A 227,032-nucleotide genomic window follows, 5' to 3' on the forward strand; every position below is an offset into this window, starting at 1 on the left:
CCGACTTCGACCAGTACCTGCTGCTCCAGTCCTCCCTCGGCGGCGACGGCTTCAACAACATGGCCCGGTACGACAACCGGACCGTCGACCGCGCCCTGGACGACGCCCGCCGCAGCGGCGACCCGGCCGTCCGCAAGGCCGCGTACGACACCGTCCAGCGCGAGCTGGTCAAGAACCCCGGCTACGTCTTCCTCACCCACATCGACCACCTGTACGTCGTGAACGACAAGTGGGTCGGGCTCACCACCCAGGTCGAACCGCACGACCACGGCCTGGGCGCCGGCCCCTGGTGGAACGTCGAGTCCTGGAAGCCCGAGCAGAAGTGAGCCGCCCCCGATGAACACCCGGCCCGCGCGCTCCCCGCGGCTGCCCTGGGGGCCGATGGCGCGGATGGCCGGGCGGCGCACCCTGCTCGCCCTCCCGGTCCTGCTCGCCGTGACCTTCGGGGTCTTCGCCGTCGCCGAGCTGTCCCCCTTCGATCCGGTCAAGGCGTACGCCGGCACGGCGGGCCTCACGGCCTCGCAGGCCGAACTCGACCAGCTGCGGGCCAACCTGGGCGTGGACCGGCCGCTCTCGGGGCGCTGGTGGGACTGGCTGACCTCGGCGCTGACCGGCGACCTCGGGACCTCCTCCGTCATGCGCCGTCCGGTGGCCGAGGTCATCGCCGAGCGGCTCGGCTGGTCGGCGCTGCTCGCCGCCACTGCATTCGCGGTTGCGGTGCTCGCCGGGACGGCGCTCGGCGTCCTCGCGGCCCGGCGCCGCGGGGGCCCGCTGGACCGGGTGGTGTCCTCGCTCGCCTACACGCTGGAGGCGGCCCCCGCCTTCTGGCTCGGCCTGCTCGCCATCTGGTTCTTCTCCGTACACCTCGGCGTGCTGCCGTCGGGCGGGCTGAGCGACGCGGGCAGTGACGCGGTCACCGCGGACCAGGTGGTCCGCCACCTGGTCCTGCCCGCCCTGGTGCTGGGCCTCTCCCAACTGCCCTGGTTCTTCCTGTACGTCCGCCAAGGCGTGGCAGACGCCCTGGACGAGGACCCCGTACGGGGGGCCCGGGCGCGGGGCATCGGCGAGCGGAGGGTGCTGCTGGGCCACGGGCTGCGCGCCGGCATGCTCCCGATGCTGACGCTGATCGGCTCGCGCGTGCCCGAGCTGATCACCGGCGCGCTGCTCGTGGAGACCGTGTTCAGCTGGCCCGGCATCGCGGCGGCCACCGTGCAGGCGGCGACCTCGGTGGACTTCCCGCTGCTGGCGGCGCTGACCGTACTGGCGACGGCCGCCGTCCTCGCCGGGAACCTCCTCTCCGACCTGCTGTACGGCCTTGCGGACCCGCGGGTGGGCTTCGATGGCTGAGCTCGTGTGGAAGTCCGCCGGCCGGGCGGGGCGTTCGACGCGGACCCTGCGGGTGCGCACCTCGGCGGTGGCGGTGGCCGTGATCGCCCTGGCGGTGCTGCTGGTTCCGCCCCTCGCGCAGCTGGACCAGCAGGCGGTCGATTTGTCGATGAAACTCCAACCACCTTCGTGGGCGCACCCCTTCGGCACCGACGACGTGGGCCGCGACCTGCTCCTGCGCTGCGTCTACGGACTGCGGGTCTCGCTCCTGGTCGGCCTCGTCGCCGCGCTGGTCGCCACCGTGATCGGCACGGCCGTGGGCGCGGCCGCGGGGGTGCTCGGCGGGTGGACGGACCGGCTGGTGATGCGGGCCGTCGATACCCTGGCGTCCATACCGCACCTGCTGCTGGGCGTCTTCATCGTGGCGATGTTCCGGCCGGGGGTGTGGCCGGTCGTCGTGTCCGTGGCGCTCACCCACTGGCTGTCGACGGCGCGGATCGTCCGGGCCGAGGTGCTGTCGCTGCGCTCCCGTCCGTATCTCGACGCGGCGATCTCGGGCGGGGCCTCGCGCCTGCGCGTGACCCTGCGCCACCTGGTCCCGGCCGTGCTGCCGCAGGCGGGGCTGGCCGCGGTGCTGATGATCCCGCACGCGATGTGGCACGAGTCGGCGCTCTCCTTCCTCGGCCTCGGGCTCCCCGCCCACCAGGCCAGCCTGGGCAACCTCGTCCAGACGGCGCGCGGCTCGCTGCTCGCCGGGGACTGGTGGCCCACCCTTTTCCCCGGCCTCCTCCTGGTCCTCCCGACCCTGGCCGTCGCCGGACTCGCGGGCGCCTGGCGCGACCACCTGAACCCCCGCCGCCGCTCGGAGCCGACCCTGTGACCACCGCTCTGCCGACACCGCCCGTCCTCGGCGTGGACCGGCTGTCCGTGCGCTTCCGGATGGAGGGCGGGCGGTACGTCGAGGCCGTCAGCGACGCCACCTTCACGCTCGCCGCCGGCGAGTGCCTCGCCCTCGTCGGGGAGAGCGGCTGCGGCAAGTCCGTCCTCGCCTCCGCCCTGCTCGGCCTGCTCCCCGCCAACGCCGAGACCGCCGGATCGGCCCGCCTCGCCGACGGTCTGGACGTGCTCGCCGCCGACGAGCGCACGCTCGCCCGCACCGTACGGGGCCGCCGCGTCGGCCTGGTCCCGCAGAGCCCCGCCGCGCACCTCACCCCGGTCCGCACGATCCGCTCCCACCTGGAGGAGACCGTCCGGGAGCTGGCCGGCCGGACGCGGGCGCGGACGCGGGCCCGGACGCGGGGCGGGGCCGCGCTGCGCGACGCTGCCCGGGCCGCGGCCGAGCGGGCCGCGTTTCCCGCCACCCACCTCGACCGGTACCCCCACGAACTCTCCGGCGGACTCGCCCAGCGGGCCGCCACCGCCCTCGCGCTCGTCGGCGACGCCCCGCTGTTGCTCGCCGACGAGCCGACCACCGGCCTCGACCGGGACCTCGTCCACCGCACCGTGGACGAACTGCGCTCCCACACCCGGGAGGCCGGGCGCGCGCTGCTGATGATCACGCACGATCTGGCGGCCGCCGAACGGATCGCCGACACCGTCGCCGTCATGTACGCCGGCCGGATCGTGGAGATCACCCCCGCCGCCGCCTTCTTCGGCGCGTCCGGCCCCCGCCACCCCTACGCGCGCGGCCTCCTCGACGCCCTGCCCGAGCGGGCCTTCACCCCCGTCCCCGGCGCCCCGCCCGAGCTCGGCGCGCTCCCGCCCGGCTGCGCCTTCGCCGCCCGCTGCGCCCGCGCCGACGCGACCTGCCGCGCGCAGCGGCCCCCGCTCCTCGAAGGGGTGGCCTGTCACCATGCTTGAGCTCCACCACATCACCGCCGGCTACGACCACCGCCGCCCCGTCGTGCGCGACGCGCACCTCACGCTCCGGCCCGGCGAATCCGTCGGCCTCCTCGGGCCCAGCGGCTGCGGCAAGTCCACCCTCGCCCGGGTCGCCGCCCTGCTGCACCGCCCCGACCGGGGGACCGTGACCTTCGACGGCGCACCCGTGACCGGCTTCCGGCACCGGGCCCCGCGCTCCCTGCGCGCCCAGGTCGGCGTCGTCTTCCAGCAGCCCCGGCTCTCCGCCGACCCCCGCCTGCGGCTGCGCGACCTCGTCGCGGAACCGCTCCGGGCGACGGGCCGGCGCGGGGAAGTGGACCGGGCGGTCCCCGAGTTGGCCGCGCGTGTCGGACTGGGCGCCGATCTGCTCGGCCGGCGCCCCCACGAGGTCAGCGACGGCCAGCTGCAACGGGCCTGTCTGGCCCGCGCCCTGGTGCTGCGTCCGCGCTGGCTCGTCTGCGACGAGATGACCGCGATGCTGGACGCCTCCACCACGGCCGCCCTGGTGGGAGTGGTCGAGGAGTACCGCGCCGATACCGGGGCCGGACTCCTGGCGGTGGGCCACGATCCGGTCCTGCTCGACCGCTGGTGCGACCGTACGACCCTCTGGAACGAGATCGTCAAGCACTGATCGCCCGTCACGGACGGTCAACACCCGTACGGCGGACACGGGTTTCGCCCGAAGGCACCCCCTGCTGCGCCACGATGGGCGCCGCTCTCAGGAGGTAACGATGGTGATCTCGCTCTCCGTGGTCGTGCTGCTCCTCGTCCTCGCGTGGATCTTCATGCGCAGCGGCGGCCTCAAGTTCTCCCACGCCCTCGTCTGCGCCCTGCTCGGCTTCTACCTGGCGAGCAGCAGCATGGCGGCGACCATCCACGACGGCCTGTCGGCCACCGCCGAGGTGGTCTCCGGCCTGCGCCCGTAAGCCGCTCCGTCCGGCGCGAAACGATCAACTGTTGCGCCTTCATGAATCATCCGACACCTCCATGGACTCCTCAGGCCGGGCGATCTAGCGTCTGGCGGCGGCGCGATGTCATACGCACTGTCAATAACACTGAAGAGAACGGAGGAGGTTCGGATGTTCCGAAGAGCGCTGAACTGCGCCGTGGTCCCGGCCCTCATCGTGTTCACCGCGATGTACGGGATCTCCCCGGCGCAGGCCGCGGAGATACCCCAGGCCCCCGGCCACCGCCTGGTCAGCCACTACGACGGCGCCCCCGCGGGCGCCGTCCCGCTGCCGGGCGAGGCCCCGCCCCAGCACCCCTTCCTCGCGCCCAACGGCCGCAGCGGCATGCATTCCGACGCGGCCGGCAGCGCCACCTCGCCGTGGTCCGGCCCGCTCGGCAGGAACCCGCAGGTCACCAGCGAGAAGATCGCGGCCCTCGGCGGCGAGTGCGCCACCGCCACCTTCGACGCGGGCGGCCGCCTGGTCACCGTCTGCGGCACCTTCACCGGGTTCAAGGTCAAGCTCCTGGAGCCCCGTACGCTCGCCACGCTCGCGGAGTACCAGCTCCCGCAGCGTTCCTCGACGGTCGAGGCGATCACCTCGCTCGACTTCTCGAAGATGTTCAAGGACACCTCGGGCGGCGCCTACTTCTACCTGGACAACCAGGACCGGGCCGTGCTGGCCGACTCCCGCCAGCACATCCTGCGCCTCTCGCACACGCAGCGGCCGGACGGCGGCTGGACGTTCGCCGTCGACGACGACTGGGACCTCACCGGCCAGGTCCCCCACGACTGCGTCAGCTGGACCAACCTGTGGCCCAGCGGCACCTGCGACCCCGTCACCTCCGTGATGCCCGACTGGAACGGCCGCATCTGGTGGGTCACCCGCCAGGGCCGCGTGGGCACCGTGGACCCGGCGACCTCACAGATCCGCTCGATCCGGCTCCAGGGGGAGGAGATCCAGAACTCCTTCTCCGTCGCCGAGGACGGCGTCTCCATCGTCTCCGACCACGCGCTCTACAGCTTCCGCGCCGCCGCCGACGGCACCCCCGAGGTGCAGTGGCGCCAGACCTACGACCGCGGCACGGGAACCAAGCCCGGCTCCGTGAACCAGGGTTCGGGCACCACCCCCGACCTCTTCGGCAACGGCTACGTCGCCATCACCGACAACGCCGACGACCGGATGAACGTCCTCGTCTACCGGCGGGGCGCGGACGTCCCGGCCGGCCGGCGGCTCGTCTGCACGGTGCCGGTGTTCGGCAGCGGCGCCTCGACCACCGACAACTCCCTCATCACCTGGGGCAACAGCATCGTCGTCGAGAACAACTACGGCTACGAGAACGTCACCAGCCTGCTCCTCGGCAAGTCCGTCGTCGGCGGCGTCAGCCGGATCGACGTGCGCGCCGACGGCAGCGGCTGCGACACCGTGTGGCAGAGCGCGATCCGCTCACCCTCCGTGGTCCCCAAGCTCTCCACCGGGAACGGGCTGCTCTACTTCTACGAGAAGGAGCCCAACGCCTGGGGGATCGACGCCTGGTACCTGACGGCGGTGGACTTCCGCACCGGTGAGCGCCGCTGGCGGCAGCTGACCGGCACCGGGCCGCTGTACGACAACAACTGGGCGCCGATCACGCTCGGGCCCGACGGCACCGCGTACGTGGGCGTCTTCAACGGCATCGTCGCGGTGCGCGACGGCGGCTGACGTCGACCGGAGCGGGGCCGGCCGGCGCGCGATCCGCGTCGGCCGGCCCCGCGCCCCGCTCACTCCTCGCCCCGCTCGTCCCGCTGGTGCCGCTGGTGCCGCTGGTGCCGTTCGTGCCGCCACAGCGGATGCTCGCGCTCGGCCCAGGCGCGAGCGACCGAGCCGGTACGCAGGCCCCGGCGCGCCTCGGGGTCGGCGAGCGCCTTGCCCACGTGCGCGGCGAGCACGACGGCGACGGCCAGGGCCAGCCAGTCGTGGACGAAGGTGGCGGCCGTGCGCCGGGCCAGCGGGACGAGGCCGGTCCACCACATGAGCGCCCCGGTGCCCGCCATCACCAGCACCGCCCCGGCCAGCCAGCCCGCGTACACCTTCTGCCCGGCGTTGAACTTCCCGGCGGGCCGCCGGGTCACCCGGTCGCGCCGCAGGGCGGCCCGCAGCCAGACCCCGTCGTGCGGGCCGAACCGGCCCAGGCGCCGCAGATCGGCGCGGAACGCCCGTGAGGCGAGCCCCAGGACGAACGGCACGACGAGCAGCAGCCCGGACCAGACGTGGACGGTGACGACGAGGTGGCGGCGGCCGACGAGTTCGGCGAGCGCGGGCAGGTACAGGCAGGCGGCGGAGGCGACGCAGAGGCCCATCAGCGCGGCCGTGGAGCGGTGGATCCACCGCTCGGCGCCACTGAACCGGCGGATGCGGTCGGTGGCCGCTGCGCCCGCTGTGCCCGCTGTGCGCTCTGTGCGTTCTGTGCCCCCGGTGTGCGCGGCACTCCGCGGCACCGGATCAGACGGTCGGGGCATCGTCGCGTCCGTTCGACCGGCCGACCCAGGCGTCGACCTCGTACCCGAGGTCCTCCCAGTAGCCGGGCTCCACGTCACGGGTGAGGGTGATGCCGGAGAGCCACTTCGCGGACTTGTAGAAGTACATCGGGGCGACGTAGAGGCGGACGGGACCGCCGTGCGAGTGGCTCAGCGGCTTGTCCTGCATGCGCATCGCCACCAGGACGTCGTCCCGGCGGGCCTGGGGGAGGGTGAGCGACTCCGTATAGGTGCCGTCGAAGCAGCTGAAGCGGACGGCCCGCGCCTCGGGGCGGACCCCGGCCGCGTCGAGCAGCCGCGCCAGCGGGACCCCCTCGAAGGGCGTGCCGGGAACCCGCCAGCCGGTGACGCACTGCACGTCCCGTACGACCCGGGTCTGCGGGAGGGCCCGGAGCGCGTCGAGGGTGTACGTCGCGGGGCGGTCGACCAGGCCGTCGACGGTGAGCCGGTAGTCGCCGGGGCCGCGCTCGGGTACGGAGGAGGCCACCGAGTAGTAGCGGAACCCGCCTCCGTTCGGCAGCAGGCCGGTCAGGCCCGTGGGGTCTTTGGTGGACGCCGCGCCGAGGAGGGCCTCGAAGCCGCCCTGGAGGTACGGGGCGGTGGCCAGCCCGGCGGCGCCGAGCCCGAGCATGCCGAGGACCAGGCGGCGCCCGATCGGCGCGCCCTGGGCGTCGGGGTCGGGCTCGGGCGGCGGCTGTGGTGCGGGTACGGCTGCGGGTGCTGGGCTCACGGCCCGATTCGACCACCGCCGCCGCGTCCGCACCAGGCCCGGGGGCGGTCCGTCAGACTTCCGTCACACCTCGTCCGGCGGGCAGGGGTGGTCGTCCGAGGTGCCCGGTAGGGTGCCGGTTGATCAAATCCGTTCATCGGACAGTCATCCAGGGAAGCGGCAGCCACGGTATGAGCGCGTCGAGAGCCATCGGACACCCAGGGCCGGGGGCCGTGCCGGGCGGCGGCGCCCGTCTGGCCGCCCTGGACGGCGTCCGGATCCTCGCCGCGCTGGCCGTCCTGTGCTACCACTACCTGGCGCTCGACAGCGGCTGGGGAGAGCCGGCCGCCTCCGTCTTCCCCGTCGCGAGCGCCTGCGCCGCCTACGGCTGGCTGGGCGTCGAGATCTTCTTCGTCGTCAGCGGGTTCGTCATCTGCATGAGTGCCTGGGGCCGTGGCGTGGGCGAGTTCGCCGCCTCGCGCATCTCCCGCCTCTTCCCGGCCTACTGGGCGGCCGTCCTGTTCACGGCCGGCGTCCTGTTCGCCTGGCCGGAGGTGCGCGGGGTCAAGGCGTTCAGCGACGTCGTGGTGAACCTGTCCATGCTCCAGGGCGGCATGAAGGTGCCGCACATCGACGACGCGTACTGGACCCTCTTCGTCGAGCTGAAGTTCTACGCCCTGTTCGCGCTGGTCGTCGTGCGCGGGGTCACCTACCGCAACTGCGTGGTGTTCTGCACGGTGTGGACCGTGGCCGGCGTGGTGGCGCCCACCGCCGACAGCGGAGTGCTGTCCTTCTTCGCGATCCCGACGTTCTCGCCGTACTTCATCGCGGGGATCGCCTTCTACCTCATGCGCCGGTTCGGGCCCAATGCCGTGCTGTGGGGGATCGCCGGCCTCCAGTTCGTCCTCGCGCAGAGCTACGTCCAGGGCCGCATGATCAGCAACCTGGGGCGCGGCGTGGCCGCCCACACGCCGGTCTGGCCGGCCCACGCCGTCATCGCCTGCGGGTTCCTCGTCATGGCGGGGATCGCCCTCGGCGCCTTCGACCGCGTCCGGTGGCGCTGGCTGGGGCACGCGGGAGCGGTCACCTATCCGCTGTACCTCATTCACATGATGGCCGGGCTGACGTTCATCCACCACTTCCGCCGCGAGGTGCGGCCCGTCCCCCTCGTCCTGGGCGTGACCGCCTTCATGGTGGTGCTCGCCTGGATCGTCCACCGGCTGATAGAGCGCCCCCTGGGCCGCCGCCTGCGCGCCGGACTGCGGCGCGCCGTGCACGACATCCGCCGGATGTCCGCGCAGCCGCCGGCGGTCCCCGCGGTCCCCGCCCAGGCGCCGTCGCCCGGGGCGGAGCGCGTCCGTACGGTCCGGCGCTGAACCGTCCGCCCCGGGGCCCGGCGCGGCGTTACGCCTTCCAGAAGAAGACGGCCGTCATCCGCTTCTCCTCCAGAGTGCTGCCCCAGTAGCCGGTGGCGCTGTGGATCAGGTTCGCGTGGTAGAGCAGCAGGCGGTTGGCGCGGTGGGGGACCCGTACGTCCTCGGTGAAGGAGTCCGGGGAGACGAAGCGGGTGCCCAGCGCGTCGACCAGGTTGTTGTGCGGTGCGATCACCTGGTTGCCGCCCAGGGCGCCGCCGGGCAGGCTCTGCCGGTAGAAGCTGGTCCCGCAGTCCTTGGGCACCTTCGGGTTGAGGTAGAGCACGGCGGCGTAGCGGCACAGGCTCCGCGAGTCGGTGTGCGGGCGCGACTCGGACTCACCTTCGCCGACCACCTGGACGCAGTTGTGGTTGAACGTCCCGCCGCCCGCGGGCCGTTCGGCCCAGATCTTCGGCGCGCCGGTCACCTTGCGCACCAGCCGTTCCACCAGGGCCAGTTCATCGGGCTCCAGACCCGGCATCGCGCGCAGCCCCGGCCAGCTCTCGGGCTTGTGCGGGTAGCCCTCGGTCCAGTCGTCCTTGGCCAGGCAGCGCTCCCGTACCGCGTCCGGGTCGGGCAGTACGTCGTCCAGGACCCAGTAGTCGCGCCCGCGGGTCGGCTTGCGGTACGGGAGGACCGGGAGGGGAGGAGGAAGGGGCATGGCAGGGACGGTAGCCACCGGGCCCGCCGCGGCTCGCTCCGCAAGGAGTCAACGTTGCGTCAAGTGTTCGCCATGGGGCGGGAGATCGCGGGACGCGGCCGGGGATCGCCGGGACACGCCCGAGGGCGGCCGCCGCCGGGCGGCCCGGGTGGTTCACTGGCGCCATGCCGCTCGAAAACTACGGAGTGCTGTCCGGAACCCTGCACCGCCACTTCCGTGACCGGCCCGATGACCAGGGCCGCTGGTTCCACGTCCACCTGGAGGTCGACGCGCCCGCCGGGCGCTACGCATGCGCCATCGACGTGGACAGCAAACACTCCGCCGTCGGCGTGCAGTGGAAGGTGTTCACCCTGCACGCCTCGGTGCTCGATCCCGTCGCGTCACCCGCGCCCGGATACCACGACCTCGCCCGGACCTCCGGATCCGGCGCGCTCGACTACCTGCGCCACCCGGCGCTCGCGGACCGCCCCGGCTGTCTCCTCGGCGGCCACCCGCCGCGGTGGTTCCAGCGGATCCTGGACCGGCTCCACCCGCCCCGGCCCTGGGTCTCGGGCTCCTACCTGGAGGCCTCGGCCGCGCTGGAGCCGATCCTCGTCGCCGGCCGGCCCGTCCTGGTCTTCGGCGAGCCCTTCGACGAGGGGCTCGGCATGCACAACGTCCATCAGAACCAGGGCGATCCGTACGGCAGCCAGTGGTGGCCGGACAACGGCATCTGGCAGGACGGGGCCACGCTCACCCGGCGCCCGGACGGACTCTTCGACGTGTTCGTCTCCAGGTTCTCCACGCAGAAGGAACCCACCGACGAGAACGGCCACCCGGTCTGATCCGCGGGGCCGCTCCTAATGGGCAGCGCGGCAGGCCCCGGACGCGACGTCCGAGGAGAAGCCGATGGCCTTCAGGCTCGCGGCGCAGCTGGTCTGGTTGCCGATCTGGCCCTCGTAGCAGGCCTGCCCCACGCCGTCCTTGAGCTGCTTGCCGTGCTGCGTGATGTACTGCTCGCACTGCTGGACGCTGGTGGGGGCGGCCGCGCCGGCGGCCGGGGCGGCGAAGAAGGCACCACCGGCGACGAGGACGAAACCGGCGAGGACGCTGGGGATACGGGCCGACGGACGCATACGGACGCACCTGCTCTCTCGGTCGCTCACGCGGCCCGCGGGTGCGCCGGGCCACGGACGGGGGCGGCGCGGCGGGCACTCGGGCGGAACGGCCGCCGCGGCGGGCACCCCGCCCTTTCGACGCTAGAACACCGGGCGGCGGGCCGCCACCGCCGCGCAGAGCGCCGCCAGGGGCAGCTCCGCGCACACCGCCAGGGCCACCGCCGTCGCCCGGGCGCCGCCGGAGGCCGCGGTCGTCACGTCGAACCAGGCGTCCATCACCAGCAGCGCGGCCGTCGCGGCGGCCAGGGGCGCCGCACGGGGATCGTGGCGGCCCAGCAGCAGACCGGTACCGCCCAGGCCGGCCGCCAGCATGGCGTCCAGCCCGATCCAGGCCGTCGACCAGTTGGAGACCTCCGCCGTGTGCGGCAGCGTCTTGGCGAGCACCACCATCCACGGCACCAGCGCCACGCCGGCGCCGGTCAGCAGCGTGGCGAGCCGGGGCCGGGGCGTGCGGCGGGTCTGGAAGCGCGGGGCGACGAGGGTCATGGCGCGGGAGCTCCTTCCGGCCCCGGCGGTCGGTCCCCCGGGCACGAAGATCACTCTGGCCGCGCGGGGGAGCGGAATCAGTAGCGGCACCGTCCGAACCGGGGGTGGCACTGGCTACACCCCCGGCCGGGCACCAGGGTGATGGAGCGGCCCTGACCAGTGCGATTACCGTACGGGTATGGGAGTTTCCGGGGCGCTGAGGCGTACCACACGCTGGACCGCCGACCACGCGCCCTGGTCGTCGTGGGCCTGGCGCAGTACCGCGTTCACCGCCGCCGGGGTCCCGATGGCCCTGCCCGCCGTGGCCGCGTTCGTGTTCTTCAAGGCCGCCCCGTTCACACTGCTCGTACTGCTGGGCCTGACCCCGCTGCTCACCCGGCTCCAGCGCAGCCGCTTCCGGGAGCTGCTGGAGCAGGAGATCCCGGCCGTCTCGTACGGGGACCGGCCCCTGCGCCCGGGGGCGCTGCTCGCACGGCTGCGCTCCGAGTCGACCTGGCGCCAGTACGGCTACCACCTGCTGCTCAGCCCGCTCGCCGCCATCGGCGGGGCGCTGACCGTCCTCGCCTGGGCCTGCGGGTTCGCCGCTGCCACCGTCTACGGCTGGCTCTGGCTGCTGCCCCTCGACACCGGCGGCACGGGCTGGACCCGGCGCTACGACACCGTCACCGTGCTGGGCTGCCTGCTGCTGCTCGCCACCCCCTGGCTCGCCGCCGCCCTCGCGCGGCTCGACTCCTTCGCCGCGGCCGCCCTCCTCGGCCCGAGCCGGGCCAAGGAGTTGGCACGCCGCGTCGAGGACCTCGCCGTGAGCCGGGCCGGCGTCCTGGACGCCGCCGACCTCGAACGCAGGCGGATCGAAAGGGACTTGCACGACGGAGCCCAGCAGCGGCTGGTCGCGCTCGCCATGAACCTCGGGATCGCCCGCGCCACGCTCACGGACCTGCCGCCCGAGGCCAAGGCCGTGATCGACGAGGCCCACCGGGAGGCCAAGGAGGCCATCGAGGAGCTCAACAGCCTCGTGCGCGGGCTGCACCCGGCGGTCCTGGAGGACCGGGGACTCGACGCGGCCCTCTCCGGCATCGCGGCCCGGGCGCCCCTGCCCGTCGAACTGACCGTGGAGCTGGAGCGCCGCCCCGGCCCCACCGTCGAGGCCGTCGCCTACTTCGTCGTCTCCGAGGCCCTCGCCAACGTGGCCAAACACGCCAAGGCCTCGCGCTGTCACGTGGATGCCCGCCGGGACGGCGACCTGCTGCGCATCACCGTCACCGACGACGGGGTGGGCGGCGCGGATCCGGCCGGCGGTACCGGACTGGTGGGCCTGCGCAAACGCGTAGGGTCGGTCGACGGAACCATCTTGATCAACAGCCCCTCCGGGGGCCCGACCGTCGTGACTGTGGAGCTGCCGTGCGGGCTGTGATCGCCGAGGACTCGGTGCTGCTGCGAATAGGGCTCGTCAAGGTCCTCGAAATGGCGGGATTCGAGGTGGCCGCGGAGACCGGGGACGCCGAGGGGCTGCTCGCCGCCGTCGCCGAGCACGAACCCGACCTCGCCCTGGTCGACGTCCGCATGCCGCCCGGATTCACCGACGAGGGCGTACGGGCGGCCCTGATGATCCGCAGGCAGTGGCCCGGCACCTCGGTCCTGCTCCTGTCGCAGTACGTGGAGGAGCGCTACGCCGCCGATCTGCTGGCCGGTCAGGACGGGGGCATCGGGTACCTGCTCAAGCAACGGGTCGCCGACGTGGAGGAGTTCATCGACGCCGTCCGCAGGGTCGCGGCCGGCGGTACCGCACTCGACCCGCAGGTCGTCTCGCAGCTGCTGCTGCGCCGCGGGGGCATCGACCCCCTGGAGCGGCTCACCCCGCGCGAGCGGGAGGTGCTCGCGCTGATGGCGGAGGGGCGCTCCAACGCGGGCATCGCGGCGCAGCTCGTGGTCGGCGAGAGCGCGGTCGCCAAACACATCAACAACATCCTCGCCAAGCTGGACCTGCCGCAGGCGGACGGCGACCACCGGCGGGTGCTGGCGGTCCTGCGCTTCCTGGACGGAGCCTCGTGAAGGGCGGCGGGGACGGCGGGGACGGCGGGGACGGTGGGGGCGCCGGGCGCGGGCGGCGCCCGCGGCGCACGGCCTGGATCGTGGTCGCCGCCCTGAGCGCCGTGCTCGTCGTCGCCCCGGCCGCCCGGCAGGTCTGGGCGTACGCCTCCACCGAGAGCGGGACGCTGAGCGGCGGCAGCGGCGAACGGCCCGTCTCCGCCGTGGAGATCGACGCCGGCGGCGCCGATGTGCGCCTCACCCCCCGGTCCGACGGGCGGGTGGCCTACGAGGCGCGGGTGCGCTGGTCGGCGGCGGCCCCGGAGATCGAGGAGAGCTGGCTCGGAGACACGCTGCGGCTGACCCCGCGCTGCCCGGCGGTCGCCGACCTCGTGGCCTCCGGATTCGGCTGCTCGGTCGACCTGGGCGTCACCGTGCCCGCCGGGATCCCGGTGAAGGTGACGGCGGGTTCGGGCACGGTGGCGATCAGCGGGCTCGGCGGCTCCGTCGACGCCGAGGTCGGCGCCGGGACGCTGCTGCTGAGCGCGCTGCGCGGGCCGCTGCGGGCGAGCGTCGGCTCGGGCTCGCTCGACGCCTCGGGGCTCAGCTCGGCGCAGGCCGAGATCCGGGCCGGGGCGGGCTCGGCCGTCGCGCGCTTCGCCGCGCCGCCGGATCGGGTCACCGCCCGGGCGGGAACGGGCCGGGTCCGGCTCACGGTGCCCGCGGCCACCCGGTTCCGGGTCACGGCCCGGGTCGGGGCGGGGCGCCTGGACATCGCGCCGGGGATGGACGACCCGGCCGCGCCGGGACGCCTCGACATCTCGGCGGACGCGGGCCGGGCGGAGGCGGGCTACTGAGCGTCCTGGGACGGACCGCGGCCCCGGCGGCCACGGCGGGGTGCCGTGGCCGCCGGGCCGGTCAGCCGCGGGGCGGGACCCCGGAGGGCCGGCCCCTGCCGCGGGTGAGGGAGTAGCCGAAGATGCCGGCGAGGGCGCCGAGGATCCCGCCCGCCGCCGTCCAGATCCAGCGGTCGGACCACCGGCCACCGGACCAGCCGTCGGCCGGTTCGCCGACCGCCGCCGGCTGCGCCGCATTCGCGGAGCCCGCCTGGGCGGCCTTGCCGATGCCGGGCACGAGCGGCTTGGCGAGGGCGCCGTCCACCGCGAAGGCGCCTCCCGTGTCCCGGGTGGAGGCCTCGACCTCGGCCCGTACGGGAAGACCCAGGTCCTCCTCGGCCACGCCGACCACCGTCAGGCGGACGTAGTAGCTGCCCGGCAGCGGGTCGTTGGCCCAGGGCTCCGCCCCCGGGCGCACGGTGCGCAGGGTGCAGGACAGCTCGACCGAGGCGGCCTCCTTGGCCGCCGCTGCCTGCTGCGTGCCGTACGTACAGGCCTGGCGGCGGCGCAGGCCGTCGTAGACGTCGAGCTGCCAGGTCGAGGCGGAGTGCCGGTTCGCCGCCGGAGGCAGCTTCACCGTGGCCTTGACCGTGGCCCGCTGCCCCGAATCCAGGGGGACCACCCAGTACAGGTAGTCACCGGTGGAGGCGTCGGCCGTGGCCCGCTGGCCCGGCCGGATCGCCGTGGCGGTCCGGAAGGCCGTGCCCGCCTCGGTCGGCCCCGAGGCCTTGGCGCCCGGGCTCGCGCTCGCGCTCGGCGACGGGGTGTCCGCGAGGGCGGCGCCCGCCGGGCCGAGGATCCCGACCGCGGCGAGGGCGGCGGCGGTCAGTACGCGTACGGTACGCATCAGTTGGTCCTCCAGACCGAGATACGCCAGCGGGAGATCCAGCCCCAGAGCAGACCGGCGACGAGGCCGGCGAGGACCAGCACGCCGATCAGCCACCAGCCGCGGCCGAGCCCGAACGCCGCCGCGTCGGAGGCGTCGTCGGGCCCGTCCACCACGTCGATGGTGAGCTCGACGGGCAGTCCCGGCGTGGTCTTCACCGAGGCGGGGGCCGAGAAGGAGTTGCTGACCTGGAGGCAGACGGTCTCCACCGCCCCCTTCCCGTCGCCGTCCCCCTCGGAGTCCTCGACCTCGGCCTTCGGGTACCGAAGACCGGTCGAGATCATGTCGGTGCGCCCGTCGCCCGCCTCCGAGCCCCGGACGATCTCACGGCCGTGCACGGTCGTCGCCCGCAGCATGACCCCGTAGTCGTTGTTGACGGCGCGGTCGGCGGCGACGCTCACCGAAGCGCGCAGCTCCTGGCCGGGCTTGACGTCGACCCGGTACCAGCGGTGCTCGCCGAAGGTCTCGCGGTCGGTGTAGAGGCCCGCGCCGAGCTGCGGGGCGCCGGCGCACTGCTTGGCTCCCTCGGTGGCGACCGGCGTGACGACGGGCGTGGCCGCCCGGTCCACCAACTGCTTCACGCGGCCGGAGAGTTCGGCGGTGTGCTGTACCGAGGTGTAGGTGCCGCCGGTGGCCTCGGCGATGCAGACGAGCTCGTTGCGCGTCTTGGCGTCGGGGACGAGCCCGAGCGTGTCGATGACGAGGTGGATGCCCTGCGCCGCGATGTCACGGGCCACCTCGCAGGGGTCGAGCGGGGCGCAGGTGTCCTCGCCGTCGGTGATGAGCACGATCCGCCGGGTGGCGTCGCCGCCCTTGAGGTCCTCGGCCGCGCCCAGCAGGGCCGGCCCGATCGGGGTCCAGCCGGTGGGGGCCAGGGTGGCCACCGCCGTCTTGGCCTCGGTCCGGTCGAGCTTGCCGACCGGGTAGAGCTGCTTGGTGTCCTTGCAGCCGAGCTGGCGGTCGTCACCGGGATAGGTGGCCCCGAGGGTCCGTATCCCGAGCCGCACCTCGTCCGGCGTGGCGTCCAGTACCTCGTTGAACGCCTGCTTCGCCGCGGCCATCCGGGATTTGCCGTCGATGTCGGTCGCCCGCATCGAGCCGCTGACGTCGAGGACCAGCTCGACCTTGGGGGACTCCTTCGCCACCGGTTCGCCGGCGGCTGCATTCGCCGGGAAGAGCCCGACCGCCAGAGTGGCCAACAGGCCGCAGGCCCCGGCCGCCACCCATTTTCTTGTGATCATCGCCGGATCGTATTGAGGATCCGCCCCCGAGGCCAAAACGCTCCCGACCTGCCGTCCCCGGCGGGCCCGGCTACGCTGGACGGGGGGAGGCTCAGCAGTGCCCCGACGGAGGCGACCTCATGAGACGACGCCATCACTTCCACATCGATCACGCGGGGCACTCCGTCAGCGCCACCGTCGAGACCGGCCGCCGCGTCGACGTGGAGATCCTGGTCGACGGCAAGGAGACCGGGCACGGCACCACGCACCACGACCGGCCCGTCACCGTGCAGGTGGAACTGCCGACCGATCCGCCGACCGCGGTGTCCGTACGGGCGACCCCGGGACCCGGCGTCCCGCGCTGCGTCCTGGAGGGCCCGGACGCCGTACCCCAGGTGATGTCCCCGCGCCGGTACTGACGCGGGGACACCGGGCGGGCGTCAGCTCGCCTGGAGGGTGACGTCGTCCACGACGAAGGAGGTCTGGAGGGACTGGTCCTCCACGCCCTGGAACGTCAGGGTGACGGTCTGGCCGGCGAACCGGGACACGTCATAGCTCTTGAGCACGTAGCCCGGGGCCGCGTCCAGGTTGGACAGGGTCTCCAGGGTCTGGCCGCCCACCGAGACGGTGAACCGGTCGTAGACCACGCTCTCGTTCTCGTCGGTGTCGATGTGGAGGTAGAACGCGAGCCGGGCCGTGGCGCAGCCGGCCGGCAGCGCCAGCGACTGCGAGGCGCTGTCGGTGTGGGAGGCGCCGTACCCGTTCAGCCACGCCATGTACGCGCCGCCGTGCGAGACCTGGCCGGACTGGTTGGTGACGACCCCGGCGGTGGCGGTCCACGGGCTGCTGCCGCTCTCGAAGCCGCCGTTGACCACGACCTGCTGCGGGGTGCACGTGCCCCCGCCGCCCACGGTCAGGGTGTAGGTGGTGCTGTGGGCGACCGTGCCGGTGCCGGTGATGGTCAGGGTGTAGGTGCCCGCCGTGGTGGCCGCGCCGACCTGTACGGTGAGCGTCGAGGAGCCGCCGGACTGCACGGAGGCCGGGCTGAGCGAGGCGGTCACCCCGGACGGGGCGCCGGAGACCGACAGGGCGAGCGTCTGCGGGTTGCCGCTCACGGTGGTGGTGTTCACCGTGGAGGTGACGCTGGTGCCCGGAGCGGCGGAGCCGGCGGACGGGGAGGTGCCGATCGAGAAGTCCTGCGCCGGGGTGTCCCCGCCGACCGCCTGCTTCCAGATCGCGTAGGCGACCCCGTCGGCGCTGCGGTCCAGCACCGTCGCGTTGATGTTGTTCGTCGTATCGCAGGAGCTGTGGTAGCAGGAGTCGTACGCCGCGTTCGCGGTGCCGCCCCACTTGGCCGCCTGCGCCGAGGTCTTGCGGGCGCTGGCACCGGCGGCGTAGCCGGAGGTGGGGATGCCGCCCTGCTGGAAGGAGTAGTCGTCACTGCGGCCCTGGCCCTCGGTGTTCTCCTCGGGGGCGAGGTTCAGCGAGGCCCAGTACGCCTTCAGCGGTGCGGCCGTGGTGGAGTTGACGTTGTTGATGAAGTAGCCGCCGTTGGGCGAGCCGACCATGTCGAAGTTGTAGTAGCCCTTGATGGCCGCCTTCTCGGCGCTGCTGAGCCGGCCCACGTAGAACTCCGAGCCGTTCAGGCCCTGCTCCTCGTCGGTCCACCAGGCGAAGCGCACGTGCTTGGTCAGGGTGGGGTTCTTCTGCGCGAGGACGAGCGCGTTCTCCAGCAGGGTCGCCGAGCCCGAGCCGTTGTCGTTGATCCCCGGACCCGCCGAGACGCTGTCGAGGTGGGCGCCGAACATGACGGTCTGGTCGGCGGGGCCGCCGGGCCAGTCCGCGATCAGGTTGTTGGACGGGTAGGTGCAGGAGGTGCAGTTCTGCTCGGTGACGGTGTAGCCGGCCGCCTGCAGCTTGCCCTTGATGTACGCGACGGACTGGGTGTAACCGGCGCTGCCCGCCCGGCGGTTGCCGCCGTTCTGCGAGGCGATCGTGTTCAGCTGGGCCAGGTGGGCCTGCACGTTCGCCACGTTGACGTTCGGCGGGTCGTTCCCCGGCTGCGTGCTGCCGACGCTCAGCGCGTAGTCGACGGTGTGCGCGAGGCCCGGGCCCTGGCCCTTGACCGTGATCGTGGAGGTTCCGGGTGCCGCGTTGGCCGTGGCGGACAGGGTCAGCGTCGAGGACTGGCCGGACTGCACGGTGGCCGGGTTGAAGGAGGCGCTCACCCCGGACGGCAGGCCGGTGGCCGTGAGGGTCACCTGCTGCGCCTGGCCGGTGGTGGTGCTGGTGGTCACGGTGGTGGTGACCGAGGCGCCCTGCTGGACGGTGCCCGACGACGGGTTCAGCGCCATCGAGAAGTCGTCGTTCTGCCCGCTCGGGGTGCAGGTCGGGTCGCCGGACTGGGCGGGCACGCTGATGGCGTCCCAGGCGGCCTTCGTCCGGTTGAACAGGTTGCAGGTGGCCGGGTCGAGCGACTTGGCGGAGCTGAGGGTCGCCGTCCGGTACTTCTTGTAGGACATGCTGCTGGTCTTGAGCAGCATGCCGCCGTAGAAGATCTTGCCGGCGGTCTGCACGCCCACGCCGGTGACGGTGGACTGGTTGCAGGTGGGGCTGTTCGGCTTGCCGCCGCCCGGGCTGCTGCCCTCGGCCAGCAGGTAGAACCAGTGGTTCAGGGGACCCGCGGCCGCGTGCACCTCGGTGCCGGGTATCGCGGAGCTGTAGCAGGCCGGGTCGTTGTTGACGGCCGGCGGGTTGTACATGTTCCGGATCGGCCCGCGGCCCTGCAGGTTGATCATTTCGCCGACGGTGTAGTCGGGGGTGTCGTACGGGGCCGGCTCGTTGGCGTACGCCTCGGTCAGCGCGCCGAAGATGTCGCCGGTGCCCTCGCCGAGCCCGGCCTCCTGCCCGCTGGTGCCGCCGGGGGTGTTGGAGTCGATGGCGTGGCCGTACTCGTGGCCCACCACGTCGATCCCGGCGATCCACTCGTTGGCGCTGTTGTGCCCGATGGTGACCGAGCTTCCGTCCCAGTACGCGTTGAGGTCGCTCAGGCCCACCTTGCCGGGGAAGCTGCGGCCGTTGCCGCTGACGCCGTTGCGGCCCAGCCACTGGCCCAGCATGTCCCACTGCTTCTGGGCGGCGAACATCAGGTCCGTACAGCCGGTTTCCTTGGAGGTCGCGTTGCCCGTGCCCCAGGAGTCCGAGGACTTGGTGAACACGCTGCCGGTGCTGTAGTCGGCGCAGCTCAGGCCGGGCCGGTTCGGGTCGCGCAGCGTGTACGAGCCGCCCGAGGCGGTGGTGTCGATGCTGAGCGGGTTGGGGCCGTTCCACTTGCTGGTGCCGCTGCCCGCGACGACCTCGTCGTGCCGGTCGACGACCTTGCCGGTGCGGGCGTCCACGAAGACGTGCAACTTGCTGGGAGCCGTCTTCGTGCTGCCGGAGAGGACGGTCTCCCAGGCGAGGACCGGCTTGTCGTCCTTGATCTTGACGACGAGCCGGCTGTCGAGCACCTTGTCGACCTTGGCCAGCTCCGCACGCGAGACCGTCTCCGCGGCCTTGGCGCTGACGGAGGGGGTGGTCGCCACGTCGATCGCGGTGGCGGAGGCCGACTGGACGGCGCGTACCCGCCCCTCGCCGTCGGCGAGGACGACCGCGTCGCCGCCGACGACCGGCAGACCGCGGTAGCTGCGCTCGTAGGCGACGGAGTACAGGTCCTGCACCCAGGGGGTGACCAGGCGCCGGTCGTACTGCTGCTGGGGCGAGTTGACCAGGGTGTCGAGGCCGCTGCGGACCGCGGCGTCGGCGGCGGCGACCGCGCGCTCGGCGGACCTGGCCTGCGGGGAGGGCGCGGGGGGCTGGGCCTGTGGCGCGGCGGCCGCGGCGGTGGCCAGCGTGCCGGCGAGGCCAGCCGTCAGCGCCAGGGCCGCCACGGAGGCCATCCATCTGGTGGGCTGCACGAGTCCACTCCGATCGTGGGGGGGATCCGCCCGAGGGGACGGGCGGGTGTTGGCGCCGAGTATGGGCGTGGACATGACGAGATTGGGACATCCCTGCGGCCATAAGGTCCGCGTTATGGTGCCGTCGTGTCACGCTGCGTAAGCTGCCCGAATGCAGCTGGAGTTGAGGCATCTGCAAGCCGTGTGCCAAATAGCGGAGTCCGGCAGTCTGGGGGGTGCGGCCCGGCGGCTCGGCGTCTCCCAGCCCGCGCTCTCGGCCCAGCTGCGCAGGATCGAGCGGGTCACGGGCGGCGAGCTCTTCGTCCGCGGCCGCAGTGGGGTCGAGCCCACGCCGCTGGGCCAGTTCGTGCTGGCCAAGGCGCGCCGCGTACTCACCGAGATGGAGAGCCTCGGCGCCGAGAGCCGCGCGATGGCGACCGACGCACCCCTGCGGCTCGGCTGCATCCTGCTCGTCCTCATCGACGGGCTGCTGGAGCGCACCGACCTCGTCCTGTCCGGGCGGGAGATCACCGTGGACGTGGAGCACTCGGTGACCGCGCTCGTACGGATGCTCGGCGCGGGCCGGTACGACGTCATCGTCTACGGCGAGGTCAACGACCACGAGGTGGCGCTGCCCCAAGGCACCCTGGCCCGGACCCTGGTGCCCAAGGAGCCCTTCTGCATCCGCATGTCCACCCGGCACCCCTTGGCGGGACGGGAGGTCCTCGACCTCGCCGAACTGGCCGGCGAGCAGTGGATGACCCTGGTCGAGGACGACGACGGCGGCCCCGAGGCGCTGGTCGAGGCCTGCGCGAAGGCCGGCTTCGCCCCGTCACTGCGCCACCGGATCACCGACCGCAAGATGCGCCACGACCTGGTGGCGGCGGGCCGCGCCATCTCCCTGACCCAGCCCACGGCCCCCGCGGTGGAGGGCACGGTGATGCGCCCGCTGCTCGGCACCCCGATCACGGGCCGTATCCGGCTCGCCTGGAACCGCTCGGCGGTCTCCGTCGGACAGGCGGACTCCCTCTACCGGGCGGCAGCCGGTGCGTACCTGGCCAACGTGGACAACAACCCCTTCCACCGCGCCTGGTGGAACGCCCATCCGGAGGCCCACCCGGCCCTCGCGTGAACGCGGCGGACCTCAGGGGAGCAGGGGCTCCGGGGACGGCAGCGGCCGCTCGTCGTGGACCAGGCCGGCCACGTGGTCGGAGACCATGTCGAGGATCGCCGCCGCGGCGGCCGCGTCGCCGAGCACCAGGAAGTTCAGGGTCAGCCCGTCCGTCATCGCCGCCAGATAGCGGGCCAGGACGGGGACGGGGACGCGCAGTCCGGTCCCCATGCCGAGGCAGACCTGCTCGACGAGCTCCGCGTACGTCGCGCAGTACAGCTCGTGCTGGCGCCGCGCCAGGTGCTCGAACCCGGGCTCGCGCAGGGCGTACTGGGTGAGCTCGTACGTGAGCATGTGCTCGGCCGGGTGGGTCCGGACGTGGTCCCAGTAGGCCTGGAAGCCGGCCCGGACGGTCTCCCGGAGGGTGGTGCGCGGCCGGATCGCCGCCTTGACCACCGTCAGGTAGTGCTCGGTGATCGTCTCGATGACCGATTCGAGCAGCGCCTGCTTGGAGTCGAAGCAGTAGTGGAAGACGCTCAGCGACACGCCCGCCTCGGCGGCGATCGACCGGGTCGTCGTCCTGGGGACGCCGTCGCGGGCCATCGCGCGGATCGCGGCCTCGGTGAGCTGCCTGCGCCGCTGCGCCACCGGCATCCGTGCCATGCGGAATCGGTTCCCTTCGTACGTGGTACGGCCGAGGCCGGGGCGGGCGTCATCGGACGAGCCGATTCCGCCTGCCCCGGCCTACGAGCGCCGCTTCGGGCCGTCAGCTGCTGTAGACGCCGACTTCGTGCAGGGAGTAGCCCCACTGCGTGCCGCGGCCCGCGCCGTGGACGCGTACGTACCGGGCCGGGACGCCCGCGAACCGTGCGGTGTCCAGGCCGCCGTCGCCGGTGGTCGTGGACCACACCGTCTGCCAGTTCACGTCGTCCGTCGAGACCTCGATCCGGTACGACTTCCCGTACGCGCGCTCCCAGTCGAGGGTGACGCGCTTGACCACCCCCGGGGAGCCGAGGTCGATCCGCAGCCACTGGTCGTCGTTCCAGTCGCTCGCCCAGCGGGTGCCCGTGTCCCCGTCCACGGCCCGGCCGGGGGCGTAGCTGATGAACGGGTTCCACTCGGCGGAGCTGGCCGAGGCGGGAGCGCCGGCGGCGAGGTTGACGCCGGCCTTGTGCTGCTCGGACGCCCCCCAGGTGCGCAGGTAGGACTCGGCGCCCTTGAAGAGGTCGTCCACGACGCCCTGGCCGCCGACGAGCCGGATGTCCTCGATCCAGTCGGGGACCAGGCCGTAGTGCGCGGCGCCGTCGGTGTTGAGGTCCCAGGTGCGCTGCCCGGTGGTCTGCCTGTCGATGAGGGAGCCGCCGTCGGTACTGCGGAAGGGGTACTTCACCGGGTTCGGGGTGTCGGCGCCGCGCGGGCCGGGCCAGCCGCCGACCCCGTTCATGTCGGTGCCGTACCCGTAGCCGACCTGGTACTTGTCGCGCAGCGCCTTCGTGCGGGCGGCCTCGCCGCTGAAGCCCTCGGCCCCGTTCATGTACTGGGCGGCGAACCCGCCCAGCTTGTAGAGGCGTTCGGTCCAGCCCAGGTCCATCCAGCTGTGCGAGGAGATCACGCCCGGGTAGGACTCGGATTCGAGGATGTCGAAGGCGCGGCCGGCCGCCTTGACGCTCATGTGGTCGACTTCGAGCATCATCTTGCGTTTCATCATGCCCCGTACGGCGTACTCACCGAGGTCGGTGAGACCGCGCGCGTTGCACTGCGCGTCGGCGGCGTACGAGGGGACCGCCACCCCCGCCGGCAGCTCCTTCTGCGCCTGCGGCGCGGGAGCCAGGCCGATCGGGTTGTCGTGCTGCGGGCCGGTGCACTGCTCGGTCTTCCAGAAGGTGCCGGTGGACAGGAACTGGCCGACGTTGATCGCCGTTCCCAGCGCGCCCTCGTCGAAGCGGACCCCGCACAGGGCGTTGTCGAACTTGTGGCAGAGGAACATGCTGCGCACGCCGAGCCGGTACAGCTCGTCGAGGCCGCGGTCGATGTCCTGCTTGCTGCACTGGGAGACGTCCAGGATCTGCTTGCAGCCGAACGGCTCGGAGGTCTCGACGCCGAGCACCACGGCCAGCTTGCCCTGCTGGATGACCTCGCGGGCCTGGGCGGAGTCGGTGACGATCCGGAACCAGCCCTTGCCCGGGCCGCCGTACATCTTGTCGACGAAGGCCTGCATGTCGTACGTCTTCTGCGCCTCCAGGCGGATGGCGGTCATCTCGTCGCAGCCGCGGTCCTTGAAGAAGTAGACCGAGCAGATCACCCCGTTGGTGACGAGGTCGTTGACGAGGACGCGCTGGCCGCCGCGCCAGGCGCGCTCGATCCAGGCGTAGTAGTTCTGCTGGTGGGTCAGCGAGTCGTGGGCGGGCCAGTCCTTGAACGTCGGCCAGCCGTTGGGGTCGTGCTTGCCGTCCCCGCCCTTGGTGATGAAGTCGAAGATCGCGAGGGAGCCGTCGGGGTAGTGCTCGGGGCAGTCCTTGAGGGCGTCGGCCACGCCCTGGTCGGAGAAGGCCTTGCCGCAGATGAGCCGGCCGCCGAAGCCCTCGTTGGACATGATGTGGTCGTGGGCGTCGACGAAGCCCCGGACCTGGCCCTTGGCGTCGGTGCCCTTGAACGGCTCGCCCGTGACGTTGATCTGGGAGTCGGGCGCGGGCCGCGCGGTCGGGTTCCACCAGCCGGCATCGCCCTCGGCGGCCGCGCCGGGCGCGGGGCCGAGGGCCATGGCCACCATGGCGAGGAGGAGGGCGAGCAGCGCGAGGGGCCTGCGCCTTCGGTGCGGGACTCGGTTCATGGTCATCACTCACGTCATCGGTCGGCGGATGGCGCGGTCGAGGACGCAGACCGTCTGAGGGAGTCGGCTGGTTGTCATGTCCCGCGCAGGCAGTGTGACGAGAATGGCTACCGGCGGTAACAGAGTCAAGAGTCCGGGACGGATGACCTGATGGGATGTCAGGTGGCTGTCCGGGTGGACGGACGGCCGAAGGCGGGGGCGCCCGCCCGCCGGGCTACCCGTCCCCCTCGCCGAGCACCGCCGCGACGCCCTGGGCGAGGCAGGGGATCCGGTGCGCGGGAATCCCCGCGATGTTGATCCGCCCGGCGGTCGTCCCGTAGATGGCGAACCGGCTGCGCAGCCGCAGCATCTGGCGCGCGGTCAGCGGCAGCATCGAGAACATCCCCTTCTGCCGCGCCAGCACGTCGGCCCGGGCGCCCCACCCCAGCGCGGTCAGCTCCGCCGTCAGGCCGCGCCGGTTGTCCTCGATCCGGGCCCGCATCCCGTCCAGCTCGGCGCGCCACAGGGCCCGCAGCCCGTCGTCCTCCAGGATCGCGGTCACCACCGCGGCCCCGTGCTCCGGCGGCATGGAGTAGAGGGTGCGGGCCGCGTTCTGCAGCGCCGTCTCCACGTGCCGCAGTGACTGCCGCGAGGCGCCGAGCACGACGGCGCAGCCGGTCCGGTCGCTGTACAGCCCGAAGTTCTTGGAACAGCTGATGGCGACGAGCATCTCCGGCACCCGCTCCGCGAGCAGCCGGGTGGCGGCCAGGTCGGCCTCCAGCCCGTCGCCGAGCCCGTGGTAGGCGAGGTCCACGAACGGCACCCAGCCGTGCTCCGCCGCGAGCTCGGCCACCGCCTCCCAGGCCTGCGCGCTGGGGTCGACCCCGGTCGGGTTGTGGCAGCAGCCCTGGAGCAGGACCACGTCGTCGCGCCGCGCCTCCCCGAGGTCGCGGAGCATGCCCGCCGTGTCGAAGAGGCCCTCGGCGTCGAGCCAGCCGTACGTCCGCACCGTCAGCCCGGCGGCCTCCAGGATGGGCCGGTGGTTGACGTACGCGGGGTTGCTGATCCACACCGTCGTGCCCGGCCGGGTCCGGCAGATCAGATCGGCCAGCAGGCGCAGCGCGCCGCTGCCCGCGACGGTCTGGACGGCCACGGCCCGCTCGGCCGCTCCGCCGGGGCCCAGGACCATGGACAGCATCGCCCGGTTGAAGGCGGTGTTGCCGGAGAGCCCCCGGTACTCCTTGGAGGCGGAGCGCTCCGCCAGCCGTATCTCGGCCTCGCGCACGGCCGCCATGACGGGGGTGCCGCCTGTCTGGTCGCGGTAGACGCCGAGGACGAGGTTCAGGCGCTCGGGCCGGGCGTCGGCGCCGTACGCCTCGGTGAGGTCCCACAGCGGGTCGACGGGCGGCGGGAGGAGGAGCTCAAGCATGGTCGGGAACCTCGGGCTGGGTACGGGGGAGGGGCAGGGCGGCGGTACGGGTGCGGGGGCGCCGGTTGGCCAGGGCCACCCCCGCGGTGATCAGGGGGACTCCGACGAGCACCGCCGCGGTCGGAGACTCGCCCAGCAGGGGGATGGCCAGCAGGACCACCGCGACCGGGCTCAAGCTGCCCACGGTGGAGCTGCGCTCGGCGCCGAGGCTGCGGATGGCGTAGGCGTACAGCAGGCCGGCGCACAGGCCGACCCCCAGCCCCTGCACCACCAGGAACAGGGCGATGTCGCTTCCCTCGGCCGAGGCCAGGCCGGTGGGCAGCACCCCCGTCAGGACGAGGAGCCCCATCACCGCGAACGAGGGCAGGCACAGCAGGCCGATCGATCCGACCGGATCGAGGTCCACCTCCTTCAGCCCGAACGTGTACAGGGCCCACAGCCCGCTCGCGACGAGCAGGATCCCGGCGCCGGCCAGCACCTGCGTGTCCAGCGGGACGACGTAGCGCCAGACCAGGGCGACCACGCCGACCGCGATCAGTGCCAGCCCGACCGCCTGCGTGCCCCGCGGCAGCCCCTTGCCCGCGGCGACCATCAGCGCGGAGACGAAGAGCGGGACCATCCCCGGGACGATCGAGCCGACGAAGGCCGCCGAGGTCAGGGAGCCGCCGTACATCGCGGCGAGGAAGAACGGCACTCCGGCCCCGCAGGCGATCTTGAGCGCGGTGGCCGGACGGACGGCGGCGATGCGTCTGCGTCGGCGCCACAGGGCGGGTGCCAGGACGAGGAGCGGGACGCCGAAGCGCAGCAGGGCCGCGTCGGCGGGCAGCAGGGAGGACGCGCTCAGGGCCCGCGCGCTGAGCGCGAAGGCGGCCCAGATGAGCACGGTCACGACCAGTGCCAGGGTGCCCTTCGCCGTGGCCGAGAGCCTCGGGCGGGCCCGCTCGGGCAGTGCCGTGACGGGTCCGGCGTTCGTGGTGACCAAGGGGCTCCTCCAGCCTCGGGGGGCCGGATCCGGCCAAGGAGCAACGCTAGGGCTTTCGCCGGGGCAGCCGATTGCCAGTTCTGCCGCTCGGACATACGTTTGGGGCAGGATCTGCCAAGGAAGGGCGGAGAAGGGCCATGGACGCAGTCGATCTGCAGATCATCCGCGAGTTGCAGGCCGACGGGCGGCTCTCCAACCAGGACCTCGCCGACCGGGTCCGGCTCTCGCCCTCCCCCTGCCTGCGCCGGGTGCGGCGGCTGGAGGAGGCCGGCCTGATCCGCGGCTATACCGCCATGGTCGATCAGGTCGCCTTCGGCCTGCCGATCACGGTCTTCGTGCGGATCCGGCTGGACCGGCACACGAAGGAGGCGGTCGGCGTCTTCGAGGCGCACGTCGCGCTCATCGAGCACATCCAGGACTGCTACCTCATGGCCGGAAGCAGCGACTACCTGCTCCGCGTGGTCATCGAGAGCCTGGAGGCGTACGAATCCCTCGTGCGCAACCGGATCCACGCCATCCCCGGCATCGCCTCGATCGAGTCCAGCTTCGCCTTCGGCAGCGTGAAACAGTCCCGGGTCTACCCGGCCCCCATGTGAAGCCCGGTAGGCGGGCCGTCACTTCACGCAGTGTGACCCGAACGACTCGCCTCACTCTGTGTGATGGCCCGAGGTGGCTGCGGCTCCTCTGAATTCCCCACCCTGCAACCTGCCTTACATGTCCGCTTTTGCCCTGCCTTCGAGCGTGAACAAGAACACTCTCCGCAATGCATTGCGCATGGATTTCGGGAGCCCGGGCAACCGGGCGGTTCGTGTCGGTGCCACCCGGCAGGGGGATCAGAGGACGAAAGGCAATACGCAACGTGACCGCAGCACAACAGAGCATCCATGTGGGCGGAGAGTGGCGCGCGGCCCTCTCCGGCGCCACCCGCGAGATCATCGACCCCGTCGACGCGACCGCCTTCGCGGTCGTGGCCGAAGGCGGCGTCCAGGACACCGACGAAGCCGTGGCCGCTGCGCGCGCCGCGTTCGACGACGGTGCCTGGCCGCGCACACCGGTCGCCGAGCGGGCCGCACTGCTGCGGCGGGTGGCCGCCCTGCTGGAGCGCGACCGCGAGCGGATCGGTGCCCTGGAGAGCCAGGACGCGGGCAAGACGCTGGAGGAGGGCCGCGTCGACGTCGACTGCGTCCGCGACGCCTTCCTGTACTTCGCCGACCTCGTCGCGAACGAGGACGGCGCACGCGTCGTCGACGCCGGTTCGGACGAGATCCGCAGCGTCGTCGTGCACGAGCCGGTCGGGGTCTGCGCCCTGATCACGCCGTGGAACTATCCGGTGCTCCAGGCCAGCTGGAAGATCGCGCCCGCCCTGGCCGCCGGCAACACGTGCGTGATCAAGCCGAGCGAGATCACCCCGCTGACCACCGTCGTACTGGTGGAGCTGCTCCTGGAGGCCGGACTGCCGCTCGGCGCGGCCAACGTCGTCACCGGCCCCGGCGGGACGGTCGGCGCCCGGCTCGCCGAACACCCCGACGTCGACCTCATCTCGTTCACGGGCGGTCTCGTCAGCGGTACGAAGGTCGCCCGGGCGGCCGCCGACAGCGTGAAGAAGGTCGCCCTCGAACTCGGCGGCAAGAACCCCAACGTCGTCTTCGCCGACGCCTGTTCCACGCCCGAGGCGTTCGACACCGCCGTGGACCAGGCGCTCAACGCCGCCTTCATCCACAGCGGTCAGGTCTGCTCCGCGGGCTCCCGCCTCATCGTCGAGGAGCCGCTGCGCGACCGCTTCGTCGCCGAGCTCGCCCGCCGGGCCCAGCTGATCCGGCTGGGGCGCGGCACCGACGAGGGCGTCGAGTGCGGACCGCTGGTGTCCGCGGCCCAGCTGGCGCGGACCGAGGAGTACGTGGCCTCCGCCCTCGCCGAGGGCGCGGTCCTGCGCGCGGGCGGCGAGAAGCCGGCCGGCCCCGGCTACTTCTTCCGGCCCACGGTCCTGGACCGCTGCCACCGCGGCATGCGGGTCGTCCGCGAGGAGGTCTTCGGCCCGGTCCTCACCGTGGAGACCTTCCGCACCGAGGAGGAGGCCGTCGCGCTCGCCAACGACACCGAGTACGGCCTCGCCGGAGCGGTGTGGACCTCCGACGGGGACCGGGCCCGGCGGGTCGCGGCCGCGCTGCGCCACGGCACCGTCTGGATCAACGACTTCCACCCCTACCTGCCGCAGGCGGAGTGGGGCGGCTTCGGCAAGTCCGGCATCGGACGCGAACTGGGCCCGGGCGGCCTCGGCGAGTACCGCGAGGCCAAGCACATCTACCAGAACCTCGCCCCGCGCCCCGTGCGCTGGTTCGCGGGCGCGGCGGAGAAGGACCAGGCATGAACGACCGCGTCAACGACCGCACGAACGACCGCATCGACGACCGCGCGGACGACCGGCACGTGTACGACTACGTCGTCGTCGGCGGCGGCACCGCCGGCTCGGTGATCGCCTCCAGGCTGACCGAGGACCCCGACGTCAGCGTCGCCGTCATCGAGGGCGGCCCCAGTGACGTCGGCCGCGACGACGTCCTCACCCTGCGCCGCTGGATGGGCCTGCTCGGGGGCGAGCTCGACTACGACTACCCCACCACCGAGCAGCCCCGGGGCAACTCGTACATCCGGCACAGCCGTGCGCGGGTCCTGGGCGGCTGCTCCTCGCACAACACCCTCATCGCCTTCAAGCCGCTCCCCTCCGACTGGGACGAGTGGGCCGCGGCCGGTGCCGAGGGCTGGGACGCGGCGGCCATGGACCCCTACTTCGCCCGGCTGCGCAACAACATCGTCCCCGTGGCCGAGGCCGACCGGAACGCGATCGCCCGGGACTTCGTCGACGCGGCGCGGACCGCGCTCGGCGTCCCGCGCGTCGAGGGCTTCAACAAGGCCCCCTTCCACGAGGGCGCCGGCTTCTTCGACCTCGCGTACCACCCGGAGAACAACAAGCGGTCCTCCGCGTCCGTCGCCTACCTGCACCCGTTCCTGGACCGGCCCAACCTGCACATCGCCCTGGAGACCTGGGCTTTCCGGCTGGAGCTGGAGGGCACGCGTGCCACCGGCGTGCACATCCGCACCAAGGAGGGCGCGGAGCACGTCGTGCGCGCCCGGCGCGAGGTCCTGGTGTGCGCCGGGGCCGTGGACACCCCGCGCCTGCTGCTGCACTCGGGCATCGGGCCGCGCGCCGACCTGGAGAAGCTGGGCATCCCCGTCGTGCACGACCTGCCGGGCGTCGGGGAGAACCTGCTCGACCACCCCGAGTCGGTCATCGTCTGGGAGACGCACGGACCGATCCCGGAGAACTCCGCGATGGACTCCGACGCCGGACTGTTCGTCCGCCGGGATCCCGGATCCGAGGGGCCGGACCTGATGTTCCACTTCTACCAGGTCCCCTTCACCGACAACCCCGAGCGCATCGGCTACGAACGGCCCGCGCACGGCGTGTCGATGACCCCGAACATCCCCAAGCCGCGCAGCCGCGGCCGGCTCTACCTGACGAGCGCCGACCCCGAGGACAAGCCCGCGCTCGACTTCCGGTACTTCACCGACGAGGACGACTACGACGGCCGGACCCTCGTCGACGGCATCCGCATCGCCCGGAAGATCGCCGAGAGCGAGCCGCTGGCCGGATGGCTGAAGCGCGAGGTGTGCCCCGGTCCTGAGGTGACCTCCGACGAGGAGCTCAGCGCGTACGCGCGCCACGTCGCGCACACCGTCTACCACCCCGCCGGCACCTGCCGGATGGGCGCCGTCGACGACGAACTCGCCGTCGTCGCCCCCGACCTGCGCATCCGGGGCCTCGACGGCATCCGGATCGCCGACGCGTCCGTTTTCCCCACCATGACCGCCGTGAACCCGATGATCGGCGTCCTCATGGTCGGCGAGAAATGCGCCGACCTGCTGGGAGGTACCACCCGATGAACGCTCCGCGCACCGCCACCACCCCCGCACAGCCCGTCTTCTCCGTACGCGACCTGTGGAAGGTCTTCGGTCCGAAGGCCGACCGCGTGCCCGCCGACCCGGAGCTCGGCGCCCTCGGCGCGGCCGAGCTGCGCGAGCGCACCGGCTGCACGGCCGCCGTCCGCGACGTCTCCTTCGACGTGCACAAGGGCGAGGTCTTCGTCGTCATGGGCCTGTCGGGCTCGGGCAAGTCGACGCTCGTACGCTGCCTGACCCGGCTCATCGAGCCGACCTCGGGCACGATCTCCATCGACGGTGAGGACGTGCTGTCCATGGACACCGGCCGGCTCCGCGAGCTGCGCCGGCACCGGGCGGCGATGGTCTTCCAGCACTTCGGGCTGCTGCCGCACCGCACGGTGCTCGACAACATCGCCTACGGGCTGGAGATCCAGGGGGTGGGACGCGGCGAACGGCGCGAGCGGGCGGCCGAGTTCGTCGCCAAGGTCGGCCTCGACGGCATGGAGCAGCGCCGACCGGCCCAGTTGTCCGGCGGCCAGCAGCAGCGCGTGGGCCTGGCCCGCGCCCTCGCCGTCGACCCCGAAGTCCTCCTGTTCGACGAGCCGTTCAGTGCGCTGGACCCGCTCATCCGGCGGGACATGCAGGAGGAGGTCGTACGCCTGCACCGCGAGGAGGGGCGCACGATGGTCTTCATCACGCACGACCTGAGCGAGGCCCTGAAGCTCGGCGACCGCATCGCGCTGATGCGCGACGGGCGGATCGTGCAGCTGGGTACGCCGGAGGAGATCGTGGGCGACCCGGCCGACGACTACGTCAGGGACTTCGTCCGGGACGTGCCGCGCGAACAGGTGCTGACCGTCCGCTCGGCGATGCGCCCCGCGCTCGCCGGCGAGGGCGGGAGCGGCCCCGCGCTGGATCCCGGCGCCACCGTCCACGAGGCCATCGAGGCCGTCGCCCGTACGGGCGAGAACGCGCGGGTCGTCGAGGACGGCCGCTGCCTCGGCGTGGTCGACCACGCCGGACTGCTCGGTGTCGTCGCCGGGGTACCGGCCGCGGCCCGGAAGGCGGTGGCCTGATGTACGCCCATACGACCTGGCCGCCGCCGGGCGCCACCGCCGTCACGTCCGCCACCACGGACGCGGTGGCCACCGAGGCCACGTCCGCCACCGCGGCCACGTGCGCCACCGCGGCCTCGGCCGCCTCCGAGGGGCGGTGGAGCCGATGACCGCCACCGCCACCCCCGCCACCGCCAGGGGCTCCGTCACCGCAGGCGACGCACGCCCCTCGGCCCTACGCGCCCTCGCGCGCCACCGCCGCCACCTGATCGGCGCGGGCGCTGCCCTCGGCCTCGTCCTGGGATCCGTACTCCTGGGCGGCGGCAGCTGGCCGGCCGCCCTCGCCGTCGACCTGTCCGGACCGCTGGAGCGCGCCAGCGACTGGATCGTCGACAACCGCGACGGCCACCCGCTGTTCCTCTACTTCCTCGGCCACGTCAGCAACCTCGTGGTCGTGTCCGTCCGCGCGGTGTACCTGCTGCTGCTCGCTCTCGGCTGGGCCGGCGTCACCGCCGCCGCCGGGCTGGTGGCCTGGCGCGTCGCGGGCGTCCGCCTGGCGCTGACCTCCCTCGCCGCCTTCGCCGTGTGCGGACTGCTCGGCATGTGGGTGCCGACCATGCAGACGCTCGCCCTGATGGTGGTGGCCGTCTTCGCGTCCGTACTGCTCGGAGGCTTCCTCGGGCTGGTCGCGGGGCTATCCGACCGTATGCACCGCGTCCTGCGGCCGGTCCTGGACACCATGCAGGTGCTGCCTGCCTTCGCGTACCTCCTGCCCGTCGTGCTGGTCTTCGGCATCGGTGTGCCCGCCGCCGTCCTCGCGACCGTCGTCTACGCCGCCCCGCCCATGGCGCGCCTGACCGCACTCGGACTGCGCGGCGCCGACGCCGGCGTCGTGGAGGCCGCCACCTCCCTCGGGGCCACCGGCCGGCAGCGGCTGCTGACGGCCCGCCTTCCGCTGGCCCGCAAGGAACTGCTGCTCGGCGTCAACCAGTCGATCATGATGGCGCTGGGCATGGCCGTGATCGCGTCCGTCATCGGCGCGGGCGGCCTCGGCGACCGCGTCTACCAGGCGCTGGCCTCCGTGGACGTCGGCGCAGCGCTCGCCGCCGGCGTGCCGATCGTGCTGCTCGCCGTCGTCCTGGACCGGGTCACCGCCGCCGCGGGGGAGCGGATCGGCGCGGCCGAGGCCGGGCGGTCCCGGCTCGGCTGGGCCGTCGCCGCCGCGGTGACCGCCGCCGTCGCCGTCGGCGGGCGCCTCGCCGACCGGCTCTCGTGGCCCGACGGGTGGACGGTGGACATCGCCGAACCCGTCAACCGGGCCGTCGACTGGATGACCGCCCACCTGTACTCCGGCGTGCCCGTCATCGGCGGCACCGCCGACTGGGCCGGCCACTTCACCACCTGGGTCCTCAACCCGCTGCGCCACGGACTGCAGTGGCTGCCCTGGTGGGCCGTGCTGCTGGCCGTCGGCGCCCTCGCCCTGCTCATCGGCACCTGGCGCACCGCCGCGACCGCGGTCCTCGCCATGGCCGCGATCGGCGTGCTCGGCGTCTGGGACCCGGCCCTCGACACCCTGTCCCAGGTGCTGGCCGCCGTCGCCGTGACCCTGCTGCTCGGGGTCGGACTCGGCGTCGCCGCGGCCCGCAGCAGCCGCCTGGGGCGCGCGCTGCGCCCGGTCCTCGACGTCTTCCAGACGATGCCGCAGTTCGTCTACCTCATCCCCGTCGTCGCCCTGTTCGGCGTGGGCCGCGCCCCGGCGGTCGCCGCCGCCGTGGTCTACGCGCTGCCCGCGGTGGTACGCATCACGGCCCAGGGCGTGCGCGCGGTGAACCCGGCCGCCCTGGAGTCCTCGCGCTCGCTGGGCGCGACGGGGCGCCAGCAACTGCTCCAGGTCCAGCTGCCGCTGGCCCGGCCCGCGCTCCTGCTGGCCGTCAACCAGGGCGTGGTGCTGGTCCTCGCCGTGGTCGTCATCGGCGGCCTCGTGGGCGGTGGTGCGCTCGGCTACGACGCGGTCTTCGGCCTCGCCCAGGGCGACCTGGCGACCGGTCTGGTCGCGGGCGCCGCGATCGTGTGCCTCGGCCTGATGCTCGACCGCGTCACCCAGCCCACGCACCGCCGCGACCTCGCCGGAAAGGGGGCCTGAGATGGCTCGCACCCGCCTCGCCGCACTCGCGGCCACCGCCACCGCCGCCACCGTCGCCCTGACGGCCCTCACCGGCTGCGGCGCCGCCGACATGACCCGCCAGGCCTCCCCGTACGCCGACGCGAAGGGCTCCCGCACGGTGACCCTGTCCGTGCAGTCGTGGGTGGGCGCGCAGGCCAACGTGGCCGTCGCCCAGTACCTGCTGGAGCACGAGCTCGGCTACCGGGTGGACACCGTCCAGATCGACGAGGTGCCCGCCTGGGACGCGCTCAGCCAGGGCCGGGTGGACGCCATCCTGGAGGACTGGGGCCACCCCGATCAGGAGAAGCGGTACGTCGAGGACAAGGCGACGATCAAGCCGGGCGGCGAGCTCGGAGTGACCGGCCACATCGGCTGGTTCGTGCCGACGTACTTCGCCGAGCAGCACCCGGACGTCACCGACTGGAAGAACCTGAACAAGTACGCCAACGACTTCCGGACCGCGGAGAGCGGCGGCAAGGGCCAGCTGATGGACGGCTCCCCCTCCTACGTGACGAACGACAAGGCGCTCGTGAAGAACCTGGGCCTGGACTACCAGGTCGTCTTCGCGGGTTCCGAGGCGGCGCAGATCACGCAGATCAAGCAGTTCGCCAAGGAGAAGAAGCCGTTCCTGACCTACTGGTACAAGCCCCAGTGGCTCTTCGAGAAGGTCCCGATGACGGAGGTGAAGCTGCCCGAGCACCAGGAGGGCTGCGACGCCGACACGGAGAAGGTGGCCTGCGCGTACCCGCACACGCCCCTGCGGAAGTTCCTCAACGCCCGCTTCGCGGACGGCGGGGGCGACGCCGCCGCCTTCCTGAAGAAGTTCCGCTGGACGACCGAGATGCAGAACGACGTCTCGCTGATGATCGCCGAGGAGAAGCTGGCGCCGCAGGAGGCGGCCGCCCGCTGGGTGAAGGAGAACGAGGCCACGTGGCGGACGTGGCTCCCGTCCTGACGCGGTCCGGCCCGGCCGTACGGTCACGCGTAGGAGGCCGCCAGCTCGCTGCTGCGGTCGCGGGCGGCCTCCAGGGCCGCCATCAGGGCGGCCCGTACGCCGTGCCGTTCCAGCTCCCGCACCGCGCTGATGGTGGTCCCCGCCGGTGAGGTGACCGCCTCGCGCAGCTCCACCGGGTGCGTACCGGAGTCGCGCAGCATGACCGAGGCGCCCATGGAGCTGCGGACGACGAGCTCGTGCGCCTTGTCCCTCGGAAGCCCCAGCAGGACGCCCGCGTCGGTCATCGCCTCGACGAGGAAGTAGAAGTAGGCGGGTCCCGACCCCGACAGGGCCGTCGCGGCGTCCTGCTGGGCCTCGGGCACGGTGAGGGTGTGACCGACGCCGCGGAACAGCTCCGCGGCCTGCTCCACGTGCTGCTGCGAGGCGTGGCCGCCGCCGGAGAGCACGGTCATCCCCTCGTCGACCAGCACCGCCGTGTTGGGCATCGCCCGCACCACCGCGACCCCGGCCGGGACCCGTTCCTCGAAGAAGGCGGTGGGGAGCCCGGCCGCCACACTGATCAGCAGGGTCCCGGGGGCGATCGCGGGGGCGATCTCCGCCAGCAGCGCGCCCATGTCCTGCGGTTTCACCGCGAGGATCAGTACATCGGCCCAGGCGGCGGCCTCCGTGTTGCCCATCGGAGCCACCCCGTGACGCGCCTCGATCTCCGCGGCCCGCTTCTTGCGGCGGCAGGTGACCGCGAGCTCCGGGGCCGGCCAGCCGGAACGCAGCAGGCCGCCGAGGAGGGCCTCGCCCATCTTGCCCGCGCCGAGCACGGCGACCTTGGACGTCATGACTTGCTCCTTCGTGGTGGAAGTGACGAAGAGAAGAAGGGGCCGCCCGGACCGGTCAGCCCGTAGCCGTCCCCGCGTACGCGTGCGCCGCGAACAGGGCCACGTCCTGCGCGCCGACGACCTCGGGGCAGGCCACGGCCGCGGCCCCGTCCCGCGGTGGGGGGAACCCGGCGAGCAGCCGGATCAGGTCGCCGGAGGCCAGCCGGGCGAGCCCGCGCGCAACCGGCCTGCCCGCCCCGTCGGCGAGGTCCACCGGGTCTCCCGCACCGAACTGCCCCTCGACGGCGGTGACTCCGCTCCACAGCACGGGCCGACCGTGCTCGCGCACGTCCCGCACGGCGCCGGCGTCGAGGACGATCCTGCCCTGCGGCTCCGTGGCGTGGGCGAGCCAGAACAACTGCTCGGCGGGGCGCTGCCGGGCCGCGTGGAAGTACGTGCCCGTCCCCGCGCCCGCCAGCGCCCGTGCGGCCTGCCCGGCGGCGGCCAGTACGACGGGGATCCCGGCGCTCGCGGCGGTCATCGCCGCCTGGACCTTGGCCCCCATGCCGCCCGTACCGAATCCCGAGCGCCCCGGGGTGCCCGTACGGATCCCGGCGAGGTCGCCGGGTCCGCGGACCTCGGAGATCGGTCGGGTGCCGGGGACCAGCGGGTCCCCGTCGTACAGCGCCTCCACGTCGGAGAGGAGGACGAGCAGGTCCGCGCCGATCAACTCGGCGACCAGGGCCGCGAGCCGGTCGTTGTCGCCGAAGCGGACCTCGTGGGTGGCGACGACGTCGTTCTCGTTGACGACCGGCACGATCCCCAGGAGCATCAGCTTCTTCAGGGTGCGCCGGGCGTTGTGGTAGTGGTCGCGGCGGGTGACGTCCCCGGCCGTCAGCAGGACCTGGCCCACCTGGATGCCGTACCGGCCGAACTCCGCACCGTACGTCCCCATGAGCAGCCCCTGGCCGACGCTGGCCGCCGCCTGCTGCTCGGACAGCTCGGTCGGCCGCGTGGTCAGTCCCAGCGGCGCGAGTCCCGCCGCGACGGCGCCCGAGGAGACCAGGACGACGCTCTTGCCCCGCCGGTGCAGCCCGGCCAGCACCTCGACCAGGGCGGCCGGCCGGGCGGGATCGAGCCGTCCCGAGGCCGAGGTGAGCGAGGACGAGCCGATCTTGACCACGATCCGGTGGGCCCCGGCCACGTCCGCACGCTCGGTGCGCGGTTCGTCCGGCGCGGCTTCGGATGTCACGGGAGCCCTCCTCGGGGTGGTGGGGCGGCGGGGCGGCGGCCGTAGGGGCGGCGGCAGCGGCTGCGGGGCTCCGATTCAGCCATGATCCGTTCCCGTTTCGTTCCCGGTCCCCGGGAATGGTCCGGGATCGATCCGGTAGCCACCGGTCCCATTTTTGCTGGGCATCAGTAGGCCCACAGCAAAAAGAGGAAGGAGGCAGGGAGTTCGGTGTTCTCGTCATTCACGGAGAAAATGGCACAACCGGATCTGATAGATCTCGGCGACGGCATATATGTCCTCCGGTTCGAGGTCATGAAGGTGACCTCGGTCTACCGTGCGGTCAAGGAGCTGCTGGCGCGCGGGGTGATCCGGCCCGGGCAGACGCTCGTCGACAGCTCCAGCGGCATCTACGGCCACGCGCTCGCCCTGGTCTGCCGGGAACTGGGACTGAAGTGCCACGTCTTCGCGTCCGTCGCGGTCGACGACGGGATCAAGACGCAGCTCAAGTACCTCGGCGCCACCTACGACCAGGTCGGCGGCGGCGGGGCCAACCTCCAGCACGACCAGGAGGCCCGGGTCCGCCTCGTGCACGACTACCTCCGCCGCAACCCGGACGCGTACTGGATGCAGCAGTACCACGACGACGTGCACTACGCCGGCTACGAACACGTCGCGGAACTGCTCCTCAAGGAGCTGGGCTGGGCCGAGATGACCCTGGTCGGCGGCGTCGGCACCGGCGCGTCGACCAGCGCGATGAGCCGCTTCCTGCGGGCGTCGTGCCCCAACGTCCGGGTGGCGGGGATCCAGCCGTTCGGCAGCCGCTCCTTCGGCTCCGAGAACTTCCCGCTCGACGGGTTCATCATCGCCGGGATCGGCAGCGGCATCCGCTTCGACAACATCGACTACAGCGCCTACGACGACATCCACTGGGTGGACTTCGACGTGTCGGCCGCGGGCTGCCGCCACCTGCTCTCCACCACGGGCGTCTTCGCCGGACTGTCCGCCGGCGCCGGCTGGCAGGCCGCCCGGTACATCCGCTCGACCGAACCCTCCGGCGGCCCCGTCGTCTTCATGGCCGCCGACCCCGGACACCGCTACATCAAGCAGGTCTTCCCGCCCGACGGACCGCTCGTCGAGGACCCGGAGTACCGGCCCGTGGTCATTTCCGCACTGGAGGAGATGACCGGACCCTGGTGCACGATGAACTGGGGCCGACGGCCGTACAGCGTCCAGGACGACCTCCCGGTGCTCGCCCTGCAGGGCTGAATGCCCGCACGGCCGACCCTGGATCGCCGAATTCCCCCGTAAGAGAATCAGAGGCCGCACCATGACCGATGTCGCCATCATCAATTATGGCGCCCAGCACGACTATCCGGCCATGCTCCACGAGCTGGCGAACGGGCTCCACGTCTTCAGCCACAACCCCCTCGCGCACACGGCGGGCCTCGGCTCCTACGAGCACGTGGAGGACTGCGAGTTCGTCCCCTACGCCGAGCTGCGCATCCGCCGGCTGGCGCGGACCCGGCGCTTCGCCCACATCATCACCGACAACGAGTACGACCTCGAACGGGCCGCGCGCATCCGGGAGGACCTCGGCATCCCCGGCCAGTCGGCGCGCAGCGCCCGGCAGTTCCGCGACAAGGTCGTCATGAAGCAGACCGCGGGCCGTACGGTGGCCACCCCGCGCTACGCCCGGCTGACGACGATCGTCGACCTCACCCGGTTCATCGCCGACAACGACTACCCGGTCGTCGTCAAGCCGGTCAGCCAGGGCGGTTCGCGCGACATCGTCGTACTGCGCGACGAGGACGACCTGATGGCCTTCAGCCGCCGCCACTGGCGCGAGGACCTCATGGTCGAGGACTTCGTCGACGGCGAGATCTACCACGTCGACGCGATCCTGGCCCCCGGCTACCGGTTCGTGGCCTCCTCCCGTTACCTGCGCGACTGCCTCGGCGTGCTCTCCGGCCAGAACAACGGCTCCCTCCAGCTCGACCCCGCCGGCAAGCTCTCGCGGCGGCTGGAGGAGTTCCTCGACCGGGTCCTCGAAGCGTTCGACACCCCCGAGGTCGGCGCCTACCACCTGGAGGTGTTCCGCACGCCCGAGGACGAGTTCGTGCTCTGCGAGATCGCCTCGCGCGTCGGCGGCTCCCGCATCCCCGCCCTCACCCGCCTCACCTACGGCCTGGACCTGCACACCACCTGGCTCCGGCTCTCCTGCGGCCTGCCCGTGGACCCCGCGCCGAGCACACCGCCCGCCGAACTGCGCGGCTCCATCGGCATCGTCCCCCAGGGCCGCCCGGTGCGCGCACCGCAGAGCCTCCCGTTCGACTGGGTCGAGCACTACCAGGTCAACGAGCAGCTCGCGCTCGGCGCCGTGGCACAGAACAGCACCTCCAACCTCTGTTTCGCCCTGGTCCGCGGCGCCGACACCGCCGAGGTGGAGCAGCGCCTGCTCCAGGTCGAGGAGTGGATCCTGGACCACCTGATCGATGCCGACGGACCCGCCCGGCTCCCCGCGCCGTGAACGCCTGGCGAGAGGCGTCCCCCACCGCGCGCCTCCTGCTGGTCGCGGTGCTCTTCACCGGCCTGACCACCTTCATGTTCCTGCCGCTGCTGGCCATAGAGCTGACGGCGCAGGGCATACCGGCGGGCCGCACCGGCTTCCTCGTCGGCCTGCTCGCCTTCTCCGGCCAGGCGTTCTCGCTCCTGACCGGGCTGCTGGTCGACCGGTTCGGCGCCCGCCGGGTGATGGCCGCCGGCTTCCTGCTGCGCGTCCTCGGCTACGTACTGCTCGGACTCGGCGGCGCCGGGGCCCCGGCGCCGCTCGTGGCCGGGATCGCGGCCGTCGGCGTCGGCGGCTCCCTGCTGGGCCTGTCGACCAAGACGCTGCTCGTCTCGCAGGAGGGCGCCGATCCGCGCACGATGCTCGCGCTGCGCTCGACGTTCGTGAACGTCGGCGTCGTGGCCGGGCCCGCGCTGGGCGCCGCGGTGTACCCGCTCGGGTTCGGCTGGATCCTGGCGGCCTGCGTGCTCTCGCACGTCGTCCTCGGCACCTGCCTGGTCCTGCGACGGTCCGTGACGGCCTCCCGGTCACGGCCCGCCGCGGGGCGGGCCCCCGCCCCGGCGGCGGACGGCGCCCCCGCCGCACCGTGGACGCTGCGCCAGTGGCTGCCCCTGTGCGGGCTGGGGGTCGCGTACTGGGCGATCTACAGCCAGCTCAACGTCCTGCTCCCCATCACCGCGAACGAGATGACCGGCAGCGCCGCCGCGATCTCGGTGGTCTTCACCGCCAACGGGCTGCTCGTCGTGCTGTTCCAGTACACCCTGCTGCGCCACGTGTTCCGCCGGGCCACCGCCCGCACCCTGCTGGTCCTCGGCTTCCTCGCCTTCGCCTGCGCCTACGCCACGCTGATACCGCTGGCCGGGTGGTACTCGCTGCTCGCCTTCGTGGTGCCGGTCACGCTGGCGGAGATGCTGATCGGCCCCAGCCTCGACGAGCAGGCGGTCAGTGCCGCCGCCACCCGGCGCACCGGACTCGCGCTCGGCACCATGAGCGCCGCCGGGGCCCTGGGCAGCCTCTTCGGCTCCAGCGCGGGGGGCTACCTGCTGCAGAGCGCACGGGGCGGCAGCGAGGTGTGGCTGCTGCTCGTCGGCTCCTCCCTCGCCGCCGCGGCGATCTGTCTCCTCCTACCGAAAGTGCGTACGCGCCATGTCTGACACACAGCCCACCGCCGTGCTGCTCAACCCCCGCAGCCACGTCCTGGCAGCGGCCCGGAAGCTGGGGGTCGCCACCGTGACCGTCCCCGAACCGGGCCGGCCGCTGCCCGAGGACGGAACCGGACCGGCCTTCCACTCCCCGTGGACGACCGACCCCGAGGACCTCGTCGAGCGACTGCGCGCCCTGGACCTGCCCGCCCCCGTCAGCTGCTTCGGCTTCGGTGAACTCGGCTGCTCCGTCGCCGCGCTGGTCAACCGGCGCCTCGGCTGGCCCGGCAACCCGCCCGAGGCGCTGGAGGCGTTCAAGGACAAGGCGAAGCTGCGCTCCGCGGTCGGCGACCGGGCCGGCGCCCCCGTCGCGTACGTCCTGTGCACGGAGAAGAGCGGGATCCGGCCGGCCGTCGACAGCATCGGCTACCCCTGCATCGTGAAGCCCGCCGACGGCACCGGCAGCGCCGGGGTGCGCCGCCTCGCCGGTCCGGACGAGCTCGAAAGCCACCTGGAATCACTGGACTTCACCACCCCGCACATCGTCGAGGAGTTCCTCGTGGGGACCGAGTACAGCGTGGAGGCGATGAGCACGTCCGCCGGCCACCGGGTCCTCGCGATCACGGAGAAGGCGACCACCGGCGCCCCCGGATTCGTCGAGACCGGCCACACGCTGCCCGTACGGCTCGACCCGCAGGACGAGGAGGCCGTCGCCGCCCTGGTCACCGCGACCCTGGACGCGGCGGGCTACCGCTCGGGCCCCTCGCACACCGAGGTCATGCTCACGGCCAAGGGCCCCCGCCTCATCGAGTCGCACGGCCGCCCCGGGGGCGACCGCCTCAGCGACATGCTGGACCTGGCGCTCGGCGAGAACGTCTTCGAGCAGGCGATGGCGGACCTCCTCGGCCTGCCCGTCCCGAGCACCCCCACCCGCGACCGCGTCGCCGGGATCCGCTACGTCGGCTTCGACCGCACGGTGCCGCTCACGGTCACCGACGCGGAGATCGCGGAGGTCGCCGCCCTGCCGGGGGTCACCGAGGTCAGCGTCGCCGTACCGGCGGGCCAACTCCCCCCGGAGGTACACCGGTCCGGGGACCGGCACGGCTTCGTGGTCGCCTCCGGCGCCGACCGCGAGGAGCTGGAGAGCCGGCTCGCCCTCGCCGTACGCACCCTCACCGCCGGCCGCTGAGCCTCCCGGCGCCCGCTCCGCACCCCCCCTCCTACCCGCACGCCAACACGTCAGCGCCCGAAAGGCACTTCCCATGTCGTACAAGATCCTGGTCCTCGTCTCCGAGGCGGCGAAATTCCGGCTCGACAACCACTCGATCATTCCGAGTGCCCTCCACCGGGAGGGGCACGACGTCCACATCGGGGACATCGACACCCTCTGCCTGCACGACAACACCGTGGTCGTCGACCGGGTGCGGCTCAGCGAGGAGTACCTGACCGGCCACGACTTCCCGGCCCTGAGCGAGTCCTACGCCTCCGCCGAGGACTTCGACCTGGTCTGGGTCCTCACCGGCACCCACCCCGAGGCGCTCGCCGACTCCTTCCAGCTGCTGTGGCTGCTCAACCAGCGCGTCCCGTTCGTCAACGACGCCTCGGCCCTCTTCTACCTCAACTCCAAGATCACCCTGGGCGCGGCCGTCCCCGCGGAACACCTGCCCGCCTCGTACGTGTCGAACGACTTCGAGTACCTCACGCAGCTGGTCGAGTCCGACGAGAACCGCACCTGGGTGCTCAAGCCGACCAACGAGGGCTGCGGCGCGGGCGTGTACTTCGTCAACAAGAACGAGCGCAACCGCCCCGCCCTGCTCCAGGCCGCCACCGGCAACGCCGTGCCGCGCTACGAGATGTACAGCCGCAACATCATCGGGCTCTCCAAGCGGTACACGGCCGTGCAGGAGTACATCCCCAACGTCCGCAGCAACGAGAAGCGCGTGATCATCGCCGGCTCCTTGCCGGTCTGCGGGTTCCGCCGCTTCCACTTCGACAACGACGACCGTGCCAACGTCACGCTCGGCACCAAGTTCGAGGGCCTGACGCTGACCCCGGAGGAGGACGAGTTCGTACGGGCCCTCGGCAAGCGCATGATGGACCTGGGCATCTTCTACTCCGGCATCGACATGGCGTACCCGTACATCATGGAGTTCAACCTGGTGAACCCGGGCGGGCTCAACTACTCCTTCCGGGCCACCGGCGTCGACCAGTCCTCCGAGACCGTCAACGCCGTGCTCGCCGCCCTCCGCGCCGCCGGGAAGATCTCGTGAGCACTTGGTCCTCGCTCGACCCCCGGGCCACCGCCGCCTGGACGGAGTTCGCCGCCACCGGCGCGGCCGAAGCGGACAAGGAACGGTTCCAGAAGCGGCTCCACCGCCCGGGCTGGGTCCACGCGTACCCGCCCGTCGTCTTCCGCGGGGCCGCCGCCGACGAGGTCACCGACCTCGGCCTGCGCCTCGCCGAGCTGGTCTCGGACTTCCCCCGCCGCGTCTTCGGCGAGGACCTGGAGGCCTGGGCCGGCTACCTCGGCATCCCCGCCGAGGACGCGGACCTGATGATCAGCGCGCTGCGCCACCCCCGGACGGGCCGCGCGGCCACGGCCGTCATGCGGCCCGACCTGGTGGTGACCGACGACGGACTCCAGCTCGTCGAACTCAACGTCTCCACGCCGATGGGCGGCATGAGCACGATCGCCCCGTACACCGAGGCCAGCCTCGACTCGGACTACGCCCGCTTCCTCGCGACGCGCGGCCTCACCCCCGCAGCGGCCGCCACCTCGCACGTCTGGCTGGACATGTTCGTCGGCCTCCTGCGCGAACACGACACGGAGCGCCCGCTCCACGTGTTCGAGGCGATCGCGAACCCGGCGGACTCCGACTCGGGCCGGCGCTTCTTCGTGGACATGATCCGCGCGGGCGGTTACGAGATCAGCTGCGGCCTCGTCACCGACCTCGAACTCGACGAGGACGGCGCGTTCTTCGAGGGCCGGCAGGTCGACGTGGTCGTCACCATGTACACCTGGCACGAGACCAAGAAGTACGTCCCGCCCGCCCTCACCCGCAGGCTGATGGAGCTCGACGTCGCCGAGAAGCTCGACTTCATCGGAGCCCCGGCCACGGCCCTGCACGACAACAAGGCCAACCTGGCCCTGCTCACCGAGCCGGAGTTCGACCACCTCCTGAGCGACGGGGAACGGCGACTGGCGCGGGCGCACGTCCCCGAGACGTTCCGGCTGCGCGCGGACGCCCTCGACCGGGCGCTCGCCGAGCGCGAGGAGCTCATCTGCAAACCCGCCTCGGCCTACGGGGGCAAGGACCTCGCCTTCGGATTCACCCGGGACGACGGGCAGTGGCGCGCCCTGCTGGAGGAGCGCCTCGCCGACCCGCACGAGACCTACGTCCTCCAGCGCCGGCTGCGACCCGCCGTCGTCGAGGTGCCCGGAGCCGACCCGGCCGGGCGCGAGGTGGTCCTGGCCCCCCTGGTCTTCGGCGGCCGCTTCGCCGGGACCTTCCTGCGCCAGGCCCCGCCGAGGTCCGCGTCGGCGATCAACGCCTCCAGCGGCGCGGAGGCGGCCGGGGTCCTGACCTTCGAGCCCTACCCCGACTCCCCGCACAGCCCGCCCTCGTCGCCCTCGTACAAGGAGCTTTGACGGATGTTACGGATCGCGGTTCCCAACAAGGGCTCCTTGTCCGAGCGGGCCTCGGCCATGCTGAAGGAGGCCGGCTACCGGCAGCGCAAGGAGGCCAAGGAGCTCGTCACGGTCGATCCCGGAAACCAGGTCGAGTTCTTCTACCTCCGCCCGCGCGACATCGCCGTGTACGTCAGCGCGGGACGGCTCGACCTCGGCATCACCGGCCGCGATCTGCTCGTGGAGTCGGGCGCCCACGCCGAGGAGGTACTGGCGCTCGGCTTCGCCCGCTCCACGTTCCGCTACGCGGTCAGGCCCGGATCGGCGCGGAGCGCGGCCGACTTCGACGGCATGACGATCGCCACCTCGTACGAGAACATCGTGGCCAAGCACCTTGCGAACAGCGGGATCCAGGCCACGGTCGTCCACCTCGACGGCGCGGTGGAGACCGCCGTCGAGCTGGGCGTGGCCCAGGTCGTCGCGGACGTGGTGGAGACCGGGACCTCGCTGCGCAACGCCGGTCTCGAAGTGGTCGGCGAGCCCATCATGGAATCGGAGGCCGTCCTCGTCCGGCGCCCGGGCACCGACGATCCGAGGGCGCGGCAGTTCCTGCGGCGCCTCAAGGGCGTCCTGGTGGCCGGCTCCTACGTGATGATGGACTACGACTGCCGGGCCGAGCACCTGGAGGACGCGGTCGCCCTCACCCCCGGCCTCGAAGCGCCCACGGTCTCCCCGCTGCACAACGAGGGCTGGGTGGCCGTCCGGGCGATGGTCCCGGCCAAGGAGGCGCAGCAGATCATGGACGGCCTCTACGCCCTGGGCGCCCGGGCGATCCTCACCACGGCCATCCACGCCTGCCGCCTCTGACCCGCCCGCCCCCGCCGCCCCACCCCGCCGCCGCCGAACCGCCGGGGCGGGGCGGCAGGGGCCGGGCAGGAGCGGGAAGCGGTGGGAGCGACCGGGCGCAGGAAGGCGTTTCCCGTGGGCGGGGCCCGGCCGCGGCGCGGTCTTCGGCGTCAGGACACAGCGGGGCGTAGAGCAGGGCGTGCGGCCCGTCACGGACCGCCGAGACCGGCGCGCTGTGCTCCCACGAGGACCTGCCCCGCCGAGGTGAGGTAATAGAGGACGGAACGGCCCGCGCGTCGGCGGTGGGTCAAGCGGGCCTCGAACAGGATCTTCAGGTGCCGGCCCACCGAGCCCAGCGGCTGGCCGGTGAGGGCCACCAGCTGGGTGGTGGTCTTCGGGGCGTCGAGCAAGGTGAGGATTTCGGCCCGGGCGGCCCCGAGCAGGGCGGCAAGGGCCTCGGGCGCCGGTTCGCGGTCCCCGTCCGCCAGAACGCCCGAGCAGGGGTAGACGATCGCGTACCGCGGGGGCGCGTCCGGGCGGTCGACGGCCGGGACGTCCCAGCAGACCCAGCTCTGGTCCAGGGTGACCGGGACGAACATCAGCTGTACCCCGGAGAGCTCCAGGGGAGGGCTGTCACAGACAGTGGTCTGCAGGCGGTCCTCCCCGAGCCAGCGCATTCCCGGACGCATCTCGCTCAAGGCCGTGGCCCAACCGTGGACGCCCAGCCGCGTGGTGCGGGCGACGATGTCGGCCTCGACGATCCGCCGGCGTCGTGGCCAGGAGGGCTGGACGGCCTCCGACCACACCCACTCCAGCAGGTCCGCACACCGATCGGCGAGGTCGTCGCGGCGCAGCAGGGCGGGCAGCGAGCCGTTCAGGGACTCCGTCAGATCGGCGCGGACGGCGGCGGGCGGCGTGCTACGGATCTGCTCCAGTTCCTGGGCGAACGTGGCCTCGCCGTCGCCGAGGGGTGTGGGAGTGAGGAAGGTCGCGTTCCACCTGCGGCCCAGCGCGGCACGGACCAGGGCCGCCGTGACCCGGTCACGGGCCAGGCGATCCCGGTAGCCGGGGAGATGGGCGTCGAGCCACTGCTGCTCGCCGATGTGCGCCGCGCTGCCGCGGTGCAGGGTCTTGAGGCCGGCGAGCACCTCGGCCAGTGGCGAGATGACGAACCGCCCGCCCGCAAGGGTGTCCGCGTCGACCTGCCACCAGCTCATTGGTTTCGCCTCCCTGCGAAACTTTAACCGCCCGTCGATCACGGCGAAGAGACTCAGTGCCATGCGTACCTATCGGGAACTGTTCCGTACCCAGGAGTTCACCCCGCTCTTCGCAGTCTCGGCCGCGCAGACAGCGGCCCAGACGATGAGCGGACTGGCCCTGGGAATCTTGGTGTTCAGACAGACGGACTCCGCGTTGCTGTCCTCGCTGGCGATGTTCGGTCCGGCGCTCGCCCAGCTGGTGGGGGCGGCGACCGTGCTGTCCGCGGCGGACCGGCTGCCGCCGCGGGCCGCCCTCACGGCCCTCAGTCTGCTCTTCGGCGCAGGCACAGCACTGCAGGCGATTCCCGGGCTGCCGATCTGGGCGGTGTTCGTGGTGCTCCTGGGGCTCGGCATCGTCGGGTCGGTCAGCGGTGGAGTGCGGTACGGGCTGCTGAACGAGGTCCTGACGCGGGACGGCTATCTGCTCGGGCGGTCCGTCCTCAACATGTCGGTCGGCATCATCCAGATCTGCGGCTTCGCGCTCGGTGGTGTGCTGGTGGCACTGGTCTCGGCGCGCGGCACCCTTCTTCTGTCCGCCGCGCTGTACCTGCTCGCCGCCGTGGTGGCGCGGGCCGGGCTCGGCAGCCGCCCGCCCCGCGGCACGGGAAGGGCATCGGTCGCCGAGACCTGGCGTGCCAACACGAAACTCTGGTCCTCAGTGCCCCGGCGGTACGTGTACCTCGCGCTGTGGGTGCCGAACGGCCTGATCGTCGGCGTGGAGGCGCTCTACGTCCCGTACTCGCCGGGCGACGCCGGCCTCCTCTTCGCGTTCGGGGCGGTCGGAATGCTGGTCGGGGACACCTTGGTGGGCAGGTTCCTGCCGCCCGGGTGGCGGGACCGGCTGGCCGTCCCGCTGTGTGTGCTCCTCGCTGCCCCGTACCTCCTCTTCGCGGTACGTCCGTCGCTGCCGCTCGCTCTGGTGCTGGTGACGGTCGCCACCTTCGGGTACGCGGCAGGGCTGCTTCTGCAGGACCGGCTGATGGCACTCACTTCGGACGAACTGAGCGGGCAGGCGCTGGGGCTGCACAGCTCCGGAATGCTGGCCATGCAGGGAGTGGGTGCGCTGGTGGCCGGAGCGGTCGCCGAGCTGACCACCCCCACCACCGGCATCGTGGTGACTGCGGCGCTCTCGCTGGCCGCGACCCTGCTGCTCGCGCCGGGCTTGCGCCGGGGCGCGGCGGAGGCTGCAGACCCGGAGCACGACGCCTCGCTCGCCCGGCAGTAGGGCGCCTGCGCGGGTGCACGGCACTTTGACGTCGCTTCCACACGGCTTCCATCCGAGCCGCGCAGGCTGGACAAATGCTGACTCCGAGCGATGACCTGTCCGTGTTCTGTGCCTCTCTGTTCGCTTCGATGCCCCGGGTCGCCCAGCGCCGCTGGGGTGAGGTGTACGTGCGGGGACTGGTGGAGGTGCCCGGGCGGAAGTCGGTGCGGCGGATCTCGGAGAGGCTGCTGGGACGGCGCGCCGACCAGAGCCTCCAGCAGTTCGTCAACCAGAGTTCCTGGGACTGGCAGCCAGTGCGCGAGCGCATCGCCCAGCTGGTGGGTGTCGCCCTCCAGCCCCGGGCGTGGGTGGTGGAGGAGGTGGTGCTGCCGAAGAGCGGACGCAACTCGGTCGGGGTCGACCAGCAGTACTCCCAGACGCTCGGGCGGGTGCTCAACTGCCAGCTGGGCCTCGTGGTCCTGGCGGTCGGTCCGCGAGGCACCGCACCAGTCAACTGGCGTCTGCTGCTGCCGCTTTCCTGGGACGCCGACGAGGAGCGCAGGGCTCGCAGCCGGGTACCCGATGAGGAGCGCCACTCCTCACGGTGGCACCACCTGTTCGATGCGCTGGACGAGTTGACCACCGGCTGGCGGGCGAGGCCGCAGCCCGTCGTCGTGGACGCCAGCGGCAGCCCGTCGGCCGTGGCACTGATCCGGGGCCTGGAGACCCGTGGGCTGCCCTACGCGGTTCGGGTGGACGGCTCCACGCCGGTGGAGCGGCTCGCCTCGGGTGAGACCATCACCCTGGGGGACCGGCTGGCACGGACCGCGCAGGCCCGTGGGACGGTCCGGGAAGCGCGCGGCGGACCAGGACCGGGCTTCCGGTACAGCACCCTCCTGATACCCGCTTCCGGTGGGAGTGGCGCAGGCGCCGGGCAGGGCATCGGGCTGGCGCAGCGCACCCGGAAGGTTGTGGTGAGGTGGGGCACCGAGCCGGGGAGCGTGGAGTCGGCGTGGGTCACCAATGCCGAGGGGGCCCGGTCCCCCGACCTGCTGGAGCTGTTGGCGTTGAGCTCCCGAGCCGGCCGGGACCTGCAGCGGCTCAGTGAGCTGTCGGGCCTGCGTCACTTCGAGGGGCGGTCGTTCCGGGGCTGGCACCACCACGTCACATTGGTTTCGGCAGCCCACGCCTACCGGCTGCTCAGGCGGCCGTCCGTCGCCGCCGGCCGTCCGTCGCCGCAGCGCCCGGCATCAGGCCGTACGGCAGCCGACCACGTCGAGTGTCTGCCGTAGCCCGGTCGAGGGCGAGGCGGGCGGGTCGAGTGCGGGGTCCGCGAGCAGGATCGCGCGGTGCAGCTGCTGCAACCGCCGTGAAGGTTCGATGGCCAGTTCCCCGGTGAGCACGGCGCACAGCTCCCGGTATACCGCCAGTGCCTCGGCCTGCCGCCCCGACCGGACCAGTGCCAGCATCAGTTGGGCGTGGAGGTTCTCATGGGTGGGGAACTCGGCCGCCAGGCCGGTCAGCTCGCTGATCACCTCGTGGTGCAGACCCAGCTGGAGTTCGGCCTCGATCCGCAGTTCGAGACAGTTGAGTCGGCTCTCCTGCAGCCGGGCCCGGTGGGCCGTGATGTACGGGCCGGCCTGCACGTCGACGACGGGTGAGTCCTTCCACAGCGCGAGGGCCCCGCGAAGCGTCTGCGCTCCCCGGTGGCAGTCCCCGCGCAGCAGCGCACGCTTTCCTTCCTCGACCTGGTCGGTGAAACGGAACAGGTCGAGACAGCCCCTGCCGAGGGACAGCTGGTAGCCGTGTTGCCGTGTGCGCAGGACGTCGTCCGACGGCCCTCGTTCGGCATCGGTGGAGTGAAGGGCCCGCCGGATCTGCATGACGTAGGTGCGCAGCGTGGTGACGGCGCTGCGCGGAGGGTGTGCGGCCCACAGCTCGTCGATGCATGTCGCAGTGGTGATGAACTGGTTGGCATTGAGCGCCAGGAGCGCGAGCAACTGACGCGGCTTGGGCGCACTGGGTCCACAGTCCGGGGCGCATTCGGTATGTCCGACAAACAGCGGGCCTAGTACCTCGATATACATGGATCGCGCCTCCCCGGCCGAATTGTCGCCTGGTGGGCAGACGAATCCGGCGCGAATGCTGGCCAGCAACCTATTGGTTGCTACAACGACATGCACCCTAGGCGGGCCGGTCGGTGAAGATCAACGGAGATTGGGCTCGATAGTGAGGTTCAGGACACTCTGGGGTTGGGATTGGAGCTTTGTGCGGCGTGATGCCATCCCTCACAACCTCGCCGTGGTAAAGCGCAGTTGCTGAATCAGCCGCCTCGGTGGCTGACGTGGGCGGGGGGGCGGAGCGCGGCCGGCCCCGCCCACGTTCGGTCAGGGTGCGAAGGCGCTCAAAGCGGAGGAGGCTGCGCGGAGGAAACTTGGCCGATTTCCGCGGAACACCCCATCGGAACGCGGATGGTTCATCACCACATCCGTGAAACCGATTTCACGGCATCTCCCCACGACATCCACGAAACGCTCGGGAGAAGAGTACGGCGAATTCACCACACGGCTGACGTTCACGAGACGCCCGATGTCCGAGAATGGCCGCCCCGTCTCCTCACAGGCCTCCGCGAGCGATACCACCTGCCGGGCCAGCACCCGCCAGGCCTCCTCCTCCGATTGCTCGCCGGGACGTCCGGCATCGCCTATGGTCACCCACCACTGGCCGTGCCGGGCGGCCAGCCGCATCCCGCGCGGCCCCGCGGCCGCGATGGCGAACGGTACCCGCGGCTGCTGGACGCACCCCGGTACCATCCGGGCCTCGACGGCACTGAAGTACTCGCCGCGGCGGGTGGTGGACCGATGGCGCAGCAGGTCGTCCGAGAGATCGACGAACTCGGCGAAGCGGTCCGCACGTCGGCGCGGCGTCAGGGGCTCTGTACCGAGCAGGCTCTCGTCACCCCCCGGCGCGCCGGCACCGAGTCCGAACACGAAGCGGCCCGCCGAGAGCTCGTCGATGGTCATCACCTGCTTGGCGACCACGGCCGGATGCCGGAAGTTCGGGGTCGACACCATCGTCCCCAGCCGGATCCGCCCGGTCACCGCGGCGACGGCGGACAGCACGCCCAGGGCGTCGTACCACGGACCGTCGCGCAGGGTGCGCCAGGAGTGGTGGTCGAAACACCATGCGTGGTCCAGCCCCAGGTCCTCCAACTCCCGCCAGATCTCCCGGGCCTCTGGCCAGGGGTGCTCCGGAAGCACGACGGCGCCGATCCGGACTCCGCCCTGCCCCGCGCCGGTCACAGCGTGCCCAGCCGGGCCGTGACCATCTCGCGGCACAGGTAGTTCGGGGGGCCCATCAGGGTGACGGCGCGCGCGTCCTGCGCGAGTCGATTGAGCGCGTGGCCGCGGGAGAACGCCGTGCTGCCGGCCAGTTCCTGCGCGCCCCGGCAGATCGCCTCGGCCGTCTCGGAGGCGAATACCTTGGCCGTCAGCGCCGCAGCGCTGCGGTCGGCGGGGGCGGCGGTGGCCGCCTCCACCACCCCGCGCACGGCAGCCAGGCGTGAATCCAGCTCGAAGACGTGGTGCCGGTAGATCGGGCTGTCCAGCATCGAACGCCGGCGTCCGAGCTCGATCGCGATGCCGCGGGCCGCTTCGGCGACGCCCAGCGCGACCGCTCCCAGAGTGAGCCCCAGCGTGTGGGGGTGACCGATGACCGCGGGGGTGTCGCCGGAGCGGATCAAGACGTCGCCCTCCTCGGCGAGGTACCCGTCCAACCGGATGAGCCCCGTTGCCGAGCGGCGCATGCCGGACAGGTCCAGCACCCCGTCCGCGGTGAATCCGGGCCGGGTGCTGTCGACCACGAAGATGCCTTGGTCGGTACGGCCGTAGCTACCGCTTGCCTGGTCCTCCCCACCGGTGCGGGCCAGGACCAGGTAGAGGTCCGCCACCCCCGCGCCAGTGGTGAACGTCTTGGCGCCGTTCAGCTCCCAGCCCCCGTCGGGCCGCCGCTCTGCGGAGGTTGCGATGTTCTGCTTCGCGGCGTCCGCCCCCGGCTCGCTCCAGGACGAAGCGAAGATCCTGCCGTCGTGGGAGACGGACGTGAGCAGCTTCTTGCGCTGCTCCTCCGAGCCGTAGGCGGCGATCCGGCTGACGGCCGCGTAGTGCAGGAAGACGATGATCCCCACCGAGGCGTCGACCTGGGACAGGGCGGTGATCACAGCATTGACGTCCCGCCAGTCCGCTCCGAGACCCGCGTACTCGGTCGGGACGGGCAGGCTCAGCACACTGCTGCGGCGCAGCGCGTCCAGCACGGCGTCACTGGGGCGGCCGCCGCTGTCGTCGTCGGCCTCCGCCCGCAGCGCGGCCAGGAGTTCGTCGAGGCCCGGCAGGCCGGGCGAGGTGGGTGGGGGCGGGGAGAGTTCCATGGCTTCTCTTTCCACGAACGGGGCTCAGCGGACGAGGACGTATCCGTCGTCCGTGCGGAAGGCGCGCGAGCGGCGCAGGTCGGCCATGGCGAAGGTGCGCTGGACCCAGCGGTCCCGGCCGTCGTATCGCGGGCGGAAGGCGGTACGCCCGTGCAGGCAGACCCGGTTGTCCACGATCGCCAGGTCACCGGCGCGCAGCCGGACGGTACGGGCCACGGCCACCAGGCCGTCCGACAGCTCGGCCAGGGCCTCCCGGGCAGCCGGGGTCAGTCCGGTGGTGGCTGCGAAATCCACCTGGATGTCGGGGTCTTCGGGGGTCCCCGTCAGCACGGCGTGGCGGACCGGCCCGTCTTCGGGCGAACCGAAGGACGGCGGCGGCTGCGTGCTGAACTCGGGCTGCCACAGGCAGTCGACGGCCCGGTCCGAAAGCTTCGGCAGGGCTTCGCGGATCGAGGCGGTGGACAGGCCGGCGACCCCCTCGTGGTCCGGCCGCAGGCACAGCAGCATCACGAAGTCCGGGCGGTGCTCGTGGAAGGCGTTCTCGTTGTGCATCATCAGGTCCACCGAGCCGGCGTTGCCCTGGAAGTACTCCTGGCCGGGCACGGGCACGACGTCCTGCACCAACGCGCCGGACTTCTCCGCCAGAAACGCGGCGGGGTCGCCCAGTCCGCACGCCGTCATCACCAGGAGCGCGGCCGCGGCGGTGGGCGCCCGCTGAACCGAGCCGCCCGCCATCGGGGTGGCCGGCAGGGACTGCTCGTCCACGGGGAGTCCGCGCACCACGACGGCGCCGCTCGGCCCGGAGTGCCGGCGGAACGAGCCGATCTCACGGCGGTACACGGCCGGCAGCTCCGCCCACGCGGACCGGGCGGCGGCGACCCACGCCGCGTCGTCGATCCGGTCTGCCTCCGACACGAGCCGCAGGCTGACATCGGCGATCTCCGCGGCCGCCTTCGCCGGGATGGCCCGGACGGCCTCGGCGGGCGCGGCCTGTGCTGTTTTGGACATGCTTCCTCTCCTCCGCAATAGCCGGAAAACGGTAGTCGTCAGACCCGCGGCCGGCGCAGAACGGCTGCGATCGCGGCGCCGATCCGCTCCGCGGGGCGCCGGTGCATCATGGCGCCGTGCACACAGTCCACCCGATGGACCTCCAGCTCCCCGGTGACGAATCGACGCCAGGCCTGCGGATCCCCTGAGTCGGGATCGGCGGCTGCTTGGAAGAACAGGGCATCCCCCTTGAACACCCCGGGCCGGTGGGCACGTCCGAGGGCCGAGTGGTGGGTGAACGTACGGGCCATGGCGGCGATGGTCTCCTCGTCCAGGCCGGCGAGCGGTCCGTCCTCCCGGCCCGTCAGCCGGACGAAGTCCGCCACCGTCAGCCGCCCGTCGGACAGGCCGTCGCTCGGCCGGCCCAGCGATCTGAGGAGTTCGGCCAGCGGGTCGGGTACGCCGTCTGCTGCGGACGGTGCGGCGTCCGCCTCGGGGGGATATCCGTCGAGCAGGGCGAGCAGGTCGACATCCTCGCCCTCTTCCTGGAGCCGGACGGCCATCGCGTGGGCGACCAGGGCGCCGAAGGACCAGCCGAGCAGCCGGTACGGACCGGACGGCTGGATCTCGCGGACCTGCCGCACGTAGTCGCAGGCCAGCTCTGCGACGCTCGCGGGCGGTGCCGCTTGCGGCCGCAGCGTCGGTGCCTGCAGTGCGTGCACCGGCTGGTCGGGATCGATCGGGTCGAGCAGCCCCGTGTACACCCAGCCGATACCGGCTCCGGGGTGCACGCAGAACAGCGGTGCCCGGTCCCGGGAGCGGCCGGTCCGCAACGTCAGGAGCGGCGTCACGGAGTCCTGTCGCCCGCCCGCTTCGAGACGGGCGGCCAGCGCAGCCACCGAGGGCGCGGCGAACAGGTCCTGGATGCCGGCCCGGAGGCCGAGCGTTCGGCGGATCAGCGCGACCAGCCGGGCGGCGCGCAGCGACTGCCCGCCCAGCGTGAAGAAGCCGTCGTCCACGTCCACGTGCGGCAGATCGAGCACCTCCGCGAACAAGGCGCAGAGCGACTTCTCAAGAGCGGTGTCCGGGGCCCGGCCCGCGCCGGCCGACCGCACCTCGGGCACGGGCAGCCGTCCCCGGTCCAGCTTCCCGTTCTTCGTGAGCGGCAGGCGGTCGATGGGGGCGTACACCGAGGGCTGCATGTACGAGGGCAGCAGGCCCGCCGCAGCCGCCCGGACCGCCTCGCTGTCGAGGCCCTCCGGCCCGTCCGGGACCAGGTGGGCCACCAGCCGGTCCCCGCCGACGACGGTCACGGCCGCGGCCGCCACCCCGGGCAGGGTCGAGAGGACCGCCTCCACCTCGCCCAGCTCCACCCGGAAGCCGCGCACCTTGACCTGGTCGTCCACCCGCCCGACGAACTCTGCCTGCCCGTCGTGGCGCCACCGCACGAGGTCCCCGGTGCGGTACATCCGGGCCCCGGGCGCACCGTAGGGGTCGGGCAGGAACCGCGCGGCGGTCAGATCGGGCTGGTTCAGGTAGCCGCGAGCGAGCAGGCCGCCGCCGATGAACAGCTCGCCCACCACACCGGCCGGCACCGGGGACAGCGCCTCGTCCAGCACGTACCACTGGGTGTTCCAGATGGGGCGGCCGATGGTCACGCCGCCCGCAGGGACGGCTTCGCCGGGCTCGATCCGGTACTCCGCGCAGCCCACCGTCGTCTCGGTCGGACCGTACTCGTTCACGACGGTCACCCCGGGATGGAGGGCGCGCCATTCGTCCAGTGCCGCGCCCAGCAACAGCTCCCCACCGAGCACGAGTTGCCCCGTGGGGGCGTACGACTCGGGCAGGATGCGGAACAGTCCGAGGTGCGAGGGGGTCGCCTTGACGAAGGTCGGCTGCTCCACCGTGCCCGGTTCGGCGTCGTCGAGCGTGACGAGCTCCAATGAGCCGCCGCAGGTCAGCGGCCCCCAGAGCCCGGTGACGGTGAGGTCGAAGGCTACGGGTGAATGGACCAGCGCCCTCCCGGCCATCGCCGGGTAGGCATGCCGGGCCCAGGCCAGGTACAGGCTGAGGGAGCGGTGCTCGATCACTACGCCCTTGGGCTCGCCGGTCGAGCCGGAGGTGTAGATGACGTACGCGGTGTCCGCAGGCGTGGGCTCCGCGGTGCGCTCGCTCGGCCCGAGGTCCCCCCCGGCATGCCGACCGACCGCGGCCGAGGCGTCGGGCTCGTCCAGCAGCAGCCGGGCGGTAACGGGGAGGCTGTCCGCGAGTGCGGTCGTGGTCACCGTCAGCGCGGGCGCTGCCGACCCGATGATGCGCCCCAGGCGCTCCGGCGGCTGGCCCGGGTCCAGCGGCAGGTAGCCTGCGCCGGCCTTGAGCACCCCCAGCAGCACCGCCACCAGCTCCGGAGTGCGTGGCAGTGCCACGGCGACGAGCCGCCCGGGCCCGATGCCCAGGCCGGCCAGATGCCGGGCGAAGCGGTTGGCGCGTGCGTTCAGCTCGCCGTATGAGAGGACGCACTCGCCGTCGCGCACAGCGGGTGCGTCCGGCGTCTCGCGTGCACATCGTTCGAACAGTTCCGGCACGGTGCGCGTCGGTACGTCCGCGGCCGTGTCGTTCCAGTCGACGAGGATCCGCCGGCGCTCCTCGGCCGTCAGCAGCTCCACGGAGCCGATGCGTCGGTCCGGGTCGGCTGCCAGCCCGACGAGCAGGCGGTGCAGCCGGGCGGCCAGTTCCTCGGCAGTGGCCTGGTCGAACAGAGCCTCGGCGTACTCCAGTACGCCGTGCAGTCCCGTCGGCTCCCCGGCGGTGCCGCCTCCGTCGGCCAGGGCGACCCGGAGATCGAACTTGGACACCTCGAACGGCACTGGCTCCTCGCTCGCCTCCAGGCCGGCCGGTGCCAGTCCGTCGGTCACGCTCCGGTCGAGCTGGAGGACCACCTGGAACAGCGGGTGCCGGGCCAGCGAGCGGTCTGGGTTGACCGCCTCGACCACCCGCTCGAACGGCAGGTCGGCGTGTTCGTACGCGGCCAGGTCCCATTCCCGTACACGGGCCAGCAGTTCGACGAAAGTCGGGTCCCCGGAGACGTCGGTGCGCAGCACGAGGGTGTTCACGAAGACGCCGACCAGATCGTCGAGTGCCTCGTCGCCACGGCCCGCCGCGGGCACCCCGATCGGGATGTCGGTGCCGGCACCCAGCCGGGACAGCAGTGCGGCAAGGGCGGCCTGCAGCACCATCAGGAGCGTACAGCCGTGGGCGCGGGCCAGCCGCAGCAACCGGCCGTGCAATGCGGCGTCCAGCACCAGAGGAACGGTGCCCCCGGAGTTGTCCGCCGTACCGGGCCGCGGACGGTCGTAGGGAAGCTCCAGCTCGGTCGGCAGGCCGGCCAGCCGTTCCCGCCAGAAGGCGAGCTGTCGGCCGGCCGCGGAGGCCGGATCGGCCTCCTCGGCCAGCAGGGCCAGCTGCCACTGCGTGAAGTCCGCGTACTGCACGGGCAGGGGTGGAAGGCCGTGTGCCACACCTGTCACGTGCGCGTCGTAGGCGGCGAAGAGGTCCCGCAGGAGCACACCGAGCGACCAGCCGTCGGTCGCGACGTGGTGGACGACCAGGATCAGGACGTGCTCGAAGGAGGCCGTCCGCACCAGGACCGCGCGCAGCGGGGGCTCGGAGGCCAGGTCGAACTCCCGGCCTGCGACATCGGAGAGGATCCGGTCGAGCCCGTCCGGCGGGCACTCGACGCGTTCCAGTAGCCGCGGTACGGAGTCGGCGGGAAGGATCCGCTGGCAAGGGTCGCCACCGTCGTCGGGGAAGACGGTCCGCAGCGCCTCGTGCCGGGTGACCACTTCTGCGAGTGCGGCCTCCAGCCCTTCCTGGTCGAGCCTCCCGCGGAGCCGCAGTGCGAAGGGCGAGTTGTAGTCGGTGCTCTGTCTGGCCCTGCTCAGGAACCAGATCCGGCGCTGGGCGGCGGAGAGCGGCAGAACGGGTGGCCGCGGGGCGGGGACGAGCGCCGGCCGGGAGGGCCGGGACGCCTCCAACAGATCCACGAGGCCGGCCACGGTCGGCGTCCTGAACAGGTCGCGGATCGGAAGCTCGACCCCGAAGGCGGTGCGGATCCGGGCGATGAGACGGGTCGCCAGCAGCGAGTGTCCGCCCAGGGCGAAGAAGTCGTCCTCGGCACCGACCGTCGGCAGCGCCAGGACCTCGGCGAACAGTCCCGCGAGGATCTCCTCGCGGGGGCCGCGCGGGGGCCGGGAGCCGGCCTCGGGGCCCGTGTCCGGCTCGGGCAGCTCCACGCGCAGCAGGGCGTGGCGGTCGAGCTTGCCCGTCGCCGTGAGCGGGAGCCGGAAGACGGGTACGAAGTGTGAGGGGATCAGGTAGTCCGGGAGCGACTGCGCCAGCAGTGCCCGCAACTGGGCAGCTCCGGGCACGGATCCGCCCTCCGGGGTGAGGTAGGCGACCAGTCGCCGGTCCCCGGGAGCCACCTCGACCGGGAGTACCGCGGCCTCGGCGACCTCGGGGATGTCCCGCAGCCGAGCCTCTACTTCGGCCGGCTCGACACGGTAGCCGCGGATCTTCACCTGGTCGTCGGCCCGGCCCAGGAATTCCACGGTGCCTTCCGCACGCCACCGGACCAGGTCGCCGGTCCGGTACATCAGCTGCCCGGGTTCCGTTGCGTACGGGGAGGGGAGGAACCGCTCGGCGGTGAGGTCCGGCCGGCCGACGTAACCCCGCGCGAGCCAGGGCCGGGTGACGTACAGCTCGCCGGGCATGCCGACCGGCACCGCCCGCATGCGCGCGTCCAGCACGTGGATACGGGTGTTGGCGATCGGGCGGCCGATCGGCGGACGCGTGGGCCACTCCTGCGGTGGACCGGTCATCAGGTGGGCGACGACCGCGTGCGTCTCGGTGGGGCCGCACTGGTTTTCCAAGGCGATGCCCGGCATGCGGGCCAGGAAGGAGCGGACCTCCTTGCCGAGAGCGAGCCGTTCGCCCGCGGTGACGATCTCTCGGAGCGGCAGGGGCGCCGTAGCTTCGGCGGCGTCCTGCACGGCGAGCTGCTCCAGCACCATCGGCGGGCAGAACAGCCGCCGGACGTCGTGGGTGCGGATGGCGGCCAGCACCCGGCGGGGGTCACGGCGCTCCTCTTCCCCGATCAGCACGAGTGAGCCGCCGGTGAGGAAGGTGGTGAACAGCTCCTGGAAGGAGGCGTCGAAATGCAGGGACGAGAATTGCAGGGTGGGCCCGGTCACAGTGGTCCGGTCCACCTGCCACTGGATCAGGTTCAGCAGGGGCGCATGGGCCATCGCCACGCCCTTCGGGCGGCCGGTGGAGCCCGAGGTGTAGATCACGTAGCAGAGGTTGTCGCCGGTCGCCAAGGGCTCGGGGTCGGCCGACGGGTGCGCCCCGAGGCCGTCCGCCTGCAGCAGCACGGCCGGAGTGTCCTTCGGTAGCAGGCCGGCGAGCCGGCTGTCGGTGACGACGAGGTCGGCCCCGGCATCGCCGAGGATGTAGGCCAGCCGGTCTTCCGGGTAGGCCGGGTCGAGGGGCAGATAACCGCCGCCCGCCTTGAGTACGGCGAGCAGCGCCACCACGAAGTCCGTGCCCCTGGGCAGGAGCAGTCCGACGGTCCGTTCCGGGCCGACGCCGCGCTCGCGCAGTGCGTGGGCGAGCCGGTTGGACCGGGTGTTGAGTTCCCGGTACGTCAGGCGCCGGTCGCCCTCGACCAGTGCGATGGCCTCGGGAGTGCGGCCGACCTGGCGTTCGAAGGCGTCCGTGACCGTACCGTCGGGAACGGGCCTGGCGGTGTCGTTCCAGGCGTCGAGCCGCTCGGCCAGCACTCCGGTGTCGGCCGCAGGCAGATCCGCCAGCGAATCGTCCGGGTGACGGGCGGCCTGCTCCAGCAGGTGAACGTACTGCTCGGCCAGCGACCGGGCGGTGGCCTCGTCGAAGAGATCGGTGGCGTAGACGAGTTCGCCCGTCAGCGGGCCCGATCCGGCCTCCGTGAGGTGCAGCGTGAGGTCGAAGTTCGTCGAAGGCCGGCGGTGCGGCACAGTCTCCACCTCGGCGCCGTCGAGTTCGAGCCCGACAGCGGGGCCGGACACGTCGAACCACACCTGGACCAGTGGGTTGAGGCTGGTCTCCCGCGGTGGGGCGAGTTCCTCGATGAGGCGCTGGAACGGCAGGTCCTGGTGGGCGAACGCGTCCAGGGTGACCGACCGCACCCGGTCGACCACCTCCCGCACGGTCGGGTCGCCGGCGAGGTCCGCGCGGACGGGCAGGGTGTTCACGAAGAAGCCGACCAGATCCTCGACCTCCGGCCGGATCCGCCCCGACGCCGGGCAGCCGACGAGGAAGTCGGTGCTGTTCGTGTGGCGTGACAGCAGGGCCTGGAACACGGCCAGCGTGGTCATGAACGGCGTGGCCCCCTGCGCGCGGGACAGGGCGCGCAGACCGTCGGCCGCCTCCGCGTCCACACGGAATGAGACCACGGCACCCTGGTACCCGGGGACGGCCGGGCGCGGCCGGTCCGTCGGCAACTGGAGCGTGGTCGGCGCGCCCTGCAGGGTCCTGCGCCAGTGCTCCAGCAGCTGCTCCGTGCGGCGGCCCGTCACCGCGGCGTGCTGCCAGGCCGCGTAGTCGGTGTAGTCGACGGGCAGGGGGGCCCAGCCCGGTTCGCCGCCTGCCAGTGCGGCCCGGTACGCCGTGGCCAGGTCGCGTTCGAACACCCCGATCGACCAGCCGTCGAAGGCGATGTGGTGGACGACGGCGGCCAGGACGTGGTCGTCCTCGGCCAGGCGCAGCAGGGTCGTGCGCAGCAGGGGCCCGGCGGCAAGGTCGAACGGGGTCTGCAACTCCTCCGCGAGGTACTCGGCAACGGCGGCGTGCGGATCGGCGCGACCGGCCAGGTCGACCGTACGCAGAACGGTGCGGTCGGCCTCGCAGACCACGACGTACGGCTGCCCGGCATCGTCGGCGAAATGGGAGCGGAGCGTGGTGTGGCGCTCGGCCACCGACCGCAGTGCCCTCTCCAGGGCCGGTACGTCGAGCGGCCCGCGGACGCGATAGACGGTGTCGGCCGTGATGTAGGCGATCGAGCCCGGATGCATCTGCTCCAGGAACCAGAGCCGCTGCTGCGCGAACGACAGCGTCGGCCGCTCGCCGCGGTCCTGCCGGGTAAGGGCGGCCTCTTCACCCGCGCCTCCATCGCTCCCGCCGCGCAGGCGGCGGGCCAGCAGTTCGGCCTGGGCGGCGGAGAGTTGCGGTGGGTGCTCGACGGTCATTGCCTCTCCGAACGTAGACCGGGACAGGGTCCCTGTGGACTGGATACGGCGGCCCCGGGCCGGAACGGCACCCGTGGTCCGCGCGTCACGACCCGGACAGAGCCCGGCGGACGCTCAGCGGAGTGATGTCGGGCCAGGCGGTGCGTATGTACGCCAGGCACTCGTCCTTGCTGCCGGCCACCCCGACCTCGGACCAGCCGGGCGGGACCTCGCGATCCCGGGGCCATATGGAGTGCTGCTCCTCGTGGTTGACCACGACCTTGAACATGGCGTCACCCTTCGACCTGGGGGGCTGCCGGCGCCCGCCCGGGGCGGGCCGGCGGCCGTCGTCTTCGGATCATCAACACTCTTCCGCCGTACCGGCAAGGACCCGCCCACAAGATCGGGAGCACTTCGTTCAATCGAGGAAAGTGCGGGTGACTACGTTCAGTTGGCGTTGAATCCGGGTCGCCGCTCTGCTGATGCTGAAGGCGAACGACCCGCGGTGAGAGCGGGGAGAGGCGATCGTGTAGGGCGCGGTCGCAGGACTTGGGGACTACTGCCGCACCGCGACGAGGAGCCGCCTTGGACATCATCGAGCGTTTCGAAGCACAGGCCCGGCGCGACCCCGGGAGCCTCGCGATCCTGGCCGGGCAGATACGCCTGCGCTACGGCGAGTTGGATGCCAAGGCCAACCGGCTCGCCCATGCCTTGAGGAGCCGGGGTGCCGGTCCGGAGACGGTCGTGGGCATCTGCATGAGCCGCCGCGCGGAGGCGTTCGTCTCCATGCTCGCGGCCCTCAAGACCGGTGCTGCGTTCCAGCCGCTCGACCCGGGTCACCCCGCCGCGCGGCTCGCGGAGAGCCTGGAAGCCTCCGGCGCCCTCCTCCTGCTCACCGAGCGGGCGCTGGCCGACGCCTTCCGCGGAGCCCCGCTCCCCGTGCTCCCGTACGAGGATCTGGACCCGGAACTCGCCGGGCACCCGCCGACCCGGCCCGAGCGGCTCCTTCCCGAACAGGCCCTGCGCTGCGTCATCTTCACGTCCGGATCCACCGGACGCCCCAAGGGAATCGGCCTGACCTCGGCCTCGATCGCGAACGTCGCCGACTGGGCCGTCAGCCGGCTGGCCGGGCCGCAGGTGTTCCTGCAGTTCACCTCCCTGGGCTTCGACGTATCCCTCCAGGAGATCTTCGGGGCGCTGCTCAGCGGTGGCTCGCTGGTCCTCGTCGGCGAGGAACACCGGCAGGACCCGTTGGCGCTCTTGGAACTGATGGCCCGGGAGCGGGTCCAGCGCGTCTACCTGTCGCCGGCCTACCTGCGGCAGCTGGCCCGCACAGGGGTGCAGGAGCCGGCCCTCACCAGCCGGCTGGCGCTGACCGAGATCGTCGCCGCGGGCGAGCCGCTGCGCCTGACCGAGGACGTCCGGCGGTTCATCGCAATGCTGGGGGGCACGATCCTGGAGAACCAGTACGGCCCCTCCGAGACCCACCAGGCCACCGCCTGCACCCTGACCGGGAGCCTGGACGAGTGGCCCGACAGTCCGCCCCTGGGTCGGCTCCTTCCCGGCGTGCGCGGCCATGTCCTGGACGAGCACCTCGACCCCGTGCCGGACGGCGAGTCAGGCGAGCTGCACATCGCGGGCACCGGAGTCAGCCGGGGATACCTGGGCCGTCCCGACCTGACGGCGGAGAGATTCCTGCCGGACCCGTACGGCCCGCCGGGCAGCCGCATGTACCGCACCGGCGACTTGGTCCGGTTCGACGCCGCCACCGGCCGGCTGGAATTCATTGGGCGGATCGACGGCCAGGTGAAGATCCGCGGGCACCGGGTCGAGCCGTCCGAGGTCGATGCTGCCCTTGCCGCGCACCCGGACATCCGGGAAGCAGTGACCGTCCCCCGGCAATCAGCCGAGGGAACCTGGCAGTTGACTGCGTACTTCGTGGTGGGACGGGGCCGCACACCGCCCGGCCGCGCCGCCCTGCGGGAGTTCCTCGCACAGCGGCTCCCCTCGTACATGCTGCCCGGCACGATGGTGCGGATCCCCGCGCTTCCCCTCAACAACAACGGCAAAGTGGACCGGGCCGCCCTGCCCCGACCGGACGAACTGCCCGACGCGGACGTCGAGCTCGTCCCCCCGCAGAACCCCCAGCAGGAGGTCATCCAAAGGATCTGGGCGGAGGTCCTGGAACGCCGGCGGATCGGGATCGACGACTCCTTCCTCGACCTGGGCGGCGACTCCCTGCGCGCCATGCAGATCGTCTCGCGCGTCCGCCATGCCTTCGGCGTGGACCTGGGGGTCCGCGCCCTGTTCGACGCCCCCACCGTGCGTGCTCTCGCGCAGGCGGTGGAGCAGGCCGTGATCGCGGAGATCACCGCCGTGCAGGCCGCCGACCTCTGAGACCGGTCCGCGGCGCCCGCGGACGTTCGACCCATGGCACCACAGGTACCCGACACAACTTCCCCACAAGGAGTGAATCCGTCATGTCCGAAACGGGCCACGCGGCCGGCAGCGGCAAGGTCGTGCGCAACGCGCTCGACCGGTACTTCGAGGAGATCCGTACCGCAGCACGCACGGTGGAAGGTGAACGGACCAGCCCGGCCGACATCCCCCTGGAGCTCACCGGGAAGCCTGCCGCCTTCGCCGCGTTCACCGAGGTCACCGATGTCGGACTCACCCGGGTGGACCAGCGGACCCACATCCTCGACCTGATGCGCAACCCGGGTGCCAGGACCACCAAGACCATGGCCTCGCTGCTCATGATCGCCCGTGCCGCCGCCCACATCCGCCGCACCGGCGAGCGAATCATGCTGTTCACCCCGACATCAGGCAACAAGGGAACGGCCCTGCGCGATGCCGTGGCCAGGGCCCACGCGACCGGGTTGGCCACCCCCGACGAGCTGCGCATCGTCATGCTCGCCCCCGAGGCCTCGCGCAACAAGCTCCGCGACTGCGCACTGACCGGGGACCAGGCGCTGCGCACGGCCAACCCGGTGGTCCTCGCCAAGGTCGAGCGCCCTGCCGACGTCAAGCAGCTGAGCAGCGAGGTGGTGCAGCGGCACACCGCGGAGATCCTCGACACCACGGGCTTCCGCCTCTGGTACACCCTGGACCTGGACAACTACCGCATCGCCGACGCGGTCCGCGCCTTCGTCGAAGCGGAACTCCTGCCCATCACCGCCGACTCCGCACCGCGGGTGCACGTCCACGCGGTTTCCAGCGCCTTCGGGCTCCTCGGTTACCACCTGGGCCACCGGCTGCTCACCGAGGGACTGCCCGGGTACGCAGCACCCGCCCGACACCCCGGCTTCCACCTGGTCCAGCAGCTCGCCACGGCCGACATGGTGACCAGCCTGCTCGGCACGAAGGTCCCGGACTACACCTACGACGCGACGACCGGCTTGTGGCAGCAGGACGCGGTTGCGGAGTTCCCGGCCGTCACCGACGACCCCCGGGAGGTGATCGACCCGACCTTCTACACCAAGGAGCCGCCCACCCGCACGCAGATCAACGACATCGTCGCCCGCCACGGCGGCGGCGGGATCGTGGTCTCCCGCCGAGAGTGCCTTGAGCACTTCGACCAGGTCCGGGCGCTCGCCGCCGTCGCAGGCATCGAGATCGCCGCCGATCCGACCCTGATCCGTGAATGGTCGCTCGTCAAGGCGCTCACCGGTGTTCTCCTCTCCCGGGAGCGGGGCCTTCTGGGCCCTGACACCGACGTCGTGGTCCACGGCTCCGGCTACTACAGCGACGAACTCGTGCCCGCCCTGCGCGAGGACCACCTCACCCGGGTCGGCACCGTCGACGACCTCGCGCGCGCCGTCCTCGCGGCCGCCCACGCCTAGCCGCCGCCCATCGGAGCCGACAGTGATGCACCCAGAGACGACGAAGCACTCCGTCCGGGCAGCGGAAGGGGAACGGTGCGGCTGCGTCCCCAGCCCGAACCGGAGCGCGGTGAGGCGCCGGTGATCCCGCCGAACTGGCGCTATGCCTGGAACAACAGCGGCGGTTCGCTCGTCCTCCGGGCGCACGGGATGGCCGCTGCCGCCGCCCGGCCGTCCGTCACGGTGTCCAGGCCCGCCGGCCGGGGTCCGACCGTGGCGTACGGCGGGCTGGCTGCCGGGCTCACGCACGTCCTGCCCTTCCTCGAACAACGCCGGGGCACCGGTTCGGAGCACAGCACCTGCCGCACCACCTGGTCGGAGCTGGCAGGTGGCCGGGCCGCACCCGATGCGGACCTGCTCGCGGTCGGAGTGCTGCAGCACGCCGCCCCGCGTCGGCCGCCCCGGCATTGCCTGGTGCTGCCCTTCCGGATCAACCTGTCGGTGCTGGTGGGCCCCGATCCGCAAGAGGCCGTCCGGCGGCTCTCGCGCAAGGCCCGCCAACAGTACGCACGGGAGCTCAAGGCTCGCTCCCGCACCCTCGAAGTCGCCCCGTCGGAAGCCGACTTCCATGCCTTCTACGACGGCATGCACCGTCCGACGATGCAGAACAGGCACCGCGACGCCGCCCGCTCGGAGGAGCGGCGGAGCGCCCTGGTCTGCCTCTTCCGGCGGGGCGTGCTGTTCTTCCTCTGCGAGTCGGGCCGGCGCGTGGCGGGCATGTTGTGCCGCCTCGAAGGAGACACCCTGGTCGTCCGGCTGGCCGGCGTCGAGGCGGGCGGTGAGGAGCCCTACCGTTCGGGCACCTACACGGCTCTGTACGTGCTGATCCTCCAGTGGGCTGCCGAACAGGGCCTGACCAGGGTCGACCTCTCCGGATGCGAGCCGTTCCTGAGCAAGGGCATCTTCCAGTTCAAACGCAAGATGCACCCCGAAGTCAGCCTTCCCGAGAACCACTTCCGAGAGAAGCGGCTGGTGCTGCGGGTCAGGAGCGACACCCCGGAGGTGCGGGACTTCCTGACGGCCAACCCCCTGCTGGAACTCCACGGGGGTGGCCTGCAGGCCGTCTATTTCCACGACGCGGAGCGCCCGGCCCGCAAGGACCTGCGCTGGGAATGCCCGGGCGTGGACGGCCACCGGACCGTCGACCTGGACGAATTCCTCGTCGACCTGCCCCGGTCCCGCCCCCCGAGCCCCTCCCCGCAGCCCGCACACCCCTGATCCCCACCCGCTTCGCTGATCCCCGAGACCGACCCGAACCGCCAACAAGGAGTCCACAGATGTGCGGCATCGCCGGCTGGATCGACTTCGACCGCGATCTCACCACCGAACGCCCGACGGTGGAGGCCATGACCGGAACCCTGCACCGACGCGGTCCCGACGCCGCGGGCACCTGGCTCGCGCCCCACGCCGCCCTGGGCCACCGGCGACTGGCCATCGTCGACCTGGAGGGCGGCGTCCAGCCCATGACCGCCCGGCGGCCGGGCAGCGAGGCTCCCGTCGTACTCACCTACAGCGGTGAGCTGTACAACTTCCGTGAGCTGCGCGACCACCTCCGCTCCCGCGGCCACCGGTTCACCACCGCCTCCGACACGGAGGTCGTCCTGCGCGCCTACCTGGAGTGGGGCACCGGCTTCGTGGACCGCCTCACCGGCATGTTCGCCTTCGCGATATGGGACGCCGCCCGGGAGGAACTGCTACTGGTCCGCGACCGGCTGGGCGTCAAGCCGCTCTACTACCACGCGTACCGGGGCGGGGTCCTGTTCGCCTCGGAGCCGAAGGCGATCCTGGCCAACCCGCTCTTCACCGCGCGCACCAGCGAGGACAAGCTCCCCATCCTCTTCAACCCTCGGCTCGCCATGCCCTGGGAGACGCCCTACACCGACCTCCGTCAGGTGCAGCCCGGGCACCTGGTCAGGGTGGACCGCTCGGGCGCGCACGAGGCGCCGTACTGGCGGCTGGTCAGCCAGGAGCACGGCGACGACGAGGACACCACCGTGCGCCGGGTACGCGATCTCCTGGAGCAGACAGTCGCCGAGCAGATGGTGGCGGACGTACCCCTGTGCACCCTGCTCTCCGGCGGCCTGGACTCCTCGGCGGTCACCGCCCTGGGCGCCCGGCACCATGCGAAGGGCCTGCGGTCCTTCTCGGTGGACTTCGAGGGGGCGGCCGACGACTTCCGCGCCACCGCGCTGCGTCCCGAGCAGGACACGCCGTTCGCACTGGCCGCCGCTGCGCACATCGGAGTCGACCACACCTCGATCCTCCTGGACCCGGCGGCCCTGGCCGGCGTGGTCCCGGACGCGCTGGCGGCCCGCGACCTGCCGAGCCTCGGCCAGTTCGACGCGTCCATGTACCTGCTCTTCCAGGCGATCCGGGAGCATTCCACCGTCGCGCTCTCGGGGGAGGCCGCCGACGAGGTCTTCGGTGGATACCCCTGGTTCTTCGACCGGGACACCGTGTGGGGCGACACGTTCCCCTGGCTCGGCAACGCACCCAGGCTGACCGACTGCCTGGCACCCGACGTCCGGGCCCGGATCCGGCCCGAGGACGACGAGCGGGACCGCTACGCCACGATGCGCGCCCGCGTTCCGCGGCTGACCGGGGAGTCCGGGCTGCAGGCCCGGATGCGCGAGGTGCTCTTCCTCAGCCTGCAGGGCCCGCTGCTGTACCTGCTGGACCGCAAGGACCGGATGAGTATGGCCGTGGGGCTGGAGGTGCGGGTGCCGTTCTGCGACCACACGCTGCTGGAGTACGTGTGGAACGTGCCGTGGAAGATGAAGGTGGCGGACGGACGGGAGAAGAGCCTGTTGCGCGCGGCAGTTGCCGACCTCCTCCCGCAGGAGGTGCTGCAGCGCCGTAAGAGCGCCTTCCCCGCCACCTTCTCGCCGGCCCATGCAAGGGCCGTGCGTGCCGCGCTCGACGGAGTGCTCGACGACAGCTCCTCGCCGCTCGCCGGACGTCTGGATGTGACCAAGGTACGTGAACTCGCCTCGGGAAGCGGCCAGATGATGACCATGGCCGACAACCTGCACCTGCTGTTGCCACTCATCGAGGTGGACCGCTGGATGCGTGCCTACGACGTGAGCTTCACGTCCTGACCCACTCGGGAGACCGATGATGAGCAGCGCGGCATCCGTCCTGCGCACGCTGGCCGAGGAGTTCTGGGTGTGGCGGGAGGCCACACAGCCCGACTGCTACGACGACCTCAACCGGGTCGAGCGCCCGGATGGCTGGATCCCGGACTGGTCGCCGGAGGCGGTTGCCGGTCGCAGCCGTGCGCTGTCCGGATTCGCCGTTCGCCACCGTGCCCTCGACCTGTCGGCCGAGCCCGTGGCGGTGCAGGTGGACGGGGAACTGATCGGATCGGCGCTCGCCCGGGTCCACTGGGAGCTGCACCTGCTGCGGGACTGGCAGCTCAATCCGGGTTTCTACCTCGACCAGGCCCTGCTGCCGGTCTACCAGGAGCTGCTGCGGCCGGACGCCACGGCGCAACCCCGGGCGCGCGTGGTGGCGGGCCGACTGGCACGGGTGCCCGAGATACTCGCCCAGGGCCGGCTCAACCTGGCCGGACACGCCGCCGCACCGCTTGCCGAGTACGCGTTGCGGCTGCTCGGCACAGCGGCCGAGGCGCTGGGGACGGCGGTCGCCGCTCTCGCGGCGCCGCAGCCGGCGGCCCTGGCAGCCGACCTGCAGACCGCGTCGAGCGACGCCCGGCGGGCGCTGTGCGACTACCGGACGTGGCTCCAGGACGCGCTGCCCGGTTTCACCGGGGCGTTCAGTCCGGGCCCCGAGGCGTTCCGTTTCTTCCTCCACCGGGTCGCACTGCTGCCCTGGTCGGCGGAGCAACTGCGCGACCTGGGCCGCCGGGAGTACGCCCGTGCGGCAGCCGCCGAGCTCGTGCTGCACCGACACGGGGAGCCGACCGCGCCGCCGCCGTTCGCGGACACGGCGGCGCAAGTCGAGCGGCAGCGGCAGGACGAGCTGGACGTACGGGCGTTCCTGCGGAAGGAGCGCATCGTCGACCTGCCCGACAGCCTGCGCCACTACCGCAACCTGGCCGTGCCACCCCACCTGGAGCCGCTGACCTGGCTCGGCGTCCAGCACCACACGGCCGCCCGGGCCAGGTGGGACGAGGACGCGGTGCGCTACGTTCCCGAACCCCGGCCCGACCTGCCCTACTTCCAGCTTGCCGAGGCGCGCGACCCGCGGGTGGGCATCGTCCACGAAGGGGTCCACGCCTGGCAGCTGGCCCTCTCGGCGGCGCACGACAACCCGGTTCGACGCCACTATTACGACTCGGCCGCGAACGAGGGCGTCGCCTTCCACACCGAGGAACTCACCCTCCTCGCAGGTCTGTTCGACGACGCCCCGGTCAGCCGGCGGTTCATCGTGAACGCCATGCGGCTGCGTGCCCTGCGGGTGGACATCGACCTCGGGCTGGCTCAGGGCGAGCTGACCCTGGACGAGGCGGCCGGCCGGCTGGCCGACCTGGTCCCGATGGACCGCGGGACGGCGTGGGAAGAGACCGCCTTCTACGCCGGCCGGCCGGGGCTGGGCCTGAGCTACCTGGCTGGGAAGGCGCAAGTTCTCGACCTGCTGACGTCCTGTGAGCGGCGGGACGGGAAGTCCTTCAGCCTGACTTCCTTCCACGAGCGGCTGTGGCGGGAGGGCAACGTGCCGCTGGCGCTGCAGCGCTGGGAGCTCCTCGGCACCACCGATCACCTGGATCGGGCGAGACGGCTGGGCGGCCCGGCGGCCGAACCTCTCGGCACAGGCGCGACCGACACGTGACAGATTCCCGAGGAGATTGACATGCTCACTGAAGCACTCACGACCGAACGCGTGGACGGCTCGGTGTCCGCCGTGCACGACGCGCTGACGGCGAACGGCCTGGGCCCGTACTTCGGCACCCCGTGCGGTGTCCTGGCCCCCCTGCTCTCGCTGCTGGAGAGGGGCGGGGACTACCACGTCGTCGCGCGCGAGGACAACGCCGTCGGGGTCGCCGCGGGGGCGAGCCTGGCGGGGGCCTGCCCGGTCGTGCTGATGCAGAACTCCGGCCTCGGCCAGTCGGTCAACGCGCTGGCCTCGCTGGTCGTTCCGTACCGGATCCCCATGCTGCTCATCATCAGCATGCGGGGGACGGCGCCGGACACGACCACCGAGAACCTGGCGATGGGACGGCTCACCGGGCCGGTCCTGGAAGGCCTCGGTATCGGATACGAGTACCTGACCGGAGCGGGCGCCGAGCGGCAGCTGGCCAAGGCTGCGACCGTGGTGCGGGAGAAGCGCCTGCCCTGTGCGCTCCTGGTCCGCCCGGACGAGTTCGCATGGAAGGTGTAGACCCGATGACTCTGACCAAGACGGCGGCCGTGACCGTCGCGCTGGCCCAGGCCCCCGGCCTTCCCACGGTGTTCACCACCGGGTACGCCGCCCGGATCGGCGCCGCAGCCGGGGGCCACAACCACTTCTACATGACGGGCTCGATGGGGCTGGCGCTGTCGCTCGGCACCGGCATCGCGATGCACTCCCGCCGTACGACCCTGGTCGTGGACGGCGACGGCAGCCTCCTGATGAACCCGGTCGGGCTGGTGATGGCGGGCGCCCGGCCGGACTTGCCGCTGATCCACCTCGTGCTGGACGACGGGGCCTACGCCTCCACGGGAGGCCAGCGCTCGCCCGGCGACTCGGTGGACCTGCCCGGCTGGGCTCGTGCCTGCGGATTCTCCCGGGTCCACACGGTCGGATCGGAGGAGGCTCTGGCCGCAGTCCTCCGTGAGGAGCTCCGGAACCCGCCGGCTCCCGTGTTCGTCCAGTGTCGCGTGACGTCCGACACCACGGCGCCCCCGCCGCGGGTGACCGACGACCTGGAGGGCATCACAGCCCGGTTCTCGGAGTTCCTCGCGCCGCAGGTCTGACGCGCCGTCCGCGAGCGGCCAGGCCGGACCAGCTGTCAACCATCGGAGGAAGTCGCGTGCAACGAGTAATCAGGATCGTGGGAATCGGCGGCTCGTCCGGTACCCGCTCGACGGTGGAACAGGCCCTTCGCGTCTGCTTGGACGCCGCCGAGCACATGGGCGCGGAGGTTCGGCTGCTCAACGGCACGGAGCTCGCCATGCCGCTCTACCGGCCGGGGGCGGAGGCCGTGCACGGGCACGCTGCCCGGCTGCTGCGCGCGGTGGCGCAGGCGGACGCCGTGGTACTGGCCAGCCCCGCGTATCACGGGACGGTCTCAGGACTGGTCAAGAACGCCCTGGACCATCTGGAGGAGCTCCGCGACGACAGTCGCCCGTACCTCAGTGGGCGGGCCGTGGGTTGTATCGCGGTGGGCCAGGGTTGGCAGGGTGCCGTCGCCACCCTGGCCGCCCTGCGCGACATCACCCACGCCCTGCGCGGCTGGCCCACACCGATCGGCGTCGCGGTCAACAGCACGGCCGTGCCTTTCGGTCCGGAGGGGCGGTGCGAGGTGCCACACGTCCAGGAGCAGCTGACGCTGATGGCTCAGCAACTGGTCGAGTTCGCCCGGGCCCGCCAGGCACTCCTGGCCCCCGTCACGGCCTGAGCGCCTTCGGCCACGTCGACCGCCCCGGCGTCGCCCCGGACGGGCGGCTGTAGCCGAAGCCGCCTGCCGGGCAAAAACGCAGGTCAGGCGCCCTTTCTTGGGCCCCTAGAAGAAGCCGAGACGCTTCGGCGAGTACGACACGAGGAGGTTCTTGGTCTGCTGGTAGTGCTCCAGCATCATCTTGTGGGTCTCGCGGCCTATGCCGGACTGCTTGTAGCCGCCGAAGGCGGCGTGGGCCGGGTAGGCGTGGTAGCAGTTCGTCCAGACGCGGCCCGCCTGGATCGCGCGGCCCGCGCGGTACGCGGTGTTGATGTCGCGGGTCCAGACGCCCGCGCCCAGACCGTACGCCGTGTCGTTGGCGATCCGTACGGCGTCGTCGAAGTCCTGGAACGCGGTGACCGAGACGACCGGGCCGAAGATCTCCTCCTGGAAGATCCGCATGCGGTTGTCGCCCTCGAAGACGGTCGGCTGGACGTAGAAGCCGCCCGCCAGTTCGCCGTCCAGCTCCTGCCTCTCGCCGCCCGTCAGGACCTTCGCGCCTTCCTTCCGGCCGATCTCCACGTACGACAGGACCTTTCGCAGCTGCTCCTCGGAGGCCTGCGCGCCGATCATCGTGTCCGTGTCCAACGGGTGCCCCGGCACGATCAGTTCCGTACGGGCCACGGCCGCGTCGAGGAAGTCGCCGTACCGGCCGCGCTCGATGAGGGCGCGCGAGGGGCTCGTACACACCTCGCCCTGGTTGAGGGCGAACATGGTGAAGCCCTCCAGGGCCTTGTCGCGCAGGTCGTCGTCCGTGGTCCAGATGTCGTCGAAGAAGAGGTTCGGGCTCTTGCCGCCGAGTTCGAGGGTCACCGGCTTCAGGTGCTCCGCCGCGTACTGCATGATCAGCCGCCCCGTGGACGTCTCCCCGGTGAACGCGATCTTCGCCACGCGCGGGCTGGAGGCGAGCGGTTTGCCCGCCTCCTCGCCGAAGCCGTTCACGATGTTCACCACGCCCGGCGGCAGCAGGTCCGCCACCAGGCCCAGCCAGTAGTGCACCGAGGCCGGGGTCTGCTCGGCCGGCTTCAGCACCACCGTGTTCCCGGCCGCCAGCGCCGGAGCCAGCTTCCACACCGCCATCAGGATCGGGAAGTTCCACGGGATGATCTGCCCGATCACGCCCAGCGGTTCGTGGAAGTGGTAGGCGACGGTGTCGTCGTCGAGCTGGCTCAGCGCCCCCTCCTGGGCGCGCAGCGCGCCCGCGAAATAGCGGAACTGGTCGATCGCCAGCGGTATGTCGGCGGCGAGGGTCTCCCGGACCGGCTTGCCGTTCTCCCAGGTCTCCGCGACCGCCAGCGCCTCCAGGTTCTGTTCCATCCGGTCGGCGATGCGCAGCAGTACCGTGGACCGCTCGGCGACCGAGGTGCGGCCCCAGGCGGGCGCCGCCGCGTGCGCCGCGTCGAGCGCCCGCTCCACGTCCTCGGCCGTGCCGCGCGCCACCTCGGTGAAGGTCCGGCCGTTGACGGGGGAGGGGTTGGCGAAGTACGCGCCGAGGGCAGGCTCGACGTACTCGCCACCGATGAAGTGGCCGTAGCGGGGCGCGTACGACATGAGCGCGCCTTCCGTACCGGGCGCAGCGTAACGGGCCATGGTGTCCTCCCCTTGCCGGGCGCCGGCCGCCGTCGGACAGCGCTCGGGAGGAGGCTAGGAGCGGGCAGGTTGCGAATACGTTGCCCGGCGCGGGGGCGGAGGGGCGGGTTCCCCGCGCGGGTGGCCGGGCCGGGGTCCGGAGCCGGGTTCCCCGCCGGGTTTCCCGGCGGGTCCGCCGCCGAGTTCCTCGTCGAGGGCCCGTACGCGGGCCAGCGCGGCCGGGCGGCCCTCCTGCGGCAGCGCTTCGGCCAGCGCCCGCCAAGCCGCCGCGTCGTCCGCGCCCCACGGGGAGCACACCCAGTCGGTCAGCAGCCCCGCGTCCGCCCGCGCGATCACCGCGGCCCGCGCCTGGTCCTCGATCCGGCGCCGCAGCCGCACGATGCCCGGCGCGGTCGAGCCGGGGAGCAACGGGCCCGCGTAGTGCTGGAGGGCCGCGGAGACGGCGCCGGCCGCCAGGTGCCGGGTCACCACGGTGGAGTCAGCCTCCAGCGGCGCCGCCGTACGGTACGGACGCGAGAGCGGGGCCCGGTCCCCCAGCAGTCCGCGCAGGCGCGACATTTCGGCGCGCAGGGTCACCGGTGACACCGATTCGTCCTCGTACAGCGCGATCGCCAGCTCCTCGCCCGACAGGCCCGCCGGATGGTGGGCGAGCAGCGCCATGATCTCGCTGTGCCGCCGGCCCAGGCGGAGCGTGGTGCCCCCGCCGACCAGCAGGGCCTCGTCCCGGCCGAGGACGGCGAGGGTGTCCCCGGCGCCCGGCGGGACCGGGTCAAGCAGTGCCAGTTGGGCCTCCGCCGCGCGGGCCACCGCCCGGACGAAGGCGAGGGAGTGCGGATGGGCGAGGCCGTCGCCGCCGGTGATGTCCACGGCGCCGAGGAGCCGGCCGGTCCGGGGATCGCGCACCGGGGCCGCCGCGCAGGTCCAGGGATGGACCCGGCGGCTGAAATGCTCGGCCCCGAAGACCTGGACCGGCTCTCCGAGGGCGACCGCCGTGCCGGGGGCGTTGGTGCCCATCGCGGTCTCCGCCCAGCGGGCGCCCGGCACGAAGCCGAGCCGCTCCGCCCGCCGTAGCGTGGCCGCCTCGCCCTCGACCCAGAGCAGGCTGCCCCGCGCGTCGCAGACCGCGAGCAGATGGGCCCCGTGCGCCGCGAACGCCCCCACGAGGTCCCGGAACACCGGCATCACCCGGGCCAGGGGGTGCTGCGCCCGGTACGACCGCAGTTCCGCCTCCGCCAAGTCCACCGCGGGCGCGGACTCCGGGCTGACCCCGGCGCGGTCGCACCGTCGCCAGGACTTCGCGATCACCGCCCGGACCGGATCCTCGACCCGCCCGTCCTGCGCGAACGCGGTGTGCGCCCGCCGCAGGAGGCGCGAACGCTCGGCGGGGTCGGCCCCGCCCGGCAGTGCCACCGACGGATCGTCCATGCGTCCTCCCGTGGTGCCGCGTATCCGGAGCGCCCCATCGTCGTGCCGGTACGGGGTCCGGACAAGGGCCGTGTCGGCCACGGCCGGGCCGGATCGCCGCCGGCGGGTGCCGGACCGGTCGCGTTCGGTGACGGAGGGAGGGGGCCGGGAACGCGTGGTCGGAGCGGCGCGTTGTGGGGGGTAGTGGACGACGACAGGTGGAGGTGTCCGCAGATGTCCAAGCGCGGCAAAGTCGCGGTTGCCGGAGTCGCGGCAGCCATCGTGTTGTTCTGGACGGTCGGGTTCTGGGCCGGACTGCTGGTCCTGATCGGCGTGCCGGCGGCCGCCTACCTGCTGCTGGACTCCTCCCAGCGGCGTCGTCTGCGGGGAATATCCAGGAAGCAACTGGGCCGCTGAGCCCGCGGCGCGGGGCGCCGGGCGGGTCACCGGGTGGATCAGTAGTAGTCGCGCATCAGGGCGGTGGCCCACTCGGGCTGGCGCAGTGCGCCGCGCGGGCCGAACTCGGCCATGTACGGCTTCAGGTCCAGCACCGGGGTGCCGTCCACCGCGTCCAGGCCTTCGACGTGCACGTCCAGGCCGTCCACCTTCAGGATCCGGCACCGGGAGACCCCCAGCCGGTTCGGCCTGTTCTTGCCGCGTTGGGCGAAGATGCCGACCAACGGCCAGTCCGCGTTGCCCCGGGGATGCCGCGCGCCCGTCTCGATCTTCTCCACCGGAACCCGGTCGAAGTGGTAGACGACCTCCAGGTGTGAAAAGTCCGCCAGCCCGTACAGGGCCTCCGGGCCGAACCTTCCGGAGTCCAGGCGGATCACGGCCGTCTCCCGCCCCCAGTCGTCGTCGACCGCCTCCGCGCGGCCGCCCACCACCACGGCCACCGGCTCCGATTGCACCGACACAGCGTCTCCTTCGGGTTCATGCCGGGCGTACGGCCACGCGGTCCAGGGCCGCGAGCAGCTCCGGCAGTTCGGGCAGGCCGAGATCGGGATCCCCGTCGCGGGGGACCGTGAGGACCTCGCCCGGCTCCTCGTCCAGCAGGACGAAGGCGGCGTCCCCGGTCCGTGCCACCAGCGACCACCCGGGGCCGTCCACGCGCAGCGTCCGCACGCCCTCGCCCGCGAACGAGGACCGGACCCGGCCCGGCGGCGGCGGGCTCTGGGTGTACTCCAGGGCCTCCCGGAGCGCCCGCGCGAGCCCGGGGTGCGCCGCGGCCGCCGCCCCGCCGTCCGCCGCGACCTGCTCGCGCCAGCCGGTCCACTCCCGGGCGATCTGGTCCGCCCCCATCCGCCGCTGCACGGGTCCCCACACCTCGGCGGACGGCGGTGCCAGCGGCACCCGTCCGGTCCCGTCGGCGCCCTGCTCCGGGTCGTGCGGCTCCGGTACGCCCGGCGCCGCCACCGACAGGGCCAGGGGCCAGCCCGCCAGCGAGACCACGATCGACCGCTCGTCGGGCGACAGGTCGTATTCCATGCCGCAGTCCCAGGAGGCGATCGCCATGGCCACGAGCGAGACGTCGTCCACGACGACCGTCCAGCGCGCGCCGTCCTCGTCCTGTCCGAGCACCAGCCCGTATCCCTGCGCCGCCGGTTTCACACCCAGCAGCGAGCAGGCCTCCGGGAAGTCGTCGCCCAGGATGCCCGGAAACTGCGCGGGGGTCAGCAGCACGGCGGTCAGCACGTAGAGCGAACCGCCCCCCTCCTCGTCCGTCACGTGGCCTCCCGGTCGCTCTGTCGTCGGCGCACCCTAACCAGCGGGTAACCCCTGCGTCGAGAGCCTGCGGCCGTCGATTTCCAAGGCCGCCACCTGCACGTAGAGTTGGCAGCCCGCCACAGAAAGGTGTACCCGGTGCAGCGTTACGACCGGCTGAGGGAGATCCTCCGTCTCGACCCCGACAAGGACTTCCTGGCCATCTACCGGCTCACCGCCACCTACGAGTTCCCGTGGGACATGACCCGCGCCCTGGAGCTCGCCCTCTTCCGCACGTACGCGGTCCCCAGCATCGGCCGCCTCCTCGCCGAGACCGCCGAGTTCACCGATCGTCCGCAGAAGCGCTACGACGACACCTCGCTGCTCCTCGACGCCGTCGTGGAGCACGGGTTCGAGAGCGATACGGCGCGCACCGCGATCCGCCGCGTCAACCAGATGCACCGCGCCTACGACATCACCAACGAGGACATGCGGTACGTCCTGTGCACGTTCGTGGTGATCCCGGCGCGCTGGCTGGACGCCTACGGCTGGCGCCCGCTGACCCATCACGAACGCCGCGCCGCCGCGAACTACTACGCCGAACTCGGCCGGCACATGGGTATAAAGGACATTCCGGGCTCTTTCGAGGAGTTCGAGGAGACCCTGCACTCCTACGAGGAGGCCCACCTCGGCTGGGACGAGGGCGGCCGCAAGGTGGCCGACTCCACCCTCGCCCTCATGGCCTCCTGGTACCCCGCGCCGCTCGCCCCCGCGACGCGCGCGCTGGTCCTCTCCCTCCTCGACGAGCCGCTGCTGTCCGCCTTCCGCTACGAGAGCCCCCGTCCGCCGGTCAAGCGGCTGTTCCGGGGCGCCCTCAAGCTGCGCGGGCGCGCCGTCCGGCTGCTGCCGCCGCGCAAGGACCCGCACTACGCCCGGCAGAACCCGGAGATCAAGGGTTACCCCCATGGCTACGACGTCGGCGAGCTCGGCACGTTCCCGGTGCCCGGCTCGGGGGGATGCCCCGTACCGCATCCGCGCCGGCCCGCCGGGGCGGATGCTCAGCCTCCGGCGTGATCCCGGGCACCTCCTCGCGTCCCGGGGCAGGTGCCGACGTACGGCATGGGCATGGGAGGGCCGGTCAGGCCCGGCGCAGCGCGAGCGCGAGGAAGCGGGCGTCCTCGTCGGCGTACGAGGTCATGTCCCAGCCCGAACCGGCCAGCAGCGGGCCCAGGTTGTGCTCGGCCCGCAGGTCCTCCGGCGTCAGTTCGCGGCCCTGTCGCGCCGCCAGGGCCGCCCGCCCGATCGGGTGGAACAGGGCGAGGCGGCCGCCGGGGCGGACCACGCGGGCGAGCTCGCGCAGGTTCGCCTCCGGGTCGGGCAGGTGCGCGATCAGCCCGGCCGCGAACACGGCGTCGAGCGCCGCGTCGCGCAGCGGCAGCCGGGCCACGTCCGCGAGCAGCAGCGTGCCCTCGGCGTCCCGGCCGGCCCGCCGCGCGGCGGCCAGCATCTGCGGGGTGAGGTCCGCGCCGAGCACCGTGCCGGCCGGGCCGACGGCGGCGCGCAGCGCGGTCAGCGCCCGCCCGGTACCGCAGCCCGCGTCGAGGACGCGGTCGCCGGGGCGCAGGCCGAATTCGGCCACCGCCGTCGTGAAGGCGGGCCCGTCCGCCGGGAACTTCCGGTCCCAGTCGGCGGCGCGCGTCCCGAAGAACTCCTGCACGTGCGTGTGGTCTTCGCTCATGTGGACATGATCCCCCATGGCTCCCGCGCGGTGCGTGTGCAAGGTGGCACGTGGCGCGATCGAAGCAGGGCGTAGCTCTGTCATATTCCAGCAGTTCCAGCTGCTTTCGAAATGCGCCCCTTGTTCGCGCCCTCACCCGGACTAGCGTCCCGGGGCCATGGGACACCTCGACCACGCGGCCTATGGCTGGCTGACACCCGTACTGTCGTATGCGATGGCATGCATCGGCGCGGCCCTCGGGCTGCGCTGCACCGTCTGCGCGCTCGCCGCGACGACCGGATCCTCCCGCCGCAACTGGCTCCTCACCGCGGCCTCCGCCATCGGGACCGGCATCTGGACGATGCACTTCGTCGCGATGCTCGGCTTCGACGTCACCGGCACCGAGATCCACTACAACGTGCCGCTGACCGTGCTCAGCCTGCTCGTCGCCATGCTCGTCGTCGGCGCGGGGGTGTTCGCCGTCGGCTACGGCCGGGCCCGCGGCCGCGCCCTGGTCCTCGGGGGACTCACCACCGGCCTCGGCGTCGCCAGCATGCACTACCTCGGCATGGCGGCCCTGCGCCTGCACGGCAGCGTCTCGTACGACCCGCTGATGGTCGGGCTCTCGGTCGCGATCGCGGTCGTCGCGGCCACCGCCGCGCTGTGGGCCGCGCTGAACATCAAGTCCCCGGTCGCCGTGACCGTCGCCTCGCTCGTCATGGGCGCCGCCGTCAGCAGCATGCACTACACCGGGATGCTGGCGGTCGCGGTCCGGGTCGTCCCCTCGGAGCAGACGCTGCCCGGCGCCACCGCGATGCAGTTCATCTTCCCGCTCGCCGTCGGGCTCGGCTCGTACCTGTTCATCACCTCTGCGTTCGTCGCGCTCTCCCCGACCGCCGACGAGCGCGCCGCCTCCGCGTCGGCCGCCCGGCACCTGGGCGGCGGGCAGGCGGCGGCGCCGGTCGCGCCGTCCGCGCCGGCCCGCTGAGCCGCCACTCCGTACCGCCCCGCTGGACCGCACCCGGAACGAGGAGCCCATGCGCACATCCCGCAGACCACCGGCGGCGCCGCCGCAGCTGCCCGTGCCCCCGGCGCGCGGCCGCCGGGCCCACGCCGGACCGCCCGCCGAGGAACCGGCAGTACGGGAGGACGGGCAGGCGGGTGATCCCCGCAGCCCGGCGAGAGCGGCCGCCTCCGACGGCGGGTCCCGGGGGCCTCGGCGGCGGCTGCGCCCCGCCTCCGTCCGCGCGAAGATCCTCTCGCTCCTGATGGTCCCGGTCGTCTCCCTGCTCGCCCTCTGGGGTTTCGCGACGGTCGGCACGGCCCAGGACATCGCCCGGCTCACCCGGGCCCAGCGCGTCGACCAACAGATACGCACCCCGGTCGCCGCCGCCGTCACCGAGCTCCAGGCCGAACGGCGCACTGCCGTCCGCCACCTCGCCGACCCCGCCTCCGACCAGGGCGCAGCCCTCGAACAGCAGGCGCGGCGCACCGAAGCCGCCGTCCGGCGCCTGCGGCTCGGCGACCGGCACACCGTCGCGGAGTCCGGCGCCCAGCGCGGCGACGTCGTGGTCCGCCTCGGGGCCTTCGTGGCCGCGGCCGAGGGGCTCGGCGCCACCCGCAAGGACGTCACGGACCGGCGCGCGACGCAGGACGCGGCGTACGAGGCCTATACGGCCGTGGTCGACAGCGCCCTCGCCGTGGACGGCTCCCTCACCGGTGGAACGGGGGCGGAACTGGGCCCCGAGGCGCGCGTCCTGCTGGAGTTCGCCCGCGCCGCGGAACTCCTCTCCCGGGAGGACGCGCTGATCGCCGCGCCGGGCCCGCGCACCGCCGAATCGCTTCGGCGCCTCACCGGCGTCGTCGAGACGCGCCGCGCCCTCACCGCGGCCGGCGCCGACGACCTGCCCGCCGCCCAGCGCGCCGCCTGGCAGTCCGTCGTGAAGAGCGCCGCCTACGCCGAGCTGACCGCCGCCGAGGACCGGCTGCTGAGCGGCGGCGCGGCCCCGGGAACGTCCAGCGGGCAGGCCAAGGACGCGGCGGCGCCGAAGGACGCGGTCAAGGAGGCGCCGACGGCGAAGGACGCGGCCAAGGACGCGCCCCGCGGCGCGCCCGCCGGCTGGGACGCCGCGTACGCGAACGTCAGCGCCTCGATGCGGGAGATCGGCGCCGCGGCCCACGCCGGAGCCGTCGACCGCACCGACCCCCTCGCTCAGGGCGTGCTCAGCCCCGCCGGAGCCGCCGTGCTGCTGGGCCTCGCCGCCGTCGCCGCCTCCCTCGTCATCTCCGTGCGCATCGGCCGGGCCCTCGTCGTGGAACTCGTATCGCTGCGCAACTCCGCCCTGGACATCGCCCACCGCAAGCTCCCGCACGCCATGGACCGGCTGCGGGCCGGCCAGGACATCGACGTCGAGGCCGAGACCCCGCCCCCGCCGCCCGCCGACGACGAGATCACCCAGGTGGGCGGGGCGCTGGCCACCGTCCACCGGGCGGCACTCAGCGCGGCCGTCGAGCGCGCCGAGCTCGCCAGCGGCGTGAGCGGCGTCTTCGTCAACCTCGCCCGCCGCAGCCAGGTCCTGGTGCACAAGCAGCTCACGCTGCTCGACTCGATGGAGCGGCGCGCCGACGACCCCGGCGAACTCGGCGACCTCTTCCGCCTCGACCACCTCACGACGCGCATGCGCCGCCACGCCGAGAGCCTGATCATCCTCTCGGGCGCCGCGCCCGGCCGTGCCTGGCGGATGCCGGTCCCGCTGACGAACGTCGTACGGGCCGCCGTCTCCGAGATCGAGGACTACCCGCGCGTCGAGGTCCGACAGCTGGCCGAGGCCGCCGTGCTCGGGGGCGCCGTCGCCGACCTCACCCACCTGCTCGCCGAACTCATCGAGAACGCCGCCCAGTTCTCTCCGCCCCACACCAAGGTCCGCGTCAGCGGTGAGCCCGTCGGCGCCGGATACGTCCTGGAGGTCGAGGACCGCGGGCTCGGCATGGGTCCCGACTCCCTGCGCGAGGCCAACCGGCGCATCGAGCAGTCCGAGTCGCTCGACCTGTTCGACAGCGACCGGCTCGGGCTCTTCGTGGTCAGCCGGCTCTCCGCCCGGCACGGGGTGCGGGTGCACCTGCGCACCTCCCCGTACGGGGGCACGACCGCCGTGGTGCTCCTGCCCAACTCCCTGCTCCAGGCCGCGATCGAGACCGGCTCCGGGCCGGTCCCGGAGCCGGGCCGGGACCCGGCGTTCGAGGCCCCGGTGCAGCCGCGGGGGGCCGGGGGTCCCGCGCCGCAGCCGTCGCCCGCCGTGACCGTCGTACGGGAGGAGGCGCACCGGCCGGCGGTACGGGAGGAACCGCACGGCATCACGGCGCCGCAGCGCGGTCCCGTACGGGACGAGGAGCCGCGGCCGGCGCCGGTGGCGCCCCTGCGCTCGCGGGGTCCCGGCGGCGCCGCGGTCACCGAACTGCCGCGCCGCGTACGCCAGGCCAGTCTGGTCCCGCAGCTGCGGGAGGCCCCCGCCCCCGAGGACCCGGCGGACGGGGGGCGCGTGCCCGAGGACCCGCCGGGGCGCAGCCCGGAGCAGGCCCGGGACCGGATGGCGTCCTACCGGGCGGGCTGGGTCCGCGGCGCCCAGGAGCCCGGCCCCCACGAGAGCGGCCCCCACGAGAGCGGCGCCCACCCAGGCAGCGAAGGAGAACTGTGATGATCGAGCACCAGAGATTCAATCCCGACGGAATCCGCAGGTCCGGTGAGCTGGACTGGCTGCTGGACGATCTGGTGGTCCGCGTCCGGGAGGTCCGGCACGCCGTGGTCCTCTCCAACGACGGGCTGGCGGTGGGCGCGTCCAGCGCGCTCAGCCGGGAGGACGCGGAGCACCTGGCCGCCGTCGCCTCCGGCTTCCACAGTCTCGCGAAGGGCGCGGGCCGGCACTTCCACGCCGGGGGCGTGCGCCAGACGATGGTGGAGATGGACGAGGGCTTCCTCTTCGTCGCGGCCGCCGGGGACGGCTCCTGCCTGGCGGTGCTGAGCGTGGCCAGCGCCGACATCGGGCTGATCGCGTACGAGATGGCCCGGCTCGTGAAGCGGGTCGGGGAGCACCTGTACACCCCGTCCCGGTTCGCGGCGCGGCCGCCGGCCGCGGGCTGAGGGCGGCGGCCGCGCCCATGGACGGCCAGTGGTACGACGCCGAGGCGGGCCCGCTCGTCCGTCCGTACGCCATGACGGGCGGACGGACGAGGCCGGGACCCCACGGGGTCCGGTTCGACCTGATCGCGCTGGTCGTCGTGGACGGCGAAGGCGGGGACGCGGCGGCCGAGTCCCTGCTCGGCCCCGAACACCGGGCCCTGCTCGGGCTCTGCCGGTCCGAGACGCAGTCGGTGGCGGAGCTCGCCGCGGACGCGGATCTTCCGGTGGGCGTGGTGCGGGTGCTGCTCGGGGACCTGCTGGAGGGCGGGCACGTCAAGGTGAGCCGGCCGGTGCCGCCGGCGCGTCTGCCGGACGAGCGGATTCTGCGTGAAGTCATCGAGGGATTGCGAGCGCTGTGATGGGACTGCACCACGACGGAACGGGCGGACCGGACGGGGATCCGGGGGATGACGGGGAACTGGCCTCGCTCGCGCTGAAGATACTCGTGGCGGGCGGGTTCGGGGTCGGCAAGACGACGCTGGTCGGCGCGGTCAGCGAGATCCGGCCGCTGCGTACGGAGGAGTTGCTCAGCGAGGCGGGCGAACTGGTCGACGACACGGGCGGGGTCGCCCAGAAGACGACGACCACCGTCGCCATGGACTTCGGGCGGATCACCATCCGGTCCGGGCTGTCGCTCTACTTGTTCGGGACGCCGGGGCAGGACCGGTTCTGGTTCCTGTGGGACGAGTTGTCGACGGGCGCGCTGGGCGCCGTGGTGCTGGCCGACACGCGCCGGCTGGAGGACTCCTTCCCGGCCGTGGACTACTTCGAGCACCGCCGCATCCCGTTCGTGGTGGCCGTCAACTGCTTCACGGACGCGCGGCGGTACGGAGCGCACGAGGTGGCGCGGGCGCTGGACCTGGAGTCGGGGACTCCGGTGGTGCTGTGCGACGCGCGGGACAAGGACTCGGGGAAGGAAGTGCTGATCAGGCTGGTCGAGTACGCCGGACGGGTGCACACCGCCCGGCTGCTGGACTCGGTGGAGCCGCAGGCCGATTCGGTGTGAGGGGAGGCCGGCCGTCGCCCGCTCGGGAGGGCGAGCCGGCCCTCACGCGGCAGGTGGCGTCCTTCCACCGCGGCGCTGCCGGTCCCTCCCGCCCCGAAGGCACGCCATTCCTCTTGAGTCATCTTCTTCGCCGGGGGTACATCCTCCTTGCCCGAAAGGCGCTGGTGGGGAAGGCTGGCGGCACTTACTACGAGGGGTGGGGCGCGGCCACGCCGGCGGCGTCAACGGGGAGGGGCTCGACATGGCATTGGACAAGCAACTCGATTGGCTGCTCGACGACCTGACGCGCAGGGTCCAGCAGGTCAGGCACGCGGTGGTGCTCTCCAACGACGGTCTGGTGACGGGCGCGAGCGCGGGGCTGGCCCGGGAGGACGCGGAGCATCTGGCGGCGGTGGCGGCGGGTTTGCAGAGTCTGGCCAAGGGGTCGGGCCGCCATTTCCGGGCGGGCGAGGTGCGCCAGACGATGGTCGAGTACGACGACGGCGCCCTGTTCGTGATGGCCGCGGGCGCGGGGAGCTCGCTGTGCGTGCTCAGCGCCGCCGAGGCCGACATCGGCCAGGTCGCGTACGAGATGACGCTGCTGGTCAACCGGGTGGGGGAGCACCTGGGTGTGGCGGAGCGGCGGATCACCGGGGGCTGAGACCCGGCGGTTCGCGAGTTATCCACAGGCCTCGCGGGGTGTCGTAGCGCCGAGTTACGGTCTTCACACAGAGTAATCGTCTCGTGTGGGGGAGGACCGTCATGGACGTCGCGACGCAGGTCTTGTCGGAGGTGCGGGGGCAGGTTCTGCCGGTGATCCGGGCGGCCGTGCCCTCGGTGGTACGGCCGGAGTCGGCGCCGGATGCGGCGGTGGGCGGCGCCCGGGCGGCCGGGGAACTGGGGCTGACCCGGACCGAGTTCGCCCGCGCCGTGCAGCTGGGCATCGTACGGGCCGGGCCGCCGGCGCCGGGAGGGTCCCCGAGGTACGCACGGGCGGAGCTGGAGCGGATCCGGTCGGCGGAGGGGTTCCCGGAAGCGCTGCGCGAGCGGGTCGAGGCGGTGGCCGGGGCCGAGGCCGCCGGGGCGGTGCTGGGCATCAGCCCGGGCCGGTTCACGCGGCTCGCCCGGTGCGGGCACATCACCCCGGTCGGCTACCGGATCAACCGCTACCGGGTGGTGGTGTGGCTCTATCTGGCCGCGGAGCTGAGGGAGTTCGCCGACCGGGAGCCGGGGATGCTGCGCGGGAGCGCACCCCCGGCCGACCGGGAGCTGCTCGCCGCCAAGGCGGATCTGCGGCCGCGGAAGTGGCGCGGGCGGCATGTGGGCCTGCTGCTGAGACGAACCGCCGACCCCTGGGAGCGGGCCGCCGTGCTCGCCTCCGTACTTTCCGAAGAGGAGCTGCGGGAGGCGGTGCCCGATCCGGCCGAGCGGATCGTGCTGGCCGCGCTCGCCCCGCCCGCGCCGTACGGGCACCCGCAGATCCCGGCCGCGGCCGCCGTGGCGGCCCGGCTGTTGCGGGCGGAGCCGGCGGACGAGGTCCACTGGTACCGCACCAGCCTGGACTTCGCGCTGACCGGGGCGCGCGGTCAGTCGAAGTCGACGGGGGACAGGGGGCCGACGTAGACCCAGGCTCCGGCCTCCCGGCTGAAGGCGCTGTGCTCGTGCAGGGACCCGGTGTGCCGGCCCTCGCGGTAGTGCGCCCGGAACTCCACCGACCCCTCCGTCTCGAACATCCCGCCGCGCTCGGTGGCGAGGATCTCCAGACGCTCCCACCGCTGGCCGGGATCGAGGTCGAGCCGGCCGGGCCGGGTGTCGGGGTGCCAGGAGCGCAGCAGATAGGCGGTGTCGCCGACGGCGAACGCGCTGAAACGGGAGCGCATCAGCAGCTCGGCGGTGGGCGCCTGCTGCGCACCGGAGTGGAAGCGGCCGCAGCACTCCGGGTACGCGGCGGGCAGCCCGCAGGGGCAGGGGAGGGCCGGGGTGGGCATGGGTGCGCTCAGTTCTTCGTGGACGGGGTCGGCTGGCGGTACGGCAAGGTCTGGCGGACCGCCGGAAGGGGGTGGGCTACTGGGGTGACACGGGCGGCTTGGCGGCGTTCTCGGCGTACGGGCGGAAGAGGCCTTCCTGGACCACGGAGACCAGCAGCCTGCCCTCCACGTCGTAGATGCGGCCGCGCGCCAGGCCCCGGCCGCCGTGTGCGATGGGTGACTCCTGGTCGTACAGGAACCACTCGTCCGCGCGGAACGGCCGGTGGAACCACATGGCGTGGTCCAGCGAGGCCATGTCGAAGCCGCGCATGCCCCACAGGGGCTCCACGGGGATGCGCACCGCGTCGAGGAGGGTCATGTCACTGGCGTAGGTGAGGGCGCAGGTGTGCACCAGCGGGTCGTCGCCCAGCGGGCCGACCGCGCGCATCCACACCGCGCTGCGCGGATCGGCGTCCTTGAGCTCCTCGGGAGTCCAGCGGAGCCGGTCCGTGTAGCGGATGTCGAACGGCTGGCGGCGGGCCATCCGCTCCAGCGCCTCGGGCAGCGCGCCCAAGTGCTCGCGGATCTCGTCCGCGACCTTCGGGAGCGTGTCCGGGTGGGGGAAGTCGAGTCGGGGAGGCAGCTGGTGCTCGATGCTGCCCTCCTCCGGATGATGGAAGGAGGCGGTGAGATTGAAGATCGTCTTGCCCTGCTGGACCGCGGTGACCCGGCGCGTGGTGAAGGACCGCCCGTCGCGCACCCGCTCCACCTGGTACACGATCGGCACCCCGGGGATGCCGGGGCGCAGGAAGTACGCGTGCAGCGAGTGGACCGGGCGGTCGCTCTCGGTGGTGCGGCCGGCGGCCACCAGGGCCTGGCCGGCGACCTGCCCGCCGAAGACCCGCTGGAGGGACTCCTGCGGGCTGGCGCCGCGGAAGATGTTGACCTCGATCTGCTCCAGGTCGAGCAGATCGACGAGTCTCTCGGCGGGATTCGTCATCAGAGGTTCTCCACTGTCGGGTCCGGTTCCGGCCGGGCCGGCTGCCGCTCGGGCGGGTCAGGTCGCTTGCGCGGGTCGGTCAGAGCGCGCCGAGTTCACCGACCGAGGTCAGTCGGATGATCGCACGGCCTTCCTCGTCGGAGGCCGCGAGGTCGACTTCGGCGCTGATGCCCCAGCCATGGTCCCCGTTGGGGTCCGCGAAGGTCTGGCGGACGCGCCACAGGCCGTGCGCCGGGTCCTCCTCGATCTGGAGCAGCTTCGGGCCGCGCGCGTCGGGGCCCGTGCCCAGGTCGTCGTACTCGTCCCAGTACGCGTCCATGGCCTCCCCCCAGGCGTCGGCGTCCCAGCCGGACTCGGCGTCCAGCTCGCCCAGCTGGTCGACGTGGTCCAGGGCGGCGAGCTCCACGCGGCGGAACATGGCGTTGCGGACCAGGACGCGGAAGGCGCGGGCGTTCGCCGTGACCGGCTTGACCTGGTCGGCCTTCTCCTGGGCCTGCTCCGCCGTCTCCACCTCCGGGTTCGCCAGCTGCTCCCACTCGTCGAGCAGGCTGGAGTCGACCTGGCGGACGAGCTCGCCCAGCCAGGCGATGAGGTCCTGGAGGTCCTCGGACTTGAGGTCGTCGGGGATCGTGTGGTCCAGCGCCTTGTACGCGCTGGCCAGGTAGCGCAGCACGATGCCCTCGGTGCGGGCGAGTTCGTAGAAGGAGGTGAACTCGGTGAAGGTCATCGCCCGCTCGTACATGTCGCGGATGATCGACTTCGGGGAGACCGGGTGGTCACGGACCCACGGGTGGCTCTTGCTGTACACGTCGTAGGCGTGCAGGAGCAGTTCTTCGAGCGGCTTGGGATAGGTGACGTCCTGGAGGCGCTCCATCCTCTCCTCGTACTCGATCCCGTCGGCCTTCATGGCGCCCACGGCGATGCCGCGTTCCTTGTTCTGCTGGGCGGCCAGGATCTGGCGCGGGTCGTCCAGCGTGGACTCGACGACGGAGACCATGTCCAGCGCGTAGGAGGGGGACTCCGGGTCGAGCAGGTCGAAGGAGGCGAGCGCGAAGGTGGACAGCGGCTGGTTGAGAGCGAAGTCCTGCTGGAGGTCGACGGTGAGCCGGATGGTGCGGCCCTCCGCGTCCGGGGTGTCCAGCTTCTCGACCACGCCTCCGTCCAGCAGCGAGCGGTAGATCGCGATGGCCCGCCGGATGTGCCGCAGCTGCGCCTTGCGCGGCTCGTGGTTGTCCTCCAGGAGGTGGCGCATCGCCTGGAAGGCATCGCCCGGACGGGCGATGACCGACAGCAGCATGATGTTGGTGACCTTGAACCGGGAGGTGAGCGGCTCCGGGTCGGCGGCGATGAGCTTCTCGAAGGTGGTGTCCGACCAGGCGACGAAGCCCTCGGGAGCCTTCTTGCGCACCACCTTGCGGCGCTTCTTCGGGTCGTCGCCCGCCTTGGCGAGGGCCTTCTCGTTCTCGATGACGTGCTCGGGCGCCTGGGCGACCACGTAGCCCGCCGTGTCGAATCCGGCCCGGCCCGCGCGGCCGGCGATCTGATGGAATTCGCGGGCGCGCAGCGTGCGGACGCGGTTGCCGTCGTACTTGGTGAGCGCGGTGAACAGCACCGTGCGGATGGGGACGTTGACCCCGACGCCGAGCGTGTCGGTACCGCAGATCACCTTCAGCAGGCCGGCCTGCGCCAGCTTCTCGACCAGGCGCCGGTACTTGGGCAGCATGCCGGCGTGGTGGACGCCGATGCCGTGCCGGACGTAGCGGGAGAGGTTCTGGCCGAACTTCGTGGTGAAGCGGAAGTTGCCGATCAGATCGGCGATCTTGTCCTTCTCCTCGCGGGTGCACATGTTGATGCTCATCAGCGACTGCGCCCGCTCGACCGCCTGGGCCTGCGTGAAGTGCACGATGTACACCGGAGCCTGCCGGGTCTCCAGCAACTCGGTGATGGTGTCGGTGATCGGCGTCGTGACGTACTCGTACGACAGCGGCACGGGCCGGGTCGCGGAGCGGACCACCGAGGTCGGCCGGCCGGTGCGCCGGGTCAGGTCCTCCTCGAAGCGCTTCACGTCGCCGAGGGTCGCCGACATCAGGACGAACTGCGCCTGCGGGAGCTCCAGCAGCGGGATCTGCCAGGCCCAGCCGCGGTCCGGCTCGGCATAGAAGTGGAACTCGTCCATGACGACCTGGCCGATGTCGGCGTACTTGCCGTCGCGCAGAGCGATGGAGGCCAGCACCTCGGCGGTGCAGCAGATCACCGGGGCGTCCGCGTTCACGGAGGCGTCGCCGGTCAGCATGCCGACGTTCTCGGTGCCGAAGAGCTTGCACAGGTCGAAGAACTTCTCCGACACCAGCGCCTTGATCGGGGCGGTGTAGAAGGTCACCTTGTCCTGGGCGAGGGCCGTGAAGTGCGCACCCGCCGCCACGAGGCTCTTGCCGGAGCCGGTCGGCGTGGACAAGATCACGTTCGCCCCGGAGACGACCTCGATCAGCGCCTCCTCCTGAGCCGGGTACAGGGTGATGCCCTGATCCTCCGCCCACGAGGAGAAAGCCTCGAAGAGGGCGTCGGGGTCGGCGTTCGGCGGGAGCTGATCAATGAGGGTCACACCCCCCATCTTGCCTGGCTTCCCGCCGGAAGAGGGAACCGGCGGACGGATCGAAGATCACCGCCGGTACGCTGTGCCGTTGACCGGGCCCGAACGAAACCGTCAACAGGGCCCGACCACCACACGACTGGGGCGGGGAACGACCATGATGGGTCCGGCGCACTCACTGTCCGGGGCGGCAGCCTGGCTGGGGGTGGGAGCGGCGGCCGCGGCCGCCGGGCACCCGATGCCCTGGCCGGTCCTCGTCGTCGGCGCGCTCATCTGTGCCGGTGCCGCCCTCGCACCCGACCTGGACCACAAGTCGGCGACGATCTCGCGCGCCTTCGGCCCGCTCTCCAAGGGGCTGTGCGAGGTGGTCGACAAGATCTCCTACGCGGTCTACAAGGCCACCCGCGCCCCCAAGGACGCCCGCCGGACCGGCGGCCACCGCACCCTGACGCACACCTGGCTGTGGGCCGTCCTGATCGGCGCGGGCTCCTCCGCGCTGGCGGTCACCACCGACCGCTGGGGCGTGCTGGTCCTGCTCTTCGTCCACCTGGTACTGGCTGTCGAGGGCCTGCTGTGGCGGGCCGCCCGGATGTCCAGCGACGTCCTCGTCTGGCTGCTGGGCGCCACCAGCGCCTGGATCCTGGCGGGCGTCCTCGACCAGCCCGGCAACGGCGCCGGATGGCTGTTCACCGACCCGGGCCAGGAATACCTCTGGCTCGGCCTGCCGATCCTGCTCGGCGCCCTGGTCCACGACATCGGCGACGCCCTGACCGTCTCCGGCTGCCCCATCCTGTGGCCCCTGCCGATCGCCGGGAAGCGCTGGTACCCCGTCGGCCCGCCCAAGGGGATGCGCTTCCGGGCCGGGAGCTGGGTGGAGCTCAAGGTGCTGATGCCCGTGTTCATGCTGCTCGGCGGCATAGGCGGAGCCTCGGCCCTCGGCTTCATCTAGGACCCTTCCTCCGGGACGGGCCGGGACGGGCCGGGTCGGGCCGGTACGGCGAAGGCCCCGGCCCCCCGCGGCGGCGGGGGACCGGGGCCTCGTACGCCGCCGGCGCGGGCGGGTCAGCCGTGCCAGGAGCGCCACAGCGCCGCGTACGCGCCGTCCGCCGCGACCAGCTCGTCGTGCGAGCCCAGTTCGCTGATCCGGCCGCCCTCGACCACCGCGATCACGTCCGCGTCGTGCGCGGTGTGCAGCCGGTGGGCGATCGCGATCACCGTACGGCCGTCCAGCACCCGGGCCAGCGAACGCTCCAGGTGGCGTGCGGCCCGCGGATCCAGCAGCGACGTCGCCTCGTCCAGCACCAGCGTGTGCGGGTCCGCGAGCACCAGCCGCGCCAGCGCGATCTGCTGCGCCTGCGCCGGGGTCAGCGCCGTACCGCCGGAACCCACCTCCGTGTCGAGGCCGGTATCCAGCGCCCGGGCCCAGCCGTCCGCGTCCACCGCGCCCAGCGCCGCCCACAGCTCGGCGTCCTTCGCCCCGGTGCGCGCCAGGCGCAGGTTGTCCCGCAGCGAGCCCACGAAGACGTGGTGCTCCTGGTTGACCAGTGCCACCTGCTCGCGCACCCGCTCCGCGGGCATCCGCGACAGCTCGGCCCCGCCGAGGGTGACCTCGCCGGTCCGGGGCGCGTAGATGCCCGCCAGCAGCCGGCCCAGCGTGGACTTGCCCGCCCCGGAGGGGCCGACCAGCGCCATCCGGGTGCCCGGCGGCACGGACATGGACACCTGGTGCAGCACGTCCACGCCCTCCCGGTAGCCGAAGCGCACCTCGTCGGCCCGGACGTCCCTCCCCTTCGGGGAGACGGCCGCGTCACCGGCGTCCGGCTCGATCTCCCGTACGCCCACCAGGCGGGCGAGCGACACCTGGGCCACCTGGAGCTCGTCGTACCAGCGCAGGATCAGGCCGATCGGATCGACCATCATCTGCGCGAGCAGCGCACCCGTGGTCAGCTGCCCGACCGACATCCAGCCCTGGAGCACGCAGTACCCGCCGATCATCAGCACGGAGCCGAGGATCGTGACGAAGGTGACGTTGATGACGGGGAAGAGGACGGTCCGCAGGTAGAGCGTGTACCGCTCCCACGCGGTCCACTCCTTGATCCGCTGCTCCGACAGCGCGATCCGGCCCGGACCGAGGCGGTGCGCCTCGACCGTGCGCCCCGCGTCCACCGTCTCGGTGAGCGCGGCCGCGACCGCCGCGTACCCGGCCGCCTCCGAGCGGTACGCCGAAGGCGCCCGCCGGAAGTACCAGCGGCAGCCGACCACCAGCACAGGCAGGGCCACCAGCGCGGCCAGGGCCAGCTGCGGCGCGGTCACCGTGAGCGCCCCGAAGAGCAGTCCGACCCAGACCACGCCGATGGCCAGCTGCGGCACGGCCTCGCGCATGGCGTTGGCCAGCCGGTCGATGTCGGTGGTGATCCGCGACAGCAGGTCACCGGTGCCGGCCCGCTCCAGCACGCCCGGGGGCAGGCCCACGGAGCGCACCAGGAAGTCCTCGCGCAGGTCGGCCAGCATCTCCTCGCCGAGCATCGCCCCGCGCAGCCGGACCTGCCGGACGAAGAACGTCTGGACCGCGAGGGCCAGCGCGAACAGCAGGGCCACGCGCCCCAGATGGAGCTCGCGCGCCCCTGCCGCCAGCTGGTCCACGACCCGCCCCAGCAGGTACGGGCCGACCATGGAGGCGGTCACCGCGGCCGCGTTGACCGTCACCAGCAGCACGAAGGCCCGCCGGTGGCGGCGGAAGAGGCCGCGCACGTAGCCCCGTACGGTCGCCGTCGTGCCCACGGGCAGGGTGGCGGCCGATGCGGGGGCCGCCGGATCGTATTGCGGCGGCGCCACGCCGATCATGCGGATTCCTCGATCTCTGTCAGTGCCTTTTCCAGCCGGTCTTCTTCCAGCCGGGTCAGTTCCATGCGGGCCACCCGCTGCTCCTCGTCGGTCTCGCGGGTGACGACCGCCCGGTAGAGCGGTTCGTCGTGCAGCAGTTCACGGTGCGTACCGGTCGCGGCGACCGCGCCCTCGTGGATCAGGACCACCCGGTCGGCGCGGTCCAGGAGCAGCGGTGAGGAGGCCAGGACCACCGTGGTGCGCCCGGCGCGCAGGGCGGTGATCCCGTCCGCGATCCGCGCCTCGGTGTGCGAGTCCACGGCCGAGGTCGGTTCGTCCAGCACCAGCACCTCCGGGTCGGTGGCCAGGGAGCGCGCCAGCGCGAGCCGCTGGCGCTGCCCGCCGGACAGGGACCGGCCGCGCTCGGTGATCCGGGCGTCCATCGGGTCGTCCACCCCGTCCGGCGCCGACTGCAGCAGCGCGTCCAGGACGTCCCCGCACTGGGCGGCGGCCAGCGCCGCCCCGGGCTCGACCGCTCCGGACGCGGGTACGGCGAACAGCTCGCGCAGCGTTCCGGAGAGCAGCACCGGATCCTTGTCCTGTACGAGGACCAGCGTGCGCGCCGTGTCCAGCGCGAGCTCGTCCAGCGCGACCCCGCCCAGCAGCACCGAGCCCCGCTCGGCGGCCGGGCCGTCGTCCGCCGGATGCCCGCCGAGGCGCTCGGCGAGCCGCCCCGCCAGGTCCGGATCCCCGCACACCACGGCGGTGAACCGGCCCGCGGGGGCCAGCAGTCCCGTCGCGGGGTCGTACAGGTCCCCGCCCGGGGCCGGAGCCTCGGCGGGCCGGGCCCGGGGCGCCTGCGGCTCCGGAACCTCCGTACGCGTCAGCGAGAGCACCCGCGCGGCCCGCGCGGCCGAGGGCCGTGAGAAGGAGTACGCCATGGCGATCTCCTCGAAGTGCCGCAGCGGGTAGAGCATCGTGGCCACCGCGCTGAAGGCGGCTACGAGTTCACCGACCTCCAGGCGGCCGTCCAGCACGAGCACCGAGCCGTACCAGACCACGGTGATCAGCAGGGCGCCCGGGAGGAGCACCTGGATCGCGGAGATCAGTGCCCACATCCGGGCGCTGCGCACGGCCGCCTTGCGGACCTCCTGCGAGGCCTCGCGGTAGCGGCCCAGGAACAGCTCCTCGCCGCCGATGCCGCGCAGCACCCGCAGGCCGGCGACGGTGTCGGAGGCGAGTTCGGTGGCCTTGCCCGCCTTCTCGCGCTGGATGTCCGCGCGCCGGGTGGCGCGCGGCAGCAGCGGCAGTACGGACAGGGCGAGCACGGGGACGCCGATCGCGACGACCACACCGATCGAGGGCGCGAAGAACAGCAGGCCGACGCAGATGGCGACGACGGAGAAGGCGGCCGCGAGGAAGCGGGAGACCGCCTCGACGAACCAGCCGATCTTCTCCACGTCACCCGTGGAAACCGCGACGACCTCGCCGGCCGCGACCCGCCGGGTCAGGGCGGAGCCCAGCTCGGCGGTCTTGCGGGCGAGCAACTGCTGCACCCGCGCCGCGGCGGTGATCCAGTTGGTGACGGCGGTCCGGTGGAGCATCGCGTCGCCCACCGAGATGGCGAGGCCGATCAGCGCCAGGAGCGCGCCGACCAGCAGCAACCGGTTGCCGTCGCGCTGTACGACCGCCTCGACGCCCAGGCCCACCGCGTACGGGAGCCCGGCGACACCGCCGAAGTGCACCAGTCCCCAGCACAGGCTTCTGGCCTGTCCGCCGAGCTGGCCCCGCCCGAGCCACACCAGGAAGCGCGGGCCGGAGCGGGCGTCCGGTACTCCGGGGTCCGGATACGGAAGATCGCTGATCTGCATGACGCCTCATGACTGGTCGAGTGGTTCAAACCGAGCAAGGTTCGCCTTCCGGACCGTTCAAGGGCAATCGATTTTGCGTTGGCCACGGCCTCACGCGGTGGGATGTGCGGGCCGCCCGGCGGCCGAACCGCCAGGTCAAGACCGTCTGCCGCAGCGTCAAGGGCGGGTGGCCCGCTCCAGTTCCAGCAGCGCCGAGTGATAACTGCGGCCGGTGGCCCGGTCCATGCCCACCTCGCACATCCGGTTCGCCGACAGGTGCGCGTCGAACGCCCGCGAAGTCACCTCCGCCGCCTCCCGCTCCGTCGCCGAGGCGGTCAGCTCCGGATGCAGCATGCCCCGGTCTCCCGCGAAGGCGCAGCAGCCCGCATCGTCGGGAACCACCACCTCCGTCGCACAGGCCCCGGCCACCGCCCGCAGCTGCGCGACGTCGCCCAAGTGGTGCATCGAGCAGGCCGGATGGAGCACGGCCGAACCCACCGTGCGCCGGATCTCCAGGTGCGCGAGCAGCTCGTCCGCCGCCCACACGACCGAGTCGAGGACCGTCAGTTCCGCGTGCAGCGCCCGGTTGTCGTCCGTCAGGTACGGGACCACCTCGCGCGCGATCCCCAGCGTGCACGAGGAGGCGTCGACCACCAGCGGCAGCCGCCCGCCGGCGGTCCAGCCCCAGGCGGCCTCCACGATCCGGTTGGCCATCACCCGGGTCCCCTCCTCGTAGCCCTTGGAGTGCCAGATCGTCGCGCAGCAGGTGCCCGCGACGTCGCCCGGGATCCACACCGGCTTCCCGGCCCGCTCCGACACCGCCACCACGGCCTCGGGCAGCGAGGGGCCGGGCCGGCCCCCGGGGCCGCCGAAGATCCGGTTCACACAGGCCGGGTAGTACACGGCCGCTGCGCCCACCCGCTCGGTGCGGGGGAGTTCCCCGGCGGCTCCGGGGAGCTGCGGCAGCCACCGCGGAACCAGGTCGGGACGTACGGCCCTGCGCGCGGCACCGGTGACCGCCTCCAGCAGCCGGTCCCCGCCCCGGTCGGCCAGCTCGTCGGCGGCGGCCACGGCCAGCCGGGCGGCGCCCTCCACGGTCTTGAACCGGCGGGCGGCGAGGGCCGCTGCGTGCTCCTCGCGCGCACCGTGGCGGCGGTGGCGGAAGCCGCGCATCAGCGCGCCCGTGTCGATGCCGACGGGGCAGGCCAGCTTGCAGGTGGAATCGCCGGCGCAGGTGTCCACGGCGTCGTGGCCGTAGGCGTCGAGCAGTCCGTCCAGCACGCGGGAGCCCGGCTGCTGGCGCATCATCTCCCGGCGCAGCACGATCCGTTGGCGGGGCGTGGTGGTCAGGTCCCCGCTGGGGCAGGTCGGTTCGCAGAAGCCGCACTCGATGCACGGGTCGGCCACCGCCTCGACGCGCGGGATCGTCTTCAGCCCGCGCAGATGGGCGGCCGGATCGCGGTCGAGGAGGATGCGCGGGGCGAGCAGCCCGTCGGGGTCGACGACCCGCTTCGTCCGCCACATCAGCTCCGTGGCCCTGGGCCCCCACTCCAGCTCCAGGAACGGCGCCATGTTGCGGCCGGTGGAGTGCTCGGCCTTCAGCGAGCCGTCGAAACGCTCCACCACCAGGCGGCAGAAGGCCTCCATGAAGGCCCCGTACCGCTCTACGTCGGCGGGCTCCGACGCGTCGAAGGCGAGCAGGAAGTGCAGGTTGCCGTGGGCCGCGTGGCCGGCGACGGCCGCGTCGAAGCCGTGCCCGGCCTGGAGCGCGAGGAGCGCCTCGCAGGCCTCGGCCAGCCGGGAGGGCGGTACGGCGAAGTCCTCGGTGATCAGGGTGGTGCCGGCGGCGCGGGCTCCGCCGACGGCGGTGACGAAGGCCCTGCGGGCCTTCCAGTACCCGTTGATCGTCCCCGCGTCGCGGGTGAACGCGTTGGTGATCGAGGCCACCGGGGTGACGAGGTCCAGTCCGGCGAGCACCTCGGCGGCGCGGCGCTCGTACTGCGCGCGGCCCGCCTCGTCCGGGGCGCGGAACTCCACCAGCAGGGCGGTGGTGTCCCTCGGCAGCCCGGCCCAGTCGGCGGGGACTCCGTCGACGCTGACCGAGGCGCGCAGGGTGTTGCCGTCCATCACCTCCACGGCGAGGGCGCCCGCCGCGTTGAACCGCGGTACGGCGGCCGCCGCGGCAGGCAGCGAGGGGAAGAAGAGCAGCGCACCGAGGAGCTCGCGCTCCAGCGGCACGGTGTCGAGGACGACCTCGGCGATGAAGCCGAGCGTGCCCTCCGAGCCGACCATCAGCCCGCGCAGGATCTCGACCGGGGTGGCGCCGTCCAGGTAGGCGTCGAGGCGGTAGCCGGTGGTGTTCTTGATCTCGTACTTGGCGCGGATCCGTGCGACGAGCCCGGGATCGGCCTCGATCTCCCGCTTGATCTCCATCAGCCCGCGGCACAGCGCCGGTTCGGCGTGCGCCAGTTCCTCGTCCGCGCGCGGGTCGGCGGTGTCCACGACCGTCCCGCCGGGCAGCACGAAGGTGAGGGAGGACAGGGTGCGGTACGCGTTCCTCGTGGTCCCGGCCGTCATGCCGGACGCGTTGTTCGCGACGACCCCGCCGAGGGTGCAGGCGACGGCGCTCGCCGGGTCGGGGCCGAGGACGCGGCCGTGCCGGGCGAGGGCGGCATTGGCCCGCGCCACGGTGGTGCCGGGCCGGATCCGGGCCCGGCGGCCCTCCTCCAGCACCTCGATGCCGGCCCAGTGGCGGCGTACGTCGACCAGGATGTCCTCGCCCTGGGCCTGACCGTTCAGCGAGGTGCCCGCGGCGCGGAAGACGACCTCCCGCCCGCGGCCGTGCGCGTACGACAGGACAGCGGAGACGTCGTCGAGGTCCTCGGCGATCACCACCACCTGCGGCACGAACCGGTACGGCGAGGCGTCGGAGGCGTACCGGACCAGGTCGGAAACCTTCCACAACACCTTGTCGGCGCCGAGCAGATCCGTCAGCTCGGTGCGCAGCGGATCCGGGGTGCCGGCGGCCCGGTGGTCGGGGAGCCGGTCGGGGGCGGGGCCGAGGACGCTGTGCGGCCGCAGGGCCCCGGGCTTCGGTTCCAGCAGCGGCATGCGTGACCCCTCGCCTTACTCGTTCGGCCCAATCCGGGGAACCCTCTCCCGGTCCCGGAGCGGTCTGCTCAGCAGCCGCGCTCCATCGGGGCGTCGGTCAGAGCGTTCAGCAGGCCGCCGAGCACCTCGCGCTGCTCGGCGGTCAACGGGGCCAGGATCTCCTCTGCCGCGTCGGTCCGCGCGTTGCGCAGCCGGCGCAGCGTGGCGCGGCCGGTGTCGGTCAGCTCGATCCGTATGACCCGCCGGTTCGCCGGGTCGGGCGCGCGGCGCACGCACTCGGCGGCCTCCAGGCCGTCCACCAGTGTGGTCACGGCGCGGGGCACGACTTCGAGGCGGGCGGCGAGGTCCGCCATCCGGGGCGGCCGGTCGCCGTCGTAGTGCGAGACGAGGCGCAGCAGCCGGCTCTGGGCGGGGGTGATGCCGAGCGGTTCCAGGTGGTGCTTCTGGATCCGGTGGAGCCGACGGGTCAGCCGCAGCAGCTGCTCGGCGAGCACGCCGTCCGTGCTGTCGGTTTCGGAAGCTGTCCTCATACTGGGAAACAGTACCAGGACCACGCTCATTGTGAGCATAGGTAACAATGAGCTATGCTCAGTCGAGTCTCACAGGTCTCGTACTCCGACAGGTCTCGCCAGAAGGAGGCCCATGCGCCCCGAAGAGCCGAAATGGACCCCATCGAAAGAAGCACTCGATCCCACCCGCCCCGCCCCCGCGGAGCAGCCGCGTGAGCTGCGCCGGATCGTGGCCCTGTTCCGCCCCTACCGCGGCCGCCTCGCCCTCGTGGGGCTGCTCGTCTGCGCCTCCTCACTGGTCTCGGTGGCCTCGCCGTTCCTGCTGAGGGAGATCCTGGACGTCGCCATCCCGCAGGGGCGCACGGGGCTGCTCAGCCTGCTCGCGTTCGGGATGATCCTCACCGCCGTCGTCACCAGCGTCTTCGGCGTGCTCCAGACCCTCATATCCACCACCGTCGGCCAGCGCGTCATGCACGACCTGCGCACCGCCGTCTACGCGCAGCTCCAGCGGATGCCGCTCGCCTTCTTCACCCGCACCCGGACCGGCGAGGTGCAGTCCCGCATAGCCAACGACATCGGCGGCATGCAGGCGACCGTCACCTCCACCGCGACCTCGCTCGTCTCCAACCTGACGGCCGTGATCGCCTCCATCGTCGCGATGCTCGCGCTCGACTGGCGGCTCACGCTGGTCTCCCTGCTCCTGCTGCCCGTGTTCGTGTGGATCAGCCGGCGCGTGGGCCGCGAGCGCAAGAAGATCACCCTCCAGCGGCAGAAGCAGATGGCCGCCATGGCCGCGACGGTCACCGAGTCGCTGTCGGTGAGCGGCATCCTCCTCGGCCGCACGATGGGCCGTGCCGACTCGCTGACCCGCTCCTTCTCCGACGAGTCCGAGAAGCTCGTCGACCTGGAGGTCCGCTCCAGCATGGCCGGGCGCTGGCGCATGTCGACCATCGGCATCGTCATGGCCGCCATGCCGGCGCTCATCTACTGGGCCGCCGGCATGGCCCTCCAGTCGGGCGCCCCCTCGCTCTCGGTCGGCACCCTCGTCGCCTTCGTCACGCTCCAGCAGGGTCTCTTCCGGCCCGCCGTGAGCCTGCTGTCCACCGGCGTCCAGATCCAGACCTCACTCGCCCTGTTCAGCCGCATCTTCGAGTACCTCGACCTGCCGGTGGACATCACCGAGCGCGCCGACGCGGTCCGGCTGGACCGGGCCCGGGGCGAGGTCCGGCTGGAGGACGTGCACTTCGCGTACGACGCCAAGCACGGCCCCACCCTCACCGGAATCGACATCACCGTCCCGGCCGGCGGCTCGCTCGCCGTGGTCGGTCCGACCGGCTCCGGCAAGAGCACGCTCAGCTACCTCGTGCCCCGGCTCTACGACGTGACCGGGGGCCGGGTCGCCCTCGACGGGGTGGACGTACGGGACCTCGACTTCGACTCGCTGGCCCGCTCCATCGGTGTGGTCTCCCAGGAGACGTACCTCTTCCACGCCTCCGTCGCCGACAACCTCCGCTTCGCCAAGCCGGACGCCACCGACGAGGAGATCGCAGCGGCCGCCCGCGCGGCCCAGATCCACGAGCACATCGAGTCCCTGCCCGACGGGTACGACACCCTGGTCGGCGAGCGCGGCTACCGCTTCTCCGGGGGCGAGAAGCAGCGCCTCGCCATCGCCCGCACCATCCTACGCGACCCGCCGGTGCTGATCCTCGACGAGGCCACCAGCGCGCTCGACACCCGCACGGAGCACGCCGTGCAGCGGGCCATCGACAACCTGTCCCAGGGCCGCACCACGATCACCATCGCGCACCGGCTCTCCACCGTCCGCGACGCCGACCAGATCGTCGTCCTGGACAAGGGGCGCATCGCCGAGCGCGGTACGCACGAGGAACTGCTGGCGGCCGACGGCCGGTACGCGGCCCTGGTCCGCCGGGACCGGGAGACCGCACTCACGCCGGAGGCGATCGTTCAGCCCACGCCGGTAAAAGTGTGACCGTATGACCGGCGTCCGGGTGTGATGCCGGGAATGTCACGCTTCGCGGGTTAGCGTGCCCGCATGCGCCATGAGTACCAGCCGCCACGGCGTCGCTCCCGGCTCACCCGCCGGGGCCGTCTGGCGCTCTTCCTCGGCCTGCTGCTCGCCATCGGTGCGGCCGCCCTGTTTCCACTGCTCCGCGGCGGGCAGGCCCCCGAGAAGCCGCGCCGGTTGACCATTCCGGAGGGCTGGCGGGCACCCCAGGTGTACGCCGCGATCGACCGCGAGCTGAAGCTCCCGGCCGGCTCCACCAAGGCCGCGGTCCCCACGGCCGCACTGGCCCTGCCCCCGGAGGCCAAGGGCAATCCGGAGGGCTTCCTCTTCCCGGCGACGTACCCGGTGACCTCCGAGTCCACCCCGGCCACCCTGCTCGCGTACATGGTGGACACGGCCAACCGGAAGCTGGCCACCAGGGCCGTGGCCGACGGCGCCAAGGCCCACGGAATGACCCCGTACCAGACGGCCACGCTCGCCAGCATCATCGAGGCGGAAGCCGAATCCCGCTCGGACCGGGGCAAGGTCGCGCGCGTGGTGCACAACCGGCTGGCGCGCTCGATGCCGCTCCAGATGGACTCCACCATCAACTACGCGCTGGGCCGCAACACGGTGGACACCAAGCTGAGCGAGACGCGGATCGACAGCCCGTTCAACACCTATGAGCGCCAAGGGCTCCCGCCGACGCCGATCGACAGCCCGGGCCTGGAGGCCATGGCCGCGGCCGTTGCGCCGACGCCCGGCGACTGGCTGTTCTTCGTGACCGTGAAGCCGGGTGACACCCGCTTCTCGGCGACGTACGAGGAGCACAAGAAGCACGTGGCCGAGTTCAACCGGCACCGGGCCGGTGCCGGCCCCGGTGCCGGCGCGAGCACGGGGCCGGGGTCGGAGTCCGGGTCGGGGACCAGCGAGGTCGCCGCCGGACGCGCCCGGGCCGGCTCCCGCGCCGGTTAGGGCCCGGGTCAGGCCCTGGGCGGGATCAGGCCGGCCGGACGGAGGGGACGGGATCCGGCCGCCGGGCGTCCGTACGGTCCGCGCCGTGCACACCGTCCGTGCCCCCGGCTCCGGCTGCGCCGCGCTCAAGGAGGCGGCGGATCTCTCGGACCGCGGCCCCGCCGGCGCGGTTGGCACCGATCGTCGACGCCGACGGGCCGTAGCCGACCAGGTGGATCCGCTCGTCGCGGACCGCGCGGGTGCCCTCGACCCGTATGCCGCCCCCGGGTTCGCGCAGGTGGAGCGGGGCCAGGTGGTCGATGGCGGCGCGGAATCCGGTGGCCCACAGGATCACGTCGGCTTCCACCTGCCGCCCGTCCGCCCAGGCCGCGCCCGTCGGCGTGATCCGGTCGAACATCGGCCGCCGGTCCAGCACCCCCGAGGCCAGCCCGGCCCGGACGGCCTCGTTCAGCGGGAGTCCGGTCACGCTGACCACGCTCTGCGGCGGCAGCCCCTGGCGCACCCGCTCGTCGACCAGGGCCACCGCGGCCCGTCCCTCCGCCTCGCCGAAGCTCCCGTCGCGGAACACCGGGGGCCGCCGGGTCACCCACGTGGTCCCGGCCGCCACCTCCGCGATCTCCAGCAGGTGCTGCACCGCCGAGGTCCCGCCGCCCACCACGAGCACCCGGGCCCCGGCGAACTCCTGCGGCCCCGGGTAGTTCGCGGTGTGCAGCTGGCGGCCCCGGAAGGTTTCCTGTCCCGCGTAGCGCGGCCAGAACGGCCGGTCCCAGGTCCCGGTCGCGTTGATCAGCGCACGCGCGGACCAGGTCCCGGCCGAGGTCTCCACGCGCAGCCGCCCGTCGCTCCCGCCGTCCCGTACGGCCGTGACGTTCACGGGTCGCCTTACGCGCAGCCCGAACCGCTCCTCGTAGGCCGCGAAGTACTCCCCGATCACCGCCGAGGAGGGCCGCCCCGGGTCGGCGCCGGTGAGCTCCATGCCGGGCAGGGAGTGCATCCCGTGCACCTTGCCGTACGTCAGGGAGGGCCAGCGGAACTGCCAGGCCCCGCCGGGCCGCGGCGCGTGGTCGAGCACCACGTACCCGACCCCGGCCCGCGCCAGGTGGTACGCACCCGACAATCCCGCCTGGCCGGCCCCGATGACCACCACGTCGACGCCCGCCGCACCCCGCACCATGTCGTTCACGGTTCTACCAACCGGCGCCGCCCACGGGATCTTCCCCGGCATTGATCCGACAGCATCGCCCTACGCGGCGGGGTGCTCGCAGAGCCAGTCGTAGGCCGCCTCGGCGCTGAAGTCACGCTGTCCGCCGCGGAACAGCAGCCCGGCACCGGTGAAGGCCGGGTCGTGGGCCGTGGCCGGCACGTACGGGATCGCCACGCAGGACATGCCGGCGGCGTGGGCGGCCAAGGCGCCCGGGGCCGCGTCCTCGACCACCACGCAGTCGGCGGGGGCCGCGCCGAGGCGGCGGGCCGCCTCCAGGAAGACGTCGGGGGCGGGCTTGCCGTGCGCCACCTCCTCCGCGGAGACCACCGTGGTCAGCAGCCCGTCCAGGCCGGTTCCGGCCAGCACGGCGTCGATCGCCTCGCGCGAGGACCCGGACGCCACCGCCATCGGGATCCCCTCCGCGTGCAGCCGCTCCATGAACTTCCGCATCTCGGGGAAGGCCTCGGTCCCCGTCCGGGCCAGCTCCAGGTACGCGGCGTTCTGCTCGGCCAGCAGCTGCTCCACCGGGGCGTCGATCCGGTACCGCTCCCTGAGGATCTCCAGCGTCTCCAGGGTGCCGATGCCGATGAAGCGCGCGTGCTGCTCCCAGGTGAAGTCGGGGACGCCGTGCCGGGCCAGGGTGCGGCGCCCCGACTCGTAGTAGTTCGGCTCGCTGTCCACGAGGGTGCCGTCGAGATCGAATATGACGGAAATCATCCGCTCTGCCCGTCCTGCCGGTTGCATACCTGTCCCGGCCATCCTGTCAGGGTTTGCGAGCTGCCCGTCCCACGGCCTCGACCAGCGGCAGCAAACGGTGCGCGACGCGCTCGCGCAGCGCCACCTCCGTACGGGTGCGCACCACGCCCGGCATCCGGATCAGGCGCTGGATCACGTCCTCCAGGTGCGCGTTGTCCCGGGCCGCCACCCGGGTCAGCAGGTCACCGCCGCCGGTGATCGAGAAGGCCTCGATGATCTCGGGTACGGCCGCCAGGGCGTCGCCCACCTCGTCCAGGTGCCCCTGGGTGACCTCGACGTGCACGAACGCCAGCACCGGGTGCCCGAGCGCCGCGGGGGAGAGGACGGGACCGGTCCCGGTGATCACGCCGGTGCGCTCCAGCCGGTCCAGCCGGGCCTGCAGGGTGCCCCGCGCGACCCCGAGGATCCGGGCGTACTCGCGGACGCTGGTGCGCGGCTGTTCGATCAGCAGACGCAGGATCCGGGTGTCGAGCTCGTCCACCGCCATGCCGCGACTGTACCAATGGCACAGTGCGGTGCCGCTTCCGGCGGCCCGCCGCATCCGCGGCCGGCTGCCGGCCGGAATCCCTTACGGGCGCATGCCGAGGAACGGAGAGAGCGATGACGGCCAGCACCGGTCTGCACTGCCTGGTCACCGGGGCCACCGGTTACATCGGAGGTCGCCTGGTGCCCGAGCTCCTCGACGCCGGACACCGCGTCCGCTGCCTGGCCCGGTCCCCCGAGAAGCTGCGGGACCACCCGTGGGCCGGACGCGCCGAGATCGTCCGCGGCGACGTCACCGACGCCGAGTCCGTCGCCGCTGCCCTGCGCGGCATCGACGTCGCCTACTACCTCGTCCACGCCCTCGGCGCCGGCTCCGGCTTCGAGGACCGCGACCGCGACGCCGCCCGCATCTTCGCCGAACAGGCCCGCGCGGCCGGCGTCGGCCGCATCGTCTACCTCGGGGGCCTCACCCCGGCCGGGATCCCGGCCGGGGAGCTCTCCCCGCACCTGCGCTCCCGCGCCGAGGTCGGCGAGATCCTCCTCGGCTCCGGCGTGCCGGCCACCGTCCTGCGCGCCGCCGTCATCATCGGATCCGGGTCGGCCTCCTTCGAAATGCTGCGCTACCTGACCGAGCGGCTCCCGGTCATGGTCACCCCCAGCTGGGTCGGCACCCGCGTCCAGCCCATCGCCGTCCGCGACGTCCTGCGCTACCTCGTCGGCAGCGCCACCATGCCGCCCGAGGTCAGCCGCGCCTTCGACATCGGCGGGCCCGACGTGCTCACGTACGAGGAGATGATGCGCCGCTACGCCGTCGTCGCCGAACTGCCCCACCGGCTCATCGTGCGCGTCCCGATGCTGACCCCGCGGCTGTCCAGCCACTGGATCGGCCTGGTCACGCCCGTACCGCGGGCCCTGGCCCGGCCGCTCGCCGAATCCCTGCGCCACGAGGTCGTCTGCGCGGAGCACGACATCGCCCGGTACGTCCCCGACCCGCCGGGCGCCCCGATCGGCATCGACCGGGCCGTGTCCCTGGCCCTGAGGCGGGTGCGCGAGGCTGACGTGACCACCCGCTGGTCCTCCGCCTCCCTGCCCGGTGCGCCCAGCGACCCGCTGCCGACCGACCCCGACTGGGCGGGCGGCAGCCTCTACACCGACCGGCGCGAACGCGAGGTCGACGCCTCGCCCGCCGCGCTGTGGCGCGTGGTGGAGGGGATCGGCGGGGAGAACGGCTGGTACTCGTTCCCGCTGGCCTGGGCCGTACGGGGCTGGCTCGACCGGCTCGCCGGCGGGGTCGGCATCCGGCGCGGCCGGCGCGACGCGGCCCGGCTGCGGGTGGGGGACTCCCTGGACTTCTGGCGGGTGGAGGAGATCGAACCGGGCCGGATGCTGCGGCTGCGCGCCGAGATGCGGCTGCCGGGGCTGGCGTGGCTGGAGATGTACGCCGACCCGCTGCCCCCCTCATCGCAGAACTGGGACCGGGGCGGCGCCGGGCGGGGCGCCCGCTACCGGCAGCGGGCCCTGTTCCATCCGCACGGACTGCTCGGCCACCTCTACTGGTGGAGCGTGTCGCCCTTCCACGCCGTCGTCTTCGGCGGCATGGCCCGCAACATCGCCCGCGCCGCGCAGCGCCTGGACGAGGAGGCCGCCGCCGCGCGGCGGGACCCCGCCCCCGCATCCGGTCGGCCCCCGTCCGCCGAAGTACCCGGTGACAACCGTCCCCCCGGTCCCGACGCGGAGCGAGAGAACCCATGAACGTCGCGGTGGTCCTGTACACCTCCGACCTGCGCCTGCACGACCACCCGCCGCTGCGCGCGGCGCTCTCCTCCTGCGACCGGGTCGTGCCGCTCTTCGTCCGTGACCGGGCCGTCGACGCGGCCGGCTTCGCCGCGCCCAACCGGCTCGCGTTCCTCGCCGACTGCCTGGCCGACCTCGACGCCGGACTGCGCGAGCGCGGCGGCCGTCTGGTGCTGCGCTCCGGAGACGCGGTCGCCGAAGTCCTCGCCCTGGTCCGGGAGTGCGACGCCGACGAGGTCCACATGGCGGCCGGGGTCAGCGGCTACGCCCACGCCCGCGAGGAGCGGCTCCGGTCCGCCCTCGAAGCCGACGGCGTGCGGCTCTACGTGCACGAGGCGGTGGTCACGGTCGCCGCCCCGGGCGCCGTGCTCCCCGCCGGCTCCGACCACTTCGCCGTGTTCACCCCGTACTTCCGCCGCTGGTCCGAACTGCCGCCGCGCGCCGTGGTCCCCGCCCCGCGCTCCGTCACCGTGCCCGAGGGCATCGGCTCCGACCCGCTGCCGCGGCGCGCGGACCTCACCGGAGTCTCCCCGGGCCTGCCCCGCGGCGGCGAACGCGAGGCCCGCGACCTCCTTACGCGCTGGCTGCGCGCGGGCCTCTCCCGTTACGAGGACTCCCACGACGACCTGGCCGGCGACGCCACCTCCCGGCTCTCCCCGCACCTCCACTTCGGCACGCTCTCGCCCACCGAGGCCGTCCAGCGCGCCCGCGCCGCCACGGCCCCCGCCGCGGACCCGGGCGCCGAGGCGTTCGTCCGCCAGCTCTGCTGGCGCGACTTCCACCACCAGGTGCTCGCCGCCCGCCCCGAGGCGGCCGCACGGGACTACCGCGACCGCCGGGACCACTGGCGCACCGGGGCGGCCGCCGAGGAGGAGACCGAGGCCTGGAAGGAGGGCCGCACCGGCTACCCGGTGGTCGACGCGGCCATGCGCCAGCTCCGCCACGAGGGCTGGATGCACAACAGGGGACGGCTGCTGACCGCCAGCTTCCTCACCAAGACCCTGTACGTGGACTGGCGGATCGGAGCCCGGTACTTCCTGGACCTCCTCGTGGACGGGGACCTCGCCAACAACCAGCTCAACTGGCAGTGGGTGGCCGGGACGGGCACCGACACCCGGCCCAACCGGGTCCTCAACCCGGTGCGCCAGGGCCTGCGTTACGACCCGGCGGGGCGGTACGTGCACCGCTGGGTGCCGGAGCTGGCCGGGCTCGACGCCCCCAGGGTGCACGAGCCCTGGCGGCTGCCCGCCTCCGAGCGGGCCCGGTACGCCTATCCGGACCCGATCGTGGAACTGGCCGACGGGCTCGACCGGTTCCGGAGCGGACGGGGCGCGGAGTGAACGGCGGCCCCGGGGCCGTCCCCGGCCCCGGACCCCTAGGGTAAGCGGGTGGACCGCGAGCCCCAGACCCCGCCGCCGCCCCAGACCCCGCCCCGGACCCCACACCCGCCCCGGACACCGACCCGGTCCGCGCCCCGCCCCGCCGCCGCACTGAGCACCGGCGCGGTCGCCCGCCGCCTCGGGGTCTCGCCGACGACGCTGCGCTCCTGGGAGCGCCGGTACGCGATCGGCCCGGCCCACCGCGAGGCCGGCCGGCACCGCCGCTGGACCCCGCAGGACATCGCCCGGCTGGAGCTGATGTGCCGGCTCACCGCCGACGGGGTACCGCCCGCCGAGGCCGCCCGCGCCGCGCTCGGCGGCGCCCCCTCGGCGCCACGCGCCGGGGCGGCCGTACCGCCGCAGGCCCCGGGCGGACCCGACGCCCTCCCGCTCGGGGCGGTCCGTCCGGAGTGCCGGGGGCTCTCGCGGGCCGCCGTACGCCTGGACGCGCCGACCGTGGCGGAGCTGCTGGAGGCGGCCCTGGCCGAGGACGGCCTGGTCACGGCCTGGGAGGAGGTCATCGCGCCGACCCTGCACGCGGTGGGCCGCAAGTGGGCCACGGCCGGGGAGCGCTACGTGGAGGTCGAACACCTGCTGTCCTGGCAGATCTCCGCGGCGCTGCACCGGCTCCGGCCCCTGCCCGAGCCCCCCGGGAGCGCGCCGGTACTCCTCGCCTGCGTCCCCGGCGAGCAGCACAGCCTGCCCATCGAGGCCCTGAGCGCGGCCCTCGGCCGGCGGGGGGTGCCCGTCCGGATGTTCGGGGCCGCCCTGCCCGCCGAGGCCCTGCACGACGCCGTGCGGCGCACCGGCCCGCGCGCCGTCGTCCTGTGGGCGCAGTCCCGTACGACCGCCGACCCGGCCCTGGCCAGGTCGGTGGCCGGCATCGAGTGGGGACTGCGCGGTGCCCGGGCCCGTCCGGCGCTGCTGCTGGCCGGACCCGGCTGGGGCGCGCAGGCGCAGGGGCCGCGCACCGAGCGGCTGTACGGGCTGCGTTCGGGCCTCGCGGTCATCGAGTCGCTCGCGCCGCCGCCGGCAGCGACCCCCGCAGCCGGTGCAGCGCCCTTCGCATGTGGCTCTTGACGGTGCCCAGCGGAAGCCCCGTGCGGTCCGCGATCTGCGTCTGGGTCAGGTCCGCGTAGAAGGCGAGGTGCAGCACCCGTCGCTGCTCGGACGGCAGCCGGGCCAGTTCCCCGAGCACCAGCACCCGGTCCAGGACCTGCTCCGGTTCGTGGAGCGCCGGGCCCGCGGGCCCCTCGGCCGCGCCGGGTGCGCCGCGTACGGCGGCCGCGGCCGCCCGGGCCCGCCGGGTCCGCGCCTCCAGCGCGTCGGCCACCTTGTGGCGGGTGATGCCGGTGATCCAGGCCCCGAGCCCGCCGGGCCCGGGCCGGTAGCGCCGCCGGCCGTGCCAGGCGGCGAGGAACACCTGCTGGGTGACGTCCTCGGCCTCCCGCTCGTCGCCCAGGTACCGCTGGGCGAGCCCGTGGACCAGCGGCCGCCAGCGCCGGTAGACCGCCTCCATGCACCGCTCGTCGCCCGCCGCGAAACCCGCCGCGACGCACTCCTCGCCTTCCCGCCCGTCCATGGCTTCGTCCATGGTCCGAGCCTCGCGAGCGCGCACCGCACTGGCCACTCGCAGCGTTTGCGCATCGATTCCACGGGCCGCGTCCAACAGCGCCGTGAGCGGCGGCAGCCGCGGCGGGTGCGCGCTCCCGCCCATGACGCCCGACAGTGACATGCCGTCCGAATCCTCCGGCGCCGGCAAGCCGGAGGGCTTAGGGTCCGGATCATGAGCGACCTGCTGCTGGTGAGACACGGTGAGACGGCCTGGAGCGCCAACGGGCGCCACACCGGACGGACCGACATCCCGTTGACCGCCGCCGGGGTCGAAGAAGCCATCTCGCTCGCCCCCTACTTCCGCGACCGGCACTTCGCCCTGGTACTGACGAGCCCGCTGCGCCGTGCCGTCGCCACCGCCCAGCTCGCGGGGCTGAACGACGGCGTCACCGACCCCGACCTGTACGAATGGGACTACGGAGGCTACGAGGGCGTCACCACCGCCGAGATCCGGCGGACCCGGCCGCAGTGGTCCCTGTGGACCGACGGCGTCCCGCCCGGCGACGCCGAACACCCCGGCGAGGACGCCGCCCAGGTCGGCGCCCGCGCGGACCGCGCCCTGGCCCGGGTGGCCGAAGTCCTCGCCGAGGACCGCGGCGACGCCGTCGTCGTCGCCCACGGCCACTTCCTGCGCGTCCTCACCGCCCGCTACCTGGGTCTGCCCCCGCAGGACGGCCGGCTCTTCCTCCTGCGCACCGGCACGGTCAGCATCCTGTCCACCGAGCACGGCCTCCCGGTGATCGCGGGCTGGAACACCCACCCCTGAGCCCGTCCCCAGGTCCCGCGGCCGTCCCCGTGGGATTCTGAAACCGTGCGAGCCCTTGGGGAACTCGAACGGGAACTGCGGACGGGCACCGGTCCGGTGCCGGCGGCCGCGCGCCGCGCCGTCCGGACCACGTTCGCCTCCTGCACCGGCTTCTTCGTGTTCCTGTACGGATTCGACCGGCCCGTCGCCGCCACCTACGCCCTGTTCGGCGCGGTCTCCCTGGCAGGCCTCGCCCGGATCCCGGGCACCGGGAGGCAGCGGGCCGCCGTCATGGTCAGACTGCTCCCGGTGGTCTGCTTCCTGGTGACCCTCGGCACCTTCCTCGCCGTACGCACCTGGAGCGCCGTCCTCGGCATGGCGGTCGTCGGGTTCTGCCTGGCCTTCTCCGCGGCCGCCGGACCGCGGGCGGCGGGCGCCGCGCCCGGCCTCCAGCTGCTCTACATCCTGCCCAGCTTCCCGCCGTACCTCCCGCACACCCTCGGCGAACGGCTGGGCGGCACCCTCGCCGGCCTCCTGCTGCTGATCGCCGCCGAGGCGTGGATCCTGCCCGACCCCCGCGTGCCCACGTACGCCGAACGGGCCGCGGCCGCCGCGGCCGAGGCGGTCCGGTGCGCCGCCGCCCTGGAGCGGCCCCCGTACGTGGTGACCGCTCCGGTTTCCGACCGGGCCCGGGCGGCGGCCGAGTCACTGCGCGCCTCCCGCGTCCCGGAGGCCGAGCGGCCCGCGGGTCCGGGCCTGCGGGAGCGGGCCCTGGCCCACACCGGACTGGCCGCGCGCACCTTGCTCTCCCGGCTGCGGAACCTGCCCGGCCCGGCCCCCGGACGGGAGCCCAGACGAGCCGGGATCGACCTCCTCGGCGCGGTCCGGGAATCGGTGACGGGGACCGCCGCCCTGCTGCGCGACGGAGACCGGCCCGCCACGGACTCGGCGGAACTGCTGCGGCTGCGCGCCCGCAATGCCCGGACCCCCGCGGAACTGCCCGAGTCCCGCCGCCGGCAGGCCGCCCTCCTGGAGGTCGCGGACGCCGCCGTGGCACTGCGCACGGCGGCCGAGATCGCGGTGCTGGGGCGCCGGGCGCATCCGGACGCCGACGCCGCGGACCGGTTCTGGTACCTGCGCCACAGCACCCCGCGCCTGTGGTGGCACCGGCTCGCCGCCCACACCGGACCGCGGTCCGTGCACTTCCAGAACGCCGTACGGATCGCGCTGGCCCTCGCCGTGGCCCGTACCGTGGCCGGGCTGGACTCCCTCCCGCACGGCTTCTGGGCGATGCTCGCCGTCATCAGCCTCACCCGGACCACCGCCGTGCAGACCCGCTCCACCGTACGCAGCGCACTCATCGGGACCTGCCTCGGCGCCCTCGCCGCCGGCACGGTGCTGGCCCTGGCCGGCGGGGAGACCATCCTGTACGCGATCGCACTGGCCCCCCTGATGCTGTTCACGTTCACCGTCGGGCCGGTACGGGGCGTGGGCTGGGCCCAGGCCCTGTTCACGCTGGTCGTCTCCCTCGTCTTCGCCCAGCTGTCCGCGGTCACCTGGCAGCTCGCCGAGGTCCGCTTCCTCGACGTGCTCATCGGCAGCTCGATCGGCATCGTGTGCGGGCTGCTCGCCTGGCCGCGCGGGGCCCACGACGAACTGGCCCGGGCGGTCGCCGGGCTGCTGCGCGCCTGCGCCGACGACGTCGAGTCGACCACCGCCGTCGTCACGGCCCCCGGGCGTTCCCCGGTGGCCCCCGGGGACGGGGAGCACCGGGTCCGGCTCACGCTGGTGATGGCCGAGTCGGCGTACGCCCAGTACCAGAGCGAGACGCAGCGCCCGGTGGGGCCGGGCCCCGACTGGCAGGCCGCGGTGCTGACCGGCCACCACGTGCTCTGGGGCGCCGGCCGGGTCCTGGGCAGCGCGGACGGGACACCGCTCGCGCGCGGCGAGGCGGCGGGGCTCCAGGAGTACGCGGCGCGCGTCGCGGCCGGACTGCGCCGCGCGGCGGAGGTCTCCGACGCCCCGTACGGGACCGGGAAGGCCGGCCCGGCGCCCGGCGCCGGGGAGCTGCTGCCCGGGGCGCTGACCCCGCCCACCGAGGCGGCGCCGCCGGACGCCGGACTCGCCTACTTCGCCACGACGGCCTGGCTGGACTCCCTCACGACGGACCTGCGCACCATGGACACGGGCCGCGCCACGGCCCGTGCCCCCGGGTGAGCGCCGGCGCCGCGCCGTTTCCCCGCCGCGCGGCCGGGCAGAACCTCCACGGCGTCCGGACCGGCCGGGCGCCGGCGCACGGATCGAGGGTGACGGTGGGGGATCCGATGAAGGGTGGCAAGTCCGCGGCCGAGGTGTTCGACGAGGTCGGCGCGCGGTACGAGGAGGCGTTCGCGCACGTCCCCGGACAGCTCGCCGCACTGGACTGGCTCACCGCCCGCCTCGACCCCGGCGCCCGCGTCCTCGACGTCGGCAGCGGTACGGGGCGTCCGACCGCCGAAGTCCTCGCGCGGGCCGGCTGCGCCGTGACCGGCATCGACGTATCGGCGCACATGGTCGACCTCGCGCGCTCCCGGGTCCCGCAGGCCCGCTTCGAGCAGGCCGACGTACGCACGTACGCGCCCCGGCAGGCCCCCTTCGACGCGGTGTGCTCCTTCTTCCCGCTGCTCGTGATGAGCCAGCCGGAAGTGGTCGCGGCCCTGGAGCGGATGGCCTCGTGGGTGGCGCCCGGCGGGTACCTCGTCCTGGCCACCGTGCCGGGGGACATCAGCGACCTGGACATCGTGTGGATGGGGCACGAGGTCACCGTCAGCAGCCTCTCCCCGGCCCAGCACCTGAGCGTGCTCGCGGCGGCGGGCCTGGACGTCCTGGAACACCACACCGCGCTGTTCCGGCCCGAGGGCGGCGAGCCCGAGGAGCACTTCTACTGCCACGCCCGTCGCCCCGCCTGAGCCAACGCTGGGCCGTTGGCCGCGGGTGGCCGAAGAATACCGCCGGGTACGGGGCCAATGGTCCAGTGAAACGGAGCTGTGTTGAGCCAGTGGGCCCTCGGATGCTTATCTGTGTCGTATCCATGTACTTACGGCGCCGCGCAGCGCCGGGCGGCAACGAGGCCGGACCGGAGCGCGGTGCCTTCGCCGTGCCCGGCTGCCGCCCACCACCCCCGGGCGGACGCCGGACCGGCGCGCACCATCGCAAGGGGGGCGGCACACCGCCGTGAAGAGGATGTTCGTGGCTCCGGATCCGGGGCGCCTGAGACTGAGGAACTCGCTGCGGGCCGTGCTCGGCATCGGGCTCGCCGTCGCCGTGTCCGAGCTCTGCGGCCTCTCCCTCACCGCCTCCATCACGGGGGGACTGGCGGCCCTGCTGACCCTCTTCACCGTGCTCGACCCGACCGTGCGTGACCAGCGGGTGACCAGCGCCCTGCTGCCCGTCGCCGGCTTCCCCGTCCTCGCCCTGGCCACCACGCTGCACGGCATGCCGCTCGCCCGGGACGCCGCCTTCCTCGCCGTCGTCTTCGCCGGGGTCTACGCCCGCCGCTGGGGGCCGCGCGGGCACGCCCTCGGGATCTTCGGCTTCATGATGTTCTTCGTCACGCAGTTCCTGCACGCCGTGCCGGGCCAGCTGCCCGAGCTGTACGCGGCCGTCGGGCTGGCGCTGCTCTCCGCCGGAGCGGTGCGGTACGTCCTGTGGCCGATCGAGCGCCGCACCCCGCCGCCCGCCGCGCCGCCCGGCCTGCCCGGCACCGGCCTGGCCCGGCCGACCACGCGGCAGGCCTTCCAGGCCACCGCCGCCTGCGCCTTCGCGCTCGGCATCGGCCAGGCGCTCTCCGACGACCGCTGGTACTGGGCCGTCGGCACCGCTTGGTGGATCTTCGTCAACACCGCCTCCCGCGGCGAGACCCTCGTCCGCGGGTTCCGCCGGGTCCTCGGCACGGTCGTCGGCATCGCCGCCGGGCTGCTGATCGCCGTACCGCTGCACGGCGCCCCCGCGCCCACCGCCGCCCTGGTCGCCGTATGCGTCTTCGGGATCTTCTACACCGCGGCGCCCTCGTACTCCTGGATGATGTTCTTCGTCACCGTCATGGCCGGACTGCTCTACGGGCTGCTCGGCGTCCTGCACCCCGGCCTGCTGCTCCTGCGCTTCGAGGAGACCGCGATCGGGGCGCTCGGCGCGGCGCTCGCGGTGGTGCTCGTCCTGCCGGTGACCACGCACGCCGCCAACGACGCCTGGATCCAGCGCGCCCTGCACTGCGTACGGGCCTCCACGGCTGCCGCCCTCGACCGCCTCGCCGGGAACCCCGACGCCGATCCCGCCCCGCACGCCGCCGAACTCGAACTGCTGCTGGGCCGCGTACGGATGGCCCTCGCGCCCCTGGTCCACCCGCTGAGCCCGCTGCGCGCCCGCAAGGCCCGGGCCCGGCAGGTGCTCGTGCTGCTCGACGACTGCGCCCGCGAGGTGCGCGGACTGGTGGCCGTCGCCGCCGATCCGCAGGCCTCGCACGACGCCCGGCTGGCCGCGGCGTGCTGGCGGGTGGAGACCGCGGTGGAGGCGCTGACCGCCCCGCCGGCCACCCCGCGCCCCACGGCGGAACGCGCCGTTTCGGCCCGGCCCCGGCCCACCGCCGAGGAACCGGCCCTCGCGCACCTGCACGGCCTGGAGCACGCCCTCGTGGCCCTCCACGCCCCGCTGCGCACCGACCCGCGCGCGCCCCTCGCCATCACGGCCTGACCCGGCCCGGTCCCTGATCCGCCAGGTCAGAGAGGTGACGACGGCGGATCGTACGCCCTGTCAGGCCCGCTCCGCAGGGCAATGGCCCGAAGATCACTCGGTGGAGTTGTTCCGGACGTACGTGCCCCTCGCCGCTGACCTGCGGCATGTACAACGGGTGATTGTTGATTGCACATTCATCCGGCACGTACAGGGTGGATCTGGTCGGACAGGGGGTAACCGCCCGGGATGGAAATACTTCATCAGCGCTCGACCACGGCCCAAGTGTGGGAAGCGGCAGAGGAGTTCATCCAGCTCTTCCATCGGGAGAATCCGCAGGCGGGTGATCCGCGGGCCCGGCTCGCCGCCGTACGGGCCGAGCTCGCGGACACCGGGAGCTATCGGCACACCCCGCAGGAGCTCGTCCACGGGGCTCGTGTCGCCTGGCGCAACAGTAACCGCTGCATCGGCAGGCTGTACTGGAACTCGCTGCGCGTGCGCGACCGCCGCGAGCTCGCCGACGCCGACGAGATAGCCGCCGAGTGCTTCGAGCACCTTCGCGACGCGACCAACGGCGGCCGGGTCAGACCCACCATCACCGTCTTCGCCCCGGACGCCCCGGACCGCCCCGGCCCGCTGATCTGGAGTGAGCAGCTCGTCCGGTACGCCGGCTACGGCGACCACCACTCCGTGACCGTGGGCGACGCCCGCAACGCTCCGCTCACCAGCGCCCTGCTCGCCCTCGGCTGGACCGGTGGCGCGGGCACCCCCTTCGATCTGCTGCCGCTCGTGGTCCAGGGCGTCGACGACAAGCCCCGCTGGTTCGACACCCCCGCGGACGCCGTACTGGAAGTCCCGATCGAGCACCCCGACGACGCCGGCTGGGCGGCCTGGGGGCTGCGCTGGCACGCCGTACCCGCGATCTCCAACATGTGCCTGGAGATCGGCGGCATCCACTACCCGGCCGCGCCCTTCAACGGCTGGTACATGGGGACCGAGATCGGCGCACGCAACCTCGCCGACACCGACCGGTACAACCTCCTCCCCGCCGTCGCCCGGCGCCTGGGCCTCGACACCGCCAGCGACCGCTCGCTGTGGAAGGACCGCGCGCTCGTCGAGCTCAACCGGGCCGTACTGCACTCCTTCGACCGGGCCGGGGTCACCATCGCCGACCACCACACCGAATCCCGGCGCTTCCTCAGCCACATGGAGCGCGAGGAGCGCAAGGGGCGCGACGTGGGCGCCGACTGGTCCTGGATCGTGCCGCCGATCTCGGGCTCCGCCACCCCGGTATTCCACCGCACCTACGAGGACCGGCCGAGCTCGACGGCGTACGTGCACCACCCGGGCGCGCGGGAACGGGCCCAAGGGCGGGATCTGGTCTAGACCTTCTGTTACCGTCGGCTCCGCACGGATCGATCCGCACGGTGGAGAGGGGACCTCGTGAACGGCACCGACGGCGCCGAAGGCACCGAAGACGCGAACGGCACGGGCGGCGCGACCGGCGCGGGCCGGAGCGGCGGACTGCGGGCCCACATCGGCTCGTTCACCTCCGGAGGCGGACGCGGCATCACCACCGCGGCCGTGGACCCGGAGACCGGTGCGCTGACCCTCCTGAGCGCCACCGGCGCGGTCACCGACCCCTCGTACCTCGCCGTCGACCGGGGCACGGGGATGCTCTACGCCGTGAGCGAGACGGACCACGGCGCGGCCGCCGCCTTCCGGTCCACCTCCGAGGGCCTCTCCGCAGCCGGTCCCGCCGTCCCCGTGGGCGGCTCCGGGCCTACCCACCTGGGCGTGGCGGGCCGCCGGCTGCTGATCGCCAACTACACCTCCGGCAGCGTCAGCAGCCTCGCGCTCGCCGAGGACGGCGCTCTGCGCGGACCCGCGTCGGTCCTCGTCCACGAGGGATCCGGCCCCGACGCGAGCCGCCAGGAACGGCCGCACGCCCACCAGGTACTGCCCGATCCCAGCGGCCGCTGGGTGCTCAGCGTGGACCTCGGCACCGATTCGGTCCGGGTCTGCGCCCTGGACCCGGCCACGGGAGCGCTGCGCCTGCACGCCGAGACCGCGCTGCGCGCCGGGACGGGCCCGCGCCACCTCGCCTTCCATCCGGACGGGGAGGTCGTCTACGTCCTGCACGAACTGGATCCGCAGCTGACCGTCTGCCGCTGGAACGCGGGCTCCGGGCAACTGGAACCGATCGACGAGGTTCCGCTCGCTCCCGCGGCCGCTCCAGGGGCCGTACGGGCCTACCCCTCGGCCGTGGTGGCCTCGTACGACGGCCGCTTCGTATGGGCGGCGGTGCGCGGCGCCGACGCCATCGCCACCCTCTCGCTCGCCGACGGCCCCGGCAAGCCCCGCCTGGTCGCCAGCGTGGACTGCGGTGGCAGCTGGCCGCGGGACCTGGCCGCCGATCCCTCCGGCCGCCGGCTGTACGCGGCCAACGAGCGCTCCGGGGACGTCACCTGGTTCGACGTCGACCCGCTGACCGGGCTGCCGCGGCGGGCCGGATCGGTGGCGGTACCGGCCGCGACCTGCGTGGTCTTCACCTGACCGATGGCCCCCCCGTCCGCACGTGCGGACGAGGGCCCGCGCTCCCGGTGTCGAATCCCGGGAGCGCGGGCCCTCGTCCGAGCGGACCTGTCCTCGATCAGTGGGCGGCGGCGCCCTGGGCGAGGCCGAGCGCCGCGGAGTACTGGGTGACGACCAGCTTGCCGAGCGCCGAGTAGGCCCCCAGCACCTCGGCGGCCGCGCAGTCGGCCTCCTTGCAGGCCGTGTCCAGCAGCCCCTCGGCGGCCTCCGGGCCGATCAGGTACGGGGCCAGCGCGAGCTGCGTCGAGCCCTCGCTGCGCAGCTGCTCGGCGACCGCGGCCACCGAGCCCTCCTGGTCGAGCGCGGCGGCCTTGACCGGCACCGCGAGGCGGGCGGCCAGCAGCATGCCGGTGACGGCGGCGGCCTGGACGGCCTCCGCGCCGCCGGTGGTGGCCACGATGATGCCGTCGGCGGCGGTGGTCACGGTGAACAGCCGGGCGCGGTCGGCGCGGGCCAGGCCGGCTTCGGAGAGCCGTACGTGCAGGCCCTCGGCGAGCAGCGGGTGCGGACCGAGCACCTCGGCCAGCTCCACGGCGGCCGAGGAGTCCATGACGGCCTGGCGCATCCGGCGCAGCAGATCTGCGTCGGGGCCCGCCAGCAGCGGGACGACCACGGCGTCGGGGCCGGTCTGCGCGGGTACCTCGTGGCCGGCGGCGCGGGCGAACTCGGCGCGGGCGATGCGCTCGCCGGCGACCGAGGTCAGTACGCGGGAGAGGGCCGGGAACTCGGACCCCTCGGCGTCATCGCCCTCCAGGAAGCCGATGCGGGCGTCCAGGCCCGGCAGCTCGGAGCGGCCGATGCTGACGATCTCTTCGGCGAGTCCCCGGGAGGCGGCCGAAGGGGCACCGGGCACGGCGAGCACCAGCGCGGGCGCGCCCTCGGGCGCCACCGCGGGCTCGGGTCGGCGGTGCCGTCCGGCAGGGCGGGGTCGCGGCATTCGTACGGGCAGGCCATTCGCGGGCCCAGTGGGGGAGCTCATGGCGCCGCATGCTACTGGCTTATCGGAACCGAGTGTTCGGGCAGGGCCTCAACGGGCGGCTTCTGTCCGTATTTATCCGTGGAATGTCGTATACCGTTCAACCGAAAGATCATCCGGCGGCCGGAAGTCGCCAGTCCACCGGCTGGGCTCCCTGACGAACCAGCAGGTCGTTGGTCCTGCTGAACGGCCGCGAGCCGAAGAACCCGTTGGCGGCGGACATCGGGGAGGGGTGGACGGACTCCACGGCCGGCAACTCGCCGAGCAGCGGCCGCAGGTTGCGCGCGTCCCGGCCCCACAGGACCGACACCAGCGGCTTCCCGCGCGCGGCCAGCGCCCGGATCGCCTGCTCGGTGACGGCCTCCCAGCCCTTGCCCCGGTGGCCGCCGGTCTTGCGCGGGGCGGTGGTCAGGGCGCGGTTCAGCAGGAGGACGCCCTGCCGGGTCCACGGGGTCAGGTCGCCGTTCGCCGGCCGGGGCACCCCGAGGTCCGCGTACAGCTCGCGGAAGATGTTGTCGAGGCTGGGCGGCCAGGGGCTGACGTCGGGCGCCACCGAGAAGGACAGGCCCATCGCGTGCCCCGGGGTGGGGTAGGGGTCCTGGCCGACGATGAGCACCTTCACCTCGTCGAAGGGCTGCTGGAAGGCGCGCAGTACGTTCGCCCCCGCGGGCAGGTACGTCCTGCCCGCCGCGATCTCGGCGCGCAGGAAGTCGCCCATCGCGGCGATCTGCGTCGCCACCGGCTCCAGAGCCCGGGCCCAGCCCGGCTCGACGATCTCGTTCAACGGTCGTGCTGCCACAGCGAGTCACTCTACTGGCCGATTCAGTGAGCGATGACCGCCGCCCGTACGCACAGGACGTCGGGCAGGTGCTCGGCCAGCAGTCGCCAGCTGTCCCCGTCGTCGTGGCTGGCGTACAACTCGCCGTTGCGGTTGCCGAAGTAGATCCCCGCCGGGTCCGCGTCGTCCGTGCACAGGGCGTCCCGCAGCACCGTCCCGTAGTGGTCGCCGGCCGGCAGTCCGCGGGCGAGCGGCTCCCAGGTCGCGCCCGCGTCCTGCGTCCGGAAGACCCGGCAGCGGCGCTCCGCCGGGACGCGGTCGGAGTCGGCGTTGAGCGGGAAGACGTACGCGGTGTCCGGCCGGTGCGGGTGCGCGGCCACGGCGAAGCCGAAGTCGGAGGGCAGGCCGGCGCCGATGTCGGTCCACCGGGCGCCGGCGTCGTCGCTGCGGTACACGCCCCAGTGGTTCTGGAGGTACAGCCGCTTCCGGTCCCCGGCGTCCTGGGCGATCTTGTGCACGCACTGGCCGAACTCCGGATGCGGATCCGGCAGGAAGACGGCCGAGACCCCGTCGTTGGACGGGGTCCAGTGGGCGCCGCCGTCGTGGGTCCGGAACACCCCCGCCGTGGAGACCGCCACCGTCACCTTGGCGGGGTCGGCCGGATCGGTCAGCACCGTGTGCAGGCCCTCACCTCCGCCGCCCGGCACCCAGCTCCCGCGGCTCGGGTGCTCCCACAACGGGCGGACCAGCTCGAACGACTCCCCCCGGTCCGTCGAGCGGAACAGGGCCGCCGGCTCCGTCCCCGCGTACACCACGTCGGGAGCCTCGGGGCCGGCCGGATGCAGCTGCCAGACCCGTTCCAGCGAGGCGCCGGTGTCCTTCGGGAACTTCACGGCGGGCGCGGCGGGCTCGTGCCAGTTCGCCCCGAGGTCGTCGGAGCTGAACACGGACGGCCCCCAGTGCAGGCTGTCCGCGCCGACCAGCAGCCGCGGGACGGGCCCGCGCCGGTCGACCGCGACGGCGTAGACGGCCTGGGCGTTGAAATGGGGTCCGTCGAGCTCCCAGGGCCCGTCGCCCCTCCTGCGGCCGATGAACAGGCCTTTGCGGGTCCCCGCGAGCAGGATCACCTCTGACATGTCGACACCTCCGGACCCGGTCGTCCCGGCCGTCGTGCTGCGTACCGTTCCCGCCAGTCTGCACCCGGCCACCGACAGCGGCCCGGGCGCCGCTCCGCTGCGCCGGGCAGCCGGTCGCCATCGATCAACAGGCGTATCCAAAGGGTGGCTACTTGATCGTAGGAGGCCGCAAGGGGTTGACTTCGACCTCTGCCACCGCACGCGAGAGGCAATACGTGGCCACCGAGCACCTGTCACCGCTCGACCTCGCCTTCTGGCGGATCGAATCCGCCGCCCACCCCATGCACCTCGGCGCCCTCGCGGTCTTCGAGGCCGCTGGGCAGGACACCTCCGGCCCCGACCGCGCGGCCGCCCCGGCCGATCCCGCCGTCCGCGCCGCCGCATTGCTGACCGCCCGCTGCTCCGCCGTCCCCGGCCTGCGCCGCCGCATCCACGACGTGCTGCTGCCGGTCGGGGCGGCCGCCTGGTCGTCGGACGCGGACTTCGATCCCGCCCGGCACGTGTTCCTCGTACGCACCCCCGATCCGGAAGCCGCCGCCGGGCCGCTGATGGCGCGGCCGCTGGACCGGGGCCGGCCGCCCTGGGAGGCGCACGTCCTGGCCGGGCCCGACCCGCGCTCCTTCGCGGTGCTCTTCAAGTTCCACCACGCCCTCGCCGACGGGCTCGGGGCCCTCGCGCTGGCGGCCATGCTCTTCGACGAGGGCCCGCCCGTACGGGGTCCCGCGCGCCCTGCCCCGGCAGCCCGGCCCGCCGCCGGCCCCACCCTGCGCAGCCTCCCCGGGATGCTCGCGGCCCGGGTCCAGGACGTCGGCCAGGCCCTGGAGATCGGCGCCTCCGTGGCCCGCGCCGGACTGCCCCTCGGGGTCCCGGCGGCCCTGACCGCGGCCCCGGCGCGGACCGGCACCCGCGCGGTCGCCGGCCTCGCGCTCGACCTCGACGACGTCAACCGCATCCGCAAGGTCGCCGGAGGCACCGTCAACGACGTGCTGATCGCGCTCGTCGCCGGCGCCCTGCGGCGCTGGCTGCTGGGCCGCGGCGACCCGGCGCCCGAGGGGCCCGGTCCGCGCGCCCTGATACCGGTCTCCCGCCGCAGGCCGGGCGGCGCCGCGAAGGGCGGCAACCGGCTCTCCGGCTACCTGCTCAGGCTCCCGCTCGCCGAACCGGACCCGCTGCTGCGCCTGGACCGGGTGCGGCTCGGCATGGACCGCAACAAGGAGGCGGGACCGGCCCGCGGCGCCGGGGCCGTGGCCCTGCTCGCCGACCACGTCCACCCGCTCGGCCACCGGCTCGGCGGTCCGCTGGTCGCGCAGGCGGCCCGGATGCTCTTCGACATCCTCGTCACCAGCGTTCCGCTGCCGGGCTTCACCTTCTCCCTCGGCGGCAGCCGGGTCCGGGAGGTCTACCCGCTGGCCCCGCTGGCGCGCGGCCACTCCCTCGCGGTCGCGGTCTCCACCTACAAGGACACGGTCCACTACGGCCTGGTGGCGGACGCGGCCGCCGTGCCCGACCTGGCGGCCCTGGCGGAGGCGCTGCGCGCGGAGCTCGACGAGCTTGTACGAGAGGTCTCGTAGTACGGAAGGAATCGTAGTACGCTGACTCTCGTACAAGCCGCGGATCCGCGGCGTGCCCGGCCACCTCCGGAGAGTCCTTCATGAGTGCTGCCCCCCTCGCCCCCGCCGCCCCCGAGACCCACGCCGCGGCCCTCTTCGCACCCTTCACCCTGCGCTCGGTCACCGTGCCGAACCGGATCTGGATGGCGCCGATGTGCCAGTACGTCGCCGAGGCCTCGGGGCCGGAGGCGGGCGTGGCCCAGGCCTGGCACTTCGCGCACTACGCCGCCCGCGCGGTGGGCGGCACCGGCCTGATCCTCCAGGAGGCCACCGCCGTCTCCCCGGAGGGCCGGATCTCCCCCTACGACCTCGGCATCTGGAACGACGCGCAGGCCGAGGCGCTGCGTCCCATCACCTCCTTCATCAAGGCCCAGGGCGCGGTGCCGGGAATCCAGATCGGCCATGCCGGCCGCAAGGCGTCCACCGGCCGGCCCTGGGAGGGCGGCGGGTACGTCGGCCCCGAGGCGGACGGCTGGCTGCCGAGCGCCCCGAGCCCGGTGCCGTTCGCCGAGGGCGACCCGGTGCCGCACGAGCTGACGACCGACGAGATCCACGAGATCACCGGGCAGTTCGCGGCCGCCGCGCGGCGCGCGCTGGCCGCGGGCTACGAGGTCGTCGAGATCCACGGCGCCCACGGCTACCTCATCGGCCAGTTCCTCTCCTCGCAGATCAACCGCCGCACCGACGAGTACGGCGGCTCCTTCGGCAACCGGGCCCGCTTCGCCCTCGAAGTCGTCGACGCCGTACGGGCGGTGTGGCCCGAGGAGCTCCCGCTGTTCTTCCGGATCTCCGCCACCGACTGGCTGGAGGAGTCCGGCTGGACCTCCGAGGACACGGTCCGGCTGGCGGCACTGCTCCAGGGCCGCGGGGTGGACCTCCTGGACGTGTCCACCGGCGGAATGGCCCCGAAGGCGGACATCCCGGCGGCGCCCGGGTTCCAGGTGCCGTTCGCAGCCGAGGTCAGGGCAGCCACCGGCCTGCCGGTGGCCGCAGTCGGGCTGATCACCGAGCCGGAGCACGCCGCCGCGATCCTGGCCGACGGGCAGGCGGACGCGGTCCTGCTGGGCCGCGAGCTGCTGCGCGACCCCTACTGGGCGCGTACCGCGGCCGCGGCCCTGGGTGCCGAGCGCGCCGCCGAACCGTCCACCGGGGTACGGGTGCCCGTCTCGTACCACCGTGCCTGGTAGCCGGGCCCGTTCGCGTCCTTCCGGCGGCGGTCGATGTACTACGGTGGTTCTCGTACGAACAGGGGGCCGGTGAGATGAGGGCGACGTGGCAGACGTGACGGATACGGCCACCACCCGCGCACTCGCCCACCCCGGCCTCTCCGAGATCCGGCTGGAAGCGGTGCTGCACGCGCTGTCGGACCCGATCCGGCTGTCGATCGTGCGGGACCTCGCGGCCACGCCGGACGAGCTGGCGTGCTCGTACTTCGACCTGCCGGTCACCAAGTCGACGACCACGCACCACTTCCGCGTGCTGCGCGAGGCCGGGGTGGTCCGCCAGACCTACCGGGGCACGGCGAAGATGAACGGTCTGCGCGACGGGGAGCTGGAGGACCTGTTCCCGGGACTGCTCGACAGCGTGCTCGCCGCGGCCGCGGCGGAAGAGGCGCGCGGGGCCGGCTCCAGCTAGCGGAGGGGTGGGTCCTCCACCGGCCCGCCGGCCGGTGCAGGGGGCGCCGGCCCGCGTTCACGTGCCGGTTCCGGCCGCGGCCAGCAGGCCGCGCCAGTCGGGGATCTTCACCGAGCGGCGGCCCAGCGAGCGCCCGAGATCGGCCTCGGCCGTCTCGATCGCCAGCCAGCCCGGCCACTCCACCGGGCGCAGCCCGGCCGCCCGGAGCGCGTCCAGCGGATCGCCCGGCAGCTCCCGCCGGGCCAGCGCCGCCGCGTCCTGGAGCAGCGAAGACACCGTCTCCTTGGCGCAGGGCCTGTTGGTGCCGATCACCCCGGTGGGACCGCGCTTGATCCATCCCGCCACGTACTCGCCGACGGAGGCCCGGCCCTCGCGCAGCACCCGGCCCGCGGCGTGCGGGACCGTGGCCTTCACCGGGTCGAAGGGCAGACCGGCCAGCGGGACTCCCCGGTACCCCACCGAGCGCAGCACCAGCTGCGCCTCGACGTCCTCGTACGCGCCCGTCCCGGCGACCCCGCCCCGGCCGTCCGGTGCGGTCCGCTCGAAGCGCATCCCGGCGACCCGGCCGCCCGGGCCGGCCAGCACCTCCACCGGGCGCAGGTAGAACCGCAGGCCGATCCGGCGCCGCGCGTCGCCCGGGGGCCGCCCGGCCCAGCCGCGCAGCACCTCCAGGTTGCGCCGGGCCACCGCGGGCAGCGCGGCGGCCGCGTCCTGGTCGGCGTACGCGGGGTCGAGCGCCAGCTCCGCGGGGTCCACGACGGCGGCCACGCCCGGCAGCGTGCCCAGCTCCCGCAGTTCCTTGGTGGTGAACTTGCCCTGCGAGGGCCCGCGTCGGGCCACCATCGACACCGACTCCACCCCGCTGTCCGCGAGGGCGCCCAGGGCCGGCTGCGGCATGTCGGTCGGGGCCAGCTCCGGCTCGTCCCGGGCCAGCATCCGGGTCACGTCCACGGCGACGTTGCCCGCCCCGACGACCACCGCCGAGGCCACCCCGGACAGGTCGAAGGACTCGTCCACGGCGTCCGGGTGCCCGCTGTACCAGGCGACGAAGGCCGTCGCGGAGTGCACCCCGGTCAGTTCCTCGCCCGGGATGCCGAGCAGCCGGTCGCGGGCGGCGCCCACGCAGTACACCACCGCGTGGTACAGCTCCAGCAGCCGTGCGGTCGGTAGCCCGGGACCGCCGACCTCGACATTGCCGAGGAAACGGATCCGCTCGTCCTCCAGCACGGTGCGCAGGCTGCCCTGGAGCGACTTGATCTTCTCGTGGTCGGGGGCCACCCCGTAGCGCACCAGTCCGTACGGCGCGGGCAGCCGGTCCAGCACGTCGACGCGCACGCCCGGCACCTCGCGCTGCTGTACGAGTGTCTGAGCGGCGTAGACCCCGCTGGGGCCCGAACCGACGACGGCGACACGAAGCACGGCGGAGCTCCTCCCGCAGGTGTTCCCAGCATGACACCGGGCCCGGCGGCCGTCAGCCCATCGCGCGCATCCGGTGGATCTCGGCGGTCTGGGTGGCCACCACCTCGTTGGCCATCTCCTCCACCGCGCCGTTGTTCCCGGCGGCCAGCGCCTCGCCCGCCATCTTCACGGCGCCCTCGTGGTGGGCGGTCATCAGGGTCAGGAAGAGCCTGTCGAAGTCGGCGCCCTTCGCCTCCGTCAGCTGTCTCAGCTGCTGCTCGGTCGCCATGCCCGGCATCGCGCCGTGGTCGTGACCGGCCGCGGGGGCGCCGGAGGGCGCCGGGTAGCGGGCCAACCACTTCTGCATCGCGCCGATTTCGGGCTGCTGGGCGGCCGAGATCCGCTCGGCGAGCCGTCTGACCCCGTCCGCCGAGGCCCGTTCCGGGGCGAGGGCGCTCATCGTGACGGCCTGCCGGTGGTGTTCCACCATGTGCTGGACGTACGCCCGGTCGGCCGCGTTGGGGGAGTCGTCCGGCTGTCGTTTCGCGGCCTGCTCGGGGGAGAGGGTCCGGGACTTCTCGCCCGGTCTGCCGGGGGCGATGACCGCCGCGCCGCCGTCCTTCGCCCCGTTCTCGCCGTCCCCGCCCTGGCAGCCGGTCAGGGCGAGGAGGATGCAGGCGGCCACGGCCGCCGCGGTCGTTCGATGGAGTGACCCTTTTGCCATGTCCATGAAGGGAACATACTGCGGGGGGCCGGGTTCCGTTCGCCACACGGTCGGAATCGATCGGACTCCCATGGGAGGACACAGTGATCTCGAAGCACACCGTCAGAGTGCGGCGCAGGAGTCTGGGGGCGGCCGTGGCCGCGGCCGGGCTGCTGACCACGCTGTTCGCGGCCGGCCCCGCGGCCGCCACCCCCGATCCCGGCGACTTATCGCCCGGGGTCTCCCGGCCGGAAGCGGATCCGGAGGCGGGTGGCCGCGCACTCGCCCCCGGCGAGATCCCCGGCCAGGACGAGATCGTGCACAGCGCCAACGTCAAGCACGTGACCAACATCCCGAGCACGTACGCGGGCGTCATCAACACCGACCTGGCCTTCCAGGGCAAGTACGCCTACGCCGGCAACTACAACGGCTTCACGATCTACGACATCGGCAATCCGAAGGCCCCGAAGACCGTCAGCCAGGTGCTCTGCCCCGGCGGCCAGAACGACGTCTCCGTCCAGGGCGACCTGCTCTTCCTCTCCACCGACTCCTCGCGCAGCGACGACTCCTGCAACAGCGTCTCGCAGCCCGCGACGGAGAAGTCCTCGTGGGAGGGCATCAAGATCTTCGACATCAAGGACAAGAAGAACCCGAAGTACATCAAGTCCGTGGAGACCAACTGCGGTTCCCACACCCACACGCTGGTGCCGGGCGAGCGCGACCTCTACCTGTACGTGTCCTCGTACTCCCCGAGCGAGGCGTTCCCCGACTGCCAGCCCCCGCACGACGGCATTTCCGTGATCAAGGTCCCGAAGAAGAACCCGACGCAGGCGGCGGTCGTCGCCTTCCCCGTCCTCTTCCCGGACGGCGGCAATCCGGGCGCCCCCGCCAACCCGGGCGTCAGCAAGACCACCGGCTGCCACGACATCACCGTGCTGCCGTCGAAGAAGCTGGCGGCCGGCGCCTGCATGGGCGACGGCATCCTCTTCGACATCAGCAAGCCCGAGCAGCCGCGGGTCATCGACCGGGTGCAGGACAACGTGAACTTCGCGTTCTGGCACTCGGCGACCTTCAACGAGAAGGCCGACAAGGTGGTGTTCACCGACGAACTGGGCGGCGGTGGCGGGGCCACCTGCAACGAGGCCACCGGACCGAACCGCGGGGCCGACGGCATCTACGACATCACCGGCCGCGGTGACCAGCGCAAACTGGTCTTCCGCAGCTACTTCAAGATCCCGCGCCCGCAGGCCGACACGGAGAACTGCGTGGCCCACAACGGCTCGCTGATCCCGGTCGGCGGCGGCCGCGACATCATGGTCCAGTCCTGGTACCAGGGCGGCGTCTCGGTGTGGGACTTCACCGACTCGGCCCGGCCCAAGGAGATCGGCTACTTCGAGCGCGGCCCGCTCACCACGGACCAGCTCGGACTCGGCGGGTCCTGGTCGGCGTACTACTACAACGGATACGTCTACTCCAACGACATCGCCAAGGGCCTCGACGTGCTGCGGATCGACGACTGGCGCACCGAGAGCGCGAAGTGGGTGCGGATGGACCGGCTCAACGTCCAGTCGCAGCCCGAGTACCACTGACCGGCTCAGCCTGAGGGGGGAAACGCCGGGCCGGGCGGCCCGCCGTCCGGCGGGAAACCGAGCTCCCAGTCCAGCCCGTACCGCTGGAACAGCTCCGCCCTCAGCCGCGCCGCCGGCATCGGGGCCCCCGGCAGCAGGACCGCGACCACCGCGCCCATCAGCAGCGCCCGCAGCAGCGGGTAGTCGGTGTCCACGTCCGCCGACCCGTACCGCGTGACCGTGTCCCGGAGCAGCTCCGCCAGCCGCTGCTGCTCCGGGCACTGCACGAACCCCTCGGCCTGGAGGATGCCCGCCATGTGCGTCCGCATCAGCAGCGGCTCGTCGCGGGCGAGCCCGAGGACCGCGTCGACGGCGCGGGCGAGGCGCTCGCGGCCGTCATCGGTGCGCGGCTCGCGTTCCAGCGCCTCCTCCAGCGTCAGGTGCATCAGCCGGTGCACCGCCGACTGGAGCAGTTGCCGCTTGCCCGGGAAGTAGTACGAGACCAGGCCGCGGGCCGTGCCCGCCCGATCGGCGATGTCGCCGAGGGTCGTCGCCTCGTAGCCGCGTTCGCCGACGAGTTCGACCGTGGCCTGGAGCAGCCGCTCCCGGGAACGTCTGCGCAATTCTTCATTGACCGATGCGCTGCGCGGGGACATGCTTACTCCTGCGTTGACTGGCTCCCAGCCAATATACTCAGCGCACGGGGTCGCCTGCTCTGGGTGACGCGGGGGATCACCCAGAGCAGGGACTTCCACACCTCGGCAGAGCGACGGGTTCCGGCCCGGTCCGCCCGCGTGGGCGCGCTCAGGGGCTTGCGCTCGGGCGAGAGCGCCAAGGCGAGTGCTCGGGCGGTAGCCCTCAGGCGAGTGCGCTCAGACCCGGCATCAGGGCGATCACGAGCGGGATCACCGGGACCAGCGTGGCCAGTGCGGTCAGGCGCAGCCTGCGGCCCGCCGACAGCCGCGGCGCCGCCGACAGCAGCCGCCGCACCCGCTCCGACACGTGCGGCTGCGGGCTCGGGTACGCACCGAAGACGCCCCGGTCCTCGTTGAGCCCGACCAGGGCCAGCGCGATCGTCAGCCTCCCGAACCGCCGCGAGGCCACGTCGTCGGCGGCCAGTTCGACGAGCCGGTGCATCTCCGCCTCGAACGCCGCGAACACCGGCACCTGCGGGAATCCCCCCGCCAGCGCCCGCGAGCAGTGCAGCAGCCAGTCGTGCCGGGCCTGCGCGTGCCCCTGCTCGTGCGCCAGTACGGCGTCCAGCTGGCTCCCCTTGAGCCGGCCGAGGGCGGCCGTCGTCACCACCAGCTGCGGGGCCGCGCCCGGCAGCCACCACGCGTCCGGCCGCGTCCCCTCCAGTACGACGAGCCGGGCGCCGCCCGGGTCCTCCCCGGGCAGCAGCGGAGCCCGTACGAGCAGCTCGGCGCCCTGCACCCGGCGCCGGGCCCGCGCCCGCAGCACCTCCCGGGTCAGCCGGGCCCCGGTCCACAACCCGCCGCCGGCCAGGGCCAGGGCGGTCCCCGTGGCCCACGCGCCGCCCGTCGGGCCCAGCGCGTACGCGTCGACCACCCCGTGCGGGGCCGCCGCGAAGAGCCGCCCCCGGACCGCCAGCCAGGCGGCCGCCGCGCTCAGCAGCATCGACAGGGCGAAGCACAGGAGCACCGCCCCCACCACGCACTGCCACACCCACAGGGCGACGACGGGCTCCCGCTCGGGCCATTGGGCCCGGGCCAGCAGCCGGGGAGCGAGCACAGCGGTCAGGGCGCCGAGCAGCAGCAGTGCGGCGGGGACCATCATGTCCGCCAGCCTATGAGCGCCGGGCTACCTGCCGGTACGACCTTGCGCGATTGGTGACGCAGGACACGTTTGCCCGACCCGCACCGGACGGTCACAGGCTCAGCAGCATCGCCAACATCCCCATCCCCATGGCGAGTCGGCACGCCCGCGTCAGCTCCGCCGGCATCAGGGGCGGCCCGCCCCCGACCGGCTGCCCGGCCCCGCCCGCCGTGACCAGCCGGGCCCCGCCGAGGAGCACGTACCCCGCGAAATAGAGGAGCAGCGCCCCGGTGACGAGCGGCGGCCCCCCGCCGTGCCCGTGCCCGACGGCCATCGTCAGCGCCATGTACGCCATGGCCAGCGAGCCGACCAGGTGGTGCGCGTGGTGCAATCCGCCGCGCAGCAGCCACAGCGCGTGCAGCACGGCCCCGCTGAAGACGCCCAGCAGGATCCCCGGCCCCCACGGCCCGATGCCCGAGGGCACGGCCATCACCGCCATCCCGAAGCCCATCAGCGCCTCGCCCGCCGCGCCGCCGCGCGCGTCCGGCTCCGATCTGCGCACCCGGCGCAGGCAGTACCCGCCGCTCACGGCGCAGAGCACGACGAGCAGCCAGGCGGAGAGGGAAGCGGGCAGGGACATCGCGGGACCGTGCACGGCGGAACCCCCCGGTTCGTCGGCGTCACGGGAAGAGATGCCCCGGCCCGGACGCCCGCACGCCGGACCGGGTTAGGCTCTCCTTGCCGCACCGGGCATGTCATATGCCGTTGAGCCGAACGGGAGCCTTTGATGTCGACCGCCCACTCCACCGCCCTGAACTTCCGCAGCGCCGTGGAGGCGGACGTACCGGACCTGGTGGCCCTCGTGGAATCCGCCTACCGAGGGGACGCCAGCCGTGCCGGCTGGACCACCGAGGCGGACGTCCTGGACGGTCAGCGCACCGACCCCGAGGGGGTCCGCGCGATCATCGGCGCGACCGACGGCGTCCTGCTCGTCGTCGAGCGCGCCGGACAGCTCGTCGCCTGCTGCCAGCTCGAACACCGCGGCGACCACGCCTACTTCGGGATGTTCGCCGTCCGTCCCGGACTGCAGGGCGGCGGCCTCGGCAAGGAGATCCTCGCCGAGGCGGAGCGCCGCGCCCGCGAGACGTGGGGCGCCAAGGAGATGCGGATGACGGTGGTGAACGTACGGGAGGAGCTCATCGCCTACTACGTGCGCCGCGGATACCGGCGCACCGGCGAAATGAGCCCCTTCCCCTACGGCGACGAGCGCTTCGGCGTCCCGCTCCGCGACGACCTGGCCTTCGAGCTGCTGGTCAAGCCGCTGTAGCGCGCGGCGGGGGCCGCCGTCAGGCGATGAACCGGCCCGTGCTGCGGATCTCCGGGAAGTCGGTGGAGGCCCCGTCCAGTTCGAGCGCCCGCGCCACCCGCAGCTGCTGGAGGGTGTTGACGGTCCAGCCGGTCACCTTCAGCCCGGCCGCGTGGACCGCCTCCACCGTGTCCAGGGTGAGATCGCGGATGCCGAGGGCGACCGTGTTCGCCCCCACGGCCAGCGCCCGGTCCTCGACGGACCTGCCGTGGACGATGCGCAGGTCCGCGTAGAGGGTGCTGCGGACCCCCGGCAGCAGCCGGGACGTCTCGGCGAGCACCTCGTCGTGGAAGGAGGCCACCTCCACCCGCGCGCCGAGGTCGCGGCGCAGGATCAGCTCCGCCAGCGCCCTCCCGGCCGGCGCGTCCTGCACCGACACCTGGAGCGGGGTCCGGACCGCGTCCAGCACCTCCTCGAAGACCGGCACGCGCTCGCCCTGCCCGGCGTCCAGTTCGCGCAGCGCGGCCAGGGTCAGGTCGGCCACGGCTCCGGAGCCGTCGGTGGTGCGGTCCACCTCGGCGTCGTGCAGGACGACGAGCACGCCGTCCTTGCTCAGCTGCAGGTCCAGCGCGATGACGTCCATCCCGGAACGTTCCGCGCGCACGAACGACCGCAGGGTGTTCTCCGGTTCGACACCCATGACCCCGCGGTGACCGATGGTGAGGAAAGTCAAGGTTCTCTCGCTTCCGTCGACGGCGGCTCCCGCGCGGTCGCGGTGTCCCTACCGGCCGCGCGCGGTGAGGTCGCATGCTAGTGCGCCGGGGATGCGATGAGACCGCTCGTGCAGCGCCCGGAACGCGGCCTTCGGCCGGTTCCCGCCAGGGCCGTACGCCCTCGCGCGCGCCGCGCGGGCCCTGCCGCGTCACCCGGGGGTGGGCGCGTCCCCGCCGCCTTGACGATCCGCCGCCGGGTCCCCGGTACCGGACGCGTCCAGTTCCGCCAGATCGGCCAGCAGGGCCTCGCCCAGCTCCAGTTCGGCCAGGTGCTGCCGCTCGCTCCAGCGCAGCGCGAGCGCGGGGAACGCCCACTGCGGTACGTCGTCCGCCTGCGCCATGGCCTCGCGTACGGCGGCCAGTTCGCCCCGGGTCCGCTCCAGGTGCCCGCCGACCATCGCTCGCAGCAGCTCCGGCTCGGCGAGGTGGCCGAGCCAGATCCGCAGCAGCAGTCCGTGCTTGAGCACAGGGGGACCCGCCTCCGCGGTGTCCGAAGCCCAGCCGGCCAGGGCCGCGCGCCCGGCCGCGGTGATGGCGTAGCGGCGCTTGGCCCGGGCCTCCTCGGGCCCCGACCGCGTGGAGGCGGCGTACCCGAGCTCCTCCAGCCGGCGCAGTTCGGCGTAGATCTGGCTGATGGCCGGGGACCAGTAGAAGAACCGCAGGGAGGAGTCCGCCCACTTCTTCAGCTCGTACCCGGTGCGCTCCCCGGGGAAGGACAGCAGCCCGAGCACGGCCCACGCGGTCGCCGGAAGGTCTTGCTTCTTCGACGTCTGACTACTAGTCATATTCCGAATTGAAGTAAGACCGGGCACGGGACGCAACCCTGGAGGCATCGTGAAGTTCTCCGTCATCTTCGAAGCTCAGCTCGCCGACCCGACCGTGGAGCGGGAGCACCAGGTCATCCACGACTGCGTGGAGCAGGCCGTGCTCGCCGAGCAGATGGGATTCGACCGGATCTGGGCCGTCGAGCACCACTCCCTGAAGTGGTACGCGCACATGTCGGCGCCCGAGGTCTTCTTGACCTTCGTCGCGGCCCGGACGCACACCATACGCATCGGCCACGGGGTCGTCTGCATGCCCTTCAACTTCAACCACCCGGTCCGGGTGGCCGAGCGGGCCGCCATGCTCGACCTGCTCTCCGGCGGCCGCCTCGACCTGGGCGCCGGACGCGGTGGCACCGAGCAGGAGACCTCCCTGTGCGGGGTCGACCGGGAGCGCACCACGCAGGAGGTGGAGGAGGCCCTGCGGATCATCGGCAAGGCCTGGCAGGAGGAGGAGCTGGAGTACCACGGCGAGCTGATCGACATCGACCCGCACCCGATCCTGCCGCGGCCGCGGCAGACCCCGCACCCGCCGCTGTTCCTGGCGTGCAGCCGCGCCGAGACCCTCGTACAGGCCGCCGAACTGGGCGTCGGGGCCCTGGTGATGGGCTTCGCCGGGCCGGAGTCCATCGCCACGATGCGGGCCGTGTACGACGGGGCGGTGGCCGGCCGGGACGGCGCGCGCCTCGTCTCCACCGCCGTCAACGACCACTTCTCGGTGCTCTGCCCGACCATCGTGCTCGACGACCCGGACGAGGCGCGCCGGATCGGCATCCGGGGCCAGCGGTTCTTCGCCCAGTCCATCGGCCACTGGTACGGCGGGGCGGGCGTCCCCGACGAGGCGGTGGTCGCGGGCGCCGACGAGGCGGCGCAGATGCGCAGGGCGGCCGAGCAGGTGGTGGCCCGGCTGCACGAGCAGGCCATCCCGGTGCGGCCCACGTCGACGGCGACCTTCCACGCCGACCACGCGTACGGGAGCGCCGACGACGCCATCGCGTACGTGCAGCGGCTCAAGGAGGCGGGGGCCGACGAGATCATGTGCCTGATCCAGATGGGCACGGTGCCGCAGGAGGCGTGCCTGGAGACCCTGCGGCAGTGGGGCGAGAAGGTCATCCCGCACTTCCGCTCCGCCTGAGTGGCGGACGTCACCCTTTGGGGCCGCGGACTGCCGTCCGCGGCCCCAACGCCGTGTGCAGCGGGGGGCGAAAGGGGCGAACCACGCGCCCGGGCGGTGGACTGCGGGAAGAATTACGGTGTTCATAGGGGTCGAGCAGGATAATTTCCCGCGCAGGGCCTTGAGTGGAACAGGCTCGCACCCATACGCTGTGTTGACGCGAGGTTCTCCTGTGGAGGAAGTGACATGACGGAAATTCTTGTGCCGGGTTCTGGCGGTGCGGTGATAGCCGCCGGTGCCAGGGTGGTCGACCACCCTGCATGGCCCGAGCTCAAGGCCGCCGTGGAGGAGATCCGCCCCTGGCAGGCCAAGGACGGTTCCATCGACTTCGAGGCCGCGGACGCCCCGGCCCCGGCCGAGGTCGCCGCCGCAGTCGAGCGGACGATCGCCGCCGTGGAGACGCTGTCGCCGCTGCTGCCGCACGCCGCCGCGTACCACCGCGCGCTCGTCTCCGACCTGCGCAAGTGGGTCGCGGACGGCTTCAAGGTGCCGGACTTCCTCGACTCCCTGCTGGCCTTCCACCCGGCCGCCGAGCGCGCCGACGGTCTCCAGCACCTGGTCGTCTTCCCCATGTACACGCAGAACGGCAACCTCGACCGCAACTTCGAGGCCGTCGTCCTGAAGATGGTGTGGCCCGAGTGGCTCTCCGAGCTGGAGCGCACCCGGTACGACAACCCGCTCTTCCTCGGCATCACCTTCGAGGACTTCACCCCGGGCTACGACACGCACTCCGCCGTGCTCTTCCCGGAGACCATCGCCGTGCGCGAGGCCCCCGAGCGCTTCACCTGGGGCGGCATCTTCTGCGACCGCGAGGCCGCCCGCTACCGCAAGGTCACCGCGGCCGCCGTCGACATCCTGGGCATCGAGCTGCCCGAGGACATCGCCCGCATGGTCGAGGACCAGGAGCGCTGCGAGAAGGCCTTCGTCCTGTGGGACATGGTCCACGACCGCACCCACAGCCACGGCGACCTGCCGTTCGACCCCTTCATGATCAAGCAGCGCCAGCCGTTCTGGATGTACGGCCTCGAAGAGCTGCGCTGCGACCTCACGGCCTTCAAGGAGGCCGTGAAGCTGGAGTCCGAGGGCAACGAGCACGGCCGTGACGTGCAGTACGCCGTCCTCTTCGACCGGATGTTCCGCTTCCCGGTCTCGGGCGACCGCAACCGCAACTACGACGGCCTCGGCGGCCAGCTGCTCTTCGCGTACCTCCACAAGCACGACGTCGTGCGCTGGACGGACAACACGCTGAAGATCGACTGGATGCGCGCCCCGCAGGTCACCAACCAGCTGTGCGCCGAGATCGAGGACCTCTACCGGGCCGGCATCGACCGCCCGAAGCTCGTCCACTGGTTCAAGGCGTACGAGCTGGTCTCCACCTACCTCGCCCCCCACCCGGGCTCCAAGTGGGCCAAGGGCCCCGACGCCCTCGACCTCACGCAGCCTCCGCGCAAGCTCGTCGACGACGTGCTTCCCGACGAGTTTCCGCTGAGCATGTTCTACGAGGCCCTCGCCAAGAAGCTCAAGGGAGTGATCGCCTCCACGAAGGGCATCACTGCTGTGAACGCCGATTCGGCCGAGCGGGTCGCCGCGTGAGCACTCGCCCACAGGAGGCTGCACAGATGAACAGCGCTGGGAAGTCCGGGAACGGGAACGGCAAGCTCCAGGGCGCCGTGGTCGCGGTCGCCGGGGCCGGCGGCCCCGCCGGGCGCGCCGCCCTGCTCCGCCTCGCCGAGGCGGGTGCCGTGGTGGTCGCGGCCGACGCCGACCCGACGCGCCTCGCCGAGTCCGTGGACGCGGCGCGCTACGCCCACGGCGGCGCCACCGTCACCGGTGACACCGTGGACCTGCTCGACCTGGAGGCCACCAAGGCCTGGGCCGACCGCACGGAGAAGGAGTTCGGCCGGATCGACGGGGTCGTCCACCTCGTCGGCGGCTGGCGCGGCAGCAAGACCTTCACCGACGTGGACCTCGCGGACTGGGACTTCCTGGAGAAGCTCCTGATCCGCACCGTCCAGCACACCTCGCTCGCCTTCCACGACGGGCTGCTGCGCAGCGACCGCGGCCGCTACGTCCTGGTCAGCCAGTCCGGCGCGCACAAGCCGGTCGCCAACAACGCCGCGTACAACGCGGGCAAGGCGGCGGCCGAGGCCTGGACCCTCTCCCTCGCCGACTCCTTCCGCAAGGCGGGGGGCGAGGACGGCCCGGGCGCCGCGGCTGCGATCCTGGTGATCAAGGCACTGGTGCACGACGCGATGCGCGCCGAGCGCCCCAATGCGAAGTTCGCGGGCTTCACCGACGTCAAGGAGCTGGCCGAGGCCATCGCCGGCGTCTGGGAGCGGCCCGCCATCGATGTGAACGGACAGCGTCTGTGGCTCACTCCGCAACCGTGAAGACCGATGCCCACCGCCACCACGACCCGGCGGTGCGCGGATTCGCGAGCGACAACTACGCGGGGGTCCATCCGGAGATCCTGGAGGCCCTCGCCCTGGCCAACGGCGGCCACCAGGTCGCCTACGGCGAGGACGAGTACACCGAGCACCTGCAGAAGATCATCCGCAGCCACTTCGGCCCGTACGCGGAGGCCTTCCCGGTCTTCAACGGCACCGGCGCGAACGTCACGGCCCTCCAGGCCCTGACGGACCGCTGGGGTGCGGTGATCTGCGCGGAGTCGGCGCACATCAACGTCGACGAGGGCGGCGCCCCGGAGCGGATGGCCGGGCTCAAGCTGCTGACCGTCCCGACCCCGGACGGCAAGCTCACCCCCGAGCTCATCGACCGGCAGGCCTGGGGCTGGGAGGACGAGCACCGCGCGATGCCGCAGGTCGTCTCGATCACCCAGAACACCGAGCTCGGCACGGTCTACACGCCGGACGAGATCAGGGCGATCTGCGAGCACGCGCACGCGCACGGCATGAAGGTCCACCTCGACGGGGCCCGCATAGCCAACGCCGCGGCCTCGCTCGACGTGCCGATGCGCACGTTCACCAACACGGTGGGCGTGGACGTGCTGTCCTACGGCGGCACCAAGAACGGCATGATGTTCGGCGAGGCCGTGGTGGTCGTCAACCCGGACGCGGTCCGGCAGATGAAGCACATCCGCAAGATGTCGATGCAGCTCGCGTCCAAGATGCGGTTCGTGTCGGTGCAGCTGGAGGCGCTGCTCGCCAAGGACCTGTGGCTGCGCAACGCCCGGCACGCCAACGCGATGGCGCAGCGTCTCGCGGCGGGCGTGCGCGAGACCGACGGGGTGGAGATCCTCTACCCGGTTCAGGCGAACGCGGTGTTCGCGAAGCTGCCGCAGGAGGTCTCGCGGCGGCTGCAGCAGCGCTACCGCTTCTACTTCTGGGACGAGGCCGCCGGACACGTGCGCTGGATGTGCGGCTTCGACACCCAGGAAGAGGACGTGGACGGCTTCCTCCAGGCGCTGAAGGAAGAGCTCGCCCGCTGAGGGTGTGAATAGATATACCCCCGACCGTAAATCCATTGATTTGCGGTCGGGGGTATGCCTATGCTCCGGATCATGCAGCTGATCCAGCAAACCCCTGATCTCACGGCCTACCTGGCGGAGGACGAGGTCATCGACCACGGCCACCCGCTGGTGCAGGAGACCGCCGAGGCCCTCTGGCTCGCCTCCGGCGATGCATATTCATACGCCAAGGTCGCCTTCGAGTTCGTCCGCGACACCATCCCGCACTCCGCCGACTCGGGGGACCCGCGCGTCTCCTGGCGGGCTTCGGACGTGCTGCGCACCCGCAACGGCATCTGCTACGCCAAGTCCCACGCGCTGGTGGCCCTGTTGCGGGCCCGGTCCATCCCGGCCGGCCTCTGCTACCAGCTGCTCGCCGACGACGACGGCTCCAACCTCGCCGTGCACGGGCTGATCGCGCTCCGGCTGCCGGGGGCCGCGAACTGGGTCCGCCAGGACCCCCGGGGCAACAAGCCCGGTGTGGACGCGCAGTTCTCCCTGGACGCCGAGCGGCTCGCCTTCCCCGTACGCCCCGAACTCGGGGAGGTCGACTACCCCGAGCTGTACGCCGCCCCGCATCCGGCCCCGCTGGCCGCCCTCCAGGGGTCGGCCGACCGGGAGGAGCTCTGGCGCAACCTCCCTCCGGAGATAGGAAAGTTTCCTGTCGGATAACGTTGTCAACTTGGCATGCGCATGGGTACTTTCGGCGGCAGGAAATCCCCGTTCCCCCCACCTCCGAACGGAAGGTGCTCCATGCGCTACGGAGTTCCCGCCGCACTGGCCTCCCTCGCCCTCGGCCTGGCCGCGGCCCTGGCCCCCTCACCCGCCGCCCAGGCCGGGCCCCCGCCCGCGCCCGCGGCCGCCCGGCCCGCGGCGGCCGCGGCCCCCGCGCAGTTCGCCCACCCCGGAGTCCTCAACAGCCGGGCCCAGCTGGACTTCGTACGCGCCAAGGTGCAGGCGGGGGAGCAGCCGTGGAAGGGCGCCTTCGACGCGATGCTCGCCAGCCCGTACGGCTCCCTGTCGCGCACGCCCAAGCCGCGGGCCGTCGTCGAATGCGGCTCGTACTCGAACCCGGACATCGGCTGCGGAGACGAGCGCGAGGACGCCATCGCCGCCTACACCGACGCCCTCGCCTGGTACGTCACCCGCGACGCCGCGTACGCGAAGAAGTCCATCGAGCTGATGGACGCCTGGTCCGCGAAGATCAAGGACCACACCAACTCCAACGCCCCGTTGCAGAGCGGCTGGGCGGGGTCCACCTGGCCGCGCGCCGCCGAGATCGTCAAGCACACGTACACCGGCGGCTGGCCGAACCAGGGGCGCTTCGCCACCATGCTCCGCGACGTCTACCTGCCCGAGGTCATCAACGGGAAGCCGAACAACAACGGCAACTGGGAACTGATCATGATGGACGCCGCCGTCGGCATCTCGGTCCACCTCGACGACCGCGCGAGCTACGACAAGGCGATGGCGATCTACCTCGGCCGGGTCCCGGCCTACTTCTACCTCGCCTCCGACGGGGCGCAGCCGGCGTACCCGCCGCGCTCGACCATCGACACCAGGAGCGAGCTGGTCGACTACTGGCAAGGTCAGAGCACCTTCGTGGACGGCCTGGCCCAGGAGACCTGCCGGGACTTCGGGCACACCGGGATGGGCATCGCCGCGACCATGCACGTCGCCGAGACCTCGCGGATCCAGGGACGCGACCTCTACCCGCAGTTCAAGGACCGCTTCCGGTACGCGCTCGGCTTCCACGCCCAGTACGAGCTCGGCGCGAAGGCGCCCTCCTGGCTGTGCGGCGGGAGCCTGACGAAGGGCATCGGCCCGGCCACCGAGGTCGGCTACAACGCCCTGCACACGCGCCTGGGCATCAGCATGGAGAACACCCGCAAGCTGACCGAGGGACGGCGCCCGGCGGGCACCGAGAACCACTTCGAGGCGTGGGAGACGCTGACCCACGCCGACAACCCCAACTGACGACCGGTCGTACGGCAGTGCGGCCCCGCCGTGAACGGCGCGGCCGCACGATCACCCGGTCCGGTGGCGGCGGATCAGCCCGCTTCCTTGACCTGGGCGGCCGTCGGCGCGGTACCGCCCAGGTGCGCCGGCAGCCACCAGGAGTCCTCGGGGCCCTTGGGCCTGGCCGGGTAGGCGCTCTGCGCGGCGTCCAGCAGCTCCTGCACCCGCTCGCGCAGGCGGCGGGTGATCGCCCCGGCGTACTGGTCGGAGGGCGCCTCGATGGGCTCGCCGACCCTCATCGTCACCGGGATGTGGCTGCGCTTGAGGTTCTTCGGACGGCCCTTGGTCCACAGCCGCTGGGTGCCCCACAGCGCCACCGGGATCAGCGGGACGCCGGCCTCCTGGGCCATGCGGGCGGCGCCCGACTTGAAGCTCTTGAGGGTGAACGACTGGGAGATCGTCGCCTCCGGGAACACGCCGATGATCTCGCCGGAGCGCAGCGAGTCGAGGGCGTGCTGGTAGGCCGTCTCACCCTGCGTGCGGTCCACGGGAATGTGCTTCATGGCGCGCATCAGCGGACCGGAGACCTTGTGGCGGAAGACCGACTCCTTCGCCATGAAGCGGACCAGGCGCTTCTGCGGCCGCGCGGTCAGGCCGGCGAAGATGAAGTCCAGGTAGCCGATGTGGTTCGACACGAGGACCGCCCCGCCCTTGCGCGGGATGTTCTCCGTGCCCTTCATGTCGATGCGGATGTCCAGCGCCTTGAAGAGGGTGTGCGCGGCGCCGATCACCGGGGGGTAGACGAACTCAGCCATGAGGGGGAGACCCCGCTTTCTGCCTGGGGAGGTGCTCCCGGCCGGAAGTTACGGCTGCGTAGGTACGCTGCCCTTGGGGATCGTGCCCCATACGCGGGCTGCTGGCCAGCCCAGACGACCGTGCCCGAGGAGATTCTCGTCACGCCGGGAATGCGGCGCGTGGCCGGGGCGCTCGGATCACCGTACGAACGCAATTCAATGATGCGGCAACGAGGTCGGCAGCGAGGTCGGCGGCGACGGGAGCAGGGGTGCACGGAGATCAGGACGCGCAGGCCACGGGGCTGACGCGGCTGGGCGCGGCCGAACTGGGCGCGGAGCCCGGGCGGCGGGCCAGCCTGGTGCAGTTCTCCAGCGCCTTCTGCCAGCCCTGCCGGGCCACCCGGCGGATCCTCGCCGACGTGGCCGGCCTGGTGGAGGGTGTCGAGCACTTCGAGATCGATGCCGAAGCCCGCCTCGACCTGGTGCGCGCCCTGGGCATCGAGAAGACGCCGACCGTGCTCGTCCTCGATGCGCGGGGGCGGATCGTGCGGCGCGCGGCGGGGATGCCGCGCAAGGCGGACGTGATCGCCGCGCTGGGCGCGGCGATATGACGTACGGGCAGGCCCGCGGGACGGCTGGCGCGACGGCCGGCACGCCGGTGCGCGCGCCCGCACGCAGCGTGACGCGCCTCGCATCTGCCCGGTGCGGCTTGACTGTGTACACGGGAGATCGCCAGGCTGGCGGCATGCGGTACGAACTCCTGCTTTACGGGCGGGTCCACGTGGACCTCGTCCGCTACGCGAGCGCGCGTTGTCGGAGCCACTGAACCGACCCGGTCCCCGACCCGACCCCGCCGCGCCCGTGCCCGCCGCCTCCGCGGCAGAAGGAAGCACCTCCATGACGGCCCCGTCCGCCTCGACCATGCCCACGGCCGCCCCCGGCCTGCCCGGCTCGCCCGACCTGCTGCGCTCCGTCTTCCGCCGGCACGCCGCGGGAGTGGCCGTGATCACCGCCGAGGACGGCGGGAGCCCGGTCGGGTTCACCGCGACCTCGCTCAACTCGGTCTCCGCCGATCCTCCACTGCTGTCCTTCACGATCGCCACGGGGGCCTCCAGCTGGCCCGCGATACGCGACTCCGAGTACCTCGGCGTCCACATACTCGGCGAGCACCAGCAGGACCTGGCGGGCCTGTTCGCCCGCAGCGGCGCCGACCGGTTCGGGCCCGGAACGGGCTGGTCCGAGGGGCTGTACGGGGTTCCGGTGCTGGACGGCGTACTGGCGTGGCTGGTGTGCCGTGTGGTGGCGCGCGTGCCCGCCGGGGCCCACCGGGTGATCATCGCGGAGGCGGTGGCGGGCGACCCGGCCGGGGAAGGTCGGCCGCTCCTTTACCACCAGGGTCGCTTCAACGCGCTGCGCGACTGAATCGTCCCTGCTGGGGCGGGTTCGTGCGGCGTTGGACAGATCACAGTTCACCGGCCTTGCCACCGTGGAGCACCCACGGTGTACTGACGAGTAACATTCCCTTCGGAGCGCGGGCCGCCCCGACCGGGATCCGCCCGACAAGGCGCCTATGCTGCCTGCACAAGGCGGTATCAGAAAAAAGACGATGCGGTAGGAGAGCCGGCGTGAGCCTGAGGATCGTTGTCTGTGTGAAGTACGTGCCCGACGCCACCGGCGACCGGCACTTCGCCGATGACCTGACGGTCGACCGCGACGACGTCGACGGTCTGCTGTCGGAGCTCGACGAGTACGCCGTCGAGCAGGCGCTGCAGATCGCCGAAGACGCCGACGACGCCGAGATCACCGTCCTGACGGTGGGCCCCGAGGACGCCAAGGACGCGCTGCGCAAGGCGCTGTCCATGGGTGCCGACAAGGCCATCCACGTCGAGGACGACGACCTGCACGGCAGCGACGTCATGGGCACCTCGCTGGTGCTCGCCAAGGCCATCGAGAAGGCCGGCTACGACCTGGTCATCACCGGTATGGCCTCGACCGACGGCACCATGGGCGTCCTCCCGGCGATCCTGGCCGAGCGCCTGGGCGTCCCGCAGGTCACCCTGCTCTCCGAGGTCAAGGTCGAGGACGGCACCGTCACGGGCCGCCGCGACGGCGACTCCGCGAGCGAGCAGCTGGAGGCCTCCCTCCCGGCGCTCGTCTCCGTGACGGACCAGTCGGGCGAGGCCCGCTACCCCTCCTTCAAGGGCATCATGGCCGCCAAGAAGAAGCCGGTGGAGTCCTGGGACCTGGAGGAGCTGGAGATCGAGTCGGACGAGGTCGGCCTGGAGGGCTCCTGGACCGCGGTCGACTCCGCGACCCAGCGCCCGGCCCGCACCGCCGGCACGATCGTCAAGGACGAGGGCGAGGGCGGCAAGGCGCTGGCCGAGTTCCTGGCCGGCCAGAAGTTCATCTAAGAGCTTCGGCCGAAACCCTCTCGATCGCCCCCTGACTACTTCGCATTCGCAGGAGCATTCCCATGGCTGAAGTCCTCGTCTACGTCGACCACGCGGACGGCGCCGTCCGCAAGCCCACCCTTGAGCTGCTGACCCTGGCCCGCCGCATCGGCGAGCCCGTCGCCGTCGCCCTCGGCGCCGGTGCGGCCGACACCGCCGCCGTGCTCGCCGAGCACGGTGCGGTCAAGGTCCTGACCGCCGACGCCCCCGAGTTCACCGAGTACCTCGTCGTACCGAAGGTGGACGCGCTCCAGGCCGCGTACGACGCCGTCTCCCCGGCGGCCGTGCTCGTCCCGTCCTCCGCCGAGGGCAAGGAGATCGCCGCCCGCCTCGCCGTCCGCATCGGCTCCGGCATCATCACCGACGCCGTGGACCTGGAGGCCGGTGACGAGGGTCCGGTCGCGACGCAGGCCGCGTTCGCCGCGTCCTTCACCACCAAGTCGCGCGTCTCCAAGGGCACCCCGGTCATCACCGTCAAGCCGAACTCGGCCCCGGTCGAGGCCGCCCCGGCCGCCGGCGCCGTCGAGGCGCTCGCCGTCACCTTCGGCGCCCTGGCCACCGGCACCAAGGTCGTCTCCCGCACCCCGCGCGAGTCGACCGGCCGCCCCGAGCTGACCGAGGCCGCGATCGTGGTCTCCGGTGGCCGCGGCGTCAACGGTGCCGAGAACTTCGGCATCATCGAGGCCCTCGCGGACTCCCTCGGTGCCGCCGTCGGCGCCTCGCGCGCCGCCGTCGACGCCGGCTGGTACCCGCACTCCAACCAGGTCGGCCAGACCGGCAAGTCGGTCTCCCCGCAGCTGTACATCGCCTCCGGCATCTCGGGCGCGATCCAGCACCGGGCCGGCATGCAGACCTCGAAGACCATCGTGGCCATCAACAAGGACGCCGAGGCCCCGATCTTCGACCTGGTCGACTGCGGCGTGGTCGGCGACCTCTTCGCGGTCGTCCCGCAGCTGACCGAGGAGATCAAGGCCCGCAAGGGCTGACCTGCGTCGATGCTGTGACTCGGGGCCGCGTGGTGACACTCACCACGCGGCCCCGAGGTGTTTCCTGCAACCATTGACTAGACAAGAACCCCTCATTAAATTCTGCTATGCGGATCTATGCTTCCGTGAAGCGGAAAAAGAGGAGAGTGCACGATGGGTCAGCAGGAGAAGGTGGCGACGAGCCTCGCAGGCGCGGTCAGCGAGGGCATCAGCGCCTCCCTCGCGCCGGTGGACGCGGAGCTCGCGCGCCACTACCCGGGCGACCCCGGCACCCGCCAGCCGATCCACACGGTCTACGTCCCCGGTGACGTCTTCGCGGCCGACACCATCCGGTCCTGGGGCGACCAGGCCCTCGCCGCCCTCGACGAGCACGCCCCGGACGCCGCCACCTTCGCCAAGGTCCTCGGCATCTCCGACGAGCTCGCCGTACCGGTCTACGACCGCGTCCGCGCCAAGCTGCTGCGCGAGCCCGTCGAGGACCTCCGCGTCGACTTCGAGGACGGCTTCGGCGTCCGCTCCGACGAGGAGGAGGACCAGGCGGCCGCCCGCGCCGCCCGCCTCGTCTCCGAAGCCTTCTCCAACGGCACGAACGCCCCGTACATGGGCATCCGCATGAAGTGCATGGAGTCCAACGTCCGCGACCGCGGCATCCGCACCACGGACATCTTCCTCTCCGGGCTGCTGGAGCACGGAGGCCTGCCCGAGGGCCTCGTCCTGACCCTCCCGAAGGTCACCTACGCCGAGCAGGTCAGCGCCTTCGTCAAGCTGCTGGAGGCCTTCGAGACCGCCCGCGGCCTGCGCCCGGGCCGGATCGGCTTCGAGATCCAGATCGAGACCAGCCAGTCCATCCTGGCCTCCGACGGCACCGCCACCGTCGCCCGGATGATCGAGGCCTCCAAGGGCCGCGCCACCGGCCTGCACTACGGCACCTTCGACTACAGCGCCTGCGTCGGCGTCTCCGCCGCGTACCAGTCGAGCGACCACCCGGCCGCCGACCACGCGAAGGCGATCATGCAGGTCGCGGCCGCGGGCACCGGCGTACGCGTCTCCGACGGCTCGACGAACGTCAAGCCCGTCGGCACCACCGAGCAGGTCCACGAGGCCTGGAAGCTGCACTACGGCCTCACCCGCCGGGCCCTGGCCCGCGCGTACTACCAGGGCTGGGACATGCACCCAGCTCACCTGCCGACCCGCTACGCCGCGGTGTTCACCTTCTACCGCGAGGGCCTCGAAGCGGCCGCCGCGCGGCTCAAGGCGTACGTCGCGAAGATCGAGGGCGACGTGATGGACGAGCCCGCGACGGCCAAGGCCCTGGCCGGCTACCTGGTGCGCGGCCTGGACTGCGGCGCGGTCGGCGCGGAGGAGGTCACCGCCCTGACCGGCCTGACCCGTGCCGAGCTCGACGCGTTCGCCATCCCGCGCCGCTCGGCGACGCTGACGGCGACCGCCTGACCGGGCTGACCGGCCTGATCGCGCTGACCGGCCTGATCGCCTGACCGCTTCCCCGCCGGCGAGGCCCGGCCCGGGACACCCCGGCCGGGCCTCGCCGCGCGTCATGGCGCGCCCTGGAGCGGCCCGATGGCCCACCGGTTCAAGGCGCCGTCCCGGCCGGCGGCGACGAGCGGGCTCCCGTCGGGGGAGAAGGCCAGGCACCCGGGCAGGGCGGCCGGCTCGGCCAGGGTCGGACCGACCAGCTGCCGGGTGACCGGGCCGCCCCGACGGTCCGCTCTTTGAAGCCGAACCCCTATGCGGACGGGGGGAGTTCGCCCGATCCGCGGGGGATCAGGCGGGTCGGGAGCTCGATGCGGGCCGGGGGGAGGGCGGCGCCCGCGAGGCGCTGGAACAGGCGGTCCGTGGCCACCCGGCCCAGGGCCGCCGAGTCCTGGGCCACCACCGTCACCCCGGGCCGCAGCAGGTCGGCCAGTTCGAAGTCGTCGAAGCCGACCAGTGCCACCGGCCGCGGGTGCTCCGCCAGCACCCGTACGAGCGTCACCGTCACCCGGTTGTTCCCCGCGAAGACCGCCGTGACGGGGTCCGGCCCCGTCAGCATCGCCAGAGCCGCCTCCCCGACGCGGTCCGGAGCGGTCGAGCCGAGCGAGACCCAGGGCTCCGACACCGGTAGCCCCGCGTCCGCCATCGCCGCCCGGTAACCGCGCAGGCGCTCCGTCGCCGTGTGGATGTGCGGGTGGTCCCCGATGAAGCCGATCCGGCGGTGTCCGCCGCCGATGAGGTGCGCCACGCCCGCGCGGGCGCCGCCGAAGTTGTCCGACAGCACCACGTCCGCGTCGATCCGGCCCGCCGGGCGGTCCACGAACACGGTGGCCACGCCCGCCCGGATCTCCGGCTCCAGGTAGCGGTGGTCGTCCCCGGCCGGGATCACGATCAGCCCGTCGACCCGGCGCGCGCACAGCGCGAGCGCCAACTCCCGCTCACGGTCGGGGTCCTCCGCGCTGGACCCGTTGATGAGCAGCGCCCCGTGGGCCCGGGCCACTTCCTCCACGGCACGGTTCAGCGGCCCGTAGAAGGGGTCGGCCAGGTCCTCCAGGACCAGCCCGACGGTGGCCGTACGGCCCTTGCGCAGCACGCGGGCGCTGTCGTTGCGGCGGAAGCCCAGTGCCTCGATGGCCTCTTGGACCCGCCGGACGGTGTCGGGTGTGACCCCCGCCTCGCCGTTGACCACGCGCGAGACCGTCTTGAGGCCCACGCCCGCGCGGGCCGCCACGTCCTTCATGGTCGGCCGGTTGCCGTAGCGGGGGTCGGTCGGTCGGCGGGTCTGCGGCACGGGACGGAAACCTCCGGAGGTGGCGGGCGGGGCGCGTCGGGCGGGCTGGAGTCCGACCTTTCCCGCGTTTCTGACCTTGAGGATAAGCACTGGGCCGGGGAGCGGGTTTCCGTGGCAGGGTGATGCGGGCAAGCCACTGGGGGCTCCGGACGAGCCATGGGGAGAGGGGTAGACGTGATTGTCTGGATCAACGGCACATTCGGCGCCGGGAAGACCAGCACGGCCCGCGAACTGACCGGGATCCTGCCGGACAGCACCCTGTACGACCCGGAGCTCGTCGGCGACTCACTACGCCAACTGCTGCCGCGCAAACGCCTCGCGGAGGTGTCCGACTACCAGGACCTGCCGAGCTGGCGGCGCCTGGTCGTGGACACGGCCGCCGCGATGCTCGCGGAGCTGGGCGGGGCGCTGGTGGTGCCGATGACACTGCTGAGGCAGGAGTACCGGGACGAGATGTTCGGCGGGCTGGCGGCGCGCCGGATTCCGGTGAGGCACGTGCTGCTCGCCCCTGAGGAAACGATCCTGCGCCAGCGGATCGCGACCCGGGAGGAGCCGGGGGACCCGGCCGAGGTGGACGTGCGGGTGCGGCAGTGGGCGTACGACCACATCCCCGCCTACCAGCAGGCGCTGAGCGGCTGGCTCGCGGCGGACGCCCACGTCATCGACAACGGCGCCCTGACCGTACGGGAGACGGCTGAGCGGATCGCCGAAGCCGTGCGCACGGACGCGGCCCGGGTCTGCGACATCGTGCAGACGCCGGAGCCGACGCGGGAGACGGTGGCGGCCGGGGTGCTGCTGTTCGACGCCGAGGACCGGGTGCTGCTGGTCGATCCGACGTACAAGCCGGGCTGGGAGTTCCCGGGCGGGGTCGTGGAGGCGGGCGAGGCGCCGGGGGGCGCGGGGGTGCGGGAGGTCGCCGAGGAACTGGGCCTGGAGCTGGAGGCCGTACCGGGGCTGCTCGTCGTGGACTGGGAGCCGCCGGTGCCGCCGGCGTACGGGGGGCTGCGGCTGCTGTTCGACGGGGGGCGCCTCTCGCCCGCCGCGGAGGCGGGGCTCCGGCTGCCCGGTCCGGAGCTGCGGGAGTGGCGGTTCGTCACGGAGGAGGAGGCGGAGCACCTGCTCCCGCCGGTCCGCTACGAGCGCCTCCGCTGGGCCCTGCGCGCCCGCGAACGAGGCCGCCCCCTCTACCTGGAGGCCGGCCGCCCGACGCCGTAGCCCGGGCGGAGGCTGCCGCAAGGGCTGCGGCCGCCTCCGGCCGCCCGGGCGCGGACTCCGGCCGGGCGTAGCCCCGGATCGGCCGCCCGGGCTCGGCTGCCGATCGGCCGCCCGGCCGGGGGCGGAAGTGCGGCGGCTACGGGGCCGGGCCGGGCAGCCCCACCCGCCGGACGTCCCCGGCAGCCGCCCCGGACCGCCCCGCGGCTACGGGAGGACCGGCTCCGACCGGGTGGCCGCGAGGAGGCCGGCCGCCGCGTCCTCGGTCAGCGGGTCGCCGTGGCCGAAGCAGGCCACCTCCGGGGACAGCGCCGCCAGACGCCGCAGCGATGCCTGCGCCTGCGCCCGGTCCACGTTGAACACGCCCAGCATCACCTGCCCCACCCCCGCGATGCAGTCGCCCGTGAACAGCACCCCGTGGTGCGGGAGGTGGACGCCGATGCTGCCCGGCGTGTGACCCGGGGCGTGGACCACCACCGCCCCGCCGCCGAAGGGGAGCACCTCATCGTCCTCGACCTCCCGGTCGACCCGGGTCGGCGGAGCCTGTGGCACCGTCAGGCCGTGTGCGTACAGGGGGAGTTCCCAGTCCAGCAGGACCGGTTCCGGCACCGGGAGCTCACCCCGGATCACCGGCGCGTCCAGCCGGTGCGCCACCACCTCCGCACCCCACCGCCCCGCGAGTTCCTCCGCGGCGCCGACGTGGTCGCGGTGGCAGTGGGTCAACACGATCCGCTCCAGCCGCTCCGGGTCCAGCCCGAGCGAGCGGACGGCCCCCTCGATCTCCCCTGCGGCCCCGGCATGGCCGGAGTCGATCAGGGTCAGGGCCTCGCTCCCACCCTCGCCGTCGCGCCACACGTACGCCTGGCCGATCGGGAAACGGAGCATGTGCAGTCGCTGCGGGAGCACCTCGACAAGATCCATGCTCCGAACGTACGTCCGCCGGCTCCGCTCCCGGCACGCCTTTCACCGGGAGCGGAGTTCGCCCGTAGCACAGGGCGGGCGCTCCGCGGGGCAACGGGTCCGCGAGCCGTCGCTGCGCGCGTCAGCCGCTCCTCGGGTGAGCCGCTCCGTGCGTCAGCCGCGCTTGGACTCCGCGTAGTTGACCAGGAACAGTGCCTCCGCGACCGACAGCCGCTCCAGCTCCTGCGGCGAGACGCTCTCGTTCACCGCGTGGATCTGGGCCTCCGGCTCGCTCAGCCCGATCAGCAGCATCTCCGCCTCCGGGTACAGCGAGTTCAGCGTGTTGCACAGCGGAATCGATCCGCCCATACCGCTGATCTGCATCTCCTCGCCCGGGTACGCCGCCTGCAGGGCCGCCGCCATCGACGCGTACGCCGGGCTGTCCGTGTCCGCCCGGAACGGCTGGCCCTGGCCCACGACCTCCAGTTCGAGACGCGCCCGCCACGGGGTGTGCGCCACGAGGTGCGCCTCCAGCAGCTTGACGGCCTCGGCCGTGTCCACGCCCGGCGGCACGCGCAGGCTGATCAGCGCACCGGCGCTCGCGTGCACCGAGGGGGTGGCGCCGACCACCGGCGGGCAGTCGATGCCGAGCACGGTGACGGCCGGGCGGGCCCACAGCCGGTCCGCGACCGTGCCCTCGCCGATCAGCTCGACCCCGTCCAGCACCTTCGCGTCGGCGCGGAAGTCCGCCTCCGGGTACTGCAGGCCCTCCCAGACGGCGTCCGAGGCCAGGCCGTCGACGGTCGTCGAACCGTCCGCCGCGCGCAGCGAGTCCAGCAGCCGGATCAGGGCGGCCAGCGCGTCGGGGGCGGCGCCGCCGAACATGCCGGAGTGCAGGTTGCCGCCCAGGGTGTCGATCTTGACCTTGATCAGGCACATGCCGCGCAGGGTCGCCGTCACCGTCGGCAGGCCCAGCCGGAAGTTGCCCGTGTCGCCGATGACGATCGTGTCGGCGGTCAGCAGCTCCGGGTTCGCCTCCGCGTACTGCTGGAGACCGCCGGTGCCCTGCTCCTCCGAGCCCTCGACGATCACCTTCACGCTCACCGGCACACCGCCGTTGGCCTTCAGCGCGCGCAGCGCCAGCAGGTGCATGATGAACCCGCCCTTGCAGTCCGCCGCGCCGCGCCCGTACCAGCGGCCGTCGCGCTCGGTCAGCTCGAAGGCGGGGGAGATCCAGGCGGCCTCGTCCAGCGGCGGCTGCACGTCGTAGTGCGCGTACAGGAGGACGGTCGGCGCGCCCGCCGGGCCGGGCAGGAAGCCGTACACCGACTGCGTGCCGTCGGGGGTGTCGAGGAGCGCCACGTCCTGGAAGCCCTCGGCGCGCAGCGCGTCGGCCACCCAGTCGGCCGCGCCCTGGCTCTCGCTCTGCGGGAACTGTGCCCAGTCCGCGACCGACTGGAAGGCCACCAACTCGGTCAGCTCCTGCTTGGCGCGGGGCATCAGCGAGGCGATGGTCTCGGCGATCGGATTCTGGGACATGGGCACGCTCCTCATGGGTGCGACGTTGTGTAGGTGTACGCCGTGCACGCGTACGCCGTGTATGTGTGTACTCGGCGGTACGCGTGCGCCGCCCGCATCCGCGTGGTGGGCGTATGCCGGGTACGGCGAAAGACAGTCCCGATCCTCGCACAGCAGGACGGGCCGGACTCGCGCCGTAGGATTTCCCTGCATCGGAGCAACCGCATGATCAGGAGCAGCAGCACATCGTGAGCAGCGACGACAGCACCGTCGGGGGACCCGACTCAGCAGCAGGGCAGGCCGCTCAGGGGGCGGAGGACGGGGTGGCCGAGGTGTCCGGAGGCACCGGTGACGTGTGGGACGTGGTGGTGGTCGGGGCCGGTCCGGCCGGCTCCTCGGCCGCGTTCGCGGCGGCGACGGCGGGGCGGCGCGTGCTGCTGCTGGAAAAGGCCGAGCTGCCCCGGTACAAGACGTGCGGCGGCGGAATCATCGGGCCCTCGCGCGATGCCCTCCCGCCGGGGTTCGTCCTGCCCCTCAAGGACCGCATCCACGCGGTCACCTTCTCGCTGAACGGGAAGCTGACCCGCACCCGCCGTTCGCGGCAGATGCTCTTCGGGCTCGTCAACCGGCCCGAGTTCGACGCGGGCCTGGTCGCCGAGGCGGAGAAGGCCGGAGCCACCGTCCGTACGGGCACGGCCGTCGCCCGGGTCGAACAGCACGGGGCGGCGGTGCCCGACCGGCGCACGGTCGCCGTGGTGCTCGCCGACGGCGAGACCGTCCTGGCGCGCGCCGTGGTCGGCGCGGACGGCAGCGCGAGCCGGATCGGCGCGCACGTCGGCGTCGAGATGGATCAGGTGGACCTCGGCCTGGAGGCGGAGATCCCGGTCCCGCAGACGGTCGCGGAGGACTGGAAGGGGCGGGTGCTCCTCGACTGGGGCCCGCTGCCCGGCAGTTACGGCTGGGTCTTCCCCAAGGGCGACACCCTGACCGTCGGGGTCATCTCGGCGAAGGGCGACGGCGCCGCGACCAAGCGGTACCTGGAGGACTTCATCGCCCGGCTCGGCCTCGCCGGCTTCGAGCCCGCCATCTCGTCCGGGCACCTGACCCGTTGCCGCAAGCCCGAGTCGCCGCTGTCGCGGGGCCGGGTCCTGGTAGCGGGCGACGCGGCCGGACTGCTGGAGCCGTGGACCCGGGAGGGCATCTCCTTCGCGCTGCGCTCGGGCCGGCTGGCCGGGGAGTGGGCCGTGAAGATCTCCGAGGCGCAGGACGCGGTGGACGCGCGCCGCCAGGCCCTCAACTACGCCTTCGCGGTCAAGGCCGGGCTGGGCGTGGAGATGAGCGTCGGCAAGCGGATGCTGACCGCCTTCGAGGCGCGTCCGGGGCTGATGCACGCGGCGATCACCGGCTTCCGACCTGCGTGGCGGGCCTTCGCCCGCATCACCCGGGGTGCGACGACTCTGCCCGACCTGGTCCGTACGTACCCGATCGCCCGCAAGGCGCTGCACATCCTGGACGGGAAGCAGGCGCGGAACCGGGCCGAGTCAGAGGGCCCGGAGCAGCCGGAGCAGGGGCAGGAGCCGGAGAAGGGGTAACGGGCCCGGGGCCCGGGGGACTCGGGCCCCGGCAGCCGGCGGGACGGCCGGACCGAGATCCGGCCGGCGCCGCGTTCGGCGGCGGGGTCCTCCCGGGGCGCTGTGCCGAAGAGGGTGGCGGTCTTGCCGAGCGAACGGGCAAGGCCGCCGCCGCGTGTGCGCGCGGCGCGCGCGGCGCGATGCCGGGTGCGGCCCGCTTGGTGAGCGGGCGGGGCGGCGGCCCGATGCGGGCGGCCGCATAAGCCGGGTGTGGCGGCGTGGCGCCGTAGGTCGGGTGTGGCGGTGGGGCCGGCGTGGCGCCGTACACCGGATGTGACCGGTGTGGCGGCATGTGGCGGTGTGGCGCCGTACGCCGGGTGTGGCCTGGTGTTGCGGTGTGGCCGCGTGCACCAGGAATGGCCCGTGCGGCGGCATGTGCCGGTGTGGCGTCGTACGCCGGGTGTGGCCGGGTATTGCGGGGTGGCCGCGCGCGCCGGGGGTTGCGGTGCGGCGGCGTACACCGGGTGTTGCGGTGTGGGCGCATACGCCAGGTGGGGCGGCGTGGCGTATGGCGCCGTACGCCCCGGGTGTGGCCGGTGTGGCGGCATGCGCCGGGGGTGGCTGCGTGTGGCGGCATGGCGGTGTGGCCGCGTGTGCCGTGTGGTCGGCGCGGGCGTGTGTCAGTTCGACATCGTGATGCGGAAGACCGGGTGGTCTCCGGCGGTGGCCTGCAGCTCCGCGTCGGAGGACTGGGCGGTCACGCCCTGGAAGAACCGGTTGACCTCCCAGCCCCACTTCTCCAGGTAGGCGCGCAGCAGCGCGACCTTCTGCACCGGATCGGTGATCTCGGTGGCCGTGAAGGTGCGGACCTTGCGACCCACGCGCAGCTCGCCGCCGCCCGCCACCCGCATGTTGCGCACCCACTGGGAGTGGCCGCGCGCCGACACCAGGTACTGCTCGCCCTCGTACGTGTGCGGGTTGACCGGGATCCGCTGCATCTGGCCGGACTTGCGGCCGCGCACCGACAGCTCGGCCGAGCCGGCCAGGCTGATGCCGAGGCGGGCCAGCTTGCCGAAGAGCGAGTTGAAGCGGGTGGCAAGAGGGCCGGCCTGCACGTAGTACGGGGTGGGCGCGTTCATGGCTTGCTCCGGATAGTTGGGAGAGCGGTGCTCTCGCTTGAGATCAGTGTGCACGAATTGGCGCTCCAAAACAAGAGCGGTGCTCTCTAAATGGATCGACGATCTCATTTATGGGCGGTGCTCTGCCTTCTGGCACACTGCTCGTATGAGTACCGTGCGCGGGGCCCGGGAGCGGGCCCGTATCGAGGTCACCGCCGCCATCAAGGACGAGGCGCGCCGCATGCTCGCCGCCGAGGGCGCGGCCAAGCTCTCGCTGCGCGCCGTGGCCCGGGAGCTGGGCATGGTCTCCTCGGCCCTCTACCGCTACTTCCCGAGCCGCGACGAGCTCCTCACCGCCCTCATCGTCGACGCCTACGACAGCGTCGGCGCCGCCGCCGAGCAGGCCGACGCCCGCGCCCTCGACTCCGGTGCCGCGCCCCGCCAGCGATGGGCGGCCGTCTGCGAGGCCGTCCGCGCCTGGGCGCTGGACCACCCGCACGAGTACTCCCTCATCTACGGCTCCCCCGTGCCCGGTTACAGCGCCCCCATGGACACGGTCGGCCCCGCCTCCCGCGTCGGCAACATCTTCATCGGCATCGTGCGCGCCGCCCACGCCGGCCGAGGTCTCGCCCTGCCGCCCCTGCCGGCCGTCCTGCGCCCCGAAGCCGTCCGGATGACCGAGGACTTCGCCGAGGGGCTGCCGCCCGAGGTCACCGCCGCCCTGGTCGCCGCCTGGGCGCAGCTGGTCGGCCTCATCTCCTTCGAGCTGTTCGGCCAGTTCAACCGGGTCGTCGAGGACCGCGCCGCCTTCTTCACCCACGCCGCGGGCCAACTGGCCCACGGGGTCGGGCTGCCCGCTGTGTGACCGTCCGCGCCAATGTCCGTGCCCCCGGCCGTGCCGCTGGCCGCGCCGTTGTACGGGCTGCCGCCCGGGCCGCCGGCTCCGCCGCCGTGGGGGCCGCCGGCTGCGCCGCCGACCATGCCGTTGTGCCCGCTGGCTGCGTCGCCGTCCGTGCCACGGTCCGCGCCACGGTCCGTACAACCGGCCGTGCCGTCGGTCGTGCCGCTGTACGGGCTGCCGCTCGCAGCGCCCACCGCGCCGCGGTGCGGGCTGCCGGCTGCGCCGCTGTCCGTGCCACCCGCCGTGCGGCCGGTCGCGCCGCTGTCCGGGCCACGCGCCATGCCGCCGGCTGTGCCGCTGTGCGGGCCGCCGGTCGCGCCGCTGTGCGGCCCGCCGGCCGTGCCACCCGCCGTGCGACCCGCCGTGCCGCCAGCCGTGCCACCCGCTGTGCCGCGGCCGTGCCGCTGTGCGGGCCCCCTGCCGGGCCCCCTGCCGGGCCGCCGGCTGGGGCGACTACCGCGCCGCCGGGTGTGGGGTGGTCGGGTGGCTGGGCGGGTTTCCGCCCGTCCGCGCCGTGCGCGTGATTCACATGATGAGGTGACGGGTCGCTTGTCTGTTCCTCATATCAATCCGAGTGGTTCGGCTTTCACCGAACGGGCGCCCGTCTAGTGTTCGTCGGGTCGTGCTCCCGCCCCCGCCTCTCGTCGGAGGAACAGCCGTGGCCCGCGCCGTGAAGGCCCTGTACGCCGTCCTGGTCACCTCCTTACTGGCCGCTCCGGCGCCCGCCGTGACCGCCTCGGCCGGTGCCGCCGGCACCGCCGCCGAGGAGGCCGCCCCGGTCCCGAGACCCCGGGCGGCCGGCGAGCGGGGTCTGGAGATCGCCGTCCCCGCCTACGCCTGGGCCGGCGACCGCATGCTCGGTGACCTCGCGGCCACCACCCCGGCCGCCTCCGTGGTCGTGCTCAACCCGGGCAACGGCGATGCCCCCTTCGACGCCCGCTGGCAGGCCCGCGCCGACGCCCTGAGGGCCGGAACCACCGCCACCGGGGAGAAGACCAAGGTCCTCGGCTACGTCCACACCGACCACGGCAACCGCGACGTCGATGCCGTCAAGGCCTCCGTCGACAACTACCTCAAGACGCGCGACGGCCGCCTGCACGTGGACGGCATCTTCTTCGACGTCGTCAGCCGCGACTGCGGCCCCGGCAACTCCACCCGCGACCACTACGCCGCACTGCGCGCGTACGTGCAGGAGACCATGAACGCCGCGGACCCGACCGCCGCCGACCTCGTGGTCGACAACCCCGGCACCGCCATCGCCGACTGCTACCTGGAGCCCGGCCACCGCACCGCGGACGTCTTCGTCACCTTCGAGGACACGTACGCGGCGTACACGGGAGGCGGCTGGCTCGGAGGGAACGTTTTCGCAGACTCGGGCGGCTACCGCGCCGGTAGCGAACTCGACCCGACCGGAACCGCGTTCTGGCACCTCGTCCACGCCGTCCCGGACACGGCCGCCATGCGCGCCACGCTCCGTACGGCCTTCGACCGGGGCGCGGGCTACGCGTACGCGACCGGCACCCGGATGCCCAACCCCTGGGACGAGTCCCCGAGTTGGAAGTACCGCAGCCAGACGCTGTACGCCGCCACCCTGGGCTGACGGCCGAGGCGGCCGAGGCGGTCGAGGCGGCGGCTGGTGGCGGCCGACGAGGGCGGGGGCGCGGCAGTCAGCCTCCGTCGTTCTCAGGGCGGCGGGCGAAGCGCCACAGGACGTGCGTGATCCGCAACAGGAACACGGCCCCCGCCAGGACCCCCGCCGCCAGCGTCAGAACGGCATCCACGGTGGGGGAGAGATCGAAGACCAGGGCGGGACCGTACACCGCCGCAAAGACCAGCGCGGCCGCGAAGCACCCGCTGACGAACGCGTAGCCGATCTCTATCGTGATCGCGTCCCGGTCCGCCTGCGTACGTCTCCCCATGCACGAAGTGTCACAGCCCGTACCGCACCGTCACAAGAGAGCCTTGAGCCCGCTGCGACCGCCCCCGCCGCGCCCTCCCCGCCGCACCCTCCCTGGCCCGCCTGCCGACGGCCCCGCCACCCACGGCCCCGTCAGCCGATGCCGGCCGTCTCCGCCCACCGCCGCGCCAGCGACTCGTCCCCGGCCACCCCCGGGCCCATCAGCGGAAGCCGGTTCCACAGCGCCTCGTACAGCCACGAAGCCGTCCCGGTCACCTCGCAGTCCGCCGGGTCGCCCGTGTCTCCCGACACCGTACGGGGCGGCTCCGCCGACAGGTGTACGGTCCACACCGCGCCCGTGTCGGCGGCTCGGACCCGCATGACCCGCGGCTCCTCGGTCCGCATCCGGCTGCGCGGACGCGCGTGGAAGCCGGTCAGCAGCTCGTCCACCCCGTCCTCCGCGAACTCCGGTGCCACCGGCGAATAGGCCACGCCGAGCGCCGCCTCCGCGTCCATCCGGTGCACGGCCGTCTCGTGCGCCTGCCGGCGCGCCCAGAACGCCAGCGGCGACGGCGCGGCCGTCGGCAGGAAGGTCCAGCACTGCACGTCCTGCGGCGCCTCGCCCAGCGCGCCGACCAGGTCCTCGTGCCCCTCCCGGAACCAGGACAGCAGCTCGCCGCCGGCCAGCTCCGGGGCGTCCGGGAACGGGCCGGGCTCCACGATCGCGTCCCTGACGTACCCGGTGGCCCAGCGGTGCACCGCGCCCGTGTGCCGCAGCAGGTCGGTGACCCGCCACCCCGGACAGGTGGGCACGGGGGCCTCCGTACCCGCCCGCTCCGCCGCCTCGGCGAGCAACTCGCCTTCCCGCGCAAGCCTCTCCACGTACTCCGAGATCTTCATGCGGGCAGTGTCGCACCGGCCGCCGACAATGCCGGTGAGAATGGAGCCATGGACGGGGAACTCTTCCCGCGCGAGCGGACCGAGATCACCCCCGGCGCCGTGCACGTGCCCGACTGGCTCGGGCCCGAGCGCCAGCGGGAGCTGCTCGACGCCTGCCGTGCCTGGGCGCGCCCGCCCGCGGGCCTGCGCACCGTACGGACACCGGGCGGCGGGACGATGACCGCCCGCCAGGTGTGCCTGGGGCTGCACTGGTACCCGTACGGGTACGCCCGTACCGCGGTGGACGGCGACGGGGCACCGGTCAAGCCGATGCCCGGCTGGCTCGCGGAGCTGGGGCGGGAGGCGGTGGTGGCGGCGTACGGGCCCCCGCCCCCGTCCGGAGCCGGCGCCCACCCGGACGGGCACAGGGCCCCGTACCCGTACCCGTATACGGACGCGGAGGCGTACGACATCGCGCTGATCAACTTCTACGACGGCGACTCCCGCATGGGCATGCACCGCGACGCCGAGGAGGAATCCGGGGCTCCGGTGGTCTCCCTCAGCCTCGGCGACACCTGCGTCTTCCGCTTCGGAAACACCGCCTCGCGCGGCCGTCCGTACCAGGACGTCCGGCTGCGCAGCGGGGACCTTTTCGTCTTCGGCGGCCCGGCGCGGCTGGCCTATCACGGGGTGCCGAAGGTCCTGCCGGGCACCGCCCCGCCGGGGCTCGGGCTGACCGGGCGGCTGAACGTCACCCTGCGGGTCGGCGGTCTCGGGACCGGCCCGGACTGACCGGCGGCGCCGCGCACACCGCCGATCATGCGAGGATCGCGTCATGAACGGCAACGGGGCCCCGCCGCGGGTGGGGGATGTGACCACGGTGTCCGCAGCGTCTTCCGGTTCGGCCGCGTCTGCGGGTCCGGCCGCGTCCTCGGCGCGGGCCAAGCTGGAGCGGGGGCGTGGCGCCCTCGGCCCGGCGCTGGAGCTCGTCCACACGGGCCGGGCCCCGACCCGCGCCGTCCTGACCGCGGAGCTCGGCGTCACCCGTGCCACCGCCGGGGCGGTCGCCGCCGAGCTGGAGGCGCTCGGTCTGATCCGCGTCGACTCGCGTCCCGGCGGCGCGGGCGGCACCCAGGGCCGGCCCTCGCACCGGCTCTCCATCGAGGAGAACGGCCCCGTGGCGCTGGCCGCGCAGGTGCACTCCGACGGGTTCCGCGCCGCACTGGTCGGCCTCGGCGGCCGGATCGTGGCCACCGCCCCCGGCAAGGTCACCGTCTCCGCGGACCCGGCGCAGGTGCTCGGGGCCGTCGTCGAGGCGGGCGCGGCGCTCCTCGCCGAGACCGGCCGCCGCTGCGTCGGAGCGGGGCTCGCGGTGCCGTCGGCGGTCGCGGAGCCGGACGGTACGGCGCTGAACCCGCTGCACCTGGCCTGGCCGGCCGGGGCTCCCGTACGGGACATCTTCACGGAGTGCGTGAAGGCGGCCGGTATCGACGGCCCGGCCCTGACCGGCAACGACGTGAACCTGGCCGCGCTCGCCGAGCACCGGCACGGCGCCGGACGCAGTGCCCAGCACCTGCTGTGCGTGGCCACCGGGCACCGCGGGGTGGGCGGGGCGCTCGTCCTGGACGGCCGCCTGCACAGCGGGAGTTCGGGGCTGGCCCTGGAGGTCGGCCACCTCACCGTGAACCCGGAGGGCCGGCCCTGCCACTGCGGCAGCCGCGGCTGCCTCGACGTGGAGGCCGATCCGCTGGCCTTCCTGACCGCCGCGGGCCGCACCCCGGGCCCCGAGGTGTCGCTGCTCCAGCAGGCGCGTGACCTGCTGCGCGAGGAGTACGCGGAGCCGGCGGTACGGGCGGCGGCCGAGGAACTCATCGACCGGCTCGGCCTGGGCCTGGCGGGGCTGGTCAACATCCTCAACCCGGACCGGATCATTCTCGGCGGGCTCCACCGCGAGCTGCTGTCCGCGGACCCGGAGCGTCTGCGCGCGGTGGTCGCGGACCGCAGCCTGTGGGGCCGCAGCGGGGGAGTCCCGATCCTGCCCTGCACCCTGGACCACAACAGTCTGGTGGGCGCCGCGGAGCTGGCCTGGCAGCCGGTCCTGGACGACCCCTTGGGCGCCCTGGGAACGGCGGCGTAGTCCCGTCCCGCCCCCCGAGTCCCCCCCCGCGTGCCTTCCCCCCCGCGTCCCTCAAGAGGGTGGCGGGGGCGGAGCCTGCCTGCGGGCGCCGGGGCGGGGGTGCGGCCCGCCGGAGCCTACCCGGGCCTGGCGCCGACCGAGGCGGTCACCGGCACGGCTGTCGGAACGGCCGTCGGGTCGACGGCTACCACCACCGCCGGGGCGGGCTCTCGTACAGGCTTGGAGCCGGTGCCGACCGGGGCCGCGCGGAGCGAGAACCACACCACCTTCCCGGGGCCGTCGGCCTGGTTCCGCGCGCCCCAGGCCTCGCTGACCGCCGCGACCAGCGCGAGCCCGCGTCCGCAGGTCTCCAGCGTGTCCGCGGCCGCCTCCCGCAGCACGGGAAGGCGCGGATCGCTGTCGTACACCGAGACCGTGAGCCGCCCCAGCCGCAGCTCGATCTCGACCGTGCACGTCTTGTCCGGCTGCGCGTGGCGGTGGACGTTGCTGAGCAGCTCCGTCACGCCGAGCGCAGCCCGGTCTATGAGCGGATCGAGCTGCCAGTGGCGCAATTGCGCCGAAACGATCCTTCGGATCTGTCCGATCCGGGACGGCAAGGCCTGCAGTTCGACGACGCAGTGCCTGCGTGAATGACTGATCACGGCTGCGACTCCCCGACATGAGTGTTACGGGTGCTGCACCCTCAGTAATGCTCCACCAGGGTCACCCACGGTGCCCGTGTATGCAACCGAACGCGATCGAAAGCGATCCGCATAGATACCCAAAGTGACTGTTTGTGCAGGTGAGGGAGGTACATTGCGAAAGCAGGGGGCGAAGGAACGCACGAAGGAGCCAGTCGCATGAGCACCACCCGTACCTCCGGTACGACGGCTACGACCATCGACGTCGACCGTAGCGACGCGGACTACCGCGCCTGGCTGAAGGAGGCCGTCCGCAAGGTCCAGGCCGATGCCAACCGATCCGCCGATACCCACCTGCTGCGCTTCCCGCTCCCCGAGGAATGGGGCATCGACCTCTACCTCAAGGACGAGTCCACGCACCCGACCGGCTCCCTCAAGCACCGCCTCGCGCGCTCGCTCTTCCTCTACGGGCTGTGCAACGGATGGATCCGCCCCGGACGCCCGGTCATCGAGGCCTCGTCCGGGTCGACGGCGGTGTCGGAGGCGTACTTCGCGAAGTTGATCGGGGTTCCGTTCATCGCCGTCATGCCGCGTACGACGAGCCCGGAGAAGTGCCGGCTCATCGAATTCCACGGCGGTGAATGCCACTTCGTGGACGACTCGATGAAGATGTACGAGGAGTCGGCGGAGCTCGCCGCCCGCACGGGCGGGCACTACATGGACCAGTTCACGTACGCGGAGCGGGCGACCGACTGGCGCGGCAACAACAACATCGCGGAATCGATGTACCAGCAGCTGCGGTTGGAGCGATACCCCGAGCCGGCGTGGATCGTGGCGACGGCGGGCACGGGGGGCACGTCCGCGACGATCGCGCGCTACGTGCACTACATGCAGCACGACACCCAGGTCTGCGTCCCGGATCCGGAGAACTCCTGCTTCTTCGACGGCTGGACCCGCAACGACCCGCACGCGAGCAGCGATTGCGGCTCGCGCATCGAGGGCATCGGGAGGCCGCGGATGGAGCCCAGCTTCGTGCCGGGGGCCATCGACCGGATGATGAAGGTGCCGGACGCGGCGAGCGTCGCCGCGTGCCGGGTGCTGGAGCGGGCGATCGGCCGCAAGGCGGGCGGCTCCACGGGGACGGGCGTGTGGAGCGCACTGAAGATCATCTCGGAGATGGTGGCCGAGGGCCGCACGGGCAGCGTGGTCACGCTGCTGTGCGACCCGGGCGACCGCTACCTGGACAAGTACTACTCGGACGAGTGGCTGGCCACGCAGGGCCTGGACATCGCCCCGTACACGCGGACCCTCGAAACCCTGCTGGCGACCGGGGTCTGGCGCGAACCCGCGGTCTGACCGCCCGCCCCGGGCCCGAACCGCGCGTCACTGACCGGCGGGGCGGTGGCGTTGTGCCGTCAGGCGGGCGTCCAGCGCCCGGACCGCCGACCGGAACGACTGCCCCAGGGCCGGGCGGGCGGCGGTGAGGGCGAGCCGTATCGGCGCCGGGGCGTCCACCGCGAACGTCCAGCGGACGAGGGTGCCGGAGCAGGGGTCGGCGGGGGTGAGCAGCCACTCCTCCAACAGCGCACGGATTCCGGGGGCGTTGGTCTCGTCGACCCGGTACGCGTAGCGCCGCTCCGGGTCCGCCGCCATGATCGTCTCCTCGAAGCGGGTCCCGCCGACCAGCCGGACCTCGCGGCCCGCACCCCCGTGCGTCGGCCGGGCCAGCGTCACCGCCCCGAACCACCGCGGCCACCCCTCGACGTCCTCGGCCAGGGCCCGGTACACGGCCTCGGGCCCCGCCGCCGTCCGGGCGGTGAAGACGAGGCGGGTGGGGGCGTTCTCGATGAAGTCCAGCCCCACCGGGCGGAGTCGGCGAGCCATGGCGGTCCCTCCTGGGGGTGTGCGATGGAACGTGCGTCCGCGTACCCTAACTGTCGCCCCGTCAGATGTCCGCCGCCCGGACGGCCTTCGGTGCGGCCCGCGTACGGGACGCGTGCACGGGATGCGCGTATGGGACGCGCGTACGGGAGGCGCGTACGGGGGTCCCAGATCGCCCCGACGTCGCCCGGACAGGCCTAGGCAGCCGGTCCGGGGCGCGGGATGCTGGTGGGTGCGCCGATCCTCCCCACGCGAGCGGAGGCCGATGTGCCGGACCGCCCCCAGCCCCCGCAGAGCCCGCAGCCCCCACAGCCCCTGCATCCCCTGCCCCTCGAACTCCTCACACCCCCGCGCCCCCTGGCCCTCGAACTCCGCGTGCACGGGGTCCACGGCGCGCCCCCCGACGAACTGCTCGGCGACCCGCGCACCGTCCGGATCACCGGGGACTCCACCGCCGCCGTCTTCCGCCGCGCCGCGGACGTCGACGCCGAGACCCACCCCGAGCGGTACGCCGGCCGACCCGTCGTCGAGGCCTACTGCTGGTCCCGGCTGACCTCCGGCAACGGCGCCCGCGCCCTGTGGCTGCTGCTCCTGCCCTTCATGGTCGTCAACCTCGCCCACTGGGCCCGGCCGGCCGCGCCCGCCACCGGTCCGGCGCCGCGCGCGGTGCGCGCGTACGGGGTGCTCGTCCGGGTCCTCGCCCTCAGCCTCACCCTGCTGCTGATCGCGGCCGCCTGCGAGGTCGCGCTCGACCTCCTCGCCTGGCAGTGCGCCGGTTCCGGTGCCTGCACCGGCTCCCGGCCCTGGCTCGGATTCCTGGAGCCGGGCCGGTGGTGGGGCCAGCCGGGCCGCCGGCTCGCCCTCGGAGCGCTGGTCCCGGCCGCCCTGACGGGGCTGCTCTGGTACCTGTCGAACCGTACGTGGAGCGCGTACGAGTCCCAGCCCCCGCCTGCGGGCGCCGCCGTACCCGCGGCCCGCCCCGGCGGCGCGCCCGCGCTCGGTCGGCCCGGGTTCTGGTACGGGCGGCGCATCGTGGCCCGGCTGCGCGCCGCGCACACCGCGGCCGGGCTGCTGATCGTCGCGGCCGCCGTCGCCGCGCCCACCGCCCGCCACGACCGCCGCGCCGGCGTCCCCGTACTCGAAGCCCTCGGCTGGGCGGTGGAGGCGCTGCTGGCCGCCGGGGCCATCGCCGTCGCCTGGGTCGTCTGCCGGCGCGGCCGCACCGAAGACCGCGCCGACCACCGCCTCGACCGGGCCGCCGTCACCCTGCTGCCCCGATCCGCCCTCGCGCTGCTCGCCACCGTGCTGCTGTACGCGGGCTGGTCGCGCCCCGGCTGGACCTCCGCCGGACGGCTGCCCGGCGACTTCGCGTTCGGGGCGCTCATGCTCGGCCAGGGCTGCTGCGTCCTGCTGCTCGCGGCCGTGGCAGTCCGCCTCTACCGGCTGGCCCCCGACCCGGCGACCGCCTTGTACGGGCTCGGCGGTCCCGCCATCGCCATGCTCGGCTGCGCCCTCGGCGGGGTCATGTCCGGCGGGGTCGCCCAGCGGGTCGCGGACTGGCTGGACGGGGCGGGCGGGGCGGTCGGGGCGGTCGGGTTGGGCGGGGCGGTCGGGTTGGGCGGGGCGGCGGTTCCGGCACCCCCCGTGCCCGCGCCTCCCGTGCTGCTGTCCTGGCAGGCCGCCGTACTGCCCCCGCTGCTCCTCGTACTGGCCCTGCTCGGCGCCTGCTTCGCCGTGCGCGGGGTCCTCGCGCGGCGCCGGCTCGCCGCGGGAGTGGCCGCCGAGTACCCGGGGGAGCCGCCCGACGTGCACCGCAGCCGGCGGATCGCCGGAGCCCGGGCGGCCGCCGCGCTCACCGACTCCGCCCCCTGGTTCGTGGCCGCCGTCTCCGGGATCACCCTGCTGCTCGGCGCGGGCGCCCTCGCCGGGGCCTGGCTCAGCGGAAAGGTCCCGGGCGAGGCGGCCCGCGGCGCCCATCCGCTGCTGGAGACCGCCGCCCGGGCCGCGCAGGACGCCGGGTCCTGGCTGATCGGCCTCGGCATCGCCGCGTTCATCGCCTGGGGCCGCCGCGCCTACCGGGACCCCGCGGCCCGCCGCACGATCGGCGTGCTGTGGGACGTCGGCACCTTCTGGCCGCGCGCCGCCCATCCCTTCGCCCCGCCCTGCTACGCCGAGCGCGCCGTCCCCGACCTGACCTGGCGGATGGCCGGCTGGACCGGCCGCACCGGCGGCCGCCTCGTCATCTCCGGCCACTCCCAGGGCAGCGTCCTCGCGGCCGCCGCCGTCTGGCAGCTGGCGCCGCACGTCCGCCGCCGGGTCGCCCTGCTCACGTACGGCTCCCCGCTCCGGCGGCTGTACGGGCGCTGGTTCCCGGCGTACTTCGGCCCGGGCCCCATCGCCGCCCTGCACGCCGACATCGACTGCTGGCGCAACCTCTGGCGCGCCACGGATCCCATCGGCGGCCCGGTCCTTCCGGGGGCCCGAGCGGCCGCCCCCGCTCAAGCGGCGCCGACCACCGCCGCCCCCGTCGCCCCTGCCGCCGCTGCCCCTGCCCCCGCCGCCGACTCCGTCGACCGGGGACCGCTCGCCGATCCGCTCGCCTACGGGCGCAGCGCCCGCTACCCGCTGCCCGCGCCGATCCTCGGGCACTTCGACTACCAGGCCGACCCGGCCTTCGCCGCCGAACGCGACGCGCTCCTGGCCCTGCTGGCCGGACCCGCCCGCTGCGCCCGGTCCGCCGCGGCCGCCGCATCCGTGGTCCCGGCCCCGGAGCCACCGGCCACGACCGGTGCACCGGCCACGACCGGTGCACCGGCCACGACCGGCGCACCAGCTCCGCAGGCTTCACCGGCCCTGCGGAACTCGCCCACCACACGCGCCGCACCAGCCCCGGCGACCCCGTCCGCGCCGGCCCTGCCCGCCCCCAGGATCAGCAAGGAGCCGGCAGGACCGGAAGGGGCGGGAGGTCCTCCGGGAACAGGAGGGTGAGCTCGTCCGTGCCCGGGTCCGACAGCTGCGCCACCCGGCCCGCGTGGCGCTCCACCATCGATTCGAAGGTCTGCCGCGCCGTGCGGCCGTTGCCGAACGCCGGGCCCTTCGGGAGGTCGGTGAAGTACGTCAGCAGCGCCTTCTCCGTGCCCTCCCCGAGCCGGTACTCGTGCTCCTCCGCCTGCTGTTCCACGATCCGCAGCAGCTCCTGCGGCCCGTAGTCCCCGAACGTGATCGTCCGGGAGAACCGCGAGGCCACCCCCGGGTTGACGGTCAGGAAGCGGTCCATCTCCGCCGTGTACCCGGCGACGATGACCACCACCGCGTCCCGGTGGTCCTCCATCAGCTTCACCAGCGTGTCGATCGCCTCGCGCCCGAAGTCCCGCCCCGAGTCCTCCGGGGCCAGCGCGTACGCCTCGTCGATGAACAGGACCCCGCCGCGCGCCCGGTCGAACGCCTCCTGGGTGCGGATCGCCGTGGACCCGATGTGCTCGCCGACCAGGTCCACCCGCGAGACCTCGACCAGGTGGCCGCGCTCCAGGACCCCGAGGGAGGCCAGGATCTCCCCGTAGAGCCGGGCCACCGTGGTCTTGCCCGTGCCGGGGCTGCCGGTGAACACCAGATGGCGGCGGACCGAGGCGGCCTTGAGGCCCGCCTGCTGCCGGCGCCGGCCCACCTCGATCATGTCGGTGAGCGCCCGCACCTCGCGCTTGACGCTGTCCAGGCCCACCAGCGCGTCGAGCTGCCCCAGCACCTCGCCGGAGCCGCGCGCCGCCGCCGGCTCCCGGTCCGCCTCCTCCACGCCCCGCGGGGACGGCACGGGAGCCGCCGCCTCCACCGCCGGGCCCCGGACCGCGCCGACCGTACGGATCCCCGCGCGCTCGGCGGTGAGGGCCCCGGCCCCGGCCGACTGGGCGGCGAGCCGCGGGCCCGACTCGTCACTCGTGCAGTCCTCGGCGACCGGGCCGTCCTCGGCGAACTCGTATCCCCCGCGCGCGCAGCGCTCGGTGTGGCAGCGGGTCAGCGTGGTGCGGCAGCCGTCGATGACGTGGAAGCCGAAGCCCGAACTGCCCGTCACCCGGCAGGACTGGAAGGTGCCGCGGCCGCCCGCCGACACGTAGAACCCCGCCTCCGAGGGGGAGCTGACCGTGCACCGCTCCAGCGCGGGATCGGCGCCCTTGGTGACGATCACCCCCGTCTGGACCGCGTCGATCGTGCAGTTGGCGAGGGTGCCGCCGCTGCCGTGGTCGCGGAACCAGGCCCCCGTCGCCGCCTCCCGGATCCGGCAGTCGTCGACCTGCGCGGTGGCCCCGTCGCTCACCGACACGGCCGTGTTGCGCACCTGGGAGAGATCGCTGTCGACGACGTCGGCGCGCGAGCCACGGTCCAGGACGAACACCGCGTCCGGTACGTCGTGCACCCGGCAGGAGCTCAGCGAGGCGGTGGCCCCGTCGCTGATCCACACCGCCGGATAGTCGCCCGTGCTGTCGTGGATCTCGCAGGACTCGGCGTCCACCCGGGTACCCGGATCCCACACCGACAGGCCGTTGCGGCCGAACCGGCGGACGGTGGTCCGGCTGAGCGTCAGCACCGAACGGGAGCGCAGGTCCACCGCGTTCTCCGGGATGTCGTGGATGTCGCAGCCGGCGAGCGTGAGCACCGCGTCCGTGTCGAGGGTGACCCCGTCCGCCGTCGTACGGTGCACCGCGCAGTCGGTGAGGCGGGCCGCGGCGCGCGCGGCGATCTGCACGCCCGTGCCGTTGATCTCGTAGACCTCGCAGCCCAACGCCTCCAGCCCCGAACCCTCGCCGGTGACCGCGATCCCCGCGCCCGACGCATGGTGGATCCGGCAGCGCTCCAGCCGCGGTCGGCCGCCGCCGCGCACGGAGACCCCGGTCTGTCCGGCGGCCACCACCTCGCACTCCTCGAACACCCCGCCGCCACCGTCCAGTACGGCGATCCCGACACCCGCCGGGTTCTCCACCGTGCACCGCCGCACCAGGGGCCGGGCCCCGCCGCGCACCTCGATGCCCGCCGCCGACCGGGTGCTCACCCGCAGATCGGTGAGCTCCGGCGAACCCTCCTCGACCAGCAGCGCGGGCGCCGCACGGTCCTGCCCCTCCAGGTGCAGGTCCTGGACCACGGCCGAGGCGCGCACCGTCAGCGCGATCCCGTCGAGCGGGGCGATCCGCACCGACCCCACCGAACCCTCCGGCCCGCGCAGGGTCACGGCATGGTTCAGCACCAGGTTCTCCCGGTAGGTGCCGGGAGCGATGGACAGCACGTCACCGTCGCCCGCGACGGCCAGCGCGGCGGCCAGCGTCGGATACTCACCGGAGCGGCGCCGCCACCGCGAAGACCCGCCGTGCGTCACCTGGACCGTGCCCTGTGCCATGGTGCTGTCGTGCCCCCGCCCTCGTGCTCGTGCCGTCGAAGCGGCTGAAACCACCACCGCCGCCCACCGGGTCGGCGGCGGCCGACTCCGGCCGCTCCACCGTAGCGCGCGCGGGGCCGGTGAGATGCCAGGTCAGCTGCCCGCGCCCGCCCGGCCCCAGTCCGGTCCCGCCGCGGCCCACGCCCGGTCCAGCCGTATGTACCGACGGTGCATGAGCCTTCGTACGACCAGCCGGCGGACCGTCTCCACCAACGCGGCCGCGCCGAGGGCGGCGGCCAGGCCCACCAGCGCCGCGTGGGCGCTCGCCGACGAGGCGTCGAGGGGGCGCCCCACGAGCCGGCCCCGCGTATCGGTCCATATCCGGAACCGGTCGCCCGCCTGAGGCGGTTCCTCCGCCGCCGGCACCGTGCCCTGGTGGCTGCTGCCGTCGGGCGCCGTCCAGGACGCGACGATCTGCGTGCGCTGCGGGGCCTGCCGCTGCGCCGACGGATCGGCCTCCGTCCCCGCGGGTGGGGCCGCGGCCGGCCGCACCACCACCGCCGGTACGAGATACCGGTCCTGCCGCTGTTCGCGCGCGGCCCGCTGCAGCGTGCCGTCCACCTCCAGGCCCGCGACCGTGCCGACGGCCGGAGCCACCAGCAGGACGCAGACCAGCGCGGCGAACGCCACCCATGCCTCGAAGAGATCAGTAGGCCGGCGCAGTGGATTGCGCCGCCAACGCCACACACCCGTTGCTGTCCACACGGTCCGGCACCCCCTTTGCCTCCGTCTGCCTGCGGTCCAAGCCTCCCGCACCCCCCGGCGACGTGCATTCCGGGACGCGCGGCAGCCGTGTCACCCGATCCGGTGCATGAATGCCTGGGAGCGAGACCGTCGCCCTGGTCCCGGCCTTGGTCGTGGCCTTTGCCCCGGCTCCGGCCGAAGCCGGGCCCGCTCCCGCACCTTCCCTGTCACAGCCGTCGAATGCTCCAACGGCCCGCTCACGGTGCTTGGTTCCAGTCTTCCGCCACAGCCCCTCGAAGGTGTCATTCCGAGGGGCGGTCCGGCCCGCTACTCCAGGACGCGGACCTCGTCGCCCACCCGCACCGTGCCCGCCCGCACCGGCACCAGCTGACGCCCGAAGGCCAGCGACTTGCCGATCCGGCGGTGCCGGGCCAGGGACTTGAGGGGCTCCTTGCCGCGTTCCGCCGTCGCCTGGTCGGTGGTCGTCACGACGCAGCGCCCGCACTCGCGGACCCCGCGGAAGACGGCGTCGCCGATCGCGATGCGCCGCCAGCCGTCCTCCGCCCACGCCTCGGCGCCGGCGACCACCACGTTCGGGCGGAAACGATTCATCGGCAGCGGACCCTCCTCGGGATGGTCCCCCTGCGCGATGAGGGAGTTGAGCGCGTCCAGCGACGCGAGGGTCACGAGCAGGACCGGATAGGCGTCGGCGAGGCTCACCGTCTCGCCCGGCAGCGCGTACGCCGGGTCGACGGGCCGCCGTACGGCCGGGTCGTCCAGGTGCACCAGTCGCGCCGGCACCCCCAGGTAGGCGCTGAACCAGTCGGCCGCCGCGTTCGCCGCGACCACGGTCTCGACCTTCTTCCCGAACAGGGTGACCGGCTCCAGCGGACCCGGCTCCGGCACCTCCACGACCAGCTCGGCCATGCCCGGCGCCGACAGGGCGACCGCGCCGCCCCCCAGCGGACGCGCCGCGGCCAACGCCAGCCGGGGCTGCTGGCGTTGGGTGATGACCGTGCCCTCGGTGTCCACCACTGCCCACCGCCGGTCCCCGGACAGCCCCCAGGGCTCCACGGCCATCTCGCCGGGAGATGTCCCCGCTACCGACTTGACGGGATGGATGTGGAGCGCCTGGACACGCAAGTTCGACATGGGAGCATCCTGCCAGGACCTCCCGCGCCCGCCCTAGTGGGCTTTCCCGGATCTGTCAGTAGCCGCGCCCCTGGTACGGGCGGCCGTACGGGTCCTCGTACGAGGCGGCCGGGACCGGAGCCGGAACCTGCATCGGACGCGGGGCGGCCGGACGCATCGCCTCGTACCCGGTGCCCGTGGCCACCGGCCGGGGCTGCTGCGGCTGGGCCTGCTGCATGTAGCCCGCGCGGGCCACGGCCGGCTGCTGCTGCGGGATGTACGGAGCGGGTGCCTGCTGCAGGGGCATCGGCGCGGGCGCCGCCTGCTGCTGGTACGGGTACCCGTACGCCGGGGCTTGCTGCTGCTGCGGCATGGCCGGGGGCAGCGCGGCCGGCAGCGCGGGCAGGGAGGAGGCGAGGGCCGGGAGGTATCCACCGCTCGAGTAGCCCGAGCTGGGGGAGTCGTACGCGGCCGGAACGCGGATCGGGGCGATCTGCGGGGTACCCCGTTCGGCGACGAGGGAGTCGTAGATGGGGGTGTCCGGGAAGGAGGGCGCGGAGTAGTAACCGCCGCCATAAGTGGAGCGGGGGGAGGTCATGGGACCTAAGTTAAGCCCACGACTTCACCGGGTCCATAGCGAGGTGTGACGAACACCGCGCTGACCTGCATATTCGCAGGTCAGGGCCACACCCTTCACTTCCCGTTCACGTGCACGTTTTCGCCACTTCCGCACCGGCTTGTTCCTACTCGTGCTCACCGGTTGGCTGTTGCACCGACTTGTTGCTGACGCAGCGTCACACTGCGGTGACCTGGGATGACATCGGAGAGCAGGGCGGTCTGGGTGGATTTTTTCGTTTCAGGCGTCACTCGGGCGGGCATAGGTCCGGCCCTTCCACGCCGCGCCCCGGCCGCGGTAGTGCTGAACGGCCGAGTCCACGGTCATCAGGAGGTACAGGAGGGCCGTGAGCGGAAGGAGTGGCGCGAGTGCCGCGGGCTGGCGGTAGTAGCGCAGCATCGGCAGGTAGGTGCCCGCCATCAGCAGCCACGCGAACCCGCCCGCCCACGCGGCCGCCCCCTGCCCGGTCGCGAGCCCCGCGAACAGTGCGACCGGGGGCACGAGGTAGACGAGCACGAGCCCGGCCACCGTCCCGGCCAGCAGCAGCGGCTGGTGGCGCAGTTGCGCGTACGCGCTGCGCGAGACCATCCGCCACAGGTCCCCGAGCGCGGGGTACGGCCGCACGCTGTCCACCCGCTCCGCGAGCCCCAGCCAGATCCGGCCGCCCGAGCGGCGGACGGCGCGGGCGAGGGAGACGTCGTCGATGACGGCCTGCCGGATGGAGTCGGGGATGCCGGCGCGGACGGCGGCCTCGGTGCGCAGCAGGACGCAGCCGCCGGCCGCGGCGGCGGTCCGGCCGGTCGGGCGGTTGATCCGGCGGAAGGGGTAGAGCTGCGCGAAGAAGTACACGAAGGCGGGTACGACGAGCCGCTCCCACAGGCTGACGGCACGCAGGCGGGCCATCTGCGAGACGAGGTCGAGCTCGGCGGAGGTCGCGGCCGCGACCAGCTCGCGCAGGCTGTCGGGCTCGTGCGCGATGTCGGCGTCGGTGAGGAGCAGGTACTCGGGCTCGGTGGCGTGCGCGGTCCGGGCCAGCGCGATGCCGTGGCGCAGCGCCCACAGTTTCCCGGTCCAGCCGGCGGCCGGCTCGCCGGGGGAGGTGACGGTGAGGGGCAGCCCGGGGTACTCCCGGGCCAGCCGCAGGGCGAGCTCGCCGGTGCCGTCGGTACTGCCGTCGTCGACCAGGACGACCTCGGCTTCACCGGGATAGTCCTGGGCGATCAGGGAGGGCAGGCTGCACGGCAGCACCTCGGCCTCGTCCCGTGCCGGGACGACGATGGCGACGGACGGCCACCGCGCGGGATCGCGGCGCGGCGGGAGCCGCACGTCGGTCCGCCAGAACATGCCTTGGGCGAACGTGAGCCAGATCCAGGCGAGGAGGGAAGCGCAGGCGACGCAGAGAAGGCCCATGCGGGCAGTGTGCCGAAGATGGCGGGGGGTGTCGTGGATTTGGGCGGGGCGGGGCGGGGCGGTACGGGTCGGGGCAGTGCGGGGACGGGAGGGCAGGGCGGGATCCCCGGCCCCCCGAAGGGCCCGTCCGGCCTCCCGGTCCGACGCGGCGGGTTTCCTTGCCGGAGGTTCGGGCCGGCCTCCTTGGCCCCGGGTGCGGGGGCCGTCGCCGGAGCCCCGCCCCCGCCCCCCGCCCCCCGGCGGCAGGGTCGCTCGTCGGCCCGGCGTGGTGCCCGGAGCCGCTGCGTGGGTTCGCTTCCATTAAGGTGACCAGGTGAAGATCGCCCTCATGGACTCCGGAATCGGCCTCCTCGCGGCGGCTGCCGCGATGCGGCGGCTGCGGCCCGACGTCGATCTGGTCCTCTCCTCCGACCCCGTCGGCATGCCCTGGGGGCCCCGTACCCCCGCCGATCTGACCGGTCGGGCCCTCGGCGTGGCCCGGGCCGCCGCCGGGCACCGGCCGGACGCGCTGATCGTGGCCTGCAACACCGCTACCGTGCACGCCCTGCCCGCCCTCCGCGCCGCGCTCGAACCCGGCATCCCGGTGATCGGAACGGTGCCGGCGATCAAGCCCGCCGCCGCCCCCGGCGGGCGGGTGGCCATCTGGGCCACCCCCGCCACCACCGGCAGTCCCTACCAGCGCGGGCTGATCCGAGACTTCGCCTCCGGGGCCCGGGTCACCGAGGTGCCGTGCCCGGGGCTGGCCGACGCCGTCGAGGCGGCGGACTCCGCGGCCGTCGTCGCGGCCGTGGCCGCGGCCGCCGCGCTGACCCCGGCCGACGTCTCCGACGTCGTCCTCGGCTGCACCCACTACGAGCTCGTCGAGACGGCCATCCGGGCCGCCCTCGCCGAGCGGACCGGCGGCGCCGAGCTGCGCTTCCACGGCTCCGCCGAGCCCGTCGCCGTACAGGCGCTGCGCCGCCTCGGCGCACTCCCCGAGCCGGGCCTGCCCCGTACCGGAACCCTGACCGTCCTGCTCAGCGGGGAGGAGGGCGCGCTCCCCGCCGCCGCACTCGGCTACGCCGAAGGGCGCCTGCTCGCCGGCGAGGGCGCCCCGGTCGGGCGCTGACCCCGCAACGCCCGACGCCCTGGCCCTCCGCCACGCCAGGGCGGCGCCGTGCGGCCGCCGCCGGGTGCCCGCCCGCGGCGGATCCGCTCCCCGAGCGCTACGACGGCGCGCCGGCCGCCAGTGAGCGGGCGAGCGCGCGCAGCCCGTCCGCGTCCAGCACCCGGTCCCCGAATCCGGGCAGCGGTACGTGCAGCGGGGCCGTCCACTCCGGGGGGATCGCCGCCTGGCCGTAGCGGGCCCCGGCCAGGGTGCCGGTGACCGCCGCCACCGTGTCGGTGTCCCCGCCCAGGTCCACGGCGGCCCGTACGGCTCCGGCGAACCCGGTGGTCGTCCGCAGGGCCCACACCGCCGAGCCCAAACAGGGCCAGACCGCCCCGTTGAACTCGGTGGCCAGTCCCGGGTGCCAGTCGGGGCCGAGGACGACCCCGTACCGCTCGCGGTGGTCCGGGTGCACCGCGGCGAGCACCCCGGGGAGCGCGGCCAGCGGATCACCGCCGTCGAGCGTCACCCGTACGAGCTCGTGCAGTACGGCCGTACCCTCCCACGCGGCCCGGTCGCCATGTGTCAGGGCGGCGATCCGCCGGGCGGCGTCCATGGTCGCCTCCCGCCCCGCGGCGGCGAAGTACACGGCCGAGGTGGAGGCCCGCATCAGGGAACCGTTGCCCGCCGCCCGCGCGTTGATCTGGAAGTGCAGTGCGGCGGCCAGGTCCCAGGCCTCCCCGTTGGTCAGCACGTCCTCCGTCTGGAGGCCGATGTCCTTGGGCTCGGCGGCCGCCCAGCGCTGGAACCGTTCGAAGACGTCGGCGAGTTCGAGGTCGCCGTGCTCCAGGAGCGACTCGCCGACCAGGACGGCCATCTGCGTGTCGTCGGTCGCCTCGCCCGGATCCCAGCCGCCGCCCCCGCGCATCTCCTCGCCGCGCGCGGTCAGTTCACCGGCCGGGCCGAACTCGTAGGGCGCGCCGAGCGCGTCGCCGACGGCCGAGCCCAGAACGGCGCCGACGGCGCGGTCAAGTCGAGTGGTCACGGTTCCTCCTCGGGCGGTTCGGAGCATACGCAGGCCAGTACACCCCGTGCGAACCCGTCGAGGTCGTCGGGGCCGGCGCCGCCGAGGGGGAAGGGCCGCCGGCTCAGGCGTCCGCGGGGCCGGGCCGGAGGTCGGGCAAGGGGATGTCCCTCAAGTGGGTGAGGAAGATCCAGAGGTGGCCGAAGGGGTCGCGGAGGATGGCGGTGCGGTCCCCGTGGAACTGGTCCGCCGGGGGCTGGAGGAGTTCCGCGCCCTCCGGCACCGCCGTGCGCACGACCGCGTCCACGTCCGGTACGAACACGTGCAGGGCCGTCGAGGTGCCGCCCAGGGCGGTCGGTGCCGTGAAGGGGCCTTCGGAGACGTCGCCGAGCATCAGGACGGCCCCGGCGATCCGGATCTCGGCGTGCAGTACCCCGCCCCCTGGGTGGTCGAGGCGGAACTCCTCGACGGCGCCGAAGGCCCGCCGGTAGAAGGAGAGTGCGGCGGGCGCGTCGGTGACCATGATGTGCGGCACCACCGCCGTGCGGTAGCGCTCCGGTACGGCTCGGTCGGCGGAGGGTCCCGCCTCGTGGTGCGCCACGTCGCGCGTCACGTCGGGTGCGGTGTCAGAAGTCGTGTCAGGTGTCATGTCTGCGACCGTAGAACCTCAAGTTTGGTTGGGGTCAAGGGCGTGCAGGGGTGGCCTGCCGAAGTGAGGACGACGCGTTCCGCGAGGCGGTGGCGCACATGCGGAACGTGAGTACGCTGCTACACATGACGGTTCACCCCCCGGGTCCGCTGTGGACCGGACGGGCTTCCAACCGCGCCCAATGGCTGCTCGCGGCGGCCGGCGCGGCCTGTCTCGCGCTCGGCGTCCAGCTCGCCGTGGACTCGAACTGGGCCTCCGGCACCGTCCCGCTGCTGATGTCCGTGATCGGCTGCCTCGCCGTCGGACTGCTGATCCTCTACGGAACCCTCGCCTTCGTGCACGTCGCCGTCACCGTCGACTCCGAGGTGATGGAGGTCCGCTGCGGCCACATCGGGCTGCCGCGCCGCAAGATCCGGCTCGCGGAGGTGGCCTCCGCCGAGTTCGTGCCCCGGATCACCCCGCAGCAGTGGGGCGGCTGGGGCTACCGCTGGCGGCCCGAAAGGGGAACCGCCGTCATCGTCCGGCGCGGCGAGGGGGTCGAGCTGCGGCTCGGCGACGGCAAGGTGTTCACCGTCACCGTCGACGACGCCGAGAACGCGGTCCGGGTCATCCGCACCCACCTGCGCGCCCTTGCCCGCTGAGGGTGCTCCCGCCGCCCGCGGGCGGGCACGTACACTCCGGCAGATGAGCAGCAGCATCACCGCGGAGCCCGGATCCGGCACCGCCGCAGAAGCGGAACCCGCAGGCCCGGCCCCGTCGGCCGCCTGGAAGGGGTGGCCGCTGCGCGTCGCCCTCGCCGTCGGCTCCGGTGCGCTGCTCTACCTGAGCTTCCCGCCGCGTCCGCTGTGGTGGCTGGCCCCCTTCGCCCTCGCCCTGCTCGGCGCCTGCCTGCGCGGTCGCCGCGCCCGCGCCGGTTTCGGTCTCGGCGTCCTGCACGGCCTGGGCTTCCTGCTGCCGCTGCTCATCTGGACCAGCGAGGGCGTCGGCCCGGTCCCGTGGCTGGCCCTCGCCACGGTCGAATCCCTTCTGATCGGCCTCACCTGCCTCGGGATCTCCCTCGTCAGCCGGCTCCCCGCGTGGCCGCTGTGGGGCGCGGCGGTCTGGGTGGCGGGCGAGGCGCTGCGCGCCCGGGCCCCGTTCGGCGGCTTCCCCTGGGGCAAGCTGGCCTTCGGACAGGCCGACGGAGTGTTCCTGCCGCTCGCCGCCCTCGGCGGCACCCCGCTGCTCTCCTTCGCCGTGGCCCTGTGCGGACTCGGGCTCTACGAGGCCCTGCGCGTCGGCGCCGCCACCCGGCGGGCCACCGCCGCGCTGCTCGCCGCGACCGCCGCGGTCGCCCCGCTCGCCGGGGCCCTCGCCTCCCGGCCGCTGGTCTCCGACGCCGCCGAGGAGGGGACCGCGGTGGCCGCCGTCGTCCAGGGCAACGTCCCGCGCGCCGGGTTCGACTTCAACGCCCAGCGCCGCGCGGTCCTCGACAACCACGCCAACCGCACGCTCCAGCTCGCCGCGGACGTCAAGGCCGGCCGGGTCCCCAAGCCCGACTTCGTCGTCTGGCCGGAGAACTCCTCCGACATCGACCCGTACACCCAGCCCGACGCGTACGAGGTCATCGACAACGCGGTCAAGGCCATCGGCGTCCCGGTCGCGATCGGCTCCGTGCTGGCCCCCGAGACGGGCCCGCTGCGCAACACGATGATCCTGTGGGACCCGGTCAAGGGGCCCGTGGACACGTACGACAAGCGCAAGATCCAGCCCTTCGGCGAGCGCATCCCGATGCGGTCCTTCGTACGGCTCTTCAGCGCGGACGTGGACCGGGTGCAGCGCGACTTCGGCCCCGGCAAGGAGCCGGGCGTGTTCGCCATGGAAGGCAGCGCGGTCGGCATGGTGACCTGCTTCGAGGCCGCCTTCGACGACGCGGTGCGCTCCACCGTCCAGGACGGCGCGCAGGTGATCGCCGTACCGAGCAACAACGCCACGTTCGGCCGCTCGCAGATGACGTACCAGCAGCTCGCGATGGACCGGGTGCGGGCGGTCGAGCACAGCAGGACCGTGCTCGTGCCCGTCACCAGCGGTGTCAGCGCCGTGATCCGCCCCGACGGGCAGATCGTCCAGGAGACGAAGATGTTCACGGCGGACGCGCTCGTCGCCGAGATCCCGCTGCGCTCCACGCAGACCCCGGCCACGCGGTTCGGCCCGCTGCCGGAGTACGCGCTGCTCCTGGTCGCGGCGGGCGGCCTCGGCTGGACCCTCGCCCGCCGGCTCCGGTCCCGCCGGACGGCCGCCTGAGCCGGGGCGGCGGATCGTAGGCTCCCGGTCACCGCCCGCGGCCTCGTAGGGTCGGGGCATGACCACACCCGAGTTCATCCGCCAGATCCGCGCCTCCGCCGGGAACCAGCTGCTCCTGCTGCCCGGGGTGACCGCCATCGTCTTCGACGACGAGGGGCGGGTGCTGCTCGGCCGCCGCTCCGACACCGGCCGCTGGGCCGTGGTCGGCGGGATCGCGGAGCCGGGGGAGCAGCCCGCCGAGACGGCGGTGCGCGAGGTGTACGAGGAGACGGCGGTGCACTGCGTCCCGGAGCGGGTGGTGCTGGTCGAGATGCTCGAACCGATGACCTACCCGAACGGCGACGCCTGCCAGTTCCAGGACATCACCTTCCGCTGCCGCGCCACCGGCGGCGAGGCCCGTGTCAACGACAGCGAGTCGCTGGAGGTGGCCTGGTTCGAGGTGGACGCCCTGCCCGAACTGGAACCGTTCGCGGTGGACCGCATCCTGCGCGCCCGGGACGAGGGCCCGACCTGGTTCGCGCCGCCGGCGGACCCGAGGGGTGAGAAGGCCCTGGCGGGCGAAGGCCCGGGCGCCCCGCGCACAGAAGCGGATCCGCGCACGGAACCGGACCCGCGCACGGAACCGGACCCGCGCACGGAACCGGGCCCGCGCACGGAACCGGACCCGCGAACGGAGCTGGAGCGGACCCGCGCCGAGCGCGACGCGGCCCTGAGCGAACTCGCCCGGCTGCGGATTGAGGTCGAGTCCCTCAAGGGGGCCAGTGACGCCACGGCGGCCGCCTGGTCGCGGATCGACTACCTGATCCTCGGGGGCCGCAGGATTCAGGCCGTGCAGCAGATCCGGGAGGAGTTCGGCAGCAGCCTGCCCGAGGCCGTCGAACTGCTCGGCAACCGCTTCGCACGGCTCCAAGAGGAGCGGCCGGACGATTTCCACACGGACCCGGCCGGTCGGGACGACGGCCGCGGGGAGGGTCAGCCGGCGGAGACCGCCGCCTCGCGGTAGAGCTCCAGGGCCTGGTCGTCCATGACCGCGCTGTACGAGACCTCCGGGACCGCGCCGCCGGCCTCGTAGCCGCCGAGGACGCCGGCCAGGGCGCCGTCCGCCAGCCAGGGGCTGCCGCTGGTGCCGCCGCTGAGGTCCGGGCAGTCGATCCGGCGCTGCGTCTCGGAGAACAGGCTCGTGGTGTTCGAGCAGCGCAGCGGGGCCTCCTCGCTGCTCGGGTAGCCGAGGACCGTGACCGTCACGTCGTCCTGCTGCTCGGTGGCCACCGGGAAGCCGCCCACCGCGTCCTCGATGCGCGCGGTGCCGCCGTCCGCCGGGGCGACCGTCGCGAAGGCGACGTCCTCGTCCGGGTCCCTCCCGTCCGTCCAGCCCGGGGCGAGGGACACGCCGGTCAGCTTCCACACTCCGTACGGGGCCTTGCCGTCCCGGTAGCCGGGCGCGAAGACCGTGGTGTCCGGGTCGTCCAGGCAGTGGGCCGCGGTCGCGATCACGTTGCGGTCGTCGCTGTGCACCACGGCCGCGGTGCAGAAGTGCCCGCCGTCGAGGGAACCGGCGAAGAGGGCGCCGACCCGGTCCGACGTGGAGTCGGACACGGCCCCGGCGGTGACCCCCAGCGGTGGGACGGCCGCGGCGTCGGGCAGGTCCACGCTCACCAGCGCGGCCATCGCGGCCAGCGCCAGCAGGATCCTGGAGGCCCGCCGGGTGCGGGCGCCGTGGGCCGGTCGGGGAAGCATGCGCGGGATCATGCCCCGAGCCTCCCCGTTGAAGCTATGCCCGGAGCCCGGTATTCCATATGAATGTCCTGTGAATCGCGGCTCCGCAGGCGGCCGCGCCCCGCGCGGGCGAGACTGGCAGGGGCGGCAGGGGGGTCCAGGAGGTGTCCGCGCATGGCCTCACAGCACCGCACGCCCGTGGTGTTCATCCACGGGCTCTGGCTGCATTCCACCAGCTGGGAGGGGTGGGCCGACGCCTTCAGGGAGGCCGGGTACGAACCCGTCCTGCCGGAGTGGCCCGGGGTCCCCGACACCGTCGCCGAGGCCCGGCGCCGCCCCGACGACCAGGACGGTGTGGGACTCGTCGAGATCTCCGACGCCCACGCCAAGGTCATCCGCGACCTGCCCGTCCGGCCCGTCCTCGTGGGCCACTCGGTCGGCGGCTTCATCGCCCAGCACCTGCTCGGCCAGGGCCTCGCCGAGGCCGCCGTCGCCATCTGCCCCGGACAGATCAAGGGCGTCAAGGCCATCGCCCCGGCCCAGGCCAGGTCGACGTTTGCCGTCCTGCACAACCCGGGCAACACCCGCCGCTCCGTCTCGCTCAACCGCGAGCAGTTCCGCTACGGCTTCGCCAACGCCGTCTCCGAGGAGGAATCCGAGGAGCTGTACGACGAGTGGACCATCCCGAGCACCGCCCGCCCCCTCTTCCAGCTTGCCCTCGGCAACTTCACCCCGCACTCCCCGGCCGAGGTCGACACCGGGAACGAGACCCGCGGGCCGCTGCTGCTGCTGTCCGGCCGGCTCGACCACACCGTCCCGGACCTGCTGACCCGCTCGACCTACAAGCAGTACCGCCACTCGCACGCGACCACCGAGTACCAGTGCTTCGAGGACCGCGGCCACTCCCTGATCGTCGATCACGGCTGGCCCGACCTGGCCCGCGCCTCCCTGTCCTGGCTGGACTCCCACACCGCCGGGGCCCGCGCGGCCTGACGCCCGCGCCGCGCGGCCCGACGGCCTCCCCGCTACCGGCGCTCGTACACCGTCACCCGGCGGCCGCGGACCTGCCGGTCCTCCACCACCTTGAACCGCTCCTTGAGCACCGCCGCCTTCGCCGCGTCCCGGGCGGCCCCCGAAGGCTTCGCCACCTTCGCCGCGTCCGTCACCAGCAGCACCCGCCGCTGCCCGAGCAGCGCCTCCCGGATCCGCGCCGGGTCCGCCTCCTCGCCCTTGAGGGTGGCCGAGGCGACCGGGCCGCGCTCCAGGGCCACGTCCGCCAGCCCCGCGAAGGCCCCCGGCGAGACCAGCGCCGTGTCCCGCCGGGCCGCCGGTACGAACAGCACCGCGTCCCCGGGCCGCCCCAGCCGGGCCACCTCCCCGGCCACCGCCAGCACGTCGTCGACCCGGCTGGCCGGAGCCCGCTTGTCCAGCTCCACCGGGAGCAGCGCCAGCACCGAGATCCCGATCGCGACCGGCACGAGCAGGCCGGCCCCCCGCGGGAAGAGCGGCCGGGCGGCCCGTACGGCCGCCACCAGCCCCGCACCGATCAGCAGGGCCAGCCCCACCATGCTGAACAGCACGTACCGGTCCAGGAACAGCGGCTGGACCAGGGAGATCCCGATCAGGCCGAGCTGCGGGACCGCCAGCAGCGGCAGCCCCACGGACGACGCCGACAGCCGGCCCGCGCGCGGCCGCTCCGCCAGGGCGCAGACGCCCCCGAGCGTCAGCAGGATCGCCGGGCCGATCATCATGTGCCAGGTCAGCGGCGGTATCCAGGACACCTGGTCGGATTGGCTCCGGCTGAACAGCACCAGCGGCAGCGCCCCCGCGACCGCGCAGGCCCCGTACGCGGCCCAGCGCAGCCACACCCGCCGCCCGGCCCGCACCCACCACAGCGTGGCCGCGTGGGCGGGCAGGACGAGCAGCGACAGCCAGTTCAGCAGCGCGCAGACCAGCACCGTGACCGCGTACGCCGCCCACCGCGGCCAGGCCCGCCGCCCGGGCCCGGGCACCTCGGACAGCAGCGAGACCAGCAGCAGCGTGGAGAGCCCGGCCCCGGCCGCGACCAGCGCGTAGGGGCGGCCCTCCTGGAGGTAGAACTGCACGGCCGGCAGCAGCCCGAGCGCCGTCCCGCCGCCCAGCCCCGCCCAGAACCCGCCCAGCCGCCGCCCGATCAGGGCCACGCAGGCCGCGGCGGCCGCCACCGCCAGGACCGACGGCAGCCGCAGGGTCGTCGTACTCGCCCCGAAGAGCTCGAAGAGCCCGTGCATCAGCAGGTAGTACAGCCCGTGGACGGCGTCGACGTTGCCGAGCATGTCCAGGATCTCGCCCGTCGACCGCCGGGCCACCTGCCAGGTCGCCGCCTCGTCGCGCCACACGCTGTCCTGGCGGGAGAGCCCCCACAGACCGAGCGCCACGGTCCACAGGGAGGGGACGAGCCAGACGAGGGGCCCGCGACGGGCCGCGGGTATGTGGCAAAGCATGAAGGCGCTGGAATCCTCGGTCTGGCGTTCGGGTGGAAGACACCAGTCTATGGACGACACGGACGGTTTCCGGACAGCCTGTTGTGCACCGCGGAGCGTGATCGCCGGGCCCGCCCGCCCCTAGCCTCACCGCAGGAGCACGAACGAGGGGCGGTACCCGGTGAACTGGCTCATCCACGACTACCGCGAGAGCGATCTCGCCGCGGTGGTCCACCTGATCGACACCACGGCCGAACTCGGCCAGGAGTCCGTCTTCTCGCTCGCCGAGTGCATCAGCGCCCTCACCGACCGGCAGCCCTGCGTGGTCGCCGTCCACCAGGGCGTACCGATCGGCGCGGCCCTCGCCTGCGTCACCGGCGAGCGCGCCTGGGTCATGCGGATCGCGATCGCCGCCGGCTGGCGCGGCCGCGGCCTGGCCAGCGCCCTCCTCGTCGAACTGGAGCGGAGGCTGATCGCCGCCCGGGTCGGGCGGATCGCGTACGTCCTGCCCGAGGAGGACCTGCTGGGCGAAGGCCTGCTCAACGCCGGGTACACGCGCCAGCCCGCCGTCGCCTACTTCGAGAAGACCGAGCCGCTGCACGGACCGGCGGCCGGCCTCCTCGACGACCTCGGCGGCCGCTTCCTCCCGAACGACCTGTGGGCCAAGGTCGCCGGCATGGAGCACGAGAAGGACCTCATAGAGCGGCGCGTCGTCCTCCCGCTCGCCGAGCCCGAGCGGGCCGCCGCGCACGGCGTGCGGCCGCCGCGCGCCATCACCCTCTTCGGCCCGCCCGGCACCGGCAAGACCACCTTCGCCCGCGCCATCGCCTCCCGGCTCGGTTGGCCCTTCGTGGAACTGCTGCCCTCCCGCCTCGCCGACGAGGGCAACCTCGCCGCCGCGCTGCGCGACGCGTTCGCCCGGATCGCCGAGCTGGAGCGGGTCCTCGTCTTCATCGACGAGGTCGAGGAGATCGCCCCCGTACGCACCGAGCCCGCGCAGCCGGGTGGGATCCACGGGGTCACCAACGAGCTGCTGAAGCTGATCCCCGGATTCCGGGAGGGCGACGAGCGGCTGCTGGTGTGCGCCACCAACTCCATCCGCTCCCTGGACCCGGCGTTCCTGCGGCCCGGGCGCTTCGACTACCTGATCCCGATCGGCACCCCGGACGCCGGGGCGCGGGCCGCGATCTGGTCCCGTTACACGGCGGGCCGCACCGACGTGGACGTGGCGGCGCTGGTGGCGGCGAGCGAGCTGTTCACCCCGGCCGACATCGAGCACGCGGCGCGCATCGCGGCGCAGGTGTCCTTCGAGCGGGACCTGGAGGCGGTGGGCGCCCGCGGAGCGGCGGCGGCCCAGCTCGGCGCCTCCACCCAGGACTACCTGGCCGCGGTCGCGCAGTGCCGGCCGACGGTGACCCCCGCGATGACGGGCGAGTTCGAGGCGGACATCACCGCCCACGCCAGGTTCTGAGCCGAGGGGGAGAGAACGGCCCGCCACGGACGGGTCGGCAGGACGGCCCGCAGCCACTCCCCAAAGCGGCTGCGGGCCTCCCGCGCGGACTGGCATCCGTGCGGGACGGCCACGCTCCGGTTGGGGTGTTCGCCGGCTGGAGCGTGACGCGCAGGGGTGCCGGAGGGCGTCCCTGAGCCCTCGTCAACGCCTACGAGTCAACCAGCGGGCGGGGTGGGGGCGCTTCGGCCGGACGGCCACCTCCGCGGCGGCGGCCTCGGCCGCGAGGACGATGCCGTAGGTCCCGCCCCGCCGGGCCGTACGGCCCGCCCGACGCTGGCCCTGGCCCTGGCCCTAGCCCTGGCCCGCGCAGTGGTACGTGAACTGCGTCGCCGCGGTGCGCTGCCCGGGTGAGACCAGCTGGAGCCTGGCCTGCGCCGCGTACGTGCCCCGGCCCTGGAAGGTCCACAGCAGGTGCAGCCGGGCCTCCTTCCGCCCGCGCGGCACCCGCTCGGTGAGCTGCTCCGACTGCGTGCCGTCGGAGCGGACCCACCGGTACGTGAGGGTCCCCGGCCGCCCGTTGGTCCGTACGACGGCCACCACATCGGCGGTCGAATCGCAGCCGGGACCCTGCGGGTCGGCGGTCGCGACCGTCACCCCCCGCACGTCGATGGCCGGGCCGTACCGCTGCCAGGCGAGGTACGCGAGCACGGCGAGCAGGATCACGGCGGCCAGGGTGTACCGGCGCCACTCCCCGCGCCGGCGGCGCACCACCGGCTCCACGGTCACGGGGAAGGGAGCCGGGAGGGCGGCCGTCACTCCGGGGCCGAACCGCACGACCGAGCCCTCGACCCGGTCGGGCACGGCCTCCTGCGGCTGGACGAGGGTCTGCTGCGCAGTCTCCTGCGGCCCGCTGAACCAGTGGCTGCCGAGGACGGTGGCGCTGTAGTCGTCGCCCTCGCCGTTGTTGTCGTTCATGAGATCGTGCACCGCCTGATGAAGACCTGGCTGGTCGAGGAAGCGTTGCCGGCCGCGGGCCTGGTGGTGGCGCGCACGCCCCAGTAGCAGCCGGTGCCGGAGAAGGTGTGGGTCTTGACGAGCGGCGCCGCGGCGCCCGGCTGGTACGTGAGGGTGTCGGCGGCGCCGTCCGCCTTGCCCAGCCGCCCTTCCACGTCACCCGTGAACCATTCGAGCACCACCGTCACCGGGGCGGTGCCCTTCGCGTCGACGCTCACGGTCGCCTGGCCGACGGAGACTCCCGTCTGGCGGAGGGTGACGGACACCGCGCCGACCACCACCGTCGGCTTCGGCGAGGGCGGGGGCGTGGTGGGCGGCGTGGTCGTCGGCACGGTGATCGTGGGCGTCACCGTCGGCGACTGGAGCGGACTGGGCGTGGACGAAGGCGACGCGGACGCGGACGGGGAGGGGGAGAGCGACGGGGATGCGGACGGCGAGGGGCTCGCCGAGGCGCTCGGACCCGGCACCGGCGAAGGGCCCGTACCGCCCGGGCTCGCGCTCGACGTGGCGAACGCGTTCAGCGCGGCGGCCCCGCCGGCCTCCCCGCCCGCCGCGCTGTAGGTGAGCGCCGTCAGGACGCCGAGGACCAGGGCCGCGCCGCCGGCGATCAGCCCGCGCCGGCCCGGGGCCCAGCGCGAGGGCGGGGGCGAGGTGAGCGTGGTCGTCGCCACCGCCGTGGTGCCCGCGGCCGGGGCGCCCGCGGAGGGGAACAGCAGCGGCAGCAGCGCGGCGAGCGCCGCCAGCTTGCGCTGCCCGCGCTCCTCCCAGTCGGCCCCGTACGCGGCGAGCGCCACGCCCTCCAGCTCCGCCACGAACGCCTCGGCGTTCTCCGGCCGCTGCTCCGGGGCCTTGGCCAGACCTCGACGGATCAGCGGGCGGACCGGCTCCGGGGCCTCGGTCTCCGGGACCGGCGCCTCGATGTGCTGGACCGCGAGCTCCGCGAAGTTCTCGCCGGCGAACGGCTTGCGGCCGGTCAGGCACTCGAAGAACGTCGCCGTGGCCGCGTACACGTCGGCCGCGGGCGAGGCCGGCCGGCCCTGCCACTGCTCGGGGGCCATGTACGCCGGGGTGCCGGCCACTCCGGGCGTCGTACCGCGGCGCGCCGCGATCCCGAAGTCCACGAGCTTCGAGGAGCCGTCGGCGGAGACCAGTACGTTCTCGGGCTTGTAGTCGCGGTGGACCACGCCCGCCCGGTGGGCGGCCGCGAGGCCCAGCAGGGAGCCCTTCAGCACCACCAGCGCGGCCTCGGGATCGGCCTGCCCGGCCTGCTTGAGCAGCGCGCGCAGGGAGATCCCGTCGACCAGCTCCATCACGATGGCGGCGCCGCCGGGAGCCGTCGTGTGCTCCACGTATTCGTACAACCGGACCACGTGAGGGGTGTCCAGTCCGCCCAGGAGGCGGGCCTCGGCCCGGAACTCCGCGACGAACGCGGGGTCCTCGCGCAGCCGGTCGCTGAGGTACTTCACCGCGACCGGCGTGCCCGTCGCCTCGTGGACGGCGAGGACCACACGGCCGCTGCCGCCCGAGCCGAGTTCCCGGACCTGCGCATAGCCGGGCACCGTCCACGCGTTCTTCATCGTCATGCCCCCGTCCCCGTGTCCTCGTCAGCCGCTCCCTCGGGCCCCGGGCCCCGGGCGGCCCGCTCGTGCCGAGCGGCCACACCCAGGGACACGGTTTCCGCCACGGCCGGTTCCCATCGGCGCGGAGCATTTCACAGGGTGGCCGGGGCGGATTCAGGGGGGCTGTACACGGGTCTTCAGGGGGTCACGCCGCTGCCGCCGCCGCGCCGATCATGGCGTGCAGCCGGTCGGCCGCCGCCTTCCCGAAGCCGGGGTCGTTGATGTGGGTGTCGTAGTCGTAGAGCCGGGCGGAACTGCCCCGCAGTCCCTCGCGCAGGGCCGAGAACAGGGCCCGGTCCGCGTCCGGGTCGTGGTAGGTGCCGCCCGGGGCGCCGAGCGTGGACAGTCCGCGGAGCGGGACGCAGACGGCCGTGGGGCCGGTGGCGACGCGGAGTTTGGCGGCGACCCGGCGGCCGAGCTCCGCGCATTCGGCGGGGGTCGTACGGACCACCGTGATCGACGGGTTGTGGACGTGGACCCGGCGGTAGCGGGCCCGTTCGGGCAGGGTCTCCAGCGGGCCGAACTTCACCATGTCCAGCGCGCCCAGGCTCACCACCTGCGGGATCCCGGCCCGCCCGGCGGCGCTGAGCCGGTCGGGGCCGGCGGTGAGGATGCCGCCGCACAGGTCGTCGGCGAGCTCGCTGAGCGTGAGGTCCAGGACGCCCGCGAAGATCCCCTGGCCGGCCAGGGTCTCCAGGGTGCGGCCGCCGGCGCCGCTGACGTGGAAGACCAGCACCTCGTAGCCGAGTTCGGTCAGCCTTTCGCGGGCGGCGTCCACGCCGATCGTGGTGACCCCCGCCATGCTCGCCGCGATCAGCGGGCGGGAGCCGGCGCCGAGGCGGGCCGGGCGGCGCAGCTCCCGGGAGGCCCGTTCGAAGGCCTTGGCCATGCCCGCCGCCGCCTCGACCGCGTTCGCCATGACCGGGGCGGAGATGCTGTTGATCCCCGCGATGTCCACGACGCTGTACATCATCGTGATGTCCGAGGATCCGACGTACGGGGCCACGTCCCCGGACGCCATGGACGAGACCATCAGCTTCGGCACGCCCAGCGGCAGTGCGCGCATCGCCCGGGTGGCGATGGAGGTGCCGCCGCTGCCGCCTATGGCGAGCACCGCGTGCAGCCGGCCTTCGGCGTGCAGGCGTAACAGCGTCGCCTCCGCGCCCTTGGCCATCGCCGTCACGGCCGCGCCCCGGTCGGCGGCCGCGCGCAGTTCCGGCAGCTCCGTCCCCGCCGCCCGGGCGACCGCTTCGCGCGGTACGTCGGCGGGCACCCGGGGTTCGCCCATGATTCCTGTGTCGACCATGATCACTTCGACGCCGGTGCGCAGCAGCCTCTCGCGCAGCCAGCCGTACTCGACACCCTTGGTGTCCAGGGTTCCCACCAGCACGACGTTCGTCATATGTGCAATGTCCACGCAGGTGGGGTTTGTTGGCAAGTCAAGGTCGGGTCAATCCCTCGGTAGCCCCAACAGCCTCTCCAGAAAGGGGATTTGAGAGGGGATCAGTTTGGTTTCGGCCACCTGGGGAGTGAACCAGGCCACCCGGTCCAGCTCGGGGAATTCCTGCGTCCGGCCCGAGTGCGGGGGCCACTCCATCGTGAAGGTCCCCGGAACCATGAGCGCCGGATCGAGGTCCGCCCGTACCGCCCAGATCGTCACCAGCTTGCCGCCCGGGATCCGCACCTCTCCCAGCGGGAGGTACGGGCCCTCCGGCGGCGGCAGGCCGATCTCCTCGGTGAACTCCCGTCGGGCCGCGTCGATCGGGGTCTCGTCCTCCTCGTACTCGCCCTTGGGGATCGCCCAGGACCCGTCGTCCTTGTGCTCCCAGAACGGGCCGCCCATATGGCCGAGGAGGACCTCGATGCCCTCACCGGCCGAGCCGGCGGCCCCGGCGGCCGGGCGGAACAGGAGCAGTCCTGCGCTGCGCTTCTGTGTCATGGGTCCATCCATGCCCCGCGCGCGGGCCGCTCAGTGATCGTGCGGGCCCGTCCGGTGCACCGGGCCGTGCGCGTCGGCGCAGTGCGGGTCGGCCGGGTCCTGTCCCCGGCGCCCGACCGTGAGCAGCACCTCCGGGACGTGGTCCACCTGGAGGGTGGTGTGGGTGATCCCGTACTCCTTCTCCAGCAGCCGCTCCAGGTCGCGGCGGACGGCGTGGCAGTCGCCGGCCGGTTCGACCAGGACGTGGGCGGACAGCGCCGCCTGGCCGGAGGTGATGGTCCAGATGTGCAGGTCGTGCACCTCGGTGACCGGCGGGTGCCCGACGAGCCGGTCGCCGACCGCGTCCGGGTCCATGTGCGCCGGGGCGGCCTCCAGGAAGATCCGGCCGGACTCGCGGACCAGCCCGTAGCCCGCCTTGACCATCAGCACCACGACCACCAGCGTGGCGATCGCGTCGGCCTGGACGAAGCCCGTGGTGAGCACGATCAGACCGGCGACGGCGGTGCCGATGAAGGCGAACAGGTCGTTCAGGATGTGCTGGTAGGCGCCCTCGACGGCGAGCGAGGAGCGGTTCGCCCTGGAGATGCACCAGGCGGCGGCCACGTTCACGACGATGCCCGCGAGCGCCGTCACGAGGACCAGCCCGCCCGCCACGGGCGGCGGGTCGAGCAGCCGCCGGACCGCTTCGTACGCCAGCCAGAGCGCCAGCAGGAGCAGCGTGAGCCCGTTGGCCTGGGCGGAGAGTATCTCCGCCCGCTTGAGGCCGTACGTGAAACCGCCGCGCGCCGGCCGGGCCGCGAGCCGCATCGCGATCAGCGCGAGCACGATCGAGACGGCGTCGGTCAGCATGTGGGCGGCGTCGGAGATCAGGGCCAGCGACTGGGCCACGATGCCGATGACGACCTCGACCGCCATGAACGTGCCGATGAGGCCGAGCGCGATGGCCAGCCACCGGCGGTCGGCATCGGCGGAGACCCCGTGGCTGTGCCCGCCGTGCCCGCCGTGGTCGTGGCCGGCGGCGTGGTCGTGGCCCCCGGCGTGGCCGTGGTCGTCGTCGTGCGCGTGGTCGTGCCCACTCATGGCGTCCCCCGTGTGTTCGGTTCCGACGCGTGAAGTGAAGCGCACCGTGACGCAATGGGCAAAGGCTGCAACGGGGACCGTTGTCATTACCCATAAGACGCCGCTGACCTGCGGTGATGTGGATCGCTGCCGAGTCGGGCGGATCGTGGGAAAATTTGCGCATGGCCCAGCGTCCCGGTGTGCCGACCGCGCCCGAGCTCGTCCTGGAAACCGACGCCGGCACCACTGCGATGGTCCCGGGCCGGACGTACCACGTCGGCCGCGACCCCCTCTGCGAGGTCTGCCTCGACGACGCGCGCGTCTCCTGGCACCACGCGGTCCTGCGCCCCGAAGGCGACCACTGGACCGTGGAGGACGAGGACAGCACCAACGGCACCTGGGCCGACGGACACCGCATCCACGAGTGGAGCGTCGGCGCCGGGAGCGAGCTGCGCTTCGGCAGCGCCGCCGACGGCCCGCGCGCCCTCCTGCTGGGCCCGGCCCCGGTCCCCCCGGTCCCTCCAGCCCCATCGGCCCCGGCCGCCCCCGCCCCCGAGCCCGTCGGAGTCCGTCCGTCCTCCGTGTCCCATCCGTCCCTCACCGGCACCTTCCGCCGGCCCACCACCGTGCGCCCGCTGCCCGCCCGGACCGCCGTGAGCATCGGCCGCGCCCCCGCCAACGATCTCGTCATCGACGACCTCGTCGTCTCCCGCCGCCACGCCGAACTGCGCGCCCTCGCCGACGGCACGTACGAGATCGCCGACCTCGGCAGCCACAACGGCACCTTCCTCAACGGCGTCCGCACCGACCGCGCCCCCGTCACCGAGGGCGACGTCATCGGCATCGGCCACACCGCCCTCGTCCTCGTCGGCGACCAGCTCCAGGAGTACGTGGACACCGGCGAGGTCTCCCTCGACGTCCAGGAGCTCGCCGTCGCCGTCGACCACGGCCGCAAGACCCTCCTCGACCACGTCTCCTTCCCGGTGGGCGCCAAATGCCTGCTGGCCGTCATCGGCCCCAGCGGAGCCGGCAAGTCCACCCTCCTGGGAGCCCTCACCGGGCTGCGCCCCGCCGACCACGGAACCGTCCTCTACGACGGCCGCGACCTCTACCGCGACTACGCCGAACTGCGCAGCCGCATCGGCCTGGTCCCCCAGGACGACATCCTGCACGCCCAGCTCACCGTCCGCCGCGCCCTCACCTACGCCGCCGAACTGCGCTTCCCGCAGGACACCGCCCCGGCCGAACGCCAGGCCCGCGTCGACGAGGTGATCGGCGAACTCGGCCTCGGAGACCGCGCCGACCAGCCCATCCACAGCCTCTCCGGAGGCCAGCGCAAACGCGTCTCCGTCGCCCTGGAGCTGCTCACGAAGCCGTCGCTGCTCTTCCTCGACGAGCCCACCTCCGGACTCGACCCGGGCATGGACCGCTCAGTCATGCACATGCTGCGCGGCCTCGCCGACGACGGCCGCACCGTCATCGTCGTCACCCACAGCGTGCTCAGCCTCGACGTCTGCGACCGGCTGCTGGTCCTCGCCCCGGGCGGGCGCATCGCCTACTTCGGGCCGCCCGAGGAGACCCTCGGGTACTTCGGCTTCGACCAGTGGCCCGAGGCCTTCGAAGCCTTCGAGAACGAACGGGACCGGGACTGGGCGGGGGAGTACCTCGCCTCCCCGCAGCACCGCACGTACGTACGGAACGCGGCGCGCCAGCCCCGGCAGGAGGGGGACCGGCCCCAGGCGGCCGGTTTCGTCGCCCCGCCGCCCAAGGCCCAGAGCTGGGGCTCCCAGCTCTCCACGCTGATGCGCCGCTACGCCGCCGCGCTCAGCGCGGACCGCACGTTCCTCGCCATCATGATCGCGCTGCCGTTCGTCATGGGCGCCATGGCCCGGGCCCTCGCCGGCAGCGCCCTCACGGCCCAGACCGCGATTAACGCCCTGCTCATCCTGTGCGTGGGCGGCGTGCTGACCGGCGCCGCCAACGCCGTGCGCGAGCTGGTCAAGGAACGCGTCATCTACCAGCGGGAACGGGCCGTCGGGCTGTCCAGGTCCGCCTACCTGATGTCCAAGGTGCTGGTGCTCGGCGCCGTCACCGTGGCCCAGGCCGTCGTGCTGACGCTGGTCGGCCTGTACGGGGTCGACACCAACGCGCCGGGCGGCAAGGGCGTCTTCATGCCGCCCCTCGTCGAAATCACCCTCGCCGTCGCCCTGCTGTCCTTCACCGCGATGATGCTCGGCCTGCTGGTGTCCGCCCTGGTCCGCAAGGAGGAGGTCACCATGCCGCTGCTGGTCCTCCTCGCCATCGTCCAGGTGGTCTTCTGCGGGGCCCTGCTCCAGCTCGACGGCGTGCCGGTGATCGGACAGCTGGCCTGGCTGGTGCCCTCGCGCTGGGCGCTCGGGGCCATGGCGGGCACCATCGACCTCGGCGCGATCGTGCCCGGGGAGATCACCGACGACCCGCTCTTCGCGCACAGCGCCGGGGTGTGGCTGCTGGACATGGGGATGCTGGTCGCCCTGTCCGTCCTGTTCGGGGTGGTGGTCCTGCGGCTGCTGCGCCGCCACGAGCCCGCGATCATGCGGAAGTAGCCGCCGATGACCACCGCCGCCGGTCCCGCCGACTTCCACCCCACCCACGTGGTCCCCCGGGAGGGGCTGCCCGCCTGGGAGGAGCCCGACGTCTCCCGGCCGACCGCGGCCCTGGACCCCTTCCTGCCCGTACGGCTGCTGTCCCGGCGCGGGGAGTGGGGGGAGATCCTGTGCGCCAACGGCTGGTCCGCCTGGGTGGACGGGCGCCTGCTGGTCCCCGTACCCGAGCCGCCGCCGGCCGGCGGGCGGCCGGCGGCGCGCGCCGAGGACCCGCTGCCACTGCTCGCGCGCACCGCCGAGGCACTGGAGCGCTACCGGCGGGCCGCCGGGGAACTGGCCCCGGGGCGCACCGAAGCCGAGGCCTTCCGGGCGGCGACGCGCGGACTGCGGGCCGGCATCGTGATCGAGGGGGAGTCCGTCTGGCTGTACGAGGAGGCCTCCGGGCGGTGGATGTACGGGGACGGCACCGGCCTCGTGACGTACGCGGTCGACGACGGCCCCGGGGCCCCGGCGCAGCCGCAGCGGTCCGAGCCGGAGCCGTCCGAGCCGCAGCGGTCCAAGCCGGAGCCGTCCGACCCCGAGCGGTCCGAGCCGGAGCCCGCGGAGTCCGGGCCGGCCGGGTCCGACCGGGCGGCGCCGGCGGCCGGGCACGAGCCCACGCGGATCGTGACCCCGCCCGAGGGCGGAGGAGGGTGATGGCCGCCGAGCCCCTGGGCGGCCGCCCCTCGGACCTGCGCGGCAAGCGGATCGCCGGATACCTGGTGGAGAGCGAGATCGGCCGCGGCGGCATGGCGGTCGTCTACCTCGCCCGGGACCTGCGGCTGGACCGGCCGGTCGCCCTCAAGCTGCTGGCCCCCGAACTCGCCCGCAACGACGTCTTCCGCCGGCGCTTCGCCCACGAGTCCAAGGTCGCCGCGGCCATCGACCACCCGCACATCGTGCCGGTCTTCGAGGCGGGCGAGACCGAGGGACTGCTGTACATCGCGATGCGCTACGTCCCCGGGCAGGACCTGCGCGCCCTGCTGGACCGCACCGGGCCGCTGCCGGTGGAGACGGCCGCCCGGATCGCCGGCCAGGTGGCCTCGGCGCTGGACGCGGCGCACGCCCACGACCTGGTGCACCGGGACGTGAAACCGGGGAACATCCTGGTCGCGGAGGGCACCGACAGCGAGCACCCCGAGCACGTGTACCTGACGGACTTCGGTCTGACGAAGAAGTCGCTCTCGCTGACCGGGTTCACGAGCGTCGGGCAGTTCGTCGGCACCCTGGACTACGTGGCGCCCGAGCAGATCTCCGGCAAGCCGGTCGACGGCCGGTGCGACGTGTACAGCCTCGGCTGCGTCGTCCACGAGACGCTGACCGGGAGCCCGCCCTTCCGGCGGGAGGACGACATGGCGTTGCTCTGGGCCCACCAGTTCGATCCGCCGCCCCCGGTGAGTTCGCTGCGGCCCGGTCTGCCGGCGGCGGTCGACGAGGTGCTGGCGAAGGCGCTCGCCAAATCCCCGGACGACCGGTGGAACAGCTGCCTGGAGTTCACCGGGGCGCTGCGCCGCGCGGGTGCGCGGGCGGCCCCGCCGCCGGGCGCGCCGCCCCCGCCGCCGCGCTGGGCCCTGCCGGTGTTCCGGGACGAGGACCCCGGCTGAAACCCCCGGTCAGCCTCCCGCTGCGGCGGGCGGGTCGGGCGGCTCGGGCCGCTGCTCGACGAGGCCTCGGCGGTGCACGGGCCGGGCCGCCAGCGCGCCGAGGAAGCCCGCGAGGGCGCCCCACAGCAGGGCGAGGCCCACGTTCCGCCACAGCACCGGGCGCAGTTCCGCACGGCCGCCGAGCCCGCCGGCGTCCCCGATGCCCAGCAGCGACAGGCCGAACCGGGCCTGGACACCGGCCAGCAGGCACACCGTCAGGGTGGCGAGGGCGAGGGCCACGCCCAGGTGGAGCGCGTGCTGCCAGGCGCGGACGCCGGCCGGGGAGCGTACGGCGGCCAGGAAGCCCGTACCGAGCAGCGCCACGGCGGCCACGGCCACCAGCCACCAGGCGCGGGAGTCATGCTCGGCGAGCGAGGCCACGTCGACCCGTGACAGATCGGGACCGCGCAGCACCTCGTCCAGCAGCCGGGGCACCGGCAGCCCGAACGGCCCCTCGGCCTTTCCCTCCCAGGCTCCGCCGAACCCCAGGGTGAGCGCGGGCCAGGCCAGGTTCGGCAGGCCCAGCAGGATCACCGCGAAGGTCCGGTCCGCGTGCCCCTGGGTGGCGGCCACCACCAGAGCGACGCCGATGCCGAGGACCACGTACGCGAGGAGCAGTGCGACGGTGGCGAAGGCGGCGGGACGCACCGCGGTGTGGAAGCGGACCAGCCCGGCCGGGAGCGGGGCGCGGCGCGAGACCAGCAGGGCGATCAGCAACAGGCCCAGGATCCACAGCAGTCCGAAGCCGAGGGTCGCGGGCAGGGCGGCCCGGAAACCCACCGTGGGGGAGGCGTCGAGGAGTTCCCCGAGATCGGCGACGGGCGAGTCGCCCGGCGCGATCCCGAAGGTCTGCCGGGCCAGGAGCGCGGCGCCGGTGAGGGCGAGCAGCCACAGCAGGACCAGCGGAGCGGCGCGGGCGAGGAGTTCCCCCGGCCGGGCCACCGCCCGGTTGTGCAGGGGGCGCAGGAACAGGGCGCCGGCCGTGAGGGCCCCGGCGAGGCTCACCGAGAGCGGCAGTACGGACAGGCTCGCGTCCGCCTCCGCCAGGAAGCCGGCCCCGCCCGTCACCTCGACCGTTCCGCCGGCCGCCATCACGACGACCGCCGCGAGCACCCGCGGGAACGCCCCGCCGGGCAGACCGGTCGCGCCCGCGCACGCCAGACCCGCCGCCGCGACGGCGGCCATCACCGCGAAACCCGCCACGACGGCCACGAGGGCGTCCCGCCAAGGCCGCGCGGAGCCCCGGGCCGCCGGACGCGGTGATGCCGGACGGGAGGACGACGGACCGCTCACGCTCACGCCGCAACCGTAGGCACGCTCGGCTTGCGGCCACCACCGGGACGACGCACACAATGGTCCGCAGGGACCGGAATTCCGCCGCCTGGGAGAAGAGCCCGTGACCACGCAACCTTCCGGCCCCGGCCAGGAGCCGCAGCAGCCCACGCAGTCCGCGAGGCCGCCGGGCCCGCGCCCCACCGGGCCGCCGTCCGGCCCCCTGTCGGGCGGGCGGCAGGGACCGCCGCCGACTCCGCCCGCTCCACCGTCCGGGGGTACGCCACCGGGACCACCGCCCGGGAGGCCCTGGTGGCGGTCCGTACCCCGGGTGGCCACCGCCGCCATCGCGGTGGCCGCGCTCGTCGCCCTGGTCGTCGTGCTGACCCGGCCGGGCGGTTCCCCTTCCGCCCGCGGCGAGGTGTTCCTCCAGCCCGCCTCCGCCACCGGCCCGGACCCCTTCACCGAGTCCACCGCCGCGGGCGAGGCGATGGAGCCGCCGCAGAGCCCGGTTCCGTCACCGCCGAGCGCCACGCCCGGCACCGGTGCCAGCGCCAGTGCCACCGCCACCCGCAGCATCAGCGGTGCGGCGCCCGGCCTCTACGGCGGCACGCAGTCCGTAGCGAGCTGCGACGTCGAGAAGCAGATCCGGGCGCTGTCCGCCCAGCCCGCCAAGAACGGCGCCTTCGCCTCGGCACTCGGCATCCCCCCGCGCGCCGTCCCCGGATATCTGCGCTCGCTCACCCCGGTGCAGCTGCGCACGGACACCCGGGTCACCAACCACGGCTACCGCGACGGCAAGGCCACCGCCTACCAGGCGGTGCTCCAGGCCGGCACGGCGGTGCTGATCGACGACCGTGGCGTGCCGCGGGTGCGGTGCGCGTGCGGAAACCCGCTCGGCCCCCCGGTGGCGCTGCCGGCCGATCCCGTGCGGCAGGGGCAGCCGTGGAGCACGTACCAGCCGTCGAAGGTGGTGGTCATCGCCCCGTCGGAGACGGTCGTCCACAAGTTCGTGATCTACGACCACCACGACCACCGCTGGTTCGAGCGCGACCGGGGCGACCACGAGGGCGAGCACGACAAGCCCGTGCCGCCACCGGTGCTCCCGACCGCGCCGGTCACGCCCTCGCACCCCGCCCACGCGAGCTCCTCGGCGCCCGCGTCCGAGCCGCCCCCCTCGCCGTCACCGGCCGGGTCGGCGCCCGCGTCCTCGCCCCCGCCGGCCTCCCCGCCGCCGTCGTCCGGGCCGCCGTCGAAGCCCGCGTCGAAGCCGGTGTCGACGCCCCCGGCCTCGAAGGAGGCGTCGCGGCCCGCTTCCGAGCCGGCGTCCGAGCCCCCGCCCGGAAGCCCGCCGGACTCCGGCACACCGTCCGCCCGCGCCGCCGAGGAGACCCCTTAGGGGGCGTCTTGTGCGGGCACGCGTGCGGGAACGGTGAGACCCTGGCTGCATGGCCGAAAGGGGAGCGAGCCCCGAGGTCGACTGGCCCGCGCAGCCGGACATGAGCCTCGCGCTCAACCGCATGGGCACCTTCGACTGGGACCTCGACAGTGGGCAGATGCATCTGGATCCCACCGCCCTCGAGGTCCTCGACCTGCGCCCCGAGGAGTTCACCGGAACCCCGGCGGGGCTGCGGGCGAGGGTCCCGCCCGGCGAGGAGGCCCGCCTCGACGCCCGGGTGGCCCAGGCGCTCAAGGACGGCCGCAGCCACTACGGGGCGTACGTACGGACGCGCCTGCGCGACGGGACACCCGTCTGGACCCACATCCAGGGCCACGTCCTGCGCGAGGCGAACGGCCGCCCCTACCGCATCATCGGGATCCTGCGCGACGCCGCCCACGACCCCGGCGAGCGCGGTGCGGGCGGGGAGCAGGACGAGGGGCGCCGCCGGATGACCGGGGTCGTCGAGCGGACCGGCGCGATCCTGGCCCACGCCCGCACCGTCAACGACGTGACCGACGTCCTCAAGGACCCCGGAGCCCTCGGGCACCTCGGCGCGGTCAGCGTGATGCTCGGCATCGTCGACGGCGGCCGGATCCACCTCGTCGCGGAGGGGCAGCTCGGCAGTTACGTCCCGGAGATCGAGTACACCCGCATCGACGCGCGGTTCCCGATGAGCGAGGCCGTGCGCAACCTCCAGCCGGTGTTCATCGCCTCGCGCGAGGAGTTCCAGGAGCGCTACCCGCAGCTGTGGCCGTACATCGAGCCGCTGTCCGTGCGCAGCGGCGTCTACCTGCCGCTGATTGCCCAGGGCCGGGCCATCGCCGCGCTCGGGCTGCTGTACCAGCGGGACGGGGACTTCACCGCCGAGGAGCGCAACCTGCTCGTCGCCCTCGGCAGCGGCATCGCCCAGAGCCTCCAGCGGGCCATCCTCTTCGAGCAGGAGCACGATCTCGCGGAGGGCCTGCAGCGGGCGATGCTGCCGCGCCGGATCCCGGAGGTGCCTGGCGCACGGATCGCCGTACGGTACCGGGCCGCCCGGATGGGGCGGGACATCGGCGGGGACTGGTACGACGTGGTCCAGCTCGGCGAGGGACGCGTCGGGGTGATGATCGGCGACGTGGAGGGACACGACACGGACGCCGCGGCCGTCATGGGACAGCTGCGGATCGTCCTTCGGGCGTACGTGTCCGAGGGGCACACCCCCGGCACGGCCATGGCGCGGGCCTCGGCCTTCCTGCGGGAACTGGAGACGGACCGGTTCGCCACCTGTACGTACGCCGAGGTGGACCTGAACACCGGCATGCTCCAGCTGGTCCGCGCCGGCCACCTCGACCCGGTGGTGCGGCGCGGCGACGGAAGCTGCCACCGCGTCCCCGTGGCCGGCGGACTCCCGCTCGGCCTGCCGCCGCGCGACGCAGCGGGCTCCGGCTCCGGCTACCCCGTCACCAGCCTCGAACTGCACCCCGGGGACACCCTGGTGCTGTGTACGGACGGCCTGCTGGAGCGCTCGGACGGTTCCCCCGGGGCAGGGATGCAGGAGCTGATGGAGGCGGTCCACGTCGGGCCGGTGGACGTCGAGGAACTCGCCGACGTCCTGTGCGACCTGGTCGGTGACGCGGGCGCGGGCGACGACATGGCCCTGCTCCTGCTGCGCCGCCGCGGCACTCCCGCCCCGCGCGGCGGCGGCCCGCTGCGCCTGCCGCTCACCCCGGGCGATCCCGACGGCCCGGCGATGGCCCGCCACCTGATCCGGGCGGCGGTGGCGGCGTGGGGCGCGGCGGACCGGGCCGACGAGATCGAACTGGCGGCGGACGAGCTGATGACCAACGCCCTCGTGCACACCGACGGCGGCGGCCACCTCAACGTACGGCTGACCCCGGAGGGCCGCATCCGGATCGAGGTCGAGGACACCAGCAGCGCCCTGCCGCGCCGGCGCGAGGCGGGCGACTGGGCGGTGTCGGGGCGCGGGCTGCTGCTGGTGGACCAACTGGCCGAGGCATGGGGCGTGGAGCCCCGGGGCGGCGGGAAGAGCGTGTGGTGCGAGTTCGCCGTACCGGGGGAGGCGGCGGCGCCGTGAGCCGCGGGGGCCGCCGCCGGGGGGCGGGTCAGAGCGCCGCGTTCGGACCCTGCCCCGCCTTGCGGTTCTGCATGGCCGTCAGCTTGCGGACGAAGAGGACGGCGAGGACGGCCGCGGCGGCCGTCGCCACGCAGCCGACCATCGCCACGGCGGACGCGTCGCGCAGGGCCTCGGGAGTGTCGGCCCGCTTGTACATGTAGCCGGACACGCGGTCGAGCACCAGCGAGGAGACCCAGGTGACCCACCATGCGGTCACGGGTGCGGGGGAGACCGGACGGAACGAGCCGTCCGGTGCGAACTGGGTGCTGGCGGTCCAGGTCTCCTTGGCCGTCCGGTACGGCAGGAACAGGTTGCCGATCGGGATGAACCAGCCGCCGATGGCCCAGCCGCGGGTCTGTGAGAAGGCGTCGGGGCGCATGATCTCGCCGTTCACGCGGACGCGGTGGAACCAGATGATGAAGACGACCGCCGTCGCCGTCAGGACCAGGCTCTGGAGGGCGCCGGCGATCCCGGTGAGGACGTCCGAGCGGTCGAGCGTGCCCTCGGCGACGGCCGCGGGATCGGCGGTCACGCGCTTCATGAGCGAGTAGGCGTACCCGCTGACGGCCGCGGAGAAGAGGTTGACCGCGGCCGCGACCCCGAGGAGCAGGCTGACCGCGAGGGCCAGGCCGCGCGGGGAGCGCAGTACGTCGGCGGGGGGCCACGGAGCGGTGTACGGCATGCCGGGGTACGGGCCGGCGGGGTACCCGGGATACGGCTGGCCGGGGTGGGGCTGGCCGGGGTGGGGCTGAGCCGGGTAGGCCGGGGCCTGGTACGGCTGGTGCGGTATCTGCTGGTGGGGTGCCGACTGCTGAGGCACGGGCACGGGCACGGGCACGGGCTGGGCGGTGGGCGTCGGCTGCTCCGGTGCCGGTGCCGGTGCCGGTGCCGGAGCCGTTGTGGGAGCGGGGGCCTCGGCCGGGGGCTGAGCCGGTTCCGGCGTCGGTGCGGGGGCCTCGGCCGGGGGTTGAGCCGGAGCTGGAGTCGGCGGGCCCTGCGGCTCGTTGAAGGACATGCGGTGTGTACCCCCCACGGGAACATGTGATCACGATGCGGATGCCCGCTGACCTGCGACGAGCACGCTCGAACCTTGCCAGCCCGGTATCCGGCGGCCAAATCCTTATCCGGGGCCGGACGAGGGGCGAATGGCTGAATCCCCGGGGCACGGGCGGATGTGCCCGCCCGGAGCGGGCCGAGTGGCCGATCCTGCTCGGGTGCTGAGCCCGCGTCCGCTGCTGCCCGTCCTGCTCGCCGTCCTCCTCGTCGCCCCCGCCGCCGCCTCCCCCGCGCACGCCGTCGCCGCGGGGTCCGACGGGATCGAGACCGCCCGTACCGGCCGGCAGATCGCCCCGGGGGTGAGGCTGGAGTCCTACGACCGGCTGGAGCGCGACCGCTGGCTGCGGATCGACGAGCTCCTCGTCGACCTGGGCGGGAGCGGCGGGGTCCGCGCCGAGTACCTGGGCGGCCGCGGCCGCGGCCCGGCCACCGTCGCCGAGTCCGCCGCACGCCACTCCGCGGGACCCGGGAGGCGCGTGGTCGCCGCCGTGAACGGCGACTTCTTCGACATCCGGGGTACGGGCGCACCGCTCGGCCCCGGCCTGGGCGGCGGGCGGCTGCTGCATTCGGCGGGCCCCGGGCCGGCGGCGGCCCCGGCCGTCGGATTCGGCGCGGACGGCGCCGGCCGGGTCCTGCGCATCGCGCTCGACGGGAGCGTCACCCTGCCGGGCGGGGCGGTGCGCCCGCTGACGGGCTACAACGCGGCGCGGCCCGCCGCCGGGGGCCTGTGCGCCTACACCGCCGACTGGCCGGGGACGCGGCTGCCCGCGCTGGGTGCCGCCGTGGAGGTCCGGGGCGGCCGGGTCGCGGCCGCCGCCCCTCCCGTACGGGGCCGCCCGGGGTCGCTGCGCCGGGAGCGTCCGGAGCCCGGTACGACCCTGCTGGCGGCGGCCGCGGGGGACAGCGCCGCCGCTGCCGAACTCGCCGCCCTGCGGCTCGGGGACGCCGTGGCCGTCGCCGCCCGGGCCCTCGCGGGCGGCGGCCCGGTCCCGGTCGCGGCCGTCGGCGGCCGCGAGGCCCTCGTCGTGGCCGGAGTCCCGCAGGACCACGACGGCGAACCGAACAACACCGCCGCCCCGCGCACCGCCGTCGGGTTCTCGCGGGACGGGCGACGGCTGCGGATCCTCGTCGTGGACGGCCGCCAGCGGGACAGCGGCGGGCTCACCCTGACCGCGCTGGGCGCGATGATGCACCGGCTGGGCTCGTACGAGGCCCTCAACCTCGACGGCGGCGGCTCCACGACCCTGCTCGCCGGGCTGAGCGGGGCGAGCGTCCTCGCGCTGGAGAACTCCCCTTCGGACGGACCGCTGCGGCCCGTGGCGAACGGGATCGCCCTCACCGCCCCGGCGGGCTCCGGCCGGATCGCCGGGTTCCGGGTCGAGCCCGTCGGCGGCACCGCCGAGGAGTTCACCCGGGTCTTCCCCGGGCTCGGCCGGACCCTCACGGCCACCGGGTACGACGCGCTGCTGGGCCCGGCCCCGGGCGCGCCGGTGTGGTCCGCGCAGGGGGCGGGCACGGTCGGTCCGGGCGGGGTGTTCCGCGCCCTGCGCCCCGGCCGTGCGATGGCGCACGCTCGGCGCGCGACGGCGCACGGAGCGCTCCTGCTCACGGTGCTCGGCCCGCTGACCCGGATCCGGCCCACCCGGTCCCGGATCGGGCTCGCGCAGCAGGGGGAGAAGACGGGGTTCCGGCTGACGGGCTATGACGCGCAGGGCGCGGCGGCTGTCGTGGAACCCCGGGACGTGGCCCTGGAGTTCGACCGGTCCCGATGGAGCGTCACCGACGACGGCCTGGGCGGCTTCACCGTCACCGCCCTCGTCCCCCAGGCCACCGGCCACCTGCGCGCCGCGGTCGGGGCCGCCACCGTCGAGATCCCCCTCGGCGTCGGGCTGGTGACGCTGCCCGTCTCCGATCTGGCCGACGCCGGGGAGTGGACCGGACCGGGTGCCTCCGTGACCGAGGGGCATCCGGGGGCGGGGCTCGCTCTGGAGCTGCCCCGGGCCGGGGCGCAGGGCGGGGCCGCGCCGCCGAGGCCGGTGCCGGTGCCGGAACTGGCCCGGGCGCTCACGCTCTGGGTGGACGGCGACGGCTCGGGGGCCCGGCCCACCGTCGAGCTGGCCGACGCCGACGGGGCCGCCGTCAAGGTGCCGGGGCCCGCAGTGGACTGGACCGGCTGGCGGGAGGTCGCCTTCCCCCTCCCGGCCACCGCGCAGCCGCCGCTCGCCGTCACCCGGTTCTCGGCGGTCGGGGGGACCGGGCCCGGGCGGCTCGGCCTCGACACGCTCGGCGCCCGGACCCCGCCCACCGGACCCGCCGCCGTGCCCGTGGTCCGGGATCCGATCGTGACGACCGAGGCCGGGGTGCGGGCGCGGCCCTGGCGGTTCGCCGTCGGCGCCGACGCCCCGGGCGCCGACTTCCTGCTGACCGGCGCGGGCCGGCCGGGGTTCGTGCACCGCGGCGTGCGGTTCCTGTCGCTGGACACCGCCGAGCCCACCGTGGCGGGAGGCGGACTGTCCCGGATCCGGGCCCTGCGCGAGGCCCTGGCGGCCGCCGCCCGGGAGCCGGCGACGGGCGCGCTGGCCGTCGTACGGACGTACGCGCCCGCCGCGGTGGACCGCAAGGAATCGGCCCTGACGGACCGTCTGCTCGCCGAGTTCCGCCGGACCACCGGCAAACGCGCCGCCGTCCTCACCCTCGCCGCCCCGGAGTTCGCGGCCGCCCGCTCGGAGGGCGTCCTGTCGGTCGCGGCCCCCCGCACCGGCCGCACCGTGGTGGGAGTCGACGCCTTCGCCCGGGGAGACTGGCTCGCGGTCCGGCACACCCCCTGATCCGTCCTGATCCGAAAGGCCGGCCTAGAGCTCGACGAGCGTGACCTCGGTCGCCTTCACGCTGGTCCACACCTTCGAGCCGTCGACCAGGCCCAGTTCGGCCGCCGCCTCCGGGGTGATCTCCGCGACCAGGTCGGGCGCTTCGGCCGAGCCGACGAGCACGCGCAGCCGGCTGCCGACCGCGGTGATCTCCCGTACGGAGCCCTGCCAGACGTTGCGCGGACTGCCGGCCGGGCGGTCGCGGTGTACGGACACCGCCTCCGGGCCGATGATCGCCAGCGCCCGGGACCCCTCGGGCAGGGTCTCCGCCGTCACCAGACGCCCTCCGGAGGGGAGCGCGAAGCCGTCGGCCGACGCGGTGCCGGGCCAGGCGTTGCGGCCGAGCATCCGTGCCACCCAGGGGGAGCGGGGATGGCGGGTGACCTCGGCCGGCGGGGCGTCCTGGAGGGTGCGCCCGTCGGCGAGTACGAGGACCCGGTCGGCGAGCGAGACCGCCTCGACCGGGTCGTGCGTGACGATCAGGCAGACCCCGCCGAAGCCGGCCAGGTGGGTGCGCAGGGTGTGCCGGACCCGGGCCCGCGTGGTCTGGTCGAGGGCCGCGAGCGGTTCGTCGAGCAGCAGCAGGCGGGGCCGCGCGGCCAGCGCGCGGGCCAGCGCCACCCGCTGGGCCTGGCCGCCGGACAGCTGCGCGGGCCTGCGGGCGGCGAGGTGGCCGACGCCGAGCCGGTCCAGCCACAGCTGCGCCTCGCGGCGGGCCTCGGCGCGCGGCACCCGGCGGGCGCGCAGCCCGTACGCGGTGTTGGCCAGCGCGCTCAGGTGCGGGAACAGGGCGCCGTCCTGCGGGACCCAAGCCACCTGTCGCTTGTGCGGGGGCAGCGCGGTGACGTCGGCGTCGCCGAGCCGGAGTTCGGCGTGGGCGCGCGGAGTCAGCCCGAGCAGGGCGCGCAGCAGCGTGGTCTTGCCGGCGCCGTTCTCGCCGACGACGGCGATGGTGGTGCCGGGACCGGCGTCCAGGGTGAGCTCGTTGAAACCGGTGACGGTGGCGTGCAGCGGCCAGTGGCCGGTGTCCTGGGGGGCGGCCGGGACCTCGGCCGCCGGCAGCGGGGCGCCCGGTGCCCGCTCGGCCTCGGCGGCCGCGGCCTCCGCCCCGTCCGTCGCCGTCGCCGGGGCACCGGCGGACCGCGCGGCGACCGGGGTGCCCGTCCAGCGGCCGCGCAGGGCGATCAGTACGGCCATGGCGATCACGAGCAGCAGCAGCGAGACCGAGGTGGCGGCCTCCGGCTCGTCCTGGAGCAGCAGGTACACCTGGAGCGGCAGGGTCTGGGTGGTGCCGGGCAGGTTGCCCGCGAAGGTGATGGTGGCGCCGAACTCGCCGAGCGCGCGGGCCCAGGTCAGCGCGGCGCCCGCGATCAGGCCGGGCGCCACCATCGGCAGGGTCACGGTGAAGAACACCCGGACCGGCGAGGCGCCGAGGGAGGCGGCGGTCTCCTCGTAGCTCTGCTTGAGGCCGCCGAGCGCGCCCTCCAGGCTGATGACGAGGAAGGGCATCGCGACGAAGGTGGCCGCGACGACGGCCCCTGACGTGTGGAACGGCAGCGTGATCCCGAACGTGCCCTCCAGCCAGGGCCCGAGCAGTCCGCGCCGGCCGAAACCCAGCAGCAGCGCCACACCGCCGACGGTCGGCGGCAGCACCATCGGCAGCAGCACCAGCGAGCGGACGAACGCCTTCCCCTTGAACGGGACCCGGGCCAGCAGCCAGGCCAGCGGCACGCCGAGGAGCAGCGAGAGGCCCAGCGCCCACAGGGACACGAAGAGCGACAGGCGCAGCGCCTGCACCACGCCCGGGCTGCTGAGGTGCGCGCCGACCTCGCCCCACGCGGTGCGGCTGAGGATGCCGATGAGGGGGAGCAGCAGGAAGGCGACGGCGAGCAGCGCGGGCAGCGCCAGGGTCACGGGGGGCCGGGTGCGGGTGCGGGCGAGGTGTCTGCTCATGTGGGTTCCTGGCTGAAGCGTAGGGGGAAGGCGGGTACCCGCGGCGTTCGGCGCGGGCCGGGCGGGACACGGCGAAAGGGACCGCCTGTCCCCCCGGACCAGGCAGTCCCTCTCGATCCCCGCGGTCGCGGCGGCGGTTACGCCTTCTGGAAGCCCGCGTCCTGGAGGATCTTCTGCGCCTCGGGGGTGCTCAGCCAGGCCACGAACGCGGCGGCGGCCTCGGCGTTCTTGGACGACTTGAGGGTGGCGGCCGGGTAGGAGGCCACGGCGTTCTCGGCGTCCGGGATGTCCACGACGGAGACCTTGTCACCGGACTTGATGGTGTCGGTCTTGTAGACGAGGCCGGCGTCGGCCTCGCCGAGCTCGACCTTGCTCAGCACGGCGCGCACGTTGGCCTCCTGGGAGACCGGCTTCACCTCGATCTTCTGGGCGTCGAGGATCTGCTTGCTGTAGCGGCCGACCGGGACCTCGGGCGCGGCGAGCACGACCTTGATCTTGGTGTCGGCCAGGTCCTTCAGCTCGTCGACCTTGAACGGGTTGCCCTTGCCGGCGGCGATGACCAGGCGGTTCTTGGCGATGATCGCGGGGTCGTCGGTCTCGGCCTTCAGACCGTCCATGGTCTTGGTGTCGGCGGTGACCAGCGCGTCGGCCGGGGCGCCCTGCTTGACCTGGGCGGCGAGCTCCTGGGAGCCGGCGAAGGAGAAGGTGACCTTCGTGCCGGGATGCGCCTTCTCGTACGCGGCACCCGCGGTCTTGAAGACGTCGGTGAGCGAGGACGCGGCGAGGACGGTGAGGTTCGCGGCCTTCGGCTCGGCGGAGGTGGAGGCGCCGGCCGAGGGGGACGCCGCGGCGCCCGTGTCCTTCTTGTCGCTGCTGCCGCAGGCGGCCAGCGCGGGTACGAGGAGGGCGGCGGTGAGCGCGGCGGCGAAGGCGCTGCGGCGGTTCAGGATCGGGGACATGAGCTGGTGCTCCTCGGTCGGGTCGGCGGCCGGCCGGGTGCCGGTTCCGCGCGGTGGTGACCCGCGCCGGTGACGGGCGGAGCGGGTGGGAACGTACGTGTGCTGGTGCCGGAGGCTCAGGTGCGGTCGATGTGCACGCTGGTCGACTTCACGCGGGCGGTGGCCTGCATGCCGACCTCCAGTCCGAGCTCCTCGACGGCCTCACGGGTGAGCAGGGAGACCAGGCGGTGGGGACCTGCCTGGATCTCGACCTGGGCGGCCACGTCTCCGAGCTTGACGGCGGTGACGATGCCGGGGAACGCGTTGCGCGCCGAGGTGTAGGGCTCCTCGTCCTCGGCGTGGGCACCTTGTCCCACGGCCACGGAGAACGCGGCCAGGTCGCGGCCGTCGATCAGTCGCCGTCCGGCGTCGTCGCGATGGGTCGCGACACGTCCGGCGTCGGCCCAGCGGCGGGCGGTGTCCGGGCTGACGCCCAGCAGGCGCGCCGCCTGTCCGATGGTGTAGGACTGCATGTGCGACAAGGTAGGGGCACGTGTCCCGCATTTGCAATTCCCTTGGGTGGATACACATGGCAGATGCCATGGCCCTTGGTGATTCCGCCCATACGTGTTCCGCTCGGGGCGGCCCGGCTGGCTAGAGTTCCGGCATGGCTGATGAAGCAACGGGAACGGGCGCGGGAACCGCGGGGGCCACGGGATCCGCCCGGGTGGACGCCTGGATCTGGTCGGTCCGTCTGACGAAGACCCGCTCGGTGGCGGCGACCGCCTGCCGGGCGGGGCACGTGAAGGTGAACGGCGAGCGCGCGAAGCCGGCACAGGTGGTGCGGGCGGGGGACGAGGTACGGCTGTTCCACGCGGGGCGCGAGCGCATCGTCGTGGTCAAGCGGCCGGTGACCAAGCGGGTGGGTGCGCCCGTGGCCGCCGAGTGCTTCGTCGACAACAGCCCGCCGGCGCCGACGCGCATCGAGGCGGAGGTGGTCGGCGTCCGCGACCGCGGTACGGGCCGTCCGACCAAGCGCGACCGCCGCGAGATCGAATCCCTGCGCGGCGGCGGCCGCGGCCGCTGACGGGACGGGGCCCCGGGCCCGGCCCCCGCCCGGGGGTCAGGTCTTGCGGTACGTGTACGCCTCCTCGGCCGCCGCCGCCACCGCGTCCAGGGGGGCGCCCGCGGAGGCCGCCACCACCGCGGCCACCGCTCCCTCCAGGAAGGGCGCGTCCAGCAGCCGGGCGTCCGGCGGGAGTTCGTCCTCCACCAGCAGCGCCTTGATCGTCAGCACCGCACTGCCCAGGTCCGCGAGCAGCGCGACCCCCGCGCCGGCGTCCACCTCGCGCGCAGCCGCCGCGATGCGGTCCGCGTCCGTGCCCAGGCCGCCGTCCGGGGTGCCGCCCGCGGCGGCCACCGCGGCGACCGGGCCGCCCGCCGCCAGGCCGCGCGCCAGCTCCGCGACGGACTCCGCGACCCGCGCGCTGTGCGACACCAGCACGATCCCGACCACCGGCCCGCTCACGATGCCTCCGCCACGTCCGCGAGCGCGCCGAGCAGCAGGGCCGCCGAGGTCGCCCCCGGGTCCTGGTGCCCGATGCTGCGCTCACCGAGGTAGCTCGCCCGCCCCTTGCGGGCCAGCATGGGGACCGTCGCCCGCGCCCCGTTCTCCGCCGCGTCCGCCGCCGCCCGGTACGAGGTGCCGAGCTCCGCCACCGCCGGGACCAGCGCGTCCAGCATCGTCTTGTCCCCCGGCGCCGCCCCGCCGAGCTGGGCCACCGCGCCCACCCCGGCGTACAGGGCCTTGCGCAGCGCGTCGTCGGAGACCTCGGCGGCCTCGCCGAGCTCCTTGCCCGTGCGGCGCAGGAGCGTCCCGTACAGCGGGCCCGAGGCCCCGCCGACCGTCGAGATCAGGGTCCGCCCGGCCAGGGTCAGCACCGCCCCGGGGCTCGCGGCGGAGTCCGCCTCCAGGGCCGCCCGTACCGCCGTGAACCCGCGCAGCAGATTGCTGCCGTGATCGGCGTCCCCGATGGGGGAGTCGAGCTCGGTCAGCCGGTCCGCCTCGCGTTCCACCGCCGCCGCGGCCACCGTCATCCAACGCCGGAAGAATTGCGCGTCACGCACGGGAAGGCTCCTCTCCGTCTCGGGCATCCTCTCAGCACCCCCACCGCAGCGCCGCCGTCCGCACCGGCGCGTCCCACAGCCGCAGCAGCTCCTCGTCCGCGCGGCACAGCGTCACCGAACATCCCGCCATGTCCAGGGACGTGACGTAGTTGCCGACCAGGGTCCGCGCCACCGGCACACCGCGCTCCGCCAGCACCCGCGCCACCTCCGCGTGGAAGCCGTACAGCTCCAGCAGCGGCGTCGCCCCCGTCCCGTTGACGAGCGCCAGCACCGGCCCGTCCGCCGGACCCACCTGCGCCAGGTCCTCCAGCACGGCGCCCACCGCGACCTCCGCGATCTCCCGCGCCGTCATCATGGGCCGCCGCTCCCGGCCCGGCTCGCCGTGGATGCCGACCCCCAGCTCCAGTTCCCCGTCGGGCAGGTCGAAGGTCGGGCTGCCCTTCGCCGGCGTCGTGCACGCGCCGAGCGCCACCCCGAAGCTCCGCGAGGCCGCGTTGACCCGCCGGGCGAGGTCCGCGACCCGCTCCAGCGGGGCGCCCTCCTCGGCGGCCGCGCCGGCGATCTTCTCGACGAACAGGGTCGCCCCGGTGCCGCGCCGCCCGGCCGTGTACAGGCTGTCGGTGACGGCCACGTCGTCGTCGACCAGTACGCGCTCGACCCGCAGGCCGTCCTCCTCGGCGAGTTCGGCGGCCATCTCGAAGTTCAGCACGTCCCCCGTGTAGTTCTTGACGACGAACAGCACCCCCTGCCCGGAGTCCACGGCCGCCGCCGCCCGCAGCACCTGGTCGGGCACGGGCGAGGTGAACACCTCCCCCGGGCACGCCGCCGACAGCATCCCGTACCCCACGAACCCGGCGTGCAGCGGTTCGTGCCCCGACCCGCCCCCGGACACCAGCCCGACCCGGCCCCCGTCCCGCGCGTTCCGCCGTACGACGACCCGCCGCTCGACGTCGACGTCCAGCTCGGGATGGGCGGCCGCCATCCCGCGCAGCGCGTCGGCGACGACGGTCCCGGGACTGTTGAGCAGCATCCGCATGCGTGTCTCCTGATCGGTCGACCGGTGAGCCCGCGGGCCGGGGCCCCGGTGGCGACGGTAGAGCAGCCCGGTCCCCCGGGGCCAGGCCGCCGCGCACGGCGGGGCGGGACGCGGGTTCAGCGCCGGACGGCGTCGAGCGCGTCGTTGAGGGTGGTCGCGGCCATGATGAGCGAGAGGTGGGTGAAGGCCTGCGGGAAGTTTCCGAGTTGCTCGCCGCTGGGGCCGATCTCCTCGGCGAACAGACCGACGTGGTTGGCGTACGTGTGCATCTTCTCGAAGGTGTAGCGGGCCTGCGGCAGCCGTCCGGCACGGGTGAGGGCGTCGACGTAGAGGAACGTGCAGAGGCTGAACGTCCCTTCCGAGCCGCGCAGTCCGTCGGGAGAGGCCGCCGGATCGTACCGGTAGACGAGGCTGTCGGACACCAGGACGCGGTCCATGGCGTCGAGGGTGGACAGCCAGCTGGCGCTCCTCGGCGCGAGGAACCCGACCCGGGGGATCAGCAGGAGCGAGGCGTCCAGGACGTGGCTGCCGTAGTGCTGGACCAAGGACTGCTCCTTCTCGCTCCAGCCGCGTTCCATGACCTGTTCGAGGATGTCGTCACGGGCCTTCGTCCACAGGGCGGTGTCGGCCGGCCGGCTGAAATCGGTGGCGAGCTTGAGGCCGCGGTCGAACGCCGCCCAGCACATCACACGGCTGTAGGTGAAGTCCTGCCGGCCGCCGCGGGTCTCCCAGATTCCCTCGTCGGGCCGGTCCCAGGAATCGGCGAGCCAGTCCAGGGTCCGGGCGAGGGCCTTCCAGCCGTGGTAGTCGGCCTGCACGGCGACCGCGTGGCCCTCGGACAGGGCGTACAGCGCCTCGCCGTAGATGTCGAGCTGCAACTGGTCCATGGCCGCGTTGCCGGCGCGCACGGGGTACGAACCCCGGTAGCCCTCGAAGTGCTCCAGGACCTCCTCCGTCAGGTGCGGGTCACCGTCGACGCGGTACATGATCTGCAGGGGCTCCCCGTCCGGACCCTCGTGGGCGCGCAGACGGTCGCCGAGCCAGTGGGTGAAGCGGGCCGCCTCCTCCGCGAATCCGAGGTCGAGCAGGGCCCGTACCGACAGGGATCCGTCCCGCACCCAGGTGTAGCGGTAGTCCCAGTTGCGCTCGCCGCCGACCTGCTCGGGAAGACCCATGGTGGCGGCGGCGACCGGGGCACCGGAGGGGGCGTAGGTGAGCAGCTTGAGGGTGATGGCCGAGCGGTACACCATCTCCGCCCAGCGGCCGTGGTAGTGCGAGGTGCGCACCCACGTCTGCCAGTAGTCGACCTGTTCCCACAGTTCCTCGGTGATCCTGTCGCGCTCCGGCTGTGGTGGCGGCGTCGCGCTTCCCTCCCTGTCGGTGGTGAACACCGCCGCCTCCGCCTGGCCCGTGGTGAGCGTGATCGAGGCGCGGACGTCCTGGCCGTCCCGTTCGAGCGGGAAGGTGGCCTGGAGGAACGCGGTCGCCCCGGGCGCCCGGAAGGTCGCCCGGCCTTCCGTCAGGTCGAGTTGGTGCGGTGTCCGCGCGTAGTCGAAGCGGGGGCGGCATTCGAGGGAGAAGCGCACGGTGCCGCGTACCGCGCGGATCACCCGGACCAGGGTGTGCCGGTCGGACGCCGTGAGACCCCGGTGGACCGGCATGTAGTCGACGGTCTCGCCCACGCCGTCGGGGGACATGAAGCGGGTCACCACGACCGCGGTGTCCGGGTAGTAGAGCTGTTTCCACGTCCCTTCTTCCTGTTCCGGCGCGAGCAGGAAGTGCCCGCCCCCGTCGTGGTCGAGCAGGGAGGCGAAGATGCTGGGGGAGTCGAATCGCGGGGCCGCGAACCAGTCGATCACCCCCCTCGACGACACCAGGGCCGCGGTCTGCAGGTCCCCCACGAGTCCGTGGTCGGCGATGGGCGGGTAGCGGTCCATGGTTCTCCTCCTCGGGACGCCTCAGCGGTGTTCGGCCCGGGTCCCGGTCATGTCATTGCAGGCGCTCGGCGAGGTGGTCCCCGACGCGCAGGGCGTTGGCGATGGCCGTCAGCGAGGGGTTGACCGCCCCGATGCTCGGGAAGAAGCTCGTGTCGACCACGTAGAGGTTGTCGAGGTCGTGGGCCTTGCAGTTGACGTCGAGGGCGGAGCTCTGCGGGTCGCGTCCGAAGCGGACGGTGCCGGCCTGGTGCGCCGTGGCGCCGATGGGCATGCCCTTGTGCAGGTAGATGCTGTGCGACAGCAGATGGTGCTCGTGCATGCCGAGGTGGCCGAGCATGCCCTGCAGTTTGTGCCGCAGCCGCTTCAGACCGGCGGTGTTGTTCTTCTCGTCGAGGGCGAGGTGGATCGCGCCGTCCCCGTCGAGGGTGACGCGGTTGTCCGGGTCCGGCAGGTCCTCGCCGCACAGCCAGAAGTCGACCGCGTGGTGGGCGAGTACCTCGAAGGGCATGTCCGGGGTGACGGCTCCGGCCCAGCGGGGCGCCTCGCCGTGGATCTGCTCGGAGTCGGACTTGCCGAGCATCTGGATGCCCCCGAGGGGGAAGTCCCAGTCGTCGCTGCCCAGGTACCAGTCGTGCAGTGCCAGCGTCTTCTGGAACCTGGTGCCGTTCGGTTCCTTGGAGACCGCCATCAGGGCCAGGTTGTTGTGCCGCATGTAGTGCCGGCCCACCGTGTCCGAGCTGTTGGCCAGCCCCCGCGGGTGCCGGTCGTCGGCCGAACGCAGCAGCAGTACCGCGGAGTTGACGGCCCCGCAGGCCACCACCACGACGGCGGCGGCGAAGCGGACGGTCGAGCCGTCGCCCAGTTCCGCGACGACCGAGGTGACGCTCCGTCCGGTGGGGTCCGTCTCCAGCCGGCGCACGTCGGCGTGCGTGACCAGTTCGACGTTGGGGTGTTCCAGCGCCGGGTCCACGCAGATGACCTGGGCGTCCGACTTCGCCCCGACCAGGCAGGGGAAGCCGTCGACGCGGTCGCAGCGGATGCAGGCACTGCCGTGCGCCGCCCGCCCCTGGTCGTCCTGGAGGAGGTTCACTCCGATGGGCAGGTGGAAGGGGTGCAGTCCCCGCTTCTCCAGGTCGTCGCTCAACTGCTGGATGCGCGGCTCGTGTTGTACCGGCGGATGGGCGTACTGGGCGCTCGCCGGGCCCTCGGTGGGGTCCTCGCCGTGCCGCCCGTGGACGAGGTAGAGGTGCTCGGCCTGCGTGTAGTACGGCTCCAGGTCGCCGTAGTCCAGCGGCCAGGCGGGGGAGATGCCGTCGTGGTGGCGGAGTTCGCCGAAGTCCTCGGGGCGCAGGCGGAAGAGCGCGGCGCCGTAGAACTTGGTGTTCCCGCCGACGTAGTAGTTCACCTCGGGCGGGAAGCGGTCTCCGTTCTTGTCGTACCAGAACTCCGGTGCGCGGTACTTCCCTTTGACGAAGACCTCGGTCGAGTCCCAGTTGTCCCGTTCACGCGGCAGGTAGCCGCCGCGTTCGAGCAGCAGGATCCGCTTTCCGGTGGGCGCCAGACGATGGGCCAGGGTGCCGCCGCCGGCCCCCGTACCGATGATGATGACGTCGTACTCCCGCGCCTCGGGCATGCGGGCCACCTCCCCGGAGCACGGATCTGCTCCTGTCGGGTGAGTTGGGGTGCATCCAGCACCTACAACGTAGCTCCGGCGGGCATGCCCAGCGACTCGGGCGGGCCGCAGCGCCCGGGCGCCCGGCAGGTCACAGGATCGCGAGGGGGTTGACGGGGGAACCGGTCGCCGCGGGCAGCCGTAGCGGCGCGATCACGCAGACGAACGACCACCGGCCCTCCCGCTCGCACAAGGGGGCCAGCTCCTCGAACTGCAGGTAGTCGAGCAGGTGCAGCCCCATGGCGTGGATGGCCAGTACGTGTACCGGGAAGGCGACGCCCCGCGCGGCGCTGGGAGCCGTGTCGTTGTTGCCGTCGCTGCCGAGCACGGCCACGTGGCGGTCGGCCAGGAAGCGCAGGGCGGTCGGGTGCAGTCCGGCCCGCGCGCCGGCCGCGTCCCAGGCGCCGAGCTCCCGGCGCCGCCGCCGGTGCCCGACGCGTACGAGGAGGATGTCGCCCGCGCCCACCCGCACCCCCTGCCGCGCTTCGGCGGCGGCCAGGTCCTCCGCGCTCACGTGCGTTCCCGGTTCGAGCCAGCGGGTGCCGTGCAGGCGCGGGATGTCCAGGAGCACTCCGCGGCCCACGATGCCGTCGCGGGCCAGGTCGATGGAGAGGGCCGCGGCGCCGTCCGGGGAGAGCACGTCCGCGGCGGGGACGCCGCCGTACAGGGTGCCCTCGTAGATGACGTGGCACAGGGCGTCGATGTGGCTGTCGACGTCGCCGTGGACGTTCATGGCGATGCGGTCCCGGGCGAACTGCAGGCCGCCCGGGTCCGGGGCGCCGCCGACGGGCGCCGTGAGCCGGTGCTGCGCCGGTTCGGCGTTGTCCGGTGCCTCGTGCGTGTTCACGGGCGCGGCGAGCGAGACCGTGCGGCCGGAGCGCACCTCGCGGAGCGCGGCCAGCGTCCGCGCGGGGGTGAGGGTGGCCAGGGCCCCCCGGGGCCCGGCCCCACCGGGGGCCGCCCGGCGCAGTTCACGGTAGAGCGAGCGGAAGCCGGCCTCGGTCATCCCGTCGGACGTACCCATGTCCTCACGATCGGGCACCCCGGCGGCCCGCGCGCGCCGAGCCGCGCGGCGGCCGCACCCGATTTGCCGAGCTCCCGGGCCGCCGCGTTAATGGACGGGCGGCCCCGTCCGTGCCCGACGCACCCGTGCGCTCCCCTCTGACCCGCGGAGATTCGCTTGGACATGCTGCACGTCCGGGCCGTCAGCCCGCCGGACCTCACGGGAAGCGTCATGGCCCTGTTGAGCGCCCAGCCGTGTGTCCTCAACCTCTCCCTGCGGCCCGACAGCGTACGGAACCCCGACGGCGACGCCATCGTGTGCGACGTCCTGACCGGAGTCGCCAACGAGGTGCTGCGCGGGCTGCGCGACCTCGGACTGGAACGGCGGGGGTCCATCGTCCTCGACCCGATCGACACGGCCTTCTCCGACCACGCGGCCAGAGCCGGGGCCGAGGTCCTCGGGTCGCGGCTGCGCGTGCCGGTGTGGGAGCAGGTGGAGGCCCGGATCCGGGCCGAGGGACGCTATCCGCCGAGCTTCTACCTCTTCATGGCCATCGCCGGTGTCATCGGCGCGGTCGGCATCATCACCAACTCGCAGATCCTCATCGTCGCGGCCATGGTGGTCGGTCCGGAGTACGCGGCCGTCACCAGCGTGGCCCTGGGCATCGACCACCGCTCCCGGCCCCCCGTCCGGGAGGGCCTCGCGGCGCTGTGCGGGGGCTTCCTGCTGGCCGTGGCGGCGACCTTCCTGTTCGCCCTGTTCGTCCGCGGCTTCGCCCTCCAGCCGCGCGCCTTCGAACTCGGCCTCAGGCCCGTGTCGAACCTGATCAACACACCCAACTTCTTCTCGGCGGTGGTGGCCGTGCTCGCCGCGGTCGTGGGCATCGTCTCGCTGACCGAGGCCCGCACCAGCGCACTGCTCGGCGTCTTCATCTCGGTGACGACGATTCCGGCGGCGGCCGACATCGGGGTCTCCTGTGCGTTCGCCAGCTGGGACGAGGCCCTGGGGTCTCTGTTCCAGCTGCTGCTCAACATCGCCGTACTGATCCTGGTCGGAACCGGGACGCTCAAGGTCCAGCGGGCGATGTGGCGGCGGGTCAGCGCGCACCGGACCCGGCGGACCGGGCCGTGAACACGGCCGCCGCCCTGTCGGAGGACCAGGTGTTCACGGGCCTCGCGCTGATCGTCGTCCTGGCCGTGGGCTCCCAGCTGCTGGCGGGCCGGCTGCGCGTCCCCGCGCTGATCGTCCTGCTGCCGGTGGGATTCGCCGCCGGCGCGCTGACCGGTGACGTGAACCCCGAGAAACTGCTCGGGTCCGCCTTCTCGCCGCTGGTCTCGCTGGCCGTCGCGGTGATCCTCTACGACGCCGGGCTCGGCCTGGACCTCAAGCGGTTCAGGGAGCACACCCGGCGGGTGGTGGTGCGGCTGCTCTGGCTCGGCGTGCTGCTCACCGCCGGGTCGGCGGCGCTGCTCGCCGCGGTGTTGCTGGGGATGTCGGGCGGCGCGGCCGTGATGCTCGGAACCATCCTGATCGTGTCCGGCCCGACCGTCGTCGGACCGCTGCTGAATTTCGTACGTCCCACCGAACGGCTCCAGCACATCCTCATCTGGGAGGGCACGCTCATCGACCCGGTGGGAGCCATCCTGGGCGCCCTCGTCTTCCACGGCGTGGTGGCCGGGAACAGCAGCGGCCCCGGCGGCAAGGTGGTCGCGTTCGCCGCCAGCGCCGCGGTGGGCCTGGCCGGCGGCGCCGTGGGGACCGTGGTGCTCATGCTGCTGCGCAGGCTGCGGCCCGGGCCGGTGCTGGGCACCACGGGCCAGCTGGCCGCCGTGATCGGGGTGGCGGCGGCCTGCAACGTGATCCGGGACGACACGGGCATGATCGCCGCCGTCCTGATGGGGCTGGCCGTGGCGAACCTGCCCGGCGCGGAGACGGGCGCCCGCAACCCGTTCTTCGAGACCCTGGTGCACCTGGTCATCGGCCTCCTGTTCATCTCCATCTCGGCCACCGTCAGCCCCCAGTCGCTGCGCCACGTGGTGCTGCCCACGCTCGCTCTCGTCGCGGTCCTCGTCCTGGTGACCAGACCCCTCGTGGCGGCCATCGCCTCGATCGGTACGGATCTGACGCGCGGGGAGCGCGGATTCCTTGGCTGGATGGCGCCGCGCGGCATCGTGGCCGCGGCCACCGCCTCGACGTTCTCCGCCACGCTGGCCGCCAAGGGCGTGGGCGGCGCGTCGAAGATCCTTCCCGCCACCTTCGTGGTGATCGTCGCGACCGTCACGCTCTACGGGCTCACCGCCGTGCCGGTCGCGAAACGGCTGGGCGTCGTGCGCTCCTCGCGCTCCCGGCCGCTGCTGGTGGGCGGTGCTCCCTGGGTGGTCGATCTCGGACTGGCCCTGCGTTCGGCCGGGCTGGAGGTGGTCATGTGGGCGGGGCACGACGCGCAGCGGGACCGGATCAGGGCCGCCGGGCTCGAACTCGCCCCCGGGGAGCTGTTCGCCGCGGCCACCGGCTCGGGCGCCGAGCTGGAGGGCCTCACCGGGGTCCTGCTCCTGACCGACGAGAGCGACTTCAACGCCCTGGCCTCCATGAACCTCCGGGGCAGCGTGGAGGGCCCGGTGTACCGCCTGGGGCCGGAGACCGACACCCAGGGCGTCGTCGCCCCGTACACCGGCGGCCAGGTGCTCTTCGATCCCGCGCTGACCGGGGCGGAGCTCTCGCGCCGCTACGAGCGGGGCGCCCGCGTCGTCACGCGCCGCCTCGACGGGCCCGTTCCCGCCGGGCACCACCTGCTGTTCCTGGTACGTGCCGACGGGGTGCTGCTGCCCGTCACCCGGACCGGCGGTCCGGTGCCGCGGCCGGGGGACGTCGCCGTACTCCTGGGCGGCTGAGGGCGCCGAGGAGCGCGGCGTCACCGCTCCTTGGCCGGATCCCGGTTCACGGCCGTGCGGCGCAGGTCGTTCTCGGCGAGGGGTTGCAGGGTGCCGCTGGTGTCCAGCCGGTAGAGCAGGACCAGCGGCGGTCCGACGAGCACGATCGCGATGGCCGTGACCAGGAGCAGCCAGCGCAGGGTCGTCGGGGCTCCGGCCGCCTGGTCCACGGTGAGCGAGGTGGGGATGAGGTACGGGCGCTGGGCCAGCCCCCAGGCGATCACGACGAGGGCGACGCTGCCGACCGCCGTGATCCTCGCCCAGCCGGTGGCCCTGCGGTACAGCAGCCAGGCGGTGGCCACCGCGCAGGCGGCGGCCACCAGGACGACGGCCAGGCCGGCGCCGCTGGTGAGGCCGTCGTAGACGTAGCGCGCGTCGTGGTGGGTGACGGCGAGGCCGACGACGGCCAGCACGGCGACGACCCCGAGGCTGCACCAGGCCCGCAGCCGGAAGTAGTGGACGAGGTCGGGGGCGTCGAAGCGGCGGGCGTCGGCGGTGAGGAACACCGCGCCCAGGAAGGCGGTCGCGGCGACGGTGAGCAGCCCGGCGAGTACGGACGTCCCGTTGGACCACGCGTCGGCGGACGCCTCCGTCCCCGGAGCGACCCGGCCCGTGGCCAGCCCGCCGACGACCGCCCCGAGGAAGAAGGGCACCAGGAGGGAGGACACGGCGAAGGCGGCGCCGTAGATCCTGCGTCGCGCGAGGCGGGTCATGGGCTTGCGCAGGGCGAAGCCCGCACCGCGCAGGACGAGCCCGACGGCGGCGAGCGCCAGGGGGAGCCACATGGCCGTGAAGACAGTCTGGAACAGGACCGGAAAGCCCGTCCACATGAACACCAGGACGAAGATGAGCCAGACGTTGTTCGTCTCCCAGACGGGCTCCATCGCGTGGTCGATCAGCCAGCGGGGCCTCTTGCCCCGTTCGGAGCCCCCCGCGAAGAGGTCCCAGAACCCCGCCCCGTAGTCGGTCCCGCCCGCACACGCGTAGGCGGCCACCGCGGCCAGCAGCACCCACGCCACGACGTCCTGGATCATCGCGCTCCTCCGTCACCGCGTGCGGAGCCGTGATCCGGTGCGGCCGCGGCGGTCGCCCGGCGCGGCCCGTAGGGGGTGTCGCCTTCCGGCGTGCCGGCGGCCTCGGCATCGCCCTGCTGTTCGTCGGCGGCCCGCCAGCGGGTGCGCATCTTGAGCAGGACGCCCAGGAAGGTCGCGAAGATCAGTACGTAGACCACGATGACGAGGGCGAGCATCGTCCACAGCGACGCCGCCCGGGTGTCCGTGACGGCTTCGGACACCCGCATGTTCTCGTAGACGATCCAGGGCTGGCGCCCCACCTCGGTGGTGATCCAGCCGCATTCCACCGTCACCAGGCAGGCCGCCCCGGCCACGGCGGCGCACCGGAAGAACCACGGTGAGCGCGGCAGGTCGCGGCGGCGCAGCCAGCACCAGCCGTACCAGAGCGCGAGCAGGACGAGGAGGCTTCCGATCGTCACCATGATGTCGAACGCCCAGTGGGCGATCGTGGCCTGCGTCGCCGTCGGGCGGTCGCTCGCGGGGACCGACGACAGCCCCGTCACCTGGGTGTCCGGACTGAAACCGGCGAGGATCGAGTCCAGTTGGGGGATCTTGAGCCCGCCGGTGACCGTTCCGTCGGCGTGCAGGCGCCCGAACATGTACTCGGGTACGTGGGTGTCGGTCTTCCAGACGATCTCAGTCGCGGCGAACTTGATCGGCTGCTTGTGGAAGACGGACCGCGCGATGGAGTCCCCGAGCACGAACTGCACGGGGGTGAGGATCGCGGCGACGGTGAACGGGACGGTGAAGCCCAGCCGGTGGTAGTGGTCACGCCGGCCGCGCAGCCACCCGACCGCGTACACCCCGGCCACGACGTAGCCCGCCGTGAGGACGACGCCCGCCACGAAGTGCCAGTACTCGGGGCCGAACATCGGCGTGAAGATCGCCTTGCGGACGTTGACGTCGACGGGATTTCCGCCCGCGTCGAGCGTGAAGCCGCGCGGCGTGTTCATCCAGGAGTTTGCGGCGATGATGCCGAACGCCCCCAGCAGCGCCGTCAGCGGCAGGGGGAGCCCCAGCCAGAAGTGCGTCCACGGCTTCAGCCTGCGCCAGCCGTAGAGGTAGAGGGCGATGAGGATCGCCTCCAGGAAGAACGCCCACGCCTCCACCCCGAACCCGAGGCCGAAGACATCGCCCCACCGGCCCATCAGGCCCGGCCAGAGCAGGCCGAACTCGAAGGAGAGCACGGTCCCGGTGACGATGCCGATGGCGAACTGCACGGCCATGACCGCCGACCAGCGCCGCGCGAGCAGCAGGGCGACCGGGTCGCCCTTGCGCAGGCCGCGGTAGTGCATCAGGAGGGTGATGGCCGGCAGAGCCACGCCGAAGGGCACGAGCAGGATGTGGGAGGCCAGGGTGAAGGCCATCAGTTCGCGGGCGGGGAGCAGTTGCGGAGGGGTGTCCGCCATGATCGCGATTGCGCTGTTCATATGGGCCTTAGCAGTTCGTGCCGGACGGCTGGAGGACTGGGGGCCTCAGCCGCCGGTGGCGAACCCGGGGAACAGGGTCATGCCCCCGTCCACGTAGATCGTCGTGCCCACGACGTAGTCGAGCAGGTCGGAGGCGAGGACGGTCACGGCGTTCGCGATGTCCTCGGGGTCCCCGACGCGGCGGTACGGGATGAGCCGCAGCAGGTCCGCCTCGGCCTCGGGGGTGTCCCAGGCGCTGCGGTTGATGGGCGTGCGGATGGCTCCGGGAGCGACGGCGTTGACCCGGATCCGGTGCGGGGCGAGTTCCTGCGCGAGCGTGGCCATGAGCATCTGTACGCCGCCCTTGGAGGAGGCGTAGTTCACGTGCCCGGCCCAGGGGATGATCTGGTGCACCGAGCTCATGCAGATGATCTTCCCCGCGGAGCGGGACACCTCCGGTACGACGCCGCGGCGCAGGAATTCCTTCGTCGCCTCACGGGCGCACAGGAACTGACCGGTGAGGTTGACGTCCAGCACCTTGCTCCACTGGGCCACGGTCATGTCGGTGACCGCGGCGTCCCGCTGGAGACCGGCGTTGGCGACCATGATGTCGATGGTCCCGAACTCCCGGACCATCCGGGCCACCATCTCGACCACCTGGTCCTCCTGCGACACGTCACCCTCGTGCGCGTAGGCGCGGACCCCGAAGCCCTCGATCTCCCGCACCACCTCCTCCGCGGCGTCCTGCCCGGAGACGTAGTTCACGACGACGTCGGCGCCCGCCCGTCCGAGGCCGATCGCGGTGGCTTTGCCGATGCCGGAGTTCGCCCCGGTCACCAGGGCCTTCTGCCCCTTGAGGACCTGGGGGACGGCGGTCGTTCGGCTACGGTCACTGCTGCTGGCTTCCACTGAACCGCTCCCTGGGTGCTGACGGGGACACGAAATCCGCGCCACCACGACAGCACCGCGGCACGGCCACGGCCCGGTGGCACGACGGCCACTGACCCGTTGGAGTGCTCTCCGGAACCGAACGGCTCAAGCACCCGGTGCGCGCGGTCCCGGACCCCGACCGCCACGGGCGAGGATGGCGGACATGCATCGGACGGGAGCTCAGTTCCGGCTGACCTGTGGTCCGCAGACCGCCGTCGTCGTGGAATTGGGCGGCGCCCTGCGCCACTACTCCGTCGGCGAGCGCCCGGTCGTCGACGGTTTCGAAGCCGACGACCCGATCGAGGGCGGACGCGGGCAGCTCCTGATGCCGTGGCCCAACCGGATCGGCGACGGCCGGTACCGCTGGCAGGGGCGGGAGCCGCAGCTGCCGCTCAACGAGGTCGAACACGCCAACGCCATCCACGGTCTGCTGCGCTGGACGTCGTGGCAGCCGGTGGAGCAGACGGAGCGCCGGGTGGTGCTGGCGACCACGCTCTGGCCGCAACCCGGCTACCCCTTCCACCTGGTGGCCCGGGCCGAATACGCGCTCGACCGCCACGGCATGACGGTCACGCTCACCGCGCGGAACATCGGCGACACCCCGGCACCGTACGGGGTCGGCCAGCACCCGTACCTCGCCGTGGGGCCCCGCACGGTCGACGACATGCTGTTGACCGTCCCCGCCCGGACCTGGCTGCGCACCGACGACCGCGGCCTGCCCGTCGCGTCCGAGCCGGTCTCGGGGACGCCCCTCGACTTCTCCGCGCCGCGGCCCATCGGTCCGCTGCATCTGGACACGGCCTTCACGGACCTGCGGCGGGAAGCGGACGGCAGGGCCGTCGTACGCCTCGCCGAGCCGTCCGGTGCGTACGGCACCGACCTGTGGCTCGGCGAGGGGGCGGACTTCGTGCAGGTGTTCACCGGGGACACCCTGCCCGGACCGCACCGGCGCCGGAGCGTCGCCGTGGAGCCCATGAGCTGCGGCCCCGACGCCTTCCGCCGCGACGCCGCGCGCGTGGGTCTCGAACCGGGGGCCCGGCACACGCTGCAGTGGGGGCTCGCACCCTGGCCGGGGGAGTGACCGACCGCTTCACGACGGGTCCGGGGCGGGGCGGGCCACTGTCATTCGGCAAGTTCGCGGGTGTCCAGCGGCAGCCGCCAGACGTTGCGCCGGTGGACGGCGTCGAGTTCGGCCTGGAGCGGGGACGGCGGCACGGTCAGTACGGGGCAGGGGGCGTGCGCCAGGCAGTGGCGGGCCACCGAGGGCCGCAGCAGGCGGCGTACGGCGCCCCGCGCGCCCGTCCCCACGACCAGCAGGTCCTCGGGGCCGCTCACCGCGTCGACGAGGGCCGCGCCGGCCGTGGCCCGTACGGCATGGCCCGCGAGGGTCACGCCCGGGCCGGCCGGGCCGAACGCGGTGTCCAGGGCGAGCCGCAGCCGCTCCACGGCCGCCGCCTTGACCGCGGCCAGCATCGGGACCCCGCCCGGACCGCGGCTGCCCAGGTCGCCGCCCGGCGCCTGCCAGGCCAGGACCACCCACAGCTGCGCGCCGCGCACCCGGGCCTCGGCGGCGGCCCGGTGCAGGGCCGTCAGGCTTCCGGGGCTCCCGCTCACACCGACCACGACTCTGTGCCCCACCGCGTCCACCCCTCGTCCGGTTCGCTGCCGGATCCCATGCAAGCGCCCGGCAGGCGGATGCGGGGGCCCGCTGACGGCTTCCTGACGGGGAGAGCGCGAACCATGACGGGTCGCTGACGCGGCGGTCAGCCGGCGTGGACGTGGGGGCGGCGGTCCCGGTCGGGCTCGGCCGCGCGGATGACCTCGCGGGTGACGGGGGCGACCTCGCCCTGGCCGAAGAGGAAGAAGCGGAAGAAGTTGGCCATCGGGTTGCCCTCGGTCCACTCGAAGTAGATGTGGGGGCGTTGCCCGGTCTCGTCCCGTACGTGGAGGAGGAGGGCGGCCAGCGCGTTGGGGATGCTGGAGCTCTCCAGGGTCAGGACGCGGTAGCGGCCGTGCAGGACCTCGCCGCGCACCCGCATGCCGGATTCGAACTCCGACGCGTCCAGGACGGTGACCTCGACGAACATGACGTCGTCGCCGGCCGGGATGTCGTTGTCGGCGCGGATCTGCGCCTTCTTCGTCCGGTACTCCTCGAAGTCCCGGTTGTCGGGCTCGTTGGCGATGAACCGGATCGTGCGGTTGGCGGTGTCGCGGACGAACCGCTGCGCCATGTCGTCGAACTCGATGTGCGTGACGCGCAGCTCGAAGACGCGGGCGAGGCGGGAGAGGAGGGAGAGGGCCATGATGCCGGCGATGAAGCAGGCACCGATCTTCACGCCGTCGGGACGCTCGGCGACGTTGACGGCGGTGGTGTAGACGAAGACCGCGGAGATCAGACCGAAGCCGATCGTCCAGCCGCGCTCCCCGGCCCGGCGGGCCGCGATGGTCACGGCGACGGCCGCGGAGGTGATCAGGACGAGCACGCCCGTGGCGTACGCGCCGCCCTGCGCGTCCACGTCCGCGTCGAAGATCCAGGTCACCAGGAACGCGATCAGGGTGAACACGATGACCATCGGCCGCAGGGCCCGCGCCCAGTGCGGGGCCATGCCGTAGCGGGGCAGGTAGCGGGGCATCAGGTTGAGCAGGCCGGCCATGGCCGAGGACCCCGCGAACCACAGGATGAGGATGGTCGAGATGTCGTAGACGGTGCCGAACGCGGAGCCGAGGTATTCGTGGGCCAGGTAGGCGAGGGCGCGGCCGTTGGCCTCGCCGCCGGGCTGGAAGGCGTCGGCGGGGATCAGCAGGGTGGTGACGAAGCTGCTGGTGATCAGGAAGACGCTCATGATCACGGCGGCCGTGGTCAGCAGCTTCTTCGTGCCCCGGATCCGGCCCGCTGGCTTCTCGTCGGTGTCGTCGGGGGAGCCCTGGACGTGCGGCATGACGGCGACGCCGGTCTCGAAGCCGGACAGGCCGAGGGCGAGCTTCGGGAACACGACGAGGGCGATGGCGATCATCATGAACACGTTGCCGTGTTCGGTGACCAGTGCCTGTTTCCAGTCGGTGACGACGTGCGGCTCGCTGATGACCTGCCACAGGCCGACCGCGATGACGACGACGTTGAGCGCGAGGTACGAGAAGACCAGGACCACGGCCACCCCGATGGCCTCGCTGAACCCCTTGAGGAAGACACCGCCCAGCAGGGCGATCAGGATCAGGGTGATCAGCACCTGGTGGCCGTTGAGCATGCTGGTCAGATGCGGGTTCTCCACCAGGTGCGCGGTCGCGTCGGCCGCCGACAGGGTGATCGTGATCAGGAAGTCGGTGGCCGCGAAGCCCAGCAGGGTCAGGACGAAGAGCTTGCCCTTCCAGAACGACAGCAGCCGCTCCAGCATGGCGATGGAGCCCTCGCCGTGCGGGCTCTCCTCCGCGACGCGGCGGTAGACGGGCAGCGCCCCCAGCAGGGTGAGCACCACGAGCACGACCGTGGCCAGCGGCGACAGCAGGCCGGCGGCGAGCGCCGCGATGCCCGGCTGGTAGCCGAGGGTGGAGAAGTAGTCGAGACCGGTCAGACACATCACGCGCCACCACGGCCGCCCGGGGTCGGCGGCCGCGGCCGCTGCGCTCCCGTCGGGCGCCTCCGGCGACCCGTGGCCCGACCGGTGTCGCGTCTGGTCGGTCAGGCCTTCCAGGAGCCAGGCCCTGAGGCGGCTCGGCCGGGCGGGGGTGGCCATCGCGAGTGCTCCTTCGTACAGCTTGGATCCGGCCATCGGTGCGACGGCTGGGCAAGCGTACGGAACCCGATCATTCGTGCACGCACGCGCTCTCGTCCTGACGGGCCCCCTACGGCGCCGCCCGGGGGACTGCTCCGGTGGGGGACAGGCCCGCGTTTCACCCCGGAACCCCCCTCTCACCTGCGCAGACGTACGGCTTCGCGCCTCTGCGCGCAGGGTGGCCCCGGCTCGCGGCCCCGACCGGTCTTGACGGCTCCTTAACGGCTCCCTAGCGATACCTTGACGCCCGGATTTCCGGGGCGCGGCCGCCCTGGGACAGTAAATCGCTCGAATGTTCGAGTGGCGCGATATGATGGTTCCGTGCGTACGATCCCCGGCCTCCAGGGCTCCCTCTTCGACCAGGGCGACGAGATCCGCCTCGGCCCGCTCCCGGGGCTGCGCCGCACCGCGCTCGGTGCGGGCGCCTGGGTCGATCACCTGCCCGGCTGGCTCTCGGGCGCCGACACGCTGTTCGAGCGCCTCGCCGAGGACGTGCCGTGGCGGGCCGAGCGCCGCCAGATGTACGAACGCGAGGTCGACGTGCCGCGCCTGCTCGCCTTCTACGGTGAGGGCGAGCCGCTGCCGCACCCCGTCCTCACGGAGGCCAGGGACGCGCTGACCCGCCACTACGCCGCCGAACTCGGGGAACCCTTCGCCACCGCCGGGCTGTGCCTCTACCGCGACGGCCGCGACAGCGTCGCCTGGCACGGGGACCGCATCGGCCGGTCCGCCACCGAGGACACGATGGTCGCGATCCTCTCGGTCGGCGACCCCCGCGATCTCGTCCTGCGCCCCCGCGACGGCGGCGCCACCCTGCTGCGCCTGCCCCTGGGCCACGGCGACCTGGTCGTGATGGGCGGCTCCTGCCAGCGGACGATGGAGCACGCGATCCCCAAGTCCCGCCGCGCCGTCGGCCCCCGCATCAGCATCCAGTACCGCCCGCGCGGCGTGGGCTGAGCCGGGTCGCCGCTGGGGCGCCGGGGGAGGCCGGATGGTCGGCGGAGGCGGGCCGACGCTACGCGGGATCCGGTTCCTTCGCCGCGGCGGGCTTCGAGACCCCGGCCCCGCCCGGCCGCACCGCCGAGGCCGCCGCGTGCAGGGAGCGCAGCGCCAGCAGCAGTACGCCGATGTCGTCGAGGTAGACCGGGTCCGGGATGAGGTCCACCGGAGAGACGGTGTAGATCACCGCGACCCAGAACAGCGCCTTGTCGCGCAGCGGGATCCCGGCGTCGAGCAGCAGCCGCCGGGCCGCGAAGACCCGTACGAGGAGCACGCCGGCCGCGATCGCCAGCCCGAGGGCGACGAGCGCGGCGATCGTCAGCCAGACCTTTGCGTCCATGCCACCCCTATACCCCGTTCGGCCCCGTCACCCGACCCAGGCTATCCGCCGTGCTCGCGCAGCCGGCGGCTCACCTCGCCGAGCCCGTCGGCGAGTGCTTCGAGCTGCGCGGGGGTCAGCACGTCGATGAGTGCCTCCCGGACCATGGCCACGTGCCCCGGCGCGGCCTCCTCCAGACGGGCCCGGCCGGCGTCCGTGAGGACGGCGAAGACCCCGCGCACGTCGGAGGGGCAGCTGCGGCGGCGGACCAGCCCCGCCTTCTCCAGCTGGGTGACCTGGTAGGTCAGACCGCTCTTCGAATTGATCAGGCCATTGGCCAGTTCCGTCATCCGCAGCTCGCCGTCCGGAGCGGCGGAGAGCCGTACGAGGATCTCGTACTGCGGGTGGGAGAGGCCGGAGTCGTCCTTGAGCTGCTGGTCGAGGCGGCGGTTCACCAGGGCGGAGGCGGCCAGGAAGCCGCTCCAGGCGCGCATCTCGCGCTCGTCCAGCCATCTCGTTTCAGCCATGGGCCCAGCCTACACGGGTTGTTCCAATTTGAATCACTCGTTAGGGTCGGGGCTGGCGGTTCGAATTTGAACAACTCGTGCACCATCCTGCTCCACCGCAACTCCGTCCCCACCCGGACCGCCCGACCGGAAGGATCCCCCCTCATGACCAGCCCCTCCGTCACGACGAGCAAGCCGCAGGCCGCGGCCGCACCGGCCGTTCCGCCCGCCTTCTCCACCTCCGCCCACGACGCAGGCCTGCTCCTCCTGCGCGTCGTCCTCGGACTCACCATGGCCGGCCACGGCACCCAGAAGCTCTTCGGCTGGTTCGGCGGCGGCGGCCTCAGCGGCACCGGCCAGTTCTTCACCGCCAGCGGGTACCCGGCCGGCGACGCCATGGCCGTCGTCGCCGGCCTCACCGAGACCCTCGGCGGCCTCGGCCTCGTCCTCGGACTGCTCACCCCGCTCGCCGGGGCCGCCGTCGTCGGCACCATGATCAACGCGATCGCCGTGCACGGCGCCGGGGCGTTCTTCGCCCCGAAGGGCATCGAGTACGAGCTGCTCCTGACCGTCGCTGCGGCCGCCGTCGCCCTGACCGGCCCCGGCAAGTACGCGGCCGACCGCTTCCTGCCCGTCGTGCGCGGCCACCGCCTGGCGCACGGCCTCCTCGCCGTCGCCCTCGCCGTGGTCATCGCGGGCGCGCTGCTCCTCGTACGCAACTGATCCTCGCGCTCGGATCGTGCTCCCGAGGGTGTCCGGGCCCCGGATTGATTGGGCCCGGGCATTCGAGGGAACAGCGCACAAATGACACAACCCATCGAAGACTACGCACTCATCGGCGACCTCATGACCAGCGGGCTCGTCGGCCGCGACGGGTCCATCGACTGGCTGTGCCTGCCCCGCTTCGACTCGCCCGCCTGCTTCGCGGCGCTCCTCGGCGACAAGGAGAACGGCCACTGGCGGATCTCCCCCGCCGGGGCCCCCGATGACGCGCAGTGCACCCGCCGCGCCTACGTCGACGGCTCACTGGTCCTGGAGTCGTACTGGGACACCCCGGACGGCGGTTCGTTCAAGGTCGTCGACTTCATGCCGCAGCGCGACGACGCCCCCGACGTGATGCGCATCGTCGAGTGCCTGGCCGGCGAGGTCGCCGTACGCAGCGTGCTGCGCCTGCGCTTCGACTACGGGCACGTCGTCCCCTGGGTGCGGCGGGTCGACGGCGAGCGGGTCGCCGTCGCCGGACCCGACTCCGCGTGGTTCCGCAGCGAACCGGCCGTGCCCACCTGGGGCGAGGCCAACAGCACCTGCTCGGAGTTCAGCCTCGCCGCCGGCGAGCGGGTCGCCTTCGTCCTCACCTGGCACGCCTCGCACGAACCGCGCCCCGAGCCCGTCGACCCGTACGAGGCGCTGCTGACGAGCCTGGCCGACTGGCGGGACTGGTCCGCCCAGTGCACCTACGAGGGCCCCTACCTGGAGGCCGTCACCCGCTCCCTGATCACCCTCAAGGCCCTCACCTACGCCCCGACCGGCGGCATCGCGGCCGCCGCCACGACCTCCCTGCCCGAGGAGATCGGCGGCGTCCGCAACTGGGACTACCGCTACTGCTGGCTGCGCGACTCCACCCTGACCCTCGGCTCCCTCCTGGAGACGGGCTTCCTGGACGAGGCCCGCGCCTGGCGCTCCTGGCTGCTGCGCGCGATCGCCGGCGACCCCGCCGACCTCCAGATCATGTACGGCATCGGCGGCGAGCGGCGGATCCCCGAGTCCGACCTGCCGTGGCTGCGCGGCTACGCCTCCTCCGCTCCGGTCCGGGTCGGCAACGCGGCCGTGGACCAGCTCCAGCTCGACGTGTACGGGGAGGTCCTCGACTCCCTCTACCTGGCCAGGTCCAACGGCCTGCCCGCGGAGCGGCACGCCTGGCGGATCCAGCTCGCGCTCCTGGACTTCCTGGAGCGCAACTGGCGCAGGCCCGACGAGGGCCTGTGGGAGGTGCGCGGTCCGCGCCGCCACTTCGTGCACTCCAAGGTCATGGCCTGGGTCGCCGCGGACCGGGCCGTCCGCACGATGGAGAGCGATCCCTCGCTGCTGGGCGACGTCGAGCGGTGGCGGACCATGCGCGACGAGGTCCACCGGGACGTGATCGAGAACGGCTTCGACCCGGTGCGCGGCACCTTCACGCAGTACTACGGCTCCCGTGAGCTCGACGCGGCCACCCTGCTCATCCCACGGGTCGGGTTCCTGCCTCCCGACGACCCGCGCGTGATCGGCACGGTCGACGCGGTCCGGGCCGAGCTGGGCAGCAGCGGTCTGGTCCGCCGCTACAGCACCGAGGGGCCCTCCGTGGACGGGCTGCCCGGCGACGAAGGGGCCTTCCTGGCCTGCTCGTTCTGGCTGGCCGACGCCCTGCACATGACGGGGCGGGACAAGGAGGCGCGGGAGCTGTTCGAGCGGCTGCTGGCCGTACGCAACGACGTGGGGCTGCTCGCCGAGGAGTACGATCCGGTGACCGGCCGCCAACTCGGCAACTTCCCGCAGGCGTTCAGCCACGTAGGCCTGGTGAACACGGCCATCACCCTGGGCCGTACGCACGCCCCGCCCCCCACCGTCTGACCAGCAGCCGCAGTTCGCCCCCGTCCGTCCGCAGCCGCAGGGGCACCGTGAAGCCCAGGTGGCCAGGGCCCGGCGGGCCTGCCGCGGGCAGGTAGGCGGTCAACTCGTTCGCCACGCGCGGCGCCGTGCCCTCGGGGTGCAGCGCGAGCCGCAGCACGTTGACCGGCGGCGCGAGCAGACGCGCGGCCGCGCCCTCGGTCAGCACCCCGAACGCGGCGTTGGCCAGGACCAGTTCGCCGCGCGGCCGGCGACCACCGCCGGGTACGGCAGGTGCCCGGCCAGGACGGACCGCAGGGCGGGCGCCCCCTACGGGCAGGTCGCCCTGCTGACGAGGAGGCGCCCCGGGCCTGGCGCGAGTACGGGGCGGACGCTCCCTTCGGCAAGGCCGTCATCACGACGGACGGGGCCCGCGGGAGCTGAACCCGTACGGCCCCGCCCATCGTCCGCGGGAGGATCAGACGGCGGCCGGCTCGTCGTCCTCGGGGATGCTGACCAGCCAGCGGGTCTCCTGACGCGGTCGCAGGTACAGAGCCCAGTACAGCGTGGCCACGGCCACGATCCCGCCGGTCCACAGCAGGTACTGGGTCTCCTGCTGCTTGAGGATGTACGCGAGTACGGCGATCAGCGCGATCGGCACGCCCGGCCACAGCGGCATCCGCCACGCGCCCACCTCGCGGTGCGCCCCGCGCCGGGCGAACAGCGCGGCCACCGCGACCAGCAGGTACATGCCGGTCACCGAGACGCCGGTGACCCCGTACAGGGTGTCGAGGTTGACGAAGCACAGGGCCGCGCCCGGGACGCCGACCAGGAGGGTGGCCACCCACGGGGAGCCGAAGCGGCCCAGCTTCGACAGCGCGTGGTTGACCGGCTCGGGCCAGGCCTTGTCGCGGGCGGAGGCGAACAGCACGCGCGAGTTCTGGATCACCATGACGATGCCCGCGTTGATGATGGCGAGGGCGACGCAGAGGCTGACGAAGGTGCCGACGGCCGAGTTGGACCAGGCGGTGACCATCCCGCCGAGGTCGCCCTCGGTCAGCGCGGACAGGTCGGGGGCGCCGACGGTGATGGCGATGACCGGGATCAGGATGACGGCCGTGGAGATGGCGAGGGTCGCGAGGACCGTACGGGCGACGTTGCGCCGCGGGTTCTCCAGCTCCTCCGACAGGTAGACGGCGGTCGAGAAGCCCTGCGTGATGAACAGGGCGATGGCGAGCCCGGAGACCACCATCATCGCGGTCACCGTGGAGGTGCCGCCGCCCTCGGCGGCCACCGTGCCGTGCACCAGCGCGTCGGCGCCGCGCTCGCTGTGCGCGAAGCCCAGTACGGCGACCAGCGCGGCGGCGACGACCTCCAGCACCAGGAAGATGCCGGTGATCCAGGCGTTGGCCCGCAGGTCGAGCAGGCCGGCCAGGGTGGCGAGCAGCATCACGGCGCCGCCCGCGACCGGGGCCGGTATGTGCACGATCGGCGCCAGGTAGTCGGCCGTGCCCATGGCGATCACCGGCGGCACGATCATCACGACCAGCAGGGAGAGGACGAACACCAGCCAGCCGGCCAGCCGGCCCGCCATGGTCGACACCATCGCGTACTCGCCGCCGGCGCTGGGGATCAGGGTGCCGAGCTCCGAGTAGCAGAACGCGACGCCGATGCAGAGCAGCGAGCCGATGGCGATCGTGAGGGCGGTCCACGTGCCGAGGCTGGAGAACAGGTCGGGAACGACGACGAACAGGGTCGAAGCGGGCGTCACACACGAGAGCGTCAGCAGTGTGCCGCCGACGACGCCGATGGAACGCTTGAGCTTCTGGGGGACGGGCCCGGTGGCGGGGGCGAGGGCCTGAGGGGCGCTGATCGTTTCAGACATCGGTGCGGGGTTCCGATCGGCTGGTGCGGTGAACTGAGGTGCGGGAGCGGTATCGCCTCCGAGGCGGTGGTGAGCAAGGTGGTTCGGTGGCTCCCGGGCCGACATCGAATCCCTGCGGGATTCGCAGGTCAATAGCGGTTCCCCTGCGGATTCCGTCGCCCCGTACCGCTGCGTCCGGCCGACGGCGGCGTTAAGCCCGCGTAAACGCTGCACGGAGTGCGGGTGCGGGAACCGCAGCGGGGCGCGGGCAAATTTTCTTCCGCTTTGCCGACATGTGCCCCCCGCGACACCACCTGCCCACGAAGTGGGCACCTGCGGGGGCGTCAGGTCTACGGAGCGGCTCCTCGGCCGCCCGTGCGCGAGGCCAGCAGCAGGGCGATGTCGTCCGGCCGGTCCGCGGAGCCCCCGGCGGAGCCGATCAGCAGGTCGGCCGTCTCGGTCAGCGGCGAGGGCGGGGCCGCGGCCAGCGCCGCCCGCAGCCGCTCCACGCCCAGGTCGATGTCCACGCCGGCTTCCTCCACCAGCCCGTCCGTGTACAGGGCGAGCACCGCGCCCGGCGCCAGCCGCAGCTCGGTCACCGGGTACGTGGCGCCGGCGTCGATGCCGAGCACCACCCCGCCCGGCAGGTCCAGCACCTCGGCCCGCCCGTCCGCGTGCCGCAGCAGCGGCTGCGGGTGCCCGGCCCGGACGGCCCGCGCCCGGCCGGAGACCGGATCGAGCAGCACGTAGCAGCAGCTGGCGAACTGGCCGGGGTCCAGACCGATCAGCAGCCGGTTGGTGCCCGCCACGACCTCGTCCGGCGCACCGCCGCCGATCGTGAAGGCCCGTACGGCGCTGCGCAGTTGGCCCATCGTCGCGGCGGCCGCCACCCCGTGGCCCTGCACGTCCCCGATCACCAGCGCGAGCAGGCCGTCGGCCGTCTCGACCACGTCGTACCAGTCGCCGCCCACGTCCATGCCCTGCGTGCCCGGCAGGTACCGGCCGACCGTCTCCACGTTCTCGCGCACCGGCAGCCGGTGCGGCAGCAGCGCCGCCTGCAGCCCGCGGGCCAGCGCCGCCTCGGTGTCGTAGCGCTGCGCCCGCTCCAGCGCCTGCGCGATCAGCCCGGCCAGCGCGGTGAGCACGGTGCGCTCCTCCGGGCTGAACCCGCGCGGCGCGTCGAATCCGAGGATGCAGGAGCCCACCGGTCGGCCCGAGGCTATCAGCGGCAGGAAGGCGCGGGCCCCGACGTGGGCGTCCAGCGGGATCCCCGGATAGGCGCTCGCCAGGTGCTCCATCGATTCGAAGAACATCGGCCGGCCCGTGGTCAGCGTCTCCACGCCCGGCAGCCGCACGTCGAGCGCGACCCCGTCGAAGCGGTCCAGGAAGCCCTGCGGGAAACCCGTCTCCCACGCCAGGTGCAGATGCCGCTCGTTGAGCAGGTAGATCGCCAGCTGGCGGCCGCCGAACGCGGGCAGCAGCTCCTGCGTGACCACCGCGGACACCTGCCGGGCCGTGACCGCCTCCGTCAGCGCGATCGCCAAGGACACCGGCCGGTACAGCGCCGAGGCCCGGTCCGCCGCCGAACCCGGGCCCGCTCCCGGCCGGTCCGCCGACCCCGGCGGGTAGCCGGGCGGCTCGGCGGCGTCGATCGTCACGGTCACCCCGTCCGCGCCCGGGCACAGCTCCACCGCCACCCAGTCCGCGTCCGGCTGCCGGCCGAGGCGGGCCGGGAAGCGCACCGGCTCACCGGACATGAACGCCCCGCGGAAGTGGTCCTCGTACGCGGGCTGCCCCAGCCAGGGCACGGCCTGCCACAGCACCCGCCCGCGCAGCTCCGGCGCGCCCAGACCCAGCAGGGCGGCGGCCGAGCGGTTGACGTAGCGGATCCTGCCCTCGCGGTCCACGGAGAGCACGGCGAGGGTGAGCCGCTCCAGGGCCTCGCGGGCCCCCTGCGCGGTGTCCGGCGGCGGTACGCCCACCGGATCGCCCGTCCAGGACACCGGCTCCCCGGCCCCGGCCCGCGCGGCGAGCTCCTCGGCCAGCCCGTCCGCGGCGGTCCGCAGCCGCTCGCGGTCGGCGGCGTCGACCGGGACCCCGGGGGTGGCGGGACGCAGGACGAACAGCACCCCGAACCGCTCCGGCCCGGCCATGACCGGCTCGTACAGCGAACCGAAGGGGAACGGCAGCCCGGCCATCAGCTGCGGGAAGCGCCGCATGGACACCTCCGCGTCGGGCAGGTGCACCGACTGGCCGGAGCGGTAGGCCTCGGCGACCGGGTACGGGCGGTTCACGTGCATACGCCACCAGGGCCGGAAAAGCCGCCCGGGCAGCCCCGAGACCACGGCCAGCAGCAGTGGTCCCTCGGCTCCCGAGCGCAGGTAGATGCCGCCCGCAAACCCGCCGACGGCCTGCACCGCATCGACGCAGGTCCGCGCGAGCACCCGGGCCATGGCGTCGGTGGCGGGGCCGCTGTCCGGTCTCGCCGTCACACAGTCAGCATGCGCCCCGGGCGCCGGACGCTGCATCCCGGCGCGGGCGGGCTCCGGCGCCCTTGCGGTAGCCGGCCACGACCGCGAGCGCCGCCAGCAGCAGCGCCGAGGCCGCCGTGCGCAGCGCCACCCCCATCGCGTCCGTGAAGGCGCCGATCTGCGCCGCGTCCCGCGGATCGCCGTGGAACCGGGAGGCCAGCACCGTACCGACCACCGCCACCCCCAGCGCGGCCCCGATCTCCCGGGCCGCGGTGTTCAGCCCGGAGCCGAGCCCCGCCTGGTGCGCGGGCAGCTCGGCGACCACGGTCAGCGTCAGCGAGGGCGCGCACAGGCCGGTCCCGACCGACAGCACGAGCAGGTAGCAGGCGTACAGGGCGTACGGGGTGTCCGCGTCGACGGTGGAGACCAGCAGCAGCCCGGCCCCGATCAGGCCCAGCCCGGCGCCGACCGGCAGCCGCGGGCCCGTCCGCTCCGCCAGCCGGGCTCCCAGCTTCGGCACGAGCGCCATGCCGACGGTCAGCGGGACGATCGCCAGACCGGTGAGCGCGGGCGAGAAGCCCTTCGCGTACTGGAGGTACTGGGCGTTGACGAAGAAGAGGGAGAAGAGCCCGAAGAAGGCGGCGCCGATGCCGAGCGAGCCGGCCCGCAGCCTCCGCGAGGCGAAGATCCGCGGGTCCAGCAGCGGGTGGGCGGCGCGCAGCGCGTGGCCGGTGAAGGCCGCGAGCAGCCCGGCGCCGGCGGCGAAGGCGATCAGCACCGCCGCGGAGGTCCAGCCGTACGAGGGCCCCTCGATGATCCCGTAGACGACCGCGAGCAGCGCCCCGGCCAGCAGCAGCGCGCCCAATGGGTCGACGGAGGCGTCGGACCGGGCGGGGGTACGGGGTACCGTACGGGCGACCGCGAGCGCCAGCAGCGCGCCGAGCGGGACGACGGCCCAGAACAGGGCCCGCCAGGTCAGGAACTCCCCGGCCAGACCGCCCCCGACGTTGCCCGCCAGGCCCCCGAGGCCGGCGGACAGCGTCCAGGTGGCGAGGGCCTGGCCGCGCCGCTCGGGCGGCGTCAGGTGGATCAGGACGGACATGGTGGCGGGCATGATCAGGGCCGCTCCGGCCCCGCACAGCCCGCGCCCGGCGATGAGGACCGCCGGGGCCGTGGCGAGCGCGCTGACCGCGCCGCCCGCGGCGAACAGGGCGAGCCCGGTCAGCAGGCCGCCCTTGCGGCCGTACCGGTCGCCGAGGGCGCCGGCCGGGATCAGCAGCGCGGCGAAGACGATCACGTAGGCGTCGACCGCCCAGACCAGCTGGCCGGGGGTCGGGTGCAGGGTTGAGGCGGCGAGCTGCGGGAGCAGCAGGTTGACGGCCGCGACCATGGCCTGGGCGACGAGCACGCAGGCGCACAGGGCGAGCAGCGCCGGCCGGGTGAGGGCGGCGGGCGCCGCGGCGGCCGGATCGGTGGCGGGACCGGTGGCATCCCGCTTGAGGGCATGGCGGAGCACGGCTCCTCCTCGGAGTCGGTGACGGTGCAGGGGTGTCGGAGCGGGGAGCGCGGTCGGCGTCATCCCCCGCGGCCCACCGTAGAGTTGGCGTGACCTGCTTTCCAGTGCAAGTTCTGCAAGGGATGAATGCGTGTGACGCAATTCGGGCTGGACCTCAATCTCCTCGTCGCCCTCGACGTCCTCCTGGAGGAGTCGAGCGTGTCCCGCGCGGCCGCCCGGCTGCACCTGTCCGAGCCCGCCATGAGCCGCACCCTCGGCCGGATCCGCAAGGCCCTCGGCGACCCCGTGCTCGTGCGCGCCGGGCGGAGCATGGTCCCCACCCCGCACGCCCTCGCCGTCCACGGCGAGGTCCGCGCCGTCGTGGAGCGGGCCCGGGCCCTGTTCCTGAGCGGGGGACAGGTCGACCTGCCCACCCTCACCCGCACCTTCACCGTGCTGGCCCACGACGCGTTCGCCGCCACCTTCGGGGCCACGCTCTTCGCGCGGGTGGCCCGCGAGGCGCCCGGCGTACGGCTGCGCTTCCTGTCGGAGAGCCACGTGGACACCCCGGCGCTGCGCGAGGGCGTCGCCGACCTCGAACTCGGCGTCGTGGACAGCGGATCCCCCGAGGTCCGCGTCGAGTACCTCTTCGACGAGCGGATGATGGGCGTCGCCCGG

Annotated in this window: 195 protein-coding genes and 1 pseudogene (2 of these 196 running past the window's edge); 104 read left to right on the forward strand and 92 right to left on the reverse strand. The window is 73.4% G+C overall.

The features are described 5' to 3' along the window. From CP980_RS28665 to CP980_RS28695, 7 genes are all read left to right on the forward strand, one after another. A protein-coding gene (locus CP980_RS28665) for an ABC transporter substrate-binding protein (protein ID WP_150529369.1) crosses the window boundary here: on the forward strand, positions 1-326 show its final stretch. Its footprint begins 1,267 nt before the window's first position; the window shows 326 of its 1,593 coding nt (coding positions 1,268-1,593); the start codon falls outside the window, past its left edge; it ends in the stop codon at positions 324-326. A 10-nt stretch (positions 327-336) separates the two neighbouring features. Beyond that, positions 337-1,347 carry an ABC transporter permease gene (locus tag CP980_RS28670; RefSeq protein ID WP_150529370.1) on the forward strand — a complete coding sequence of 337 codons (1,011 nt, stop codon included), beginning with the start codon at positions 337-339 and terminating at the stop codon, positions 1,345-1,347. Continuing rightward, positions 1,340-2,206 carry an ABC transporter permease gene (locus CP980_RS28675; RefSeq protein ID WP_132758754.1) on the forward strand — a complete coding sequence of 289 codons (867 nt, stop codon included), beginning with the start codon at positions 1,340-1,342 and terminating at the stop codon, positions 2,204-2,206. The genes CP980_RS28670 and CP980_RS28675 overlap by 8 nt, the downstream gene beginning before the upstream one ends. Beyond that, positions 2,203-3,186 carry an oligopeptide/dipeptide ABC transporter ATP-binding protein gene (locus CP980_RS28680; protein WP_373312852.1) on the forward strand — a complete coding sequence of 328 codons (984 nt, stop codon included), beginning with the start codon at positions 2,203-2,205 and terminating at the stop codon, positions 3,184-3,186. The genes CP980_RS28675 and CP980_RS28680 overlap by 4 nt, the downstream gene beginning before the upstream one ends. After that, positions 3,179-3,838: an ABC transporter ATP-binding protein gene (locus CP980_RS28685; RefSeq protein WP_132758755.1), complete on the forward strand. Its 660-nt coding sequence runs from the start codon at positions 3,179-3,181 to the stop codon at positions 3,836-3,838. Before CP980_RS28680 ends, CP980_RS28685 begins: the two co-directional genes overlap by 8 nt. Before the next feature lie 100 nt (positions 3,839-3,938). Continuing rightward, positions 3,939-4,133, forward strand: coding sequence for a hypothetical protein (locus CP980_RS28690; RefSeq protein WP_099893973.1), 195 nt, complete (start codon positions 3,939-3,941; stop codon positions 4,131-4,133). Positions 4,134-4,286: 153 nt separating this feature from the next. Continuing rightward, on the forward strand, positions 4,287-5,855 hold the full coding sequence (locus CP980_RS28695) for a hypothetical protein (RefSeq protein WP_373312853.1): 1,569 nt from the start codon (positions 4,287-4,289) through the stop codon (positions 5,853-5,855). 59 nt (positions 5,856-5,914) lie between these two features. Here the strand turns inward: CP980_RS28695 and CP980_RS28700 are convergent, their stop codons facing one another. Next, positions 5,915-6,652 carry a cytochrome b/b6 domain-containing protein gene (locus tag CP980_RS28700; protein ID WP_150529371.1) on the reverse strand — a complete coding sequence of 246 codons (738 nt, stop codon included), beginning with the start codon at positions 6,650-6,652 and terminating at the stop codon, positions 5,915-5,917. After that, a complete protein-coding gene (locus tag CP980_RS28705) occupies positions 6,636-7,400 on the reverse strand; it encodes a molybdopterin-dependent oxidoreductase (RefSeq protein ID WP_229906973.1) in 765 nt (254 codons plus the stop codon). The genes CP980_RS28700 and CP980_RS28705 overlap by 17 nt, the downstream gene beginning before the upstream one ends. A gap of 170 nt (positions 7,401-7,570) precedes the next feature. Here CP980_RS28705 and CP980_RS28710 point away from each other — a divergent pair, with 170 nt between their 5' ends. Further along, the gene (locus tag CP980_RS28710; RefSeq protein WP_150529372.1) at positions 7,571-8,755 is read left to right on the forward strand and encodes an acyltransferase family protein; all 1,185 of its coding nucleotides are present in this window, start codon (positions 7,571-7,573) and stop codon (positions 8,753-8,755) included. Positions 8,756-8,783: 28 nt separating this feature from the next. Here the strand turns inward: CP980_RS28710 and CP980_RS28715 are convergent, their stop codons facing one another. Further along, positions 8,784-9,452, reverse strand: coding sequence for a DUF6445 family protein (locus CP980_RS28715; RefSeq protein ID WP_132758758.1), 669 nt, complete (start codon positions 9,450-9,452; stop codon positions 8,784-8,786). 164 nt (positions 9,453-9,616) lie between these two features. Here CP980_RS28715 and CP980_RS28720 point away from each other — a divergent pair, with 164 nt between their 5' ends. Then, entirely contained in the window at positions 9,617-10,276 is a 660-nt protein-coding gene (locus CP980_RS28720; RefSeq protein WP_132758759.1) for a DUF2278 family protein, read from the forward strand. A gap of 15 nt (positions 10,277-10,291) precedes the next feature. Here CP980_RS28720 and CP980_RS28725 read toward each other — a convergent pair whose 3' ends face one another. Both CP980_RS28725 and CP980_RS28730 read right to left on the reverse strand, forming a co-directional pair. After that, positions 10,292-10,567: a hypothetical protein gene (locus tag CP980_RS28725; protein WP_099893979.1), complete on the reverse strand. Its 276-nt coding sequence runs from the start codon at positions 10,565-10,567 to the stop codon at positions 10,292-10,294. Between the two features lie 123 nt (positions 10,568-10,690). Further along, the gene (locus CP980_RS28730) at positions 10,691-11,095 is read right to left on the reverse strand and encodes an LPXTG cell wall anchor domain-containing protein (RefSeq protein WP_150529373.1); all 405 of its coding nucleotides are present in this window, start codon (positions 11,093-11,095) and stop codon (positions 10,691-10,693) included. Between the two features lie 178 nt (positions 11,096-11,273). Between CP980_RS28730 and CP980_RS28735 the strand changes: the two genes are divergently transcribed. Genes CP980_RS28735 through CP980_RS35290 form a run of 3 tightly spaced genes read left to right on the forward strand, consistent with a single transcriptional unit; the run spans position 11,274 to position 13,980 of the window. Further along, entirely contained in the window at positions 11,274-12,509 is a 1,236-nt protein-coding gene (locus tag CP980_RS28735) for a sensor histidine kinase (protein WP_132758761.1), read from the forward strand. Continuing rightward, positions 12,497-13,147, forward strand: coding sequence for a response regulator (locus tag CP980_RS28740; RefSeq protein WP_123515592.1), 651 nt, complete (start codon positions 12,497-12,499; stop codon positions 13,145-13,147). The genes CP980_RS28735 and CP980_RS28740 overlap by 13 nt, the downstream gene beginning before the upstream one ends. Next, positions 13,144-13,980, forward strand: a complete 837-nt coding sequence (locus CP980_RS35290; protein WP_167535888.1) for a DUF4097 family beta strand repeat-containing protein — start codon at positions 13,144-13,146, stop codon at positions 13,978-13,980. Before CP980_RS28740 ends, CP980_RS35290 begins: the two co-directional genes overlap by 4 nt. 61 nt (positions 13,981-14,041) lie before the next feature. On the opposite strand, the gene CP980_RS28750 is transcribed toward CP980_RS35290, so the two are convergent. After that, positions 14,042-14,866, reverse strand: coding sequence for a hypothetical protein (locus tag CP980_RS28750; RefSeq protein ID WP_150529374.1), 825 nt, complete (start codon positions 14,864-14,866; stop codon positions 14,042-14,044). After that, the gene (locus CP980_RS28755; protein WP_150529375.1) at positions 14,866-16,146 is read right to left on the reverse strand and encodes a VWA domain-containing protein; all 1,281 of its coding nucleotides are present in this window, start codon (positions 16,144-16,146) and stop codon (positions 14,866-14,868) included. Before CP980_RS28755 ends, CP980_RS28750 begins: the two co-directional genes overlap by 1 nt. Before the next feature lie 119 nt (positions 16,147-16,265). On the opposite strand from CP980_RS28755, the gene CP980_RS28760 reads away from it, so the two are divergent. Next, on the forward strand, positions 16,266-16,544 hold the full coding sequence (locus CP980_RS28760) for a hypothetical protein (RefSeq protein WP_123515600.1): 279 nt from the start codon (positions 16,266-16,268) through the stop codon (positions 16,542-16,544). A 21-nt stretch (positions 16,545-16,565) separates the two neighbouring features. Here the strand turns inward: CP980_RS28760 and CP980_RS28765 are convergent, their stop codons facing one another. Then, a complete protein-coding gene (locus CP980_RS28765; RefSeq protein WP_150530388.1) occupies positions 16,566-20,063 on the reverse strand; it encodes a M28 family peptidase in 3,498 nt (1,165 codons plus the stop codon). Positions 20,064-20,232: 169 nt separating this feature from the next. On the opposite strand from CP980_RS28765, the gene CP980_RS28770 reads away from it, so the two are divergent. Further along, entirely contained in the window at positions 20,233-21,192 is a 960-nt protein-coding gene (locus CP980_RS28770) for a LysR family transcriptional regulator (protein ID WP_123515604.1), read from the forward strand. A 12-nt stretch (positions 21,193-21,204) separates the two neighbouring features. Here the strand turns inward: CP980_RS28770 and CP980_RS28775 are convergent, their stop codons facing one another. The 4 genes from CP980_RS28775 to CP980_RS28790 form a co-directional block, all read right to left on the reverse strand. Continuing rightward, entirely contained in the window at positions 21,205-21,834 is a 630-nt protein-coding gene (locus CP980_RS28775) for a TetR/AcrR family transcriptional regulator (protein WP_132758765.1), read from the reverse strand. A 103-nt stretch (positions 21,835-21,937) separates the two neighbouring features. After that, the gene (locus CP980_RS28780) at positions 21,938-24,007 is read right to left on the reverse strand and encodes a galactose-binding domain-containing protein (protein ID WP_189998510.1); all 2,070 of its coding nucleotides are present in this window, start codon (positions 24,005-24,007) and stop codon (positions 21,938-21,940) included. A gap of 208 nt (positions 24,008-24,215) precedes the next feature. After that, positions 24,216-25,409 carry an amino acid aminotransferase gene (locus CP980_RS28785; protein WP_150529376.1) on the reverse strand — a complete coding sequence of 398 codons (1,194 nt, stop codon included), beginning with the start codon at positions 25,407-25,409 and terminating at the stop codon, positions 24,216-24,218. Continuing rightward, positions 25,402-26,391 (reverse strand): DMT family transporter, encoded by a 990-nt coding sequence (locus tag CP980_RS28790; RefSeq protein ID WP_229906974.1) that lies wholly within the window; start codon positions 26,389-26,391, stop codon positions 25,402-25,404. The genes CP980_RS28785 and CP980_RS28790 overlap by 8 nt, the downstream gene beginning before the upstream one ends. A gap of 137 nt (positions 26,392-26,528) precedes the next feature. Here CP980_RS28790 and CP980_RS28795 point away from each other — a divergent pair, with 137 nt between their 5' ends. The 7 genes from CP980_RS28795 (at position 26,529) to CP980_RS28820 (ending at position 34,501) form a co-directional block, all read left to right on the forward strand. After that, on the forward strand, positions 26,529-26,987 hold the full coding sequence (locus CP980_RS28795; protein WP_150529377.1) for an Lrp/AsnC family transcriptional regulator: 459 nt from the start codon (positions 26,529-26,531) through the stop codon (positions 26,985-26,987). A gap of 263 nt (positions 26,988-27,250) precedes the next feature. Beyond that, complete coding sequence (locus tag CP980_RS28800; protein ID WP_167535889.1) at positions 27,251-28,759, forward strand: aldehyde dehydrogenase family protein; 1,509 nt, start codon at positions 27,251-27,253, stop codon at positions 28,757-28,759. Then, positions 28,756-30,330, forward strand: coding sequence for a GMC family oxidoreductase (locus CP980_RS28805; RefSeq protein WP_229906975.1), 1,575 nt, complete (start codon positions 28,756-28,758; stop codon positions 30,328-30,330). The genes CP980_RS28800 and CP980_RS28805 overlap by 4 nt, the downstream gene beginning before the upstream one ends. Beyond that, a complete protein-coding gene (locus CP980_RS28810; RefSeq protein ID WP_150529378.1) occupies positions 30,327-31,403 on the forward strand; it encodes a quaternary amine ABC transporter ATP-binding protein in 1,077 nt (358 codons plus the stop codon). The genes CP980_RS28805 and CP980_RS28810 overlap by 4 nt, the downstream gene beginning before the upstream one ends. Further along, the gene (locus tag CP980_RS35295) at positions 31,403-31,552 is read left to right on the forward strand and encodes a hypothetical protein (RefSeq protein ID WP_167535890.1); all 150 of its coding nucleotides are present in this window, start codon (positions 31,403-31,405) and stop codon (positions 31,550-31,552) included. Before CP980_RS28810 ends, CP980_RS35295 begins: the two co-directional genes overlap by 1 nt. Beyond that, entirely contained in the window at positions 31,549-33,525 is a 1,977-nt protein-coding gene (locus CP980_RS28815) for an ABC transporter permease subunit (protein WP_150529379.1), read from the forward strand. The genes CP980_RS35295 and CP980_RS28815 overlap by 4 nt, the downstream gene beginning before the upstream one ends. A 1-nt stretch (position 33,526) precedes the next feature. Next, on the forward strand, positions 33,527-34,501 hold the full coding sequence (locus CP980_RS28820; RefSeq protein WP_132758771.1) for an ABC transporter substrate-binding protein: 975 nt from the start codon (positions 33,527-33,529) through the stop codon (positions 34,499-34,501). A gap of 23 nt (positions 34,502-34,524) precedes the next feature. Here the strand turns inward: CP980_RS28820 and proC are convergent, their stop codons facing one another. After that, positions 34,525-35,334 carry a pyrroline-5-carboxylate reductase gene (gene proC / locus CP980_RS28825; RefSeq protein ID WP_132758772.1) on the reverse strand — a complete coding sequence of 270 codons (810 nt, stop codon included), beginning with the start codon at positions 35,332-35,334 and terminating at the stop codon, positions 34,525-34,527. A 55-nt stretch (positions 35,335-35,389) separates the two neighbouring features. Then, entirely contained in the window at positions 35,390-36,565 is a 1,176-nt protein-coding gene (gene proB, locus CP980_RS28830) for a glutamate 5-kinase (RefSeq protein ID WP_229906976.1), read from the reverse strand. Positions 36,566-36,796: 231 nt separating this feature from the next. Between proB and CP980_RS28835 the strand changes: the two genes are divergently transcribed. The 7 genes from CP980_RS28835 (at position 36,797) to hisG (ending at position 44,747) form a co-directional block, all read left to right on the forward strand. Further along, positions 36,797-37,810, forward strand: a complete 1,014-nt coding sequence (locus CP980_RS28835; RefSeq protein ID WP_123515614.1) for a pyridoxal-phosphate dependent enzyme — start codon at positions 36,797-36,799, stop codon at positions 37,808-37,810. Between the two features lie 61 nt (positions 37,811-37,871). Further along, entirely contained in the window at positions 37,872-39,071 is a 1,200-nt protein-coding gene (locus CP980_RS28840) for an ATP-grasp domain-containing protein (protein WP_150529380.1), read from the forward strand. Further along, positions 39,068-40,264, forward strand: a complete 1,197-nt coding sequence (locus CP980_RS28845) for an MFS transporter (protein WP_132758774.1) — start codon at positions 39,068-39,070, stop codon at positions 40,262-40,264. Before CP980_RS28840 ends, CP980_RS28845 begins: the two co-directional genes overlap by 4 nt. Then, the gene (locus CP980_RS28850) at positions 40,257-41,441 is read left to right on the forward strand and encodes an ATP-grasp domain-containing protein (RefSeq protein ID WP_150529381.1); all 1,185 of its coding nucleotides are present in this window, start codon (positions 40,257-40,259) and stop codon (positions 41,439-41,441) included. The genes CP980_RS28845 and CP980_RS28850 overlap by 8 nt, the downstream gene beginning before the upstream one ends. Before the next feature lie 73 nt (positions 41,442-41,514). After that, positions 41,515-42,522, forward strand: coding sequence for an ATP-grasp domain-containing protein (locus CP980_RS28855; RefSeq protein ID WP_150529382.1), 1,008 nt, complete (start codon positions 41,515-41,517; stop codon positions 42,520-42,522). Beyond that, positions 42,519-43,901: a circularly permuted type 2 ATP-grasp protein gene (locus tag CP980_RS28860; RefSeq protein WP_150529383.1), complete on the forward strand. Its 1,383-nt coding sequence runs from the start codon at positions 42,519-42,521 to the stop codon at positions 43,899-43,901. Before CP980_RS28855 ends, CP980_RS28860 begins: the two co-directional genes overlap by 4 nt. 3 nt (positions 43,902-43,904) lie before the next feature. Then, a complete protein-coding gene (hisG, locus tag CP980_RS28865) occupies positions 43,905-44,747 on the forward strand; it encodes an ATP phosphoribosyltransferase (protein ID WP_150529384.1) in 843 nt (280 codons plus the stop codon). A gap of 188 nt (positions 44,748-44,935) precedes the next feature. Here the strand turns inward: hisG and CP980_RS28870 are convergent, their stop codons facing one another. Next, the gene (locus CP980_RS28870; protein ID WP_150529385.1) at positions 44,936-45,943 is read right to left on the reverse strand and encodes a winged helix-turn-helix domain-containing protein; all 1,008 of its coding nucleotides are present in this window, start codon (positions 45,941-45,943) and stop codon (positions 44,936-44,938) included. 61 nt (positions 45,944-46,004) lie between these two features. Between CP980_RS28870 and CP980_RS28875 the strand changes: the two genes are divergently transcribed. Then, positions 46,005-47,210, forward strand: a complete 1,206-nt coding sequence (locus CP980_RS28875; protein WP_150529386.1) for an MFS transporter — start codon at positions 46,005-46,007, stop codon at positions 47,208-47,210. A gap of 74 nt (positions 47,211-47,284) precedes the next feature. Further along, entirely contained in the window at positions 47,285-48,481 is a 1,197-nt protein-coding gene (locus CP980_RS28880; protein WP_132758780.1) for an IS701 family transposase, read from the forward strand. Here the strand turns inward: CP980_RS28880 and CP980_RS28885 are convergent. From CP980_RS28885 to CP980_RS28910, 6 genes are all read right to left on the reverse strand, one after another. Further along, positions 48,440-49,276, reverse strand: coding sequence for an AfsR/SARP family transcriptional regulator (locus CP980_RS28885; RefSeq protein ID WP_150529387.1), 837 nt, complete (start codon positions 49,274-49,276; stop codon positions 48,440-48,442). The genes CP980_RS28880 and CP980_RS28885 overlap by 42 nt on opposite strands. A 300-nt stretch (positions 49,277-49,576) precedes the next feature. Further along, positions 49,577-50,491, reverse strand: a complete 915-nt coding sequence (locus tag CP980_RS28890) for an LLM class flavin-dependent oxidoreductase (protein WP_167535892.1) — start codon at positions 50,489-50,491, stop codon at positions 49,577-49,579. Then, entirely contained in the window at positions 50,488-51,615 is a 1,128-nt protein-coding gene (locus CP980_RS28895; RefSeq protein WP_132758783.1) for an acyl-CoA dehydrogenase family protein, read from the reverse strand. The genes CP980_RS28890 and CP980_RS28895 overlap by 4 nt, the downstream gene beginning before the upstream one ends. 24 nt (positions 51,616-51,639) lie before the next feature. Further along, the gene (locus CP980_RS28900; protein ID WP_132758784.1) at positions 51,640-52,623 is read right to left on the reverse strand and encodes a clavaminate synthase family protein; all 984 of its coding nucleotides are present in this window, start codon (positions 52,621-52,623) and stop codon (positions 51,640-51,642) included. A gap of 38 nt (positions 52,624-52,661) precedes the next feature. Continuing rightward, complete coding sequence (locus CP980_RS28905) at positions 52,662-59,882, reverse strand: amino acid adenylation domain-containing protein (RefSeq protein WP_150529389.1); 7,221 nt, start codon at positions 59,880-59,882, stop codon at positions 52,662-52,664. A gap of 85 nt (positions 59,883-59,967) precedes the next feature. Beyond that, entirely contained in the window at positions 59,968-60,150 is a 183-nt protein-coding gene (locus tag CP980_RS28910) for an MbtH family protein (RefSeq protein WP_132758786.1), read from the reverse strand. A gap of 296 nt (positions 60,151-60,446) precedes the next feature. Between CP980_RS28910 and CP980_RS28915 the strand changes: the two genes are divergently transcribed. The 8 genes from CP980_RS28915 to CP980_RS28950 all read left to right on the forward strand — a co-directional run bounded on the left by CP980_RS28915 (position 60,447) and on the right by CP980_RS28950 (position 70,301). Continuing rightward, positions 60,447-62,258: a non-ribosomal peptide synthetase gene (locus CP980_RS28915; protein WP_167535893.1), complete on the forward strand. Its 1,812-nt coding sequence runs from the start codon at positions 60,447-60,449 to the stop codon at positions 62,256-62,258. A gap of 83 nt (positions 62,259-62,341) precedes the next feature. After that, complete coding sequence (locus CP980_RS28920) at positions 62,342-63,703, forward strand: DUF6002 family protein (RefSeq protein ID WP_132758788.1); 1,362 nt, start codon at positions 62,342-62,344, stop codon at positions 63,701-63,703. Between the two features lie 75 nt (positions 63,704-63,778). After that, a complete protein-coding gene (locus CP980_RS28925; protein WP_150529391.1) occupies positions 63,779-64,960 on the forward strand; it encodes a GNAT family N-acetyltransferase in 1,182 nt (393 codons plus the stop codon). Positions 64,961-65,019: 59 nt separating this feature from the next. After that, positions 65,020-66,840: an asparagine synthase (glutamine-hydrolyzing) gene (gene asnB, locus CP980_RS28930; protein ID WP_150529392.1), complete on the forward strand. Its 1,821-nt coding sequence runs from the start codon at positions 65,020-65,022 to the stop codon at positions 66,838-66,840. 19 nt (positions 66,841-66,859) lie between these two features. Continuing rightward, entirely contained in the window at positions 66,860-68,533 is a 1,674-nt protein-coding gene (locus tag CP980_RS28935; protein WP_167535894.1) for a DUF885 family protein, read from the forward strand. Between the two features lie 21 nt (positions 68,534-68,554). Beyond that, positions 68,555-69,082 carry a thiamine pyrophosphate-binding protein gene (locus CP980_RS28940; RefSeq protein WP_132758792.1) on the forward strand — a complete coding sequence of 176 codons (528 nt, stop codon included), beginning with the start codon at positions 68,555-68,557 and terminating at the stop codon, positions 69,080-69,082. 5 nt (positions 69,083-69,087) lie between these two features. After that, on the forward strand, positions 69,088-69,657 hold the full coding sequence (locus CP980_RS28945) for a thiamine pyrophosphate-dependent enzyme (protein ID WP_167535895.1): 570 nt from the start codon (positions 69,088-69,090) through the stop codon (positions 69,655-69,657). Between the two features lie 56 nt (positions 69,658-69,713). After that, positions 69,714-70,301: an NADPH-dependent FMN reductase gene (locus CP980_RS28950; protein ID WP_132758794.1), complete on the forward strand. Its 588-nt coding sequence runs from the start codon at positions 69,714-69,716 to the stop codon at positions 70,299-70,301. Positions 70,302-70,406: 105 nt separating this feature from the next. On the opposite strand, the gene exaC is transcribed toward CP980_RS28950, so the two are convergent. After that, the gene (gene exaC / locus CP980_RS28955) at positions 70,407-71,930 is read right to left on the reverse strand and encodes an acetaldehyde dehydrogenase ExaC (protein ID WP_150529395.1); all 1,524 of its coding nucleotides are present in this window, start codon (positions 71,928-71,930) and stop codon (positions 70,407-70,409) included. A gap of 54 nt (positions 71,931-71,984) precedes the next feature. Then, a complete protein-coding gene (locus CP980_RS28960) occupies positions 71,985-73,355 on the reverse strand; it encodes a helix-turn-helix domain-containing protein (RefSeq protein WP_150529396.1) in 1,371 nt (456 codons plus the stop codon). 213 nt (positions 73,356-73,568) lie between these two features. On the opposite strand from CP980_RS28960, the gene CP980_RS28965 reads away from it, so the two are divergent. Beyond that, positions 73,569-73,751 (forward strand): hypothetical protein, encoded by a 183-nt coding sequence (locus tag CP980_RS28965; RefSeq protein ID WP_030158088.1) that lies wholly within the window; start codon positions 73,569-73,571, stop codon positions 73,749-73,751. 38 nt (positions 73,752-73,789) lie between these two features. On the opposite strand, the gene CP980_RS28970 is transcribed toward CP980_RS28965, so the two are convergent. After that, positions 73,790-74,245: an SAM-dependent methyltransferase gene (locus CP980_RS28970; protein ID WP_123517221.1), complete on the reverse strand. Its 456-nt coding sequence runs from the start codon at positions 74,243-74,245 to the stop codon at positions 73,790-73,792. A gap of 22 nt (positions 74,246-74,267) precedes the next feature. Further along, positions 74,268-75,062, reverse strand: coding sequence for a hypothetical protein (locus tag CP980_RS28975; protein WP_150529397.1), 795 nt, complete (start codon positions 75,060-75,062; stop codon positions 74,268-74,270). A gap of 135 nt (positions 75,063-75,197) precedes the next feature. Between CP980_RS28975 and CP980_RS28980 the strand changes: the two genes are divergently transcribed. Beyond that, positions 75,198-76,112 (forward strand): oxygenase MpaB family protein, encoded by a 915-nt coding sequence (locus CP980_RS28980; RefSeq protein WP_150529398.1) that lies wholly within the window; start codon positions 75,198-75,200, stop codon positions 76,110-76,112. Between the two features lie 64 nt (positions 76,113-76,176). Here CP980_RS28980 and CP980_RS28985 read toward each other — a convergent pair whose 3' ends face one another. Next, positions 76,177-76,776, reverse strand: a complete 600-nt coding sequence (locus tag CP980_RS28985; protein ID WP_150529399.1) for a class I SAM-dependent methyltransferase — start codon at positions 76,774-76,776, stop codon at positions 76,177-76,179. A 157-nt stretch (positions 76,777-76,933) separates the two neighbouring features. Between CP980_RS28985 and CP980_RS28990 the strand changes: the two genes are divergently transcribed. The 7 genes from CP980_RS28990 (at position 76,934) to CP980_RS29020 (ending at position 83,540) form a co-directional block, all read left to right on the forward strand. After that, on the forward strand, positions 76,934-77,743 hold the full coding sequence (locus tag CP980_RS28990) for an MHYT domain-containing protein (RefSeq protein WP_150529400.1): 810 nt from the start codon (positions 76,934-76,936) through the stop codon (positions 77,741-77,743). Positions 77,744-77,792: 49 nt separating this feature from the next. After that, positions 77,793-80,450, forward strand: coding sequence for an ATP-binding protein (locus CP980_RS28995; RefSeq protein ID WP_150529401.1), 2,658 nt, complete (start codon positions 77,793-77,795; stop codon positions 80,448-80,450). After that, the gene (locus CP980_RS29000; RefSeq protein ID WP_150529402.1) at positions 80,450-80,893 is read left to right on the forward strand and encodes a roadblock/LC7 domain-containing protein; all 444 of its coding nucleotides are present in this window, start codon (positions 80,450-80,452) and stop codon (positions 80,891-80,893) included. Before CP980_RS28995 ends, CP980_RS29000 begins: the two co-directional genes overlap by 1 nt. A 17-nt stretch (positions 80,894-80,910) precedes the next feature. Beyond that, positions 80,911-81,291, forward strand: coding sequence for a DUF742 domain-containing protein (locus CP980_RS29005; protein ID WP_150529403.1), 381 nt, complete (start codon positions 80,911-80,913; stop codon positions 81,289-81,291). Next, the gene (locus CP980_RS29010; RefSeq protein ID WP_132758803.1) at positions 81,291-81,938 is read left to right on the forward strand and encodes a GTP-binding protein; all 648 of its coding nucleotides are present in this window, start codon (positions 81,291-81,293) and stop codon (positions 81,936-81,938) included. The genes CP980_RS29005 and CP980_RS29010 overlap by 1 nt, the downstream gene beginning before the upstream one ends. 241 nt (positions 81,939-82,179) lie before the next feature. After that, positions 82,180-82,578, forward strand: coding sequence for a roadblock/LC7 domain-containing protein (locus tag CP980_RS29015; RefSeq protein ID WP_030158066.1), 399 nt, complete (start codon positions 82,180-82,182; stop codon positions 82,576-82,578). Between the two features lie 101 nt (positions 82,579-82,679). Beyond that, a complete protein-coding gene (locus CP980_RS29020) occupies positions 82,680-83,540 on the forward strand; it encodes a DUF6397 family protein (protein ID WP_150529404.1) in 861 nt (286 codons plus the stop codon). Here CP980_RS29020 and CP980_RS29025 read toward each other — a convergent pair. From CP980_RS29025 to CP980_RS29035, 3 genes are all read right to left on the reverse strand, one after another. Further along, positions 83,504-83,905: a YchJ family protein gene (locus CP980_RS29025; RefSeq protein WP_165937339.1), complete on the reverse strand. Its 402-nt coding sequence runs from the start codon at positions 83,903-83,905 to the stop codon at positions 83,504-83,506. The genes CP980_RS29020 and CP980_RS29025 overlap by 37 nt on opposite strands. Before the next feature lie 76 nt (positions 83,906-83,981). Next, the gene (locus CP980_RS29030; RefSeq protein WP_132758806.1) at positions 83,982-84,884 is read right to left on the reverse strand and encodes an acyl-CoA thioesterase; all 903 of its coding nucleotides are present in this window, start codon (positions 84,882-84,884) and stop codon (positions 83,982-83,984) included. 79 nt (positions 84,885-84,963) lie between these two features. Further along, positions 84,964-87,486 carry a DEAD/DEAH box helicase gene (locus CP980_RS29035; RefSeq protein WP_150529405.1) on the reverse strand — a complete coding sequence of 841 codons (2,523 nt, stop codon included), beginning with the start codon at positions 87,484-87,486 and terminating at the stop codon, positions 84,964-84,966. A 145-nt stretch (positions 87,487-87,631) separates the two neighbouring features. Here CP980_RS29035 and CP980_RS29040 point away from each other — a divergent pair, with 145 nt between their 5' ends. Beyond that, on the forward strand, positions 87,632-88,423 hold the full coding sequence (locus tag CP980_RS29040) for a metal-dependent hydrolase (RefSeq protein WP_150529406.1): 792 nt from the start codon (positions 87,632-87,634) through the stop codon (positions 88,421-88,423). Between the two features lie 113 nt (positions 88,424-88,536). Here the strand turns inward: CP980_RS29040 and CP980_RS29045 are convergent, their stop codons facing one another. From CP980_RS29045 to CP980_RS29060, 4 genes are all read right to left on the reverse strand, one after another. Then, on the reverse strand, positions 88,537-90,318 hold the full coding sequence (locus CP980_RS29045) for an ABC transporter ATP-binding protein (protein ID WP_150529407.1): 1,782 nt from the start codon (positions 90,316-90,318) through the stop codon (positions 88,537-88,539). Then, positions 90,315-92,168 carry an ABC transporter ATP-binding protein gene (locus tag CP980_RS29050; protein ID WP_150529408.1) on the reverse strand — a complete coding sequence of 618 codons (1,854 nt, stop codon included), beginning with the start codon at positions 92,166-92,168 and terminating at the stop codon, positions 90,315-90,317. Before CP980_RS29050 ends, CP980_RS29045 begins: the two co-directional genes overlap by 4 nt. A gap of 156 nt (positions 92,169-92,324) precedes the next feature. Next, entirely contained in the window at positions 92,325-95,258 is a 2,934-nt protein-coding gene (locus CP980_RS29055) for an FAD-binding and (Fe-S)-binding domain-containing protein (RefSeq protein ID WP_150529409.1), read from the reverse strand. A 68-nt stretch (positions 95,259-95,326) separates the two neighbouring features. Further along, on the reverse strand, positions 95,327-95,788 hold the full coding sequence (locus CP980_RS29060; protein WP_132758812.1) for a MarR family winged helix-turn-helix transcriptional regulator: 462 nt from the start codon (positions 95,786-95,788) through the stop codon (positions 95,327-95,329). Between the two features lie 112 nt (positions 95,789-95,900). Between CP980_RS29060 and CP980_RS29065 the strand changes: the two genes are divergently transcribed. Together CP980_RS29065 and mltG are read left to right on the forward strand one after the other, a co-directional pair. Further along, positions 95,901-97,757 carry an ABC transporter ATP-binding protein gene (locus tag CP980_RS29065; RefSeq protein WP_150529410.1) on the forward strand — a complete coding sequence of 619 codons (1,857 nt, stop codon included), beginning with the start codon at positions 95,901-95,903 and terminating at the stop codon, positions 97,755-97,757. A gap of 63 nt (positions 97,758-97,820) precedes the next feature. Further along, the gene (gene mltG / locus CP980_RS29070) at positions 97,821-98,747 is read left to right on the forward strand and encodes an endolytic transglycosylase MltG (RefSeq protein ID WP_150529411.1); all 927 of its coding nucleotides are present in this window, start codon (positions 97,821-97,823) and stop codon (positions 98,745-98,747) included. Between the two features lie 25 nt (positions 98,748-98,772). On the opposite strand, the gene CP980_RS29075 is transcribed toward mltG, so the two are convergent. From CP980_RS29075 to CP980_RS29085, 3 genes are all read right to left on the reverse strand, one after another. Further along, entirely contained in the window at positions 98,773-99,921 is a 1,149-nt protein-coding gene (locus CP980_RS29075) for an FAD-dependent oxidoreductase (RefSeq protein ID WP_150530394.1), read from the reverse strand. 69 nt (positions 99,922-99,990) lie between these two features. Continuing rightward, positions 99,991-100,668 carry an HAD family hydrolase gene (locus tag CP980_RS29080; protein WP_150529412.1) on the reverse strand — a complete coding sequence of 226 codons (678 nt, stop codon included), beginning with the start codon at positions 100,666-100,668 and terminating at the stop codon, positions 99,991-99,993. A gap of 46 nt (positions 100,669-100,714) precedes the next feature. Next, a complete protein-coding gene (locus CP980_RS29085) occupies positions 100,715-101,194 on the reverse strand; it encodes an Lrp/AsnC family transcriptional regulator (RefSeq protein WP_150529413.1) in 480 nt (159 codons plus the stop codon). Positions 101,195-101,307: 113 nt separating this feature from the next. Between CP980_RS29085 and CP980_RS29090 the strand changes: the two genes are divergently transcribed. The 3 genes from CP980_RS29090 (at position 101,308) to CP980_RS29100 (ending at position 105,443) form a co-directional block, all read left to right on the forward strand. Continuing rightward, the gene (locus CP980_RS29090) at positions 101,308-102,942 is read left to right on the forward strand and encodes an SDR family oxidoreductase (protein WP_150529414.1); all 1,635 of its coding nucleotides are present in this window, start codon (positions 101,308-101,310) and stop codon (positions 102,940-102,942) included. Further along, complete coding sequence (locus tag CP980_RS29095) at positions 102,939-104,324, forward strand: cryptochrome/photolyase family protein (RefSeq protein ID WP_132758818.1); 1,386 nt, start codon at positions 102,939-102,941, stop codon at positions 104,322-104,324. Before CP980_RS29090 ends, CP980_RS29095 begins: the two co-directional genes overlap by 4 nt. A gap of 150 nt (positions 104,325-104,474) precedes the next feature. Further along, positions 104,475-105,443, forward strand: a complete 969-nt coding sequence (locus CP980_RS29100) for a MerR family transcriptional regulator (protein WP_229907029.1) — start codon at positions 104,475-104,477, stop codon at positions 105,441-105,443. On the opposite strand, the gene CP980_RS29105 is transcribed toward CP980_RS29100, so the two are convergent. Further along, positions 105,370-105,957 carry an RNA polymerase sigma factor gene (locus CP980_RS29105; RefSeq protein ID WP_150529416.1) on the reverse strand — a complete coding sequence of 196 codons (588 nt, stop codon included), beginning with the start codon at positions 105,955-105,957 and terminating at the stop codon, positions 105,370-105,372. The genes CP980_RS29100 and CP980_RS29105 overlap by 74 nt on opposite strands. Positions 105,958-106,149: 192 nt before the next feature. On the opposite strand from CP980_RS29105, the gene CP980_RS29110 reads away from it, so the two are divergent. From CP980_RS29110 to CP980_RS29135, 6 genes are all read left to right on the forward strand, one after another. Then, the gene (locus CP980_RS29110; RefSeq protein ID WP_132758821.1) at positions 106,150-106,743 is read left to right on the forward strand and encodes a histidine phosphatase family protein; all 594 of its coding nucleotides are present in this window, start codon (positions 106,150-106,152) and stop codon (positions 106,741-106,743) included. Positions 106,744-106,788: 45 nt separating this feature from the next. Continuing rightward, positions 106,789-108,939, forward strand: a complete 2,151-nt coding sequence (locus CP980_RS29115; protein WP_150529417.1) for an FUSC family protein — start codon at positions 106,789-106,791, stop codon at positions 108,937-108,939. 107 nt (positions 108,940-109,046) lie between these two features. Beyond that, entirely contained in the window at positions 109,047-109,670 is a 624-nt protein-coding gene (locus tag CP980_RS29120; RefSeq protein ID WP_150529418.1) for a class I SAM-dependent methyltransferase, read from the forward strand. Positions 109,671-109,944: 274 nt separating this feature from the next. Further along, positions 109,945-111,450 carry an FUSC family protein gene (locus tag CP980_RS29125; protein WP_150530395.1) on the forward strand — a complete coding sequence of 502 codons (1,506 nt, stop codon included), beginning with the start codon at positions 109,945-109,947 and terminating at the stop codon, positions 111,448-111,450. A 228-nt stretch (positions 111,451-111,678) separates the two neighbouring features. After that, positions 111,679-112,815 carry a nitric oxide synthase oxygenase gene (locus CP980_RS29130; RefSeq protein ID WP_132758824.1) on the forward strand — a complete coding sequence of 379 codons (1,137 nt, stop codon included), beginning with the start codon at positions 111,679-111,681 and terminating at the stop codon, positions 112,813-112,815. A 138-nt stretch (positions 112,816-112,953) separates the two neighbouring features. Then, entirely contained in the window at positions 112,954-113,985 is a 1,032-nt protein-coding gene (locus CP980_RS29135; RefSeq protein WP_229907030.1) for a lactonase family protein, read from the forward strand. Positions 113,986-114,082: 97 nt separating this feature from the next. Here CP980_RS29135 and CP980_RS29140 read toward each other — a convergent pair whose 3' ends face one another. From CP980_RS29140 to CP980_RS29150, 3 genes are all read right to left on the reverse strand, one after another. Beyond that, the gene (locus CP980_RS29140) at positions 114,083-115,003 is read right to left on the reverse strand and encodes a sirohydrochlorin chelatase (RefSeq protein ID WP_150529420.1); all 921 of its coding nucleotides are present in this window, start codon (positions 115,001-115,003) and stop codon (positions 114,083-114,085) included. A gap of 109 nt (positions 115,004-115,112) precedes the next feature. Continuing rightward, positions 115,113-115,799: a uracil-DNA glycosylase gene (locus CP980_RS29145; RefSeq protein ID WP_099894040.1), complete on the reverse strand. Its 687-nt coding sequence runs from the start codon at positions 115,797-115,799 to the stop codon at positions 115,113-115,115. 23 nt (positions 115,800-115,822) lie between these two features. Further along, positions 115,823-116,914: a WD40/YVTN/BNR-like repeat-containing protein gene (locus CP980_RS29150; RefSeq protein ID WP_132758825.1), complete on the reverse strand. Its 1,092-nt coding sequence runs from the start codon at positions 116,912-116,914 to the stop codon at positions 115,823-115,825. A 215-nt stretch (positions 116,915-117,129) separates the two neighbouring features. Between CP980_RS29150 and CP980_RS29155 the strand changes: the two genes are divergently transcribed. From CP980_RS29155 to CP980_RS29165, 3 genes are all read left to right on the forward strand, one after another. Further along, positions 117,130-118,485, forward strand: coding sequence for a wax ester/triacylglycerol synthase family O-acyltransferase (locus CP980_RS29155; protein ID WP_150530396.1), 1,356 nt, complete (start codon positions 117,130-117,132; stop codon positions 118,483-118,485). An 80-nt stretch (positions 118,486-118,565) separates the two neighbouring features. Then, on the forward strand, positions 118,566-119,711 hold the full coding sequence (locus CP980_RS29160; RefSeq protein WP_150529421.1) for an NADH:flavin oxidoreductase/NADH oxidase: 1,146 nt from the start codon (positions 118,566-118,568) through the stop codon (positions 119,709-119,711). 94 nt (positions 119,712-119,805) lie between these two features. Then, a complete protein-coding gene (locus tag CP980_RS29165) occupies positions 119,806-120,159 on the forward strand; it encodes an ArsR/SmtB family transcription factor (RefSeq protein ID WP_150530397.1) in 354 nt (117 codons plus the stop codon). Between the two features lie 57 nt (positions 120,160-120,216). Here the strand turns inward: CP980_RS29165 and CP980_RS29170 are convergent, their stop codons facing one another. Both CP980_RS29170 and CP980_RS29175 read right to left on the reverse strand, forming a co-directional pair. Continuing rightward, positions 120,217-121,578: an FAD-dependent oxidoreductase gene (locus CP980_RS29170; RefSeq protein ID WP_150529422.1), complete on the reverse strand. Its 1,362-nt coding sequence runs from the start codon at positions 121,576-121,578 to the stop codon at positions 120,217-120,219. A 52-nt stretch (positions 121,579-121,630) separates the two neighbouring features. After that, a complete protein-coding gene (locus CP980_RS29175; protein WP_150529423.1) occupies positions 121,631-122,287 on the reverse strand; it encodes a DUF305 domain-containing protein in 657 nt (218 codons plus the stop codon). A gap of 77 nt (positions 122,288-122,364) precedes the next feature. On the opposite strand from CP980_RS29175, the gene CP980_RS29180 reads away from it, so the two are divergent. Continuing rightward, positions 122,365-123,849 carry an LVIVD repeat-containing protein gene (locus CP980_RS29180; RefSeq protein WP_150529424.1) on the forward strand — a complete coding sequence of 495 codons (1,485 nt, stop codon included), beginning with the start codon at positions 122,365-122,367 and terminating at the stop codon, positions 123,847-123,849. 5 nt (positions 123,850-123,854) lie between these two features. Here CP980_RS29180 and CP980_RS29185 read toward each other — a convergent pair whose 3' ends face one another. The 3 genes from CP980_RS29185 to CP980_RS29195 form a co-directional block, all read right to left on the reverse strand. Beyond that, positions 123,855-124,484, reverse strand: coding sequence for a TetR/AcrR family transcriptional regulator (locus tag CP980_RS29185; protein WP_150529425.1), 630 nt, complete (start codon positions 124,482-124,484; stop codon positions 123,855-123,857). A 202-nt stretch (positions 124,485-124,686) separates the two neighbouring features. Continuing rightward, on the reverse strand, positions 124,687-125,625 hold the full coding sequence (locus CP980_RS29190; protein ID WP_150529426.1) for a M56 family metallopeptidase: 939 nt from the start codon (positions 125,623-125,625) through the stop codon (positions 124,687-124,689). A gap of 91 nt (positions 125,626-125,716) precedes the next feature. After that, positions 125,717-126,244 carry a DUF5134 domain-containing protein gene (locus CP980_RS29195; protein ID WP_150529427.1) on the reverse strand — a complete coding sequence of 176 codons (528 nt, stop codon included), beginning with the start codon at positions 126,242-126,244 and terminating at the stop codon, positions 125,717-125,719. Positions 126,245-126,391: 147 nt separating this feature from the next. Here CP980_RS29195 and CP980_RS29200 point away from each other — a divergent pair, with 147 nt between their 5' ends. Next, positions 126,392-126,931, forward strand: coding sequence for a GNAT family N-acetyltransferase (locus CP980_RS29200; protein WP_132758833.1), 540 nt, complete (start codon positions 126,392-126,394; stop codon positions 126,929-126,931). 19 nt (positions 126,932-126,950) lie between these two features. On the opposite strand, the gene CP980_RS29205 is transcribed toward CP980_RS29200, so the two are convergent. Together CP980_RS29205 and CP980_RS29210 are read right to left on the reverse strand one after the other, a co-directional pair. After that, complete coding sequence (locus tag CP980_RS29205; RefSeq protein WP_132758834.1) at positions 126,951-127,643, reverse strand: glycerophosphodiester phosphodiesterase; 693 nt, start codon at positions 127,641-127,643, stop codon at positions 126,951-126,953. Between the two features lie 189 nt (positions 127,644-127,832). Beyond that, positions 127,833-128,468, reverse strand: coding sequence for a PadR family transcriptional regulator (locus CP980_RS29210; RefSeq protein WP_165937340.1), 636 nt, complete (start codon positions 128,466-128,468; stop codon positions 127,833-127,835). Positions 128,469-128,517: 49 nt separating this feature from the next. Here CP980_RS29210 and CP980_RS29215 point away from each other — a divergent pair, with 49 nt between their 5' ends. The 6 genes from CP980_RS29215 (at position 128,518) to CP980_RS29240 (ending at position 135,121) form a co-directional block, all read left to right on the forward strand. Beyond that, positions 128,518-129,639: an LLM class flavin-dependent oxidoreductase gene (locus CP980_RS29215; RefSeq protein ID WP_150529428.1), complete on the forward strand. Its 1,122-nt coding sequence runs from the start codon at positions 128,518-128,520 to the stop codon at positions 129,637-129,639. Between the two features lie 225 nt (positions 129,640-129,864). Continuing rightward, entirely contained in the window at positions 129,865-131,271 is a 1,407-nt protein-coding gene (locus tag CP980_RS29220) for a DUF6421 family protein (RefSeq protein ID WP_180291181.1), read from the forward strand. Positions 131,272-131,297: 26 nt separating this feature from the next. Next, on the forward strand, positions 131,298-132,068 hold the full coding sequence (locus CP980_RS29225) for an SDR family NAD(P)-dependent oxidoreductase (RefSeq protein WP_123515699.1): 771 nt from the start codon (positions 131,298-131,300) through the stop codon (positions 132,066-132,068). After that, a complete protein-coding gene (locus CP980_RS29230) occupies positions 132,065-133,126 on the forward strand; it encodes a threonine aldolase family protein (protein WP_189998512.1) in 1,062 nt (353 codons plus the stop codon). Before CP980_RS29225 ends, CP980_RS29230 begins: the two co-directional genes overlap by 4 nt. Before the next feature lie 72 nt (positions 133,127-133,198). Further along, positions 133,199-133,816 carry a transglutaminase-like domain-containing protein gene (locus CP980_RS29235; protein WP_150529429.1) on the forward strand — a complete coding sequence of 206 codons (618 nt, stop codon included), beginning with the start codon at positions 133,199-133,201 and terminating at the stop codon, positions 133,814-133,816. A gap of 81 nt (positions 133,817-133,897) precedes the next feature. After that, entirely contained in the window at positions 133,898-135,121 is a 1,224-nt protein-coding gene (locus tag CP980_RS29240) for an alginate lyase family protein (protein WP_150529430.1), read from the forward strand. Between the two features lie 74 nt (positions 135,122-135,195). Here the strand turns inward: CP980_RS29240 and CP980_RS29245 are convergent, their stop codons facing one another. Next, a complete protein-coding gene (locus CP980_RS29245) occupies positions 135,196-135,918 on the reverse strand; it encodes a lysophospholipid acyltransferase family protein (RefSeq protein WP_132758839.1) in 723 nt (240 codons plus the stop codon). Between the two features lie 248 nt (positions 135,919-136,166). Between CP980_RS29245 and CP980_RS29250 the strand changes: the two genes are divergently transcribed. From CP980_RS29250 to CP980_RS29270, 6 genes are all read left to right on the forward strand, one after another. Next, positions 136,167-136,508, forward strand: coding sequence for a thioredoxin family protein (locus tag CP980_RS29250; protein ID WP_132758840.1), 342 nt, complete (start codon positions 136,167-136,169; stop codon positions 136,506-136,508). 134 nt (positions 136,509-136,642) lie between these two features. Next, positions 136,643-136,723, forward strand: a complete 81-nt coding sequence (locus CP980_RS36765) for a putative leader peptide (protein ID WP_353962368.1) — start codon at positions 136,643-136,645, stop codon at positions 136,721-136,723. Between the two features lie 71 nt (positions 136,724-136,794). Continuing rightward, entirely contained in the window at positions 136,795-137,319 is a 525-nt protein-coding gene (locus CP980_RS29255) for a flavin reductase family protein (RefSeq protein WP_189998514.1), read from the forward strand. 203 nt (positions 137,320-137,522) lie between these two features. Then, entirely contained in the window at positions 137,523-138,308 is a 786-nt protein-coding gene (locus tag CP980_RS29260) for an electron transfer flavoprotein subunit beta/FixA family protein (RefSeq protein ID WP_030161916.1), read from the forward strand. Positions 138,309-138,370: 62 nt separating this feature from the next. After that, positions 138,371-139,333, forward strand: coding sequence for an electron transfer flavoprotein subunit alpha/FixB family protein (locus CP980_RS29265; protein ID WP_150529431.1), 963 nt, complete (start codon positions 138,371-138,373; stop codon positions 139,331-139,333). Between the two features lie 153 nt (positions 139,334-139,486). After that, a complete protein-coding gene (locus CP980_RS29270) occupies positions 139,487-140,785 on the forward strand; it encodes a DUF6986 family protein (RefSeq protein WP_099894062.1) in 1,299 nt (432 codons plus the stop codon). 292 nt (positions 140,786-141,077) lie between these two features. Here the strand turns inward: CP980_RS29270 and CP980_RS29275 are convergent, their stop codons facing one another. Next, positions 141,078-142,115, reverse strand: a complete 1,038-nt coding sequence (locus CP980_RS29275) for a LacI family DNA-binding transcriptional regulator (RefSeq protein WP_150529432.1) — start codon at positions 142,113-142,115, stop codon at positions 141,078-141,080. 156 nt (positions 142,116-142,271) lie between these two features. On the opposite strand from CP980_RS29275, the gene CP980_RS29280 reads away from it, so the two are divergent. Then, positions 142,272-143,330, forward strand: coding sequence for an NUDIX hydrolase (locus tag CP980_RS29280; RefSeq protein ID WP_150529433.1), 1,059 nt, complete (start codon positions 142,272-142,274; stop codon positions 143,328-143,330). Positions 143,331-143,534: 204 nt separating this feature from the next. Here the strand turns inward: CP980_RS29280 and CP980_RS29285 are convergent, their stop codons facing one another. Beyond that, a complete protein-coding gene (locus tag CP980_RS29285) occupies positions 143,535-144,248 on the reverse strand; it encodes an MBL fold metallo-hydrolase (RefSeq protein WP_150529434.1) in 714 nt (237 codons plus the stop codon). Between the two features lie 153 nt (positions 144,249-144,401). After that, on the reverse strand, positions 144,402-145,766 hold the full coding sequence (locus tag CP980_RS29290; RefSeq protein ID WP_132758845.1) for a dipeptidase: 1,365 nt from the start codon (positions 145,764-145,766) through the stop codon (positions 144,402-144,404). Positions 145,767-146,098: 332 nt separating this feature from the next. On the opposite strand from CP980_RS29290, the gene CP980_RS29295 reads away from it, so the two are divergent. Next, positions 146,099-147,337 carry a geranylgeranyl reductase family protein gene (locus CP980_RS29295; RefSeq protein ID WP_189998544.1) on the forward strand — a complete coding sequence of 413 codons (1,239 nt, stop codon included), beginning with the start codon at positions 146,099-146,101 and terminating at the stop codon, positions 147,335-147,337. A gap of 659 nt (positions 147,338-147,996) precedes the next feature. Here the strand turns inward: CP980_RS29295 and CP980_RS29300 are convergent. Beyond that, positions 147,997-148,455 (reverse strand): nitroreductase/quinone reductase family protein, encoded by a 459-nt coding sequence (locus tag CP980_RS29300; protein WP_229906978.1) that lies wholly within the window; start codon positions 148,453-148,455, stop codon positions 147,997-147,999. 145 nt (positions 148,456-148,600) lie between these two features. Between CP980_RS29300 and CP980_RS29305 the strand changes: the two genes are divergently transcribed. After that, positions 148,601-149,299 carry a TetR/AcrR family transcriptional regulator gene (locus CP980_RS29305; RefSeq protein WP_150529436.1) on the forward strand — a complete coding sequence of 233 codons (699 nt, stop codon included), beginning with the start codon at positions 148,601-148,603 and terminating at the stop codon, positions 149,297-149,299. Between the two features lie 694 nt (positions 149,300-149,993). After that, the gene (locus tag CP980_RS29315) at positions 149,994-150,935 is read left to right on the forward strand and encodes a spherulation-specific family 4 protein (protein ID WP_150529438.1); all 942 of its coding nucleotides are present in this window, start codon (positions 149,994-149,996) and stop codon (positions 150,933-150,935) included. Between the two features lie 67 nt (positions 150,936-151,002). Here CP980_RS29315 and CP980_RS29320 read toward each other — a convergent pair whose 3' ends face one another. Together CP980_RS29320 and CP980_RS29325 are read right to left on the reverse strand one after the other, a co-directional pair. Next, positions 151,003-151,254, reverse strand: coding sequence for a DUF6332 family protein (locus tag CP980_RS29320; RefSeq protein ID WP_132758850.1), 252 nt, complete (start codon positions 151,252-151,254; stop codon positions 151,003-151,005). Positions 151,255-151,385: 131 nt separating this feature from the next. Continuing rightward, the gene (locus CP980_RS29325; protein ID WP_150529439.1) at positions 151,386-152,132 is read right to left on the reverse strand and encodes a maleylpyruvate isomerase family mycothiol-dependent enzyme; all 747 of its coding nucleotides are present in this window, start codon (positions 152,130-152,132) and stop codon (positions 151,386-151,388) included. A gap of 48 nt (positions 152,133-152,180) precedes the next feature. Between CP980_RS29325 and CP980_RS29330 the strand changes: the two genes are divergently transcribed. Both CP980_RS29330 and CP980_RS29335 read left to right on the forward strand, forming a co-directional pair. Further along, positions 152,181-152,903: an alpha-ketoglutarate-dependent dioxygenase AlkB family protein gene (locus tag CP980_RS29330; protein ID WP_150529440.1), complete on the forward strand. Its 723-nt coding sequence runs from the start codon at positions 152,181-152,183 to the stop codon at positions 152,901-152,903. Positions 152,904-152,946: 43 nt separating this feature from the next. Further along, positions 152,947-154,248 carry an ROK family protein gene (locus CP980_RS29335; protein ID WP_229906979.1) on the forward strand — a complete coding sequence of 434 codons (1,302 nt, stop codon included), beginning with the start codon at positions 152,947-152,949 and terminating at the stop codon, positions 154,246-154,248. Between the two features lie 116 nt (positions 154,249-154,364). On the opposite strand, the gene CP980_RS29340 is transcribed toward CP980_RS29335, so the two are convergent. Further along, positions 154,365-154,889: an ATP-binding protein gene (locus tag CP980_RS29340; RefSeq protein ID WP_150529441.1), complete on the reverse strand. Its 525-nt coding sequence runs from the start codon at positions 154,887-154,889 to the stop codon at positions 154,365-154,367. A gap of 198 nt (positions 154,890-155,087) precedes the next feature. Between CP980_RS29340 and cds1 the strand changes: the two genes are divergently transcribed. Continuing rightward, positions 155,088-156,224, forward strand: a complete 1,137-nt coding sequence (cds1, locus tag CP980_RS29345; RefSeq protein ID WP_132758854.1) for an L-cysteine desulfhydrase Cds1 — start codon at positions 155,088-155,090, stop codon at positions 156,222-156,224. A 27-nt stretch (positions 156,225-156,251) separates the two neighbouring features. On the opposite strand, the gene CP980_RS29350 is transcribed toward cds1, so the two are convergent. After that, a complete protein-coding gene (locus CP980_RS29350) occupies positions 156,252-156,752 on the reverse strand; it encodes an SRPBCC family protein (RefSeq protein WP_150529442.1) in 501 nt (166 codons plus the stop codon). Positions 156,753-156,971: 219 nt separating this feature from the next. Between CP980_RS29350 and CP980_RS29355 the strand changes: the two genes are divergently transcribed. Next, on the forward strand, positions 156,972-159,737 hold the full coding sequence (locus CP980_RS29355) for a hypothetical protein (RefSeq protein ID WP_229906980.1): 2,766 nt from the start codon (positions 156,972-156,974) through the stop codon (positions 159,735-159,737). Here the strand turns inward: CP980_RS29355 and CP980_RS29360 are convergent. The 5 genes from CP980_RS29360 to CP980_RS29380 form a co-directional block, all read right to left on the reverse strand. After that, on the reverse strand, positions 159,679-162,132 hold the full coding sequence (locus CP980_RS29360) for a right-handed parallel beta-helix repeat-containing protein (RefSeq protein WP_150529444.1): 2,454 nt from the start codon (positions 162,130-162,132) through the stop codon (positions 159,679-159,681). The genes CP980_RS29355 and CP980_RS29360 overlap by 59 nt on opposite strands. A 132-nt stretch (positions 162,133-162,264) precedes the next feature. After that, positions 162,265-162,876 carry an Rv1733c family protein gene (locus tag CP980_RS29365; protein WP_150529445.1) on the reverse strand — a complete coding sequence of 204 codons (612 nt, stop codon included), beginning with the start codon at positions 162,874-162,876 and terminating at the stop codon, positions 162,265-162,267. Between the two features lie 306 nt (positions 162,877-163,182). Further along, positions 163,183-164,007, reverse strand: a complete 825-nt coding sequence (locus CP980_RS29370) for an MOSC domain-containing protein (protein ID WP_150529446.1) — start codon at positions 164,005-164,007, stop codon at positions 163,183-163,185. Between the two features lie 55 nt (positions 164,008-164,062). After that, on the reverse strand, positions 164,063-164,584 hold the full coding sequence (locus CP980_RS29375; protein ID WP_123515719.1) for a DUF6643 family protein: 522 nt from the start codon (positions 164,582-164,584) through the stop codon (positions 164,063-164,065). Between the two features lie 258 nt (positions 164,585-164,842). After that, complete coding sequence (locus CP980_RS29380; protein WP_150529447.1) at positions 164,843-166,012, reverse strand: glycosyltransferase; 1,170 nt, start codon at positions 166,010-166,012, stop codon at positions 164,843-164,845. Positions 166,013-166,325: 313 nt separating this feature from the next. On the opposite strand from CP980_RS29380, the gene CP980_RS29385 reads away from it, so the two are divergent. Then, positions 166,326-167,120 (forward strand): glutamate racemase, encoded by a 795-nt coding sequence (locus CP980_RS29385; RefSeq protein WP_165937342.1) that lies wholly within the window; start codon positions 166,326-166,328, stop codon positions 167,118-167,120. A gap of 97 nt (positions 167,121-167,217) precedes the next feature. On the opposite strand, the gene CP980_RS29390 is transcribed toward CP980_RS29385, so the two are convergent. Together CP980_RS29390 and CP980_RS29395 are read right to left on the reverse strand one after the other, a co-directional pair. After that, positions 167,218-168,144: an ADP-ribosylglycohydrolase family protein gene (locus CP980_RS29390; RefSeq protein ID WP_229906981.1), complete on the reverse strand. Its 927-nt coding sequence runs from the start codon at positions 168,142-168,144 to the stop codon at positions 167,218-167,220. A 103-nt stretch (positions 168,145-168,247) separates the two neighbouring features. Continuing rightward, positions 168,248-168,646, reverse strand: a complete 399-nt coding sequence (locus CP980_RS29395) for a VOC family protein (protein WP_229907033.1) — start codon at positions 168,644-168,646, stop codon at positions 168,248-168,250. A gap of 251 nt (positions 168,647-168,897) precedes the next feature. On the opposite strand from CP980_RS29395, the gene CP980_RS29400 reads away from it, so the two are divergent. From CP980_RS29400 to CP980_RS29410, 3 genes and pseudogenes are all read left to right on the forward strand, one after another. Next, positions 168,898-169,413, forward strand: a complete 516-nt coding sequence (locus tag CP980_RS29400) for a hypothetical protein (RefSeq protein WP_229906982.1) — start codon at positions 168,898-168,900, stop codon at positions 169,411-169,413. 43 nt (positions 169,414-169,456) lie between these two features. Continuing rightward, positions 169,457-171,055, forward strand: coding sequence for an apolipoprotein N-acyltransferase (lnt, locus tag CP980_RS29405; protein WP_150529451.1), 1,599 nt, complete (start codon positions 169,457-169,459; stop codon positions 171,053-171,055). Positions 171,056-171,113: 58 nt separating this feature from the next. Next, positions 171,114-171,578 (forward strand): annotated as a pseudogene (locus CP980_RS29410) (NUDIX hydrolase); the annotation flags it as partial. A 449-nt stretch (positions 171,579-172,027) separates the two neighbouring features. Here CP980_RS29410 and CP980_RS29420 read toward each other — a convergent pair. Continuing rightward, entirely contained in the window at positions 172,028-172,792 is a 765-nt protein-coding gene (locus CP980_RS29420; protein WP_229906983.1) for a trypsin-like serine peptidase, read from the reverse strand. 153 nt (positions 172,793-172,945) lie between these two features. On the opposite strand from CP980_RS29420, the gene CP980_RS29425 reads away from it, so the two are divergent. Continuing rightward, positions 172,946-173,764 (forward strand): alpha/beta hydrolase, encoded by an 819-nt coding sequence (locus CP980_RS29425; RefSeq protein WP_132758863.1) that lies wholly within the window; start codon positions 172,946-172,948, stop codon positions 173,762-173,764. 32 nt (positions 173,765-173,796) lie between these two features. On the opposite strand, the gene CP980_RS29430 is transcribed toward CP980_RS29425, so the two are convergent. Beyond that, a complete protein-coding gene (locus CP980_RS29430) occupies positions 173,797-175,254 on the reverse strand; it encodes a hypothetical protein (protein WP_150529452.1) in 1,458 nt (485 codons plus the stop codon). A gap of 160 nt (positions 175,255-175,414) precedes the next feature. Here CP980_RS29430 and CP980_RS29435 point away from each other — a divergent pair, with 160 nt between their 5' ends. Further along, positions 175,415-176,704 carry an ATP-binding protein gene (locus tag CP980_RS29435; RefSeq protein WP_150529453.1) on the forward strand — a complete coding sequence of 430 codons (1,290 nt, stop codon included), beginning with the start codon at positions 175,415-175,417 and terminating at the stop codon, positions 176,702-176,704. Positions 176,705-177,037: 333 nt separating this feature from the next. Here the strand turns inward: CP980_RS29435 and CP980_RS29440 are convergent, their stop codons facing one another. The 5 genes from CP980_RS29440 to CP980_RS29460 form a co-directional block, all read right to left on the reverse strand. Further along, a complete protein-coding gene (locus tag CP980_RS29440) occupies positions 177,038-177,661 on the reverse strand; it encodes a hypothetical protein (protein WP_132758866.1) in 624 nt (207 codons plus the stop codon). After that, on the reverse strand, positions 177,658-179,283 hold the full coding sequence (locus CP980_RS29445; RefSeq protein ID WP_229906984.1) for a serine/threonine-protein kinase: 1,626 nt from the start codon (positions 179,281-179,283) through the stop codon (positions 177,658-177,660). The genes CP980_RS29440 and CP980_RS29445 overlap by 4 nt, the downstream gene beginning before the upstream one ends. Positions 179,284-179,464: 181 nt before the next feature. Beyond that, positions 179,465-180,721, reverse strand: a complete 1,257-nt coding sequence (locus CP980_RS29450; RefSeq protein WP_132758867.1) for a Tm-1-like ATP-binding domain-containing protein — start codon at positions 180,719-180,721, stop codon at positions 179,465-179,467. Positions 180,722-180,769: 48 nt separating this feature from the next. Further along, on the reverse strand, positions 180,770-181,258 hold the full coding sequence (locus CP980_RS29455) for an NUDIX hydrolase (protein ID WP_150529454.1): 489 nt from the start codon (positions 181,256-181,258) through the stop codon (positions 180,770-180,772). Between the two features lie 30 nt (positions 181,259-181,288). Next, positions 181,289-182,338: a cation diffusion facilitator family transporter gene (locus CP980_RS29460; RefSeq protein WP_150529455.1), complete on the reverse strand. Its 1,050-nt coding sequence runs from the start codon at positions 182,336-182,338 to the stop codon at positions 181,289-181,291. A gap of 161 nt (positions 182,339-182,499) precedes the next feature. On the opposite strand from CP980_RS29460, the gene CP980_RS29465 reads away from it, so the two are divergent. The 3 genes from CP980_RS29465 to CP980_RS29475 are packed head-to-tail and all read left to right on the forward strand — an operon-like array spanning position 182,500 to position 186,545. Beyond that, positions 182,500-184,902 carry an FHA domain-containing protein gene (locus CP980_RS29465; protein WP_150529456.1) on the forward strand — a complete coding sequence of 801 codons (2,403 nt, stop codon included), beginning with the start codon at positions 182,500-182,502 and terminating at the stop codon, positions 184,900-184,902. 6 nt (positions 184,903-184,908) lie between these two features. After that, a complete protein-coding gene (locus CP980_RS29470) occupies positions 184,909-185,598 on the forward strand; it encodes a hypothetical protein (RefSeq protein ID WP_150529457.1) in 690 nt (229 codons plus the stop codon). After that, a complete protein-coding gene (locus tag CP980_RS29475) occupies positions 185,598-186,545 on the forward strand; it encodes a serine/threonine-protein kinase (protein WP_189998517.1) in 948 nt (315 codons plus the stop codon). Before CP980_RS29470 ends, CP980_RS29475 begins: the two co-directional genes overlap by 1 nt. A gap of 9 nt (positions 186,546-186,554) precedes the next feature. On the opposite strand, the gene CP980_RS29480 is transcribed toward CP980_RS29475, so the two are convergent. Further along, positions 186,555-187,877, reverse strand: coding sequence for a streptophobe family protein (locus tag CP980_RS29480; protein ID WP_150530400.1), 1,323 nt, complete (start codon positions 187,875-187,877; stop codon positions 186,555-186,557). A gap of 103 nt (positions 187,878-187,980) precedes the next feature. On the opposite strand from CP980_RS29480, the gene CP980_RS29485 reads away from it, so the two are divergent. Both CP980_RS29485 and CP980_RS29490 read left to right on the forward strand, forming a co-directional pair. Then, complete coding sequence (locus CP980_RS29485) at positions 187,981-189,255, forward strand: DUF6777 domain-containing protein (protein WP_373312858.1); 1,275 nt, start codon at positions 187,981-187,983, stop codon at positions 189,253-189,255. 49 nt (positions 189,256-189,304) lie between these two features. Then, positions 189,305-191,374: a SpoIIE family protein phosphatase gene (locus tag CP980_RS29490; RefSeq protein WP_132758874.1), complete on the forward strand. Its 2,070-nt coding sequence runs from the start codon at positions 189,305-189,307 to the stop codon at positions 191,372-191,374. A gap of 28 nt (positions 191,375-191,402) precedes the next feature. Here CP980_RS29490 and CP980_RS29495 read toward each other — a convergent pair whose 3' ends face one another. Then, positions 191,403-192,245, reverse strand: a complete 843-nt coding sequence (locus tag CP980_RS29495) for a DUF4328 domain-containing protein (RefSeq protein ID WP_229906986.1) — start codon at positions 192,243-192,245, stop codon at positions 191,403-191,405. Positions 192,246-192,627: 382 nt separating this feature from the next. Between CP980_RS29495 and CP980_RS29505 the strand changes: the two genes are divergently transcribed. Beyond that, positions 192,628-195,297, forward strand: coding sequence for a phosphodiester glycosidase family protein (locus CP980_RS29505; protein WP_150529459.1), 2,670 nt, complete (start codon positions 192,628-192,630; stop codon positions 195,295-195,297). Positions 195,298-195,321: 24 nt separating this feature from the next. Here CP980_RS29505 and CP980_RS29510 read toward each other — a convergent pair whose 3' ends face one another. The 3 genes from CP980_RS29510 to CP980_RS29520 all read right to left on the reverse strand — a co-directional run bounded on the left by CP980_RS29510 (position 195,322) and on the right by CP980_RS29520 (position 198,760). Continuing rightward, complete coding sequence (locus tag CP980_RS29510; protein WP_150529460.1) at positions 195,322-197,289, reverse strand: ABC transporter permease; 1,968 nt, start codon at positions 197,287-197,289, stop codon at positions 195,322-195,324. Between the two features lie 137 nt (positions 197,290-197,426). Beyond that, positions 197,427-198,248: a molybdate ABC transporter substrate-binding protein gene (gene modA, locus CP980_RS29515; RefSeq protein WP_150529461.1), complete on the reverse strand. Its 822-nt coding sequence runs from the start codon at positions 198,246-198,248 to the stop codon at positions 197,427-197,429. Positions 198,249-198,364: 116 nt separating this feature from the next. After that, complete coding sequence (locus CP980_RS29520; RefSeq protein WP_053692665.1) at positions 198,365-198,760, reverse strand: TOBE domain-containing protein; 396 nt, start codon at positions 198,758-198,760, stop codon at positions 198,365-198,367. Between the two features lie 134 nt (positions 198,761-198,894). On the opposite strand from CP980_RS29520, the gene CP980_RS29525 reads away from it, so the two are divergent. Next, positions 198,895-199,314 (forward strand): RNA-binding S4 domain-containing protein, encoded by a 420-nt coding sequence (locus tag CP980_RS29525; RefSeq protein ID WP_099894104.1) that lies wholly within the window; start codon positions 198,895-198,897, stop codon positions 199,312-199,314. Positions 199,315-199,350: 36 nt separating this feature from the next. On the opposite strand, the gene CP980_RS29530 is transcribed toward CP980_RS29525, so the two are convergent. The 6 genes from CP980_RS29530 to CP980_RS29555 all read right to left on the reverse strand — a co-directional run bounded on the left by CP980_RS29530 (position 199,351) and on the right by CP980_RS29555 (position 206,023). Further along, the gene (locus CP980_RS29530) at positions 199,351-199,755 is read right to left on the reverse strand and encodes a PTS-dependent dihydroxyacetone kinase phosphotransferase subunit DhaM (RefSeq protein ID WP_132758879.1); all 405 of its coding nucleotides are present in this window, start codon (positions 199,753-199,755) and stop codon (positions 199,351-199,353) included. Beyond that, entirely contained in the window at positions 199,752-200,354 is a 603-nt protein-coding gene (dhaL, locus tag CP980_RS29535; protein WP_132758880.1) for a dihydroxyacetone kinase subunit DhaL, read from the reverse strand. The genes CP980_RS29530 and dhaL overlap by 4 nt, the downstream gene beginning before the upstream one ends. A 31-nt stretch (positions 200,355-200,385) precedes the next feature. Further along, the gene (gene dhaK / locus CP980_RS29540; protein WP_150529462.1) at positions 200,386-201,390 is read right to left on the reverse strand and encodes a dihydroxyacetone kinase subunit DhaK; all 1,005 of its coding nucleotides are present in this window, start codon (positions 201,388-201,390) and stop codon (positions 200,386-200,388) included. A 116-nt stretch (positions 201,391-201,506) separates the two neighbouring features. Next, on the reverse strand, positions 201,507-203,327 hold the full coding sequence (locus CP980_RS29545; RefSeq protein ID WP_150529463.1) for a glycoside hydrolase family 15 protein: 1,821 nt from the start codon (positions 203,325-203,327) through the stop codon (positions 201,507-201,509). Between the two features lie 52 nt (positions 203,328-203,379). Next, complete coding sequence (locus CP980_RS29550; protein ID WP_150529464.1) at positions 203,380-204,960, reverse strand: GMC oxidoreductase; 1,581 nt, start codon at positions 204,958-204,960, stop codon at positions 203,380-203,382. 130 nt (positions 204,961-205,090) lie between these two features. Then, entirely contained in the window at positions 205,091-206,023 is a 933-nt protein-coding gene (locus CP980_RS29555) for a cyclase family protein (protein WP_229906987.1), read from the reverse strand. Positions 206,024-206,179: 156 nt separating this feature from the next. Between CP980_RS29555 and CP980_RS29560 the strand changes: the two genes are divergently transcribed. Together CP980_RS29560 and CP980_RS29565 are read left to right on the forward strand one after the other, a co-directional pair. After that, positions 206,180-207,133: a DUF389 domain-containing protein gene (locus CP980_RS29560; protein WP_150529465.1), complete on the forward strand. Its 954-nt coding sequence runs from the start codon at positions 206,180-206,182 to the stop codon at positions 207,131-207,133. Positions 207,134-207,147: 14 nt separating this feature from the next. Then, positions 207,148-208,893, forward strand: coding sequence for a cation:proton antiporter (locus CP980_RS29565; protein ID WP_132759019.1), 1,746 nt, complete (start codon positions 207,148-207,150; stop codon positions 208,891-208,893). A gap of 20 nt (positions 208,894-208,913) precedes the next feature. Here the strand turns inward: CP980_RS29565 and CP980_RS29570 are convergent, their stop codons facing one another. From CP980_RS29570 to CP980_RS29580, 3 genes are read right to left on the reverse strand one after another with little or no spacing between them, the layout of a single operon-like run. Further along, positions 208,914-209,966, reverse strand: coding sequence for a cytochrome d ubiquinol oxidase subunit II (locus tag CP980_RS29570; RefSeq protein WP_150529466.1), 1,053 nt, complete (start codon positions 209,964-209,966; stop codon positions 208,914-208,916). Further along, a complete protein-coding gene (locus CP980_RS29575) occupies positions 209,963-211,435 on the reverse strand; it encodes a cytochrome ubiquinol oxidase subunit I (protein WP_150529467.1) in 1,473 nt (490 codons plus the stop codon). The genes CP980_RS29570 and CP980_RS29575 overlap by 4 nt, the downstream gene beginning before the upstream one ends. A gap of 45 nt (positions 211,436-211,480) precedes the next feature. After that, positions 211,481-212,323 carry an SDR family oxidoreductase gene (locus CP980_RS29580; RefSeq protein ID WP_132758887.1) on the reverse strand — a complete coding sequence of 281 codons (843 nt, stop codon included), beginning with the start codon at positions 212,321-212,323 and terminating at the stop codon, positions 211,481-211,483. Between the two features lie 184 nt (positions 212,324-212,507). On the opposite strand from CP980_RS29580, the gene CP980_RS29585 reads away from it, so the two are divergent. Then, complete coding sequence (locus CP980_RS29585; protein ID WP_167535896.1) at positions 212,508-213,425, forward strand: aldose 1-epimerase family protein; 918 nt, start codon at positions 212,508-212,510, stop codon at positions 213,423-213,425. A 41-nt stretch (positions 213,426-213,466) separates the two neighbouring features. On the opposite strand, the gene CP980_RS29590 is transcribed toward CP980_RS29585, so the two are convergent. Beyond that, positions 213,467-213,982 carry a universal stress protein gene (locus tag CP980_RS29590; RefSeq protein WP_123517237.1) on the reverse strand — a complete coding sequence of 172 codons (516 nt, stop codon included), beginning with the start codon at positions 213,980-213,982 and terminating at the stop codon, positions 213,467-213,469. A gap of 125 nt (positions 213,983-214,107) precedes the next feature. Beyond that, positions 214,108-216,075 carry an APC family permease gene (locus CP980_RS29595; RefSeq protein ID WP_150529469.1) on the reverse strand — a complete coding sequence of 656 codons (1,968 nt, stop codon included), beginning with the start codon at positions 216,073-216,075 and terminating at the stop codon, positions 214,108-214,110. Positions 216,076-216,435: 360 nt separating this feature from the next. On the opposite strand from CP980_RS29595, the gene CP980_RS29600 reads away from it, so the two are divergent. Then, positions 216,436-217,071 carry an alpha-ketoglutarate-dependent dioxygenase AlkB gene (locus tag CP980_RS29600; RefSeq protein WP_189998519.1) on the forward strand — a complete coding sequence of 212 codons (636 nt, stop codon included), beginning with the start codon at positions 216,436-216,438 and terminating at the stop codon, positions 217,069-217,071. 58 nt (positions 217,072-217,129) lie between these two features. On the opposite strand, the gene CP980_RS29605 is transcribed toward CP980_RS29600, so the two are convergent. Then, the gene (locus CP980_RS29605) at positions 217,130-217,453 is read right to left on the reverse strand and encodes a YkvA family protein (RefSeq protein ID WP_123515766.1); all 324 of its coding nucleotides are present in this window, start codon (positions 217,451-217,453) and stop codon (positions 217,130-217,132) included. 41 nt (positions 217,454-217,494) lie between these two features. Then, entirely contained in the window at positions 217,495-217,959 is a 465-nt protein-coding gene (locus CP980_RS29610; RefSeq protein ID WP_099894117.1) for a MarR family winged helix-turn-helix transcriptional regulator, read from the reverse strand. Positions 217,960-218,103: 144 nt separating this feature from the next. Between CP980_RS29610 and CP980_RS29615 the strand changes: the two genes are divergently transcribed. Then, positions 218,104-218,661, forward strand: a complete 558-nt coding sequence (locus CP980_RS29615) for a DoxX family protein (protein ID WP_132758891.1) — start codon at positions 218,104-218,106, stop codon at positions 218,659-218,661. Positions 218,662-218,742: 81 nt separating this feature from the next. Beyond that, the gene (locus CP980_RS29620; protein WP_150529470.1) at positions 218,743-220,548 is read left to right on the forward strand and encodes a glycoside hydrolase family 15 protein; all 1,806 of its coding nucleotides are present in this window, start codon (positions 218,743-218,745) and stop codon (positions 220,546-220,548) included. On the opposite strand, the gene CP980_RS29625 is transcribed toward CP980_RS29620, so the two are convergent. From CP980_RS29625 to CP980_RS29640, 4 genes are all read right to left on the reverse strand, one after another. Beyond that, a complete protein-coding gene (locus CP980_RS29625; RefSeq protein WP_229906988.1) occupies positions 220,508-220,753 on the reverse strand; it encodes a hypothetical protein in 246 nt (81 codons plus the stop codon). The genes CP980_RS29620 and CP980_RS29625 overlap by 41 nt on opposite strands. Before the next feature lie 249 nt (positions 220,754-221,002). Then, the gene (locus CP980_RS29630) at positions 221,003-222,409 is read right to left on the reverse strand and encodes an APC family permease (protein WP_189998521.1); all 1,407 of its coding nucleotides are present in this window, start codon (positions 222,407-222,409) and stop codon (positions 221,003-221,005) included. A gap of 329 nt (positions 222,410-222,738) precedes the next feature. After that, positions 222,739-224,880 carry a GAF domain-containing SpoIIE family protein phosphatase gene (locus tag CP980_RS29635; RefSeq protein WP_425281773.1) on the reverse strand — a complete coding sequence of 714 codons (2,142 nt, stop codon included), beginning with the start codon at positions 224,878-224,880 and terminating at the stop codon, positions 222,739-222,741. Between the two features lie 4 nt (positions 224,881-224,884). Beyond that, complete coding sequence (locus tag CP980_RS29640) at positions 224,885-226,375, reverse strand: MFS transporter (protein ID WP_373312859.1); 1,491 nt, start codon at positions 226,373-226,375, stop codon at positions 224,885-224,887. Between the two features lie 126 nt (positions 226,376-226,501). On the opposite strand from CP980_RS29640, the gene CP980_RS29645 reads away from it, so the two are divergent. Beyond that, positions 226,502-227,032 carry the 5' portion of a LysR family transcriptional regulator gene (locus CP980_RS29645; protein ID WP_150529472.1) on the forward strand. The gene runs 402 nt beyond the window's last position, so only the first 531 of its 933 coding nucleotides appear in the window; its start codon is at positions 226,502-226,504; its stop codon lies beyond the right edge, outside the window.

The sequence above is a fragment of the Streptomyces vinaceus genome, from assembly GCF_008704935.1.
Lineage (GTDB): Bacteria > Actinomycetota > Actinomycetes > Streptomycetales > Streptomycetaceae > Streptomyces > Streptomyces vinaceus.

What these genes read in the sequence shown, in the direction of transcription:
- CP980_RS29290 (WP_132758845.1), bottom strand. Translation starts at nt 145,766, where the DNA reads ATGTCCCAGAATCCGATCGCCGAGACCATCGCCTCGCTGATGCCCCGC.
- CP980_RS29420 (WP_229906983.1), bottom strand. Translation starts at nt 172,792, where the DNA reads ATGCTTCCCCGACCGGCCCACGGCGCCCGCACCCGGCGGGCCTCCAGG.
- CP980_RS29080 (WP_150529412.1), bottom strand. Translation starts at nt 100,668, where the DNA reads ATGATTTCCGTCATATTCGATCTCGACGGCACCCTCGTGGACAGCGAG.
- CP980_RS29020 (WP_150529404.1), top strand. Translation starts at nt 82,680, where the DNA reads ATGGACGTCGCGACGCAGGTCTTGTCGGAGGTGCGGGGGCAGGTTCTG.
- CP980_RS28850 (WP_150529381.1), top strand. Translation starts at nt 40,257, where the DNA reads ATGTCTGACACACAGCCCACCGCCGTGCTGCTCAACCCCCGCAGCCAC.
- CP980_RS29440 (WP_132758866.1), bottom strand. Translation starts at nt 177,661, where the DNA reads ATGAACGACAACAACGGCGAGGGCGACGACTACAGCGCCACCGTCCTC.
- CP980_RS28870 (WP_150529385.1), bottom strand. Translation starts at nt 45,943, where the DNA reads ATGAGCTGGTGGCAGGTCGACGCGGACACCCTTGCGGGCGGGCGGTTC.
- CP980_RS29615 (WP_132758891.1), top strand. Translation starts at nt 218,104, where the DNA reads ATGACCAGCCCCTCCGTCACGACGAGCAAGCCGCAGGCCGCGGCCGCA.
- CP980_RS29575 (WP_150529467.1), bottom strand. Translation starts at nt 211,435, where the DNA reads ATGAACAGCGCAATCGCGATCATGGCGGACACCCCTCCGCAACTGCTC.
- hisG (WP_150529384.1), top strand. Translation starts at nt 43,905, where the DNA reads ATGTTACGGATCGCGGTTCCCAACAAGGGCTCCTTGTCCGAGCGGGCC.
- CP980_RS28820 (WP_132758771.1), top strand. Translation starts at nt 33,527, where the DNA reads ATGGCTCGCACCCGCCTCGCCGCACTCGCGGCCACCGCCACCGCCGCC.
- CP980_RS28715 (WP_132758758.1), bottom strand. Translation starts at nt 9,452, where the DNA reads ATGCCCCTTCCTCCTCCCCTCCCGGTCCTCCCGTACCGCAAGCCGACC.
- lnt (WP_150529451.1), top strand. Translation starts at nt 169,457, where the DNA reads ATGAGCAGCAGCATCACCGCGGAGCCCGGATCCGGCACCGCCGCAGAA.
- CP980_RS28805 (WP_229906975.1), top strand. Translation starts at nt 28,756, where the DNA reads ATGAACGACCGCGTCAACGACCGCACGAACGACCGCATCGACGACCGC.
- CP980_RS29445 (WP_229906984.1), bottom strand. Translation starts at nt 179,283, where the DNA reads ATGACGATGAAGAACGCGTGGACGGTGCCCGGCTATGCGCAGGTCCGG.
- CP980_RS29450 (WP_132758867.1), bottom strand. Translation starts at nt 180,721, where the DNA reads ATGACGAACGTCGTGCTGGTGGGAACCCTGGACACCAAGGGTGTCGAG.
- mltG (WP_150529411.1), top strand. Translation starts at nt 97,821, where the DNA reads ATGCGCCATGAGTACCAGCCGCCACGGCGTCGCTCCCGGCTCACCCGC.
- CP980_RS28960 (WP_150529396.1), bottom strand. Translation starts at nt 73,355, where the DNA reads ATGGACGATCCGTCGGTGGCACTGCCGGGCGGGGCCGACCCCGCCGAG.
- CP980_RS29125 (WP_150530395.1), top strand. Translation starts at nt 109,945, where the DNA reads ATGTTCGTGGCTCCGGATCCGGGGCGCCTGAGACTGAGGAACTCGCTG.
- CP980_RS28775 (WP_132758765.1), bottom strand. Translation starts at nt 21,834, where the DNA reads ATGGCACGGATGCCGGTGGCGCAGCGGCGCAGGCAGCTCACCGAGGCC.
- CP980_RS29195 (WP_150529427.1), bottom strand. Translation starts at nt 126,244, where the DNA reads ATGTCCCTGCCCGCTTCCCTCTCCGCCTGGCTGCTCGTCGTGCTCTGC.
- CP980_RS28885 (WP_150529387.1), bottom strand. Translation starts at nt 49,276, where the DNA reads ATGTATATCGAGGTACTAGGCCCGCTGTTTGTCGGACATACCGAATGC.
- CP980_RS28985 (WP_150529399.1), bottom strand. Translation starts at nt 76,776, where the DNA reads ATGAGCGAAGACCACACGCACGTGCAGGAGTTCTTCGGGACGCGCGCC.
- CP980_RS28835 (WP_123515614.1), top strand. Translation starts at nt 36,797, where the DNA reads ATGGCACAACCGGATCTGATAGATCTCGGCGACGGCATATATGTCCTC.
- CP980_RS29175 (WP_150529423.1), bottom strand. Translation starts at nt 122,287, where the DNA reads ATGGACATGGCAAAAGGGTCACTCCATCGAACGACCGCGGCGGCCGTG.
- CP980_RS29095 (WP_132758818.1), top strand. Translation starts at nt 102,939, where the DNA reads ATGAACGTCGCGGTGGTCCTGTACACCTCCGACCTGCGCCTGCACGAC.
- CP980_RS29185 (WP_150529425.1), bottom strand. Translation starts at nt 124,484, where the DNA reads ATGTCCCCGCGCAGCGCATCGGTCAATGAAGAATTGCGCAGACGTTCC.
- CP980_RS29040 (WP_150529406.1), top strand. Translation starts at nt 87,632, where the DNA reads ATGATGGGTCCGGCGCACTCACTGTCCGGGGCGGCAGCCTGGCTGGGG.
- CP980_RS29270 (WP_099894062.1), top strand. Translation starts at nt 139,487, where the DNA reads ATGGGTCAGCAGGAGAAGGTGGCGACGAGCCTCGCAGGCGCGGTCAGC.
- CP980_RS28910 (WP_132758786.1), bottom strand. Translation starts at nt 60,150, where the DNA reads ATGTTCAAGGTCGTGGTCAACCACGAGGAGCAGCACTCCATATGGCCC.
- CP980_RS28995 (WP_150529401.1), top strand. Translation starts at nt 77,793, where the DNA reads ATGCGCACATCCCGCAGACCACCGGCGGCGCCGCCGCAGCTGCCCGTG.
- CP980_RS29490 (WP_132758874.1), top strand. Translation starts at nt 189,305, where the DNA reads ATGGCCGAAAGGGGAGCGAGCCCCGAGGTCGACTGGCCCGCGCAGCCG.
- CP980_RS28785 (WP_150529376.1), bottom strand. Translation starts at nt 25,409, where the DNA reads ATGCTTGAGCTCCTCCTCCCGCCGCCCGTCGACCCGCTGTGGGACCTC.
- CP980_RS29400 (WP_229906982.1), top strand. Translation starts at nt 168,898, where the DNA reads ATGACGGTTCACCCCCCGGGTCCGCTGTGGACCGGACGGGCTTCCAAC.
- CP980_RS29360 (WP_150529444.1), bottom strand. Translation starts at nt 162,132, where the DNA reads ATGGCACAGGGCACGGTCCAGGTGACGCACGGCGGGTCTTCGCGGTGG.
- CP980_RS29300 (WP_229906978.1), bottom strand. Translation starts at nt 148,455, where the DNA reads ATGAACGCGCCCACCCCGTACTACGTGCAGGCCGGCCCTCTTGCCACC.
- CP980_RS29050 (WP_150529408.1), bottom strand. Translation starts at nt 92,168, where the DNA reads ATGCAGATCAGCGATCTTCCGTATCCGGACCCCGGAGTACCGGACGCC.
- CP980_RS29585 (WP_167535896.1), top strand. Translation starts at nt 212,508, where the DNA reads ATGCATCGGACGGGAGCTCAGTTCCGGCTGACCTGTGGTCCGCAGACC.
- CP980_RS29255 (WP_189998514.1), top strand. Translation starts at nt 136,795, where the DNA reads ATGACGGCCCCGTCCGCCTCGACCATGCCCACGGCCGCCCCCGGCCTG.
- CP980_RS28755 (WP_150529375.1), bottom strand. Translation starts at nt 16,146, where the DNA reads ATGATCACAAGAAAATGGGTGGCGGCCGGGGCCTGCGGCCTGTTGGCC.
- CP980_RS28730 (WP_150529373.1), bottom strand. Translation starts at nt 11,095, where the DNA reads ATGACCCTCGTCGCCCCGCGCTTCCAGACCCGCCGCACGCCCCGGCCC.
- CP980_RS28770 (WP_123515604.1), top strand. Translation starts at nt 20,233, where the DNA reads ATGCAGCTGGAGTTGAGGCATCTGCAAGCCGTGTGCCAAATAGCGGAG.
- CP980_RS29325 (WP_150529439.1), bottom strand. Translation starts at nt 152,132, where the DNA reads ATGAAGATCTCGGAGTACGTGGAGAGGCTTGCGCGGGAAGGCGAGTTG.
- CP980_RS28760 (WP_123515600.1), top strand. Translation starts at nt 16,266, where the DNA reads ATGAGACGACGCCATCACTTCCACATCGATCACGCGGGGCACTCCGTC.
- CP980_RS29380 (WP_150529447.1), bottom strand. Translation starts at nt 166,012, where the DNA reads ATGGGCCTTCTCTGCGTCGCCTGCGCTTCCCTCCTCGCCTGGATCTGG.
- cds1 (WP_132758854.1), top strand. Translation starts at nt 155,088, where the DNA reads ATGAGCACCACCCGTACCTCCGGTACGACGGCTACGACCATCGACGTC.
- CP980_RS28900 (WP_132758784.1), bottom strand. Translation starts at nt 52,623, where the DNA reads ATGTCCAAAACAGCACAGGCCGCGCCCGCCGAGGCCGTCCGGGCCATC.
- CP980_RS29425 (WP_132758863.1), top strand. Translation starts at nt 172,946, where the DNA reads ATGGCCTCACAGCACCGCACGCCCGTGGTGTTCATCCACGGGCTCTGG.
- CP980_RS29370 (WP_150529446.1), bottom strand. Translation starts at nt 164,007, where the DNA reads ATGTCGAACTTGCGTGTCCAGGCGCTCCACATCCATCCCGTCAAGTCG.
- CP980_RS29305 (WP_150529436.1), top strand. Translation starts at nt 148,601, where the DNA reads ATGAGTACCGTGCGCGGGGCCCGGGAGCGGGCCCGTATCGAGGTCACC.
- CP980_RS29555 (WP_229906987.1), bottom strand. Translation starts at nt 206,023, where the DNA reads ATGGGTACGTCCGACGGGATGACCGAGGCCGGCTTCCGCTCGCTCTAC.
- CP980_RS29430 (WP_150529452.1), bottom strand. Translation starts at nt 175,254, where the DNA reads ATGCTTTGCCACATACCCGCGGCCCGTCGCGGGCCCCTCGTCTGGCTC.
- CP980_RS28750 (WP_150529374.1), bottom strand. Translation starts at nt 14,866, where the DNA reads ATGCGTACCGTACGCGTACTGACCGCCGCCGCCCTCGCCGCGGTCGGG.
- CP980_RS28700 (WP_150529371.1), bottom strand. Translation starts at nt 6,652, where the DNA reads ATGCCCCGACCGTCTGATCCGGTGCCGCGGAGTGCCGCGCACACCGGG.
- CP980_RS29200 (WP_132758833.1), top strand. Translation starts at nt 126,392, where the DNA reads ATGTCGACCGCCCACTCCACCGCCCTGAACTTCCGCAGCGCCGTGGAG.
- CP980_RS29030 (WP_132758806.1), bottom strand. Translation starts at nt 84,884, where the DNA reads ATGACGAATCCCGCCGAGAGACTCGTCGATCTGCTCGACCTGGAGCAG.
- CP980_RS29630 (WP_189998521.1), bottom strand. Translation starts at nt 222,409, where the DNA reads ATGTCTGAAACGATCAGCGCCCCTCAGGCCCTCGCCCCCGCCACCGGG.
- CP980_RS29335 (WP_229906979.1), top strand. Translation starts at nt 152,947, where the DNA reads ATGAACGGCAACGGGGCCCCGCCGCGGGTGGGGGATGTGACCACGGTG.
- CP980_RS29610 (WP_099894117.1), bottom strand. Translation starts at nt 217,959, where the DNA reads ATGGCTGAAACGAGATGGCTGGACGAGCGCGAGATGCGCGCCTGGAGC.
- CP980_RS29025 (WP_165937339.1), bottom strand. Translation starts at nt 83,905, where the DNA reads ATGCCCACCCCGGCCCTCCCCTGCCCCTGCGGGCTGCCCGCCGCGTAC.
- CP980_RS28810 (WP_150529378.1), top strand. Translation starts at nt 30,327, where the DNA reads ATGAACGCTCCGCGCACCGCCACCACCCCCGCACAGCCCGTCTTCTCC.
- CP980_RS29455 (WP_150529454.1), bottom strand. Translation starts at nt 181,258, where the DNA reads ATGACACAGAAGCGCAGCGCAGGACTGCTCCTGTTCCGCCCGGCCGCC.
- CP980_RS28895 (WP_132758783.1), bottom strand. Translation starts at nt 51,615, where the DNA reads ATGGAACTCTCCCCGCCCCCACCCACCTCGCCCGGCCTGCCGGGCCTC.
- CP980_RS29470 (WP_150529457.1), top strand. Translation starts at nt 184,909, where the DNA reads ATGACCACCGCCGCCGGTCCCGCCGACTTCCACCCCACCCACGTGGTC.
- CP980_RS28840 (WP_150529380.1), top strand. Translation starts at nt 37,872, where the DNA reads ATGACCGATGTCGCCATCATCAATTATGGCGCCCAGCACGACTATCCG.
- CP980_RS29015 (WP_030158066.1), top strand. Translation starts at nt 82,180, where the DNA reads ATGGCATTGGACAAGCAACTCGATTGGCTGCTCGACGACCTGACGCGC.
- CP980_RS28675 (WP_132758754.1), top strand. Translation starts at nt 1,340, where the DNA reads ATGGCTGAGCTCGTGTGGAAGTCCGCCGGCCGGGCGGGGCGTTCGACG.
- CP980_RS29510 (WP_150529460.1), bottom strand. Translation starts at nt 197,289, where the DNA reads ATGAGCAGACACCTCGCCCGCACCCGCACCCGGCCCCCCGTGACCCTG.
- CP980_RS29150 (WP_132758825.1), bottom strand. Translation starts at nt 116,914, where the DNA reads ATGTCAGAGGTGATCCTGCTCGCGGGGACCCGCAAAGGCCTGTTCATC.
- CP980_RS29220 (WP_180291181.1), top strand. Translation starts at nt 129,865, where the DNA reads ATGACGGAAATTCTTGTGCCGGGTTCTGGCGGTGCGGTGATAGCCGCC.
- CP980_RS28855 (WP_150529382.1), top strand. Translation starts at nt 41,515, where the DNA reads ATGTCGTACAAGATCCTGGTCCTCGTCTCCGAGGCGGCGAAATTCCGG.
- CP980_RS29525 (WP_099894104.1), top strand. Translation starts at nt 198,895, where the DNA reads ATGGCTGATGAAGCAACGGGAACGGGCGCGGGAACCGCGGGGGCCACG.
- CP980_RS29285 (WP_150529434.1), bottom strand. Translation starts at nt 144,248, where the DNA reads ATGGATCTTGTCGAGGTGCTCCCGCAGCGACTGCACATGCTCCGTTTC.
- exaC (WP_150529395.1), bottom strand. Translation starts at nt 71,930, where the DNA reads ATGGCCCGTTACGCTGCGCCCGGTACGGAAGGCGCGCTCATGTCGTAC.
- CP980_RS29520 (WP_053692665.1), bottom strand. Translation starts at nt 198,760, where the DNA reads ATGCAGTCCTACACCATCGGACAGGCGGCGCGCCTGCTGGGCGTCAGC.
- dhaK (WP_150529462.1), bottom strand. Translation starts at nt 201,390, where the DNA reads ATGCGGATGCTGCTCAACAGTCCCGGGACCGTCGTCGCCGACGCGCTG.
- CP980_RS29355 (WP_229906980.1), top strand. Translation starts at nt 156,972, where the DNA reads ATGCTGGTGGGTGCGCCGATCCTCCCCACGCGAGCGGAGGCCGATGTG.
- CP980_RS29130 (WP_132758824.1), top strand. Translation starts at nt 111,679, where the DNA reads ATGGAAATACTTCATCAGCGCTCGACCACGGCCCAAGTGTGGGAAGCG.
- CP980_RS29460 (WP_150529455.1), bottom strand. Translation starts at nt 182,338, where the DNA reads ATGAGTGGGCACGACCACGCGCACGACGACGACCACGGCCACGCCGGG.
- CP980_RS29245 (WP_132758839.1), bottom strand. Translation starts at nt 135,918, where the DNA reads ATGGCTGAGTTCGTCTACCCCCCGGTGATCGGCGCCGCGCACACCCTC.
- CP980_RS29190 (WP_150529426.1), bottom strand. Translation starts at nt 125,625, where the DNA reads ATGATGGTCCCCGCCGCACTGCTGCTGCTCGGCGCCCTGACCGCTGTG.
- CP980_RS28725 (WP_099893979.1), bottom strand. Translation starts at nt 10,567, where the DNA reads ATGCGTCCGTCGGCCCGTATCCCCAGCGTCCTCGCCGGTTTCGTCCTC.
- CP980_RS29105 (WP_150529416.1), bottom strand. Translation starts at nt 105,957, where the DNA reads ATGGACGAAGCCATGGACGGGCGGGAAGGCGAGGAGTGCGTCGCGGCG.
- CP980_RS28920 (WP_132758788.1), top strand. Translation starts at nt 62,342, where the DNA reads ATGTCCGAAACGGGCCACGCGGCCGGCAGCGGCAAGGTCGTGCGCAAC.
- CP980_RS35295 (WP_167535890.1), top strand. Translation starts at nt 31,403, where the DNA reads ATGTACGCCCATACGACCTGGCCGCCGCCGGGCGCCACCGCCGTCACG.
- CP980_RS28965 (WP_030158088.1), top strand. Translation starts at nt 73,569, where the DNA reads ATGTCCAAGCGCGGCAAAGTCGCGGTTGCCGGAGTCGCGGCAGCCATC.
- CP980_RS29140 (WP_150529420.1), bottom strand. Translation starts at nt 115,003, where the DNA reads ATGAGCTCCCCCACTGGGCCCGCGAATGGCCTGCCCGTACGAATGCCG.
- CP980_RS29465 (WP_150529456.1), top strand. Translation starts at nt 182,500, where the DNA reads ATGGCCCAGCGTCCCGGTGTGCCGACCGCGCCCGAGCTCGTCCTGGAA.
- CP980_RS28695 (WP_373312853.1), top strand. Translation starts at nt 4,287, where the DNA reads ATGTTCCGAAGAGCGCTGAACTGCGCCGTGGTCCCGGCCCTCATCGTG.
- CP980_RS28905 (WP_150529389.1), bottom strand. Translation starts at nt 59,882, where the DNA reads ATGACCGTCGAGCACCCACCGCAACTCTCCGCCGCCCAGGCCGAACTG.
- CP980_RS28795 (WP_150529377.1), top strand. Translation starts at nt 26,529, where the DNA reads ATGGACGCAGTCGATCTGCAGATCATCCGCGAGTTGCAGGCCGACGGG.
- CP980_RS28875 (WP_150529386.1), top strand. Translation starts at nt 46,005, where the DNA reads ATGCGTACCTATCGGGAACTGTTCCGTACCCAGGAGTTCACCCCGCTC.
- CP980_RS29545 (WP_150529463.1), bottom strand. Translation starts at nt 203,327, where the DNA reads ATGGACCGCTACCCGCCCATCGCCGACCACGGACTCGTGGGGGACCTG.
- CP980_RS29210 (WP_165937340.1), bottom strand. Translation starts at nt 128,468, where the DNA reads ATGACTAGTAGTCAGACGTCGAAGAAGCAAGACCTTCCGGCGACCGCG.
- asnB (WP_150529392.1), top strand. Translation starts at nt 65,020, where the DNA reads ATGTGCGGCATCGCCGGCTGGATCGACTTCGACCGCGATCTCACCACC.
- CP980_RS29160 (WP_150529421.1), top strand. Translation starts at nt 118,566, where the DNA reads ATGAGTGCTGCCCCCCTCGCCCCCGCCGCCCCCGAGACCCACGCCGCG.
- CP980_RS28815 (WP_150529379.1), top strand. Translation starts at nt 31,549, where the DNA reads ATGACCGCCACCGCCACCCCCGCCACCGCCAGGGGCTCCGTCACCGCA.
- CP980_RS29055 (WP_150529409.1), bottom strand. Translation starts at nt 95,258, where the DNA reads ATGCCGCTGCTGGAACCGAAGCCCGGGGCCCTGCGGCCGCACAGCGTC.
- CP980_RS29075 (WP_150530394.1), bottom strand. Translation starts at nt 99,921, where the DNA reads ATGGTGCGGGGTGCGGCGGGCGTCGACGTGGTGGTCATCGGGGCCGGC.
- CP980_RS29085 (WP_150529413.1), bottom strand. Translation starts at nt 101,194, where the DNA reads ATGGCGGTGGACGAGCTCGACACCCGGATCCTGCGTCTGCTGATCGAA.
- CP980_RS29110 (WP_132758821.1), top strand. Translation starts at nt 106,150, where the DNA reads ATGAGCGACCTGCTGCTGGTGAGACACGGTGAGACGGCCTGGAGCGCC.
- CP980_RS29005 (WP_150529403.1), top strand. Translation starts at nt 80,911, where the DNA reads ATGGACGGCCAGTGGTACGACGCCGAGGCGGGCCCGCTCGTCCGTCCG.
- CP980_RS28880 (WP_132758780.1), top strand. Translation starts at nt 47,285, where the DNA reads ATGCTGACTCCGAGCGATGACCTGTCCGTGTTCTGTGCCTCTCTGTTC.
- CP980_RS29090 (WP_150529414.1), top strand. Translation starts at nt 101,308, where the DNA reads ATGACGGCCAGCACCGGTCTGCACTGCCTGGTCACCGGGGCCACCGGT.
- CP980_RS29605 (WP_123515766.1), bottom strand. Translation starts at nt 217,453, where the DNA reads ATGGACGCAAAGGTCTGGCTGACGATCGCCGCGCTCGTCGCCCTCGGG.
- CP980_RS29265 (WP_150529431.1), top strand. Translation starts at nt 138,371, where the DNA reads ATGGCTGAAGTCCTCGTCTACGTCGACCACGCGGACGGCGCCGTCCGC.
- CP980_RS28685 (WP_132758755.1), top strand. Translation starts at nt 3,179, where the DNA reads ATGCTTGAGCTCCACCACATCACCGCCGGCTACGACCACCGCCGCCCC.
- CP980_RS28935 (WP_167535894.1), top strand. Translation starts at nt 66,860, where the DNA reads ATGAGCAGCGCGGCATCCGTCCTGCGCACGCTGGCCGAGGAGTTCTGG.
- CP980_RS29240 (WP_150529430.1), top strand. Translation starts at nt 133,898, where the DNA reads ATGCGCTACGGAGTTCCCGCCGCACTGGCCTCCCTCGCCCTCGGCCTG.
- CP980_RS29550 (WP_150529464.1), bottom strand. Translation starts at nt 204,960, where the DNA reads ATGCCCGAGGCGCGGGAGTACGACGTCATCATCATCGGTACGGGGGCC.
- CP980_RS29045 (WP_150529407.1), bottom strand. Translation starts at nt 90,318, where the DNA reads ATGATCGGCGTGGCGCCGCCGCAATACGATCCGGCGGCCCCCGCATCG.
- CP980_RS29320 (WP_132758850.1), bottom strand. Translation starts at nt 151,254, where the DNA reads ATGGGGAGACGTACGCAGGCGGACCGGGACGCGATCACGATAGAGATC.
- CP980_RS29225 (WP_123515699.1), top strand. Translation starts at nt 131,298, where the DNA reads ATGAACAGCGCTGGGAAGTCCGGGAACGGGAACGGCAAGCTCCAGGGC.
- CP980_RS28690 (WP_099893973.1), top strand. Translation starts at nt 3,939, where the DNA reads ATGGTGATCTCGCTCTCCGTGGTCGTGCTGCTCCTCGTCCTCGCGTGG.
- CP980_RS29330 (WP_150529440.1), top strand. Translation starts at nt 152,181, where the DNA reads ATGGACGGGGAACTCTTCCCGCGCGAGCGGACCGAGATCACCCCCGGC.
- CP980_RS28670 (WP_150529370.1), top strand. Translation starts at nt 337, where the DNA reads ATGAACACCCGGCCCGCGCGCTCCCCGCGGCTGCCCTGGGGGCCGATG.
- CP980_RS36765 (WP_353962368.1), top strand. Translation starts at nt 136,643, where the DNA reads ATGCGGTACGAACTCCTGCTTTACGGGCGGGTCCACGTGGACCTCGTC.
- CP980_RS28990 (WP_150529400.1), top strand. Translation starts at nt 76,934, where the DNA reads ATGGGACACCTCGACCACGCGGCCTATGGCTGGCTGACACCCGTACTG.
- CP980_RS29010 (WP_132758803.1), top strand. Translation starts at nt 81,291, where the DNA reads ATGGGACTGCACCACGACGGAACGGGCGGACCGGACGGGGATCCGGGG.
- modA (WP_150529461.1), bottom strand. Translation starts at nt 198,248, where the DNA reads ATGTCCCCGATCCTGAACCGCCGCAGCGCCTTCGCCGCCGCGCTCACC.
- CP980_RS29065 (WP_150529410.1), top strand. Translation starts at nt 95,901, where the DNA reads ATGCGCCCCGAAGAGCCGAAATGGACCCCATCGAAAGAAGCACTCGAT.
- CP980_RS28940 (WP_132758792.1), top strand. Translation starts at nt 68,555, where the DNA reads ATGCTCACTGAAGCACTCACGACCGAACGCGTGGACGGCTCGGTGTCC.
- CP980_RS29595 (WP_150529469.1), bottom strand. Translation starts at nt 216,075, where the DNA reads ATGGCCACCCCCGCCCGGCCGAGCCGCCTCAGGGCCTGGCTCCTGGAA.
- CP980_RS28945 (WP_167535895.1), top strand. Translation starts at nt 69,088, where the DNA reads ATGACTCTGACCAAGACGGCGGCCGTGACCGTCGCGCTGGCCCAGGCC.
- CP980_RS29570 (WP_150529466.1), bottom strand. Translation starts at nt 209,966, where the DNA reads ATGATCCAGGACGTCGTGGCGTGGGTGCTGCTGGCCGCGGTGGCCGCC.
- CP980_RS28780 (WP_189998510.1), bottom strand. Translation starts at nt 24,007, where the DNA reads ATGACCATGAACCGAGTCCCGCACCGAAGGCGCAGGCCCCTCGCGCTG.
- CP980_RS29000 (WP_150529402.1), top strand. Translation starts at nt 80,450, where the DNA reads ATGATCGAGCACCAGAGATTCAATCCCGACGGAATCCGCAGGTCCGGT.
- CP980_RS29120 (WP_150529418.1), top strand. Translation starts at nt 109,047, where the DNA reads ATGAAGGGTGGCAAGTCCGCGGCCGAGGTGTTCGACGAGGTCGGCGCG.
- CP980_RS28765 (WP_150530388.1), bottom strand. Translation starts at nt 20,063, where the DNA reads ATGGCCTCCGTGGCGGCCCTGGCGCTGACGGCTGGCCTCGCCGGCACG.
- CP980_RS29235 (WP_150529429.1), top strand. Translation starts at nt 133,199, where the DNA reads ATGCAGCTGATCCAGCAAACCCCTGATCTCACGGCCTACCTGGCGGAG.
- CP980_RS29395 (WP_229907033.1), bottom strand. Translation starts at nt 168,646, where the DNA reads ATGGTCACCGACGCGCCCGCCGCACTCTCCTTCTACCGGCGGGCCTTC.
- CP980_RS29060 (WP_132758812.1), bottom strand. Translation starts at nt 95,788, where the DNA reads ATGAGGACAGCTTCCGAAACCGACAGCACGGACGGCGTGCTCGCCGAG.
- CP980_RS29280 (WP_150529433.1), top strand. Translation starts at nt 142,272, where the DNA reads ATGGGGAGAGGGGTAGACGTGATTGTCTGGATCAACGGCACATTCGGC.
- CP980_RS28710 (WP_150529372.1), top strand. Translation starts at nt 7,571, where the DNA reads ATGAGCGCGTCGAGAGCCATCGGACACCCAGGGCCGGGGGCCGTGCCG.
- proC (WP_132758772.1), bottom strand. Translation starts at nt 35,334, where the DNA reads ATGACGTCCAAGGTCGCCGTGCTCGGCGCGGGCAAGATGGGCGAGGCC.
- CP980_RS29475 (WP_189998517.1), top strand. Translation starts at nt 185,598, where the DNA reads ATGGCCGCCGAGCCCCTGGGCGGCCGCCCCTCGGACCTGCGCGGCAAG.
- CP980_RS29350 (WP_150529442.1), bottom strand. Translation starts at nt 156,752, where the DNA reads ATGGCTCGCCGACTCCGCCCGGTGGGGCTGGACTTCATCGAGAACGCC.
- CP980_RS28720 (WP_132758759.1), top strand. Translation starts at nt 9,617, where the DNA reads ATGCCGCTCGAAAACTACGGAGTGCTGTCCGGAACCCTGCACCGCCAC.
- CP980_RS29375 (WP_123515719.1), bottom strand. Translation starts at nt 164,584, where the DNA reads ATGACCTCCCCCCGCTCCACTTATGGCGGCGGTTACTACTCCGCGCCC.
- CP980_RS28735 (WP_132758761.1), top strand. Translation starts at nt 11,274, where the DNA reads ATGGGAGTTTCCGGGGCGCTGAGGCGTACCACACGCTGGACCGCCGAC.
- CP980_RS29620 (WP_150529470.1), top strand. Translation starts at nt 218,743, where the DNA reads ATGACACAACCCATCGAAGACTACGCACTCATCGGCGACCTCATGACC.